General features: G+C 38.2%; 105 protein-coding genes, 4 tRNA genes and 1 pseudogene. 71 read left to right on the forward strand and 39 right to left on the reverse strand.

Features of this window, described 5'->3' with window-relative positions:
- Positions 1-166: 166 nt before the first annotated feature.
- Entirely contained in the window at positions 167-379 is a 213-nt protein-coding gene (locus C9I86_RS07705) for a cold-shock protein (RefSeq protein ID WP_060997435.1), read from the reverse strand.
- A 473-nt stretch (positions 380-852) separates the two neighbouring features.
- On the opposite strand from C9I86_RS07705, the gene C9I86_RS07710 reads away from it, so the two are divergent.
- The gene (locus tag C9I86_RS07710) at positions 853-1,836 is read left to right on the forward strand and encodes an HAD family phosphatase (protein WP_080156370.1); all 984 of its coding nucleotides are present in this window, start codon (positions 853-855) and stop codon (positions 1,834-1,836) included.
- Between the two features lie 179 nt (positions 1,837-2,015).
- Here C9I86_RS07710 and C9I86_RS07715 read toward each other — a convergent pair whose 3' ends face one another.
- Positions 2,016-3,506, reverse strand: a complete 1,491-nt coding sequence (locus C9I86_RS07715; RefSeq protein ID WP_107276055.1) for a lactate dehydrogenase — start codon at positions 3,504-3,506, stop codon at positions 2,016-2,018.
- A 199-nt stretch (positions 3,507-3,705) separates the two neighbouring features.
- Positions 3,706-4,416 carry a purine-nucleoside phosphorylase gene (deoD, locus tag C9I86_RS07720; RefSeq protein ID WP_045035434.1) on the reverse strand — a complete coding sequence of 237 codons (711 nt, stop codon included), beginning with the start codon at positions 4,414-4,416 and terminating at the stop codon, positions 3,706-3,708.
- A 438-nt stretch (positions 4,417-4,854) separates the two neighbouring features.
- Here deoD and C9I86_RS07725 point away from each other — a divergent pair, with 438 nt between their 5' ends.
- Together C9I86_RS07725 and C9I86_RS07730 are read left to right on the forward strand one after the other, a co-directional pair.
- Entirely contained in the window at positions 4,855-5,061 is a 207-nt protein-coding gene (locus C9I86_RS07725) for a DUF3283 family protein (RefSeq protein WP_080156368.1), read from the forward strand.
- A gap of 198 nt (positions 5,062-5,259) precedes the next feature.
- Positions 5,260-5,661 carry a hypothetical protein gene (locus tag C9I86_RS07730; protein ID WP_107276056.1) on the forward strand — a complete coding sequence of 134 codons (402 nt, stop codon included), beginning with the start codon at positions 5,260-5,262 and terminating at the stop codon, positions 5,659-5,661.
- Between the two features lie 78 nt (positions 5,662-5,739).
- On the opposite strand, the gene C9I86_RS07735 is transcribed toward C9I86_RS07730, so the two are convergent.
- The gene (locus C9I86_RS07735) at positions 5,740-5,979 is read right to left on the reverse strand and encodes a hypothetical protein (RefSeq protein ID WP_080156366.1); all 240 of its coding nucleotides are present in this window, start codon (positions 5,977-5,979) and stop codon (positions 5,740-5,742) included.
- Positions 5,980-6,254: 275 nt separating this feature from the next.
- On the opposite strand from C9I86_RS07735, the gene C9I86_RS07740 reads away from it, so the two are divergent.
- On the forward strand, positions 6,255-6,530 hold the full coding sequence (locus tag C9I86_RS07740) for a hypothetical protein (RefSeq protein WP_080156365.1): 276 nt from the start codon (positions 6,255-6,257) through the stop codon (positions 6,528-6,530).
- Between the two features lie 82 nt (positions 6,531-6,612).
- On the opposite strand, the gene C9I86_RS07745 is transcribed toward C9I86_RS07740, so the two are convergent.
- Entirely contained in the window at positions 6,613-8,094 is a 1,482-nt protein-coding gene (locus tag C9I86_RS07745; protein WP_107276057.1) for a C69 family dipeptidase, read from the reverse strand.
- 283 nt (positions 8,095-8,377) lie between these two features.
- Here C9I86_RS07745 and C9I86_RS07750 point away from each other — a divergent pair, with 283 nt between their 5' ends.
- The 3 genes from C9I86_RS07750 (at position 8,378) to C9I86_RS07760 (ending at position 12,710) form a co-directional block, all read left to right on the forward strand.
- Positions 8,378-9,064: a hypothetical protein gene (locus tag C9I86_RS07750; protein ID WP_080156363.1), complete on the forward strand. Its 687-nt coding sequence runs from the start codon at positions 8,378-8,380 to the stop codon at positions 9,062-9,064.
- Positions 9,065-9,235: 171 nt separating this feature from the next.
- Complete coding sequence (locus tag C9I86_RS07755; RefSeq protein ID WP_107276058.1) at positions 9,236-10,114, forward strand: 6-carboxytetrahydropterin synthase; 879 nt, start codon at positions 9,236-9,238, stop codon at positions 10,112-10,114.
- Positions 10,115-10,334: 220 nt separating this feature from the next.
- Entirely contained in the window at positions 10,335-12,710 is a 2,376-nt protein-coding gene (locus tag C9I86_RS07760) for a Lon protease family protein (protein ID WP_080156361.1), read from the forward strand.
- A 149-nt stretch (positions 12,711-12,859) separates the two neighbouring features.
- Here the strand turns inward: C9I86_RS07760 and C9I86_RS07765 are convergent, their stop codons facing one another.
- Positions 12,860-13,072, reverse strand: coding sequence for a cold-shock protein (locus C9I86_RS07765; RefSeq protein ID WP_005372751.1), 213 nt, complete (start codon positions 13,070-13,072; stop codon positions 12,860-12,862).
- A gap of 422 nt (positions 13,073-13,494) precedes the next feature.
- Between C9I86_RS07765 and C9I86_RS07770 the strand changes: the two genes are divergently transcribed.
- A complete protein-coding gene (locus C9I86_RS07770) occupies positions 13,495-13,866 on the forward strand; it encodes a hypothetical protein (protein ID WP_080156360.1) in 372 nt (123 codons plus the stop codon).
- Between the two features lie 106 nt (positions 13,867-13,972).
- Here the strand turns inward: C9I86_RS07770 and C9I86_RS07775 are convergent, their stop codons facing one another.
- The 5 genes from C9I86_RS07775 to C9I86_RS07795 all read right to left on the reverse strand — a co-directional run bounded on the left by C9I86_RS07775 (position 13,973) and on the right by C9I86_RS07795 (position 23,714).
- Positions 13,973-15,022 carry a hybrid-cluster NAD(P)-dependent oxidoreductase gene (locus C9I86_RS07775; protein WP_107276059.1) on the reverse strand — a complete coding sequence of 350 codons (1,050 nt, stop codon included), beginning with the start codon at positions 15,020-15,022 and terminating at the stop codon, positions 13,973-13,975.
- Between the two features lie 120 nt (positions 15,023-15,142).
- Entirely contained in the window at positions 15,143-16,804 is a 1,662-nt protein-coding gene (gene hcp, locus C9I86_RS07780) for a hydroxylamine reductase (RefSeq protein WP_107276060.1), read from the reverse strand.
- A gap of 179 nt (positions 16,805-16,983) precedes the next feature.
- Positions 16,984-18,507, reverse strand: a complete 1,524-nt coding sequence (gene norR, locus C9I86_RS07785) for a nitric oxide reductase transcriptional regulator NorR (RefSeq protein ID WP_107276061.1) — start codon at positions 18,505-18,507, stop codon at positions 16,984-16,986.
- A gap of 165 nt (positions 18,508-18,672) precedes the next feature.
- The gene (locus tag C9I86_RS07790; protein WP_107276062.1) at positions 18,673-22,587 is read right to left on the reverse strand and encodes an AsmA family protein; all 3,915 of its coding nucleotides are present in this window, start codon (positions 22,585-22,587) and stop codon (positions 18,673-18,675) included.
- Positions 22,588-22,823: 236 nt separating this feature from the next.
- Positions 22,824-23,714, reverse strand: coding sequence for a MurR/RpiR family transcriptional regulator (locus C9I86_RS07795; protein WP_107276063.1), 891 nt, complete (start codon positions 23,712-23,714; stop codon positions 22,824-22,826).
- A 125-nt stretch (positions 23,715-23,839) separates the two neighbouring features.
- Between C9I86_RS07795 and murQ the strand changes: the two genes are divergently transcribed.
- A complete protein-coding gene (gene murQ, locus C9I86_RS07800; protein ID WP_107276064.1) occupies positions 23,840-24,745 on the forward strand; it encodes an N-acetylmuramic acid 6-phosphate etherase in 906 nt (301 codons plus the stop codon).
- A gap of 78 nt (positions 24,746-24,823) precedes the next feature.
- Here murQ and C9I86_RS20040 read toward each other — a convergent pair whose 3' ends face one another.
- Together C9I86_RS20040 and mltC are read right to left on the reverse strand one after the other, a co-directional pair.
- A complete protein-coding gene (locus C9I86_RS20040; RefSeq protein WP_158258931.1) occupies positions 24,824-24,991 on the reverse strand; it encodes a hypothetical protein in 168 nt (55 codons plus the stop codon).
- Between the two features lie 93 nt (positions 24,992-25,084).
- Positions 25,085-26,209 (reverse strand): membrane-bound lytic murein transglycosylase MltC, encoded by a 1,125-nt coding sequence (gene mltC / locus C9I86_RS07805; protein ID WP_107276065.1) that lies wholly within the window; start codon positions 26,207-26,209, stop codon positions 25,085-25,087.
- Positions 26,210-26,625: 416 nt separating this feature from the next.
- On the opposite strand from mltC, the gene katG reads away from it, so the two are divergent.
- The 6 genes from katG to C9I86_RS07835 all read left to right on the forward strand — a co-directional run bounded on the left by katG (position 26,626) and on the right by C9I86_RS07835 (position 34,130).
- Positions 26,626-28,812: a catalase/peroxidase HPI gene (gene katG / locus C9I86_RS07810; RefSeq protein WP_107276066.1), complete on the forward strand. Its 2,187-nt coding sequence runs from the start codon at positions 26,626-26,628 to the stop codon at positions 28,810-28,812.
- A gap of 954 nt (positions 28,813-29,766) precedes the next feature.
- Positions 29,767-31,134 (forward strand): hypothetical protein, encoded by a 1,368-nt coding sequence (locus tag C9I86_RS07815; protein WP_045028351.1) that lies wholly within the window; start codon positions 29,767-29,769, stop codon positions 31,132-31,134.
- Positions 31,135-31,563: 429 nt separating this feature from the next.
- On the forward strand, positions 31,564-31,815 hold the full coding sequence (locus tag C9I86_RS07820; protein WP_101768858.1) for a type II toxin-antitoxin system Phd/YefM family antitoxin: 252 nt from the start codon (positions 31,564-31,566) through the stop codon (positions 31,813-31,815).
- On the forward strand, positions 31,812-32,072 hold the full coding sequence (locus tag C9I86_RS07825) for a Txe/YoeB family addiction module toxin (protein ID WP_107276067.1): 261 nt from the start codon (positions 31,812-31,814) through the stop codon (positions 32,070-32,072). The genes C9I86_RS07820 and C9I86_RS07825 overlap by 4 nt, the downstream gene beginning before the upstream one ends.
- A 244-nt stretch (positions 32,073-32,316) precedes the next feature.
- Positions 32,317-33,324: a transposase gene (locus C9I86_RS07830; RefSeq protein WP_107276068.1), complete on the forward strand. Its 1,008-nt coding sequence runs from the start codon at positions 32,317-32,319 to the stop codon at positions 33,322-33,324.
- A gap of 272 nt (positions 33,325-33,596) precedes the next feature.
- On the forward strand, positions 33,597-34,130 hold the full coding sequence (locus C9I86_RS07835) for a GNAT family N-acetyltransferase (protein WP_107276069.1): 534 nt from the start codon (positions 33,597-33,599) through the stop codon (positions 34,128-34,130).
- Positions 34,131-34,206: 76 nt separating this feature from the next.
- Here the strand turns inward: C9I86_RS07835 and C9I86_RS07840 are convergent, their stop codons facing one another.
- On the reverse strand, positions 34,207-35,235 hold the full coding sequence (locus C9I86_RS07840) for a sigma 54-interacting transcriptional regulator (protein WP_107276070.1): 1,029 nt from the start codon (positions 35,233-35,235) through the stop codon (positions 34,207-34,209).
- A gap of 194 nt (positions 35,236-35,429) precedes the next feature.
- Between C9I86_RS07840 and C9I86_RS20150 the strand changes: the two genes are divergently transcribed.
- Both C9I86_RS20150 and C9I86_RS07845 read left to right on the forward strand, forming a co-directional pair.
- Complete coding sequence (locus tag C9I86_RS20150) at positions 35,430-36,182, forward strand: hypothetical protein (protein ID WP_199190759.1); 753 nt, start codon at positions 35,430-35,432, stop codon at positions 36,180-36,182.
- Between the two features lie 57 nt (positions 36,183-36,239).
- On the forward strand, positions 36,240-37,679 hold the full coding sequence (locus C9I86_RS07845; protein ID WP_255418373.1) for a cbb3-type cytochrome c oxidase subunit I: 1,440 nt from the start codon (positions 36,240-36,242) through the stop codon (positions 37,677-37,679).
- 159 nt (positions 37,680-37,838) lie between these two features.
- Here the strand turns inward: C9I86_RS07845 and C9I86_RS07850 are convergent, their stop codons facing one another.
- A complete protein-coding gene (locus C9I86_RS07850; protein WP_107276071.1) occupies positions 37,839-38,435 on the reverse strand; it encodes a uracil-DNA glycosylase family protein in 597 nt (198 codons plus the stop codon).
- A gap of 138 nt (positions 38,436-38,573) precedes the next feature.
- Here C9I86_RS07850 and C9I86_RS07855 point away from each other — a divergent pair, with 138 nt between their 5' ends.
- Entirely contained in the window at positions 38,574-39,245 is a 672-nt protein-coding gene (locus tag C9I86_RS07855; protein ID WP_107276072.1) for a glutathione S-transferase N-terminal domain-containing protein, read from the forward strand.
- Between the two features lie 103 nt (positions 39,246-39,348).
- Here the strand turns inward: C9I86_RS07855 and C9I86_RS07860 are convergent, their stop codons facing one another.
- Positions 39,349-40,200 carry an NAD(P)H-binding protein gene (locus C9I86_RS07860; protein ID WP_107276073.1) on the reverse strand — a complete coding sequence of 284 codons (852 nt, stop codon included), beginning with the start codon at positions 40,198-40,200 and terminating at the stop codon, positions 39,349-39,351.
- 623 nt (positions 40,201-40,823) lie between these two features.
- Between C9I86_RS07860 and C9I86_RS07870 the strand changes: the two genes are divergently transcribed.
- The gene (locus C9I86_RS07870) at positions 40,824-41,588 is read left to right on the forward strand and encodes a TerC family protein (protein ID WP_045035459.1); all 765 of its coding nucleotides are present in this window, start codon (positions 40,824-40,826) and stop codon (positions 41,586-41,588) included.
- A gap of 71 nt (positions 41,589-41,659) precedes the next feature.
- Here the strand turns inward: C9I86_RS07870 and C9I86_RS07875 are convergent, their stop codons facing one another.
- The gene (locus tag C9I86_RS07875) at positions 41,660-42,232 is read right to left on the reverse strand and encodes a cytochrome b/b6 domain-containing protein (RefSeq protein ID WP_107276074.1); all 573 of its coding nucleotides are present in this window, start codon (positions 42,230-42,232) and stop codon (positions 41,660-41,662) included.
- A 198-nt stretch (positions 42,233-42,430) separates the two neighbouring features.
- On the opposite strand from C9I86_RS07875, the gene C9I86_RS07880 reads away from it, so the two are divergent.
- From C9I86_RS07880 to C9I86_RS07905, 6 genes are all read left to right on the forward strand, one after another.
- Entirely contained in the window at positions 42,431-44,272 is a 1,842-nt protein-coding gene (locus tag C9I86_RS07880) for a hybrid-cluster NAD(P)-dependent oxidoreductase (protein WP_107276075.1), read from the forward strand.
- A 377-nt stretch (positions 44,273-44,649) separates the two neighbouring features.
- Positions 44,650-46,056 carry a cytochrome-c peroxidase gene (locus C9I86_RS07885; RefSeq protein WP_107276076.1) on the forward strand — a complete coding sequence of 469 codons (1,407 nt, stop codon included), beginning with the start codon at positions 44,650-44,652 and terminating at the stop codon, positions 46,054-46,056.
- Between the two features lie 159 nt (positions 46,057-46,215).
- Complete coding sequence (locus C9I86_RS07890) at positions 46,216-48,207, forward strand: bifunctional UDP-sugar hydrolase/5'-nucleotidase (RefSeq protein WP_107276077.1); 1,992 nt, start codon at positions 46,216-46,218, stop codon at positions 48,205-48,207.
- Between the two features lie 481 nt (positions 48,208-48,688).
- Positions 48,689-48,898, forward strand: coding sequence for a cold-shock protein (locus C9I86_RS07895; protein ID WP_080156329.1), 210 nt, complete (start codon positions 48,689-48,691; stop codon positions 48,896-48,898).
- 209 nt (positions 48,899-49,107) lie between these two features.
- Positions 49,108-49,785, forward strand: coding sequence for an ATP-binding cassette domain-containing protein (locus C9I86_RS07900; RefSeq protein ID WP_080156328.1), 678 nt, complete (start codon positions 49,108-49,110; stop codon positions 49,783-49,785).
- Positions 49,782-50,561 (forward strand): ABC transporter permease, encoded by a 780-nt coding sequence (locus C9I86_RS07905; RefSeq protein ID WP_107276078.1) that lies wholly within the window; start codon positions 49,782-49,784, stop codon positions 50,559-50,561. The genes C9I86_RS07900 and C9I86_RS07905 overlap by 4 nt, the downstream gene beginning before the upstream one ends.
- Positions 50,562-50,636: 75 nt before the next feature.
- Here C9I86_RS07905 and pdxY read toward each other — a convergent pair whose 3' ends face one another.
- Positions 50,637-51,494: a pyridoxal kinase PdxY gene (gene pdxY / locus C9I86_RS07910; protein WP_107276079.1), complete on the reverse strand. Its 858-nt coding sequence runs from the start codon at positions 51,492-51,494 to the stop codon at positions 50,637-50,639.
- A gap of 623 nt (positions 51,495-52,117) precedes the next feature.
- Between pdxY and C9I86_RS07915 the strand changes: the two genes are divergently transcribed.
- The 10 genes from C9I86_RS07915 (at position 52,118) to C9I86_RS07960 (ending at position 111,908) form a co-directional block, all read left to right on the forward strand.
- Entirely contained in the window at positions 52,118-52,318 is a 201-nt protein-coding gene (locus C9I86_RS07915; RefSeq protein WP_036792228.1) for a hypothetical protein, read from the forward strand.
- Positions 52,319-52,613: 295 nt separating this feature from the next.
- Complete coding sequence (locus C9I86_RS07920; protein ID WP_107276080.1) at positions 52,614-53,261, forward strand: transcriptional regulator; 648 nt, start codon at positions 52,614-52,616, stop codon at positions 53,259-53,261.
- 245 nt (positions 53,262-53,506) lie between these two features.
- Positions 53,507-76,306 carry a GEVED domain-containing protein gene (locus tag C9I86_RS07925; protein ID WP_146142627.1) on the forward strand — a complete coding sequence of 7,600 codons (22,800 nt, stop codon included), beginning with the start codon at positions 53,507-53,509 and terminating at the stop codon, positions 76,304-76,306.
- 500 nt (positions 76,307-76,806) lie between these two features.
- Positions 76,807-88,497, forward strand: a complete 11,691-nt coding sequence (locus C9I86_RS07930) for a GEVED domain-containing protein (protein ID WP_107276082.1) — start codon at positions 76,807-76,809, stop codon at positions 88,495-88,497.
- 159 nt (positions 88,498-88,656) lie between these two features.
- Positions 88,657-97,566, forward strand: a complete 8,910-nt coding sequence (locus C9I86_RS07935) for a GEVED domain-containing protein (RefSeq protein WP_107276083.1) — start codon at positions 88,657-88,659, stop codon at positions 97,564-97,566.
- 466 nt (positions 97,567-98,032) lie between these two features.
- Entirely contained in the window at positions 98,033-98,515 is a 483-nt protein-coding gene (locus tag C9I86_RS07940; protein WP_080156322.1) for a DUF11 domain-containing protein, read from the forward strand.
- Positions 98,516-98,603: 88 nt separating this feature from the next.
- Positions 98,604-101,870, forward strand: coding sequence for a hypothetical protein (locus C9I86_RS07945; RefSeq protein ID WP_241956860.1), 3,267 nt, complete (start codon positions 98,604-98,606; stop codon positions 101,868-101,870).
- Between the two features lie 140 nt (positions 101,871-102,010).
- Positions 102,011-108,592, forward strand: coding sequence for a hypothetical protein (locus C9I86_RS07950; protein WP_107276084.1), 6,582 nt, complete (start codon positions 102,011-102,013; stop codon positions 108,590-108,592).
- Between the two features lie 17 nt (positions 108,593-108,609).
- Positions 108,610-109,131: an OmpA family protein gene (locus tag C9I86_RS07955; protein WP_107276085.1), complete on the forward strand. Its 522-nt coding sequence runs from the start codon at positions 108,610-108,612 to the stop codon at positions 109,129-109,131.
- A gap of 17 nt (positions 109,132-109,148) precedes the next feature.
- Positions 109,149-111,908, forward strand: coding sequence for a hypothetical protein (locus C9I86_RS07960; RefSeq protein ID WP_107276086.1), 2,760 nt, complete (start codon positions 109,149-109,151; stop codon positions 111,906-111,908).
- A gap of 121 nt (positions 111,909-112,029) precedes the next feature.
- Here the strand turns inward: C9I86_RS07960 and C9I86_RS07965 are convergent, their stop codons facing one another.
- On the reverse strand, positions 112,030-113,151 hold the full coding sequence (locus tag C9I86_RS07965; RefSeq protein ID WP_107276087.1) for an SEL1-like repeat protein: 1,122 nt from the start codon (positions 113,149-113,151) through the stop codon (positions 112,030-112,032).
- A gap of 62 nt (positions 113,152-113,213) precedes the next feature.
- On the opposite strand from C9I86_RS07965, the gene C9I86_RS07970 reads away from it, so the two are divergent.
- The 21 genes from C9I86_RS07970 to C9I86_RS08065 all read left to right on the forward strand — a co-directional run bounded on the left by C9I86_RS07970 (position 113,214) and on the right by C9I86_RS08065 (position 136,813).
- On the forward strand, positions 113,214-113,813 hold the full coding sequence (locus C9I86_RS07970; protein WP_080156317.1) for a hypothetical protein: 600 nt from the start codon (positions 113,214-113,216) through the stop codon (positions 113,811-113,813).
- A 205-nt stretch (positions 113,814-114,018) separates the two neighbouring features.
- Positions 114,019-114,110 (forward strand) — tRNA-Sec (locus C9I86_RS20045).
- Between the two features lie 99 nt (positions 114,111-114,209).
- Entirely contained in the window at positions 114,210-115,619 is a 1,410-nt protein-coding gene (selA, locus tag C9I86_RS07975; protein WP_241956861.1) for an L-seryl-tRNA(Sec) selenium transferase, read from the forward strand.
- Positions 115,619-117,460 (forward strand): selenocysteine-specific translation elongation factor, encoded by a 1,842-nt coding sequence (selB, locus tag C9I86_RS07980; protein ID WP_107276089.1) that lies wholly within the window; start codon positions 115,619-115,621, stop codon positions 117,458-117,460. The genes selA and selB overlap by 1 nt, the downstream gene beginning before the upstream one ends.
- A gap of 365 nt (positions 117,461-117,825) precedes the next feature.
- Positions 117,826-118,440, forward strand: a complete 615-nt coding sequence (locus C9I86_RS07985; protein ID WP_080156314.1) for a 4Fe-4S dicluster domain-containing protein — start codon at positions 117,826-117,828, stop codon at positions 118,438-118,440.
- Positions 118,437-120,368: a proton-conducting transporter membrane subunit gene (locus C9I86_RS07990; protein WP_080156313.1), complete on the forward strand. Its 1,932-nt coding sequence runs from the start codon at positions 118,437-118,439 to the stop codon at positions 120,366-120,368. Before C9I86_RS07985 ends, C9I86_RS07990 begins: the two co-directional genes overlap by 4 nt.
- Positions 120,368-121,321, forward strand: coding sequence for a respiratory chain complex I subunit 1 family protein (locus C9I86_RS07995; RefSeq protein ID WP_107276090.1), 954 nt, complete (start codon positions 120,368-120,370; stop codon positions 121,319-121,321). The genes C9I86_RS07990 and C9I86_RS07995 overlap by 1 nt, the downstream gene beginning before the upstream one ends.
- 9 nt (positions 121,322-121,330) lie before the next feature.
- Positions 121,331-123,085 (forward strand): NADH-quinone oxidoreductase subunit C, encoded by a 1,755-nt coding sequence (locus C9I86_RS08000; RefSeq protein ID WP_080156311.1) that lies wholly within the window; start codon positions 121,331-121,333, stop codon positions 123,083-123,085.
- An 8-nt stretch (positions 123,086-123,093) separates the two neighbouring features.
- Positions 123,094-123,642, forward strand: a complete 549-nt coding sequence (locus C9I86_RS08005) for a formate hydrogenlyase complex iron-sulfur subunit (RefSeq protein ID WP_080156310.1) — start codon at positions 123,094-123,096, stop codon at positions 123,640-123,642.
- Positions 123,642-124,481, forward strand: a complete 840-nt coding sequence (locus C9I86_RS08010; RefSeq protein ID WP_080156309.1) for an NADH-quinone oxidoreductase subunit B family protein — start codon at positions 123,642-123,644, stop codon at positions 124,479-124,481. The genes C9I86_RS08005 and C9I86_RS08010 overlap by 1 nt, the downstream gene beginning before the upstream one ends.
- Positions 124,478-124,927, forward strand: coding sequence for a formate hydrogenlyase maturation HycH family protein (locus C9I86_RS08015; RefSeq protein WP_107276091.1), 450 nt, complete (start codon positions 124,478-124,480; stop codon positions 124,925-124,927). Before C9I86_RS08010 ends, C9I86_RS08015 begins: the two co-directional genes overlap by 4 nt.
- A 32-nt stretch (positions 124,928-124,959) precedes the next feature.
- Complete coding sequence (hycI, locus tag C9I86_RS08020; RefSeq protein ID WP_080156574.1) at positions 124,960-125,454, forward strand: hydrogenase maturation peptidase HycI; 495 nt, start codon at positions 124,960-124,962, stop codon at positions 125,452-125,454.
- A 258-nt stretch (positions 125,455-125,712) separates the two neighbouring features.
- Complete coding sequence (locus tag C9I86_RS08025; RefSeq protein ID WP_080156307.1) at positions 125,713-126,261, forward strand: 4Fe-4S dicluster domain-containing protein; 549 nt, start codon at positions 125,713-125,715, stop codon at positions 126,259-126,261.
- A gap of 59 nt (positions 126,262-126,320) precedes the next feature.
- Positions 126,321-128,465 carry a formate dehydrogenase subunit alpha gene (gene fdhF, locus C9I86_RS08030; RefSeq protein ID WP_107276092.1) on the forward strand — a complete coding sequence of 715 codons (2,145 nt, stop codon included), beginning with the start codon at positions 126,321-126,323 and terminating at the stop codon, positions 128,463-128,465.
- Positions 128,466-128,785: 320 nt separating this feature from the next.
- A complete protein-coding gene (locus tag C9I86_RS08035) occupies positions 128,786-130,861 on the forward strand; it encodes a sigma 54-interacting transcriptional regulator (protein ID WP_241956862.1) in 2,076 nt (691 codons plus the stop codon).
- A gap of 49 nt (positions 130,862-130,910) precedes the next feature.
- Positions 130,911-131,744 (forward strand): formate dehydrogenase accessory sulfurtransferase FdhD, encoded by an 834-nt coding sequence (fdhD, locus tag C9I86_RS08040; protein ID WP_199190760.1) that lies wholly within the window; start codon positions 130,911-130,913, stop codon positions 131,742-131,744.
- Between the two features lie 107 nt (positions 131,745-131,851).
- A complete protein-coding gene (locus C9I86_RS08045; protein ID WP_080156304.1) occupies positions 131,852-132,439 on the forward strand; it encodes a HupE/UreJ family protein in 588 nt (195 codons plus the stop codon).
- An 18-nt stretch (positions 132,440-132,457) separates the two neighbouring features.
- Positions 132,458-134,833 (forward strand): carbamoyltransferase HypF, encoded by a 2,376-nt coding sequence (gene hypF, locus C9I86_RS08050; protein WP_107276094.1) that lies wholly within the window; start codon positions 132,458-132,460, stop codon positions 134,831-134,833.
- A gap of 11 nt (positions 134,834-134,844) precedes the next feature.
- Positions 134,845-135,186 carry a hydrogenase maturation nickel metallochaperone HypA gene (hypA, locus tag C9I86_RS08055; RefSeq protein ID WP_080156302.1) on the forward strand — a complete coding sequence of 114 codons (342 nt, stop codon included), beginning with the start codon at positions 134,845-134,847 and terminating at the stop codon, positions 135,184-135,186.
- Between the two features lies 1 nt (position 135,187).
- Positions 135,188-136,246, forward strand: coding sequence for a hydrogenase nickel incorporation protein HypB (gene hypB, locus C9I86_RS08060; RefSeq protein WP_107276095.1), 1,059 nt, complete (start codon positions 135,188-135,190; stop codon positions 136,244-136,246).
- A gap of 264 nt (positions 136,247-136,510) precedes the next feature.
- Positions 136,511-136,813 carry a hypothetical protein gene (locus tag C9I86_RS08065; RefSeq protein WP_080156300.1) on the forward strand — a complete coding sequence of 101 codons (303 nt, stop codon included), beginning with the start codon at positions 136,511-136,513 and terminating at the stop codon, positions 136,811-136,813.
- A 59-nt stretch (positions 136,814-136,872) separates the two neighbouring features.
- Here the strand turns inward: C9I86_RS08065 and C9I86_RS08070 are convergent, their stop codons facing one another.
- Positions 136,873-137,532 (reverse strand): acyl-homoserine-lactone synthase, encoded by a 660-nt coding sequence (locus tag C9I86_RS08070; RefSeq protein ID WP_107276096.1) that lies wholly within the window; start codon positions 137,530-137,532, stop codon positions 136,873-136,875.
- 474 nt (positions 137,533-138,006) lie between these two features.
- Between C9I86_RS08070 and C9I86_RS08075 the strand changes: the two genes are divergently transcribed.
- Together C9I86_RS08075 and C9I86_RS08080 are read left to right on the forward strand one after the other, a co-directional pair.
- Entirely contained in the window at positions 138,007-138,495 is a 489-nt protein-coding gene (locus C9I86_RS08075; protein WP_080156298.1) for a hypothetical protein, read from the forward strand.
- Positions 138,496-139,152: 657 nt separating this feature from the next.
- On the forward strand, positions 139,153-140,442 hold the full coding sequence (locus C9I86_RS08080; RefSeq protein ID WP_107276097.1) for a GGDEF domain-containing protein: 1,290 nt from the start codon (positions 139,153-139,155) through the stop codon (positions 140,440-140,442).
- Positions 140,443-140,573: 131 nt separating this feature from the next.
- Here the strand turns inward: C9I86_RS08080 and C9I86_RS08085 are convergent.
- Positions 140,574-140,647 (reverse strand) — tRNA-Gly (locus tag C9I86_RS08085).
- Between the two features lie 381 nt (positions 140,648-141,028).
- On the opposite strand from C9I86_RS08085, the gene C9I86_RS08090 reads away from it, so the two are divergent.
- Positions 141,029-142,378: a diguanylate cyclase gene (locus tag C9I86_RS08090; RefSeq protein WP_158258932.1), complete on the forward strand. Its 1,350-nt coding sequence runs from the start codon at positions 141,029-141,031 to the stop codon at positions 142,376-142,378.
- A 29-nt stretch (positions 142,379-142,407) separates the two neighbouring features.
- Here the strand turns inward: C9I86_RS08090 and C9I86_RS08095 are convergent, their stop codons facing one another.
- On the reverse strand, positions 142,408-142,887 hold the full coding sequence (locus C9I86_RS08095; RefSeq protein WP_107276099.1) for a GNAT family N-acetyltransferase: 480 nt from the start codon (positions 142,885-142,887) through the stop codon (positions 142,408-142,410).
- Positions 142,888-143,144: 257 nt separating this feature from the next.
- Here C9I86_RS08095 and C9I86_RS08100 point away from each other — a divergent pair, with 257 nt between their 5' ends.
- Positions 143,145-143,363 (forward strand): hypothetical protein, encoded by a 219-nt coding sequence (locus C9I86_RS08100; protein WP_107276100.1) that lies wholly within the window; start codon positions 143,145-143,147, stop codon positions 143,361-143,363.
- Between the two features lie 112 nt (positions 143,364-143,475).
- Entirely contained in the window at positions 143,476-144,780 is a 1,305-nt protein-coding gene (locus C9I86_RS08105; RefSeq protein WP_080156293.1) for a hypothetical protein, read from the forward strand.
- A gap of 133 nt (positions 144,781-144,913) precedes the next feature.
- Here C9I86_RS08105 and C9I86_RS08110 read toward each other — a convergent pair whose 3' ends face one another.
- From C9I86_RS08110 to C9I86_RS08130, 5 genes and pseudogenes are all read right to left on the reverse strand, one after another.
- Entirely contained in the window at positions 144,914-145,960 is a 1,047-nt protein-coding gene (locus C9I86_RS08110; protein ID WP_107276101.1) for a nickel/cobalt transporter, read from the reverse strand.
- Positions 145,961-145,981: 21 nt separating this feature from the next.
- Entirely contained in the window at positions 145,982-146,644 is a 663-nt protein-coding gene (locus tag C9I86_RS08115; RefSeq protein ID WP_107276102.1) for a DUF1007 family protein, read from the reverse strand.
- Between the two features lie 178 nt (positions 146,645-146,822).
- Positions 146,823-147,287 carry a MarR family winged helix-turn-helix transcriptional regulator gene (locus tag C9I86_RS08120; protein WP_107276103.1) on the reverse strand — a complete coding sequence of 155 codons (465 nt, stop codon included), beginning with the start codon at positions 147,285-147,287 and terminating at the stop codon, positions 146,823-146,825.
- Positions 147,287-148,273 (reverse strand): DUF2955 domain-containing protein, encoded by a 987-nt coding sequence (locus C9I86_RS08125; RefSeq protein WP_107276104.1) that lies wholly within the window; start codon positions 148,271-148,273, stop codon positions 147,287-147,289. Before C9I86_RS08125 ends, C9I86_RS08120 begins: the two co-directional genes overlap by 1 nt.
- 12 nt (positions 148,274-148,285) lie before the next feature.
- Positions 148,286-149,335 (reverse strand): annotated as a pseudogene (locus tag C9I86_RS08130) (HlyD family secretion protein).
- Positions 149,336-149,621: 286 nt separating this feature from the next.
- Here C9I86_RS08130 and lptA point away from each other — a divergent pair.
- Positions 149,622-150,110, forward strand: a complete 489-nt coding sequence (gene lptA, locus C9I86_RS08135; protein ID WP_080156287.1) for a lipopolysaccharide transport periplasmic protein LptA — start codon at positions 149,622-149,624, stop codon at positions 150,108-150,110.
- 65 nt (positions 150,111-150,175) lie between these two features.
- Here lptA and agaF read toward each other — a convergent pair whose 3' ends face one another.
- Genes agaF through agaV form a run of 4 tightly spaced genes read right to left on the reverse strand, consistent with a single transcriptional unit; the run spans position 150,176 to position 152,769 of the window.
- Positions 150,176-150,616: a PTS galactosamine/N-acetylgalactosamine transporter subunit IIA gene (agaF, locus tag C9I86_RS08140; RefSeq protein WP_107276105.1), complete on the reverse strand. Its 441-nt coding sequence runs from the start codon at positions 150,614-150,616 to the stop codon at positions 150,176-150,178.
- A 10-nt stretch (positions 150,617-150,626) separates the two neighbouring features.
- Entirely contained in the window at positions 150,627-151,517 is an 891-nt protein-coding gene (gene agaE / locus C9I86_RS08145; protein WP_080156285.1) for a PTS N-acetylgalactosamine transporter subunit IID, read from the reverse strand.
- Entirely contained in the window at positions 151,507-152,283 is a 777-nt protein-coding gene (gene agaW, locus C9I86_RS08150) for a PTS N-acetylgalactosamine transporter subunit IIC (protein WP_080156284.1), read from the reverse strand. Before agaW ends, agaE begins: the two co-directional genes overlap by 11 nt.
- A gap of 12 nt (positions 152,284-152,295) precedes the next feature.
- Positions 152,296-152,769, reverse strand: a complete 474-nt coding sequence (gene agaV, locus C9I86_RS08155; RefSeq protein WP_080156283.1) for a PTS N-acetylgalactosamine transporter subunit IIB — start codon at positions 152,767-152,769, stop codon at positions 152,296-152,298.
- Positions 152,770-153,068: 299 nt separating this feature from the next.
- Here agaV and C9I86_RS08160 point away from each other — a divergent pair, with 299 nt between their 5' ends.
- Entirely contained in the window at positions 153,069-153,536 is a 468-nt protein-coding gene (locus tag C9I86_RS08160; RefSeq protein ID WP_080156282.1) for a GNAT family N-acetyltransferase, read from the forward strand.
- An 83-nt stretch (positions 153,537-153,619) separates the two neighbouring features.
- On the opposite strand, the gene C9I86_RS08165 is transcribed toward C9I86_RS08160, so the two are convergent.
- Positions 153,620-154,429 carry a methyltransferase domain-containing protein gene (locus C9I86_RS08165; protein ID WP_107276106.1) on the reverse strand — a complete coding sequence of 270 codons (810 nt, stop codon included), beginning with the start codon at positions 154,427-154,429 and terminating at the stop codon, positions 153,620-153,622.
- A 193-nt stretch (positions 154,430-154,622) separates the two neighbouring features.
- On the opposite strand from C9I86_RS08165, the gene C9I86_RS08170 reads away from it, so the two are divergent.
- Positions 154,623-155,300 carry a Crp/Fnr family transcriptional regulator gene (locus C9I86_RS08170; protein WP_107276115.1) on the forward strand — a complete coding sequence of 226 codons (678 nt, stop codon included), beginning with the start codon at positions 154,623-154,625 and terminating at the stop codon, positions 155,298-155,300.
- 108 nt (positions 155,301-155,408) lie between these two features.
- Here the strand turns inward: C9I86_RS08170 and C9I86_RS08175 are convergent, their stop codons facing one another.
- Complete coding sequence (locus C9I86_RS08175) at positions 155,409-156,560, reverse strand: iron-containing alcohol dehydrogenase (RefSeq protein ID WP_107276107.1); 1,152 nt, start codon at positions 156,558-156,560, stop codon at positions 155,409-155,411.
- 210 nt (positions 156,561-156,770) lie between these two features.
- Between C9I86_RS08175 and C9I86_RS08180 the strand changes: the two genes are divergently transcribed.
- The 5 genes from C9I86_RS08180 (at position 156,771) to C9I86_RS08200 (ending at position 162,673) form a co-directional block, all read left to right on the forward strand.
- On the forward strand, positions 156,771-157,718 hold the full coding sequence (locus tag C9I86_RS08180) for an AraC family transcriptional regulator (protein ID WP_080156279.1): 948 nt from the start codon (positions 156,771-156,773) through the stop codon (positions 157,716-157,718).
- Between the two features lie 107 nt (positions 157,719-157,825).
- Positions 157,826-158,443: an NAD(P)H-dependent oxidoreductase gene (locus C9I86_RS08185; protein ID WP_080156278.1), complete on the forward strand. Its 618-nt coding sequence runs from the start codon at positions 157,826-157,828 to the stop codon at positions 158,441-158,443.
- Positions 158,444-158,445: 2 nt separating this feature from the next.
- Positions 158,446-160,383, forward strand: coding sequence for a monovalent cation:proton antiporter-2 (CPA2) family protein (locus tag C9I86_RS08190; protein WP_080156277.1), 1,938 nt, complete (start codon positions 158,446-158,448; stop codon positions 160,381-160,383).
- A 215-nt stretch (positions 160,384-160,598) separates the two neighbouring features.
- Positions 160,599-161,630: a PotD/PotF family extracellular solute-binding protein gene (locus C9I86_RS08195; protein WP_107276108.1), complete on the forward strand. Its 1,032-nt coding sequence runs from the start codon at positions 160,599-160,601 to the stop codon at positions 161,628-161,630.
- Positions 161,630-162,673 carry a histone deacetylase family protein gene (locus C9I86_RS08200; RefSeq protein ID WP_107276109.1) on the forward strand — a complete coding sequence of 348 codons (1,044 nt, stop codon included), beginning with the start codon at positions 161,630-161,632 and terminating at the stop codon, positions 162,671-162,673. The genes C9I86_RS08195 and C9I86_RS08200 overlap by 1 nt, the downstream gene beginning before the upstream one ends.
- Positions 162,674-162,737: 64 nt before the next feature.
- Here C9I86_RS08200 and C9I86_RS08205 read toward each other — a convergent pair whose 3' ends face one another.
- From C9I86_RS08205 to C9I86_RS08215, 3 genes are all read right to left on the reverse strand, one after another.
- Positions 162,738-162,992, reverse strand: a complete 255-nt coding sequence (locus C9I86_RS08205; protein WP_107276110.1) for a hypothetical protein — start codon at positions 162,990-162,992, stop codon at positions 162,738-162,740.
- Between the two features lie 111 nt (positions 162,993-163,103).
- On the reverse strand, positions 163,104-163,988 hold the full coding sequence (locus C9I86_RS08210; protein WP_080156273.1) for a DMT family transporter: 885 nt from the start codon (positions 163,986-163,988) through the stop codon (positions 163,104-163,106).
- Positions 163,989-164,144: 156 nt separating this feature from the next.
- Positions 164,145-164,852 carry an SDR family oxidoreductase gene (locus tag C9I86_RS08215; protein ID WP_107276111.1) on the reverse strand — a complete coding sequence of 236 codons (708 nt, stop codon included), beginning with the start codon at positions 164,850-164,852 and terminating at the stop codon, positions 164,145-164,147.
- 204 nt (positions 164,853-165,056) lie between these two features.
- On the opposite strand from C9I86_RS08215, the gene C9I86_RS08220 reads away from it, so the two are divergent.
- Positions 165,057-165,147: transfer RNA gene (locus C9I86_RS08220), tRNA-Ser, on the forward strand.
- Positions 165,148-165,461: 314 nt separating this feature from the next.
- Here the strand turns inward: C9I86_RS08220 and C9I86_RS08225 are convergent.
- From C9I86_RS08225 to C9I86_RS08235, 3 genes are all read right to left on the reverse strand, one after another.
- Positions 165,462-165,995, reverse strand: coding sequence for a hypothetical protein (locus C9I86_RS08225; protein WP_080156270.1), 534 nt, complete (start codon positions 165,993-165,995; stop codon positions 165,462-165,464).
- 165 nt (positions 165,996-166,160) lie between these two features.
- A complete protein-coding gene (locus tag C9I86_RS08230) occupies positions 166,161-168,314 on the reverse strand; it encodes an ExeM/NucH family extracellular endonuclease (protein ID WP_107276112.1) in 2,154 nt (717 codons plus the stop codon).
- 66 nt (positions 168,315-168,380) lie between these two features.
- The gene (locus C9I86_RS08235; protein WP_107276113.1) at positions 168,381-169,382 is read right to left on the reverse strand and encodes a porin; all 1,002 of its coding nucleotides are present in this window, start codon (positions 169,380-169,382) and stop codon (positions 168,381-168,383) included.
- A gap of 638 nt (positions 169,383-170,020) precedes the next feature.
- On the opposite strand from C9I86_RS08235, the gene C9I86_RS08240 reads away from it, so the two are divergent.
- Positions 170,021-170,111 (forward strand) — tRNA-Ser (locus tag C9I86_RS08240).
- The last annotated feature ends 31 nt before the right edge of the window (positions 170,112-170,142 follow it).

The following is a 170,142-nucleotide window of genomic DNA, read 5'->3' on the forward strand; positions in this document are numbered from 1 at the left end:
CATGTATCTGTTCAAGTGCTTGTCTTAAAAACATAAAAAAATCCAAGTGCATTAAATACACTTGGATTTTTACACATCTACAGGATCGTTCAACTGATCATTTTGGGCTTAACTGATCAGCATTACGACCTTAGCCAGCATTTTTTCATTTATCAAAAAAGATAAATTATAGGGCTACAACGTTTGCAGCTTGAAGACCTTTTTGGCCTTGTTCTACTTCAAAAGACACTTTTTGGCCTTCAGCAAGAGTTTTGAAACCTTCAGAAGCGATAGCACGGAAGTGAACGAATACGTCAGCACCGCCGTTGTCTTGAGTAATAAAACCAAAACCTTTCTCTTCGTTAAACCATTTTACTAAACCAGTAGATGTATTAGACATGTGATGCCCCTTATATAGATGATTAATTAACCGCTAAAATGCGATGTATTAAGTGGTTAAATTATTAATGTTACTGCCAAAACAAGGGAAACACTGAAGTACAAAACGATAACGTTGCTGTAGCTGAAGGTTTAACTGTGACTTGGTGTTGCATTTAATAACGTCCTGAACAACAAAACGAGGCTGATAATAACAGCTGTACGTTTTTTGTACAGTTATTTTTATCAATAGGAGTAAAAAAGTTCTTGCTGTGTTTTTGGTGCCAGAAATACTGATGGACAATAATAGTCTTTATTTTTCTGTTTTATGTACATTGCGAGCTTGTAGTGCATGTTAGATCAATACTGCTAAATACGGCTGTTTTAATAGCAATATAAACATTGGTTATAGTGTTTATAAATGGAAAATCAGCTTCAACGAACTAGAATCAATGTAATTAACCTCAGCAATTCATTCAACAGCGTGGTGGTGCTATGAATAAAATAACTCTCTTGTCAGTCGCGATTTTATCAAGCTTTTCTTTCTCAGTTTTTGCTAAAGATTGTGATGCTACATTGCTCCCTTCTTGGAAAGATAGTGAGAGTAAATCCGCTATTGTAGACTTTGTGGAGCAAGCCACTAAAGCCAAATCCAAGACTTTCGTCGCGGTTGAGGATCGTATCGCTGTGTTTGATAACGATGGCACGCTGTGGTCGGAAAAGCCTTATTACTTTCAATTTGCCTTTGCATTAGATCGTATAAAAGAGATGGCGTCTGAGCACCCAGAGTGGAAAACGCAAGCACCATTTAAGTTTGTACTTGAAGGAGATATTGAGAGTGTTCTTGGCAGTGGTGAAGAAGGGTTATTGAAAATCATTATGGCGACCCATTCTGGTATGACGGTTGAGCAATACCAACAAGAAGTTAAACAATGGCTGAAGGCCGCAAAAGATAAACGCTTTAACAAAGCGTATACTGCTCTTACTTATCAGCCAATGAAAGAGATGCTGACTTATCTGCAGCAACATGACTTTAAGACTTACATTGTGTCGGGTGGCGGCGTTGATTTTATGAGGGCATGGGCGCCACAAGCTTACAACATCCCTTCAGAGCAGATCATTGGTAGCGCGCTTAAATATAACTATAGCTACAACGATGGTAAACCGACGGTTACTAAAGATGCATCTATTTTGACCATTGATGATAAAGCCGGAAAGGTCACTAATATTCAGCATATTATAGGTAAGAAGCCTATTTTAGCGGTGGGTAATTCAGATGGTGACCAAGCGATGATGCAATGGGCAACGAGCCAACCAAATTCAATGGCAATGATTGTTCACCATACTGATGCTGAGCGTGAGTGGAAGTACGATCGTAAATCCCATGTTGGTAAACTCGATAAAGCATTAGATGAAGCGAATTCTAGAGGTGACTGGACATTGATCGACATGAAATCAGATTGGTGTGAAGTGTACTAACGTCTAATTGCCACTCAGTTAAAACAACAAAGGCTCGAATTTTTTAGTTCGAGCTTTTTTTTGTAAGAATGGTGGCTAAATGAAGTTTTGTGTAGACGATCTGCATCCATAGTGTTCAATTAGAAAATGTATCATTACCTGATGACACTGATGTTCCTTCTAAATATACAGCAACACTGTTACCGCAATAGCTGTTCAAGTGTCATTGGTGAAGACATTAAATCCAGCGTTTGAGCTGGGGTTATTCCGGCTTTATTTTGATGGCAAAGATTATGCCAAGCACGATAAATGTCCAATAATGGTAATAAGCTGGCGGGACGCAGTTTACGTCGTGGCTCATTAATCATATGGTTAAATTGATCATAAAAACGTTGTTGATAAGCCGTTGCTGCACGATGAGTGGCAATCGTTAACCAGCGTTGTTGATCTTTTTTATTACCACCAAGATGACAGATGCCTTTATTTCCGCTTTTATTACGACTAAATGCCCACCGATCTCGCCACCATCCCATTAATACGATATCAATTTTTTCAACCTGTTGTCCGTGTTGCCATTGCTGATCTTCAACTACATAAAGTGGGTCAATAGTATGGTTATTTATGCGGTCAATAAAAATAGATAAACACGCTGAACGTAATAACGTTTCTTGCGGCATAAACACGGCTAAGGTCGACGTATTGTGATTGAGCAATTCATGCAAGTATAAAAAGTGACTATATACAGTATATTGAGGACGAACTAGACAGCCTTTCGCTGGGTAATTAATGCTGACTTGGGCACTAAGTGGGTTCTCCATATTTTTACGGGCTAAAATATGGCGATAAGTGGTATCAATATGGGCCAGTAGACCTTGTGATAACGGTGCTGCACTTGATGGATAATGGTCGTTATGAGGGGCAATAAAACGGGTTCCATTGCAATAAGCATCATGATAAGTGACCGAGGTGGCTACGGATTGTGTTTGGTAATTGACGTGTTGGCTTATCACATAGCCTGAATTAACTTCAGCGGTTGCTATCCATAATACGCCATTATTACTTTGAGGCTGCAATGGGGTCAGATCTGTTGCTAGTTGGCGAGCTTGTGATTGTTTACCTAAACGGGCATCAAAAATGGTTAATTGATGACGACAACGTGCCGCAATATTATTCAGTTGATCATAAAACGTTTTTGGGTTCATCGCCAAACGTCGACAAATTTCCCGTACGGTATAACCCGTAAATAAATATGCCAATAATTTTTGTTGTAACTGGTGTTTGTTATTACTGCTCGACCAAGGATCGACAAAGGTGTGGTGACAGGCTCGACAGCGATAACGTTGACGTTCGCCACTAAAGCCAAAAGCATGATAATGCTGACGGTAGGTGAGAACAGGTAAGCCATGATGAGGACAGTGCTTATTTGAACAAGCGGCTAAACCACTATTTTGTTCTAGTTTTAAGCGTTGTTTTTCAGCGACCACATCATAATTACTGATGACAGGCGGAAAAGCACCACATTCACGGCAGATAAGCACGGGGCGTTGGAGATTGCTGTTTTGTAGTACATATAAATTAGGATCAGTACGACTAAAATTAGCACAGGCGACAGTTTTACAATAATTTAGCTGAATATTATCGCAAGCAGGTGGCAACTGATCCAGCGTCGTGGATAGTGAGGATGAAGTCATAGAGCATTGCCTAGTTGCGGTTTAAGAAAACGTAATTATACCTAAGTGAAATAATGATATAGAGATATTGTTAGCATTATCAAATTATTGAATATTTTAAATATTAGCGGGTATAAAAAAGTGGAAAATATATTCAAAGATACGTTTTCCACTTTATATCGAATTTCTATTATAAATGGTCTATGACCACAGTAACAGATTATAGATTGATTGCCGTTTCTAGCGCTACGTTCATCATTTCATTGAATGAATGCTGACGTGCTTCTGCACTTAGTTTCTCACCACGTTTGATGTGATCAGACACTGTTAGAATAGTCAGTGCTTTAGCACCAAGCTCTGCTGCAACACCGTAGATGCCAGCCGCTTCCATGTCGACACCAAGGATACCTAGTTGTTCCATCTTATCAAATAGACCAACTTCTGGGCTGTAGAATAAATCAGCAGAGAATACGTTACCAACACGAACTGCAACATTTTGTGCGCGTGCTTGGTTTACTGCTGTTTCTAATAAATGATAGTCAGCAATAGCCGCGAAATCGTGGTTAGCGAAACGAATGCGGTTAACTTTAGAGTCAGTTGAAGCACCCATTGCAATGATAACATCCATTAACTTAACATCATCATGAACAGCGCCACAGCTACCAATACGGATGATGTTTTTAACACCAAAATCTTTGATTAGCTCGTGTACATAAATAGAACATGATGGAATGCCCATACCATGACCCATTACTGATACTGGCTTACCTTTATAAGTACCAGTGAAACCGTACATGCCGCGTACATCACATACACGCTTTACATCTTCTAGGTAAGTTTCTGCAATAAACTGTGCGCGTAGTGGATCACCAGGCATTAAAATTGTTTCTGCAAAATCGCCAACTTCGGCATTGATATGTGGAGTAGCCATGAAGAGCTCCTAGGTTTATGAGTTATCAGAAGCAGAGTTTGTGCTTCAATTTATGGTAGTAGTTTATGGAATAAAATATTCAGATCTTGAGATCTAAGTCACAAAATTAAGGCTGTTTTATTATTTTAGCTCCGTTGATTACCAAATCTGTTGAAAGTGTTAAGGGTATCGTTTTCTTTTTTGTGTTTGATTAAGTGTAAAAATGTGCGTAATAATATTTAACCTTATAATAAATAATGGGTTTATTTTTAATTGGTGGTTTTTATTCTTTACCGCTAAAAAATAGACATTTTTTAAAATGTAATGGATTACACAAGTAAAAGTGTCAATAGATTGCTTTTAAAGCGCAAAATAGGCATAACAATAATCAAGTTTGAAAAGGGTTCTTCTTGATTCGAATCTTGGGTAGAATTAACAAAAAAGTAGGCTGAGAATAATATGTATAATTTAACCCAATTGTCAGATAGCGAAAGAATGCGTATCGAGTTAGATAAGCAAGCGTCTTATGCGGTATGGAAAGTAAAAAATGGCAAAGTAGGGTATGAGGCTTTTGCTGAATTAACCAATAATATTGAAGACGATGACGAACGCGATTTTTGCCAGCAAGCCATTACGAAATATAAAACCCTGATGGGGGTGAATTAATTCATTGCATAGCTTTGTTAAACGTTAGGGTAGAAATGATTATTTATCGACGCTTTAGCATAATCGCGATTTTTGCTCATCAGATGATATCTGATTAATTTTTGTAGTGTAGTACTATTAGCGTACTAATATCAGCTTAAATGGAGATTATTGGCTTAATATTGCGTATTATGCGTACGGAAATTAATCAAATGGTGAATGATAGTGAAGACAACTGAATTTTCTGCTCTTGATGATGATACCAATAAACCGGAATTATCATTTTCTTTACATGCAGAAAAACGTTCTGGGCATAAAGCGCCACCGGCGAATACCCCTGATTTTAGCCAACCCGCATCGCGCTCAGATGCTGGTGATGACAACATAGCGACTGAAATTATGACAAAGTCTCGTTCTAAGCGTTTGACTGATTGCCCAGCTTGTGATGGTACGGTATCTCGTCGTGCACATTTCTGTCCTCATTGTGGTGAACCTGATCCTTCGCGCCATATGCAACGAACACAATGGGTTTCTCGCATTGTATGGACCGTAATCATTGCTACGGCAACTTGGTATGCTTATACATCTTTAGTGCCACTTATTGTTGATCGTCTGAAATAATGAAGTGGCAACATACTGATTATTAAGCAATAACCCTAATAGTTGAATAATCAATTATTGGGGTTTTTTTATGATTTTTTATTGTGTTTTTTGCATGCCACGAGTTTGATTCATAGTGCGTGATCCTGCGGTACCATAGCTATTAATGTCATAACGATTAGGGGAATAACCGATACGTGCACGGTAACGACGATCGAGTGGATATAAGTTAATGTTATAATTTTCAATAAGTTGTTTGATCACCACATTCATTTCTTTTTGTGGTGTATTTTGTTCTCTAAGATAATAATAAAGATTCTCTGCGCGTTGTTGATTCATTGTGCCCTCCAATGGGAAATATTTGCTGATAAGCAAGTAGAAATACACAGGAAAGTCGATTGAATAACAGCAACGGTATTGCTGTTATGTGGCACTGATTATAATCAATATTGAATCAATGATAATTGGATGAATACTTAAATTACTTTTACTCAATTGTAATAATTAAGCACTAAGTCAGTTAATTATTTCGAAATAATAATGTGACTTGAAATATTGTTGCTTAATGGTGTTTTTTAATTAACAATAAAACACCGTTCAAATGTGAGGTGCATATGTTAAAACAAGGTATTAAAATAAAAATAGTGAGTATTGGCGTTGGTATCTTGATTTTACCATGGCTACCTTTGCTTATTAGCCAATACTCATTTATAGATACAATAAAGGATGCTATTGGTGGAATAGCATTTACATTAGGTTGGGGAATGGGGGTGCCAGCTGGTATCAGCTATGGGATCGCGATTGTTATTTTACTATTACCAATGATTGCCGTTTATTATGGTATGAAACGAATATTAACCCCCCTCGTGACCAACGAAGCAGAACGATAGATAAAAAACAAGAAGATCTCTGAGTGATCTTCTTGTTATAAAGCGACGCTTAATGTTGGTTAATTAACGCTATCATTAATGATTACGCACCTTCGAAATGGTATGTCATATCGGTGGTGTAGGTCATTTGAGTAAATAATGTATTAGTTAATTGTTCGGTTAAGGCTAATGCATCAGCAACCGTTGTTTTCTCAAAATCATTGATTAACGCTTGTGCTTTTTTAGGCTGGCGCTTGTAAATTTTAAGGTAATTCTTCTCAAGTTCACGCTGTTTTGATGCTGTTTGTACTTCAAACTTATGATAAGCGGTTTGTACGATTGGAGAGAATACTTTCCAGTTCGTCATCGCAAGTGTTTGTAGTTTACGGAAAGCCCAGTTAGCAGAAGCACTATCGGCTTTATTTGTACCAATAGTTAATGCATGAGGCACTTCTGTCATGCCTTGGTAATAAGGTAAGTAAACGCCAAGTGCTGTCATGCCATACGAGATGTATGCCACATCACCAATAGCAGTCGGTAAATTTGGACGTACTTGTAATACGTGTGACTCTTGAGTACGGAATACCGAAATTGGACGGTAAGCTTCTTTAGGGTTTTGGGTTGCGTATGGGTCGTGAGATGTTCCTTGGTAATGATTACGCAAGCCTTGTTCAACATCGGCAACACTGAGTTTCTTGGTTGGTTTTAGAAATACAGGGAAAGTAGTACCTTGGTCGATCTTGGTGGTTAATCCTTGAGTGTACATATGCTGCAAAGTCCACACTCGTGGATAGTTATATGTTACATCGTTAGGTGTGTCTTGTGAGTAAGCAGCATGGAAGTTGAAAGGTTTGCCTGCTTCTGATTTGTATAAACCATGTTGCTCGGCAAAGCTGACTAATGTTGGCGATGCCATGTAATTAGGGTTATTTGGTAAATAGGTACTTAAACGGCCTTGGTTAGCGGATACAAAATACTTATCAGCTGGAATTTTTTCAGCCATCCATTGGTGACCACTGCCCGTTTCTAAATACCAAATACCCGTATTATCAACAAATGCCACACCAAAGCCTTCTGCTGCACCTTGAGTTTCAATGATTTTACCAAGTAACTCTACGCCTTCTTTTGCAGAGTGAATACGGGGTAAAATCACATTTTCAATGGCATCTTCACCAATCCCTGTTTGAGTAATATATGGGTCAGCCTTTAGTGCTTTAACGCCATTATAAATGGTCTCTGTTGCTGAAAGACCGACACCTGCTGAGTTAAAACCAACTTCGCCCATACTCTTATTATTGGTGTCAAAGTCTGACATTGAGGTGTATTGCAATGCATTTTTAGCTGCTGGGTAGCTAAAGTTGTTGGCATTACCATGAAAGTCAGCTTGTTGCATTTTTTCTGCTGGATGGAAAACAAAGTGCTTAGCGTTAGTGGCTTGGTAATCTTCATTACGAGCAATAATGTAAGAACCATCAGTTGTGGCTTGGTTACCGACAAGAATAGTTGTACAAGCACTTGCTGGAAACGCGATAACAGCGGTCAATGCTGTGGTTATCGCTGATGCTAAAAACGGTATTTTTTTCATTTTATTCATTAGTTAAGTGGGTAATTGATCTGTTATACGGGGAAAGTTGTCTTTATTTTGTGATGAATATCACTTTTAAATATCTCTAATTGGTATAATTATTTTTCAGTTTTATAACCTATTCTAGTGTTAGCAATATAAATGTAAGAGTATTTATGGTTATTAGTTGTGATGTTATTACTCGGGATTGATCAATTATTCAGGTATGATAAAAATGAAAATTTACATTAAATATCATTGATATAATGTCATTACTATAACAATAAGAGGACAAAGCTAAGTCATGAACAATAAAACACTTATTATTAGTGCGTTCACCTCGCTATTATTATCAACCTCAGCTCAAGCTGCTGAACCTTTTGTATTACAACCTGTTACTGATAATAATTCGACGATCCCGTTAGTTAAATTTGATGATAGCACTCATTACTTTGTTGGTTTAACTGGCGGTAGCAGTGATATCAGCATGACTGCGGGTAGTGTTAATGGTAATAACACTACGCTGATCAATCGTTTTTCAGCACCTGATGCCGCTGGATTTATTGGTGTCGATCTTGGTTTTTATACCGCGGGTGGCTCTGGCCGTATTTATTACAGTTGGCAAAAAATGAGTACTCAATCTGATTTTGAGGGTGCTAAGGCAATTGAAACTGATGTGACATTACACCTTTTAAATGCCGATTATTTTTTCCGTGCAGGCAAGGCGATTAATCCATTTATCGGTGCGCATTTAGGGTACATGACCGCAGATCTTAAAGGCCAAAATTATGGCTCGCATAGTCAATCTGGGCAGGTGCTTGGTGTTCAAGCGGGTGTGGCTTGGCGAATTTCAAATCATATTTCAGCCGAAATGGGGATGCGTAATACCGCGACTCAAGGTGAAGATATTAAACCATGGTCATCTAATAAAGCCGCGTCACAAATAAAAAGTGTGCTAACAGGTTATGCTTCATTAAATTATCGCTTCTAAAGCATGGCTTGTTGATGTTCCAGTGTGGCTATCACGACAATATAAGGGTGTTATCACTGTACTGGGACATTTTATTAAAGGGTAAGAAAACTGAAGGTTTACTCACTCGTTGAGCCGCGTATAATGCATTCCCCTAGTAAACGACAACCATTATCAATAAAGGACTTCACCTTGAAGCTATTCGTTAGAGACCTCACTGTAATTGACGCATCTTACTTATGTCCACAACGGGGAATGGTGGGTGAAAGCTGGATCCTTGATGTGGTGATGTCGGGTGAGTTGAATGAAATGAGCATGGTGCTTGATTTCAGTCGCGTAAAAAAACAAATTAAGCAACTTGTTGATCAGTATGTTGATCACCGATTATTGATCCCTTCAGCCTCTGCCGCTATTCAGACCGCAGTAACGAAAGCGGATTATATGACGGTTGATTTGGTCAGTGATCAGCACGCTATTCATCTGCATAGTCCTGAGCAAGCTTTTTGCTTTATTGATACAGATGCAATCACTATTGAAAGTGTGACTGAGTATGTACAGCAATTATTGTTGGGTCATTTACCCAGTAATGTGCAAGGATTAGAAATAACCTTACGTCACGAAAAGATTGACGGCGCGTTTTATCATTACAGCCACGGCTTAAAAAAACATGATGGTAATTGTCAACGCATTGCTCACGGTCACCGCTCACCTGTCGAGTTAGTGGTTAATGGTCAACGCAATGCTGAATTAGAACAGCAATGGGCGCAACGCTGGCATGATATCTATTTAGGGTCACAAGAAGATGTGATCAGTGTTAGCGAATTAACGCTAAGCAGTGCTGTTAATATTAATGACGATACCCATTACGGTTTTCGTTATACCGCGCCGCAAGGGGAATTTGAATTAGCGATTGCTAAATCAGTGACGGAAATTTTAGCCACAGACACCACCGTTGAGTTACTTGCTAGCTACATTGCAGAGCAAATTAAGCCACAATTAACGGCAACTGATCGTTTGGATGTTTTTGCTTACGAAGGTGTAGGTAAAGGTGCGATGGCAAGCATAGGCTAGAGGTCTCTTTTGACCATGTAGTTGATATAAAGCATAAAAAATAAGCTCAATGTGGTATTTGTAGTAATACAAATATTGGATTGGGCTTTTTTTTGGTTAAAATTAAAGCAAAATCAGTGTAATAGTGAGATCTTTCGCACTAAATATAGTCTCTATCACCTAATAGTCAGTTATTTGTGCGTAAACTTAGAATAAGTGTCATAAATGAGAGGGATCGATTATGCCTTTAGCGCCTCTAACCAGTGACAAGCTGTATCGAGTTGCAGCCCTAAACGGATTGAGTGATGCGTGTAAGTCAACCAAGCACCTTACACCATTAGATGAAATAGTAGGACAAGAACGCGCTCAACATGCTGTTGAATTCGCGATGTCGATAAAAGAGAAAGGCTACAATATTTATGCCATTGGTCGTAATGGTTTAGGTAAGCGTACCATGGTGATGCGTTATCTAAATCGACATGAGCCAAATGGTAATAGCCATGCACTGTATGATTGGTGTTATGTGTCTAATTTTGGCGATACACGTTGCCCGAAAGTGCTAAAACTACCCGCAGGGGAAGGGTGTAGCTTTAAAAAAGACATTGAAAGCTTAATGAAGCGGTTAGTCAAAGCGTTTCCTTTAGCGTTTGATAATGAACTTTATTATTCGCGTGCTGAAAAATTAAAATCAGAATTAGCTTCAAAACAAGAGACCACCTTAAAATCATTAACGAAAAGTGCAGAAGAACGCGGTATTAGTGTTTCAATCACAACCCAAGGTGATTATCAATTAGTGGCGATGAACGGTAAAGAGCCCCATAGCGAAGATAGCTTTGCGGCATTATCGGCTGATGACCAGCAAACGTTTGAAAATACCATTAATGATTTAGAAGTTGAGCTACGTGGCATTGTGCGAAAACTGACTGAATGGGAAGAACAATATTCAGATAAACAGCAAAAGCTGGATGAAAATATTGCTCAAGAAGTTGTGGGTCATTGCATTAAAGATTTGCAGCTCAAATATAAAAAAGTTGTCGATGTAAAAGCATATTTAGCTGATATGTATGCAGATATCTTAGATAACATTGATATTTTCTTAGAAGAAAATGAAGAGCAAGTGGCACTCGCTTATGCCTCATTAGATAAAAAAATGCCACGCCGTTACCAAGTTAATGTGTTGGTACATCAATCTGATACCCGTAAATTTCCAATCGAGGTTGAAGAGAGCCCCAGTTATCATTCTATCTTTGGCTATGTTGAAAACGCCACTTATAAAGGTACTGTCTTCACCGATTTTTCATTAATTCGAGCAGGTAGTCTTCATCGTGCCAATGGTGGCGTGTTGATGATGGATGCGGTGAAAGTGCTAGAGCGGCCGTATGTTTGGGATGGGCTTAAACGTGCTTTACGCGCACAAAAGCTAAATTTAAGCTCACTTGAACGTGAGGTGACACTGTCTGGCACTATTTCACTAGAACCAGAAGCGATTCCACTGAATGTGAAAATTATTCTGTTTGGTGATTATCAAACTTATCAACTATTACAACATTATGATCCTGAGTTTAAAGAACTATTTCGTGTAACCGCTGATTTTGAAGATGATATGCCGCGTAATGATACTTCAGAAGAGCATTATGCACGTTTCATTGCTAGCATTGTGCATGATAACGATATGCTGCATTGTGATCGTAAAGCCATTGCGCGCATCATTGAATACAGTTCGCGCCAAGCAGATGATCAAAATAAGCTATCGTTACACTCGGCTGATATTGCGAATTTATTACGTGAAACAAATTACGTTGCGCGAGCATCTAATGCCACTATGATTCGCAGCAGTCATGTTGAACAAGCGATGCTCAATCAAGAATTGCGTGTTAGTCGTTTAAAAGATCATGTGATGCAAAGTTTCGTAACCGGAACTACTTTGTTAGATGTTCACTCACATGCGGTGGGGCAAGTAAATGCGCTATCGGTGATTGCGACCTCTGATTATCAGTTTGGCGCACCGAGTCGTATTACCGCGACAACGGCTTATGGTAGTGGTGAAGTGTTTGATATTGAACGCAGTGCTGAATTAGGCGGTAATATCCACTCAAAAGGGGTGATGATTTTATCGGCGTACTTAGCGTCCGTGTTTGGTAAAACAGCTAAGATACCATTAACCACCCATCTGACCTTTGAGCAATCCTATGGTGGTGTTGATGGTGATAGTGCATCCATGGCGGAAGTGTGTGCGATAGTCTCTGCTTTTTCTGGATTACCATTACGGCAAGATATCGCGATCACAGGTTCAATGAATCAGTTTGGTGAAGCTCAGCCAATCGGTGGTGTGAATCAGAAAATTGAAGGCTTTTTTGATGTGTGTGGCATTAAAGGGAGAACGCCAGGACAAGGGGTGATTATTCCTGAGTCAAATGTACATAATTTAATGTTACGTAAAGATATTGTTGACGCAGTTGAAAAAGGTGAGTTTACTATTTGGGCGATTAATCATGTTTCACAAGCGATTGAAATATTTACAGGTAATGCTGTAGGTGTTGAAGCTGAACACGGTTTTTATCCATCAAATACTGTCTTTGGTTTAGTCCAAAGTAAACTTAATTCCCTGCGCCGATAGTTCGTGATGTGAACGATGATGTGCTGTAAATAATACATATTGAAGCCGACGAGAGAATTGTTGGCTTTTTCTTTTTATAAATGCCAAATAACAGGCATAAAAAATGCCGGCCTTAGCCAGCATTTTTTTCATTTATCAAAAAAGATAAATTATAGAGCTACAACGTTTGCAGCTTGAAGACCTTTTTGGCCTTGCTCTACTTCAAAAGACACTTTTTGGCCTTCAGCAAGAGTTTTGAAACCTTCAGAAGCGATAGCACGGAAGTGAACGAATACGTCAGCGCCGCCATTGTCTTGAGTAATGAAACCAAAACCTTTCTCTTCGTTAAACCATTTTACTAGACCAGTTGTTTTGTTAGACATGAGATGTCCCTTATTAGTTGAGATTAATTAACCGCTAAAATGCGATGTGCTACGTGGTTAAATTATTAATGTTACTGCCAATACAAGGGAAACACAGAGATACAAAACGAAAACGTCACTGTAGCTTTTAGTTTAACTGTTACTTGGTGTTGCATTTAATAACTCTTAAACAACAGAGCGAGACGGATAATAGCAGCTGTGTTGCTGATGTACACATCTTTTTGTCTTTTTTTAAAAAAACTTAATCACAAAATATTAAAACAATGGCTGTTTGTATCAATTATTGATTGATTTTGTGTGTTAGTTTTTAGAACAAAGCCTAATATGACACTATGATTTGGAGTATTCATAATCGTTCGTGCTTATGGGATATACAAATAGTATATTAATAAAAGAACTGAACACAAACAGGGGAAGCAATAATGACTTATGAAACTAAAACAATGGAAGTACCTGTTGCTATCGCTGAAAGAGTGCAAGCACTTATTGATGGGTTTAAAGCAAAAGAAATATTTAAGGCTGAGCGTAAGGCGGTAGTGAATAACTTCCTTGCGATGGATGGTCTTAGCTGTGAAATGGCTGTTTATAGTTTACCGCAGGCTGAATTGCTTGATACGCTACGTTTTGTTTATGAGTTGTCTGGCACAAACAGCAAATTCATTACAAATATTCTGATTCAATCGCGAGAAAATCCAAAGAAAGTGTTGTCTGATGCGCAGAGAACAGCGGCTAAAAGCCTATTATTTAACTTGATTAATGATCCATCAGTCGTTTCAGCGATGAAAGAAATTTAACCTTATTTGCAAATAATAGATAATAAAAAACCTGCATTTACTCTCTATCTTTACGATTAAATAGAGAGCGAATATGCGGGTTTTTATTTAGCGGTACTCGCTATTACTAAAAACTCACGTCAGTGCTATCAAGTAAGGTTGATGAACAAGCAAGAACATAACCTTGTTCAATATCTGCAGCTGTTAATGTCATATCACTACTGGAGTTGACGCTGTTTGGTGTCACTTTACAACGACATGAGCCACAAACGCCACTGCGACAAGCAACAAGAATTGGCAGTCCTGCATTTTCAAGAGCGGTTGCTAAGTTATCACCATGATTAACCGTTACTGTTTTGCCAAAAGCAGGAACCGTTAAAGTTAATTCGGTTGTAGCTGTTTCTGTAGTTAGTGTGGTTACTTCAGCGACTGGTGCGGCAATAGGTGTAAAGCTTTCTTGAAAAAATTGCGCCATATTAAATTCAAGTTGTTGTAAATATTGACTTACATCTTCCATAAACCCTTCAGGGCCGCATAAATAAACCGTTCGTTGATGTAAGTCAGGCGTGAGCTGTTCTAGCCATGTTTTATTTAATCGACCTTGGTGAAACTCTGTGTTCGCTTTATCTTTTAAGAGTAACTGTAAATTGAAGTGATGATGATCATGATCTAATTGAATCAGTTGATCTAAAAAGAGTGTCTGTGGGGCGCTTTTGGCAACATGAATAAAGCAAATATCAATATTCGCGTTATGTTCAAGCCAATATTTTGCCATGGAATAGACAGGGGTAATGCCGCAACCTGCACTGATCAATAATACACTTTGGTTTTCTGGCGGGTGATCAACACAGTTAAATTCTCCTGTTGGCTTTAATAATTGTACTTTGTCGCCAATGGTCAGAGTGTTAACAAGGTAAGTTGATACTTTGCCGCCGTCTACTCGTTTAATCGTGAGTTCTAAGGTTGATTGCTGCGGTGTTGAACTAATGGAATAGGCTCGAAAAAGTAATTCTTCACCAATACGAATGCCTAAACTTACAAATTGCCCCGGTTTAAAATCAATGGATTCAGCACCAACCTGTGGCTGTAATTCGATGGTTACAGTGTCTGGTGTTTGTTGCCATTTATTAATACAAACAAATGTTTCTGGTTGGTGATTTTGCCATTTTTCTAACATTATCATGCCTATAAAAAATCGAAATGAATGAATAAATAAAGCCCCTATTATCTATATAAACAACAGGTTATATAAATAACAGGGGCAATAATGTTATACGTCAATACTATACGTGTAAGATTACGCGTCTAAGATAGTTTTAAGATCTGCCTCTGGGGTTGAAATCGGACGCATATCGAATTTTTCAGCAATAATTGCAAGCAGGTTATCGGTTAAAAATGCAGGTGCTGTTGGGCCGGTATAAATACCTTTAACGCCTAGTGCAAACAAGGTCAGTAGAATCACAATCGCTTTTTGCTCAAACCAAGATAACACTAATGTCAGTGGTAATTCGTTAATACCACAATCGAACTCTTTCGCTAATGCGAGGGCTAACTGAATAGCTGAATAAGCATCATTACATTGGCCTACATCGAGTAAACGTGGAATACCGTTAATGTCGCCAAAGTTATTTTTATTAAAGCGATATTTACCACAAGCTAAAGTTAAGATCAGTGAATCTTGAGGAACTTGTGCTGCAAAATCAGTAAAGTAACTACGTTCTGCTTTATCACCATCACAACCACCAACAAGGAAGAAGTGGCTAATATTGCCTTGTTTAACTTGATCAATAACAGCAGGCGCGGCTGCCATTAGCGCATTACGACCAAAGCCAACCGTGATCATATGTTCGATTTCAGTGTGTTTAAAGCCGTCTAATGCTAAAGCACAATCAATAACTTGAGTGAAATCATCACCTTCAATATGCGCCACACCAGGCCATGCCACGATACTACGTGTAAAGATACGATCTGCATATTGACCTACATTAGGGTTAATTAGGCAGTTTGATGTCATCACAATGGCGCCAGGGAAATTGGCAAATTCAATCTGTTGGTTCTGCCAAGCACTACCGTAGTTACCCACTAGGTGAGGGTATTTCTTCAGTTCAGGGTAGCTGTGAGCAGGTAACATTTCACCATTGGTGTAAACGTTAATATTTTTGCCTTCAGTTTGTTGCAGGATCTTTTCAAGATCGTGCAAGTCATGACCTGAGACTAAAATACATTTACCTTGAATTGGCTTAACGTTAACTTGGCTAGGTTCTGGGTGACCAAAAGTATTGGTTTCGCCTAAATCAAGCATTTCCATTACTTTGTAGTTCATCAGACCAATTTCCATTGAACACTCAAGTAATGCATTTAGATCAGTCGGATCTGTGCCTAACCAGCCCATGATGTGGTGGTATTGTGCATAAATAGCATTATCAGTTTGATCTAATACACGGGCATGCTCCATGTAAGCCGCTGCGCCTTTTAGTCCATATAAACACAATAAACGTAAGCCAATCACATCTTCATTGATGGTTTCATAGCCGCGGTTAACGGCAACTTGTGGTGCTAACGTTAAGATAGCATCAATATTATCGGGTAATTCAAATTCAGCCACTGCGGGTAGGATCGGTAATGGCTGTTGTGCTAGTGTCATTGCTGCTGTTACGGCTTGTGTTAAACGTGCCTTATAACTTGCAGCAAGGTTTGTTAGCGCTAGAATGCGATCACGATCAAAGTTAACATTGGTTAAGGTCGAGAAGAATGCACGTGGTGCCCAATGGTTAATTTCATCATCAACAATATCAAACTTTTGTGCAAGATCCGCCCAGTATGATACCCCTTGCAAGGTATAAACTAACACATCTTGTAGATCTGAAATTTCAGCCGTTTTACCACACATACCTGCGGCGTAAGAACAGCCTTTTTTAATCGGTGTTTCTATTGTCTGTTCACATTGAATACAAAACATGAAAAAGCTCCAGCGTTTGATTATCTAATTATAAATATTATCTCCTCGCCATATAGCATTAACCGCGCCACCTTTTATGTTATTGTTTTTAAGTGTTTTTTTTATATTTTCATTTATTTATGATGTTATAAATACATCATAATCGTTGTATATATGACATCATTAGTTTGATGATATTGTTATTTAATACCTAATTTTTTTCCCATTCGGTAGAGATTACCGCGATCCATTTGTAAAAATTCTGCCGATTTTGACCAATTTTTGTTTGTTTTTTCAAGCGTGTGTTCAATTAACTGCCTTTGATAATTTTCAACTAATTGTCGCATTGGTTGTGATTGTTCAGGGAAAAATTGTGATGTGTTTTTAACATCATTGGTTGGTGGTAAATCAAAATATTGATTAGTTACGGTCTTTTGTTCATCTTGTATGGCACGTAATGCTGCTCGGGTAAGTGTATGTTCTAATTCACGAATATTACCCGGCCATGACTTCGCTTCAAGCATGCTTAATACTTTGGGATGAATATGTAGATTAGGAATATTAAATTGGTGGCGCACTTTTTCTAGTAAATAACCAGCGAGTACGGGAATATCATCATGACGTTCACGTAGGGAAGGCACAAAGATAGGAAAGACATTAAGGCGGTGATATAAATCAGCACGAAAGTGACCAAGCTCGACTTCTGTCTCTAATTGTCGGTTAGTTGCGGCGATAATCCGTACATTAACGTGTAAATGTTGGTCACTGCCAACCCGTTGCAATTCACCTTGCTGGATCACGCGCAATAATTTTGCTTGTAAAAGTAGCGGTAACTCGCCAATTTCATCTAAAAATAGAGTTCCGCCATCGGCTAATTCAAATTTACCTGCGCGATGGCTATTTGCGCCGGTGAATGCCCCTTTTACATGACCAAACAGCTCACTTTCAGCGAGCCCTTCGGGTAGTGCGGCGCAGTTAACATAAATCATTGGCGTATCTGCACGTGCAGATTGAGCGTGAATTTCATGAGCTACCAACTCTTTGCCTGTGCCTGTTTCACCACTGATCAACACCGCATAATCAGACTTTGCAACGGTGGCAATATTGGTACGTAACCGTTGCATTACAGGGCTAATGCCAACCATTTCACCTTGTTGTGAGCGTGCTTGTTGGATCAATGTATTTGTGAGTGATTTTTGCTTTTTATTTTGATCTTTCAGTGCATTAAATTGGGCGATATTACGTAACGTTGCCGCCGCTAAAGCCGCAAAGGTTTCAATGGCAACGGTTTCAATATCATCAAATGCGCCAACGGTTAATGAATCTAATGTTAAGACGCCAACCAATTGTCCTTCAACGTATAAGCTACAACCTAAACAATCATGAATATCAATGGTTTGTTGTTCATTAAGTAAAATACCGTCAAAAGGATCGGGCAATGGTGAATCGGCATCAAAACGGACCGGTTGTTTACTGGCCATAATGGCTTCTAAACGTGGGTGTGCTTGAGGATAAAATCGACGTCCTAATACTGCTGGGGATAATCCTTTAACGGCAACAGGAGTTAATAAACCTTGCTTATCGAGTATAAATAATGCACTGGCATCACAAGGGAAAACTTGATCAATTCCATCAATAAGATGCTGATAATGCTGTTTATTAGCAAGGTTTGCACTGAGGTTGAGCGCGATATTAAGCAGTACATTATCGAGTTTTGAATTCATAATAACCTTGTTGATGTTGATGTTGATGTTGATGATGTGATAACAATAAAGTTGATGTCTTTATTACATCATAACCAAGGTGGTGATTCTTTATTTTAAAACAACAAAATAAAAAAAAGATGGATTATAAAATCCATCTTTTAACATTACAGGGAGATAATGCGCCTATTGTGTTTGCCAAATTCGCTGGCATTCCGCACTGCCATTAGCGGCAATCGGTTTTTCAAACAGCCATTGTAATGGCGCCACGACAGGGCTGGTTGTAAACCGTATCGATGTTTCAAAAATGGCAGAGAGCGGTATTTCAAGATTAAACTTCTCAAACGTGCCATGCACTTCTACAGGGGTTTGAAGGCTAAATATTTGTGCTCTTTTAGATCGTGGTGATAGATACAAGTTAAAGTCATGTTTCTTATAACTGGCATTAAATGCGCCATGTACTTGAATGCGTGAGGTATCAAGTAATAAATCACGTTGTTTCATATTGCCATTATGGATATTAAATCCGCCAGCAACGCAGTTAAGTACCGAGTTATCTTTGGTGGTAAAGGTGGGTAATACGGCATCAGCTAAACTCACCGCCCACAGATCGATAAGATTAGCTTGATAAGCTTTAGGCCATGCCGCAAACCCAATAAAACCATTGGCATTATTCATTAAGCTTTCTGGTGTATTAGCAACACTGCTTAAATCAAATTTAGCACTGATCTTACCGTGCATATCAGTTTTAGGATCGATACGGCGGGCGATAATGCCGTAATCAAAATTCTTCACCAGTCCATTGAGTTTGATAGCAAATTTATCACCTTTAGGCGCAACAGAACCATCAATATTGATATCACCACCGGGTAATTGAATATGTAATGGTTTCAGCGTTAATAGACCATTATGTAAGGTCCAATCCAATCTACCAGCACCTAACCAATCTTTACCTGAACGTACATTGCCTACGTTTAGTTTAAAATCTGCATTGAATAAATTTAATCCCTGCGGACTAATGACATTTACGGGCTGATCTTTAACGGTAAGCTTATGGTTTTTTTGGTTAGCAGGTAACCATGCTTGCCAATTTTTTAGCTTGAAATCGTTGATCTGTATAAACGGTGCATTAAGTGCCAATTTAATATCAGGACGATGACGACCATCACCTTTAAGCGGTGGTAAAAACTCACCACGGCCTTTAAGAGTGCTGCTACCAACCTTGATTAACATGTCATGCAGATGGTAACCGATATTATCCATTGATAATGATGCGGCGACTTTTACGGGTCCATAAGGGGGTAATTTTATGCCAGTGAAATCATCAAAGCGGTTTAAGTTTGGGGTCGTTGCCTCAAAGATTAGATTCAGTTTTTTAGGATCAATCGGTAATACAACCTGTGATTGAGCATCAAACTTAATGTCACCAATATTGGCATTTAGTTTAACTGGAATTGACTTACGGCCATCATTGGCTTGCTTCAATGATACTGAATTAAGCGTGATTGCTACGGGTTTATTGGCCGCTTGTCCATCAAGGGTAAGATGAGTCGCCGTATTCGGCCCTGTAATAAAGTGGCCTTGGTTCAATGCGATATCAAATGCTTTACCAGTGTAGCTGTCTGATAGGCTTAATTTACCACCATTGAGTTGAGCATCTATCTTTGCTTGTTCCATTAACTCTAACAATGTTCGACCTGATAATGAAACGGCAAGTTTGGCACTATCTAAGCTCATACCGAGATTATTGACGATATTAAATTGATGTAAAATACGGCCAATATTAGGTTTGTTTACCGCTAAATGTAGCTGTGAGTTAATGGTTTGATTATTAATATCAAAGGCAATATCACCGTTATAAACACTGCCTGCATAACGCGCACTAAACGGTGATGTACTGAGTTTACCGTTACGGATTTGACCTTTAAATGCCATATCATCAACTTGCTGTTGTGCCCACAGCATTTTATTAACACGTAAATTCACATCGGCATCTGCAATGATAATTTTGTTACTCAGAATAGGCACATCAAGATTAACGCCTTGGGTAGGGACCGTTTGTTCTACTTTAGGTAAGCTGGTCTTATTAATAAACTGACTTAATTGAGTAAAATCAAGTGTATTGAATTGGCTATTTAATTTTAAAAATGGCTGATCGTGTAAAGATTGCCACTGTAAATTTAATTTACCCTGACTGTTAAGTAGCGTGATATCAGGAATATCAAGATCCAGCCATTGACCGTTATTGGTTAGCTTACCTTTGAAATTAAGTTTACCATGCATGGTTTCACGAGTATTGAGCCATGGACTTAGTTTTCCAACGTCATTACTGTGAACGTTAATGTCAAACCAACTGCCTTGCTGCCAGTCAGTATTGACTAACTTACCTTGTGCTTTTATATCTAAAACTGGACTTGAGAAGTGCAGTGATGGTGTCCAAGTGCGATGATTAATAATATCGGCTAATGTGCCCGCTTTGGCAGTAATCTTAACCGGAATATCCATGATTTTACCGTTAATATTTGAGCTGAACGGCTGTGACATTCCGGAATGTAATTGCGCTTTATCAATGGCAAATGACGCTTTAGCCCCCCAATTGACATTAGCATGACTGATAGTAAGTCCAAGCTGACTGTTATCTAACCATTGTTGTAATTTGGTACCTTCCGTGGTGAGTTTCAGTTGCGCATTTTTCAGGTATCCCGTTGCATTGGGTAAGCCTGAAATCCAACCAGCCATTTCACCTAATGGTGAATCTTTAGCGCCTAACGTAACATCTACTTTTGATGTCCATTGCGTTGCATTAATATGGGCATTGCCTTTAAAAGCAACATTAGCAATATTGGCTGCCATTGGTGCAGATAATTTGCCTTTTTCACCATCAATGTTAAGTGAAATCGTGTTAACAGGCGTACCAAGACCTTTGATTTTTCCGATGGTCAAGCCGAAGTGAGTACGCGTTTTAACTAACCACTGATCCAATGCTTTTTGTAGTGGTGATTGTTGTGGTGCTGCGGCATACATTGATGCACGCATCATTTGTGGTTGCGGTTGTAGCCATGGGCGAAGATCAATCTCTGGAATATCTAACTTGCCATTAATAATGTTTAGCTGTTGAGCATTTTGCGCAAAACGAACATTAATATATCCCTCAGCAGAGGTAATAGGGCTGTGTACTTGAATATTTTCAAAGGCAATACCTTTATTGGATGCACTGAGTTCAGTGGTCATCGATAAAGGGGCAACATGCTTTAAATCAAGATCTAAGAGGTTTGAAATTTGGTTAGTATTTTTCCACTGTAAACTGATATTAGCCGTTGAATCATCACCACTACTAAATGGGGTTATGTTGGCATCAATATCGACTTCAGCACCTGCAAAGCTGCCTTTGGCAAATAATTGACCATGTTGATTATTGATCAGTTTTTGTAAATCACCCGTCAGTGAAAGATTATATTCACTGCCCATAGCATCGCCTTTAGCGACTAATAACCATTTATCTGGTTTGGTTAGCGCAAGGTGATCAAGATAACCACTGTAATAGGTTCCTTTAACTTGGTCTTCATAATTAAGACGAATTTTGTCTGCGGTAATATTGTTACTTAAAATTAATTTAAGTGACGATGATTGGGTGTTTTTTGGTGATGTAGTCGGCTGATTAAACAACCAATTCTCATTACCTTGTTGATCTCGTAGTAAGTTTAATGAGATATCTTTAAGATTAATGTAATCAATTTTCAGTGTGTTTTTTAATAATGGCAATACTGAAATTTTGGCTGCAATATAGCCTGATTTTAGCATTGGCTGCCATGGCATTGATGTTAAATTCGCAATGGTAACATCACTTAATTCAATCTCTGGGCTAAATGACAGGGTGACAGCCATATTTCCTTTGATATCTGTTTTTCTATCAAGGGTCTTGGTTAGCCATTGATTAATTTCATTTCGATGTGAGCTCAGATCAAGTTTAACGCCATAAGCTAATACGCCAGATACTGTGATGATGGGCGTTAAGAATGCGATCATTGCCCATAAGGCCACTTTTTTTACGGTCTTTTTTTTATGGACAACTGGAGTTGATTTTGGGGTATCTTGAGTCATTACTTATTCAGTTTCTATCCGTAGTCATGAAAGATAAATCCAGCAGCGGTTATTCGTAAAAATGGTGTTTTACTTTTATTTTTGTTATCGCTGGAGCGTTATTTATGAAAGCCATTATACAGTGTGACATTTCGCAATGTCTGTGGTTCCATTCTTTTTTCGTATTTTCATGGTTATAAATGTATAACTTTCGCGTTTTTAACAAAAAAATGTCGTAGTGCTGATTTTAAAAACGATTAAAGATTATTCGTTGGCGAGTTTTTAAGCGATTGTTGCGCGAGAGCCATAAATAATAGATCGGTTAAGGTCTGTTGAGCTGCTTGTAATGCAATTGAATAATTGTATTTTTGAGTATGACTACACATTGATGTCTTTACCGCTAAGGTATCCAGTGTAAATAGTGCAAGTTGTCGCAATGTGCTGGAGTCGTGGGAAGTTAAGGTCACTAATGGTACACCTTTCGTTGTTGCCTGGTGTGTAGCCTGAATGATCTCTGGTTGGTGGATCTCTTCACCAATGACACACAGCATATCACTTGGCTGTAGTGTGTGGGTAATGATGATCTGAAGTGAGGGCTCTTGTTGTGTAATTACTGCCATGCCTAGTGTCAGTAATTTAGTACTAAAATCTTTCGCAATCCCTGCGGCATCACCTAACCCGATTAATTGAATACGCTGCGCTTGGGTAAATAGCGCAATGATATGGTGAAATGAGGCTTCATCGATGGCATTTGTCGTTTCAATGATGGCATCAGTTTTTTGATGTGCTAATTTTTGCGCGAGAGTAATAACGCTATCATTGGGGCTAATTTGGTTGGGTAGCTGTTGCGGATCACTGCCAATGGCTTGTTGACGATCCAATTCTTCAATCATTGCCATTTTGAACGCTGGAAACCCTTTAAATCCTAGCTTTTGCGTGAATTTAACGATACTTGATTGACCAACATTAGCTTGCTGTGCGAGTTGCTGCGATGACAGCGTTACCACGGATTTTGGGTGTTGTAATATTAAAGCTGCAATTTTCTGGGCGCTAGGTGATAACTGTGATTTGATATTGGCAATATTAGCAAGAATCGTCATAGGTTTGGTTGGTATTGAGGTGATGCTATTAGCATAATCGATAGCCATAAATAAAAGTATGATGATTTTGTATTTATCTGTTGCTCGGCCGTCGTTTGATTGTGAAATTATTATTTAATCGCAACATGAATACGTTATGCTATCACTAATGTTATTGATTTTAGAGCGTTACCATGCAAATTGATTTAACGAAATTAGTCACTGAAAGCCGAAATAATGCCAGCGATGCAATAGATACATTACCGACGTTAGCGATGCTGAAAGTTATCAATAATGAAGATAAAAAAGTCGCATTGGCTGTTGAGCAAACATTACCTGCGATTGCTCAAGCTGTGGATGCTATCGCTACTGCATTTTCACAAGGTGGACGGTTAATTTATATTGGTGCAGGTACGTCTGGCCGTTTAGGTATTCTTGATGCAAGTGAGTGTCCACCGACATATGGCAGTGCGCCAGAACAAGTGGTCGGTTTAATTGCAGGTGGCCATCAAGCGATTTTAAAAGCAGTTGAAAATGCAGAAGATAATGTTGAAATGGGCGCTGATGATTTAAAAGCCATCCATTTTTCTGCCAAAGATGTACTTGTTGGTATTGCTGCCAGTGGACGTACGCCGTATGTATTAGGGGCAATGGCGTATGCGCGTTCTGTGGGGGCGACTGTCGCTTGTGTAAGTTGTAATCCTCAAAGTCCAATGACGGCTGCTGCTGATATTGTGATCACACCAGTTGTCGGCGCTGAAGTTGTAACTGGATCGTCACGCATGAAAGCGGGCACTGCCCAAAAGTTAGTGCTTAATATGCTTACAACTGGCGCAATGATTCGAATGGGTAAAATTTATGGCAATTTGATGGTAGATGTAGAAGCGACCAACGCTAAATTAGTTGAACGTCAAAAGCAGATTGTGATGCAAGCGACGGAATGTGATCGTGAGCAAGCAGAAGTAGCCTTAGATGCATGTGATGGCCACTGTAAAACAGCGATTGTGATGGTATTAACAGGGATTGATAGCGAGACAGCGAAAGCACTTTTACAGCGCAATAAAGGTTATATTCGTCCTGCAATTGCGGAACTTAACTAAGCTAAAATCATGAAATAGCTTTGGGCTGAGAAATTATATAAACACACACTTGAGCATTGTGTGTGTGTTTAACTTTGATTATAATAATTTTTCCGATATTTGTTGTTTTTGTTCTAATATCGGCGGTGGTGACGCTGGTGTGGTATTGACTGATTGTTCGTTCGGACTATCGTTAAATCGGCATAAACGCAGTGAAATAACCAGTGTTAATGCCGATATAATGAATAGTACTAATAGAATGATCATATTTTATCCCTAAATACTTACATCAAAAAGGTATGCTTATACAGTATACATAGACAGTGAGTTTATTGTTATCGTAATGTCATATCCTATCCATTACATTGCTTCAAATTCTTTTTGAAAATTGAGTACTTTCTCTAAGTAGCGTCGAGCTTCTGCTTTGGGGTGTTTATTGGTTAACGCCCAGTAAACTTGATTGGGTTGTAACTGGTTAAGATCCACCATCGCCTGTTTTCTGTCGGTATCAAAGGTTGCCAGTACGCCACCGGTACCACCGTTATAAGCAGAAATCATAGTGTAATGTTTAGTAGTGGGGTGCTGAACTTCTTTTAAGTAACGATTTTTTAAAATATAAAAATACGCTGTTCCAGTATCTATATTATTGGCTGGATTAAATAAGTATTCTTTAGTTGGAATCCCAGGTTTATTTTTTACCAGATTAAATACATCCGCACCTGCCGTTTTAGGAATGACCTGCATTAATCCATAAGCTCCTGCATGGCTCACAGCATAAGGATTAAAGCTACTTTCTGTTTTTACAATAGCGTAGATAAGATCTTCATCAATATCGTAACGCTTAGCGGCTTGACGAATAAGATCGGCATATTGATATTCTCGTTGCTCAAGGTGATCTGCGACCATATTAATTTCAACATAGTATGCTGTACCGCGTTGGAGTTGTTGGGTCTTCAATTTATTTGCAATTAAGTAGTCAGCATATTGACCTGCACGCCAAGGCCATTGAATATTTTGATTTTGATGATCTTTCACTTGGCCTAGCAAAAAAGGTTTACCATTAAGTGGAATGGATTTATCACTAAAGATGTCAACTTGAGATGGATCTGCGGGCATTAATAATGTTTCTTCAATCGCTTTTTTAAGGGTGTGTTGCGGTGCATGTTGAGTTACCGTTGAAACATAAATTTTGCCATTATCAAAATCAATGTGTGCACGGGTACGATAACCATCAAAATATTTCACATAACGGTGTTTACCCGCCTGTAAATAATTATCGTCGCCCCATTGTTTTTTAACTTGGCTTTCAAGGTAGTTCAGTAATGCTTGGCGTTGTGATTCAGTGAGTGCACCGAAATTATTATTGTTGTTATTATTTCCAATATTCGTTGATGGTGCACAATTATAAATACAATCAGGTGTTGGTGATGTTGAACACGACACTGTAAATAAACACGCTACGATTGTAAGCCAAGTTTTTTTCATTATTATCCCTAATTATTATAAATAATAGATCTTCCTTCCAAATATTAATGGTATTTTGTGGTATGAGATCTAAAAATACCATTAATTATAAGATGTTAGTTTACCTAAGCTCTGTATGTATTGGGGGCTAATTTTTTCATGGTGGCGATGAAATTTTTAAATATACGGGGTGTTTATTTTTGATAACTATTGTCTATTGAATTGATAGATAGGGAGTATTGTCTTTAATTCTTTAAGTGCTATAAATTATACCTAACGAATAAACAAGCCACTTACTTCAGTGATAAATTTAATTTATTAGATTTTAAATTTACCCACAAAAATAACGTTACTATATTATTTGATTAGGCTATGTTTATACAAAATATGATGTTTAATGATTATCAGTAATCATACGAAAAATTAGGATAATAATAATGTCAAAGTGCCCATTCAATCATACACAAGCGGTTAATCCTTCAATTAATCCAGGTAATGGTACCTCTCCAAGCGATTGGTGGCCAAATCAGCTTAAATTAGGTTTACTTCACCAACATAATACTAAATCAAACCCAATGGGTGATGATTTCGATTATGCAGCAGCATTTAAAACTCTAAATCTAGAAGCTGTTAAGCAAGATCTTCGTGATTTAATGACTGATTCTCAAGATTGGTGGCCTGCAGACTTTGGTCATTATGGTCCTTTCTTTGTTCGTATGGCTTGGCACAGTGCTGGTACTTACCGTACTTCTGATGGCCGTGGCGGTGCAAGTACTGGTAACCAACGTTTTGCGCCACTAAACAGCTGGCCTGATAACGTTAACCTTGATAAAGCTCGTCGTCTAATTTGGCCTATCAAGCAAAAATACGGCAATAAAATCTCTTGGGCTGACTTAATTATCCTAACGGGTAACGTTGCTCTAGAATCAATGGGCTTTGAAACAATCGGTTTTGCCGGTGGTCGTGTTGATATCTGGGAACCTGAGCTAGACGTTTATTGGGGTAAAGAGAAAACATGGTTAGCTGATGATACTCGTTACGAAAAAGGTGATGCGGTACGTGAGCTAGAAAATCCATTAGCAGCTGTTCAGATGGGTCTTATCTATGTAAACCCAGAAGGTCCAGATGGTAACCCAGATCCACTACTTGCTGCTGATGATATTCGTCAAACATTTGCTCGTATGGCAATGGATGATGAAGAAACTGTTGCATTGATCGCTGGTGGTCACTCATTTGGTAAGACACACGGTGCTGGTGATGCAGCGCACGTTGGTGCAGAACCTGAAGCGGCTGGTATCGAACAACAAGGTTTTGGTTGGGCATCAAGCTACGGTAGTGGTAATGCTGCTGATACAATTTCAAGTGGCCTTGAAGTTACTTGGACAACAACACCAGCAGAATGGAACCATACTGGCTTCTTCCATAGCTTATTTAGCCATGAGTGGGAATTAGAGAAGAGCCCAGCAGGTGCACACCAATGGATTGCTAAAGACGGCCGTGATGAATACCCAGATGCATTCGGCGAAGGTATGCACAAAGGTACAATGCTAACAACAGATATTTCACTACGTGTTGATCCTGTTTATGCTGAAATTTCACGTCGTTTCTATGAGCACCCAGAACAATTCGCTGCAGCATTTGCTCGCGCTTGGTTCAAACTAACTCACCGTGATATGGGTCCTCGTGCTCGTTACTTGGGTTCTGAAATTCCAACACAAGAGTTCATCTGGCAAGATCTGATTCCTGCAGTTGAATATGATGTTGTTAATGATGCAGACATCGCAGCATTAAAAACTGAAATCGAAGAATCTGGCTTATCTGTACACGAGTTAGTATCTACAGCATGGGCATCAGCATCTACATTCCGTGGTTCTGATATGCGTGGTGGTGCTAACGGTGCACGTGTTCGTTTAGCGCCTCAAAAAGATTGGGAAGTGAACGAACCAGCTCAGCTTGATAAAGTATTAACTGTACTTGAAAGCATTAAGGCAAACTTCGCAAAAGAAGTGTCTCTAGCTGACTTAATCGTACTTGCTGGTGGTGTTGGTATTGAAATGGCTGCTAGAAAAGCAGGTAATGATGTATCTGTACCGTTTACACCTGGTCGTGCTGACGCAACACAAGCACAAACTGATGTAGATTCTTTCTCTGTTCTTGAGCCTATCGCTGATGGCTTCCGCAACTTTGAAAAAGCAAAATACACAGTTGTAATGGAAGAATTGCTACTTGACCGCGCACAGTTACTAACCCTAACAGCGCCTGAAATGACAGTACTAATCGGTGGTATGCGTGTTCTTGATACCAACTACCAACGTAGTGAGTTCGGTGTGTTCACTGACCGTAAAGAAACATTAACTAATGATTTCTTTGTAAACTTACTAGATATGGCAACAGTATGGAAACCAACTTCTGTTGACCAAGATATCTTCGCAGGTACTGATCGTAAGACTGGCGAGCAGAAGTGGATGGCAACACGTGTTGACTTAGTATTTGGTTCTAACTCTCAACTACGTGCAATCGCTGAAGTATATGCTTGTGCTGATGCTGAAGATAAGTTCACTAATGACTTTATCAATGCATGGGTTAAAGTAATGAACGCTGACCGTTTTGACCTTAAAAAATAAGGTTACAATTCGGTAGTATCACTACTCAATAATATTTAATGAAGAGGCGCTGATTATCAGCGCCTCTTTTTTTATGAGCGTTATTTGGTCATTGCTTAACTTTCCCGTCATTTTTCTACTATGACGACCAAACTTCCCCCGATATTTCTTGCCTACAATGAATGCGAACCATCCACCGTCATTCCCTACAGTGAATACAAACCACCTGACGTTGCGGTTACGAACGAGATAGGGAATCTACTGTCAGCGCGTTGTAGAGTGACTATTTCCGCTGACATCTTTAATGCCCAGTAGTACAGTAAATATAAATATTCCTGCTATTTTCTATTGTGACGACCAAACTTCCCCCCGACATCCTTGCCTACAATAAATGCGAACCACCCACCGTCATTCCCTACAGTGAATGCCCGCGAGGGCGATAGGGAATCTGCTATTAGCGCGTTGTAGAATTACTATTTTCGCTGACGTTTTTAATGCTCAGTAGCACAGTAAATATAAATATCCCAGCTATTTTATACTGTGACGACCAAACTTCCCCCCGACATCCTTGCCAACAATAAATGCGAACCATCCATCGTCATTCCCTACAGTGAATGCCCGCGAGGGCGATAGGGAATCTACTTTCAGCGTGTTGAAATATTAAATAATATCGATATTGAAGTTTTAGATCTTTTGCATTGTGATGACTATTAGTAGAAAAACCAAAAACCAAAAACCAAAAACCAAAAACTAAAAGGTAAGTGCCCGATTTTGTGATGGTTATCGGGATCAATAACTAAAAATGTATCTGATTTATAATACTTTTTATATTATGAAAAGATAAATATGGGCGCATGTTCAAAGAACAAATTCGGGCAAGTTGTTAATATAATAAGTTGTTAGTTTTTTTACGAGCTCTGTGAACGTGAAAAATTTAAAATCCCCCATTATATCAATGGTTAATGGTGCTATCTCATGAAAATCAAATTGGCTGAAGAAGTTAAGCACTTAACTTTAGAGGAACTTGAAGAGCTATATGAAAGGTACATTTCGGGTGAGAAAAACCAAGAGCTCATGGAAGAATATGGGATAGATGCTCATCCTAATAAATTAGTGTCGTTATTTCCACCTGTTATACATGAATCACTTGAATGTGCATATTGTGCTTTGCCTTTATTTTATAAACGAAAAAGCAAGTCGGGCAGCTCATACTCTATGGAATACTTTTGTATAGAGTGCAATCATAAGGAAGGTCATCATTACAACAGACCACTTGAGTGTAATTGCTTACCGTGTTCTGAGAAAAGAGCTGAAGCCGTTAGAGCAAAACTAGCCGCAGATCTTGAGAAAATTTCTCAAGAGTATAACCTTGATAAAAAGGCTATGCTTAGTTATTTAAAGCTATCGTTTAGTCATAAGTGCTATTTGTTATCCCTGTTTTTAATGCAATCAGAGTCAGATCTTAATCATATTAAGTCGTTGAATAATTCTGGCAGTGCCGTGGATTTATCTCCCACATCTGATTTCGACAATGAAATTATTTTAAAGTTACATCGCGATGGTGCGATTGCTGTGGATCCAAGTTCTCCTTTTTCGGCGTTTGATTCCTCAGACGACTTTAAATCATTCTATTATCGAGATGTACTTTGGGTTGTTAATGTTTCACTAGATGGTTCTAATAGGTTAAGCCTCGGAGAATTATTCAAGTTAGTTTATGTTGAGTTACGCGATGGTATACAGATTGAGTGGGAAGAGGACCTCAAGGAGCTAGTATTTAGGCTAGCTGAAGAAGAAGTTGTAACATATTTAGATGTTTGCCTAGAACAACTTCAATTACCTGAGGCTCCAAAGAAAACAAACGAAGTTATAAAAGAAATCCTTAATGAGTTTTCTGTGTCAGAAATATACTATTTTATAAAGAAAGCAACAGAAAATGCTCACTTATTTTATGCAAAGGGTAAAGCGGAGAGTCGCAAACATGCGGTAAATACGATCCCAAGCAAGATCTTATATTTGGCGACAAGAGCTAGCAATGAAGGGTGGGACGTTTATAAGTATAATCGTACTTATAGTACTGAACGGTCTCAGTTAAACATTGTGTTATTTGATTTTGTCATCGGTGGTGGTGACGATATTGCATTCTATAAGTCTCCAGAAGTTCTTTGGAATAATGAGTTATATAAGATGTTTGATAGTTCTAAATCAACAAAAGAAAGCAGCAAAGACACTAGTTGTGTAATTTGTGGTTCAGTAGATATCATAATTAAAACGGACAAAAACTCTTTAACGCTTCTATGTACCAAATGCGGGGAACAGCAACAGTTTTACGCATCAAAAAACTAACAAAGCCATCAAATCGGACTCCAAACACACGGTATTTTCGCTTCGCTCAAGTATAGCCGTGTGTTTTGCGCCGTTTATGACAGTCGTTATATTCTAAAAAAACATAGAAAAAACATAGAAAAAACATAGGACACCCATAACTTTTGCAATCCATTCTGATGGTGCTCCATGAATGGATTTTAATCAATTGAGCAAAGTATCACTTGTGATCATCAGTAGTTAACGCATCAGGCGGTTTTATTCAATAAAGCATTTAAGAGTGATTTGTAACGCTTACCGTTTTCGCTTCGCTTAAAGTATAGATAAGTGCCGATTCCACTTTAATGCGGCGCTAACCGCCTCTTTGTTACCTGTGCAATATATTGTACATTTCAGTTTTAGTGAGTTAGACTTGTTCAATATTAAGTACAACTCAACAAAGAGGTAATTATGCGTATAGTTTCTTTTACTGAAGCTCGAAATGGTCTTAAATCAGTTCTTGATGGCGTAGTTAATGATGCTGACTGCACTGTTATTACTCGTCGAGATTCTGAAGATGCCGTTGTAATGTCTATGGATTATTATAATAGCCTAATGGAAACGATTTATTTATCTCGTTCTCCAGCTAATGCCGCTCATCTAAACAAATCAATTGCTCAATACAATGCCGGTCAAGTAACGGAAAGAGGTTTACTTGAATGAGTCGAATGTTAGCTTGGACTGACGATGCTTGGAATGATTACTTGTATTGGCAAGGTCAGGATAATAAAACGCTGAAACGCATCAATAGATTAATTACTGATGCGAAGCGTTCTCCCTTCGACGGTATTGGTAAGCCTGAACCATTGAAAGAAAATTTGGCAGGTTTTTGGTCACGTAGAATTGATGACACCAACCGATTAGTGTACGCAGTTAATGATGTACATTTGACAGTAATCTCCTGTCGCTATCATTATTAATTTGAAGCGCAGTTAATAGATAAAGAATATGTGTCACGCAGCTGACACCTATTCAAGTATTGAACAAGTCCGACCCGCTTTAGAAGTAAATATTGCGAATATCATCAAGAGTATCATCAAGGGAATAACTAAGGACAGCCATATCCTTGCACATTAACCATGAGAATAACAAAGGACAGCCATATCCTTGTACATTAACCATGAGTAACTACACTTAAGCTTCAAGTTGCTTATGGTAAAGCCAATGACAATCTCAAGACGGAAATTGATAGAGCCTCAAATTACGCCTTTTTATCATGTAATTAATCGTTGTGTGCGGCGTGCATATTTGTGCGGCGACGACCCGTATAACGGCAAAAACTATCACCATCGTTGTGGTTGGATAGTAAATAAAATCAAACAATTAGCAGCTGTTTTTTGTATTGATGTTTGTGCTTATGCGGTGATGAGTAACCATTATCATTTGGTGCTAAAAATAGATACAGAGCAACAACAAAAGCTAACTCAAGAAGCGGTAATATCGCGTTGGTTACAGTTATTTAATGGTCATCCTATTGCGGTCGATTTCTTAAAAGAAGGGCAAATAGGCGCAGATAAACAACAAGCATTATCAAATTTAGTGGCTGAATGGCAACAACGATTAGGCAGTATTAGCTGGTTTATGCGCTGCCTTAATGAAGAAATCGCCCGCAAAGCCAATAAAGAAGATCAATGTAAAGGGGCGTTTTGGGAAGGACGGTTTAAATCTCAAGCATTACTAGATGAACAAGCGTTATTATCGTGCATGATGTATGTTGATTTAAATCCGATTAGGGCTGGCGTTATACCATCACTCGAACAGTCTGATTTTACTTCAATTCAGCAGCGCATTCGTGAATATCAGCAACTGAAAACTTCTGCTAAACAATCACCATCAAATAAAGGTCACTTTCAATTATTACCCTTTGTTGGTGCTGAACATCAGGAGAAAATACCAGGGATAAATTTTGCTTTTGTCGATTATCTCGAACTTATTGATTGGACTGGCCGTTGTATTCGAAATGATAAAAAAGGTTTTATTGCATCTAGCCAATCAAAGATTTTGCAACAATTGGGAATAACGCCTGATGCTTGGCTTGAGCATAGTGAACAATTTATGGAACATTATGCCAATGTAAGCGGCAAATGGTCCCGAATGTGTGCTTTCAAACAACATGCAGGTGGGCATTGGTGCAAAGGAAAATCAGCGAGTCACCAGTTGCACCCTAAATAGATATAGTTTCTTATAATCAGATAAAAATACTACAATAACCGTCAGGATTGTGGGTTTTATTGATCCTGAAATATGGAAACAGCATTGATTTAACAAAGAATATAAATAACAAGCCGTAATTTTTATAGTAAAAGAGTTTGTTGTTGATGGAATAGTTTATTTTTTAGGGGCTCTATTTTATAACAAAATATTTGGCTGTCCAACGTTGTGCCAACGTTGTGCCAAAGTTGTGTTGTTAAGTTGTCGAGTCTTTGTTTCATTATGGTGGCAGTGTGATAAATAAATCTAAATTTACATCTCTAGCATTTACGACAACTAGACTTGAGGTTGTAAATGTTGATTTTTATTCGATGTCAGAATTAATGAAATCAATCTTATTATCAGAGATTATTAGTTTACTTTCTGCTTCGGTTGTCGAATCGTTACCACCGTATTTTCATGAAATTAATACTACATCAGAAGCCGAAACTTGGCTTATGAGAATGTTATCAGAAAGTCATTTATGCTCAGTTAAGCATAAAGGTTGTGATTCGATTATTGGCTTTGTTTTCCTTTCTGAATCAGATGTTGCTACCGCCCATTTAGGTTATTTATTAGCTGAATCTCATTGGCATCAAGGTTACGGTAGTGAATTACTGATTGGTTTGCTTCAATATTGTCGTGATAACCAATGGGTTGAAAAACTGATTGGCGGTGTAGATGTGAAAAATGAGGCTTCGAAAAAATTACTTCAAAAAGCGGGTTTTGTCGCAATGGAAGGGAATAATCAGAGCGTTATTTTTTATGAATATAATCTATGTGGATAACCTCATCCTTGAGGTTGTTTTTATTTTCAGGCGCGAATCTTAATATTTTTTGTTTCTATATCGACGGACAAATAATTTATTTATCCTTGAGCCCTAATCGATTAGCAAGTCGATGTAAATTACTGCAATCAACTTGTAGTGCTGATGCTGATTTTGACCAATTTCCTTTTTGTTGTGCCAGTGTTTTCTTTATATATTGATATTGAAAAATCTCAGTAGCTTCACGCAGTGATAAATGTGTTTTATTATCTTTAATATTTTCTTCAATTGGCACGTTAGTTAAAGGTTGAGCTGTCTCATTATTCACTAAAATATTGTTAGCATGTATGCAGATATCTTTATTACATTGTTCAAATTTAGCCACTAATGCTGCTCGATATAAGCTATTTTCTAATTCACGTATGTTGCCAGGCCAGCTATAGCTTTCTAATAAATGAATACAGTGAGGCGTCAAATATAATTTATAAAGAACTAATTCATGCTTAATTTTTTCTAAAATATATTCGGCGATAGGTAAAATATCAGTCATTCTTTCGCGTAATGTTGGCACTATTATTGGATAAACATTTAGGCGGTGATAGAGATCTTCTCTAAAAGTATGGTTATCAATTGCTTTGATTAAATCAACATTAGTTGCTGCAATAATACGGACATCGACATGGGATACGGTATCAGCCCCTATCCGTTGAATATCACCATATTGTAGTACTCGTAATAATTTTGCTTGTAATCTTAGTGATAAATCGCCAATTTCATCTAAAAATAAAGTCCCTTTATTGGCGAGTTCAAATTTTCCAATTCTGTTATTTATTGCACCAGTAAATGCCCCTTTTATATGTCCAAAAAGTTCACTTTCTGCGATATTTTCAGGTAAGGCTGCACAATTGAGATATACCATATTTGATAAAAAGCGATTTGATTTTTGATGGATAGCTTCGGCAACTAATTCTTTTCCAACGCCAGTTTCGCCTTGAATTAAAACATTTAATTCACTGTTAGAGACTATTTCTATATCTTGTTTTAGCTTTTTTGCTGCCGCTGAAAATCCTATTATTTCCCGTTTTGAATGTTTAACTATATGATTTTTATTAACAATATTAGACATACCTAGGTTTTATTTCCTCATTTACCCATAACATGTATTTATAATGTCATTATAACCATGTTGGTGTCATTAGTACTATGAGCTGTTTGGTCTTTATGACTGTTTATTGATATAAATTGCATTTAAATCATAATGTTAATTGTTGGCATGGCTTATGCCTATAAGTGGTTACTTTGATTTTAGAGGACACCATTTTGAGCAGATTAAAGGCCAGTGTAATAGTATTATTCGCTATTTGTTTTATCTCTTTTGCTGTTTTATTAAGTTTAGGAAGCGAAATATATCAAGAAGCACCTCCGATTCCGTCAAAAGTCGTAACGACATCAGGTAAGGTAATTTTCACTAAAAAAGATATAGAGCAGGGTGAGTTAGTCTGGCGCTCTATGGGTGGGCATGAATTAGGATCTGTTTGGGGGCATGGCTCATATGTGGCTCCCGATTGGATTGCGGATTGGCTTCACCGTGAGAATCAAGCATGGCTTAACATCTTAGCGAAACAACAGTTTGGGCAATTATATGCGACGTTAGCAAATCCTAAGCAAGCGTTTTTACAGCAGCAAATAAGAGACGAGATTAGGCAGAATAGCTTTAATCCAACAACAAAAGTGATCACCATATCGAACGATCGTGGGCTGGCTATTGATGAAGTTATTGCTCATAACATCAAACTTTTTGGTAATGATAAAAGCTTAGATAAGCTTCGCCAAGATTATGCAATGAAAAATAACACCATTCCATCGCGTGAACATCGTGAAGAACTTAATGCTTTTTTATTCTGGGGAGCTTGGGCTGCGGTAACAAATCGCCCTAATGAAAACTACAGTTATACTAATAATTGGCCGTATGATCCTAGTATAGGCAATATACCCACTTCTGATAATATCGTGTGGTCAGTGTTAAGTCTTGTTGTACTTTTAATGGGGATTGGTGGCCTTGCGTGGTATTAAGCAGCGCTACGTCATGACCCGCTTCCTGCTATTCCATCGCAAGATCCATTAATTAATATCAAGCCTACACCGTCTCAAAAGGCTGTTGGTAAATATTTTATTACGGCGATTGCATTATTTTTACTACAAATAGTATTAGGTGGAATTACCGCGCACTATTCTGTTGAAGGCCAAGACTTTTATGGTATCCCGTTAGCTAAAATATTGCCGTATTCTTTAACTCGAACGTGGCATACACAATTGGCTGTTTTTTGGATCGCAACAATATGGCTAGGCACTGGCCTTTATATTGCGACATCACTATCAAAACATGAGCCTAAATATCAGCGATTAGGTGTGAACGTGTTATGGGTTGTGTTGGTCTTTATTGTTTTCGGTTCGATGGCTGGAGAATGGTTCGCTATTCAACAATACTTCAATTTAGATACCAGTTTCTTAATTGGTCATCAGGGAATGGAGTATATTGATCTGGGCCGTGTATGGCAGATATTGCTATTTATTGGTTTGTTAGTTTGGTTAGCGTTAGTCACCGCCGCTATTTATCCTAGTTTGGTTAAAAACAGCAATGATCGTCCGGTTATTTTAGTACTCTATTCATCTTGTGTAGCAATTGGCCTATTTTATGGCGCAGGGCTATTACAGGGTAAACATACTAATTTAGCTATGGCTGAGTATTGGCGTTGGTGGGTGGTTCACCTATGGGTTGAAGGGTTCTTTGAGACCTTTGCTACATCTGTGATTGCACTTATGTTTGTACGTCTTGGTTTAGTTAGAGCGAAAACTGCAAATAGTGCTGTGGTCTTTACCACTATCATTTTCTTAACGGGTGGCTTATTAGGTACATTGCACCATCTTTATTTTGCAGGCACACCAACATCCATTGTTGCATGGGGTGCTATCTTCTCTGCTTTAGAGGTTGTGCCGTTAGCTCTGATCGGATTTGAAGCGGTTGAGAGCTATCGTTATTTAAAAACAACACCTTGGATACACAACTATCATTGGGCAATTATGTTTTTTGTTGCCACTGCGTTCTGGAATTTAGTGGGGGCAGGGATCTTAGGCTTTTTAATTAATCCACCGATTTCACTTTATTATATTCAAGGTCTTAATACGACAGCAGCTCATGCGCATGGTTCTTTCATGGGGGTATATGGCATGCTGGGTATCGGCTTAATGCTTATTTGTTTACGTGGTATAAGTAGTAAGCGAAAACTGTGGAGTGAAAAACTTTTAAAATATGTATTCTGGACACTGAATTTAGGATTAGGTGCGATGTTGGTCTTTTCGTTGTTACCCGTCGGTATTGTGCAATTCTTTGCTGTTATTAATCATGGTTATTGGTATGCGCGTAGCCCTGAGGTAATACACAGTGAATTAGTTCAACATTTAGTATGGACTAGAATGCCTGGCGATCTTTTATTTAGTCTAGGGGGCATTATATTAGCACTATTTTTAGTTAAGTTAATATTTCAAAATAAAGTTGCCGATGTAAGATAATATTTTGATTTAAAGTGATATTTAAATAGTTATTATCGAGAGGTATTATAATTTAATACCTCTTTTTTAGCATGTTTACTATATAAATTTAAATGGAATAAAAATAAATGATAGCAAAAATGATTGTACTCATATTTTACAATATTAAAGATGTGTTTTTTATTGGTGGTGATCAATAATTGTTGCTATTTTTTGCTTTAAAATTGGCAGGATAGTGGATTCAAATGCGGGATTTTTATAAAGCCAAATATTGTTTCTTGGGCTCGGATGAGGAATGACAAAAATATTATTATCACGGTTTTTTTGATTGAATACTTCGGTAGTAACCGCCGTTTTCTTACCTAAATAATAATCTATCGCATATTTACCTAATAAAATAACCAGTTCAACATTATTTAATTTTGGTAATAAAACCGGATGCCATGTTGCTCTGCATTCTGGGCGGGGAGGCTTGTCACCTTTTCGCTTACCATCCACGATAATAACTCCCGGATAACAGAACCCGATAGGAATAATATTAAAGATGTTTTTATCATAAAAATCGTCATTATTGACCCCTAACCATGAGCGTAATCTTTCTCCACTCATGTCATCAAATAATGTATTTTTAAAATGTGCTTTTTCTCCGGGGGCTTGCCCTAATATTAATATCTTAGCTTTATAACCAACTTGTAATAATGGGTTTGGCGGATAAGGCAATTTACCTTTGCAAATTTCACATTGACGTATATTAATCAGGAGTTTATCGAGTTCCATAACTTAATCCTTAAAGAAATTGAATGATGATAAAATACTATCATAATTTATTACTATGATAATACTTTAAAATTAAAATATGATTATACAAGAACAATTTAATTGAATTTCTGTGTAATTATAAAAATAGGTGAATTAATGAAAAATCTTACACTTTATACAATTGGCTCTCCTAATGGGATAAAAATACCTATTTTACTTGAAGAGCTAAAACTAGATTATACTTTGGTTAATATAGATATTACTAAAAACGAACAATTTTCGGCTGCGTTTTCAGCTGTAAATCCCCGACATAAAATACCGGTATTAATAGATAAAGAATATCCTAATGGAGAATCGAATGTTATTGCAGAATCGTGTTCAATTTTATTGTATTTGGCTGATAAGTATAATGATTTTATTTCTAACGATATAATAAGTAGAACAAAAACAATAGAGTGGCTTTTTTATCAAGCAAGTACAGAAGGCACTGTTTTTGGTGCTTATGGGCATTTTTCTACTTATCATAATGATAAAATTATTGATCCTTATCCACGTGAACGATATTTAAAAGAAACTATTATTGTTCTTAATTATATAAATAGTGAACTTAATAATAAATTATTTCTTGTTGATAATAAATATTCTATAGCAGATATTGCAATGTTTCCGTGGATTATTTGGATCATTAATTTCTATAATATTGAAGACGTCATTGATATGAGTATTTATTCAAATATTACTGATTGGGTTGCCCGATGTTGTGCGAGACCAGAAACAATAAAGGGATTGGATACTTATCATTATTTAAATATTAAAAATAACCAATAATTATTTAAGGACAACAAAAAAATTGAGGAGATTTATATTAAAACCTCCTCAATTTTCAAGTGATAAGTGGTAGCTGTTTTTGTTAGTAATTATTGTTATGTTTTTAATGTGTGCAACAAATAGAAAAAATATAGTCGCTTATATCTAATGGTGATTTTTTATTAATAAAATTAACATCTTGGCAGATAAATGCATAATCACCATTATCAATATCAACACGGTTTAATGTGATCGCTTCAGCTAAGAATTCGGGTAATTTGGCATCAATTAAGCGTTTTTTATAATCCTTATCAGAATAAAGTGTATATTTGATTTGTTTATGACAATTGGCATTCATTAAATCTACAATATTCTGCATAGAATACGCAGCGGAGCCAGTAAAGGTGTAGATTCTATCTTGTAGATTTACATTAATAGCAATTTGAGCTAAGCCTTTTGCAACATCTTGTCGAGAAATAAAACTTATTTTACCTGTGTTTGAGTTATCAATAAAAACTTGATTGTCCAATGCATTGATTATTTCTGTTTTAATGTTTTCCATATACCAACAACTACGTACAATAGTATGGCTTATACCTGATGCTTTTAAATAGCTCTCTGTATCAATATGTTGGCGTGTAAATGAAAATTTGGAATGAGGGTCAGTAACAGTAATAAAACTTAAATAGATAATATGTTTAATGTTTTCTTGTTTAGCCGCATCAATTAAATTTCGATGTTGTTGTATTCTATGTTCGGTTTCAGTGTTACCTGAAATAAAGATGATAGTATCAATATTTTTAAATGCGTTTCTCATTACGCTGAGATTGTCATAGTCAATATATTCTAGATTACAATGATGGCCATTGTATTGATTAATATTACGAACACCAGCAACAAACTCAGCTTTGTTATTTAGTAACTCTTTGATGACTAATTGACCAAGATTACCAGTCGCACCTGTAATTAAAATCATAAGTAGTTCTCCTTATTCAGTTTTTTATTCTCATATTTTAATGTATATATTCTATATAAATTAATGCCTACACAGATGAAGTTCATAGCAAATACAGGCCATGATTGTATGATTAAACCGTATATAGCGTATAAGCTACAGCCTAATAAATTTACATATCTGAGTAATTTTATATTCTTCATCAATAACGATAATATAATGAATGCTGACGCTATATATCCTAAAAATGTAACTTCCATAAATAATCCTTTACATTACTTTTAGGTGGATATTTTTATTAAATTAATAAGATGTATGTAATATGAACCTTTGCTGTTTATTATGCAATAACGATGAAACTAAAAGACTTTTGCATATAACGCAAAAGTGAACGGGTAGGCATATTTATTAATTTTATACACTTAGTGAACATTTTTAATATTAACTCATCATCAATAGGTGCCACATACTAAGGTGGGTTTTATAAACAAAACTCATTACATTTGGTTACATTTGAGAGGTTTTCATTTACTGTATTTACTGCTCAAATACAGTTTCATTCTTTATTGAGGTATCAAAACACATATGGACGACCCCTCGAGTTGTTCTTTAATTCCTAACTCCTTTTCTATGGAGTTTGTTCAATGCTAGAGTTATTCCTTCAACCTGAAGCGTTAATGATCTTTGCGACCCTATTTGCACTTGAAGTGGTTTTAGGTGTCGATAATATCGTATTCATCTCTGTACTTTGTGAACGTCTACCTGTACATCAACGTAAAATGGCCCGTAATCTTGGTATTGCATTAGCTGTTGCTGCGCGTATTGGTTTAGTGTTCTCTATTAGCTGGGTAATGTCGTTAACCCAACCATTAGTCAATGTGCTGAATTATGATTTTTCTGGACGTGATTTAATCATGATTGGTGGTGGTGCTTTCTTATTAGCGAAAAGCTTAAAAGAATTGTGGATGTGCTTTAGTCATGCTCACCAGCAACAAGCAAGCACAGTCAGAGCCGGTATAGCATTAGTGTTATTGCAGATTGTCGCGGTTGATGCGGTTTTCTCAATGGACTCTGTGATCACTGCGGTGGGTTTAACCAGTGAAGTTCCACTGATGGTTGCCGCTATTTTAGCGTCAGCAGTTATTATGGTGCTATGTGCTGAGAAAATTAACGATTATGTGATGCGCTATCCGGGATTAAAAACATTAGCACTGCTGTTCTTGGTTATGCTTGGCGGTATGTTAATGGCGGAAGGTTTTGCTATTCACTTGAACAAAGGATATGTGTATTTTGCGATGGCCTTTGGTTTAATTATCGAAACTTGTCATATTTTGCTTAAAAAACAGAATAAAAAAATAATTAAACGAATATATCCTCAACCTTGTGGTTGGGCGGTAAAAGCCAAATAAGCCTCAAATAAAAACGCAGAGCTAGAAGCTCTGCGTTTTTTATTGTCTTTTTTATTTCTTTCTTTTAAACATTAACTAAAGCGTTTACGTTCCACAAAGAAATGCAGTAGTGCCATGCCGCCATGACCAATTAAATAAGCTTCAATTAGCCCTGTTAATGATTTATGTATTTCACGTGCTTCGTTGGCATAAGGAGAGTGGTTTAACCATAATACTAACCAAACTAATGCTGCCGTTTCAATTAGGATTAATGCACCAATACCTAAACCTTGAATAATATTACCTAAGCCTTTTTCACGAGGTTCAGGTAACTTTCCTTTCATTATCTGCTTTATATCATCTTTTAAAACAGCATTATCACCGAAAAGATACGGGAAAAATTGTCTAAATGATTGTTTAGTTAGCATGAAAATAATCATACCAATGGTAGCAAGTACGGTTAATGAGCCAAGAATAATATGCAACCACAAGAAAATAGTATTAGACATGCCTACTTTTACGGCACCAGCATGCGTCATATGTACTAAATTACTGTTTAATATTTGAAGAATAATTAATCCAGCAAGCGTGGTATGCAGATGACGCAAACCAACGTTAGGAAAGTAGTGGGTAATATAACGCCAAAAAGAACGTAAAAGGGGCATAGCGTCTCCAAATAACAATATTGATAGTATAAATAATACAAACGGAATTTTTATAAATTTAGCATAAGCTGTAAAATTGTATACGTAATAAATTACTGTCATAACGAAAAATAATTATTCATTAATAATGATAAGGGTGTCTATTTGTCTGTGAATATTAAATAATTACTCTAGGTTTTGTTAATATTGTTTTTATATATGGAGATTCCCGTGAGCCAATCCTTAGTCGTACCGACATTATCACAGATACATGTTTATCCAGTAAAATCGACAGCAGCATTAACACAATCTCACGCTTGGGTAGAAAAGCAGGGGTTAGCCTTTGATCGTCGTTTTATGGTAGCGAGTGACGAAGGTGCGATGATCACTGCCCGTAAATATCCACAAATGGTAAAAATCACTGCAACACTAACGATGACAGGATTAGTGCTGCAACACCCAAATAAAACCGATTTAGTTTTACAGTATGCTGATTTTACAATGGTTGATGCATCTGCAATCGTGTGGAATGATAATTTTAGTGCTTACACAACAACGATGATCGCGAATCAATGGTTCAGCGATATTATTGGTCATTCGGTGCAGTTACTTTTTTGTGGTCAACAATCTAATCGAGTACGCTCAAAAATTGGTCATAATGTTAGTTTTGCCGATGGCTATCCATTATTGGTCATCAGTGAGGCCTCATTGGCTGCGTTAAATGAACGTAGTCGTGACCATCACACCATGGCGCAGTTTAGAACTAATTTAGTGGTGTCTAATACTGATGCCTTTGCTGAAGATGAATGGAAACGGATCCGCATTGGTGAGGTTGAGTTTGAAATTGTTAAACCTTGTGCGCGGTGTATTCTAACAACTGTAGATCCACTAACTGGCGAGTTTAATGCGCTAAAAGAGCCATTAAAAACCATGGCGACGTTTCGCGCTGATGCGGCAGGAGATGTCTTTTTTGGACAAAATTTAGTGGCTTTAAATGAAGGTATGATTCGCGCAGGGGATGTCATTGAAGTTTTAGAAACGCAACCCAAACAAGTTTATGTTGATAATGCTGAAACTAAGTTATTACTTACTTGCGTTGAACGAGAAGACATTGCCGCTGATTTTACAACGTTTTGGTTTGAGTCTCATCAGCAATTATCGTTACCGCCTTATTTACCAGGGCAGCATTTGCCGTTACAACTTGAGATTAATGGTGAGTTTATTACTCGCTACTATACGTTATCTTCCAGTCCGTCTCGCCCTGGGCGTTATGCTATTTCAGTAAAACGAATTGATGATGGCCGAATATCTAATTGGTTACATCAGTATTTTCAAGTGGGGGATGTACTTGCTGCTGATAAACCAGGTGGTGATTTCCACTTAGGGATTCATACTGATAAGTTATTATTATTGTCTGCGGGAAGTGGTATTACGCCGATGTTATCTATGCTGCGGTATTTATCTGATAACGATAATATTCGTGATGTTGTGTTTTATCATCAATGCAGCACTGAAGCGGATATTCCCTCGCTACAAGAATTACATCAACTTGAAAAGATGCACCCATCACTTGATTTACGGATTGTGCTTAGTCAGCCACGCCGAGATTGGCAAGGTGAGTCAGGGCGACTAAGTCTGAGTCATTTAGCCATGATCAGCGATTTAGATCAGCGCCAAGTGTTTGTGTGTGGCCCCAATGCCTTTATGGATACGGCTAAAAAGTTATTATTGAAAATGGGCGTATCTCCTGCGCGTTATCATCAAGAAGCTTTTGGTCCTTTAGGTGGATCATCAACACCAAAACAAGCTGTAAAGCTTAATATTGATGGTCATATTTTTAGGGGTAATAATCAGCAAACGTTATTAGAACAAGCAGAGACAGCGGGTGTTGAAATTAATTATAGCTGTCGTGCTGGTTTTTGTGGCGCGTGTAAAGTAACTTTAACTTCGGGGCAGGTTGAACAGCCTGATGTCCCTGCGTTATTACCGCAAGAAAGGCAGCAAGGTAAAATATTAGCGTGTTGTTGTATCCCTAAAACAGATCTTAAAATAACAAAATAAGTATTTATCTTGAAAAAAGAGCATTGATATTATTGTCATTGCTCTTTTATTTTACTGTTTAATAAATTGTTATTTAAAATTAAAAAAATAGATGTTTTATTGGTGATGATATTTAAAAATAAATAGCACTAAACAGTAAATAATGAATATTTCAGTAATTGATCTAAAACAATAAAACCATAAGTTAAATTTAGCTGCTTTATTTGTTAATTATTAATGGTGATTATTATCTTTATGATATTAAAAGGATATATTTTAAATTTTGGTATAAAATAATGTTTAATCGAATTCCTCAATTAAAGCATCCGTTTTTTTCGTTTTGAACTCTTCCTTAGAAGCTATTATTTTCTCTCAAAATATCTTTATAGGGAATCTTCATGAAAAAGTCATCATATATTGCGAGTGCGATCAGTGCGGGTATCGTCGGTTATTTAGCAACGGTATATGCCGTTGATCAAGGTGATGAAACACTGCATAAAAAATACTTATCTCAAACAAATTTGGTTAAAGCTGATCCTCTTTCACAGCAAGCTTTTAATATCTTTAACCAAAATGGTTGTCAGTACTGCCATACAAAAAATAGTGAAATGCCATTTTATGCCAATGTTCCAGGGGCTAAACAGTTGATGCAACGTGATATTGATCATGCTTTACGCCAGTTTAATATTTCGATGCTTATGGAGCAAGTACAGCATAATACCCCTGTTTCTCAGGTTGAATTAGCCAAGCTTGAGTCAGTGTTAAATGATCATGCGATGCCACCTAAACAATTTTTATTAATGCATTGGCGTTCAGATTTATCACAGCAAGAAACCAATACTTTATTAGACTGGGTTAAGCAAGAACGTCGCCAATATTATTCAGATCCTCTCGTGAGCAGTGAGTATCAAAATGATGCTGTGCAGCCTATTTCTGCCACATTTAAAGTGAATCAGGCGAAAGTACAATTAGGTGAAGTGCTTTATCATGACACCCGTTTATCTGGTGATAATACTGTTGCGTGTTCAACTTGTCATAGTCTGACAACTGGCGGGGTTGATAACCTAAAAACCTCAACGGGAATTAATGGATCAAAAGGACCGATTAACGCCCCGACAGTATTTAACTCTGTGTTTAATATTCATCAATTCTGGGATGGTCGTGCAAATGATTTACAAGCTCAAGCGGGAGGGCCGCCGATGAATCCGATTGAGATGGGAGCCGGGTCGTGGGCGAATATTATTAACAAATTAGATCAAGATTCCGCACTTAAAGCACAATTTGATGCTATTTACCCACAAAAAGGGATCAGTGAATACAGTATTACTAATGCGATTGCTGAGTTTGAGAAAACCTTAGTTACACCAAATAGTCGGTTTGATAAATTTCTAAAAGGGGACAAAACCGCGCTAACAACAAAAGAACAACAAGGTTATGCGCTGTTTAAACAGAATAAGTGCCAAACATGCCATAGTGGTCAGGCGATGGGGGGCTTATCATTTGAAGTCATGGGGCTTAAAGATGACTACTTTGGTGATCGAGGTAATATTACTGACGTTGATAGTGGTCGTTTTAACGTCACGAAAGATGACAACGATATGCATCGCTTCAAAGTGCCAACTTTACGCAATATTGCATTAACCGCCCCTTATTTCCATGATGCGAGTGCGAAAACATTAGAGCAAGCGGTAAATGATATGACGTTGTATCAAGTTGGTGTGAAATTAAGCCCTGATGAGATTGATAAAATTACGGCTTATCTCAAAACTTTAACTGGTGAGTATAACGGTAAATTGTTGCAATAAATTTGCTATAGAAACGGTTTCTTAGTGAAGAAGCCGTTTTATATCAGTCAAAATAAAAATTCAAATTTAGAGAATATTATTTTGACGTATAATGCTGAAAAGGAATTTAATGTGGAGTATGCTGCGGCGCAAACGATTACAACGTAGTAAGGATTTCGTATGTTTAGTAAGCCACTTATCGCACTATCGATCACTTTAGCTCTTTCTGGATGTGTTACAACACCTGCCGTTCAACATCAACCTTTCACACTTACTGTTGCTCATATTAACGACACTCACTCGCATTTTGATCCGGTGAAGTCTAGTTTTTCTGCGAACGGTGTTGAAGTCTTTAATGAGTTTGGCGGTTATCCTCGTCTGCAAGCAATGGTTAAACAATATAAAGCGCAAGCACAAAAGAATGACCAGAGTTTGTTGTTTTTAGATGCCGGTGATGCTTTCCAAGGTAGTGCTTATTTTAAAATAAACCAAGGTGCGATGAATGCTGATCTTCTTGACCAAATGGGGTTAGATGGCATGGCATTAGGTAATCACGAATTTGATCTTAATAATCAAAAATTAAATCGTTTTGTGAGTAGTTTAGATTTCCCTATTATTGCAACAAATGTTGATGTTAGCCATGACACTAATTTCAATGGGCAGACAAATATTTTACCTTATCAAATTTTTGCCTTTGATGGTGATCATAAGACCGTTGTAAAAGATATTAATAACTTACCAAAGCATAAAAATTTAGTTGCTGTATTTGGTTTATCTTTACAAGATATGCCAAATATTGCCCCACATACGGGGGATGTGAAATTTCTTAATGAAGTAAAAACAGCACAATCAACGGTTGATTTTCTTAAATCTAAAGGGATTAATGACGTTATTGCGTTAACTCATATTGGTAATGCAACGGATATTGCTTTAGCCGAAAAAGTGAACGGTATTGATTTAATTGTTGGTGGACATTCACATACATTATTAGGCGATTTCACGAATATCGGTTGGAGTAATTTTGGTCCTTATGCACAAATGGTGAAAAATCCAAATGGCAAAGCGTCAACCTGTATTGTGCAAGCTGGAAAATATGCAGAAGCTATCGGTAAGGTAAATGTTAGCTTTAACAGTCAAGGTGAAGTAACCAACTGCGCTGGGCATAATACGCTACTAAGTAACGATGTGTTTTATCATAAATCAGATCGTAAACCACAAGACAAGTTTACTGCGGCACAAACGGCACAAGTAGAACAGTTTATCGCTAAGCAAAAGAACATCGTTATTATTAATGAAGATAGTCAGCTTCGTCATGAAATCGATACTAAATACAAACCTGCTGTAGAAAAAGCCTATGGTAGCATCATTGCTCAAGTACCGATTGAAATTATACATGAGCGTCGCCCTGGAGATAGTGGTGCAGCGGATAAGCATGGTTCAGCCGTTGCGCCATTAATTGCAGAAAGCCAGTATTATTGGGCTAATTTACCGCAAGTTCAAAAAGTAACAGGTAAAAAGGTTGATTTTGCACTAATTGGTGCGGGCGGTATTCGTACTAATATTAATGAAGGCGAATACCGTGAAGGTAATGTCCGTTTAGAAATGTTACCGTTTTCTAATTATTTATCAGTGTTGTCATTAAAAGGTTCAACGGTTAAGCAATTATTACAAGATACAATCACCGCGACGTTACCTGAAGGCGCACATGCGGGTAAATACCCATACGGCGGTCATATTCGTTATACTTTTGATGAAACCAAGGCACATAAAGCGGGCCATTTAACCAGTGTTGATGTGATGTCGGGTACTGAAAAACACCCTGTATGGACACCATTACAAGATAACAAAACCTACAATGTCGTGATTAATAATTATAATGCGACAGGTAACGATGGCTGGACTCCGATATTTACTGCTCAAAATAAACATTCTAATCGTATCGATCTTATTGATGTGAATGGAAAATTAGTGGGTTACAAGGTTAAAAAGATTGAAAAACAGGGTGATAAATATCAAGTTATTTATCAAGGTAAAGCACCTGATTGTAAAGCGGCAAACACTGATTGTGATACCGATGCACAAGCCTTTATTGATTATGTTGGACAAACTCGCCATCAATTGGTCCCACTATCGTATTCAGTAGTCACACTCGATCGTATCGTAACGAAATAAGCGTTATTTAAGATCAAATTATGGGCAATATGTTTCGGCATATTGCCTTTTTTGTGGGTTATTTTAATAGTAAACGACAGTCAGTAAAAAACTGTTCATATTTATTTATTGAAGTTCTATTGGCATGTAAGTATAAGTAGTAAATTTAAATATTAATATTTTCATAATGTTGATGTTTTTTAGTGCAAATAATCAGCTTGTTTTTTAGCGTATAATATCTCGAATAAGCATTAAAAAATAAAATTTTTGTTTGTAGAACGTTAAAAATTAAAAAAAAGGCTATACAATAGGATTAATTTCATTAGTATAGAGCTCGGCCTGTAATTCAGACCTATTTATATGTAACATTATGTTTTAGAAAACTTTCTTTGTAGCGCTTTACCAGTGTCATGAAGCTTTCCACTCATAAACTATAAATAATTCTTTTTCTGGCTACATTACGCAATTTTGCGAATTATTTAATAAAATATTGGAGACAGTCATGTCTAAATCAACTGGTATCGTTAAGTGGTTTAACGAAGAGAAAGGTTTCGGTTTCATCACTCAAGATAACGGCGGTGCTGACGTATTCGTTCACTTCCGTGCTATCTCTGGCGAAGGTTTTAAAACGCTAGCTGAAGGTCAGAAGGTTTCTTTTGACGTTGAACAAGGCCAGAAAGGTCCTCAAGCTGCAAACGTTGAAGCTGCTTAATTTGCACTTACGTTAAAAGTTTTGAAAATACCGACATTGTGTCGGTATTTTTTTATTTGTATTTTACGTATCAAATGTAATTCTCCCATCTATATCATTGATACTGCCTGTATCGATCTGATTCATAGCGATCATTAACGTAAACCATTTGAGTAATTTTTTGGTTTTTATACACTTATCATTCTCAATCGTTATTTGTGTTAATTGCCATGATAAATTCATCTTCAATATCGACGTCTATCTCTTATGATGCTTTACGCTTTTTTCAATTACGATCAGGTTTTGAAAATGTACAAGTAGAGTCATTAACGGTTGATTTATTACCAGGGCAGCATTTAGCGTTATCGGGTGCATCTGGCTGTGGAAAAAGTAGCTTATTGCAAGTTATTGCTGGACTTAAAGCGCCACAAAATGGCTCTTTTAATTATCAGCAACAAGGTATTGATAGTGGGTCATTACCATTTTGGCGTCAACAAATATGCTACTTGCCACAACAACCAGTGATGGGAGCGGATACTGTCTTAGAGGTTTTACTATTGCCTTGGCATATGAAGGCAATGCAATCACCTCATGTAAAACCCACAGAGTCTGATTGCTTACAAGCATTAACTGATGCAGGACTGATAGTTGAGCTTGATAAAGATGTCGTATTATTATCGGGTGGTGAAAAGCAACGATTAGCCATTGCACGAGCAGTGATGATGCAACGTTCGGTGTGGTTAATGGATGAGCCTACGTCAGCATTAGATCCTATGGCGAGAGATAAAATTATTTCATTAGTGAAAGCATTAAATGTTATCTGTATTTCGGTTTCTCATGATCCGGTATGGCTTGCGACAGCTGATCAGGTACACAATATGGATATTGAATCAGGAATAGACCAATGACCGCAACCATTAATCATACTATCGATTTACATTGGTCAGCTATGGCTGGGTTTTACCTATTATTACTGATTCCATTACTCTTATTTCAGCGTTGGCAATTGGGATTAAGTCGCACACTGATCATGTCTGTATTACGGATGACTTTACAGTTATCTGTCGTTGGGATTTATTTACATACATTATTTGGTTGGCAAAGTCTTAGCCTTAACGTGATTTGGTTAACCGTCATGGCATTGTTTGCCAGTTACACCATTTGTAAACGTTCTGATGTAAACCTATTTCGCGTGATCCCCGCTGTTATTTGTGGGCAAGTTATCGCATTATCGGTGGCATTACCTGCGGTTTTGGCGGGGGTTATTCAAGTTTCACCATGGTGGCAAGCACAATATATGATCCCGATAGCAGGGATGTTATTAGGTAATAGCTTAACTGCGAATGTGTTGGCATTGTCTCGTTGGGGAAGTTTACTGAAAGAGAATCATCAAGAATATCAATATTATTTAACGATGGGAGCGCCTAATCCTGCTCAGCCTTTTATTCGTACGGCTTTTAAAGCGGCATTAGCGCCACAATTAGCTTCAATGGCAACGTTAGGTATTGTGAGCCTACCGGGTATGATGACGGGACAAATTTTAGGCGGAGCAATGCCGCTGGTCGCTGTTAAATACCAGTTAGTGATCATGGTAGCGATATTTGTATCCGGTGTGCTTTCTGTTGCGACGACACTAACACTTGTAAAACGTCGTTCATTTGATGATTATGGTAATGTGTTGTAATTTAACAGAATAAGAATAAGAATAAAAAAAGCAGCGTTATAAGCTGCTTTTTTTATAATCTGATGACTGGGTTATTTATTTAATTTCTGTAATTGGAAAAATTTCAGTCGGTGCGACAATTTCATCTTGAGCGGCGATTGTTTGCAGTTCCCATTCGCCACGGCGGTGAGTTTCTTTTAATACGGCATAACACGCATTATGGGCATGCTCAAAGGCTTGTTCTGCTGACCAGCCTTTTAATAAACCACCGGTAAATAATGCTGAAATTAAATCACCCACACCAACAGGCTGGTTATCAAATGCCAAATGTGGACGTTGTGCTAGATAGCAGCCCTCTTTTGTTGCTAGCATCATCGAAAATTTATCAGTAGATAAACTATGAAGATGTTTTACCAACACCATTTTAGGGCCGAGTGTTAGCGCGTGCTGACAAGCCTTAATAGCATCTTCCAGCGTATTGATTGTCATGCCAACAAACTGACTAAGTTCAAATTGGTTAGGGACAATAACATCTGCCAATGGCATTACATCATTAATAAGGTGTTCTGATATGCCGTCAGCAACAATGCATCCTTTTTCTGGATCACCCATAACAGGATCACAGATATAGATAGCATTAGGGTTTTGTTGTTTTACTGTTTTAACTGTATCAATAATGGCTAAACATTGATCAGCACTACCTTGATATCCGGTAAGGACTGCTTCACAGTTTTTAAGCTGATCAATGTTGTTGATGCCTTTAACGAGTTCAATCAAATCAGAGGCAGGGAAAGCTTTACCTGTCCAACCTTGTTTGTATTGAGTATGGTTAGAAAATTGTACTGTGTGTAATGGCCAAACTTCAAAGCCCATACGCTGAAGAGGGAATACTGCAGAACTGTTACCAGCGTGACCGTAAACAACATGTGACTGTATTGATAGAATACCTTTCATCGAGGTTCCTTATAACCATCGTGTATATCGGTATACTTTACATGTGCTGATATCAGAAACCTAGTCATTTTATATCGTAATTATTCCTTTCAAAAATGCAGACTATTTATTGTTCAACAAAGGATGATAATTTCTTTTATTTTAGGTTAAATAGAAATAATAATGTAATTGAAATATGTTTTATTAGTGGTTTCGTGTGTTTTTTGAACACATTCAGTGTTTTTATTTATTTTTTTGTTTGTTGTTTTTTTGTTTTAAAACAGTTATTTATTGTTTTGTTCAGTGGTTATCCACAAATTATTATCGTTTTTGATTAAAAAAATATTTACAGCATCATAATTTGGCGTTAATGTTCGATTCGTCTGTTACTCAGACCTAATGTGTTTTAAATAAAACCACAATGTCATTTCTAATCATTGTTATCCGTTTATGTTGCAAACGTAGTAGCAGTGCAAAGCTATAAGAAGGGTGATCTTATAGTTAAGAAGTAGTAGGTCAATGAGTAAAGCTCTATACCAAGGTTAATTAACTATTTGGTATATAACTATTTAAACTCAAATTGATAGCCTCAAATATAAATGCTGATAAGAAAGCAATATTTGGGCGTAAAGGAAATATAAACTATGACTTCACAAACAGGTATTATTCGTAGCTTCAACCCAGTTGAAAAAATTGGTTTAATTACTAGCGATCTTGGTGGCGATATTCGTTTTGACGCGTCTCAAGTTTGCAGTCGTTCACAGCCTTCATCTGGTAGCATGGTTGAATTTACGTTAGATGATTCAAGTAATAAGCTTAAAGCGGTTAAAATCCGTTTTATCTAATTTAGTTAATGAGTTGAATGTTTACTTTATATGTAAATGTTCTTCCATAATTAAATAAATAATCCCGGCCTAGGTCGGGATTTTTTTATTTTAGTCATGATGATACTAATCACAATAGGTCACTAAAATATTAGTATTTATAATACTGGTATCATTTTGATGTGTATTGGTAAGATATCAATATATCGAATAGAAAACACATATACTGTAATCATTGATATTATGTCTGCTGAAATATTGATAAGATAATAATGCTGTTTGTTGAGGGGTTTGATGCTTAGAAAAGGTAGAAAAAATGCATGAATTGACAGAAAGTGATTATGATATTCTTCACGCCATGGAAAATATTGTTGATGGGATTGCAGCAATGTGGGGGGAGCATACCGAAGTCTTATTGCATTGTTTAGACGCGCGTAATCCGTCAATTATGAAGATTGCCAATGGCTATATTACGGGACGTGAAGTTGGTGCGCCGATCACTAATATTGCATTAGTTAAATTAAATGAAGGTAAAGATGTTTCTGACGCTTATATTACTAAAGCGCCTGACGGTAGAATGTTACGTTCATTAACAACCGTGATCCGTAATAAGCAGCAGCAAGCGATTGGTTTACTCTGTGTTAACTTTGATTTAGATGCACCATTTCAGTCTATGATCCATAGTTTGATGCCAACAATCGGTACTTATTGTGATCATGGTGTTACCGCAGAAACGTTTGCGCGTAATAGTGATGAAATGATGCATAGTTCGATTGAAAATGTTCGTGAGCAGGTAACGAGTGATAATTCGATCCCTCCCTCAAAGAAAAGTCGAGAAATTGTAACGCGATTACATGATCTTGGTATTTTTGATCTCAAAGACAGTGCTCAAATAGCAGCAAAAGGGTTGGATATTTCCATTCATACTATTTATCGCTATTTGCGAGAAATACGTGCAAATTAAATATGTAATTAAACAATGACATTATTTCATCGGATAGTGTCATTGTTTATTATTATAAATAATCGATAACGTTTTTATTTAAAAAAAACATATTTTTTTATATTTTTCATGATGTTTCTTTAATTGATACTCTGCTTATTTTAGACCTTCCGCTACTCATTAATCCCCATCAATAAACGTGCTTAAATAACAGGCGTGGTTTTTGCATTCTTTTTCGTTCCCTGATTAACTACGTTGGTTGAGTTATGGAAAAGATGAAAATTATCCGTAGAGTATTAATGCTTGTTTGCTTTTGTGGCGGGTTGTTGTTCAACACCTCGATTGCTCAGGCTCAACAGTGTTCTCAAAGTTACGCTTCACCGACAACTTCTGGCGGTAATTACTATTTTGATGGTGATGGCGGTAATGGATGGGGAACCCGAAATATTGGGGTTTATAATACCAATTTAACCGGCGGTACTGGCTCTGGTGGTCGAATAATTATTAGTGCCAATTGGGGGTGGAACAACGGTAATCAGTGGACAGGGCGCGGGGACTACACTGAATCTATTACCATTCGATTAAAAGTAAATGGAACAACGGTAGCTCAATTAGTGACGCCAAATGATAGCCAAAATACCGCTAATTTATCTGCTCAGGGTGGCGCTTCAATGTTGAGTGGTGGCGGTAATGTTGGTGTAACAAGTTTTGGTCAATATCCTCATAGTTCACAAATATTATTACCTTCTTGGATGACATCGATTACCAGTATTCAAATTGAAGGAACCCAAACACCAGCATCCGGCGGTTCATCTATGGGGGCTGGTGATGATGGTGGTGTAAGGGTAAATACCTCTGGTTATGCGTGTAACTTCGAAGCAACAGATGCGCCAAGTAGTTATGGCGTTGCTCGTCATAATGTCGATTTAACCGGAATTAATTTGCGTTTTGGGACGAATGTTAGTTTTGAAACTGCAAATCGCAATAGTGCATTAGCAAATTCAGATACTTTTGATGATGGTATAACTGGCTTTCCTCAGTCTGAAATTGATGCTGGCACAGGGGCCGTTTCAGTTTCTGCTAGCGTTTATAACAATACTGGCTCACCGCGTACATTTGTTGGCTGGGTTGATTGGGATCAAGATAATGCCTTTCAAGCTGATGAAGGTGTCGCGATAACGGTTCCTGCTGCGGGCTCTTCTAATGCAGATTGTACTAATACATCAGGATCTAACTTTACGTGTAATGTCGATTATATTGTTGATGTGGCAGATCGAAGTAATACTGGATATTTTTTCTCTCGGTTTAGAATCTCAAATGCAGCGTTAACGACGTCAACAATTTCAACCACAGTTGATAGTGGTGAAGTGGAAGATTATCGATTCTGTATTGGTTGTTTTGATATTAGCGGTACGGTTTATTTAGATGAAAATGGCGATAGTGATATATCCTCTGATAGCGTAACACCAAATGAAGTAATAGTAAGACTTTACCGAGACGATGATAATGATGGTGTGCCGAGTGCGGGCGATACTTATCTACAACAAGTGACTACCTCAAGTGGTGCTTATTCTTTCACTGAATTACCGATTGATACCTATTTTGTCGCAACAGCACCACCAACAGACAGCACTGCGATTTCAGAGCAAACTTATGCGGCAAGTAATACCTATACCAATGCTTTTTGTGATAGCAATGGTGATGCAACCTCTGGCGACATACCTTTAACGGCTTCTGGCGCTTGTTATGGTGGTATTGATGGCGATCGTGCTGATGCAACCACCAACTCAACTACGCGTGAACACATATCTAAGGTTGATTTATCATTTACTTCAACCAATCAGACTAATGTTGATTTTGGTTTCTCATATAACGTTGTTACTAATACCAATACATCAGCGCAAGGTTCTTTAAATCAATTTATTATTAATGCCAACAGAATTGTTGGCGCTAATGAAATGCGTTTTGTACCAACAGTTCCTGCAAACGATACTGATCCTGCTGGCGATTGGTGGGTTGTTTCTCCAACGACCTCTTTAACTACAATAACGGGTACTAATGGCGCAAATACTATCATTGATGGTACGGCATACAGCAATGCTGACGGTACAACGATCATCGATTCAAATTCAGGTAATTATTCAGAAGCGCAAACCGTCGGTAGCTCTGATGGGTGTAGTGTTGAAACCATTCCTGCATTAGCGAAGCCTGAATTACAAATTGATATGCCAACTAACGCCAGTGCTTATGCCGCTGAATTATTAATTATTAATGCGGATAATACGACAGTACGAAATGTCTCTCTGACGGGTGGTTCTTTAGGTATTAATATTTACTCGGCGGGCATTACTGACACCTTAATTGAGCAAAACTTAATTGGTATTGATCCTGCGGGTAATGATGCGGTTATTGGCCAAGAAACCTGTGGTACATCATTAGGGTGTGCGGGTATTGCGATTGCAAATGCAGGTAATGGCTCGCTTAATGGTGACAGTGGTATTATTCGTTATAACGCAATAAAAACAGCGCATAATAATATCACCTTAAATAATCTAAATAGCCAAACCAATGTTGTTAATTGGCAAGTAATACAAAATCAATTATTGGGTTCAACCTCGACCACTGCAACACCGTATCACAATGTTTATATTCGTTACGGTGTGCCTGCTTATCTTAATATCGCTGGTAATATAATGCGTGATGCAACCAGTGATGCAATATATCAACGTAATACATCAAATGTTGATTTATTCCAAACTATCACCAGTAATGACATTCAAAATGCGGACGATAATGGAGTGCATTTCCAAAGTGGTCAGCTATCGATAATCGAATGTAATATTATTCATAATAATGGTGATTCAGGGGTTTCTATTGATGGTAATACCAATATTGAAGGGTATTTAATTACTAAAAATAGTTTTGATAATAATACTGATAACGCCATTGACCTTCATAATCTCGCAACGGGTGAAGGCGTTTCATTAAATACTGATTTATGTAATAACGATACCGGAACAGGTGCCAATAATAATTTAGCTCGCCCACAAATTACTTATGCTTTTTTAGAAGGTGCAAATCTACGTGTTATTGGTGATATGTGTGCCACGGGTGAATTTACTTTTGAAGTCTATAAAGCGAGTGTTGGTACCGGTGAATTGGGTAGTGATGGGTTAAATGCAGGTGAAGGCTTAACATATTTAGGCAGTATTACGGGCCAATCAGGTTCAACATTTGATAGTTTATTTGCAACGTCGAGCATTAATGTTGGCGATGAAATTACTGTCATTGCTCAACGTACGACAACGGGTGGGAGTGGTGAATTACAAGATACTTCAGAATTTAGTGCCAATATTGTTGTTGATGTTGATAATAAAGACTGGGGTGATGCACCTGATACATCGATGTCAACCGCAATGGGTGATTACCAAACATTAAGAGCTAATGGTGGTGCCAACCATATTGTTATTGATGGTGATACTGATAATAACCCCGATCTGTTTTTAGGGGTGTTATTAGATACTGATATTGATGGCCAACCTACTAGTATCGCCGATGGTGATAATTTAGTTGATCTTGCTGATGAAGATGGCGTGACTGCGAATGGTATTTATGTGCTCAATCGTGACCGTGATATTGAGGTTACAATTGGTAAAGATCCTGATTATGCAGGTACTAGCTTCCATGTTTATGGCTGGATTGACTGGAACCGAGACGGTGACTGGGATGATGCAAACGAACAGATAATTAGTAATACAACTGCCACCGTTGGTATGACAACTTATACCATAACGACGCCTGTGAATGCTATTTTAGGCAATACCTATGCGCGTTTTCGGTTATGTTCAACCAATGATTGTAATACGCCTAATGGCCCAAGTATTGACGGTGAGGTCGAAGATTATGGTGAAGTGATCATCAGTATTGATTTCGGTGATGCGCCAGATACCGGGGTCGGTATTGGGACGGGAAATTATCGAACCACGTTAGCAGATGATGGCCCTCGTCACTCTATTGATGATGACTTATTCTTAGGAACCAATGCAACAGATACTGAAGTTGATGGCTTACAAAACGTTACCGCCTCTGGTGATAATTCAGACGGTATTGATGATGAAGACAGTTTATTAATTCAACCGTTAACCAGTGGCGCAACGGTTTATAATACGCAAACAACGGTGACGAATACTTCTGGTGCTGATGCTTATTTATATGCATGGTTAGATGTGAACCGTGATGGTGAATTTGATCGTGATGAGTTTATTTCAAATGGTGCAGGTCCAGGTGGTGCGATAGTTGTTGCTAATGGTGCAAGTGCAACCGCGATGCCATTATCTTGGGGGACAATTACACCACCGACTAATAATACCACGGTATATTTACGTACACGTTTATCGCCGGTTGCACTAACTGATGCTGTGACAGGGGCTGTTGAAGATCCACGCTCTTATGGTTATGTTGATGGCGGTGAAGTTGAAGATTATGCTCTACAAGTTGCCGATCAAGATTTTGGTGATTTACCAGATAGTTTTGATACGTTAGGACTTAGCGGCGGTCCTTACCATGGTTTAAGTAATATCAGTAATCTCTATATTGGTAATACAACTATTGATAGTGATGGGGATGGTCAACCAACGCCAAATGCGGATGGTGATGATCTCACTGGCAGTGATGATGAAAATGCCTTTAGTACTCCAACCCCTATTTTACCGTTAACAGCGACCAATTATTCTGTACAAGTGCCAGTTCGTAATAATACTGGTGTTGATGCTTACCTTTATGGTTGGTTAGATTGGAATCAAAATAACCAGTTTGAAGCGGCAGAATATGTTGCAGTAACAGTACCAACAGGTACAACAGTATCATCACCGATTACATTAACGTTTACGGGTATTTCAGGACAAAGTGATGGTAATGCAGCACTGCGTTTACGTTATACCACCGCAGGGTTAGCTAATACAGGTTGGGGCGGTGCTGCACCTGATGGTGAGGTCGAAGATCATTATGTTCTTGTTGGTAGCTATGATTTTGGTGATGCGCCAGATACTGGCGTAGGTGTTGCTGCTAATAATCACCGTACTTTGCTCAACGATGATGGCCCTCGTCATGGTCTTAACAACCAACTGTTCTTCGGTGCCGCTATTGATGCTGAGCAAGATGCGAATAATCCAGCCAACAGTGCCGATGGTGATGATCTTGATGCCAATGGTGATGATGAAGATGGCGCGCTGTTAATTCCACTTCATTCAAGTGCAACGTCATATGATTTACCTGTTACGGTTACCAATAATACTGGTAGTGATGCATATATTTATGCATGGATTGATTTTGACCGTACAACAGGTTTTGATCGTGATGAATTTGCTGGTGGCGCAGCGGGAGTTCCGATAACCGTACCGACAGGCACCAACAATGGTAACGTCACTATTTCATGGAATAGTTTTCCTGGTATTGCCATTAATACTGATGTCTATATTCGTTTACGTTTAACCTCTGATGTCTTAACTGATTCAGCGACAGGCACTGCCGAAGATCCGCGTTCATTTGGTATTGCCACTGATGGTGAAGTTGAAGATTATTATTTACGGGTTGATACCTATGATGGTGGTGATGCGCCAGATAGTTACGATACGTTATATACCAGCAATGGTCCGTCGCATTATCACAATAATCTCAACTTGTATATTCGTGATGCGACTCATGACAATATTCATGATACCGACGGCCAACCAACGCCAAATGGTGATGGTGATGATAACGATGGAACAGATGATGAAAATGCGGATTCTCTAACGCGTATTCCATTATTAGGGGTATTAGATACTACCTATACCTTAGGTGTGCCACTTTATAATGGAACAGGTGCCGATGCTCATCTTTATGCTTGGATTGATTTTAACCAAGATGGTGATTTTGCAGATGCTGGTGAATTTACATCATTAGAAAATCTTGTGAATAGTACCAATACTTCAGCACAAACAACGCCAACAACCGAATTAACTTGGACGGGTATTTCAGGGTTAACTCAAGGTAGTACTTTTGTTCGTATTCGTTTAACCAGTGATATTTTAACGGCCGATGATTGGGGTGGTATCGCTTTAAATGGTGAAGTTGAAGATCATCAAATATTTATTGGTGATTTTGATTTTGGTGATGCACCAGATACCGCAAGCGGAGTGAGTGCGAATAATTACCGGACTAACTTTAATGATCAAGGTGCTTACCATGGTTTAGATGCGGCTGTTTATTTAGGTGCTGCCGCGCCAGATACTGAAAATAATGCTAATACACCAGCCATATATGCATTAGGTGATGATCAAGATGTGAACGGTGATGATGAAGATGGTGTCTTTATTTTACCGTTACACAATACCGCAACGACTTATGCTCTTCCGGTAACAGCAACCAATAATAGTGGCGCTAATGCTTACCTTTATGCATGGATTGACTTTGACCGCAATGGTCGATTCGACCGTGATGAATTTGTAGGGGGCGCAGCTGGTTCTCCAATCACAATAGCAACAGGAACAACAAGTGCCACACTTGATGCCATTTGGGATAGTTTCCCTGGTATTGCGGTGAATACTGATGTTTATGCACGGTTCCGTATTACTACTGATTTATTATCCGATTCAGTAACAGGTACAACGGAAGATCCTCGCTCTTATGGTGGTGTTACAGATGGTGAAGTTGAAGATTATTATATTCGTGTTGATACCTATGATGGTGGTGATGCGCCAGATTCATATGACACGTTATACCTAAGTGATGGCCCTGCCCATTATCATGTTAATGCCAACCTTTATATTCGTAGTGCAACCCATGATGATGCTCATGATACCGATGGTTTGCCAACAGTAGGTGCTGATGGTGATGATAATGATGGTGTTGATGATGAAGATGTTGATTCCTTAACAAAGATTCCATTGCTGGGTGTTTCAGATACGACATATACGTTAGGAGTTCCGCTTTATAATGGAACTGGCGTTAATGCTAATCTTTATGCTTGGATTGATTTAAACCAAGATGGTGATTTTGCTGATGCGGGTGAATTTACTTCACTAGAAAACATCATTAATGGTACCAATACCTTAAATCAAACGGCACCGACAACTGAATTAACTTGGAATGGTATTGGTGGATTAACCCAAGGCAGTACTTATGTCCGTATTCGTTTAACTAATGACACGTTAACGGCTAGTGACTGGGGCGGTTTTGCTCTTAATGGGGAAGTAGAAGATCATCAAATCTTTATTGGTGATTATGATTTTGGTGATGCGCCAGATACTACAAATGGCGTTGCAGCTAATAATTATCGTACGACGTTAAATGATGGCGGCCCTTATCATGGTCTGAATAATAATTTGTATTTAGGTGCTGCGGTACCTGATACAGAAAATGACGCCAATGCACCTGCGATACTGGCATTGGGTGACGATGATGATGTCAATGGTGATGATGAAGATGGCGTCTTTATTATGCCATTACATAACTCAGTGACTAATTATGGGGTGCGCTCGGTTGTAACCAATAATACAGGCAGCGATGCATATATTTATGCATGGATAGATTTTGATCGTAATGGTCGTTTCGATCGTGATGAATTTGCGGGTGGTGCTGCGGGCGCGCCGATAGTTGTAAATTCAGGCGTGTCTAATTTTGTCGCCAATATTAATTGGAATAGTTTCCCTGGTATTGCTAATAACACCGATGTTTATGTTCGTGTTCGTTTAACCAGTGAGTTATTAAGTGATGCGGTTACAGGAACAACGGAAGATCCACGTTCATTTGGTGGTGCGGTTGATGGTGAAGTTGAAGACTATTATTTACGTGTCGATACCTATGATGGTGGTGATTTACCTGAAAGCTACCAAACATCATACAGTAACGGCGGTCCAGCTCATTATCATACCAATGCGAATTTATATATTCGAGATGCAACCCATGATAATAATCATGATGAAGATGGACAACCAACGGCTGCTGCAAATGGTGATGATAACGATGGCACTGATGATGAAAATGCTGACAGTTTAGTTCCACTTCCTATTTTAACATTGACGGATACCAGTTATACCGTAGGGGTTCCGCTTTATAACGCAACAGGGGCTGACGCAAATCTTTATGCTTGGTTAGATTTAAATCAAGATGGTGATTTTGATGATGCTGGCGAGTTTGCTTCACTTGAAGGGCTTGTTAATGGAACGAATACTTCAGCACAAACAGCCCCAACGACTCAGTTAACATGGGCGGGTATCAGCGGGCAAACAACAGGTGATATGGCGTTACGCCTTCGTTTAACATCTGATATTTTAACGGCGACAGATTGGGGTGGAATTGCCAAAAATGGTGAAGTTGAGGATCATTATGTTTATGTAGGCGATCCCGATTTTGGTGATGCGCCAGATACCTCTTCAACAACGGCGGCGAATAACTATCAAACACTCTATAACTATTTTGGCCCTTATCATTTATTCGTAGATGGTTTGTATATTGGTAATACGGCGCCTGATATTGATGATGGAACATTACAAGATATAACCGCAACTGCCGATGATCTTGATGCAACCGATGATGAAGGACCAATTACATTACCGCCATTATTTAATGGTATGGATTCATACAAAATTACTGTGCCAGTTACAAATACGACGGGTAATATTGCCACCTTGGCAGTATGGATTGATTTCAATCGAAATGGTCAATTTGATGATAGTGAAGGACAAATTGCAGTTGTGCCAACGGGATCAAGTAATACGCCAGTAGAACTTGAGTGGGCGACGATTCCTGCCGTTACCAATAACACAACCTCATTTGTGCGTTTACGTTTAACTAACCGTTTAGTGGGGCAAATCAGTGATATTTCCTCATTAGGCGGTGAAGCGGGTGGTGAAGTTGAAGATCATAGTATTTTCTTTGGTCTACAAGATTTAGGTGATGCGCCTGCGAGTTATCTAGTTGATCCTTTATTAGGTGGTCCTCACCATATTATTACCAATAACACCAACTTGTATTTAGGTACTTCAACTATTGATGGTGATGAAATTGTATTAGCGTCTGTTGATGCTCTTGGTGATGATAATAATGGCAGTGATGATGAAAATGGTACCAGCCAACCATTAACTTCAATTCCGATTAACGGTTCAAGCCATAGCTTAGAGCTCACAGTACGTAATACAACAGGTAATGATGCTTACCTAGCAGGTTGGATTGACAGTAACCGTAATGGTATTTTTGATGAAATCGAAGGCCGAGTTGATGTTATTCCTACGGCTCAGAATGGTGTTTATACCTATTCATTTGATTCAAATCAGATGCAAAATCTCTCTGTCGGTAATACCTTTATTCGTTTCCGTTTAACGACCGATCTATTAACAACGACCGATGTTGGTGGCCGTGCGTCAGATGGTGAAGTCGAAGACTTTATGATTCAAATTGGTGGTCAAGATTTAGGTGATTTACCCGATACTTCTTCAGCAACGGCGGCGAATAATTATCAAACGAATTTAACCTTTGGTGGGCCTTATCATAATGTTGCCGCTGAGCCTAATCTATATCTAGGCACTGTAGCGCCTGATGTTGATGGCGCAACACCACAGAGTACTGATGCGACAGGTGATAATGTCACAGGGATTGATGATGAAAATGCCTTAGCAGATATTGCCTTACCTGATTTAGATGCAGGTGATAATTATGACACCAATATTACGGTGACAAACAGTTCAACCTCTACCGCATATTTATATGCATGGATTGATTGGGATCGTGATGGTAATTTTGAAAGTGATGAGATTGCACAAGCATCAATTAATAGCCTTGGTTCAACCCAAGCGATTAATAATGGTGTGATAACTATTCCTGCGAGTACGGGGACAGAGACTTATACCGTTACTTTTACGACAGACACTGCATTAGTAGATGCAAGTACTTATGGCGTACGGTTACGACTAACAACAGAGTTACTCACTGATGGTGATGCAACAGCAACCGTTGATGAGCGTTCGTTAGGTGCCGCTCAAGATGGTGAAGTGGAAGATTTCTTTGTCACAGCTGAAAACACAGATTTAGGTGATTTACCTGATTCATACTTAACTTTACCTGTTAGTGGCGGCCCGGCGCATTACTATGTTAGTAACCTGTATCTAGGTGCTAATAATATTGATGATGACGATCAAGCGTACCCAGATGCAGCGGCATTAGGTGATGATAATACGGGTGTTGATGATGAGACTGGATTAGTTGAGCCATTGACCACAGTTGCTACCAGTATTACTAGCTACAGTGTTGATCTTGCGGTTTACAACTACTCGGGCTCTAATGCAACGTTAGTCGCTTGGTTAGATACCAATCAAGATGGTAGCTTTAGTGCAGATGAGGTTGTCGATGATCTAAATGTCGTTGCGACAAGTACACCATTTAGTAACGCAACCTTTGCGTCTGATAATTTGCCAACTAGCAGTAATAACTTAACCAATAAAGTGACATTGACTTGGAATGGTATTTCAGGTTTAACACAAGGTTCAATGGGGCTGCGTATTCGTGTTGCTAATACCAGTTTAACCGCCAACGATTGGGGTGGTATTGCCCAAGGTGGTGAAGTTGAAGATTATGTCGTTTATGTTGGTCAATTTGACTTTGGTGATGCCATTGATAGTGCGGCTAACATAGGTGTTAATAACTACCGAACCACTCTGAGTGATAACGGTGCTTATCATGGTATCGATAATACGATATTGATGGGTGCTTTACTCGATAGTGAAAGTGATGCCAATGACCCAACCACTGCCTTTGCTCTAGGTGATAATATTACGGGCAGTAATGATGAAGATGGCGCGTTTATTCCACCATTAAACAACACCAATACGACCTACAATATTCCTGTGACGGTAACCAATAATAGTGGCAGTAAAGGGTACCTGTATGCTTGGATTGATTTTGATCGCAATGGTCGATTTGATCGTGATGAATTCTTTGGTGGTAATACCGCTGAGCCTAGAGAAATTAATACCGGTAACACTAACACAACAACAAACTTAACTTGGAATTCGTTCCCAGGTATCGCTACTGGCACTGATGTTTATATTCGTATTCGTTTTACAACTGATTTATTAGCTGACACAGAAAATGGCGCCATAGTTGAAGATCCACGTTCTTATGGTGGCGCGGGTGATGGTGAAGTTGAAGATTATTATATTCGAGTAGAAACCTATGACGGTGGTGATGCCCCTGATACTTATGACACTCTATATACCAGTGGTGGCCCTTACCATATTCACAATAATGCTAACCTCTATATTCGTGATGCTACCCACGACAATGGTCATGATCAAGATGGTCAGCCATCTAATGGTGCGGTAGGTGATGATACCGACGGTATTGATGATGAAAATGCCGATGATCTTACGCCATTCCCAATTTTAGCCGTTGCAGATACTACTTATACTGTTGGTGTTCCTCTTTATAATGCGACAGGCAGTGATGCACATTTATATGGTTGGATTGATTTTAACCAAGATGGTGATTTTGCTGATGCTGGTGAGTTTACTGAATTAACCTCGATTGTAAATGCAACCAATACCAGTACTAGTGCAACGCCAACAACCCAATTAACGTGGACCGGAATCAGTGGATTAACCGCAGGTAGCACCTATATGCGTCTACGTTTAACTAACTCTGTTTTAACCGCTAATGATTGGGGTGGAGAGGCAATTAATGGTGAAGTGGAAGATCATCAAATATATATCGGGGCGCTAGATTTTGGTGATGCTGAAGATGGTGTAGCTGGAACCGCAGCAGGATCGGGCGATTACCGTTCTCGTTTAGCTGATGATGGTCCATATCATGTTATCAATAATAATATTTATATTGGTAATAGTGTGCCTGATAGTGAAGCTGATGCTAATCCAAGCAGTGGTCCAATTCAAGCTGATGGTGATGATACCACAGGCAGTGATGATGAAGATGGCGTTACGTTACGTGCATTAGATAATTCACCTGTACCGAGCAGTTATACCGCAGCAGTTAATGTCACCAATAACACCGGACAAGATGCAACGTTGTATGGCTGGATTGATTGGGATCGTAATGGTCAATTTGGTTCAGATGAAGTGGCCGAAGTTATCGTACCTACGGGCACTAATGGTTCGGTTGATATTACATGGAACAGCTTTACGGGTATAGCAACAGGCTTTACGTTAACCCGTTTCCGTTTAACAACTGATGGATTAGTCAACGGTAACAGTGGTGCAGCAGAAGATACCCGTTCATTATTTGGTGCCAGCGATGGTGAGGTGGAAGATCATTTAATCTATATCGGTGATCAAGATATGGGTGATGCGCCTGATACTTATCAAACCTTAAGTGCCAGTGATGGTCCATTCCACGGACGTAGCAATAGTGCCACCGTTTATCTTGGTACGGCAACGATTGATGCAGACACAGATGGTCAACCAACCAGTGATGCTTCTGGGGATGATAACAATGGCAGTGATGATGAGAATGGTTTATCTCAACCATTAGCAAATATTGCGATTGCAGCCACCTCTTATAGTGTGCCTGTTACTTTACGTAATTCTGAGCTTGCCAGTAATCCGGCAACCTTAGTCGCATGGCTTGATACTAATCAAGATGGTGAGTTTAGTGCTGCTGAAGTTGTATCAACCATCAATTATGATACGACAGGCGATGCGCCATTTAGCACTGATAATATTCCATACTTTAATGGCGTTAAAACCGCAGTATTAACATGGAATGGTATTTCAGGCTTAACAAATGGCTCGATGGCATTACGTATTCGAATTAGTTATCTGACAGATCTCACTGCTAATGATTGGGCAGGCCAAGCATTAGATGGTGAAGTTGAAGATTACATGGTCTTTGTGGGTGAGTTTGATTACGGTGATGCACCTGATGAGGCGGTGAACGTTGGCGTTAATAATTACCGTACAACCCAATCAGATAGTGGCCCATTCCATGGTGTTGATAGCAATCTGTTTATGGGTACAGTACCAGATGCAGATAATGATGCTCAAACACCGACGATAGCACTTCAAGCATCAGGCGATGATATTACAGCTAGTGATGATGAAGATGGCTTAATTTTACCACCATTAACCACAACCCAAGGTAGCTATAGCGCAAATGCTATGGTGACGAATAATACTGGCAGTGATGCTTATATTTATGCTTGGATTGATTTCGATGGTAATGGTCGTTTTGATCGTGATGAATTTGTTGATAATGGTACAGGTACTGGTGGTGCAATTGTTACTTCAACAGGCTTAACAAATAGTTCTGTTGAGTTGGATTGGACGGCAACAACAGGATTAGCCGCTGGTCAAAATCGCTATATGCGTGTGCGTATTACTTCTGAATTATTAGCCGATAGTGCAACTGGCGTTAATGAAGATCCTCGTTCTTATGGTGGCGTATCAAATGGTGAAATAGAAGATCACTATTTATTGAGTGATAGCGTTCGATATGATGGTGGTGATGCCCCTGATTCATACCTTGTTCGTTTTGCTGACGGTGGTCCAATTCATCCTATTAGTACTACGCTACGTTTAGGTACAGCAACCACTGATGGTGAAGATGCTGATGGAAGTAGTGATGCGTTACTTGATGATATTACAGCCACTGCTGATGAAGATGGTATTTCATTACCGATATTAGCCTTAAGCGCAACCAGTTATACATTGGATGCAAATGTACTTAATAATACAGGTGCAAATGCGGATCTTATTGTATGGATTGATTGGGACCAAAATGGTGTCTTTGATGCCGCTGAAGGGCAAGTTATCAGTGCTACTTCAAACGGAATCAATACTGTTTATAACCCTAGTTGGAACGGTTTAACACCTGTGACTGCGGGCTATTATTTTGGACGAGCACGTTTAGCGCCCAATAGTGATGGTTTAACAGTTTCTGATGCTGGTGGCACCGCAACATCGGGTGAGGTTGAAGACTTTAGAATCTCAGTATTAACCGCCCAAGATTGGGGTGATGCTCCAGATGCTTATCATACTTTAGCTACAAATAGTGGTGCCAATCATGCGCCTTCAACAAACCTTTATATAGGTACAACAGCGGCTGATGCTGATGTTGATGGTCAACCAAGTGTGGCAGCTGATGGTGATGATAATAATGCTACGGCGGATGAAACTGTTCCGACTTTCCCTGTACTTTCTCCGTCAATGACAACATGGTCATTTGATACCACGGTAACAAATAACACTGGCGGTGCAGCAACACTGCATGCATGGGTTGATCATGACTTAGATGGTGAATTCCAACTTGATGAGTATACCAGCGTTGCGGTTGCTGATGGTGCAACGGATCTTCCAATTAGTGTCGCTTGGACTAATCTATCTAATGCCGAAGGCGGTAATGTTGGTGATAGTTATGTTCGTTTACGTTTAACAACCGATACATTAGTTGATGATGGCGCGACAGCCATTGATGAACGCTCACAAGGCGCAGCGACCGATGGTGAGATAGAAGATCATTATCATAAAGTCACCTTCCATATGTTAATCCAGCAAGATTCAGGTGCGATTGAATATACATTACCCAATACGGCAAATAATACTGTCGCTCTCATGGAAAACAATTATGGGGTTGGTTATGTAACTTACGACCTTCTTGTTCCGACGGATAATATTACTACTGATTTCACGTTACGTGATTATCAATTCATTCTTTATCAATCAGATTTAGCGGGTGGCGTAAGCCCTGATACAACTGCAGAAATTGATGCGTTACTTGATTATCGTAATCAAGGTGGTGTACTGCTGTCTCTTGTTGAAGGTGATCGATTTGCCGATGCAACCACAACCCGTATTAATGCATACATGGGACAACAAGTAGGGTTCCCTGGTACAAGTGCAACGGGTTTTGCAGGGTATGCTGGACCAACAACACTACCTCGTTTCCATCCATCTGATGGCCCTGGTGCATTATCAACCCAAGCAACAGTAGCAACTACGGGTACGCTATCAACGATTACGGGTATTGATCACCGTAGTGTTATTTATACGCTGCCAACGGTAACAGGCTCTTGTAATAATGTTGATGCGATGGCGTGGTTGATTCCATATGATCCAACCACAACCGGTGGTTATGGATATCCTCGAACGCATACAGGTCCATGGGTTGGTTCTGGTGAGCGTCAGTTCTATTTCACGCCAAATTACTATTCAAGCAATCTTACGCCTTACCAAGCGTTAATGGATTTTGTGTATGACTACTACGAAGATCAAAGTGCGTTCTTAGCGCGTAATAATTGGTTAGCAGATGATGCCAATGTGAATGGCAATTGTTCAAATACAGAGCTTGATTTTGATGATTTACCTGATTCAGGGGCAGGCACTGCGACAGGTGATTATGTAACAGCCTTCCAATTTGATGGTCCTCGTCACCAACTTGGCGCCAATATCTTTATGGGTACGGCGCCAGATGGTGAAACTGACGCCTATGCAACGGTTGCAGCCAATGGTGATACTGATGATGGTGTCGAGATATTACCGTTATCGAGTACCGCTACTCAATATTCGGTGCGTGTTACTACCACCAATACTACGGGTACCGATGGTAATGTATATGCGTGGGCTGACTGGAATAAAAATGGTGATCTAGAAGCATCTGAAATGCAGACTATCGCTGTTGCTGATGGTGAAACTGATACTATAAAAGTGCTGACATGGCCAATTACCACCGCGATAACTAACGGTGATACTGTTTATATACGTGTGAGAATTTGTAATACCACTACCGACTGTAGCACCGCTATTGGTGAGGCAACCAATGGTGAAGTTGAAGGGTATGCGATTTCGGTGTCAGACAATGTTGATTTTGGTGATGCGCCAGATACGTATTTAACCTTAGCGGGAAGCGGTGGTCCATTCCATTATGGTGATACGTCGTTATTCCTTGGTGATCAAGCCAGTGATGGTGAGCCTGATGGTATACCAACAGCAACGGCAGATGGTGATGATACCAATGCCTCTCCTGATGATGAGGATGGCGTTAATGTCATTTCACCGATAAACATTAATGCGAGTGATTATAGTCTTACCGTTGAAGCGTCAAATACTTCAGGATCAGTTGCTTATCTCGCTGTTTGGATTGATTTTGACCAAAGTGGTACCTTTGAGGCTGGCGAAGGGCAAATTCAAATCGTACCTGATGCCTCTTCAGAAGTGCAATATGTATTTAATTGGACAGGGCTAACAGGATTAACGGCGGGAGTTACCTATTCACGTATTCGTATTACTAATGATGTGTTAACAACATCGTCAATGGGTGGAATCGCCACTAATGGTGAAGTTGAAGATCATCTTATTGTCATGGGTACATTTGATTTAGGTGATGCGCCAGATACCTATGGAACCGATCGTACTAATGCCAGTGGTGAGGGCATCGGCCCAATGCATATTCCTAGTGCAACCATTTTCCTTGGTACCAATGCTACGGATGCTGAAGCTAACGGCTTTGTAGATGGTATCGATGATAATGGCCTTGCTCAAGATGATGACTTCGCGGGTGTTAATGATGAGGATGGTGTAACTATTCCGGCTGTAATGTCGGCAGATCCAAGTAGCACAGAAACCTTAACGGTACGGGTACATACTGATGTTGATGCCACTGTTTATGCATGGCTAGACTTTGATCGTGATGGTGTGTTTGATGTGGCGACTGAAGCGGCAACGCCAGTGAGTATTACGGCAGTGAATGACGATACGGACGTTATATTAACCTTTACGACACCGAATGATGTGCTTGATGGCGGTAGTTATGTTCGTGTTCGTATTTGTTCAACCACAACGGTATGTTCAACGCCTCATGATGTAGCGAATGACGGTGAAGTTGAAGATCATCGTATCATTCTTGATGTTGCTTATGATTATGGTGATGCGCCTGAAACCTTAGGATATAACACCTTATTTACTAGTAATGGTGCGCGTCATCGCATTGGTAATACGACATTAAGCTTGGGTTCTGTTATTGGTGACGGTGATAGTGACGGCTTTGGTGACGGTGTTGATGATAATGGTGATGCAACCGATGATGATACGTTAAATATCAATGATGAAGATGGTATCTCTACGGTTGGTTTCTTATCTCAAGGTGCTACGAGCTTTACTCAAGATGTGATTTGTAATGATCATAATGGCACCGCAGATATGGGTGCAAATGTCTATGCTTGGGTTGACTTTAATGCTGATGGTGATTTTGCCGATAGTGGTGAATTTGCTCTAGCGGCTTGTACTGATGCCGATGCAGTTACTGATGGTAGTACGTCATTAAGTTTCCCTTCAATAAATACCACTACTGTTGCAACTGAAACCTACATGCGTCTTCGTATTACATCTGAAACATTAACTGTTGATGATTACAACGGCACAGCTATTAATGGTGAAGTTGAAGATCATCAAATTCCAATTTTAAAAGGACCAATTCAACCAATAACCCCTGCGGTTGTGATAGCGCAATGTTTGAATTCTGGCAATATTGAAGGTGTTTCAGGTACACCTGTTGATATTACGGGTGTGGTTAATACTTATTACCCAGCAACGGCAAATGCATTAACGGGCACGAATAGTATTACGCTTGGTACGGCAACAGGTAATACGACAGAGACCTTAAATCCAGGTGATCGGGTGATGATCATTCAGATGCAAAATGCCTCAATTGATACCACTAATACCGATAGTTATGGTAATGGTGTTGCAGGTGGGTATGCCAGTGGTTGGACGGATTATGGTACGACTGGGCAATATGAGTTTGCGACCGTTGCTAGCTTTACCGATCCGACTTTAGTATTAAGTGAAAATTTAACGAATAACTTTACTGCTGACGGAAATAGTTCTTTCCAAGTTGTACGTATTCCAATGTATGAAGATGCACGTTTAACTGGCACGGTTACGTCTGCTGACTGGGATGGTTCTAGTGGCGGTATTGTGTCGTTATATGTCAATGGAACATTAGATCTTAATGGCAATACTATTGATGTTAATGGCAAAGGTTTCCGAGGTGGTACATTAAATACCGGAAATGGTATCGCGACTGGACTCAATTATGTGATGTCGGCAACCAATATCGATGGTGGTAAGGGTGAAGGTATTGCAGGAACCCCAGTGAGTCTTGGTGGTTTAGGCTATAGCGATGGTGATAATGGTATCGGCGCGCCAGCAAATGCTGGTGGTGGTGGTAACTTTAATTCTGGTGGTGGTGGTGGTGGTAACGTTGGCCCTGGTGGTAGAGGCGGCAATTATTCAAGTTCAACCAGTTTTTATCCGGGAGAACCAGGTACAGGTATTGGGCTGGCTGATTCTACTCGTTTAACTCTTGGTGGCGGTGGCGGTGCAGGTCAAGAAAATAATGGTGTCGGTCGTGATGGCGCTGATGGTGGTGGTATCGTATATATCACAGCTAATACAGTGACAGGAACAGGTACTATTAATGCCAATGGTAATACTTCACCAAATGCTGGTGGCGATAGCCCCGGTGGTGGTGGTGCGGGTGGCTCTGTATTGCTATACAACACCGATGGTGCATCTCTATCAACACTAACCGTTAATGCTGTCGGTGGTAATGGTGCAAGTTCATCTGGTGGTCATGGTCGCTCTGCTGGTGGCGGTGGTGGTGCAGCTATCTTTAATAGTTCAGGTGCTACTGCTAATGTCAGTGCAGGTACTGCAACATGTTCTGGGCAGTTATTATGTGGCGATGACGGTGGCGATGGTCAAGTGATCAATACTGCGACATTACCAACATCGCCTGCCGTGTGTAGCTTTGAACTGTCTGGTTTTGTCTTTGATGACAGCAGCACTGCACCATCAGTTAATGGTATTAAAGATGTAGCAGAAGCGGGTCTTGGTATTGCTGTACCTGTGATTGCTTATAACACCACAACCAGTGAGTGTTTTGTTGCCACAGCGGATGCAATAACGGGTGCTTACTCAATGACTATTCCTGGTGGAAACTATGAAGTTTATGAAGCAGCACTTGAAACTGATTTAGTTAATCCAACCTGCCCACCAACCATTGGAACGCTAGATCCAAATGCTGGTGGTTATGCTGGTGCGACAATTGGTGATCCAATCAATGTTCATTCTAGCTCACCTAACATTCAATCAGTTGCGTTAACAACGGATGTGAGTGATGTTAACTTTGCTGATTTCACGATTGTGACGTTCCCAACTTGTAGTAGTGATGGTTATTTGTTGCGTAATAGCCCTACCGATATTACTAGTATTAATTTGGCTATGGGTACAGTAACACCGTTATATGATGATGTTCTGCCAACAGGCACTGGTGTCTTTGGTGGTACGGGGTATAACTTTATTACCAATACACTCATCGGCGATAACATTAAAAATAAAGACACTGTTTTAATGGTTGATGGTGCAGGATCTGCCTTCGTGTTACCAATTACAGGAAGTACGATGGCAATCAATAACTATAACAGTGGTGATATCGATGATAACGGTGTTCTATTGCTGATGAATAATAGCGGCACCAGTATGTATCGCATTGATGTTAATCCAAATAGTAGTACTTACTTACAGCAAATTGGTGAAATTACAATTTCTGCTCCAGTGATGGCTGATATGGCGATTAATCCTATCGACAATATGCTTTATACCTTAACGCCTACGGGAAATTTAGTGAAGTTTGATCCTGTAACAGGGGCGCGAACTAATTTGGGTTACGTTGGTATTAATGGCGAAACTGGCACTGGATGGGGTGCGGTATACTTTGATGATCAAGGCTTCTTCTACGCAGCTCAAAATCCAAATCCTGGCCGTATTGTTCGAATTGATATTTCAGACCCAAGTCTTCCATCTGGTGGTTATAGTGCAGTCAACTTCACTCAGATAAATGCTGCAACCAGCCAAAATGATGGTGCGCGTTGTCGTTTCGCTCCACTACCGTTAGATTTTGGTGATGCGCCTGAAACCAATGGTTACCCTACAACATTGGCTAATAATGGCCCTCGTCATTTAACTGAAGAAATAGGGTTATATATTGGTTCGGTAGCGGCAGATAATGAAAATGATGGTCAGCCAGATGTTGATTATGCAGGTGATGATAATAAAGGTACTGCTCCTGATGATGAAGATGTATTAAGTGCACTTATTACTGCCGATGTATCAAGTCCTACTGTCACTCAAACCGTTCCTGTTAGTAATACAACAGGCAGTGATGCCTATCTATCTGGATGGATTGATTTTGATAATAGCGGCTCATTTGATGATGATGAAAGTGCATGGATTATTATTCCAAGTGGTGCCACATCAGCAACATTGACATGGAATAATGTGGGTACTTCTGGGGCAAATATCAGTAACAGTGTGGCGGGTTATCGTTTACGTATTAGTTCTGATTTTAATACGACAACAAATACGCCACTAGATGCTGATGGTAATGCCTTTCCTGATCCTATTGGGGCAGCACCTGACGGTGAGATCGAAGATTATCGAGTATTAGTATCAAGTCTAAATGGCAATAACACTTGTGATATTGTTGTTGAAACCAAAGGCGATAATACTAGTGGCTATGATTTCGCTGAATTTGATCCTACTACTAATCCAGCGCAACTCAATAATATTGTTAGTCCTATTACGGTTAATGGTTATCCAAATGCTGAAAATTATAATGCAGTTGGCTTTAATCGTATTAATGGTTTGTTCTATGGATTATTTATAGATGGAGACAGTGCGAATGATAATATGATGCTGTTTGTTACAGATCGTGATGGCACAGAGTTTGTTTCGCTGGGTACAATTAGAGCTGATGGTTCGCAAACGTTAATCCATTCATCTAATGGTTCTGCAACCTTTAACAATAATCAAATACTCTCTCGTACAGGCAGTGGTACTAACATTGCATTCCCTGTTAGAGGTGACGTATCACCAGATGGCCAATACCTCTATGTGATGAATGGTAATTGGGACTCTCTAGTTCGTATTGACTTAAATACTCAGGCGTTTACTACAATTACGTTGTCTTCAATACCAACTATGGGTGGTGATTTCTCCTTCAGCTCGAATGACGGTATGTTATATGGTGTTGATCTACCAGGTGGTAACTATATTCAAATCAATCCAACTACAGGAGCGGTGACAATAAATCCTCTGAACTTCAACGGGTTACTTCCTGTGACGAATACCGGTAGTGCTGGGGCGGGGGGAACCATTATGGATGATGGTATTATGCTTTATGCCTTTGCTAATGGTGGTGATCACGATACCGATGGTGATAATGCTCACGATCTGATTGATAAGACGGCAGTTTATCAATTGAATGTGATTACTGGTGAGTTGATGTTTGTAACTGAAGGTATTGATGTCTCGGTTCAAGGTAATGATGCTGCTGGTTGTTACTACGCACGAGACTATGGTGATGCACCTATTTCTTACGGTGATGCTTTCCATAATTACTCTGATACAGGCAATGATGGTGATGCTGCGCTTGATGGCGACCAAGATTTCACGTTAGGTGTTAATTGGGACAGTGAGTTTGTTAGCCAGTTCTCTGCTGATGCAACAGGTGATGATATTCAAGCTTCTGATGATGAAGATGGCGTAACTCTTCCTGCTAGTATTACGGTTGCAACATCTACTCCAGTGACCGTATCTGTGCCACAAGCTGCGGGTTTCTTAAATGTATTTATTGATCTCAATGGCGATGGTGATTTTGCTGATGTTGGCGAGATGATTATTGAAGACCAATTGATTACAGCAGCCACAACGAATCTTGATTTCAATTTAGATGCAGGGCTTACCGCAGGTTATAACGGCGATACATTTGTTCGTTTCCGTTTATGTAGTACGGCAGCAACGTGTAATTCTCCAATAGGTGAAGCCGCTGATGGAGAGGTAGAAGATTATCAATTTGAGTTAATTAATCAGATTGTGCTCAGTGGTTTTGTGTTTGAAGATAATGGTATCTCGGGCGCAACTGCGGCTCATGATGGTATTTTTGATGGTGGCGAAGTTGGCATTGGTAATACAGTTGTGCGTGCTATTTATAACGGCACAGGTGCTGGTGGATTTACAACTGGTGATGTTGTTGCAACAACGGTGACCTCGGGTGATGGTGGCTATCTATTAGTCGTACCAGTATCACTTGCTAATGAAAATCTTGTACTTGAGGTGGTTAAACAAGCTGATTGGATTGATATTAGTGAAGCTGACGTGTCAGCGCTTACTCAAGTCACCAATACCAGTGTTATTGATAGTCAGATGTTAATTAATGCCGCTGCGGGTGATTACTTAACGGGCTTAAACTTCGGTAAAGTGAAAGAACCGCGTATGGAGCCTGATAACTTTACTGAAACTGAGCCGGGTAAAGGAGTGCTCTTTAGTCATAAATTTACAGCTGAAACCGCAGGTAGTGTTAACTTTACCATTATGAATATCTCTACGGAGCCCGCAAATGACGGTTGGAGCGCAATACTGTATCAAGATAATGACTGTAATGGTTCAATTGATGGGGCTGATAGCCAGATAGCTAACCCTGTCGCTGTAAGTGGTGATAGTAGTGTTTGTTTAATCAGTAAAGTATTTGTTCCTGCTGATGCACCATTAAATGCGCTTTATCATTATGATATTCAAGCAGATATGACGTTTGAGGATAGTGTTGCAACAGGTCATGGTGTTACTCGACAAGTGATAGATACTGATACTGTTCGCGCTACTTTCGCGGGTGCTGGTGAGTTGAAGCTTAATAAAACAGTGGAAAATCTGACTCAAGCAACTGGTGTAAGTACCAGTAACGACGGTAAACCGGGGGATATTTTAGAATATTCTATTGAGTTTACCAATGTGGGGAGTGGGCCAATAACAGAAGTCACAATATTTGATACTACACCTGTTTATACTGACTTAACGTTAGCGATTGATTGTACATCTGGTGTCCTACCTGCTGGTTTAACATGTAATGTATTAACACCAAATGGTGCAAATATTGCGGGTTATGAAGGTGAAGTACGCTGGGAAATGACCGGAGCCTTAAATCCTAGTGAAACTGGAACTGTTATTTATCAAGTTACTATCAAATAGTGGAAACAGTACTCATGTTAGCTAATTGCTAGCATTAGTCATTACTTCCATTCAATAGTAAATGGCTTATATAAGAATGCTGTGGTGATTAATCTCACCACATTCATTCCTTAAGTAACTAATACTCGTTAGCCTGATAGAAAAATGTTAATTAATGCAGTTGGGAGTTTGAATATTTTATTATCGGCATTTTGATTTTATCGTAGTTCTCAGAATATTTAAAAGTATGACAGCTCTTGTTAATATTAAAGTACGGCTCTAATTTAATATTCGTGTACTACAGTCTTGTTATGCAATAAATATTCTAAAAATAAAAACCATTTTGAAATAAGCATAATATATTGCTTGTTTTAAAATGGTTTTTTTTTGGCATAGATGATGCTTGGTTTTATTAGTTGTTCTTTGTTCCATTATATCCATATAAATGACATGAGATTGTTGGATTGTAATGGTTGAAATAATTATAGGTATGTTTTCTTTATTAATACTTTGAGGTGTTTATGTTCAAAGGATGGAATATAATAAATGTTTTTGTTTTATTACTTTTTTTTATTAGTAATAGTGCATTAGCAGCCTCTGTTACAGGAACAGTCTTTGAGGACATCACTGGTGATGGATTAACTGATGGTGATGTTACTTTAAATGATAACTCTGGAGATCAGCGCGGTTTACCTGGTATTACTGTAACGATTTATCTAGATGATGGCGATAATTTACCCGATAGCGGAGATACCGTTGTTGCAACAGATATCACTAATGCTAATGGTAGCTATTCTTTTACTGGATTAGCGAATGCGGTGTATTGGGTTGCTGCTGATGCACCGACAACCGCCAGTAATGGTAGCGGTGGCTTGGTTGCAGAACAAACCATTGGTATAGAGGCTCTAAGCACAATCCCGACGCCTTTTGCCATACAATCATATTGTGCAGATGGCATTGGGGGGAGTGTTTTAACCACGAATGCCACTCACAGTTTTGATGTTTGTTATGGTGGTAAAACAGCAACAGGGGGAGACGTTACAACAAATGCAGGAACTCGTGAGCATATTACGGGGTTGTATCTTGATTATAATCTTGGCAATTTAAGTTTTGGCTTTAGCTTCAATGTTGTTGTAAACACAGAATTTGATGGTGTTGGTTCTTATCAGCAATTTTTATTAAACGCGAATGCTTATAGTGGTGCAAATACAATGCGTTTTGTACCAGTGGTCCCTCCTAATCGCACATCGTGGTGGGAGGTAGAAAACCAAGACTTTGATTTTGCAATGGTGGTTTTTCCAACCATTACTGAAGGTAACATTACGATTGATGGTACTGCTCACGATTTTTCTGATGCAACATTACTGCGTGAGCTTGATTCAACTCTTCTCGGTACAATAACCACGGTTGGTGCTGATTGGAACAGCCGTTCAATTAGTCGAGTGGATGCACCTGATTTTGCTATTAATCATATTGCTGATAATTGTGAGCGGAGTTTTTATCAAGAGCCTGCTGATGAAAGTTCAACATGGACTGGGTGTGCAGGTATTGAGTTAGCGACAAATGTTCATAATGTCACAATTCGTGATATTGCTATTTATGCCGATGATAGTGATGGTACAGTTGCTGGGCCTGCTTTTTTTGCTCCTGATGGTATTCAAAATTTTGACTTTGTAAATAATGTTATTGGTGTTTTACCCAATGGAAATGATGCTAATAATCAACTTTATCGTGGTGTGATTATTAATAATGGTATTAATTGGGGCGCTGAACAAGATTACGATACATTCGGGAAAATAGATAATAACTATTTTAATAATACTTGGGATGCCGCCATTATTATTTGGTATTTAACGGGGCCAACTGATTCTAGAACAAAATTTGTTATTACTGATAATTATATTATTAATGTTGATGGTTCTGGAATGGTTTTTGATCGAGGGATGAATGCTTTAACCGTACAAGGTAATTATGTTGATAATGCAGGATTTGCAGGTATTGATAATGCCGCGGGAAGCTCTTACTTAGATATTTTACGAAATACCGTCACCAATACCCGTGGATTTTATATTAAAAGTGATAATAACTATGATAATTCACGTAATTCAGAGTGGTACCCTAAATCGGGTATTTCTTTAGGTTATGGTGCTCATATTAATGCTGAATATAATAAGGTTATTAATGGCGGAACGGATGTAAATGGTATCGATTTAGCGAATGGTGCTAGTCGAGCAATAAAAGTTAGTCAAAATCAGTTTGGTGGTAATGGTGGTATTGCGATTGATGTGGGTGAGAATAATGGTATTGATACCAATTCACATCAAGGTGATAGCACCGGATGTTATTTAGCAACCTATCACGGAACTCCAACAGTAACAGGACCGAGTATTCCCGTTATTACTGCGGCAACGATTGATGGTAATACATTAACTGTTGAAGGAACTATGTGTAATGGTACTGCAATTCAGGAAAATAGTTATGAATTACAATTTTACGTTATTACATCAGGAGTTGGAGATACTAGTACATCATCAAATACGCCAAGTCCTGTAGGTGGTTGGAGTTTTATGCCCAGCATTGGTAACGAAATAACCGGTCTAACTTATGGTGAGGGTACTGCTTATCTTGGTCGCTTAACGAATCAAACCAATGGGACTTTCAGCGGTACAGTTACGGTATCAGGCGTTTCTTCTGGTGCTCAAATAGGCGCTATTGCATTATCAGATAGTAATAGTGCAGGGGCTTTTTATGCAGGTCAGACCTCGGAATTTTCTGCGACTCAAGCGGTAACTTCTACTTTTGCAGATTATGGTGATGCTCCTGATTCAGGTGTTGGTGTTGGAGTTAGCAACTATCGAACACTATTAGCAGATAATGGCCCATCTCATATTAGTTCAACGTTATTACTTATTGGTACGAATGCCACCGATGAAGAATCCGATGCTCTCGGAGCTGGTGTAACAACCGCAGATGGCGATAATAATAATGCGACAAACGATGAAGATAGTGTATCGAGTTTAACCATAGAAGATACCGCAACAACCTTTACTGAAACTATTGATGTTGTTAATTCAACAGGTTCTCTTGCATATTTATACGCATGGGTTGATTGGGATAATAGTGGTACCTTTGATGTCGATGAATTTATCTCAAATGGTTTGGGTACTGATGGACAAATTAACATCGCAGATGCTGCTACTTCATCATCTTTAAATTGGTCTGGTATTAGTGGATTAAGTGTTGGTGATCAGCATTATCTTCGTATTCGTATATCAGAGACTGAACTTGTATTAGGCGGTGCAAGTGGTGGCTTGGAAGATCCGCGTTCGTTTAATGCAGGAGGCAGTGGTGAAGTTGAAGATCATATTATTACCGTAACTGCGACGATTCCTCCTGTTGTTGTTCCATTAGATACGGATAATGATGGAGTGAATGATGATATTGATATTGATGATGATAATGACGGAATTTTAGATGTTGATGAAGGATATGCTTGTTCGAATACACCAGTGTTTGAGTCAGCGTGGGATATCAAAGTTTATCAAGGTGGTAGTGGTCCAAGTTGTGGTGATCAACTTGGTATAGCATCAGTAACTGAGATTGCATCGGGCACAATGGATGAGTTCCCAGGGGAATTAAGAGTTGATTGGTATAATGGCGGTTCATCTACATTATTAGCAACATTAAATAATAATGGCGGTAATGTAACAGGTTCTAATCCAACAGGAACACATTGGATAGTCCGGCATGAACATACATTTAACGCTGGCGAAACCGGGCTTTATGATCTTCTTCCATCAGGGACGACTCATGATAGTAAAATGGGTATAAAAATAGCCGCTGATGGAACAGAAACTGTTTTATTTTGTACCGCTGCATGGACACAACCCTCACCAGGGGTAACGAATATTCAATTCGATGAAGGGGATAAATTACGCTTATATATTAATGAGTATGCCGGTGGAAATCAGGGTTTGACTATTAACCTTGGCGGTGCCTCTGGGCAAACGTATTGTACACCAACATCGATGATTGATTCCGATAATGATGGCATACCTAATCATTTAGATTTAGATTCTGATGGTGATGGGATTCCAGATAATATTGAAGCACAAACAACCCTCGGATACATTCCACCAAATACTGATGATGCAGCAACATATACTGCAAATAACGGTTTAAATTCTGCTTATACTTCAACAAATGGGTTAACGCCTGTCAATACAGATACTACGGATGAACCTGATTATTTAGACCTCAATTCGGATAATCAAGGTGGTGATGATACAGCTGAAGCTGGATTAACATTGTTAGGTACTGTGGGTATAAATGGTTTAGATAATAACTATGATAATGGTGATGACTTTGTTGATATAAATGGTAATTTTGATAATTCTCAAGTCGATAACTTTCCGGATCTTGATGGGGATGTGAGCTCTGGAGGGGATGTTGATTGGCGAGATAGTTCAGTATTGGTGGACTTTGGTGATGCCCCAGACATAGGTGTCGGCGTCGGGAATAACGATTATCGTACTATTTCCAGCGATAATGGTCCTTACCATAGCGTAGTTCTGGGGGCGATTTTTATCGGTACTACAGCACCTGACGGTGAATTGGAGGGAACACAATCAACCAGTGCCAATGGCGATGATTTAGACGGAACTGATGATGAAGATTCTCTAGGTATCACTCAGCTCTATGAAACCAGTACGACTTTTTCCTATAATCAGTTAGTCAATAATTCATCAGGAGCTGATGCTTATTTATATGCATGGGTGGATTGGGACAATAGCGGTACGTTTGATAAAGATGAGTTGGTTGATGGTGGTGTGAGTGCAGGTGATCCTATTATCATTCCGACTGGAAGTTCAAATGTTGGAACATCTATGTTGTGGAGTACTTTACCTGCATTATCATCAATGGATGAATATTATTTACGTGTTCGAATCAGTGATCAAATTTTAACAGATAGTGCGACAGGAAGTGATGAAGATCCTCGTTCCTTTGGTAATGGTGGTGCGGGTGAAGTAGAAGATCAGATTTTAATCGCTGAAATTGAACCTACGCTTCCACAAGTTTACTGTGCTGTATCGAATAATGCTGAAACGGGTGAGCAAATAACTCAGCTTGATGGTTATAACGATAACCCTGCTGATGGATTCTCGGGAACCAGTATTGTCGGTGACGAACTGTATTCACAGGCAGGCAGTGGGCAACCATCGAAACGATTTGAATTGGAAATTTTAGCGCCTAACCAACAAATTACTTATCCAATTGGCATTGAGATAGAAATGCGACTCAGAAACCTAAATTCAGGGGATGGAGATGCACTATTTTGGATTACTGATCATACCAATATGAACGGAATATTGATCGGTGATAATGCGGTCTATTTAGGTGTAGATGCTCTTTGGAATGGATCTAATTCCACTGTTGCCAGTTATAGCCAATCACCTGTGACCGTGATGGGAAATTCTGCTGGTTTTATGACAACATCTTATAAACGTTATCGCTTAAAGATGTTTGTTCAAAGCGATAATAGCGTCACCATGCAAGCTATTACGATGAACGATGATGGTTCTATCATTGAAACATCGCCTGTTATTACAGGTGATCAAACCTTTGACCCGAATAATGGTATTTATTTTACACATACTGGGCATAACAATGATCCCGCTTCTCAGCGACATATTTTTGGTGAAATAACCGTTGTTGCAACTAATGGATTAGCTTGTGACTATGGTGATGCACCTGATGCCAATGTGGGTACAACGCTAGGTGATTATAAAACCCGAGCGGCATCAAATGGACCATCTCATGCTATTGATGGAACAATTTATTTAGGAAGTACGGGTCCTGACAGTGAATCTGATGCCTTTGGTGATGGGACTGATACTAGCTTTGATGGTTCAGGTGATGATACCAAAGGGACAGTACCTGATGATGAAGATGCTATAGCGGGAACATTGAGTTTATCAGGCAGTGATTTAAGTTTTAATATTGTCTGTAATGATTTTAGTAGCGGTAGTGGTGATCTAGGCGCAACGGTTCATGCTTGGGTTGATGCTAATAGTAATGGTGACTTTGAAGTTTCTGAATATACCTCAAGCGCTTGTAATGATACATCAGCGATAGCAAATGGTATGGCATCACTCAGTTGGACGGGGTTACAGCGAGTTGCTGGTGACAGTTATATTCGTTTGAGAATTACTAATCATACTTTAACCGATGTCGATAATTTAGGCAGTGATGATCGTGCTTATGATTCGGTATCCAATGGTGAAGTAGAAGATCATCCAATTACTATTAATCCGTTTATTTCTGGGTTTGTTTTTAATGATGATGGTAGCGGTGGCGGTACTATTACTAACGGTATACGAGATGGGACGGAAACGGGGTTAGGCATTGCGGTTCCTATTATTGTTTATAATACGGCAACAACCACTTGTTATATAACAACATCTGATCCTGTAACGGGTGCATACGCCATTGATGTACCATCAACTGGCACCTATAAAGTTTATGAAGCCGCGAATGAAACAGACTTAGTTTCTCCAACTTGTCCACCAACAGTTGGTGCGTTAGACCAAGCAACAGGCACTTATATCAATGCAACAATAGCTGACCCTGTAACTTATATGTCAAGTTCGGCAAATGTTGTGGAAGTTAATGTGTCTTCAGGCTCTGTCGTAACCGTTGATTTTGGTGATTTTGCTGTTAATTCGTTTGATACATGTTCGACATCTGCGTATCTATCACAATCTGGCGAGCTAAATGCTGTAAATTTAGCAACTGGAGATGTTTCGTTACTTGATCCTTCAGTAACTCAAGGGTCAGCGTTGGGATATTCGATGCATTCCAATACATTAGCGGCGGTGCAAGGAACCAATACCCTAACAATTTTAGATAACGCTTATAATGTGTATTCATTACCAATATCAAATTCTACCATGCCAAGCCAAGCAAATAATGGTGATATTGATGATAATGGTATTCTTTATGCGCATAATGGCGGTAATTTCTATTTATTTGATACCAATCCAAACAGTGAAACCTATTTAACTCAAGTTGGAATCTTATCGACGACAAGTTTGAACTATGCTGACATCGCCTTTAATCCGATCGATGGTCAGATATATGCCGTTTCGACGGCCAGTAATACGTTGTACCGTTTTAATCCTACAACAGGCACGAGAACCTCGTTAGGAGCTCTTGCTGGTATTTCATCTGGACCATTTGGAGCGATGTATTTTGATGATCAAGGTTATTTTTATATTTCAGAAAATCCATCTCCTGGACGAATTTATCGTATTGATGTTTTAGATGGCTCAAAGGCATCAGGTAATTATACTGCAACACTCTTTTCTCAAACGAACTCTTCCGCTGCAGGAAATGATGGTGCACGTTGTCGTTATGCTCCTGTACCTTTAGATTGGGCGGATGCACCAACAGCTGATGGCTATTTTACTGAATTAGTAAATGATGGACCTCGACACCAAACTGATGTTGGTTTGCCATATTTAGGAGTGAATTTACCGGATAATGAAAATGATGGTCAACCAGCAACGTTAGCTGATGGTGATGATACTAATGGAATGACACCTGATGATGAAGATGGATTTACTCAACCAACAATAAATTCGATTATTGTCAGCGGCGATACTGTATCGCTAACGGTACCAGTCGTGACATCTGGTAATGATAATCTTTATGGTTGGATAGATTTTGATGCTAACGGTATTTTTGATACTGATGAAAAACAGACCGTTAACGTTACCGTGTCAGGTAATACGCAATTAGATTTTAATGTGCCAACGGACGTGCAGTTGGTGGACACTTTTGTTCGGTTACGAATTTGTTCAAGTAATGAAATTTGTAATACTCCAACAGGAAGTAGTGGCGATGGTGAGGTAGAAGATCATTTACTTTCATTAAGACCTTTGGGTGATTTGTCGTTAAAGCTAGCGATGCAACCTGGTGCTAATGTTACGCTTGGAATCCCATTTAATGTCGTGGTAAGTATTGAAAATATGGGAGCGACAATCGCTCTTAATACGAGGGTAACACTTCCGATTCCAACAGGGTACAGCTTTGTGAAAGCGTATGCCGGTGATGGCGTGACAGAAATTACCACCTATGATCCATTAACCGGAGAATTAGATCTTGGTGCTATTGGTTTAGGGTTTAATGATTATGCTGTGATTCGATTGGCACCACAATCATTAACATCCCCTGCTATTCATGCTGAAATTATAGAAACCAGTATTAATGATATTGATTCGACACCCAATAATGGGTTTGGTAATGGTGAAGATGATACTGATGTTGTCACGCCTATTATTTCTAATACAGTCCAACCAAATATTTGTGATGCACCTGTAGTATTTGAAGGTGGTGATGCTTATTTAGCTGCGAATGGTGAATATATTGTGACTCCTAACACCACCAATCAACAAGGGTATTTATGGAGTTATGAGTATATTGATTTAAACCAACCTATGTATGCTGAGCTTGCTGTTTATCTCGGAGATAGAACTTGTAATATCGGTTGTCCTACTGGTATTGAAAGTGGTGCTGATGGTATGACGTTTGTACTCTCTGCCGATACACGAGATCTGAATGCCTTTGGTGCTTTTGGTGGAGGGTTAGGAGTTGGTGATATTTTTGGTGCAACGCCTGTTTCACCATCGGTCGTGTTTGAATTTGATACCTTTGATAATACTTTTATAGGGGCGACAGATGATGCTGTGGGTGGGCAATATATAGATCATACAGGCGTTTATCTGAATGGTGATGTCTATACTCCAGATGCTGCTAACACGCTTATTTCTGCAACCTCTGTTGCGGGAGGAGAGCTGGAAGATGGCCGCTATCATATTGCGCAGTTTGAATGGGATCCTTCGATCAATCAGTTTACCTATTACCTCGATGGCGTCATGGTTGGTCAATTTACACGAAATATCCGTAATGACCTAGGTAATAACATGGTGCGGTTTGGCTTTACGGGAAGTACTGGTGCTGGTTATAACCTACAAAAAGGGTGTTTCACTAAAGCGCCTAATGTTTTAGGCAGTGACCTCGGTGATGCTCCTGATACCACGGTTGGTACTGGAACCAGTAATTACACTACCACTTATGAAAATGATGGTGCAGCGCATGTGCAGGCAGATAGTGATGATAATGGATTGATCGATCTACGTATGGGTAACCTGTGGGATGCTGATTTAGGTAATCTTCAAAATATTGGTGCTATTGCTGATGATGATGATAACTTTGACGATGAAGATGGTGTGTCAATAGTGTTAGCGGCCACGAAAGGTGAAAATTTTGATATTACGATAAATGTTGTCGAAGACGCAACGCGAACAAGTAGCGGACAACGGTTATATGCATGGCTTGATTTTAATTTAGATGGGGATTGGGATGATGCAGGCGAACAAATTATTGCAGAAACTACAGCATCTATAGGTAGTAATAGTTTTAGTGTGCCAATTCCTGCGAATGCCACGGTTGGTTACAGCTATCTAAGAGTACGTCTGTGCAGTGATGTTGGCTGTGATAGCCCTATTGGTTTAGCTAATGATGGTGAGGTCGAAGATTATCGTGTGTTGGTATCAGATCTAGTTGGAAATAATCAGTGTGATCTTATTGTACAAACACGCTTACCTGTTGCGGCAACAGATTATAGTTACAACTCTTTGAATGTGACTGCCGATCCGATCACGTTTACCGATATTGTTAATCCCATTGCTATTACAAATCAGATCAATGTAAATAATATCAATGCACTAGGGTTTAACCGAGTCAATGGGTTGGTTTACGGTACCTTTACCGATATGTCACAAGCTGATCGAATTCATCATTTATTTGTGACAGATAAAACGGGTACCAGCTTTATTGATTTAGGTGAAATTCGAGCAGAATCGGCTACCACTATTCGTCGTTTACAAGATGGCGAAAGTTTTGATTTTGCGGCCGGTGATTCACTGCGTCATAGCGGCTATAGTTCTACTTCTACTGTATTGAGTGCTCCGACTGCTGGTGATGTCACTGCTGATGGTAATTATCTGATTGTATGGCGCACCTCATGGGATTCCTTGGTTAAGATTGATCTTAATACACAGACATTTACAACTGTTCCACTCGATATTGCCACCATGGGCGGGTCATATGGTGGTGGTGCGATTGAGGTAGGTGCTGATTTAGCGATAAGCAGTCAATCAGGATTGGGGTATGCGGTCGATTTAAATGGCGATATGCTCTATAGCATTAATGTGTCGACAGGGGCAGTGACAGCGCAACCATTAACCTACTTTGGTGCAGAGCCAACGGCAGATACCAATGGTAAATTACAAGCGGGTGCGTTGGTGATTGATAATGCGATTAGTCTCTATGCGATGACGAATGGCGGTAATCATGATGCCAACCAAGACGGTACCATTGATTTAAATGAGCGTGCTGTCGTTTATCGTATTAACGTGATGACCCAAGAAGTTGAATATTTTACAGCATCAAATGAGGGCAGTTTGCAAGGTAATGATGGTGCTGGTTGTTATGATTCAACTGACTATGGTGATGCTGCTGTCAGTTATGGTCAAGCCAGTCATGCTTATTTAGATGTAGCATTAGATGGAGCGGCAGATTTATCCCTTGGTTCTCGCTGGGACCCTGAATTTGCGCAATGGGTAAGCGCTGATGCATCGGGAGATGATACTCATGGTCAGAATGATGAAGATTTGAATATTCCCGCCCAAATTATTGTAGAGACCAGTACTACATTACCGATTCAAGTGGTGGGCAATGGGTTTGTGAGCATTTGGGTTGATTTAAATAATGACGGTGATTTTGCTGATAGCAATGAATTATTAATTAACGATCAAGCGGTTACAGCTGGAAATAATAATATAGCAATAACGTTAGATGCCGCCAGCGCTGAAGGGTTTAACGGTAACACTGTAATGCGAGTGCGTTTATGTTCAGCGGCCAACAGTTGTAATACATTTGATGGTGCCGCCGCTGACGGTGAAGTCGAAGATCATTTATTTGAATTGCTCAATCGGATTGTTTTAAGTGGTGTGGTGTTTGAAGACAATGGTGTTGGTGGTGCAATAGCAGCGCACGATGGTATTCAAGACGGCACTGAAATTGGCTTAGGTAACTTTACCGTCACCGTTACCTTTAATGACACGGGTGTAACAGGGGTAACAACGGGGGATGTGATAGCTACAGATGTTACGTCGGGGGATGGTAGCTATAAATTTATTCTGGGTGTTGATTTTTCAGGTAAAAATTTACTACTTGATGTAATTAAACAAGCGGATTGGATAGATATTAGCGAGGCCAATGTTACCGCTATTTCACAAGTGACGAGTAACAGTGTGATTGATAGCCAGATGACCATTAACGCCAGTGCGGGGGATGATATCAGTGGTCTTGATTTTGGTAAGGTACGTGAGCCAAGAATGGAACCTGATAATTTCAGTGAAGTTGAACCCGGAAAGGCAGTATTATTCCCACATAAGTTTACTGCTGCAACCTCGGGGAGTGTGAACTTTTCCATTATAAATCCAGAGGTTGCTCCAGTAAATGACAGCTGGAATACTGTACTGTATTTCGATAATAATTGTAATGGCGAAATCGATAGTGCTGATGCACAAATAATTAATCCGGTTGCTGTTAATGGTAATAGTACGGTTTGCTTACTCAGCAAAGTGTTTGTGCCAGCGAATGCGCCACTTAATGCCCAATATCATTATGATATAGCAGCAGATATGATCTTTAGTGATAGTGCGGGAACAGGACACGGTATTACGCGACAAGTGTTAGATAAAGACACCGTCAGAGCAACGTTCCGTGGTGCTGGTGAGTTAAAGCTTGAAAAGAGTGTGCGTAATATTACTCAAGGTACCGCTGTTGGAGTGAGTAATAATGGCCGCCCTGGGGATATATTGGAATACATTATAACCTTCACTAACGTAGGGAATGGCGATTTAACTGAAGTGAGTATTTTTGATAGTACACCGAGTTATACCGAATTATCTCAAGCAATAGATTGTACATCGGGTAGCGTCCCAACGTTGCTCACTTGTGCAACTGTTACTGCGAATGGAATAAATGCTGCGGGTTATGAAGGTGAAGTACGCTGGGAAATGACAGGCTTTTTAGCTCCAGGCATTCAAGGTTCTGTCATTTATCATATTGCGATTCAATAAAAGAAATATATTTGCTTAGTTTTATTTTGCAATATAATTTTAAATAATCATTATTAATAATTAGTATCTGGAAAAAGGAATACAGTTATTTTATATACGTTAGTTAAGTTGGCGTTATTTATGCAATAGACATCTTATGTTCATTGATGGATAAGTGACATGAAAAAGTCTATATATTTTTTGTTTATAATACAATTGATCTTGGGTTACTTTTTATTTAAAAACAATAATAATCAATTGCCCGTAAAAATGGTTATTATTGATCAAGAATTGATATCGAATGATTTCTTTAGTAAGCATTCGTTACAGTATTCAAAAATTAAAGATATATCTGATTTTATTTTTCAATTAGAACAACAACCACAATCAAAGATTGTTGATTTATGGGCTCATGGGACGGCTGGAAAAATTAAATTTGGTCGAGATATTATTACATTAGAAAATATCGAAAAATATAAAAGTGAGATAATAAAAATAGGCTCATTATTAGGTTCTGATGGTGTTATTAATTTCTTAGGGTGTGATTTAGCAAAGGATGAAAAAGGGGAAAAATTATTATCAAAATTTTCTCAATTATCAAAGATTTCTGTACGAGCATCTATTGATAAAACAGGGCATAGCAACCAAGGTGGTGATTGGGATCTAGAAATGGCGTTTGGCCATCAAAAAACTGTGTTTACACCATTATCTTGGTATTTTGATTATTCAGCTATTTTAGCCGATACCGATGGTGATGGAGTTGATGATGCAATTGATATTGATGATGACAATGACGGTATTTTAGATACTGATGAAATAGTGTGTGAGGTTGATGTACCTCTTGATTTATCAGGTATTACAGCGGGCTCACCAGATGAATCAAATATGCCACTGTCAACAACAATATTTGATGGTGTTTTAAGCGGTACGAGTGCAGACTCACCAGAAGGAACAAATACAGGGCAAATAAGATTATCTGTGGCGGGAGGGGTTGGTGAACAGATGGTTTATACCATTACTTTTGCTGATCCAGTTAAGTTAACTCTATCTCAATCAGATGGTTTTTATTGGTTTGATAGTTCGGATGAATGGTCAGTTAGTGTTACTGGCGCGACTTTATCGGTCTATAATCCCGCTATTACCCATGCAAGATTAGGTGGGACTTCACCAGAATTACAAAACGTTGTTGGTAATAATACAAGCTCTGTTAGTTTCCAACCCTTAGCAACAGGCGGACACATTCCTGCTGCTAATTCTCAATGGTCTATTATGTCTAGTGATTTTGTTTCTAGCATAACATTTACTTATTCAAATTCGACCTCACAATCAAACAGCTCTCCGATTAAATTACGCACGACTTGCGTGTCTGATGATGTTGATAATGACGGTATTTATAATCATATCGATTTGGACACTGATGGCGACGGTATTCCTGATAATATTGAAGCACAAACTACGGTGGGCTATTTGGCCCCTAATACTGATAGTGTTGCAACTTATACGGCAAATAACGGTGTTAATAGTGCTTATCTTGGTGGTTTAACGCCAGTAAATACTGATGGTATGGATGAGCCAGATTTTAGAGATTTAAATTCAGATAACGAAGGCGGCAATGACACTACCGAAGCTGGATTAACGTTATTGGGGAGTGTTGGTGTTAATGGTTTGCATAGCAATTTAGAATCAGCTGATGATTATTTGGATGTTAATGGTATCTTCGATAATACTCAAACTGATAATTTCCTCGATTTAGACAATGATGTAATAGGTTATGGTGATGTCGAATTTCGTGATGTTGTTGCCAGTTGTGATGTTTCAGGTTTAGCGGGAGCAACATCCAAAACGGCTACAGAATTTGTCACTATCAATGGTACGCCACTTCGAATTGATCATATTGCATCAGGTGGTAATGGGGTTGGATACAATGGTGGTCGTCAATCATATCAATACACGTCTTATTCATGTGGTGGGACATTTCCTTTTATGCATGTCAATGACGGTAGTAGCGGAGAATATTGTAATTATAAAGACTATCTAATTAGTAATGTAACGGGTAGTGGGGCAACGGCAGATCCTTATATTATATGGTCATCACGCTATTGGGATCGTAATGGTAATAACCTGTTTGATAATAGTGATATTCGTATTGTGACGAAAATTACTTACATCAATGGCGATGAATTTTTCGATCAACAATATTGTATTGACTCAGCAGATGGTTCAAATAATTCTAGTATTGGTTTATCACAAGGGTTCGATACCTATTTAAATGGTGGTGATGCAGGCGCTGCATTTGCGATTCCATATAATTCAGCAAATTATCAACCAGATACAGGGCCATATTCATTAGTCGGTGTAACTAAAAATTATACTGCGACTGATCAATTTATGGGATATATGGAATTAGATAAGTCTTGGGATCGTTATTTCTCAGGCCCTTATTCTACCATGCTTGGATCTAATTTAAATACTGCGCCATTTTTACTCGATAACACTTTAAATACTAATCCCGGTACCGATAATGGTATTGGGGTGGAGTGGGGATTAGGTGTTGTAAATGATGCATCTATGCACTCAGTGCGTTTGTTGTTTAGTACATTAGGTGGCGCGATATTTCAAGCGAATGAGTATGATTTAGGTGATGCGCCAGATACATCTACTGGAACCACTACAGGTGATTATCAAACATTATATGATGATGGTGGTGCAGGTCATGCTTTTAATGATACTGATACGGATAATCAAAATGATATTGTATTAGGTACGTTATGGGATAGTGATGACGGGACATTACAAAATATCGCGGCAAATGCAGATGATATATTAGACAGTGATGATGAAGATGGTGTCAGTTGGGTTAATAGCTTTGTTCGTGGTGGTAATAGTGATCTTTCAATAACAATAACAAAAGATCCTGAATCAACGTTAACCGGCTTGCGATTATATGCATGGGCTGATTGGAATCAAGACGGTGATTGGCTTGATAGTGATGAACAGGTTATTTCAGATATAGCAGCGATGAGTTCTACTCAAAGTTATACGATAGCTGTGCCGATAAATGCAATACTTGGTAATACTTATTTACGTGTTCGAGTTTGTTCTGATGTTGATTGTAATTCATCTATAGGGCTTGCAGATGATGGTGAGGTAGAAGATTATCTTATTACCGTTGTCGCACAACAAATCTCAGGCTTTGTATTTAATGATGATGGCAATGGTGGTGGTACGGCAACCAATGGTATTAAAGATGGAACCGAAACTGGGTTAGGTATTGGAGTTCCGATCGTTGCCTACAACCCCTCGACAGGCCTATGTTATGCAACGACGGCAGATGCAACAACGGGAGCATATACTCTGACTGTTGGGGCTACGGGAACCTATAAAGTTTATGAAGCTATTAATGAAACCAATATTGCGTCTCCAACTTGTCCTCCAACAGCGCCTATATTAGATATCAATACAGGTAGTTATGCTGGCGGTACTATAGGGGATCCTGCCACATATCAATCGAGCAGTGCCAATATTAAGACAGTTACAGCAATAGGTGGCGCTTTAACTGATATAAACTTTGCCGATTTTGTTATTAACTCCTTTGATATTTGTTCTACCCCTGCTTATTTGACCCAAGGCAATGGTTCTGGTTCGACTATTCTAAATGCTATTAATTTAGCAACAGGAGAAGTGACTGCCCTTGTTTCCCCTGTGAATGCAGGTAGTGCTGTGGGTTATTCTATGGTGACAAATACATTGGCCGGAATACAGGGAACAAACACGCTTAACTTATTTGACAGTGCTTATAATACTTATTCATTACCCCTCTCTAATTCAACCATGCCAAGTGCTGCTAATAATGGTGACATTGATGATAACGGTATTTTATATGCGCATAATGGCGGTAATTTCTATTTATTTGATACCAATCCAAACAGTGAAACTTATTTAACTCAAGTTGGAACCTTACCGACGACGAGTTTAAATTATGCTGATATTGCGTTTAATCCGGTTGATGGTTTTATTTATTCTGTTCCAAGCAATAATTCACGAACACTATATCGATTTGATCCTACGACAGGTGCTCGTACTTCATTGGGCGTATTACCTGGAATCGCTAATGGACCATATGGTGCGATGTATTTTGATGATCAAGGGTATTTCTATATTTCAGAAAATCCAAATCCCGGCCGAATCTATCGTGTTGATGTATTGAATGGCTCAAAACCAGCAGGTAGCTATACGGCGACGTTATTTTCTCAAACGAATGCATCAGCTGCTGGTAATGATGGTGCGCGTTGTCGTTATGCACCAGTACCTCTAGATTGGGCTGATGCCCCAACTGTTAATGGTTATGCGACAGAATTAGTTGATAGCGGTCCTCGTCATATGACTGAAGCTTCAACGCCTTATTTAGGGGTAAATAATCCGGATAATGAAAATGATGGCCAACCGACAGTTACCGCTGATGGTGATGATACTAATGGGGTAACACCTGATGATGAAGATGGGTTTATTCAACCGAATATCCCCTCTATTTTAGTCGGTGGGGATAGTTTGTCTTTGACGGTTCCTGTGGTTACATCAGGCAGTGATAACCTTTATGGCTGGATTGATTTTGACGTAAACGGTGTCTTTGATGCAGATGAAACTGCAACGGTTGCTGTGGCTGCTTCGGGTAACAGTACGCTTAACTTTACCGTGCCAGCTGATGTTGAAATTATGGATACCTATGTTCGTTTACGTATTTGTTCAAGTACGGAAACGTGTGATAGTCCAACTGGAAGTTCAGGTGATGGTGAAGTTGAAGATCATTTAATTTCATTAAAGCCACCGGGGGATTTGGCATTAATGTTAGCGATGGATCCTAGTGTAAATGTAACTTTAGGTATTCCCTTTAACGTTGTTGTTAGTGTTGAAAACATGGGGGCAACGGTAGCACTTAATACTAAAGTAACGCTTCCTATTCCAGTTGGGTACAGCTTTGTTAAAGCTTATGCCGGTGATGGTGTTACGGAAATCACCACCTATGATCCATTAACAGGAGAGTTAGAACTCGGTGCTATAGGGTTAGGGTTTGATGATTATGCTGTTATTCGTTTAGCTCCTCAGTCACTTACGGCACCTGCAATCAATGCCGAAATTATAGAAACCAGTATCAACGATAATGATTCAATCCCCAATAATGGTTTTGGTAATGGTGAAGATGATACCGACATAGTAACCCCTATTATTTCTAATACAGTACAACCTAATATTTGTGAAGCCCCCGTTGTATTTGAAGGCGGCGATGCTTATTTGGCCGCAAATGGTGAATATGTTGTAACTCCTAATACCACTAATCAACAAGGGTATTTATGGAGCTATGAATATATTGACTTGAACCAACCTATGTATGCCGAATTAGCCGTATATTTAGGCGATAGAGCCTGTAATACCGGATGTCCCAATGGAATTGAGAGTGGTGCTGATGGCATGACGTTTGTGCTATCTGCGGATTCACGAGATCTGAATGCTTTTGGTGCCTTTGGTGGTGGATTAGGAGTTGGTGATATTTTTGGTGCAACCCCTGTTTCGCCATCTGTCGTATTTGAGTTTGATACCTTTGATAATACTTTTATTGGCGCAACTGATGATGCTATTGGCGGGCAATATATAGATCATACGGCTGTTTATCTCAATGGTGATGTGTATACCCCTGATGCTGCTAATACCCTTGTTCCTGCCACGTCTGTTGCTGGGGGCGAATTAGAAGATGGACGCTATCATATTGCGCAATTTGAATGGGACCCAACGACCAATCAATTTACTTATTATCTTGATGGCATCATGGTTAGTCAATTCACTCGTAATATTCGTAATGATATTGGTAATAACATGGTGCGGTTTGGTTTTACGGGCAGTACTGGGGACGGTTATAACCTTCAAAAAGGGTGTTTTACTAAAGCGCCCAATGTATTAGGGAGTGATTTAGGTGACGCGCCTGATACAACGGTTGGTACTGGAATAAATAACTACACCACGACTTATGAAAATGATGGTGCGGCGCATGTGCAGGTAGATAGTGATGACAATGGCTTTATCGATTTACGCATGGGTAATTTGTGGGATGCTGATTTAGGTGATCTGCAAAATATAGGTGCGACTGCTGATGATGACGATAACTTTGATGATGAAGATGGTGTTTCACTTGTTTTATCTGCGACGAAAGGTGAAAGCCTTGATATTACTGTGAATGTTGTTGAAGATGCGGCGCGCACCAGTACTGGACAACGTTTATATGCATGGCTTGATTTTAATCTTGATGGGGATTGGGATGATACAGGCGAACAAATCATTATTGAAGCTTCAGCATTAATAGGTAATAACAGTTTTAGTGTACCGATACCAGCGAGTGCTATTGTTGGTTACAGTTATTTACGGGTTCGCTTATGCAGTGATGTCGGTTGTGATAGCCCCGTAGGCTTAGCGAATGACGGTGAAGTCGAAGATTATCGGGTGTTGATATCAGATCTGGTGGGAAATAATCAATGTGATTTAATTTTACAGACAATTAAGCCGGTGAGTAGTAGTGATTATGCCTATACGTCATTGGATGCAACGTCTGATCCTATTATTTTTTCTAATATTGTAGATCCCATTTCGATTACGAATCAAAACAATATTAATAATATAAATGCTATTGGTTTTAATCGAGTTAATGGCTTGATTTACGGCACCTTTACCGATATGACCTCAGCCAATCGTAATCATCACTTGTTTGTGACCGATAAAACGGGTACTAGCTTTATTGATTTGGGTGAAATGCGAGCAGAAAATGCTGCGTCAGTGAGCCGTCTTAGTGATGGTGAAACCTTTTCATTTAATGCTGGTGATGCATTACGAAATATTGGTTATTCATCGACAACCTTTAATTTTACCGCTTCAACCGCTGGTGATGTTACGACGGATGGTAATTATCTTATCGCTTGGCGAACGGGATGGAATTCCATGTTTAAGATTGATCTTAATAGCCAAACATTTACCGTTATTCCATTAGATATTAGTGCCATGAATGACTCCTTTACTGGTGTTGTTATTGATGTAGGTGCAGATTTGGCCATAAGTAGTCAAAATGGACAAGCCTATCTTGTTGATTTACGAGGTGAGAAGTTATATCAGGTTGATCTTAATACCGGCAGTATTATCAGTCAGGATTTGATTTATCTTAGTGGTAAACCGACTGTGGATTCGAATGGGAAATTACAAGCGGGGGCATTGATTATGGATAACTCTATTAATTTGTATGCCATGACTAATGGCGGAAATCATGACTCAAATCAAGATGGGATTATTGACTTAAATGAGCGTGCTGTAGTCTATCGCATCAATGTAATAACCGCTGAAATAGAGTTTGTTGTAGCGTCAAATAATAGTAGTTTGCAAGGTAATGATGGTGCTGGTTGTTATGATTCGACCGATTATGGTGATGCAGCTACAACATATGGCCAAGCCAGCCATGCTTATTTAGATACGGCATTAGATGGCGTGGCAGATTTAGCGCTTGGCTCTCGTTGGGATCCTGAATTTACACAGTGGATCAGTGCCGATGCAACGGGTGATGATACCCATGGTCAGGATGATGAAGATCTGAATATTCCCGCTCAAATTATTGTAGAAACCAGCACCACATTACCGATTCAAGTAGTGGGTAATGGGTTTGTCAGTATTTGGGTCGATTTAAATAATGACGGTGATTTTGCTGATAGCAATGAATTATTAATTAACGATCAAGTTGTTACAGCAGGAAATAATAATATAGCAATAACGTTAGATGCCGCTAGTGCAGAAGGGTTTAATGGCAATACTGTGATGCGAGTACGTTTATGCTCAGTTGCTAACAGTTGTAATACGTTTGATGGTGCAGCCGTTGATGGTGAAGTTGAAGATCATTTATTTGAATTGCTTAATCGTATTGTTTTAAGTGGTGTGGTGTTTGAAGATAATGGTGGCGCAATAGCAGCACATGATGGTATTCAAGACGGCACTGAAATAGGTTTAGGTAACTTTACTGTTACCGTAACGTTTAATGATGCTGGTGTTACGGGAGTGACGACGGGTGATGTGATAGCTACGGACACTACATCGGGTGATGGTAGCTATAAATTTATTCTTGGGGTGGATTTCTCAGGTAAAAACTTACTACTAGATGTGATTAAACAAGCAGATTGGATTGATATCAGTGAAGCTAATGTCACTGCTATCCCACAAGTGACCAGTATCAGTGTGATTGATAGTCAGATGGCTGTTAACGCCAGTGCGGGGGATGATATCAGTAGTCTTGATTTTGGTAAGGTACGTGAGCCAAGAATGGAGCCTGATAATTTCAGTGAAGTTGAACCCGGAAAGGCAGTATTATTCCCACATAAGTTTACAGCTGCAACCTCGGGAAGTGTGAACTTTTCCATTATAAATCCAGAGGTTGCTCCAGCAAATGACGGTTGGAGTACCATTCTTTATTTAGATAATAATTGTAATGGAATAATAGATGGTGCGGATGCTCAAGTTATTAATCCGACAGTAGTAAATGGTAATACAGCAGTATGTTTACTCAGTAAAGTGTTTGTGCCAGCGAATGCGCCACTTAATGCCCAATATCATTACGATATAGCAGCAGATATGATCTTTAGTGATAGTGTTGGAACAGGACACAGTATTACGCGTCAAGTGTTAGATAAAGATACCATCAGAGCGACGTTCCGTGGTGCCGGTGAGTTAAAGCTGGAGAAAACGGTACGAAATATTACTCAAGGAACGGCTGTTGGAGTGAGTAATAATGGCCGCCCTGGGGATATATTGGAATACGTTATAACCTTTACTAACGTTGGAGATGGTGATCTAACTGAATTAAGTATTTTTGATAGTACGCCAAGTTATACGGGGCTCTCTCAAGCAATAGATTGTACCTCGGGTAATGTGCCAACGTCACTCACTTGTATACCTGTTACTACTAATGGGGCAAATATTGTAGATTATGAAGGGGAGGTGCGCTGGAATATGACGGGCGCTTTAGCTCCAGGAGATCAAGGAACCGCTGTTTATTTAATAAAAATAAAATAATATCATCATTGGCTAATATTTTAGGAAAGAACCATACGATAAAATATCGACATGGTTCTTTTTTACATTGATAAATGTAGTATGTGTTAAATATAAAACAGTTGTTATTTAATTAAGACATTAATCAATAAAATTATCAAAAAAATTGATATTTAATAATCGTTTTTACGTAAAAAATTGATGTTGGATTTATTTTAAATTAAGTTGTTATTTTTATAATACACGCTATGTAAAATGTTCTACCTTTTAAAAAATTATCTTATGGTTTGATAGTTATAACTTTATATTTTTAATTTTTATTTCGCATTTAAATAATGATTCGCAAAATTATAATTAATTTTCTATTTTGCTTTTTAAATAAATGTATGTGATTAACTCATTGTTTTTTAATGATGTGAAAATATTTATTATTGGCATGCTTATCGCATTATATATATTTCATGGATCATAAAGGATGAGGTGTAATATGAAAAATTTATTATTGATAGTGATTGGCTGTTTGATGATGTCTTTTTCTGTTTATGCGGAAGATGATAACTTACTAGTAAGTAAAATGGATGCATATATAGTTGAAGTAAATGATAAAGGAGAGGAAAAATTAGTAAAAGCAGAGAAAGCCGTACCAAAAGATAAAATCGAATATAAGTTAACTTACACAAATAATAGCGAAAAGCCTTTGAATGGCTTAATTATTACAGGACCTATTCCTGAAAATACTTTTTATATTGCCAATACAAGTAACACAAAAATCAAATCGAATTTTTTAGTTAGTATTGATGGAGGTAAAACATTTGAAGAAGAGCCAGTGAAACGCGAAATAATGAAAGATGGAAAAAAAGTTGAGGTTATTATTCCACCTGAAAAATATACCGCAGTTCGCTGGATACCATTAACACCTATTAATGCTAAGGAAAAACAAGTTTTTGCTTATCGCATCGAAGTTAAATAAACGTTAAGTAAATGTACCGCCCTGCGTTTTTGCAAGGGTATTTATACACATCGTAATTAAACTAATGACCTTAAAAGGTAACCACTTTATGAATACGCATTTAAAACCTATAAGTGTATGGGTTGCGGCGGGACTCATAACGGTAGGTGCAGGTTTACTATCTAGCCAAGCCCTTGCAGCTACTGCCGCCGGAACTGATATTAAAAACTTAGCAACAGTAACCTATGAAGATGAATCTGGAAATAGCTATACCGCGACATCGAATGAAGCGGTTGTAACTGTAGCTCAGATTTATAGTGCAACGATTGAGCAGGATCTCAATACTACAGGCTCTCCTGGTCAAACTGTATATTTACCTCATGTATTAACCAATACAGGTAATGGTGCTGATACTTATACATTAACATTTGCGCAGAATCTTCCAGGAACTGATACGCGAGGAACGGATACGATTGATGCTACCACATTGAAGCTCTTCAATGATGAAAATAATAATGGTCAACCAGATGCGGGTGAAACCGAATTTACTTCTGGTGATACTGTTACTCTAAATGCTGGTGAGCAAATGAACTTAATGCTTGCAGCAGCAGTGCCTACAACAGCCGTTCCTGGCGATACACTTGGTGTGACATTAGAAGCAGAAGCTCATGATGGTACACTTGCTCCTATTGATGGCTCTGTCACTGATATTGGTGATAACAATGATGCCTTACCTGATACTAACGCATCATTAATTACAGTGACTAACGATGCTGTGGTTAATATTACCAAATCAGCGACGCACTTAGAGAATGTTGGTACGGAAACCGCATTAGGTATTGATTTAGATGGTGATGGTGGTACAAACCGAGAGTTAAGTTTAATTCGTTACACAGTAACCGTTTCTAATACAGGTAATACAGACGCTAAAGATGTGGTTATCTTTGATGGTATTCCTGAAGGAACAGTATATGTCGCGAGTAGTACGGGTGGGTTATATGATGCATCAAGCAGTGGTTTGTTAACTGTTAATGGTGATACACCGATTGATTTTGCAGCTAATTTAGTTGATGAATCTACACATGGAGTTGATTTAGACCAAGATGGTACTAATGATACCGCTGAAAATCAAATTGATGGTGGCTTAGATCTTAACAGTAACGGTAATACAACCGATACCGCAGTACCTGGCGTATATGCTGTTGATGATCAATTAGCGTCAAATACAACTATCTCCATGACTTTTTATGTAGCATATTCTCCTGAAACAATGATGGGCGACACCGAAATAGGTAACGTTGCTTATTCATGTTCAGATCTTAATGGTGATGGTGACTACGATGATGCTGGTGAGTGTAATGATCCAGATCCTACAACTGCAGGTCCCGATCCATCAAACCCAACTACAACGACTACAACGACGACTACTGGTGTAGGTATTACCGATACTGGTACTGAAACAGGAACATCAGGTGGTGGTGACTCTGATGGTACTGATGATAATATTCAGACAGTAGATTCAGCTGCTGCTGGTAGTGAAGTATTCTTCTATAATAAGATCATTAATAACGGTAATACTACCGATAGCTTTGATCTTTCGACTGCAAATGTTAGCTTCCCAACAGGAACAACATTTGAATATTGGAATGCTGACGGTACAGCGCAACTTGTTGATACTAATGGTAATGTAACACCTGATAGTGGTCCTGTTGATCCTTCAACATGTATCGATGCCGCTGTGACTATTGATGGTATTACTGTCAATTGTAACGAGACATTGTTCCGTGTCGTTGCCAATCTGCCATCAGATGCTGCTGATTCTCCAACACCATTTGAAGCAACAACAACGGCAACTTCTTTCAATGACGCCACTCAAACGGACAGTAAAACTGAGCGTTTAGGTAATATTACAGGTCCTACTGTTGATATTGCAAACACCGCAATTACTACTATTGATCCTGCTGTAGATGTCGATCCTGTGCTTCTTGCGGGTGGCGTTCTTACTAGCGCAGATGTAGCAACGGTCTTTAATGATGAGCCTTTAGGTTCAACAGTTATAGCTCCTATTTATATTGCTAATGAAGGCGGTAGTTCAGATTCATTCCTATTAAGTGCTGAAGGTAGTTATAACGGCGCAAGTTGGGAAACAGCATTACCAACGGGCTGGACTGTAGTATTCAAGCATAATGGTATTGATACTGATGCAGATGGTACGGTAGATATTGCTGCAACAGGCAATGTTATTACATCGACACCAACCATTCCTGCTGGCGCTGTATTATGGGTCAATGCTGAAATTACAATTCCATCAGATCCAACTCAAGCTTTAGCTGATAGCGATCAAACGGCAGCGATTGATGCTAATAGTGATGGTGATATGGACTATATCATTTCACTTGTTGCTACATCAGACGCATCTAATGCATCTAACCGTAAGGTTGAAGCATTTGATGTCGCAACTGATGCAAGTATTGATATTACGCCTGCATCATTAAGCAACCAAATCGAACCAGGTGGTAGTGTTACTTATGACCACACGTTAGGTAACAATGGTAATACAACTGAAACCGTTGATTTAAGTTCAGGCAATAATATGACTGGATTTAATAATACAATTACTGTTGATACTGATGGTGATGGTGTGCCTGATACTGAAGTTGGTAACTTATGTGATGATCCTGTAACGACGCCAATTATTGTGCAGCAAGCGGATGGTTCTAGTGTAAGTGTAGAAGTAGCGTGTGATGCAACAGACGGCTCAGATACAGTTCCAACATTAACGTTAGAGCCTGGTGAAACCATTCCAATGGAAGTCACTGTATTTGCACCAACAGATGCAACTTCTGGTACAAATAACCTAACAACAATTACTGCTGTATCAACAACAGATCCAACAGTGACTGCTCAAGGTCAAGATAACTCTGAGGTTGTTAAAGGTCAGGTCCGTCTTTATAAGTATGCTGATTTAGATACTGATTGTGATGGTGTTGCTGATACTGATAAGACCTTCTTAAAAGAGCAAACAACGAATGTTGAACCTGGACAGTGTGTTGTTTGGAAATTGATTGCAGTCAATGAAGGTACATCAAATGCTCTCAATACTGTTATTACAGACCAATTAACTGAGTACTCTCAATTCGAAGCGGGTGGTAGCTTAGTAAGTTGTCGTAATACGACAGATTCAGGCACTGTTGTAGCACTTGCTGATGCAACATATCCTTTAGAGGCCGATGATTTAGGTCCTTTATGTAACCCTGATGGTACTACTGGTACTGACGTTACTGGTGCGGTAAGTGGTAATTCAGTTACCTTTACTGTAGGAACACTTGTTCCTGGTGATAAGGCTGTCGGTAACTTTGTAGTGAAGATTGATTAATAGCAAATATAACCTAGTCCTCCCTACCTTGTAGGGGGGCTTATTGAGCTTATTTTAAATATATTTGAAAATAATTAAATCAAGTAAGTTCAATAAGCCTATATCCATATCTTTGAATTACTAGCCTTTGGAGAGTGCTTATGGCCCTCTTAGATGTAATAACTAAAATGAAGTACCTCATTGTTTTTATATTATTAAGTGTGAGTTCAACAGTTTTTGGGTTAACTAATGCTGGTACAAAAATAATGAATCAGGCCATCATGACTTATTTTGACTCAACGACGGGTGAGAATATTCGAGTGCTTTCGAATATATCCCATATTAAAGTTGAAAAGGTATATGATGTTTCATTATCACCTAATACATCTGGCGATAATAAGACAGAAAAAAATGTTCCACCTGGTTCTATTGTTAGTATTCCTCACACAGTAACTAATACTGGTAATATTAAAGATAGCTATATTATTAATGTTAATAATCTAACTGATGATAATGGGGATCTTACATCACCAAATGCAGATAAGATAAAAATATATTTTGACACTAATGGCAATGGTATTCATGATCCTGGCGAGCCAGAGCTTAATAAAAATAGTGATGGAGAATATATTTCTGGCCAGTTAAAGCCGGGTGAATCTATTAATATTGTTTATACTGTCGAGCTTCCAACAACAGATAAAAACAACGACTTCTATGATATTGATACTGTTGTTATATCAATCAATGAACCTTCAGTTGAAAAAACCAGTTCGACTAAACTTACCGTTATTAATGGACCAATCGTTAATCTAACGATTGAAAATTCACCTATTTGTCAGCAACAAGTGACATCACTTTCTGAAATTGACTTTAGAGTTAATTATACCAGTGTTGGTCGCACCAAGCCTGAATCGGCAGCACTGCCGTATAATATTTTTGTTCAATCAGAAGCAGCAGGCTCACAAGTGAAAGTTAGCCATACTGGTGTGTTAATTTCAGTAAAGCTTCCTGCTAATATTTCTTTATTACAAGATAAAGTGATTAATGGCCAGCCTGCTAAAGATCATTCACCAATAACCTTAATTTCTCCTGAATACAATTTTGATGGCGGTGTGGTATTAGTCGGAATTAATAATAATTTTATTTTTGAACAAGATGACCATAATTTAGATTGGTATGAATATAGCTCTTGGGATGGATCAGGTAATGTAGAAAAGGTGGGTTTTTTAGTTAAACCTGATTATATGAAGCCAAATACATCAGGACATTTTACTTATTATGCACAAGTTAATGATGTACGTGGAACCGTACCATTTAAAATATACAGTGAAGCAGAAGTTAACTTATCGTCAACAGCTGAAAATATCTCTAGAAGTGGTGAAATATGTAATACGTTAGTAGGTAAAGAAGAAGATAATTTAATTGATTTCGAACTTATTGACGATACTGTATTAGACCCAAATAGTGACTTTACTATTTTATACAGTGAGCATAAGCATTTTATTCCAACAAACTTTTATTATCATTCAAGTTCAACTGGGTTTGATTCAAAATTTGATGGTATTCATGCTCAAATTATCCTTCCTCAAGGTAATGAACATGCGTCAACGATTGATATTATTGGCCCAAGTTCTTCTAATTACCCCGTGACATTACGTTCAACGGAAGGTGATTCTTTTTATTGGATTTTTGCTGAAACAGGGCCTAACACTGGTATTTTCAGAAGTGTTATTCCTGTGCATGCGGTATCACCAAAAGATAATTATATTCGCCCTGGGGGTAATCACTGTTTAGAAGATATTGCTATTCCATGGCGTACAGGTGAAATTACTCGTACAGAATTGTTATCGAATATTGATGGAACAATTAACTTTACAGGTTTTGGTCTTAATGGTTCAACTGCCGTAGACTGTGAAATTCAGTCAAATCCAAATGATGAATTAGTGATTGAAGTCTTTGATCCTAATAATAATAACCGAATCATTTTGACTGATTTAGCGTACATAAGTCCTCAATTTGTAGTATTTGATGCGACTAATTTTAACGGTGTAGAAAATGCGATAGTGAAGTTTTATCAAACAGAAAATAATGTAGCACCAACAGCAAAAGTACGAGTTCCAAATGTTGATGGTCTCACTCCTGTTGCTGAAGTGATGTCTGATGTTGATGGTCGAGTATTATTTCCTAAATTAGCCCCTATTGATGGTAATCAATATTATATTTCGGTTGAGCCACCACAAACGCATGTGTGGCCATCTGCTTATACAACATTAGCAAATTTTAATATTCACAACGTTACCCCGATGTCATATGGCCCATATGGTAATGATGATATTGAAAATTCAGGTCTATTCCCAATTACGGTTAGGGATAGAGTTGAAACGTTTGATATACCTTTGGATCCCAAAAGCTTAGATCGTAGATTAACGATTCAAAAAGATGCTGATAAAGATAACGCAGAAATTGGTAGTTTCGTTAAATATTCAGTAACCATTAAAAATAACCTGCCAGACAGTCAATTATTTGATGCACAAGTTTTTGATTCAATGCCATATGGCTTTAAATATATGGAAGGCAGTACTCGATTAAATGATCAACCTTATAAAGATCCGGTTCGAATTGATACTTACACTTACCGTTTTGATATTGGAACATTAAGTGGTAGTACACAGCCACCTGAAAATGGTAGCTATAAATTAACCTATGTTCTGCAACTAACAGCTGGTGCTATAGATTCAGATGGTATCAACTCTGTTTATGTCAATGCAGCGACCTTTGGTGGTACGACTGATTCCCGTATTACTTCTAATATTGATAAATACCAAGTTAAGGTAACACAAACTGGCGTGATGTCAGATAGAGGCATTATTTTCGGTAAAGTTTTTGTTGATGCACAGTGTAACGACATCATGAAAAATCAAATGTGGCCTATTGGTGGAGTGAAAATATATTTAGAAACGGGTGATTATGTTATCACTGATGAAAACGGCCAGTATTCAATGTTCGGTGTTAAGGCGGGTAATCATGTCATGAAAGTTGACAAACAAACCCTACCTTTAGGCATTGAATTAGAGCCAACAGACACGCGTAATGCAGGAAAAGGTGATTCTCGATTTGTTGATATGCGACGTGGTGAAATGCATCGCGCTGATTTTGTCGCGCCATGTCCGGTAGAAAATCAAGAAGCGGTTTATCAAGAATTAAAGGAAAGAAACACCAATATAAATGGTGAGTGGCTATTTAAAACAGCAGAGAATTTTAAAGGATTACAATATGATGCCAAACCAAAAGCATTAAAAGCAGATGAATTACAAGCCGGCGTTATTAGTGGGCCGTCAACCGCTGCTGACAATGCTTCTCAAACGTCAGCATCTACTTCCTCTTTAACTGTATTTAAAGGTTATGCATTAGAGTCACGTAAAGGTAGTAACGAAGATCTTGCGAGTATGATTACGTTATATCCAAAATCAGTACAAGATGAGGCTTATATTTATCCAAGCACTGATAAATTATCATCCATTCGTTTTGGCTTTAGTGATTCACAAGGAAAGCTTAACGATTTGAGAACGGCATTATCGCTTTACAAAATTAAAACTGAAATAGTGCCAACGGCATACAATAACATTCCGAAAGAAGCTAAGTTTAGAATTGATAATATTCTACAAGATGTTATTCCATTGCCTGAAGATGAAGCGAAAAATATTACTCGAGCAGAAGCAGAATCAGGGGCATGGTATTGGCCAACCAATGATTATAGCTATGATGGCCGTTTCATTGCCGTTATTCGAGGTGATGTTGAGCCGACACTGTATGTTAATGGCAAGGCAGTCAATGTTGATCAATTAGGCGAGCGTATTATTAATAAACGTGAGAATGCTCAAATTGTTGGTTGGTATGGTATCCCATTAAGTGATGGCGATAACGTTGTTGAAATTAAAACGGTGGATCCATTTGGTAACGAGCGTCTTGTTTTAGGCAAAACGTTTTCTCATCCGAAATCTGCAAAGCGTATAAGTGTTGTCGCTGATGGTGATGTGTTACGTGCTGACGGTGGTCGTTCTGTTATTCCTGTTATTATTAAGTTGTACGATGAAAATAATAATTTGGCACGTGGTACTTACTTTGTAACGCTAGATACAGATCAAGGTGATACTTGGTTAGACCCTGATATTCAAGAGAATGAAACGGGTCATCAAGTTCGTGTTATTAATGGTGAAAAAACCGTTTATTTACGCAGTACTGAAAATACGGGCCAAATTAATATCCAAGCGTCAGTTGAAGACTTCTCTGACAAAATCAAACTTTATCAAATTGCCGCTAAACGTCCGTTATTTGTTTCAGGTATTGTAAATTATACCGGACGTTATGGCCGTTTTAGTGGAGAAAGACCGCCTGCTCAATTAGACGGTTATGAAAATAAAACCTATAGTCATGACGAAAGAGCCGCCGCCTTTATTAAAGGTAATATTAAAGGTGGTATGCATTTAACGTTAAGTTATGACAGTGACAAGTCTGATGAAGAATTTTATCGCGAAATATCACCAGACAGCTATTACCCAATTCCAGGTGATGCAAGTATTAAAGGTTATGATGCTCGTAGTACCAGTAAGCTCTATGTGAAACTTGAAAAAGAACGCCATTTCGCAATGTGGGGCGATTATAGTACCGCAGATGGAACTGATGAGTCTGATATTGGACGTACAAGTCAGATTCTTAATGGCTTCAATAGTATGTATAACGATGGGAAAATTACTGCACAATTATATGGTGCGCGTCCTGAAGATTTACATAAAGTGATTGAGTTTAATGGTAACGGTACTGCAATGTTTTATAGTATCGGAGACACACGCATTGTGCGTCATTCTGATACGGTAACTTTGGTTACGTATGACAGAGATAATACTGGTCTTGTTCTAAATCAGCAGTTATTAACCCGTTATATTGACTACACCATTGACTATTTCACCGGTGATATGCGATTTAATCGTGTTATTCCTAGTTACGATCCTAATCTCAATCCTATCAAAGTGAGAGTCGCCTATGATGTGGATGGTGATGGTGATGCCTATACCGTTGCAGGCGCAAGACTTTCTTATTTATTCACCCCTTATTTACTTGCCGGTCTGAGCTACGAATATAATGACAATGATGTTGAAGGTTATGACATTGGTAGCCTTTGGGTTAACTATGATTTTGATAATAAAACGCAAATAACCGCTTCTGTTGCGAGTATGTCCCATAAGGGTGATGAAAGTGCCAGTACGTTAACTACTGATACTCAGGAAAAACTTAAAAATGGTATGGCATATAAACTTAGACTTAATCGTGATTGGCACGCTCAAGCAGCGACTGAGCTTGAATATGTTTATGCAGAAGAAGGGTTTACTAATACTACTGGTGGTGTAACGCCAGCTCGTCAAGAACTTCGTCTTCGCCATCGTCAGAAGTTAACAGGGTTAATGAACCTAAACATTGAAGCCAGTCATTCTGAATCTTTAGCTCATAAAGAAAAACAACAGTCTATTGGGGCAACGGTAGATAGCAAGATTTTGGGCTCTCAATGGGTAACACGTTTAGGCTCTCGTTATATTAAAAATGAAACCGAAACAGATTCAGAAGAATATACCACCGCAATTGTGGGGCTGGGTCGTACATTTAGTTTGTGGGGACGTCCAGGTCGGTTAGACACTGAATATGAGCAGAGTTTTGGTCATGATAGCAAGCGTCGTTTTAATGTAAAAGCGGATTGGAAAGTACATAAGCAAGCCAGCATATATACCCAATATGAGTATATTGATTCTTTAGACGGCATTAGTAATTTAGGCAGTGGTTCAACAAGCTTATTTACGGCAGGTATCGATGTTGATTGGCTTCATGGTGGTAGTACGTTTAATGAGTTTAGACAACGTGGTGCATCAGATGGTCGTAGCCTTGAGCTAGCTAATGGTTATCGTGGTCGTTTTGAAGTAATTCCCGGTATCAGTGTTGATCCTGCGATTGAATATGTTGAAGTTATTGAAGGCGAAGGAACCTCTGGTGTTGCGGTGTCATTAGGTTTAGCTGATGTACGTAATCCTAATTATAAAACTACGGGCCGTATAGAATATCGTCACGGTGATACTGAAGATTATTATGGAATTTTGGGTGCTTGGGTCACGCGTTTAAGTCAAGATTGGAGTGGGCTTGTACGTGAAGAGTACCGTTATATTGATAAAGAAAATGCACAAAATACATGGAGTAATCATTTCAGTTTAGGTTTTGCTTATCGTCCTAGATTAACTAATCGTTACCATATGTTAGGTGCTTATGAGTGGAAAACAGAGCGTAATGACAGCACGCGTACCGCACATATTTTATCTACCCACCAGAATTATCAATTATCGCCAGATTGGACAATATCTGGACGTGTTGGGCTGAAGTGGGAGGATTTCACTGAATATGAACAAGACTATGATTCTGTGGCAACAATTATTGATGGTCGCGTAATTTATTATATTAACCGTCGTTGGGACCTTGATGTGCACGGTGGCATGTTAGGTACGGATTGGTTTGATAGTCGCCGTTATTCTTTCGGTGTCGGTTTGAACTATCTTGTTATGAAAAATCTACGTGCAGGTATTGGTTATAACGTAATAGGTTTTGATGATAATGACCTCGATCCACAAGGTTATAACTTACAAGGTTTTTACTTTGAAATGATGTTTAAGCTTGATGAAGACTTATTTGGTTGGTTAAGCGAATAGTGGTGAGGAATGTAATCATGAAATTATTAACAACTTCTTTATTATTTTTAAGTGTAGGGATTTCAGGCTGTGTTTCTAATGAAGCTATTTATGCCGACTATGGTGATCTTGCTTGTGGCAATACAACAACAGTTATCGACGGTCATTATTGGCCAACCGTCGTTAATTTTGACTTTGATAAAAAATCGCTAGATGTACAACAACAACATGCATTAGATCAAGCGGCACAATTATTGAAAGCGAATCCTACATTAAATGTGGCTGTTATTGGTTCTGCTGATAATTCAGGGAAAGCAGGATATAACGACCAATTAGCAAAAGCGCGCGCTAACGTTGTTGCAAATTATTTACAACGGCAAGGGCTTGCTGCACACCGTATCGTGACATTAGGTTCAGGATCAAGAGAACCGTTTATTGTCTCAAATAATCAAACAAACAATCGAGTCAATCGTCGCACGCAACTGATTCTTTTAGGTGACGATTTTAATCCGGTTAGTATGCAATACAACTCAGTGGCTAGTCATTCTAGTGCACAATAGGGAAGGGGGAGCTTCATATGAATGTCTTCAAGGGAATCGCCAAAATAGGTATAACCGTTGTTGCTAGTGCCAGCTTCGCTGTAATGGCTTTAACTGAATCTGGTACAGTGATTAAAAATCAGGCTGGTGCTACGTATCGTGATAGTGCCAATATTTTACGTAGCACAACATCTAATTTAGTTGAAACCCTTGTTCAGCCTGTTGCGGCACTGACATTGATTAATGATCAATCTAAGTTGGGCGCACCGGGTCGAACGGTGACATTCAATCATGTATTAACGAATACCGGTAATAACACCGATTCTTTTGTACTTGATATTGTGATACCTGCTTCTGTTATTAGTGCTGCAACTATTTATCCTGATGAAAATAACGATGGTGTTGCTGATCCTGGTTCATCACCAATAGCGTCAGGTTCTGTAATTGGTCCTCTAGCTGCGGGTGAAAGTTTTGAATTTGTTATTGTGGCTGATATTGATGCTGCAGCGACAATTAATTCATCGGATGCGCTAACGGTGACAGCAACTAGCCAAGCGGTGAGTGTTGATGGTATTTCTGTGGCAAATGGTGGCGTGGGAACACAGACCAATACTGATACTGTAACTGCAACTAATTTACCGATTATTGAAATTTCAAAAGCATTAAGTGCCAATGTCGGTGCATCACCAAGTGGGCCACATACGATAACATTTACATACACGAATGTGGGTCTTACGGATATGGATCCGTTACAGACTAATGGTGTGATTTTAAAGGATGTTCTGCCCGAAGGGATGCGTTTTAATGGCGCGGTATCTTGGAGTTTATCAGGAACAACAATCACAGCTTCTGGTGCAACAATCGGTGGAAGTGAAACAACAGGCGATCAAGATTTACTCTTTACAACTTGTATTGCACCGAGTGGGCTTTGTTCTGATAATGATGAAATTCAATTTGTAATGGATGGTTTAGCTGCCGATGAATCAGCGACGATAACATTTGAAGTTAATATCGATTCAGGCCTTTCTGCAACCACATTGTATAACCAAGGTATTTATGGTTTTGATGAAGATAATAACGGTACTGTTGATGCAGGTGAGTTAGATTCAACCAATACCAATAGAGTGCCATTTCTAATTACGTCTAATTATGCGGTTATTGCTAACAATGGTGGCTGTGATGTTGGTACCGATAATAATTGTGATGCACTTGATGACACCAATCATGAGATTGTTGAAGTAGCGTCTGCTTCGCAAGGTGCACGGGTTAGTTTTACCAATTACATCTGGAATACGGGTAATGATGAAGATATTTTTAATGTCACTATTGAATCTTCCACATTTCCAAGTGGTACTAGCTTCTTCTTATATAAAAGTGATGGTGTAACACCATTAATAGATACTGATAATGACAGTAATCCAGATACCGGCGTTATTCCTGCTGCAGGCGAAACCTGTCCATCATACTTAGTGACTGACAGTAATGGAGTGTGTGGATATAAAGTCATATTGGTTGCAACGCTCCCTGCTTCAGCTATAGGTGGACCATACCAGACGGTTAAGCGTGCAAGATCGTCAAACGATACCTCGAAAACAAATACTGTTATTGATCGTTTGGGAGAAATAGTCGCGAGTACCGTTGATTTAACCAATAATGTGAGAGCAGAAACAGGGCTAACAGTTGAGGATAGCTGTGATGCCGTTGACGATAATTGTGGTTATGGTGCAGGTCCTGAAGCTGCGGCTGTTACAACAAATACTGTAATACCTGGTGCAACCACTAGGTTTACTTTATACGTAACTAATAAGTCAGATGCAGCTGAAAGTTATGAGTTGCAATACAGCGGCTCAAATTTTGCTGTTAACACCATGCCTGCAGATTGGACTGTTGTGTTTAAAAATGCTGAGAATGAAGTTATTACCAATATTCCAGTATTAGGTCCTGATGATGCGGTCATTGTTTATGCTGACGTGACCGTTCCTGTAGACGCAGAATCTGCCACTCAAGATGTTTATTTTAAAGTCTTTTCTCCAACAACTGGCGCAGAAGACATTAAATATGATGCAGTGACTGTTGATAATAATAATCAATGTCTGGCCTTTGGTCCGCCAAATTCAAATGGTGTAACGTTTGCTGGTGGAAGCATTGTGTATAAACATATTTTAAACAATAACACCAATGATGAATTCTTAAATATTGTGCTAACTGTAGCGAATTCAGAAGCTGGTTTTTCTACAGTTATTTATGAAGATACTGATAGCGATAATATACTGACAGGGGCTGATAATGCGATAACGTCAGTGGCTTCTCTTGCTGGAGGTGCTCAGAAGGTCTTATTTATCAAGGTCTTTGTGCCTGCGAATACACCACAGGGAACGGATAATATTACGACTGTCGAAACCACTGTAAGTTGTGGCACATTGCAAATTATCGATACAACGACAGTTGCAAATACAAACATGAAAGTAACGAAAGAACAAACACCTGATTTAGATTGTAATGGTGTATCAGATTCTGGTACTTATGTGACGACCAATTTTGCTGTTGCACCTGGTCAATGCATTATGTATCGGTTAACAACAGAGAATATCGCCATTGAAGAGGCGCGTAACGTGACCTTAACCGATGCCACACCCGCTTATACAGCATTTAATGTAGTTGGGTCTTTACCGAGTATTTCAAAAGGTTCAATCAATACGATTGCAAATGGTTCTACAGGCGCAATTATAGGAACAATAGGAAGTGTTTCTCCTGGTGAGTCAGAAGAACTTATATTTAGTGTTCGTATTGATAATTAGTTATCGTTTACTTGTGACGGCAATACTTGCTTGATGTTATATCAAGCAAGTTTTTTTATTCGTAAAACTATAAAAGCCCAATATAATTATTGGGCTTTTATTATCATACAATAAAAATTATTTATTCTCCGTTTTGAAGAATCTCTTTAGCGCGATTATTACCATTTTTAGCTGATTCTATAAGCCAATATTTTGCTTCTTCAATAGAGATATCGACACCATCGCCATTTATATAAATACTGGCTAAATTATACATTGCTCTATTATTTCCTTGAGCAGCTGAACGTTTATACCAATAAATAGCTTTATCAAAATTTTGTTCGAGAAGATCTCCTTGATCATATAACTTTGCTAATTCAAAACTGGCAGAAGGGTATCCATTCTTATCTGCCGATTTTAATTGCTCTATTGCAATATTAATATCATTTTCAATAAGTGATAAATTTTCCAAACTTAATGTAGCCAAATCAAATAAGGCTTTAGGATTATTTTGCTTTGCTGCAATATTAAGATGTTTAAAACTCTTTGCTGTATCGATTTCGATGTCATAGAGTCCTCGGCGATAGATGTCACCTAATACTAAATGAGAATAAGGATGATCTTTTTTAGCTGAGTTATGTAATAAATTAATCGCTTGTTGTGTGTTTTTATTTAATTCTAGATATGAAATGGCTAATAAATAATTTGAATATTCATTATTGGCATTATCGTTTTTACTTAAAATATCAATTACATCTTGATGTCTTTCTTGTATAAAATATAAATAACCTAATGAGTAAGATGATGGAGCATGTTGATTTTTAACGTTAATTAATAAATTTGATTCTGCTGCTTTATAATCTGCACTACCGCCTCTACCATCAATAAGCATTAATGCATAATAATAGCGAGCAAGAAGATGATCTTTATCCGCTGCTTTTTTATAGAGTTCACGTGCTTTCTTTTCTGATTTTGTGACTAATTCACCTTCTTCGAACAATGCGGCTAAATAAATCATTGCATCAGGATCATCTTCTGCCATAAATTCTATTTTTTTTATTTCATTCTCCTTCTCAGGTTTAGATGTTTCTGTGTTTTCAATCTTTAATATTGATTGAGATAATGGTGAGAGTGTTTGTAGTGCTTTATTTTTTGAAATAGAGGTTGGTTTGTTTAATTCAGACCCGTTTGCTAAACTTGAATCATTGTTTTCAGCACTACAACCACAAAGTATTATTAAACTTGATACTATCATTTTTTTCATTATTGCTTTCTCCTATCCCTGTACTATTGTTAATTTTAGAACATAACTTAAAGGGATGTATTATGCGTTCAATCTTTATTTTTATATTAACAATGTTATTAACATCATGTGCTTCTAGTAATTTAACCTCATCGTGGGTAGATAGAAATTATTCAAATGTTCCGATAAAAAGTTCATTAGTGGTTGCGATGTCAGATAATTTACGTGTTAGACGAATATTTGAAGATGATATGGTTAAAGAATTACAAAGTAAGGGGGTTAATGCTGTATCGAGTTCTCAAATATACCCTAATAAATTACCATCAAAAGCGGATTTATCGAGTTATATTCAGAAAAATGGCACCCAAACAGTTTTTGTTGCGAAGTTAGTTAACATCGAAGATAAAAATATTCGTTATCCAGGTAATGGCTATGGTGGATATAGCAGCGGTTTATCATTCCATAATTACTATAATAGTTCGTATAGCTATATTTATGATGACAGTTATACGGTTTCTTATGAATTTGTGAATGTTGAATTTACCTTGTTTGATACAAAAAGCCATAAGCCTATTTGGTCAACATCATCAGAGTCTGTTGATCCTAATAACATGAACGATATTATTTCAGAATTAACACATATTCTAATTGAAAACCTACAAGATAATGGGGTTGTAAGATAACTTAATAAACATATTATCTTTTTTGTTTAAGCCTTACGGTAACGTAGGGCTTTTTTTGTTCATAATGATAACGGAATTTAACTTTTGTATGATGAAATATTACACGTTCAAATAAATACTTTATTGGTATAGTGGTATTTGTGCTACGAATTGATATAAATCAAATAATAACGATGATAGTTACATTATGATGCAAAAGAATTTCGGAATGAGATGAGGTCTGGTGGCCTTCTCGGTCTTCAAAACCGATGTGAGCTGTATAAGCTTTGGTAGGTTCAATTCCTGCCTCTTCCGCCATTTTTCGCGCGTTTAAATGGTTCCTCTGACACTCGTTACTTTGCCTATTTGGGTTAGGGTATGAGTGCTGTTGTCTGCAATTCAGCCAAGGAACTTATCGTGACGACAATAACATCGCCAGCTCTACTTTCTGCATCACTCGCTCCAACAATCAACTACCGTTTACCTCAAATTGAACAACTTCTTCAGCATTCAGATTTAACTGATTATGTGCGCTTATTAAGTCGCCCAGTTGTAACTAATACACTGCGTCAACTGTTTGCATCTATCCGTCAGCACCCTGATTTTAAAACTCAAGGTGTTAATGATCTCGATATTATGGCCTTAGTGCTTGATAGTTGCCGTCAGTTATATCGTCGTCGCCAACAACGAGTAATGAATGCTACCGGTATAGCAGTGCACACCAATCTTGGACGTTCTCCAATTAACGAACAAATTTGGGACAGCGTTAAAGCAGTTAATACGGGGTATAACAACCTTGAGTTGAAATTAGCTGATGGTAAACGTGGTGATCGTAATGGTTTATTACCGACCTTGATCCAGAGTTGGATTGGCGCTGAAGATTGTGTAATTGTAAACAATAATGCTGCGTCAGTTTACTTAGTGCTGCATGCGTTGGCTGCGGGTAAAGAAGTGATTGTTTCTCGCGGTGAGCAAGTTCAAATTGGCGGTGGTTTTCGTATCCCTGATATTCTAGCCCTTTCTGGTTGTAAGTTAGTTGAAGTTGGCACCACCAATATTACCACCAGTGATGACTATATTAATGCGATCACTGAAAATACTGCGATGGTCTTAATGGTACATCAGTCTAATTTTTCAATGCAGGGGTTTACTGAATCGCCAGATATTCAGGATGTGGCTGAACGCCTACCTGAGCATGTTTCATTAGTGATCGATCAAGGCTCTGGATTATCGTCTGAACAATATGCCCAAAGTGAAGTGTCATTACCACGCTATTTGCAAATGGGCGTTGATTTAGTCTGTTTCTCTGGTGATAAAATCATTGGTGGACCGCAGGCGGGCATTATTGCAGGGTGCCCAAAACTTTGCCAACAATTAGCTAAAAACCCGATGATGCGTACCTTCCGTCCGGGACGAATTGTTTTATCCATGCTTGAGCAATTATTAGTCCAGAAACTTAACCGTGATCCTGCGGCTTTTGGTGTCGCGCAACAGGCGTTAGATCGCGCTAAAGTGAGTCAAACGTTAGCTCAACAATGGGCGCTACGATGGAAATCTTATGCTCAGGTTGTTCCTCTGGTGATGCAAGTCGGTGGCGGTGCCATTCCTAGTGAAACCTATCCTTGTTATGGTCTTAAACTTACCTTACCCGGTAAAGCACAACTGCATTTAGATGCGCTACGTGAATTACCGATTCCGATAATTGGCTATGTTAATAGTAATCAGTTGCTATTAAATGTCGCGACTTTATTAGATAGCGATCATATCGACTTTATTGCTCAACTTGACGGTTATATTCAATCTTATACAAATACTGAGGCTAAATAATGGCGGTAATATCGACACAATATCAAGCCGTAGTTGGTCTTGCTGGGCATGTTGACCATGGTAAAACTGCGTTGATTGAAGCGTTAACAGGCATGATCACCGCCCGTCCTCATGAGCAGCAATTAGGCATGACCCAAGATTTAGGCTTTGCGCATTTTCAAGATGATCATGGCAATACTATTGGTGTGGTTGATGTACCAGGACATGAACGTTATTTGCGTAATATGGTCGCGGGCGTATGGCATTTAAATGTGTTGTTATTAGTGGTAGCGGCCGATGAAGGTTGGATGCCAATGACCACTTCACACCTTGATGTTGCACATGCGATGGGGATTGAAGATATTGTTGTTTGTATTAATAAACGCGATAAAGTCAATGCAGAGCAATTAGCTGAAATAGAAGACCAAGTGTTAGAACAAGTCATGGAACGTAGCGGGTTGTTACCTGAAATTGTGACTGTTTCTGCATTAAAGAAAGATAACATTGAAGCGCTTCGCCAACTTTTAATTGATACCGTACAGGTCAACATTGCACGTCATAAAGTTATCGCGCCAGCAAACAGTGATGATATTGCAGTGCTTGAGCCTGCGACAGATCCTCTGATGTATATTGATCGGGTGTTTGTTGTTAACGGAATTGGTACGGTGCTAACGGGTACACTCGCGCAAGGACAATTAGCGATTGGCGATAAAGTACGGTGTCATCCATCAAACCTTGTTGGGACAGTGCGATCAATTCAGGCTTATCACCAGCAATTAACCTCAGTTTCAGCAACATGCCGTGTCGCGGTGAATGTTAAAGGGGTTGGCCGTAAGGATATTGGTAGAGGGCAGTTGATTACCGGTATCAATCAACACATCACCTTGCGTGATCAATGTATTGTACGATTAACTAAAACAGCGACAAAGTTAAAAGTTAAAAAACAACGCCAAGTGGAAGTGGCGATGGGAACATGGCACGGAACAGCACGTCTGAGCTATATCCCCAATACTGAGCTAGCTCGATTAGTGTTTGAAAAACCAATGCCATTATTATTTGGTCAACGATTGGCGATGATCCAAAAAGGTGGCAGTGGTTTACAGCATGGCGCAGAAGTGGTGTGGACTGATTATATTTTTGGTTATCAAAAACGCCGTCTATATGACGTGCTAAATAATTTACCGCATCAATTACAGCCAGAGTCACAACGACAGATGTTGTTAGTGCTACAAGGTTATTTTGAATGTCATGACGTTGATTTTAAACCAACGGAACAACAAACATTTATTGCACCATTTTGTTTTGACAACCAATGGCTAACAGATATATCGCAACAAGTTGAAACATTACTGGGTGGTGGTATCTCTATGGCTTCGACGGAATTATGCAGTCGGTTACGGATCAATGACGCCGTGATTGAACTGATTATGCAGCGTTTAAAGCAACAACAGAAAGTGCATTTAAGTTACGGTAAATGGTGTGTTGGACAAGGTGATAATGAAGACGATTTACCTCAAGATGCGCTTAATATTCTGCATCAAATTCGTCAGTTTGGCAAAGCTGGGCTTGAGTTAAATAAAGTCAAAATTGTCGGTGGTAAAAAGTGGTTACGTCAATTAAGCCACCAAAAATACATTACCGCGCTTGATGAAAATATCTATTTTGATATGGGGGTATATTTAGATCTTGTGAAAGCGGTAATTGCAGATCATCAACCCCATGATCGTATTACCATGACGGATATTAAAGATCGTACCGATCTCAGTCGTAAATATTCTATTCCGCTAGCGAACCGAATGGAAAAAGATGGTTGGGTTAAACGTGATGATGATGAGCGCATTATTTTAAAAGCATGGCATTAACAGATAGCGGTAAATATAGGCTAGCAAGCAACGTTGTTAATACCATGCAGCATCCTATCTAGAGTATCAATAAAGGCCCTTTACTTATGTGAAATATAGGTAGAGGGCTTTTTCGTATGGTACTTTTTCTGATATAGACGCCGCTCTTTAAGATGATGGTTCGACACTCGACTGTCGAAGTGTGTCGACATGGCTGTGTCGAAGTTACCGCTGACGGCACCACAATCAATATATTGTTATCTAAGAAAGTATTTTTTTACCATTATGTATTTTTAAGCTTTTGATATTATAGTTATTATTTAAATTATACTTGTGTGGCATATTTCTTGCTTTAATAGGTTTTTTTGCGATTGACTAGGTAGACAATGAAAAGCTTTGTAATTGCAGATCCTGAGAAGTGTATTGGTTGTGGCACCTGCATGGCAGCTTGTTCGACAGTACATAAACAACAAGGACTGCAAAGCCATCCCCGCCTAACCGTGGTTAAACTTGATGATGCCACAGCGCCTGTGATGTGTCGTCATTGTGAAGATGCACCTTGTGCCACAGTATGTCCAGTACAAGCGATCACCAAGCAACAAGATCGTGTCATGCTTAATGAAACCTTGTGTGTTGGTTGTACTTTATGTGCTGTTGCTTGTCCTTTTGGTGCAATCGCATTTGATGGTAGTCGACCTATTGCGATGGCAAATAGCTACGATACTTATATCCCTTCCACTATCCGTTCAAGTAATCCTTCAACTTCTATTCCAAGTACATTTGGTCAAGATATTCTTGCTTGGGAACCAGGAGTAAAAAGCATTGCGGTTAAATGTGATTTGTGTGGTTTTCGAGAACAAGGACCCGCGTGTGCTGAAGTGTGTCCAACGCAAGCGATAATCCTGATTGATGAAGCAAGTATCGCGAAAACACGTGATATTAAACGTGTGTGCGCGGCAGATAGTTCAGCGTCAGCCAAAGGTGGAGCAGTAACACGATGAGCCCATTAGTTTTAGTTTGTTTTGCTTTAATTAGTTATGCCGTGGCTGCGATTTTATCGTATCAGGGGCGTAAACATGAGCAAGAAAGTTTACGTATTGCTGGAGTAATCAGTGCATTTGGTGGATTGTTTGGCATCATTGCAGGGGTAAGCACGATTGTTTCGGGTTTCGATACAGCGGATGCGACGGCGGCGATCAGTCATTGGTTTAGTATGGATATGCTATCAGCACTAATGGTGGTGGTCATTTCAGTCGTAACCATGGCAGCTTCAGTTTATTCAATTAACTATTTAGAAGAATACTACGGCAAAGGTGGTTGGAAGGTTAATGTCCTGTTCAATATTTTTGCCGCAGCGATGACAGCGCTTGTGGTGTCAGCCAATGTAATGGTCTTTATTGTATTTATGGAGATCATTTCACTGGCTTCTTGGTTAATTATTACTAGTGATGGTAGTGCGACAAGTAAAAAAGCAGGCTTGCAATATTTTATTGCTGATCATGCAGCCAGTTTTTTAGTTGTAGTGGCATTTATGATCGTTGCTTCTCATGCCGATAGTTATCAGTTTAGTGCCATCATGCATAACCCTGTTACTGGAGCAACGGCATCTCTAGTGTTCTTATTAGCCTTAGTTGGTTTTGGTATTAAAGCGGCTGGTATTGGCTTACATGGCTGGTTACCTAAAGCGTATCCGATTGCACCGTCATACTGCTCAACCTTGATTTCTTGTGTGATGGTTAAGATTGGTATTTACGGTATTTTGAAGTTTGCGATTTTATTCCTTGGCGCAACCCAATTATGGTGGGGCTTCTTGGTGTTAATCTTTGGTGCAGTGTCTTCTGTGCTTGGCGTAATGTATGCACTAGCAGAACACGATATCAAACGATTGTTGGCATACCATACTATTGAAAATATCGGCATCATTTTAATTGGTGTGGGTGTGAGTATGATTGGTATTGCTTCACATCATCCAGTATTAGCATTGCTTGGTCTTCTTGGTGGTCTATATCATTTATTAAACCACGCAGTGTTCAAAGGCCTGTTATGTTTAGGCTCTGGTTCAATTGTATTTCGTATGCATACCAAAGAAATGGATGACATGGGTGGTTTGGCGAAAACAATGCCTAAAACAGCCGCAGCATTTTTGATTGGTACGTTAGCAATTTGTGCATTGCCGCCATTAAATGGTTTTGTCTCAGAATGGTTTATTTACCAATCGCTATTTAGCATGGGTAAAGTTGGCACAGTTGCAAACCTAGTCTTTGGTCCATTTGGTATGGTAATGCTTGCGTTTACGGGCGCATTAGCATGTATGTGTTTTGTGAAGGTATACGGTATTTGTTTTACTGGCGCACCTAAAACAGAACGCGCAGCCAATACTCGAGAAGTGGGTCCTGCAATGATCACCGCAACCACATCACTGGCAATATTGTGTGTGGTATTAGGCGTGTGTGCACCATGGATAGCACCTTACTTCTCATCAATTGCTTCATCAATGTTAAATATGGCACCATTAGCGGTTGCTCATGGTTTAACGGTATACCCTGCGGTTGCTGATCAAGCGATCCTTTCAACACCTGTCATCGCCATTGCACTGGCACTATTAACTTTAGTACCTGCTGCGTTACTTTATGCTTTCCGTCAACGTCGTCTTGCTCGTCGTCATCAAGGTGATCCTTGGGCGTGTGGTTACCAATACGAACAACGTATGACGGTTTCTGCTGCAAGTATTACCCGTCCGATGCGTAATATGTTTGGTTTTATTTATAACAACCGCCAAGCATCATTGACTGAGCGTTTTGTATTGCCTCATTTAAGTGAAGGTGGTGAAAATCCAACACTCGATAGTCGTAAAGTGTGTCGCTTCTGCGTTATTGCGGTGGTGATTGTGGTGTTGTTTGTTCCTCTCATTTCAGGAGTTAGTCTCTAATGTCCCCACTTGAAATGCCAACAGCGGGTTGGATTGTTTTAGCGATTGTCCAAGCTATTTTAATGCTGATGTTAGCGCCACTGGCAACGGGTTTTTCTCGCGTTATTCGCGCTAAAATTCATTCGCGTCAAGGGCCTGGTGTATTACAAGATTACCGTGATATTGCCAAATTATTGCGTCGCCAATCGGTAGCACCTGCAAACTCTGGTTTTATTTTTTGGATAATGCCATGGGTACTTGTAGTGACAATGCTATTAATTGGCATGGCACTGCCTACCGTTACTCAAGTGTCACCGTTTCCAATTTCGGGTGACATTATTACCGATATTTACTTGTTAGCGATTTTCCGTTTCTTCTTCGCATTATCAGGTATCGATTCAAACAGTATGTTTGCAGGTATCGGTAGTAGCCGTGAATTGACGTTGGGTATCTTAGTTGAGCCAATTCTAATTCTTGCAATTGTCGTGGTTGCGTTAAGTGTTGGTACCACTGACTTAGGTTATATCAGCCACGCGTTAGCGAATAACCATTGGCAGCATCCATTAACCGTTATTCTTGCAGGTCTTGTATGTGCGTTTGCATTGTTTATCGAAATGGGCAAAGTACCGTTTGACAGTGCAGAAGCAGAGCAAGAGCTTCAAGAAGGTCCAGTAACAGAATACTCAGGTTCTGCATTGGCGATGGTGAAATTGGGTTTAGGTTTAAAACAACTTGTTGTTGCACAGTTATTCCTTGCGATTTTCATTCCTTGGGGTAAAGCAAGCAGCTTAAGTTTTGGTGGCTTATTTTCAGCTTCCATCATTTTGTTGATTAAATTGTTTGTGGTGTTTTTGATTGCTGGTTTAGTTGAAAACACCATGGCACGTGTACGTTTTACTCAAATTCACCGTACGATTTTCCCTGCGTTTTTAGTGGCTGTATTGGCACTGATATTTTTAATTTTTGGTTGGTAAGTAATAGATATGACAAACAATACATCTCAACAATTTCACTCGCAGCCACAAGCGGGTCGTATTGGTAAAAATTATGTCGATGGTGTGAATCATTTCTTTCCATCCGCAATTATTGATGAAGAGTGGCAGACCGAAAACCAAGTGACTATCACCGTTAAAATGACTTCGTTGGTTGAGGTGATGAAATGGCTTTACTACGATCAAGGCGGCTGGTTAACGGTTACTTTTGGTAATGATGAACGTAGCCTTAATGGTCACTTTGCGGTTTATCATGCGCTTTCTATGGAAGGTGAAGTAAAAAGCTGGGTAACGGTAAAAGTCTTAGTTGATGCTAATAGCCAAGAGTTTATCTCTATTACTCCAACCATTCCTGCTGCGGTATGGGGCGAGCGTGAAATCCGTGATATGTACGGTCTACGCCCAGTAGGTTTGCCTGATGAACGTCGTTTAGTTCTACCCGATGATTGGCCTGAAAACCTGCACCCATTGCGTAAAGATGCAATGGATTACCGTCAGCGTCCACAACCAACAACAGAAACTGAAACGTACCAATTTGATAATCAACTGGGTAATGACAGCAACCGTATCGTGCCTGTGGGTCCGTTACATATTACGTCGGATGAACCGGGTCACTTCCGTCTGTTCGTTGATGGTGAAGACATTGTTGATGCGGATTACCGTATGTTCTATGTTCACCGTGGTATGGAAAAATTAGCTGAAACACGCATGGGTTACCATGAAGTGGCACAGTTAACTGACCGTGTATGTGGTATCTGTGGTTTTACTCATAGTGTCGGTTACAGCAATACCATTGAAAATGCATTATCAGTGGATGTGCCATTCCGCGCCAAGATGATCCGTACCGTATTACTTGAAGTTGAACGTCTGCACAGTCACTTATTAAACATTGGTTTATCAAGCCATTTCGTTGGTTTTGACTCAGGCTTTATGCAATTTTTCCGTGTGCGTGAAAAGACCATGGAATTGGCTGAGTTACTAACAGGTGCCCGTAAAACATATGGCATGAACTTAATTGGTGGCGTACGTCGTGATTTTCTAAAACAGCAGCGCGTACAAGGTATTGCGATGGTGAAAGAAGTCCGTCAGAAGTTCTCTGAGCTGGTGGATGTGCTACTTGCGACACCAAATATCGGTAGTCGTACTGAAGGTGTGGGTATTTTATCAAAGCAAATTGCACGTGATTACAGCCCTGTAGGTCCATTGATCCGTGCGAGTGGTTTTAACCGTGATGTGCGTATTGTGCATGGCCAATCATTAGAGTCATACGGTAGCGTACCGATTGATATTCAAGTGATGGAAAATGGTGATGTATTCTCTCGTGTAATGGTACGTGTACGCGAAGTGTTTGAATCATTAAATGTGATTGAATACGGTTTGGATCACTTGCCACCAGGTGCGATTTTAACTGAAGGCTTTGACTATAAACCGAATAAATTCGCATTGGGCTTTACTGAAGCACCACGTGGTGAAAACGTTCACTGGAGCATGACCGGCGATAATCAGAAGTTATTCCGCTGGCGTTGTCGTGCGGCTACATATGCTAACTGGCCAACATTACGCTATATGTTACGTGGTAACACTGTGGCAGATGCGCCGTTAATCATTGGTAGCTTAGATCCATGTTACTCATGTACTGACCGTGTAACTATTGTTGATACTAAAAAACAACGTAGTAAAACAGTTCCTTATAAAGCGATTGAGCAATACAGCATTGACCGCAAGAACTCGCCATTCAAGCTTTAGGAGGTCATGTGTTTAAGTTATTAAAAACGGTAATAAAAACAGGGTCAGTTACCACCAAATATCCTTTTGCTCCGATGGAAGTGAATGAAGATTTTCGTGGTAAGCCAGAATTAGACGCTGATCAGTGTTTATCTTGTGGTGCATGTACGCGTGCTTGTCCTGCTAATGCTTTGATCATGGAAACAGATGCCAAAGCGGGCACTCGTCGTTGGGAACTGTCAACCGCTCGCTGTATTTTCTGTGGCCGTTGTGAAGAAGTGTGTCCAACTCATGCGATTAAATTGACTCAGAATTTTGAGTTAGCGGTAACCAGTAAAGCCGATCTTTATGATGAAGCGGTATTTACGTTAGCAAATTGTCGTCAATGTGAACGTCCATTTGTGGCACGTAAGTTACTTGAATATGTTTTAGATACGTTAGCACACAGTGGTGTAACGGGTGAGCAACTTCAAGAGCGCCGTAAGCAAATTGAAACATGCCCTGAATGTCGTCGTCGTAACAATATGCTAGATAGCGAAAATGTCAGTCACCTACGTTACCTTGGGGATCAAAAGTAATGAAAGGTATTAAACAATTAGTCGGCACAGCCCACACTCAAACCGTACCTGTTGAATTGCCACCGAATAGCCAAAAGCTAAAAGATGCATTGATCAAGGAGATTCGTCGTTCAGCGTATGTATACCGAGTTGACTGCGGTGGTTGTAACGCATGTGAGATCGAAATTTTTGCGGCCACGACACCTATTTTTGATACCGAGCGCTTTGGTATTAAAATTGTAGCGTCTCCACGTCATGCTGATATTTTGCTGTATACCGGTTCAGTAACTCGTGCTATGCGTGCACCAGCATTACGTGCTTATGAAGCAGCACCTGATCCTAAGATTGTGATTTCATACGGTGCATGTGGTTGTGATGGTGGTATTTTCCACGACCTTTATTGTGTATGGGGTGGTACGGATAAAATTGTTCCCGTAGATGTATATATTCCTGGTTGTCCTCCGACCCCCGCGGCGACCATTTATGGGTTTGCGGTTGCACTGGGTTTACTTGATCAAAAATTAAAAGCCAAAGTGCATCAACCTGAAGTACAAAAGGCAAGTTTAAAACACACTGAAATTCCATTGGATATTAAAGTGATGATTGAGCGTCAAGCACGCGTACTTGCAGGTTATGTGCAAGGACAACGTATTGCTGATGACGTTATGAATGTACTCGCTACTTGTAGTGCCGATGACGTTGATCAAAAAATCAGTGCTTACCTTGCAACTAAAGATGATCCGCGACTTACTGAAATCGTGAATATTTTGCTATCAAAAACCATGACAGCATTAACAGGTTCAGAAGCATGCCCGAGCACACAACAAGGTCAAGCATCGTGTGAAGGTTGTCACCAATGAGAACTGCTTTAGTGGAATTAACACAGTCGCGTCATTATCAAGGCCACGTCTACTTTTATACCTTAGGACGTAAGTTTGTTGATGAGAGCTATGATGTGCCAGAAGAAGCTAAGCAGATCATGTATTACAGTTTGGCGATCGGTCACCATTTAGGTGTGGTCGATTGTTTAAAGGCCGTAATTGAATGTGAAGGTGATGAATACCTAGATTGGATCAGTGGCTTACCACAAGACGGTGAAGCATTTAATAAAATGAAAGGCTATTTTGTGTTTGGTGAAATCACCATTTATCCTGAACATCTTAATATGCTGGCATTAGCGTTTGATCGGATTGATAGTTCAACTCAAAATGCGCGATCACAGCAATTGACTCGTGATTTTATTACCGCGCTTGGGGATATTCACCGTGAACCGACCATGTATATGATGATTCGAGGAATACGCTAACTATGTTACAGGAAGTGAATTTGTCAACAGTGATGGGCGAAAGTGTCTCTAACGATGATGTTGATTTGTCTGTCAGCAATATTGTACTCACCGTGGGTAATAGCATGATGGGAGATGATGGCGCAGGACCCTTATTAGCAAAAATGATCAAAGATAATCCGATTACAGGCTGGAGTGTACTTGAAGGCGGCTCGATGCCTGAAGATTGTTTGCACCTTATTCGTAAAGCTCAACCGCAACGAGTGATTGTGGTGGATGCGGCTGATATCGGTGAACAGGCGGGAGAAGTGAGAATTATTGATCCAGAAACTATTGTCGATATGTATGTGGTCTCGACCCATAGTTTACCGCTCAATTTTTTGATTGATGATTTAAAAACCTTTGTGCCTGAGGTTATTTTTGTGGGTATTCAGCCTGCGATTGTCGCATTTTCATTTCCATTAACTGAGATGGTGCAAACCGCGGTTGAAACTATTTATCAGCGTTTACCTGAATGGCAAGGATCGGGTGGTTTTGAGCATTGCTAAGTAATCGCTGTTAGTCGGTGTCGATAAAGTGTCGATAGTATTGACGAAAAATGACGATGGATTTGATTAATAGAAAGTGATTATCGACACTCTAAAAAAAGAAAGCGTGACAGTGCTCGCGCTTTCTTTTTTTTTAACTATATTTCATTGGCTTAAAAATAAATTCGATTTGTGGATATTTTTGGTACAATAAATGCTTATAAAGTATCGTAGCATAACACTATGCTGTGATGTATCGACATTAACAAGGTATAGACCATGAACCGGTTTGTTTTTGCAGATCCAAATCTGTGTATTGGGTGTCGAACCTGTGAAATTGCATGTGTTGTTTCTCACCAAGTAGACGGAATGCTTACTGGTGTTGATGCAGTAGAATTTACACCTCGTTTGACCTTGGTGAAAAATGCGCATGTAACAACACCAGTTATGTGTCGTCAATGTGATGATGCACCTTGTGCTCAGGTTTGCCCTAATAATGCCATCGTTTTAGAAGATGGTTATGTGAAAGTGATTCAGTCACGTTGTATCGGGTGTAAAACCTGTGTCATCGCTTGTCCTTTCGGCGCAATGAATGTTGTGACTAAAATGGTTGAAGAGTCCAAAGGCGCGTCGTTATTTAAGCGCATGGTTCCTCAGTCTCAAGCATTAAAGTGTGACTTGTGTTCCCATCGTGATGCTGGTCCTGCGTGTGTGGAAGTCTGTCCAACAAACGCGATTCAGATTATTGAACCTGAAACATTGACCGAAGCCAGCAAGCAAAAACGTGAAGCAGCAGCGCTCAATGATGCTGTAGCAATCATTCGTTAGTGTTATAAACCCTTGGTTTAAAATACGCATTAATAACAATTATAGCCAAAAAGGTTAGTATGAAAAAATCAATTGTTGTTTGTCCCTACTGTGGTACTGGGTGCAAACTAAAGTTGGTTGTCGAAAATAACAAAGTCGTGGCAGCAGAACCAGCAATGGGTCGTACCAATGAAGGCCAACTTTGTTTGAAAGGCTACTATGGTTGGGATTTCCTCAACGATACCAACTTATTAACGCCACGCTTGAAGCAACCAATGATTCGCCGTACACGTGAGTCAGCCTTAGAAGCCGTGTCTTGGGACGAAGCTATTCAATTTGCCGGCGATAAGCTAATGGCAATTAAAAAGCAGTATGGTCCAGATGCGATAATGACAACAGGTTCAGCCCGCGGTCCGGGTAACGAAGCCAACTATGTGATGCAAAAACTCGCAAGGGCGGTGATCGGAACCAACAATGTTGACCACTGTGCTAGGGTGTGACACGCACCATCAGTCTCCGGTCTGGAGACAACAGTAGGTAATGGCGCAATGAGTAACGCGATTCCCGAAATTCAACAAACTAAATGCTTACTCATCTTCGGTTACAACGCGGCTGATTCTCACCCAGTTGTAGCACGACATATTTTAAAAGCCCGTGCAAATGGCGCTAAAATTATTGTATGTGACCCACGTAAGATCGAATCTGCGCGTGTTGCTGATCAATGGTTAGCGTTAAAGAACGGCTCGAACATGGCACTTGTTAATGCGTTAGCAAATGTGATTATCGAAGAAAATCTTTACGATAAAGCGTTCGTACAATACAACACTGAAGGTTTTGATGAGTTCCGTGAAATTGCTTCACGTTACACGCCAGAAACAGTGGAAGAAGTAACAGGTCTAAAAGCTGCGGATATCCGTTTGGCTGCACGTACTTACGCTGCGGCACCTGAAGCTATGATTCTATGGGGTATGGGCGTTACTCAGTACGGTCAGGCAGTTGACGTGGTTCGTGGTTTAGCGGGTCTTGCACTGTTAACCGGTAACTTTGGCCGTCCTGGTGTAGGTTGTGGTCCGGTTCGTGGTCAAAACAACGTTCAAGGTACCTGTGATATGGGTATGTTGCCGCACCAATTCCCTGGCTATCAAGACGTAAACATTGATGCAAACCGAGAAAAGTTTGAAAAAGCGTGGGGTGTTGAGCTTTCAGGTAAGCCAGGCTACCGTCTGACTGAAGTTGGGCACAAGGCTGATGAAGGTATTTGTAAAGCGTTTTATATCTTTGGTGAAGATCCAGCACAAACTGAAGCTGATCTTGCCGCCATGCGCGCGACTATGCGTAAAATGGAATTGGTTATCGTTCAAGATATCTTCATGACTCAAACAGCGGAATTTGCGGATGTTATTTTCCCTGCAACAAGCTGGGGTGAACATGAAGGCGTGTACAGTAGTGCTGACCGTGGTTTCCAACGCTTCTATAAAGCAGTGGTTCCGACCGGTAATGTGAAACCTGACTGGGAAATCTTTAGTTTGTTAGCAACGTACATGGGTTACCCTATGTCGTACAATAACACTGAAGAAATCTGGGATGAACTACGTGCGTTATGTCCTGATTATGCCGGTGTGACGTATGAAAAAATGGCTGATCTAAAATCTGTACAATGGCCTTGTCCAACAGAAGATCACCCAGGTACGTCTTACTTATTTAAAGACAACAAGTTCACTACACCTTCGGGTAAAGGTATCTTCATTGGTGCTGATTGGCGTCCGCCGCTAGAGCAACCTGATGCCGAATATCCATTGGTATTGTCAACTGTACGTGAAGTGGGCCACTATTCTTGTCGTTCAATGACAGGTAACTGTTCTGCACTACAAACATTGGCTGATGAACCTGGTTATGTGCAAATGCACCCAGATGATGCCAAAGCATTGGGGATCGATGATCAACAATTAGTGTGGGTATCTTCTCGTCGCGGCAAAGTTATCTCGCGTGCTAACTACAATGAGCGCGTAAACAGAGGTGTGGTTTACATGACATACCAATGGTGGATTGGCGCATGTAATGAATTAACCATTGAGCATGTCGATCCTATTTCAAATACGCCTGAATTTAAATACTGTGCGGTTAAAGTAGAGAACATTGATGATCAGCCATGGGCTGAAAATTATGTACAAACTGAATACAGTAATTTAAAAGCACGTTTGAAAAACCATGTTGCTAATGCATAAAAATGTTGTGTAAATAAGACTTGTTATGTTTTATATACAATATATAGCATCATAAATGAAAATAAGGTTTCCAAGATAAAAGATTGATTATTTTTATCTTGGTTCCTTATATTTTTTGTGATTAAAAATCATTGTTTTAATTTATTTGTCAGCTCAAATATTTTAATTTTTATTCGTTTTATTTTAAAGATACTGTTGTTAATAATTATTGATTGATATGGATCAATACTTGGTTATTAAAATGATTGAGAATTGTATAACAAATGCTTGGATTTTTATTCGCTATTCGAGCCATATTATCAGTAAGAGTTAATGTTAGCATGGAAAACTTTGAAAGCGATTTAATGATCTTTTCTAAGGCATTATTGTCTATAAATGACATTTCAGGTGTGATTAATTTTCTAAATAATGAACGTTTATTATTTATCGATGCTGATCGTGTTAATATTATTTTAAAAGATGACATAAGTGCTCAATCAATTTTATATTATCAAAATGCAGATAAAGAGTTCCAACGTTATGATTATTCAGAAGATAGTTTAAGTCTTCATCATGTTGTATCGTGTGAATATAGCCATTACATTAATGGTGAAGAGCTTTATCGTACTTTTCCTCAATTATCTCTTCATCCGGCATACACTAATATCCAAACATACTGTAAAATACCGCTACTAATAGCAAACCAACAGTTAGGTGCTATTGAATATATTAACCTTCGTCTACCTAATCATGATGATGTAGAAAAACAATTTAAACTGTTCAATAATATGGTTGCTGCAATGATCGAACATATTCTTGAACATCAAATTGCATCATCGCTCACTCAGCAATTAAGTAATGAGCATAAAGATTTCCAGTTTTTAGTTGATATTACAAATGCGGTTATTAATCAGAGTTCAAAAAAAGAACTGATTGGTTCATTATTGCGTTTTTTATATCAACGCTTTGGAATGAATGAACTATCAATTATACAGTCTCAAGACGGCCACTATAATCAATATTCTGGTGGTGATGTTGATATTAATGGTGAAATGGATTATCAATGCCATTTTTTTACCGATGACAGTATGATTAAGAATGCGGTTCAAAATAACCAAGCTGTTATTTTGACTGCGGCTGATATTTATAAATTAAACCATGATGATAATAGTCCCTATTTTTCATCACAGGCTAAAAGTGCTTGTATTATACCTATGATATTTAGAGGGTTAACGATCGGTTATATCTGTTATGTCAAGGCAGTAGAAACACAATTTCAGCAGACGGAGATTGAGTTATTTAAGCAAATATCAGCCCGTGTTGCATTGGCTATACACAGTATAAAAGTGCATCAATCAGCAACACCGCATCGACCACAGACTAAGTTTATCAGCATTGAAGAGAGCTATGACGAGCATGCTATTTTCGATGACATTATTAGTCAAAGTGAAGTGATGAATAAAGTGTTAGAGCAAGTTGCATTAGTAGCAAGCTGTGACAGTACCGTATTAATTTTAGGTGAATCTGGTACAGGTAAAGAGTTGATTGCACGTGCGATCCATAAAATGAGTCATCGCAGTAAAACTGACATGGTAAAGATGAATTGTGCGGCGATCCCGAGTGGTTTGTTTGAAAGTGAATTGTTTGGTCATGAACGTGGTGCATTCACAGGTGCTGTAACTCAACGTGTGGGGCGATTTGAACAAGCGCATAAAGGCACACTATTTCTAGATGAAATTGGCGATATGCCATTGGAGTTACAGCCTAAATTATTACGTGTTTTGCAAGAAAATGAAATTGAGCGTGTTGGTAAAAATCAGTTGATCAGTATTGATGTTCGTATTGTGGTGGCGACTAATGTGAACCTATTAGACATGGTACAACAAAAACAATTTCGTAATGACTTGTATTATCGCTTAAATGTTTTTCCAATTGAGATTCCGCCGTTACGAGAACGAGCAGAAGATATTCCTTTATTGGTAAAACATTTTACGCGAGAGTTAGCAAAAAAAATGGGTAAAAATATTACCTCTATTGCGGTTGAAGATATGCATATTATGCAGCAATTCTCATGGCCCGGTAATGTGCGTGAGTTACGTAATGTGATCGAACGTTCAGTTATTTTGACACGAGGTCATGTGCTTAACGTGCCAACCCAAGAATTGGTTTCATCACCATCAATGTTAACTCTTACGCCAGTCGAGCCTGTGATACAAGATGTTGTATTGCCCGCTGATGTTAAATTACCGTCACCGATGATTGATAAACAAATGATAGTCGATGCATTAATTCATTGTGGTGGTGTTATTGCAGGTCCTAATGGTGCGGCGAATCAGTTGGGTTTAAAGCGAACTACATTGTTATCACGCATGCAAAAAATGGGTTTGAATAGTCAAGATTTTCGTTTAATTAATTGAATATTATAAATAAAAAATAAATATCGTAATAGATAAGTAAAGGAAAAAGATGTTGAACACCTTTGAAGCGTTACCGGAATCGATGTTTTGTAATGCAAGTGAACGTCCTATTGTACGTTACCGTAAAGGCAAAAATGATTGCAATGAACTTGATTACATTATTGAAGAAACGCCGGTTGCCATTGCTTTTAATGGTGTTGCTTATACCGTCATGATGTGCACGCCTAATGACTTAGAACAGTTTGCGATTGGCTTTTCGTTATCAGAAGGGATCATTGATCACCATCGTGATATTCATGATATTGAGATGACACCCACATGCGATGGCATCAATATTAACGTTACCATTGCTAACCGTTGTGTTGTACGTTTGCAGCAAAAACGTCGCTCATTAGCAGGGCTGACGGGGTGTGGTATTTGTGGTGAAGAAAAATTAGAAACGGTATGCCGTGTATTAGCACCTGTGCCGTCATCGGTGCAATTTGATTTAAGTCATCTTGATCCTGTCTTACAACAATTATTACGCAAGCAGCAATTGAATCAACTAACAGGCTCTGCTCATGCTGCGGTGTATATCGATAACCAAGGTCAAGTCGCTGCTATTTTTGAAGATGTCGGTCGTCATATTGCATTAGATAAATTGGTGGGGTGTATTCATCAACAACAGCTAACCGGTGGCGCTGTATTGGTCACAAGTCGTGCCAGTTTTGAAATGGTTCAAAAAGCAGCGGCAGCAGGCGTTGAAGTATTATTAGCGATTTCATCAGCGACCAAAATGGCCGTTGATTTAGCGGAAAAACTTAACCTGACGTTATTGGGTCATTGTCGTAATGGCCGTGCAGATGCTTATACGCATTCTGAGCGCATTATAGGAATGATTTAATCACGCTTAGGTATTGAATTTAATGTTAATGAATAAGCTTATTATTCATTAGCAATAAATCCCCGTTAGGTCGGGTTTTCATTCTATTACACTAAGGACAAAAATAAATGAAACTTAAACATATTGTTGCCAGTGCGCTTACTCTTTTTTCACCCCTCGTTTTAGCACACCCAGGTCACATAGGTCCCCATACAACAACGGGTTTTATGACCGGTTTTGTTCACCCATTTACAGGTCTTGATCACTTATCCGTAATGATTGGTGTGGGTCTATTAGCGGCATTAATGGGCGGTAAAGCAGTATCACGTTTACCTATGGCATTTATTGGAATTATGGTTATCGGTGGTGCATTAGGTGTTGCGGGCATGGTATTACCGGGCATTGAAATGGGTATTGCTTTATCTGTTATTGGTATGGGGGCAATGTTATTAGCTGGTGGCCGTATGTCAGAGAAAGTGGCAACGGGCTTAGTAATGGCTTTCGCACTATTCCACGGTATGGCACATGGCATGGAAATGCCGCTTGACGCACAAGCACTGGAATACTTCAGTGGTTTTATTGTAGCAACGGCAATCTTACATGTGTCAGGTATTGCATTAGGTAAGTTCGTCATGACATCAACAATCAACCAACGTTTAATGCGTGTAGTTGGTGTTGTTATGGCAGCCTTTGGTGGCATATTAATGCTGTCGTAATTTAGCTGGAAAATCGCAGTGAAAGACAACTTTGCACGACAATATATTCATATTACCGGCATTGTACAAGGGGTCGGTTTCCGCCCCTTTGTCTACCAACTGGCGCTGAAATATGCGCTTGTTGGATGGGTAATTAATGATTCAGAAGGCGTCAAGATAGATGCTCAAGGTAAGATTGAAAACCTTGAACAATTTATTATTGAACTTCAGCAACAAGCACCGCTATTAAGTCGTATAGATCAAATGACAGTGATGCCATTATCATTATGGTTCAACGCAGAAAAACCAACATTATTTAGTATCGAGAAAAGCCAGTATTGTGATAGTACTACAGTGTGTGTTTCTCCCGATCAAGGGCTTTGTAATGCCTGTAAACAAGACATTATGAATCCTACTTCGCGTTATTATCGTTATCCTTTTACCAATTGTACTCATTGTGGCCCTCGTTACAGTATTACGCGATCATTACCTTATGACCGCGTAGCAACCAGTATGGCAAGCTTTGCATTATGTCATGATTGTCAACAAGCGTATGAAAATCCCCTTGATCGTCGTTACCATGCTCAGCCAATAAGTTGTGCAGTTTGCGGACCATGGACACGGTTTATTGATTATCATGATAACGCTATATCAGATGAATTAACCCAGCAAGCGGCCATTAATCAATTAGCCAAACGTCTTCAAGCTGGGGCGGTGGTTGCGATTAAAGGATTAGGTGGTTTTCACCTTGTTTGTGATGGCACCAATCCTGATGTTGTTGCACAATTGCGCCATATTAAACATCGCCAACAAAAACCATTAGCGGTAATGGTTGCAGATATTACGTCGGCACAACAATTAGTCATTGGTGATGCGATGGAGTGGCAAGCATTGGATGCTCAGGCTCGCCCGATCGTGTTAATGCATAAATATCAAACTATTCATGGCACCCCGTCTGGTGTGAGTGTTGCTGCGAATGTTGCACCTAATGTGCCTTATTTAGGGGTTATGCTACCTTATACTCCTTTGCATTATTTATTGTTTACCGCGTTAGCTGACATTAATGCAACCGCCGTGTTAGTCATGACCAGTGCGAATGTTTCTGGCATGCCAATTGCGACAGATATTGAGCAAATTAAACACCAATTTTGGGGGGTTATTGATAGTGTACTTGATCATAATCGTCCCATTATTCATGCCTGTGATGACAGTGTCGTTCATTATGCTGGTGGAAAAATACGTACTCTACGTATGGCGCGTGGTTATGCGCCCTATAGCCATTTTGGTCATAAAGCTGAGACGATGACATTAGCTTTAGGCGCACAACAAAAATCTACGATAGCTTTAGCTTTACCTCAACAATGGGTTTTATCACCTTATATTGGTGATCTTAACAATCTTGATACTGAGCAGCGTTATCAACAAGCTGTGACTGAGTTACAAGAGCTATATCAAGTGACGGCACCACAACTTGTGTGCGATAAACATGCGGGTTACTCTTCATCAATCTACGCCAAGAAATTGATTTCTGAATCAAAAATCCCATTAAATTTATTACAAGTACAGCACCACCATGCGCATATTTTGGCTGTAATGGCTGAATTTAATTTAACCAAACCGGTGATTGGTTTTACTTTTGACGGCACAGGTCAAGGTGATGATGATACGGTTTGGGGAGGTGAAGTGTTACTAGCATCGTGCCAAGACTATCAACGTCTCGGTTATTTACGTCCTTTCCGTCTTCTTGGTGGTGAAAAAGCAATAAAAGAGCCTGCACGACTATTATTTGCAATGTTACTTGAATGCTATTGTCTTGATGATATTAAAGCGATGCAGTTAAATGCTTTTTCTTCTTGGAATGATAGCTATTTCAATAATTTATATCGGTTGTGGCAAAGTGGTAGTCGTTCACCTTATACCTCATCAATGGGACGATTTATCGATGCTTGGGCTTGCTTACTTGGGTTGATTGATAAGGTTAATTATGAAGGTCAATGTGGGCTGTTATTAGAACAAGCGGCTAAACAAGATCTATGCCATATTCCATTGTCTTTTCAGATCACAGACAGCGGTATCTTTGATTGGCAGCCATTATTTGCACATGTAGTGCCGCTTGTTGGTGAAATCAATGATATACAGCATCAAATATGGATTAATAGCTTAGCACATAGTGTGTTTATGGCTATTGCTAAAATGATTGTCACGATTGCGAAACAACATCCTCACCACGCAGTTGTTCTTGGTGGTGGTGTTTTTCAAAACCGAGTATTGATGGATCAAATTTATCACCAGTTCTCTGTCCTATCGCAACCGTTATATTGTGGTGAAAAACTGCCATCAAATGACGGTGCAATCGCAGCGGGACAGTTATGGTATGCGCTTCACCATCCACTAGATTCAACTATTACCCCATAGGTGCCACTAAAATGCATGAACTATCACTAAGTATAAATACGGTTGATACCGTGGTTGAACAAGCAGAGAAACAAGGGTTTAAGCGTGTTGTTAGTGTAACCCTGACCATTGGTACTTTGTCGTGTATTGAACCTCAAGCATTAGCAACAGGGTTTGAATTTGCTTGTCGTGACACGATTGCGGAAGGCGCCCAATTGAAGATTGAATCTATTGCTGCTCGTGTATGGTGTTTAGATTGCCAGCAACATGTAGAAATTCCTGAGCGAGGGGTGAGTTGCCCGCGCTGTCACGGTTATCAACTTAATGTTGAAACTGGAGAAGAATTAATGATTAAACATATCGAGGTTGAATAATATGTGTAACGTATGCGGCTGCGGTGATAGCAGAATTGAAGGTCATTCTCACGAACAGGATTCTCACGAATATGCTCATGAACACCATGATCATCATCACCAGCATAACGATCAATTAGCGGCAGAAGTACCACAATCAGTTGTGATTCACCACCACTATCACCATCAGGGTGATGTTCATCATCATTTTCATTATTCTTTGCCTGCTGGTGTTATGCCGCAGCAACATGTGGATGGGCATCATCATGAGCATGAAAAGGGTCATATACATTCGCATGACCACGATCATCACCACGCCCATAGTCATGATCATCATCATGCAGATCATCAACCTGAGTGTTTAGATTCTGGTGATTTACATTACGGTAAGGGTGAAGCTGAAGTGCATGTTGCTGGTGTATCACAACGACAGTTATTAACATTAGAAATGGATATTCTAGGTAATAATAATCAGTTAGCAGCACATAATCGTGAGCATTTTATTGAAAACCATCAATTAGTACTAAATTTAGTATCAAGTCCAGGCTCAGGTAAAACAACCTTATTAACCGAAACATTAATGACATTAAAAGATCAGTGTGCTTGTGCTGTGATCGAGGGTGATCAACAAACCAGCAACGATGCCGATCGTATTCGAGCAACCGCTGTTCCTGCTATTCAGGTTAACACCGGTAAAGGTTGCCACCTTGATGCACAAATGATCCATGATGCCTATCATCAGCTTGCGATTAATGAACCTGGTTTTTTGTTTATTGAAAATGTCGGTAATTTAGTTTGCCCTGCAAGCTTTGATCTCGGTGAAGCCTCTAAAGTTGCGATTTTATCCGTGACGGAAGGTGAGGATAAACCGCTTAAATACCCAAATATGTTTGCAGCTGCTGATTTAATGATTATCAATAAAGTTGATTTATTACCTTATGTTGATGTCAATATAGATGATTGTATTGCTAATGCACGTAAAGTGAATCCTACAATTCAAGTTATTAAACTGTCAGCAAAAACAGGTGAAGGAATGGATGCATGGTTTAATTGGTTAAACGAAAACCGACAACAACTGTAATTATTTCGCGAATATTATTTGTTTTAAAATGCTGTAAATATATTTTATATACAGGCAGCATTTTAAATATTATCTGTCGATAAGCATGAATTAAAGTTAATTAGTGATAATGTTCAAAAATTTTTCCAAACAGACAAAGTATTACTATCATTTTTTTTATTTATCTATAGAATCCCGCGCAAACAAGCTAACAGAGCCTAAGCGTGCACCTACGTTATGTCTCTCATTAGCAATAATCTTGATGATAAACAACGTAAGTAGCCAATGAAAAAATACGCTTTTGTGACCGCATTATTATTATTAGCCGGCTGTGATATTACGACTGAAACACGTCAACCGCCGACAGTTAAAGATATTGAAATGTGTCAACAACGGATCGCTGTTAAAACAAATTATATCGTTAGCGCAATGTCTGATAACAGTGTGGATAATAAGTCGAAAGATAACCGTGGTTGGGTATATGTTAATTATCAAAAAGATAATAATCGTGGTTATTTAAAGTTTCGATGCAATGCCAACTATGTTGAAGTTTGGGCCGCAGGTGCTGCGATGTGGACTGGCCTGTAAGTGAAAATTAAGATGCTCGTACTATTATCAGTATGAGCATTTTTTGTATGTATTATGCTCTAGACATGTGTTGTTGTTAGTAGGGTGGGAAACAACGTATTTTTTTCATAATAGTATTGAATCATATATTCACCATTAACCGAGAGCGCTAAAAAATAAAGTAGTTCGTAACATTGTTTTTTCTTCACGAAATTTTCAATGGTTTTTAATGCAATCGCATTACTTAACGTCATTGGAAGGTCACAATACGGCGTGATAAACAAGCGCGTATCATTCTCTATGTTAGCAACAACTTCCACTATATTTTTATCATTGTTATCTACCACCTGTGGTGGGTTGTTTTTTGTTAATGGGTATTTAATTACTCGTTGAATAATACAGTAATGCTCATACTCAGCCCAACAACATAAAATATTGCCGAATAACGAAATGGCTTGCTTTTCTATTTCAATATAATGTGGTGCAAGATCTTCCAGTGGCACTACACCATTTATAGCTTGGGCATAATCACTAGTAATACAGTGGTATAGATTATCGGTTTGTAACGGCATTAAGTGATTAATCGTCTGTATACGAGCTGAGACTAATGTAGCAAAGAAATTACTATCACCATTTAAATGGATATGCTCATCAATGAATTGTAGAAAATTGTTCTGCAATATTTCTTGTGGCTGTGAGCCTAAAGGAATAGCTAAATTTTTGATTACACTTGTGTACATTCAATAACCGACTTAATAAAGATAATTTATAGATGAATGATAAGGTGTTCATTTATCAATTAATGCATCGATATGTATATAGTGTGACTATCATCAAATAAAATCGATGTCTGTTTTTCCATTTGTGTATTATGCGCCATTTTAGTATTAATAAGCAATACTTGTATGTTGTAAAAGTATTTTTGATGGGGTTTTATTTTTTATCAAATCGATAAATGAATACGATTGCAATAAGATTTATATCCTTGTTTATCGTTTGCAATTTTGTCATTCATCGCAAAAATAATGCTGCTTTAAATAGTGTTGAATATATATTTGTGATCGCGCCTGATTCGTTTTCATTAACTATTCTCATTATTTTATTAGTCGTTATTATATTGATATGTTTTTTAAATACTGATGCCATAAGATTTAATTTTGGATAAAACAATGTCGTGCTGGTATTGTTTATTTTATTGATGTTAAAGGAATAATATGAGTAAATTTTTTTGGTTTGCTTGGACTTGTGCCACAATGTTGCCTGTTCATGCAAATGCATCAGAATGGAATTCTTCAGGGATTGATGGGCATTATGTTTTATCGTCTTTAATTGATGAGCAAAGGGGACAACAAAAAGTGTTCTTTTCGCTTTATAAGGCAAAGTATAATAATAATGGCTTTGAGCGATTTTTGAGCCAATGTAATAAAAATGGGTTAGATAAAATTGTCTTAATGACGATTAATGGCCAAAAAGTAGAAATGGATAAGATTTGTCGTAGACCGAAAGATGGTAAAAATTATTGGGTTTATACTCCCACGACAAATGAAGGACTTGCTTTTTTAATTACGCAGTTTAAATATACAGAAACAGTCAAGATTCATAAAATTTTTGTCAATATATATAACCAAAAAACAGAATTAGATTTTAAGATTTCAGCTCAAGGATTTGTGCAATCGTGGAATAAAACAGAACCTATATTTTAATTTGTACGTGCCGTTGCATATCAAATGAAGATCAAGAGCGATATTAATTATATTGATATCGCTTTTTCATTTATTGGTTTCTGTATTTTGATAATGAGAATTGTTAATTGATATTATTATCATTATATTGAAATATTTATCGTTTATTGCTGGAATAATAAACAGATAAGAAAAATAATAGAGAGTACAATACATTATATAAGCGTTTGTTTTAGCTTGTATAATTCATTTTTATGATAAGGTTGATTTTAATATATGTAAAATTGATATAGGTATTAATTTATAAATAATATATTATTAGTTAGAATCAGGTGTTTTTCTATTAAGTTAATATATTGAAGTTATATTACTTTTGATAAAAAGATGTGGAAGATATTGCTTATGCATATTAATCCTTATCATTTTCTTAAATTCTAATCTATTTTAAAAAACGAAATGTTAAAATACACACGTACTAACCTTAATCATAAAGGCAATAATATATTTTACAAGTAATGTTATTGTTAATTAAATGTTTTTTTAATGCGTTTAATTATATTTGTTAGATAATATAGGTAATAACCTATATTAATATAATTTTTAGGGTATACCAATACATATTGAAAAGATGTAAAAATTAATATGGTAATTTTGTTTCATTGTTACATATGAGTTATTATGATTAAAATGTATAGATTTTTTTTGATTTTATTAGCTTCTTTTTTTATTACTTTTAATTTTACAGCGATAAAAAAAGCCAAACTTGAAAATGAAGTTGAAGAATATTTTAGATACTTAACAGATACGATTTATACGTATCAAATTAATGTATTTAATTCTAAGTTAATAAAAGGTGATAATTCCAAAGAGCTATTGATTTTTAATAAGCAACCTATTGATAATAAAGTAAAAGATATTTCTGAAACGATTGATAACTTCTTTTATATGATTAACGAAAATAGCATCATTAAAGGTAATTTATGGTCTGTCGCAAATGTTTATCCTAATTATATGTACATTAAGCCATATAGGAATGAATGTAAGAGTAAAGTAGATGAAAGAAAGAATATAGGTAATCAATATTTTAATTTTTTATTAAAAAAAGAAAATATTAAACGTAACTTAGAGCGTTATAATTTAATTATATATAGAACAATGAGAGTTGAAGGACCATTCTTTCAATGTAAAACAAATGAAAAATTAATAACAATATATTATCCATTATATTTAGAAAGAAAAATAGATTCTATATTGTTATTAGATATAAAGGCTGATTTTTTGAATGATTTTTTCAGAAATTTTAATCATAAAAATATGACTAACTTTAAGTTAGATAAAGCAGTAAAAATAGATGATTTTATTTATAATATTATAGCGAAACAAAAATATTTTGAGGCAATGAAAATTCCAATAAAAAGAAGCTATTGGTTTTTTTCATTAATCTGTCTAGTTGTTTTTACTTTTTTATCTGTAGTGTATGAGTTCATATTATTTTTACGGAAGAATATCAATGAAAATAAAAAAGACAAACTAACGGGATTTTATAGGAAAGATTGCTTTAATGATAATAATCGTATTGTCAGTTGTTTGATTATTATCGATATAGATTATTTTAAAAAAATAAATGATACTTATGGTCATCAAATGGGCGATTATGTGTTAACTGAAGTATCTCATCGAATTATGGCTACTATTAATAAGTCAGATATTGGGATTCGATGGGGTGGGGAAGAATTTGTTATTTTAGTAGATGATATTGTTAATATTACTCGGTTACATTTAAAATTAAATGCGCTGCTACATGCTATAAGTGATCAAAAGATATGTGATATAGATGTTACGATATCTATCGGATCTTTTTTATCATCTAGTAATATTATATTATCTGAGGCCTTTAAATATGCTGATGATGCTCTTTATCAATCAAAAAAAACAGGGCGAAATAAGTATACTATTACTGCTTATTAATATGATTAGTGGTGATTTATTTTATATAGGAGTGCGAGTAAATTTAATGATTATTTAAGAGGTTCTATTTTAGAAAGGAGGAGGAATAATTGTTCTTATAATAATAAAACAAGTAGAAATAAAATTAAGATTGGAGCGGATAACGGGAATCGAACCCGTGTCATTAGCTTGGGAAGCTAAGGTAATACCATTATACGATATCCGCTTGATATGAAAACAATAAACATTTGTTGTTATGAGGTCAATAGAAATCATGGTAATTAGTGTAATTAGTACAAATATATGAACAAAATGTATGATATCTAATATTCACTGTTTAAAATAACATCAATAAATGAATTTAATGTAAAGTTATATTTTTATAAATTATGCTGCATTTTTATGTCTTTAAAGAATATCGCACCTAAAGTTTTATCATAATATGTTTAAATTGTGACGAAATATGTATTTTAGTAGTATTTTATATTCATTGTCTTGTATATGGGATAGTATATCTGATACAAGCATATGAATGTAATTATAAACATAAGCTAATAGCTATGTGATGATTTCATCTTAGTTTTTAATGCATCCTGAAGTATTAATAATGAAGTTAAAAATTACCCCATCGAGTGTAGCAATAGTTATTTCTTTATTGTTAACGTTGATCGTTGTTGAAATGTTTTTTTTAAATGAAAAAAAACAATTTGAGCTATTGAGTAAGAAAAATGATTTAGTCTTTGAACAAGACGTATCAAAGATTATTAACAATGAAATCAATAATATGGTTATTACGTTAAAAACATTTAATTTGTTATTTAAATCAACAAATTATGATTCTTCTCAATTCAATATATTAGCAAAAGAGGTTATGACAACCAACAGTAGTGTCTCTGAGTTACAATTTGCACCATTGGGGATTATTCAACTTACATATCCTTATTCAAAAAATAACTCAGCAGTTGGTCATAACTTAAATCGGTTAAAGAAAAGACATAAAGGCGTCTCATTATCGATTGATAATCAATCTCTTACATTAATTGGACCGATAAAACTTATTCAAAATAATCGTTTATCTTTTATTTTACGATTACCTATTTTTAATGAAAAGTCCCAATTTACAGGGTTTATTATTGCGATTAGTGATCTTCAAGGTATCAGTGATAAGTTACCTTTTAAAAAATTATCTTATAAAATTCAAGGGTTTGATCCTGATGGTGAAATGTTAACAATATTTGATAATATTATTGATATGGAAAAGGGGCCAATATCTGTTTTTAATGTACCAGTCCCTAATGGTAACTGGTTGTTTTCAATACAAAATGACAGGTATAATGAGAAAAAGCATTTCATTATTCGTATTGTATTATATTTAACGGTGTTGTCTTTTTTCTTTTATATTTACAAGCGAGAGCGGCAGCTTTTATTGACGAATAGTCATATGAATGATGCGAATAACATATTGAAGCTTGCTATTTTTATTGATGAGTTGACTAATATTTATAATCGCAGGTATATGAATAACGTACTGAGGCAAATATTTTTTTCAAATATTACAACAACACATAGTATTGCCTTTTTAGATATTGATCATTTTAAAAGGGTTAATGATACTTATGGACATGATGCAGGTGATGAAATATTAAAAGTATTTGCTAGTATTTGTTCAAATAACATACGAAAAACAGATGTTATTGCTCGTTGGGGTGGTGAAGAGTTTATTTTATTTATGGAAAAAACCAGTAACATTCATGCTGAAGATGTCTGTTATCGAATTTTAAGGGCTGTGAATAAGCATTCTTTTTTATATGACGGCCAAGTTATTCATATTACTGTTTCTATCGGGTTAACTTCATTCTCACCACAAAATGATCAAATTGAGATGGTGCTTAAAAATATTGATAAAGCTGTTTATCATTCAAAGAATAATGGCCGTAACCGAATTACTACTATATAAAATTCACAAATAATAATTATAAAATATATTTATATATAGCGAGACATACATATTGCATTATCACCGTAGTTTATAGGTGTAGTTAAGTTGTTATCAGTAATAAAATTATATCGTTGCCAAAATGCTGCGGAATTTTGAACTGAAACTAATGAAATAGACTGATAGTCCAAATTTTCAAGTACAGTAAATAGATGGCTAAGCAATAATTTTGGTAATCCTTGTCCTTGAGCCGAGGTAATGATTGCTAAATCATGTAGGTGTAGGTGATTACTCTCAATTGGTGTACTTAGTTGATCTAACTTAGGTGTTGAACCTTTATGATGAGGGTGACTAATGAGATACCCAAGGACATGCTGTTGCTCATTGATACATACAAAGCACGTTTGTGGTGATATTGTAACTTTGCTTTTTAATACTTCAATAGCTTCTGAAAAATCATCACCATAGGCTAAATGTTGAATATATTCAATTTGCTGCCAATGTGATGTCTGGATGGGGATTATTTTCATAAGTTTCTCATAGTTAGAATAAGCACTACTTATACCTAGCCATAGTTATGATTACAATCCGAACATCTTACTTAATATGGAATAAATTGTAACCAAAATTGAATGGGTGATTTTAATACGCTGATATCGAAGTTAATATTTAGGTGAACTTATAATATATTTTTAAGAATTTTGATTTCATTTTAACTTATTAATTATATTCTAAAAGTTGTTAGAATGCAGAGAGATATTACGTTATATTATTCTTTGGATTCAAGATGGCTTTCCTCGTAGGTTTTTTCTTATTACCACACCAACAATTAAAATATCGATTAATTATTGCTCGATTTAAAATCAAAGGCACGGAAAAAACGATTCGTTATTGTGTGAGTCATGGGTTAAATAAAAACCTAAATTTCTTATTACATCAGTTAGATCGATATTGTGTTGAATTTGAAATGATTTATGCGTTAGTTGGTGAAATAAAACCATTATAAATCAGTTAATAATAATGTTTTTTAAGCGGTAATTATTAAATCCGTTATTCGCTTTAGATCTCATTTGAAAAATCCAGTATCATATTAATATGTTTCTCTACAGTTATTACGTATGAAAGAGCCGCAGGCCATTCCTTTAGTTGATGATGTTGATACATTGACACGATTAAAAAAAGCATTTGTTGCGGGTATTTGGGCAACATTAGCCAGTATTTCGATTGGTTTTTTGTTTAAAGTTTGGTTGGCACAGTGGGTAGCAAAAGACGATTTAGCACTATTTAATAGTGTTATTGATATTGTGTCATTATCATTAATTTTAATGACGGGCTTTCGATCATCAATGGTTGTTACTTACAGTCAGACACACAATGATCATGATATTATCAATATATTCCGCTTCAGTTTGATTATCGTTGTACTTATTACATGGGGTTTAGTTTTACCCTATATAAAACATGAATTACATATAAATGTTGGCTATTTTGAAATGGTTGGCGTTATTTTTGGTATGGGGTTAAAAATATACTTTACCAATTTAATCGCTATGTACCGTTTATACGATGTTTCAAATAAAGTGACATGGATTGAACCGACATCAAATGTTATTACCTTTGTGTGTTGTTACTATATTTTACACTTTACTGCGTTAGCTTCTCTTTTTTATAGTGTAATGGTTTCTTCATTGATTGTTGCTCATTTCATGTATTGGAAACGTAGAAAACAGATAGCGACAAAACCGTTAACGACGGTGCAGCTTGATCCTAATATGCGTAATTATGTCCGCAAAAGTTTCACGGCATCTTTAGAAGCCGGAGCCAGTATTTTAATGATTTATGCGGCGGTTCTACTAACGATCACCCATTTTAGTTTAGATGAGTTAGGTGATTTTCAAGTGGTTGTTAGACCGATATTTACTTATATGACAATGTTATTCGTATTTCCTATCTATCGATTTGTATTACCTGAATTATCGCAAAGTGTACGTAAAGGTGAGCATGCTCAAATACGTGCTATTCGTCGTTGGGTATACCGATTAGCTGTCATTGTGAGTGTGAGCTTTTTCTTGGTTATGCTTATTGGTGGTAAAGATATTGTTGGGTTTATTTTCCCTACACAATATAAAGGTGCAGAGATTGTATTATTTCATTTCTCTATTTTCTTTATTTTCATGATGCTTAATGCTTACCAGTTAGCGTATATCAAAGCTCATGGTAAATTTACATTGAGTTTAATGATTCGATTAAGTGGCATCGTTACTTTGGTGGTAAGTTATTATCTGCTGGCACTGTTTACTGCCAATGTGGTGGCAATTATTGTGGCGCTGGGTTTTGGGTATGTGATGATGTTTATTTTATCGACCGTGGCAGAGCAGCAGATTTTACGTGAATATCGACGCCAAGGTGTTAGTGTTGATTGAGTGATTAAATCTTCTGATGTGAGCCAATAAAAAAGGTTGAGTGTGTTGTTATTTCTTTCTTATTGAAAGTGATAGCCACTCAACCTTTTTATTTTCTAGATCAACCTAGTCGCTCTTGTTGGGTATCTTTTGATTATAAGACGGGCGACATACCATAGCTGTGACCGTTAAGTAGTATGATGGCTAACAACACCAACAATATGCCCCCGAATAATTTTAGAATAATACCAGTCATTGTTCGTTGGCGTTCGTTGGTGGCTAAATAGCGGCTGACGATTTTCTTACCAGATAAGGTCAATAATGCAATGGCTGATGTGGTCAGTGCTGTTCCCACTGCCATGAGTATTGCACTTATAACGCCAAGCCAATACAGTCCAACCATATTAGCAAATAACAACACTAAAATAGCACCAGTGCAGGGACGGATACCAATACTGAAGATGATGACAATATATTCTCGTAAACTGGTCGCGTTATTAATTTCATCTGCACTAGCAAAGTGTTTATGACCACAACCACATTCACTACCATGGTTATGGTTATGGTTATGGTTATGGTTATGGTTATGGTTATGGTGCTGTTGTTGCATTCTAAGTTGCCATGCCTGTTTTAGACTGCGGTAAATAACGATCGCTCCAAGTAACAGCATGGCCATAAAACTATAGCTAATAAATTGATCTGCGGCATCGTTGACTTGTCGCATTGAGGATTTAAAAAATATTAATAAAATACTGACTAACGTAATGGCAACCAGCGCTTGTACAAATGCTGATACCACCGTCATGATTAAGCTGGCCTTTATTTTTGTAGGGTTAGTGGCGAGGTAAGTGGTGACAATCATTTTACCATGACCGGGGCCTAGCGAATGAAAAATACCATACAGAAAGCTCAAGCCTGCTAATGAATAAGCGGCGGTTATGTTTTGTTGTGCATCATAGAGTAAATCACTTAACTGACCATTAATGTCGCGTTGCCATTTAATACTTTCCATCAGTAGTGCTGGCCATTGCTGCCATAACATATAGCCACTAGCCACAAACAGCAGTAACACACTTATACGGGCTAACCATGAGACAGGTGTTGGATGAATTTTAGCGTGTTCATGCGATTGATGATGAGCACAAGATGATAGTGGAGGATTATTATCAACCTCTACAGGGGAATGATAGTCGGATTTCATTGGATAGATCCTAAATTAAAACTATTTGGTGGAAGGCGCAGTGGTGTTGATATCGCAGTGTAATTTTACTGTTTGCGTAAACACTTGCCCTAATTGATTATCAGGATCAGCATCTGCTGGAAGTGACATGGCAAAAGTTACTTGTTCTGGCGTTGGGTTTGGCTCTACTAATGTAAACCGACATGTTTTTGCTAGTTCTGGAGAAAGGATAATGTCACTTTTATTACCCCATGACATATCAACATAATAACTTGGCTCAAAAATTAATAATTTCAACGAATCTTTGGTGATAGCTTTTGGCTTTGCTAAAGGTAACTCAAAAGTCAGTGTTGCTTTTGCGCGGGGTTTAACCAATTCGCCACCGGCTGGAATATGGTATTTAATTGGCGTTTCATTATCATAAAAATAAGTAAAATAGTGCGCATTTTTCATGTTTTCCATCACTGATTGGGCTGTATCTTTCAGTGTTTGCTGCTTGTTTGCTGGCGATATGTCTTCGCCATCCAGCATATAAGCAGTCGTCATGGCATCAAATGTCCATACCATCTTAAACCCTGTAATTTGAGTGCTACTTCCCTCTATGTAGGTTTTCATATTAATCCAAGAGTGGGGATGCGCTTGGCTGGTTAGGGGTAATAACGCAGCGATGGATAATATAAAACAGGGTAAGGCATTCAAACGCATCTAAGTAGGCTCCATATTCATCATTTGATGAGTGACAATAATTCTGGTAAATAGCAATATTCTTGTTATGTTATAACATAGAGCTATTAATGAATCTAGGTGAAGATATGGGCATTATTTGAAGAGTATTGAGCTGTTAACTATAGAGTACTAACAGCTCATTGCTTTATTAGGTAGATTAATTGTCACTGCCTAAAATAAAATCAGGTTTTACTAGTCGACGGCAAAGAGATAATAACTGTTCACATTCTTGTGCATTAAGGGGAGCATAAAAATCAAGTGTAATGGCTTTAATGACAATATCAGCTTGCTGCTTGACCGTTAATCCCTTAGGAGTAAGCACCAAGTACCGTGCTTTTTTATTATCGATACTTTTCTTTGCTTCAACTAAGTCTCGTTTAATGCAGTTATCGATTAAACGTTTTGTTACTGATCGCTCTCGTTGTAATGCTTCTGCGACGGTCTGTTGAGGTATTTCACCTAAATGATCTAATACTCGTAATGCACCTAGCATTTCTAAAGTGATATCAAATTTTGAATTAAGTGATTGATTAGCAATGGTTCTAAATTGTTTGTAAGTAATTCCAATGGTAAAACTTAGGCTACTATCCAATTCAGGTATATTAGTAATAACAGAATTCATTAGGATCTCTTGGTCGAACTTAAGAAATGGATTAAAAACAATATACCTAAAGTTACCGCCAGTTCCCACCCGCGTAGAAAGGTACTGTTCAAATTAAAGCTATTATTTCCTAAATAGAGTTGGATCGGTAATACTGTCGCTAAAATGGTATCAGCATGAATGTCACGCGCAATACCGTTAGTTATAGTCATCATCAATGCTAGAACAAATATCAACCCCCCAAGAATAAAAGCGTAGTAAGGAATAATGGTTTGATGTCCCATCATCAAAACTGAAAAAATCAGAGCAATCACACAACCTCCAATTTGAGTGATAAAACGTAATTTTACTGTTTTTACATAGTTAGTTCGGTTTAACTGTGTAACCGCAGCAATAACGGGTACTAGGCAAAATGTGGCTGAAATTAAGTCAACGATCATAAGAAACGCAACGCTGATCCCCAGTAAAGTTAATGTGATAAATCGGTGTCGATAACTGACATTAAACATGGGCATAGGAGTTAATGGTGGTTGTTGGGCCGTGATAGGAAATAGCCCTATCATTATTTTTGCTATTACAGCGGTAATGATCATTGCTAATAATATTTCATGGATCCTCATTGCCATATTCATATCAGTATGTTGAGCAAAAATAATGATTAAAATCCAATTAAACGTTGGCATTAATAATTGATTTAATTTTGCAGGCGTATTGGCTCGACGCCGCATAAAATCAAAGAAAAATAAGCTGATCGTCCAAATAATAAAAGGATGGTTATAAAATAAGTTACTAACAATTAACGCTGTGCTAGCGGCGATAAACGTAGGTAAGAACATTCGGCCAATACCAACCCATGAAAATTGACGCCCTTTGGTCATTAACAGTGTTGGATAAAGTGCAAAATAAACTGGCGAATTAAAATTGGCTAATTTACCTATTAGCATACAAAAGGTGATGGTTAACGCAATTCGTAACGCATTATTGGTATCACTTTTATTAAATGTCATATGCCTTACTCACTAATAAATATAGTGAAAAATAGCGACTAGCTTGATCCATATTTGCGCTATTGTATTGATAATTGGGTTACTGCTTTGAACAATAACACTGGCCCTGGCACCTGAAATTAAAGCAGGATCAAGATCATTAACCGTAATACGAGTGCGAATTTTTTGTAATTCACGGATCCAATTTTTATCATTTGCTACTGTTGATAGTTGGTTATTGGGGTTTTCAGCATCAAATTCAGCCCGATCTTGACTGCTTATCTCACCTTTGAATACTTTGCCTGGAATGGCGTCAAACGCAATATAAACCATATGTTGAGGTTGTAATTAGGTCATTCCTTTTTCATTAAAATCGGCGCTTAACCAGACATTGTTTTCATTAACGATAAACAGAGCAGGCGTACCTTGATTAATATAGCTTCCCACCTGTAGTTGTAGGTTGGTGATTGTGCCTGTGGTTTGGGCGATCACATGGGTATGTGCTAAATCTAATTGAGCTTGAGCTAGCTTAGCCTGAGCTAATTCAACGGCAGCATTGTTAGATTTGCCATTAAGCAGGGCTTTTATGCGTAGTACATCAGCTTTAGCACCTTGATAAGCACTATTTGCAACTGCTGCTTGTGTTTGTACGTCATCAAATTGTTGATGAGTCACCAAGCCTTTATTAATTAATTGCTGAAATCTAGTGAGTGAAATAGCGGCATTATGTGATTGTAATTGACGTTGTTTTAACAGCTGATTTGCAGTGACTAATTGCTGTGTTTGTGCGGAATAGTTTTGATCTGCTTGGGCTAAATCTGCTTGAGCCTGACGCACCTTAAGTGCATAGGGGGCAGGATCAATGTTAAACAGTAGCTCTCCTTTATCGATTGTTTGGCCATTTTTAACCGCCACATTGGTGATCACACCAGAAACTTGCGGTGAAATATTGGCAACAGCACGGTATAAAGTTGATTGAGTGGTAAAGGGCGCAATGTTATCACTAATCAATAAAAAGAGGGAAAAACACGCAATGATAGTGAGTACGCTATAAATAAGGTATTGATAAAATTTTTCTTTCATTTTTTTGTAACCTATACAACAATAATAGATGTAATTTAATCTTATTTTGTTGTATGTGCAACAATAATTTGGTGTGTGTTTATAACGTATTGATTATATGGAATATATATTTAGCGATAAGGCATGAAGTGAAACAAACAAATAGCTTTAAGATAAAACTGTAAAAATAAGTTAGAATATAAAAAGAGCGATATATTTTAAGTGCGTAAGAAGAGAAGCAATAGCGTCTTTAATTCCTTGGTATTATCGTGGCAAAATTAGCATCACATGATGAGAATAATAAATAATGAAGAAAAAGCTATTTACTGCGACTTTACTCTTACTTTTGAGTACCTCTGTTTTGGCTGCTACGGCAGAAACAGCACTACCTATCCAATTATCATCTGTTACTCAAGATGTTGATGTTGAAAATAATACGACAACACTAATCGGCAAAGTAGATATTGTTCAAGGTGGCATCACCATTAAAGCAGATAAAGCGGTGATTAAACTTAATGCGAAAACTAAAGAATTAAAAACGATTGAAGTGTATGGCAAGCCTGCTCACTTCAAACGTGTAATGAAAGATGGCAAAGTCATTAATGGTGAATCGAGTTATGGCATCTATACTCCTTCTGATAGCATGATGGTATTAAAGAAAAACGCTAAAATAACCCAAGATGGGAATATTATTCGCGCCAATACCATCAGTTATAATCTTAAAGCGCAGTTTATGAAGGCGACGGGAACTAAATCTCAGCAAGTTAAAACCAAATTATTACCGGAAACGAAGTAAATATATTTCAGAGCAGACCGTCACTATAAAAAAGCACCGAATTATCGGTGCTTTTTTTAATGTTTTTAGATACCATCTTCTTCAGGAATTAATTTGGGTTTCTTTTGTTGCTGAAGTTGTTCATCTAAACTTGTTATTCCTCTATGTGCTGATGCTAATGCTTGTTGGCAAAAATCAGTTAAAGTATATTCATCTCGCTCAAGTAGCATTTCTGCTGCCATTTGTAGATTCGTGCCCGTTAATACTTTTATCTTTTCATTATGCTGACTGAGAAGTGATGCACATCTAAAAGGCGTGCCTCCCAAGAGATCTGTCATAAAAACAACGCCATCATCGAGTGGTAATTGGCTGAGTGCTATTTTTATTTCTTTATCTAATTGTGCAGTGCTCATGGATTCTGAAAAATTGATACAGATAAGTTGAGGCTGATGACCAATGATTTGCTTTAAGGCTTGTTCCATACCGGATGCAAAAGCGCCGTGGCCTGTAATAATTATAGATATCATGGTTTATTCCTTAAAGTATGCCACTAAAACGACCAGCTATGCTTATTACAACTGTTACACCAATAAGTTTTAATGGACTCCAACCCCGTTTGACTAAGGCATACATAAGTAAGGTGTATAGCAAAGGTAAAAATGCAGGCATTAACTTATCCAGTACATCTGCCTGTAATTTCACAACGGCATCGCCAGCTTCAATTTCAGCAGTTGTTGATAGACGAACATAAGTGGCAACCAATGCACCAATAACGGTCATTCCGACAATAGAGGCAGCATGACCTACTTTTTTAGTATTTGCTTTGATCATTGGAATTGCAGCCACCCCCATTTTGTAAGCATAGTGAGCGAGTCCAAACCGTAATCCAAAATGTACGCTATTGAATAACAATAAGAATACAACAGCCCCCATGATTGAGCCTTGCAAAGCGAGATCGGCACCAATACCTGCACAAATAGGCAATAAAGTTAACCAGAACATAGCGTCACCAATACCTCCCATCGGTGCGCCAACGGCTATTTTCGTACTTTGGATACTGTTAACGTTTTGTTTTGAACGCTCCATTGCCAAAATAATACCCATGACGAATGTCACTAAAAATGGGTGAGTATTAAAAAACCCCATATGACCTTTCATTGATTTGGCTAAGTCAGCTTTATTGGTATGAATTTTAGATAGACCGGGCAATAAGCCATATAGCCAACCAGAAGCTTGCATACGTTCATAATTAAATGATGCTTGGAGTAGCATTGAACGCCATGCCATACGGTTTATATCAGCAGAGGTGAGTTCTGCGCCTGTGCTTTTATCTTCGTATTCATCTTCACCAATACCAGGTGCTGGACGTACATCAGGGTTTTCGGCAGGAATAGAAGTTGCAGGGTGAGTGTGAGCATTAGATACCATCTTCGCAATCCTCTTGTGGTTTAGTTTGTTGTGCTGGTTCGGGTTTACGCATGAAGTCAATAATTGCCATCGCTGTTGCGGCAGAGGCAATGGCTAAAATAGGCAGTTGTAGCCAAGCTGCGGCAACGAATCCAAGGATGAAATAAGGAATGTAAATATTTTTCATCATGATCTTCATCAATACTGCAAAACCAACCGCAGGCATGATGCCTCCTGCAACGCCTAAACCATCAATCAGTTGTTGAGGTAGCATTTGCACCATAGTTCCCGCATGTTCAGCACCAAAGTACACAGGTAAAAATGCACATAGGAAATAGAAAGACCCAAGCACTAATAATGCTAAATAGTTAACAGTTTCAATTCCTTTAGTATCTGCATTTCCTGCCATCTGATCACATTTTGACATCACGGCAGACATTGCTGAGAACAGTAAAGTGATTCCCATTTGTACGGCAACCGCGAAAGGCACTGCTACACCAACGGCCACATTGGGTTCAACCTTTGTTGTAATAGCAAAAGCTGTGCCCACGATAGTACCAATGATGACATTTGGTGGTTGCGCGCCTGCGAGTGGGGCTAATCCCATCCAAATCAGTTCTAAAGTACCGCCAACCAAAATACCTGTTTGAAGATCACCAAGTATCAGTCCGACAAGAGGCCCAAGAACAACGGGACGGTGAAAGTGTGTTAAGCCATTAAATAAATCTAGCCCTGCGAAAAAGGCCAGAATACCGAGTAGTACTGCTTGTAGAAATCCTATTTCCATGACGTTATCCTTTTACAGTAGAGTAAAAATATCCGTTGCTGTTTCTGTTGGAACACCTTGGATATAACATGCAATTTGATGATCTTTAAGGTAATGAAACGCGGCAATATCATCGCTATCAACCGAGACTGTTTTCGCTATTTGATTTTTATTGGCACAGTAATGCATATTGCCGACATTAATCGCAGCAATGGGTACACCACCTTCAATAAGATGCTGAAAATCTGTTGGTGTTTTACAAACAAGTAAAATCCTTTGTTTATCGTTAGCTTTATGAATGGTTTCAATTGTTTTTTGAAGGGTCCAGAATCGAATACTGATACCATCAGCAATAACCATTTCCATTAGATTTTGCTGTATTTCATCATTGGCAACCTCATCATTGGCAACAACAACAATATTTGCGTCAGCGAATCCAACCCATTGCACACCTACTTGACCATGAACTAAACGTTCATCGATACGACTTAACACTATATTTGGCATATATAGACCTCTGTTATTTTGGTTTTCATTTCATTTCTTATTTTCATGAAAACATGTTTTTAAATCATATTTTGTATTTCAAGTCACAATTCGAAGTTATTCGAAAATATATATCTTTCGTTTTGTTGTTTTTGTGCTTTTGCTTTTGATGTATGTCACTAAATAAATAAAGCATCAGGAACTTGATGAATATGAATGTTAATTGATCAGATATGTTATGACGTGAGCAGATGAAGCTGTTTGATTTTGTTATATGCGGTATTCTATGACGAGGATTTACCAACAAAAAAGGATACACAGTGGAATTAGTAAAAGTTAATACCAGCAATCTAGCGATCTATTTAAATTTAACTCAAGCTTATGAAGCTGAATTTTCACCGTTAACGAAGAAAATGCCTGATGATGAGGGTAAGTTTGCTTTAGACACTCCAATTGAGGGTAATGTCACTGGCTATTTATTGTATATCGAAGGTAAACCCGCAGGATTAGCTGCTATTGCTAACGAGAGTGTTGATCATTACGAAGTGTGTGATTTTTACGTTGTACCCGTATTTCGTAAGAACAAAGCTGGTCAACGTTTTGCCCATACGCTATTTGATATGATGCCGGGTCTATGGCAAAGCAAGCAGATTGCAGGCGCTGATAATGCGATTGCTTTTTGGCGACGCGCGATTGGTAGTTACACCAATGAAGTATTTGTTGAAGACATTTATCACGATGAATACTGGGGTGATGTCACCCGCCAATGTTTTAAAACCACCGCTTAATTCGCAGTTGCTTAAATAGTAATATATTAAATAAAACCCCTATTATTTATTCAATGATAGGGGGGCTTTTTTTAACTATATATTTAAATTAATGGCTTCTTTTTAACTACAAAAGTAATGGCTGCTAAGTTATCACTATGCTGTCGAAAAACATTTCGCATATTTAAAACCCGTTTTCTGACATCAGGCTTTGTGGCTAAATTTTTAAAAATCTTAAAACACCCAATAACCCCTTCATCTTGCAGCATTCTAGCCGGCTCCAATAAATGCATCGGAGCAATCGCTTCATATTCTATTTCAAAGCCACACTCATTAAGAAGCTGCCCCCATTCTTTCGGAGTAAGTGGTTTCGCTGGATGTTGAATAGTTTCTGTTAATACTTTTTGAATATAACGCTGTTTGTTACTATCAATATCACTGGGAATGATGCACATTTCATGAATACCAAAGCGGCCATTAGTTTTTAATAGTCGATTGGCTTCCTCAATAATCTGCTTTTTACGGGTACTTGTTTGCATGGTTAACATTGCTTCACAATATACAATTGAAGCAATTTCTGAGTCCAATTGAGTCTCTTGTGCGCTATTAATATGGCAGGTTTGATGATCGCCATTGAGATAAGAACGGACAATTTCTGCTGCTTGCTCATTTTGCTCTACTGCGATGTAAGTTTTAGGTCGCTTCGCTAGCGTTATTTGTGCCGTTAATCCAACCCCTGGCGCAAATTCGATAACATCATCACTTGTCGTAATATTAAGTTGAGTGAGCATTTTATTGGTGAGATATAGTCCACCTGGGCGGAGTACTGTTTTTCCTATTTGCGCAAGTAACCAATGGCCTGGTCGTTTTTCAGGTTGTTGGTTTTCACCTGGCATCATAAGTTTATTCGGCATATTTTTAGTATCCTAATGAAAAAGAATAGGAACAAAAAGTAGAAGTATTGAGATAAAACTTATCCAGCGAAAAGTTACACTAATGTCATCCATAAAAAGTTCCTTTCTAAGGTTGAATCTAAAATGATAATCATTATCATACAATGATGCATTTAAAATGCATCTTGATAATTATCAAGTAGAAGACGGTAAGATGAACTTTTCCATTATCTCTTTAATGAGTAAAACACAACTTGCCTCGTTGGCATTACTGCAAGAGAAAAGATTTTATCAGGCTGGTACGATACTGTTTCATCAAGGCAAAGAAGCTAATCGTATGTACGTAATTGAAAAAGGGAAAGTGACACTTTATCGATTAATGCCTAATGGCGAAGAGAAGGTATTCAATGTTTTTCTTGCGGGTGATGTGATTGCTGAAATGGCGATGTTTATGTCACCTCGTCAATACCCAATGACGGCAAGGGTAGAGCAAGATTCTGTTTTAGCGATATATAAACATACTGATATAAAAAAAATAGTCTCTCAAACACCAGAGCTTGCTGTCAGCGTTATGGAGTATATGACCAATAAAATTCATAGTTTAGTCAATGAGATTAATATTTTAACGCAAGTAAATGCGAATCAACGGTTTGTGATGAAACTGGCTGAGATATATAAAAAGCAATCAACCAAAGATAATAAAATCAGCTTATCGATAACAAAAAAATTATTAGCTACGCAATTAGGTATGACCCCTGAGACATTATCAAGAACGATTAAACGTTTAAAAGATGAAGGGCAATTAATTGAACATGGTAATAGTTTTCAAATTAAAGATATTGCAGTGCTTTGCTTGTCAGTAAATTTAACCGCTGATATCTTCTATCACTAACCGTTAGTAAAAGGTTAGTGATATTGAAGTTCCCAATAAAAAGGCTAGATATAAAATACCTAGCCTTTTTATTTATGGTTTATTTATGGTAATAATATTGGGTAATGATTACAGCGCGGTTTCTAAAATCTTGCGGCTGTCTGCAATCGTTAGTTTTCCTTGTTCACCTAATGCTGTTCTGCCATGTTTTTCAAGGCTAGCAACTAATACATCAATATCAGCAGTGCCTAGTTCAACATCAGCCAGTGAGGTTGGAACGTCCATTTCTTTAAAGAAAGCAATCGTGCGTGCGATTGCTGCATCAATACGCTCGTCAGTTGTGCCGTTAGTAATACCAAATACGCGTTCTGCATATTGAACTAATTTTGCTTGTTTCTCTTTTCGACAAACTTGCATTACCGCAGGTAACACGATGCTTAATGTACGGGCATGATCGATACTGTAGTTACCAGTAAGTTCATGGCCAATCATATGTGTAGCCCAATCTTGTGGAACACCCACACCAATTAAGCCATTCAACGCTTGCGTTGCAGACCACATGATATTGGCACGAACCGCGATATCATCTGGAGTTGCTAGTGCTTTCGGGCCTTCTTCGATAAGCGTTAACAATAGACCTTCAGCAAAACGATCTTGAACTTTAGCATTCACAGGGAAAGTTAAGTATTGTTCCATGGTATGAACAAAAGCATCTACAACACCATTAGACACTTGGCGAGGTGATAGGCTTAATGTGGTTTGTGGATCTAAGATAGCAAATGTAGGCTTCACTAATGCTGAGCCAAAGAACAGCTTATCGTGACCACGAGAAACCACAGCACCGCCATTAGTTTCAGAGCCTGTTGCTGGTAATGTCAATACACAACCGATAGGTAACGCAGCTGTTATTGGTGCTTGATCATGCAAAATTTCCCATGGATCTGCGCCTTCATAACATGCTGCTGCGGCAATGAATTTAGTGCCATCAACCACTGAACCACCACCAACAGCTAATAAGAAGTCATAGCCTTCTGCTTTCACTTTAGCAACGGCTTGCATTAGGGTGCCATATTGTGGATTTGGCTCGATGCCTGAAAACTCACTCCAATTAAAGCCTGTTAGTGCTGCGGCAACTTGTTCATAGACGCCGTTACTTTTAATTGAGCCGCCACCGTAGATAACTAAGATTTTCTTCTCTTTCGGAATGTCATTGGCAATTTCAGCAATTTGACCTTCACCAAAATGAATTTTTGTAGGGCTTTGATAGGTAAACTTATCCATTTTATTTTCCTTAGAACAGCAAACTGAGCTGATTATTATAATGATTTTAGTTATCAGATACTGAGTACCTTAGATGTCTCCAGTCTAGGGGATAATACGTATTTACTTAATACATAATTCTCTTTAATGCTTGCCTATTCCTCTTTTGTTGCTGCTATTAATAGTGAATGTCTGCTAAGGTGACTGAAATGATTCTGTGAGTAGATAACCATGAAAAGTGGAAGTATTGCAAAGATAACCGCATCCCAACCGACCACCATACCAACATCCATAATTACCTTGGCCTATTCGTTATGTGAGTATTATGGCTTAGCGCATCAATCTGGTCGTGTAGACACCAATCTTGCTGGAATACGGTTATTTAGAATTGATAGTTATCACAAACATAGCCCACAAATGTATGAGCAAGGTATTGTTATTATTATTCAAGGTCACAAAACTGGTCATTTAAATCAACACCAATTTAATTACGATCCACAACGATGCTTATTAGTTACGACACCTTATCCTATTGTTTGTGAGACCTTTGCCTCACAACAACAGCCATTGATTGGAATTAATATCGATTTTGATCTAACTGTTATTCGTCAGTTAGTCACCATGATTGAATCTGAGCAGCAATATCCATTTAATTATGAAGGCAGTTGTGGTGTGGCAACCGCAAAGATGACAGAACGCATGTATCGCAGTGTCGAGCAATTATTAGAAGTATTGCACGATCCTCTTGATGCGATGGTTGTTGGTCCATCACTGATTCGGCAGTTGTTTTATTATTTACTGCAAGGCGATCAAGGGTATTTATTAGCGCAATATTGTGAACAAGATAGTGCGTTAGCTAAAATTTCATCGGTAATAGATTATGTACAATTGCATTATGATACTAAATTACAAGTGCATGAGTTAGCGGCAATGGCTGGAATGAGTGTGTCTGTTTTTCATAAAGTGTTTAAACAGGTCGTGACCGATCCACCACTGCAATACATTAAGAAAATACGGTTAAATAATGCCAAGACGTTAATCTTACAACAAGGTATGGCTGCTAATATTGCAGCGGGACTGGTGGGGTATGAGAGTCCTGCGCAGTTTAGCCGTGAATTTAAGCGGTATTTTGGTTTACCGCCAAGTAAAATTCATGAAAATGCAGGATTTATTCGGTAGTATGTCTAAACAGTATCGCTGATATGCAATCATGATAGATTTTTATAATATAATGTTTTATTAGCGTACTATTTATCAATGATAAGACAACAATAATAAGGAAAATAATGTCTGCTTCTCAAAAAAAAGTGCTGATTCTATTTGCTCATCCGTCACAAAACCGTTCTGAAATCAATGTACCGTTATTTAATGCATCTAAAGGTTTTGATCACGTTACTACCGTAGATTTATATGCAGAGTACCCCAATTTCCGTATTGATATCGATAAAGAGCAGCAACGGTTACGCGATCATGATGTGATTGTATTTATGTTTCCATTGTATTGGTATTCCACACCATCGTTATTAAAAGAATGGCAAGATCTGGTGTTGGAATATGGTTTTGCTTATGGCAGTGAAGGTAAAGAATTAATAGGTAAAAAATTCTTTTGTGCGCTAACTGCTGGTGGCTCTGAATCAAGTTATCGCAAAGAAGGTTTTAACCATTTTACGATTCGACAATTGTTACAGCCGTTAGAACAAATGGCTGAATTAACGGGGATGGAGTTTTTGGCTCCGTTTGCGTTATTTGGTGCAGGCACAGCTACGGAAGAACAACGGATCACCAAACATCTACAAAATTGGCGTCGCGTATTAATCGCAATAGCAGAGAACAAGCTTGATTATGACGTTGCGAGTAAATTATCAAAATTAAATCATAGTCTTGATATTGTGATCACGGAGTAGCTATGACGGGAATATTTTTACAAGCATTTATCTATTTAGTCGCAGCTGTGATTGCGGTGCCGATTGCGAAACGGTTTGGGCTTGGTTCTGTGCTGGGCTATTTAATTGCCGGTGTCGTTATTGGCCCTGTAATTGGATTGGTTGGCAGTGAAACCACTACTATTCAGCACTTTGCTGAGTTTGGGGTGGTGATGATGCTCTTTATCGTTGGTCTTGAGCTTGAACCTAAAATGCTATGGGGTATGCGCCATCGCTTATTGGGGTTAGGTGGACTACAAGTTGTGGTGACCGCGGCTGTTGTGATGGGAATCGCTATGGCATTAGGACTTGGTTGGACTTATGCCTTAGCCATTGGTTTGATCTTTTCATTGTCATCAACGGCGATTGTATTGCAAACCTTTAATGAAAAAGGGTTAAGTAAAACTGAAGGCGGAAAAAGTGCGTTTTCAGTGTTACTGTTTCAAGATATTGCCGTTATTCCGATGCTGGCATTAATTCCGCTATTGGCATTGCCTGAATTAGTTGAAAAAGCACAATCAACCATGGCGACCGCTGCTGAACATCATGAAGAACTGAGTTTAGTCGCAGGTTTGCCCGGATGGGGATATGCCATTGTGGTGATCCTTGCCATTGCAGGAGTTGTTGTTGGTGGGCATTATCTTAGCCGGCCATTATTCCGTTTTGTTGCTGCGTCTGGTTTGCGTGAGATTTTTACAGCTACAGCATTAATGTTGGTGATTGGTATTGCCACATTAATGAGTTTAATTGGATTATCGCCAGCGTTGGGTACGTTCCTTGCGGGTGTAGTACTGGCAAACAGTGAATTTCGCCACGAATTAGAATCGAATATTGAACCGTTTAAAGGCTTATTGCTGGGATTATTCTTTATTACTGTTGGCGCTGGGATTAACTTTGGTATTTTGTTTGATCAGTTTGGTACCATTATTGGATTAACTCTGGGTGTAATGCTGATTAAAGCGTTGGTATTACTAATATTAGCGTTTGTTTTTAAAGTGAAAGGCAGTGATAGATGGCTATTTGCACTTAGTTTGGCACAAGCGGGTGAATTTGGGTTTGTATTATTGAACTACACCGTCCAAAACAATGTATTACCTGCTGAGTTGGGTCAGACATTATCATTAGTCGTGGCATTGTCGATGTTCTTAACCCCTGGGTTATTTATATTATTTGATAAAGTCATTTTACCCCGATTTAGTGCGGCTAAAAATGAACGCGAAGCGGATGAAATTGATGAACAAGGAAAAGTCATCATTGCGGGTATTGGTCGATTTGGTCAGATTGTGAATCGCTTATTGACCTCAAATGGCATGCAAACCGTGGTACTCGATCACTCTGTGACTCAAATTGATAATATGCGTCAAATTGATATTAAGAGCTTTTTTGGGGATGCGACGCGACATGATTTATTGCATACCGCTGGTATTGAAGATGCCAAAGTGTTTGTTGTGGCCATTGACGATCAAGAACGCGCGACAGAGTTAGTTCATTATATTAAACAGACTTACCCGCATGTTCGTGTATTAGCGCGCGCTTATGATAGAGGTCATCATTACTCATTACGTTGTGCTGGTGCGGATTATGTGATTAGTGAGACCTACCGTTCGGCATTAGCGATGGGTGCACAAGCTTTGAAAGAGCTCGGTGTACACCCGTTTAGAGCAGAGCAGCAAAAAGAAATGTTTGTTGAGACTGAAGCAAAGAGTAAAGAGTTGCTGTATCAAACATGGCGTGATAGTACCGAAGAAGATCGTTTTAATGCTTCTTATGTCGAGCTGTTTAGACAATTAGAACAAACGCTAGGTGAAGCCATGAAACAAGAGCGTACTGATAAACATACTAAATCAGAACGTGGCTGGACACCGCCCCCGAAGAATTTTATTGCAGAAGCAGAACAAATGCAGGCGAATAAGAATAACTAACCTTGATGGGTGAGACTCTTGAGCTCAAATAACACATGCAATTAAGTTAATAAGACGCTAACTGATTAATCATTAGTGTCTTTTTTTTATATTATTGAACGCATATCTATGTAGCATTTGCATACAATTTCTAAATAACTGCTTAAATTTATTTATGTTATTGTCAGCTGGGAAAGCTTATTTCGAGCTTTATTTGAATATTGGTAATAGGTGAAATGTTTAAAAAGAATCTACTTGCATCGCTTCTACTTAGCTCTTTCGTTGCTCAACCTGCTCTCGCTGACACAACATTAAATATTTATAATTGGTCAGAATATCTACCAACAGAATTATTGACACAGTTTACGAAAGAAACCGATATCAAGGTTAACTATTCAACGTTTGAAAGTAATGAAACGATGTATACCAAGATCAAAATGATCGACGGTAAAGGGTATGATTTAGTTTTTCCATCTACTTATTACGTGTCTAAAATGGCTGATGAAGGCTTATTAGCGACATTAGATCATAGTAAGATCCCTGCATTTTCTAAACTAGATAGCACGATTTTAAATCAATCATTTGATCCCAATAATCAGTATTCATTGCCTTATGTTTGGGGGAGTACCGCATTAGGTTATGATAGTGATCGCATTGATAGCCACCAGATCACACACTGGAAAGATCTGTGGAAGCCTGAATTTAAAGGTAACGTGTTATTAACTGACGATCCACGCGATGTGTTTGGCATGGCATTGATTATGAATGGTCATAGTGTTAATAGCCGTAATGAAGCTGAAATTAAACAAGCTTATGAAACATTAAAAACATTGATGCCAAATGTGGCAGTATTTAATTCAGATGCGCCACACATTCCTTATATTGCTGGTGAAGTGTCAGTTGGAATGCAATGGAACGGTACTGCGGTACGTGCTGAAAATGAAAATCCAGCACTTAAATTTGCTTATCCTCAAGAAGGTACTATTTTCTGGATGGATAACATGGTTATTCCCGCTGCCAGTCAGCATAAAGATGCGGCCTACCAATTTATTAATTTCTTATTAAAGCCTGAGAACCAAGCTAAAATTATCACAGAAATTGGCTATGCTGCGCCTAATTTAGAAGCATTAAATAATCTTCCTGATACTATTCGTCAAAGTGAGATTATCTTTCCACCGAAAGCGATTAAGCAAAAAGGTCAATTTCTAGCGGATGTTGGTGATGTTACAGCACTCTACCAGCGTTACTGGATGGAGTTAAAGAAATAATGAAAGTTATCTACACTGAAAAACAACGCTTGCACCATGTACGTTTTGAATTCTTAAATGGTGAAGCGACGCCGTGTTTTGAAAAACCCGAACGTGCCGACATGGTGCTGAGTGCGCTAAATAACCACGGTGGTTTTACGATGGTTGAACCCAATAGTTATGGTGATGCGCCACTGCGTTGGGTTCATACTGATGATTACGTTGATTTTCTTGCTAGCTGCTGGGATCAGTGGGTAGAAGCATTTGGTGATGTACATGATGCGTCGCCATACTGTTTTGCACCTGCGCGCCATTTACGTAACCGTATTCCAAAAGATATCGAAGGTCGATTAGGGTATTACAGCTTTGATATGACCGCTGCTATTACTGCTGGATCTTGGAAAGCGATTGTTGCGGCGACAGAATGTGCTTTAACTGGGGTAGATTTAATTAAACAAGGCGAACATGCCGCATTTGCATTATGTCGTCCTCCTGGTCACCATGCGGCGTCTGATTTAATGGGCGGTTATTGCTACGCTAATAATGCAGCTATTGCAGCAGAGAGCTTTATTCGTCAAGGCGCGAAGCGAGTCGCAGTACTGGATATTGATTACCATCACGGTAATGGCACGCAAAGCATTTTCTATCATCGTAATGATGTGTTATTTGCTTCTATTCATGGCGATCCTGATTATGATTATCCACATTATCTAGGTTTTGCTGATGAAGAAGGTGAAGGCGAGGGACTAGGTTTTAATCTAAACTTGCCATTACCGCTACATACAACTGATTGGTCGGTGTATGAGCCAGTATTAGCGCAAGCATTAACTCGCATTGCAGACTATAAACCTGAAGCGTTAGTTATATCATTGGGTATGGATACCTTCGCCGATGATCCTATTAGTTACTTTAAATTGATGCGTAATGATTATCAAAATATTGGTTGGATGATTGGCTTATTAAATATTCCAACACTTTTTGTTTTTGAAGGGGGCTACGCGGTTGATGACTTAGGCCATAATACCGTTGCCGTCCTTGATGGATTTAATAAAGCACTCGTTTAAGTTTATCGTAATCTAAAATTATGCAAGATGAAAAGCGATAGTCGAATGGCTATCGCTTTTTTATTTATAAAACAACCCCCATATAAACGCATAACTCACGCTTAATCCGGTTATATTCACTTGATATGACTTTCTGAGCTTGATAGTCAGTACCATCATCGGTTGCTATATCGTTTTCTTCAATTTCTAAAAAAGGCAATTCAGTGCTATTTGTTAATAGATATAGAGCTCGATGACCATCTATTTTATAATTTAAATCAAAGGCTACAATCGTTTCCATATTGATATAAATATTATTAATTTTTAGTGCTTTTTTCATTACTGATATCCTATGTAAGTAACGTTAAAGTCACATATAACTTGTGGCTGAAAATAGCATATTCCGAGTCTTAGCCTTTGTATGCAGAAAGTTCTGCAATGAAAGATTGTATTATTCGTTAACAGCAATCGCTTGAATTGAATCTTTTTTATGCTGCTTTCTTTCAACTTTAGCTAACCACAATAATGGCGCAATTATCATTACTGTTCCTACTAAGGTTGTTACATCTGGCACTTCATTAAATAAGAAATAGCCGACAATCACGGCACCAATTAAGCCGCTATATTCAGCACTGGCGATTTTATTACTTTCTGCTGCTCGATAAGCCACTACGCATGTGGCGGCATACACTAAAATTAATGCACTAGAACCAGAGGCGGTAATCAAAGGTGACCAATCCCATGGTTTGTTTTCCCATAATGCTAGTGCGAGTGATGCAGGCATACCTATTAAGTTTGTGAGCAACAATGTTTGGGCTACGCTTTGTTGGGTTGGTAATTTGCGAATAAAAAGGTTATTTACAGCAATCGTGAATGCAACCACGAGCGCGGCTAATGCTGCCCAGCTAATGTCTGTTGGGCGTACAATAACTAACACGCCGGCAAAACCGATGATCCCCGCAGCAATAGAATAACGACTGAGTTTTTCACCGTAAACCATGACGGCTAACGGAAGCATGATCAAGGGTGCAGCATAGAAAATAGCATTGGCTGTCGCTAGTGGTAGCGTATTTAAAGAAATAACCATAAATATTGCGCCTAATAACCACACATGAGCACGCATACAATGCCATTTTAAGCCGACTAAAAAACTTTGTTTGGTTGCGCGTAAACAAAAAGGAAGCAGGATCACTACCGCTGATAATTGGCGGAAAAAGACAAATTGGAATACTGCGGCATCTTTGCCCATGGTTTTTATTAGTGCATCAGAAAGTACAGCGACCAAATTACCAATAATTAAAATGGTCATAGCAAAGCCAACAGAACGTTTTTTCATTATACCTACCGCAATAAACAAGGAGAATAAGTGGTACTGATTGAGGTTAAGAAACGCAAATAACAGCATTAATAAGCTTGTATATTATGATGAATTTCACATTATGTATAATAATATAAAATGTGTTCTATCGGTATTGTTTATGCTTAAAAGCTATCACCAAGGAAGGGTGTTACCGTCATAACTTAAAAATTGCCCCGTTTCTTGTGGTGTGAGTCGTGCTAATAAGCTCAATAAGCATTGTGCAGTATAAGTGGGCGTAAATAACTTGTGGGGTGCAACATTACGTTGAAATGGTTTTGAGAGTGGGCTTGCGGTTGTGCCAGGGTGAAAAGCAATAACACAACAATGGGGAAGTTTGGTGCGCCATTCAATACTAATAGTTTTAATAGCCATATTAAGTGCGGCTTTTGAGCTACGATAACTGATCCAGCCACCTAATTTATTATCTTCAATACTGCCAACTTTGGCTGAAATAGTCACAAAATAACTGCGTGATGATGTTTTTAATGCCGCCATAAAATGTTTGGCAATTAATAAGCTAGGTAGTGTATTCGTTTGAATGTTGGTTTGGAAAAAATTCGTATCAAATTGTTGAATAGACTTTTCAGGTTGATGCTCAGTTGTATGGAGCATACCAACAGCATTGATCACGACATCAAGTTGAGGCAGTTGTTTTGCTAGTGCTTTAATATGATTCTCAAGTGTAATATCACATTGATGCCAATGTAGCTGTGAATGTTGATATTGAGGCTGGTGGTGAAAAAAAGTCGCATGGATGTTTGCATGTAGTTTAATGAGTAACAATTGTTGAACGATCGCTAACCCTATACCACCTGTGCCACCAAGAACTAATACATTCATGAGATCTTCCTTGAAATCGTAATATTATTATTTATCGATATTGTAGCAATGGCTGCTAAATTAAATTATAGCTAACCTTCTGTAATATGTTGAGAGTGATAAAGCAGCTAAAATTCAATTATCAGTGTAATAAATGCTCGTTTAAATACCCTTAGAGAATAAAACCTTTACAGTTAATAATGACCGCTATAATATACGCGGCATGGAGAGATGGCTGAGCGGTTGAAAGCACTGGTCTTGAAAACCAGCATACGTTTATAGCGTATCTAGGGTTCAAATCCCTATCTCTCCGCCACATTCTTAAAAAGCCAACACTTAGATGTTGGCTTTTTTGCGTCTGAATAAAATAGCGATGTATTTAATTGGTGTAATAAAAGCGGGTTCAAATCCTCTAATACCCAAATCAGCTCCGCCAAATTTAAGAAAGCCGTTAGAATTTGGCTTTTTTGCGTCTGAATAAAATAGCGATGTATTTAATTGGTGTAATAGGGGAGTGATTATCAGTATGTTGTAGAATAACCTCGTTGATGATAACGAGGCTTTGATATATCGACCATCGAGATGAGAAAATGTTGAAGGCTAGTCTGTTTTTGATGGTGGTTGAGTGTATTAAATAGCTAACGCATTATGTACATTGATATTGTATTTTATAATATGTGATAGAAATAATAACCGTTCAACTTTTAAGTCAGTTAAGCGATGTAAATCATATTCTGATGGATATTTATGATTAAGATCCAATAAATTAAATTGGTCATCAATAATTATTTCTTTTTTTAATGATTTCATTATTAATGAATGACAATAATCTTGTGGTGAGTCTTCGAATGGTATTTTTTTAATGATTTCATCAATTGTTATTATATTTCTATATTCAAAGAAATCGAATAGTTGATCTTCAATCATATTTGCTAATTTTTCACTATCAATATGAGTGTCTTTTGATATTTTATTATATTCAATTGTAACTCTAACTTTAGGGCTTGAAATTATTTTTTCTTTTATTTCAATTTCAAGAATACAGGTTGTTTTATACTTTTCAAACCAGGAACGAATTCTTTTTTCAACATCAGATTTATAAAGAAAAGGTTTTATCCATGCTTTATTTAATGATATTGAAAGTGATTTTGTAGAACTCAGCATGTAATTAGTATCCTAAAATAGACGAAGCATGATTACATCACTATGTAGGATTTGATTTTATGATAAGCATCACATTGCAAGTATGAAGAAATCAATAATTATTAGAATTATCAGTAATATTACTTTCCAAAAAAAAGAGGCTTACTCAGCCTCTTTTTATATTGGTTATTTATTATTCTTTTTTCTTAATAGAAATATTCCAAATAAGGAGATTAGTCCCATTAAACCTGTTGAACCGCCTGAGTGTTTATCTTTTGTTTCATCTTTTACTGGTTCTGTAATTTTTAAATCCATGACAGCCGGATCGTGATCAGATGCACGGTAAATATCTTTATAACGAGGAGAACATGTGCCTTTATTGCAATTATTTTTATCTGCATATTCTAATAACGTAGTTTCTCCAGCATTAATATTCCAATCTTTAGCATCGATAACCTTACTTTTTAGATCTGGTGATAATAGAATATAATCTAATGTACCAATATTATTTTGATATGAGAAGCTGTATGAATCAGGATGTAATTGACGGATGATATTAGTGTAACCATAACTTTTATTAATCACTTTACCTTCTGGTCCATATAATGGTGTTCCAGTTTCTTGATTACCACCAATATAGGTATACCCTGCAGCTTTGATAGTATGATCTTTAGGTACATTATTACGATTAGTTAATATTATTACAGGATCTTCATTTGCGTACGAATTTAGATCGCCAATAATAACTTTAGATCCTGGAATTTTAGCTAATACTTCACCTAAATGTTCTGCGGCAGCAACCCGCAAGTTTTCGCATGAGCCTTGTTTATCTGCATCAAGTTGTTTTCCAGTGTTAACATCTTCCCAGCAAGTAGAACCTTTGGATTTAAAATGGTTAACAGAGATGGTTAACGTCTTATCTGTACCTTTGATTTTAAAGGTTGGAGCAATAGTATCACGTTGATGATTACTACCACTTTCTATTTTTTGTTTACCTTTTTCATCGGTATATTTAACTTCAGGAGCATGTTGCTCTGGCATTTTTATTATACGGTATTGCTCTAATGTGACTTTACTTGGTTTATAAATTACTTGGCTTGAAATGGCATCACCGCCAACAAATTTTTCATCATTATTAGGTTTTACATACGCATAATGCTCAGTGGGATCTTTAATGCGATCATTAATTTTAGTTACGAGATCATTAACGGCAGAATCCGATTGAAAGCCATTATTTTCAATTTCCATTAAACCGACAATATCAGCATTCATACGTACAATGGCATTGGCTATTTTACTGCTTTGAAGATCAAATTCGGTTTGAGTTGTCGCCCCTCTATTTTGTTTTAGCGGGTTTTGAGTTTCACCTGTAAAGGGAGAGTTGAAGTAATTCAGAACATTAAAACTAGCAATACGTAAATCACCGCCTTGTTTTAATTCTGGCGCGTAGGTTCTATCATTTGTATGAATAAATGTATTTGTATCAGCTTTATTCGTGACATAGAAACGGTAATCACCATAAGAATAACCAATTACACCTTCTAAGCCATTAACGACATCACCAATACGAATATAATTATCAGTTGTTCCGGTGCCGTTATCTTTACCAAAGGTTGGGTACCAAGGAATATCACCGTTTGCAGCTTTGGTAAAAGACTCAATAACTAATAAATCATTGGACTGGTATGTATGAGAGGTTGTTGGTGCTTGTGTTTGATTAGGGTGTACGTTTACAGTCCCATGTGAAAGTAACATGTTGTTACGATATGAATTAAAATCAAAACCATAATTTTTTGTGACGTTTAGATCTGAATTCTCATTAATGCGTACTAGCATTCCTTCGTAACGTTCTAAATCAAATTTATTGGCATCATCAAATGTTAAAACGGTTACTGGTGGTAATTTATTATCAACTTTACTTAATTGGATGTCTGCAACATCAATTAATTTAGTCCAATGATAATCTTCACTAACTCTGGCAGTAAGGTTTATCTCTTGTCCTACCTTTAAGTTATCAATTGCTGCTGTTTGAACAAAAATACCATCAGAAGTTGCAGGATTATTATCCGTCATGGCTTGCATGAAAAAGCCTTGCTGCAGATCTTTACCTAAATTGTGTTGCTGAATAGCAGTAATAATCCCTTTAACGTTATAACGGTAAGTGGATACATGTTGTTTATTAGGAACATCAATGCCGTCAACAGGAGAGTATTCGTCATTACCTTGAATCTGTTGAATGGATAATGTTTTTAGTTCATTTTGATTATCAGCAGCACATAGTTGAAAACTAAATGATGAAATGGTGGCACCAATAATTATCGCTAAAATATTTTTTTTCATGAGTTACGTTCCATGTGTATAACAATATATAAGTATCATTCAATGAGTTAAAATATCTGATGTTATTTAAAACCAATAATATGCTTTTAAATAACCTAGTGTACCTGTATTACCTCCCATTGCAGCTTCAGCAACGAGTTTTACATTCTTGGCATACATATATTGCGTACCAACGACAACATGTTGGTCATCTTTGTCGTTATTATCGTCATTGTAAATATTACCTACAATATAACCTGTTAATTGGCTTGTAATGTCGTAAGAGCCCGATAATACATAGGTCATACTATTTTTGTTTACACCATCACGGTCGGAATAAGAGGTAAACCCACCAATAGCAAATTTGTTAATTTTATACTTGCCGTGTAATGAATATAATTCACCACGATTATGGACGGTTTCAGCAGCAGCTATAATGGTGAGATTGTTAGTAAAATAGCCAGCATAGCCATTTATAACTTCACCTTCTCGAGAATCAGTTACGTACGATCCTTTTTTCCCTAAAAATATGCCATTTTCATCATACATTGATTGCGCGTCTTGTTCGTAATCCCAACCTTTTGCTGAATATGAAATTCCAACTTTTAAAGCGCCAAATTCACCACGGTATTTAATCGTATTATCTTGATCTCCCGCTTCTGATACTTCGTCGGCTAATTCATTTGAGAAATCGCCAAAAGCATCATAGTGATCATAGGCTGTATCTGTTCGTCCAAATTCGACTGTTTGTTTATCTGTTAAGAAATATCCGACATAAGCTTTATCAATGACTAATCTAAAATTATTTTCATAAGTCCAATCAGTGCGTTCTGCATCAATTTCTAATTTGGCATAAAATTTATTAGTTTGTCCTTTTATACCAATGGTTCCAAAAGAGTCATCAACATAGGATTTAGATTTGTCGCCAAAAGGGGATTTATCTCTATTTGTGACAATGGTTCCGCCAATTTCAGCGCCACCATAGATATCTAATCTATCGCCATTATCTTTTTTATAAATAGTTGCAGAATGAGCTAAGCTACTCATAAGCAGGGATGAAATAGCAATCGCCAATATTTCTTTTTTCATTTGATTTACTCACAGATTAATTTCTGCGAATAAAATACCCCCAAGGAATAACCTTGATGTAGTAATTAATGATGTCAAATGCATATATCGAATGGAAGTGTGATACGCAACAAAGCAAACGTTTGCTTTTTGATTTAAATTTGGAGCAAGATCAAAGTATTAATTATTGAGTTAAATAATGATTTTAGTGATAGGGCTCGAAAGGGTAGTTAACGGTGAATACTCTGTGTTGTTTCAATATTACCATGGGCTTGAATAACTGTACCTTGAGATTGGCAACAGCCGCTGATCGCTATAGAGATTAGTATTAAAGCAGCGATGTTTTTTATGGTGATCATTTATAAGACCAGAATGAGTAACAATGAGGTTAAGTTTACCTGCATCATTAATAAGTAACAAGGATGTAAATTTTAACTATTATGTTGTGTAACGATTTTTACATCGTTATCTATTGTGTAACTCTAGTGAATCTTAATCATTAAATCATCGATAAATATAGATGAAATTCTAGAATTATGAGCTTATTGATCTTATTTTGATTGTTTTTAGTCATGATTGATTGATAAAAGTGCAGTTGATGTTTTTTTTACGATTTTTACTTTACAGTTAGCTTCACCAACTATATTATTCGCCGCATTGGAGAGATGGCTGAGCGGTTGAAAGCACTGGTCTTGAAAACCAGCATACGTTTATAGCGTATCTAGGGTTCAAATCCCTATCTCTCCGCCATATTCTAGAAGTTTGATTTAAATCGAATTTC

Source organism: Photobacterium sp. NCIMB 13483, from assembly GCF_003025475.1.
In the GTDB taxonomy this organism is placed as follows: Bacteria; Pseudomonadota; Gammaproteobacteria; order Enterobacterales; family Vibrionaceae; genus Photobacterium; species Photobacterium piscicola.

Bases quoted from the DNA above. Each gene is read 5' to 3' on its own strand.
- C9I86_RS07705 (WP_060997435.1), bottom strand. From the start codon at position 379: ATGTCTAATACATCTACTGGTTTAGTAAAATGGTTTAACGAAGAGAAA.
- C9I86_RS07710 (WP_080156370.1), top strand. From the start codon at position 853: ATGAATAAAATAACTCTCTTGTCAGTCGCGATTTTATCAAGCTTTTCT.
- C9I86_RS07715 (WP_107276055.1), bottom strand. From the start codon at position 3,506: ATGACTTCATCCTCACTATCCACGACGCTGGATCAGTTGCCACCTGCT.
- deoD (WP_045035434.1), bottom strand. From the start codon at position 4,416: ATGGCTACTCCACATATCAATGCCGAAGTTGGCGATTTTGCAGAAACA.
- C9I86_RS07725 (WP_080156368.1), top strand. From the start codon at position 4,855: ATGTATAATTTAACCCAATTGTCAGATAGCGAAAGAATGCGTATCGAG.
- C9I86_RS07730 (WP_107276056.1), top strand. From the start codon at position 5,260: ATGATAGTGAAGACAACTGAATTTTCTGCTCTTGATGATGATACCAAT.
- C9I86_RS07735 (WP_080156366.1), bottom strand. From the start codon at position 5,979: ATGAATCAACAACGCGCAGAGAATCTTTATTATTATCTTAGAGAACAA.
- C9I86_RS07740 (WP_080156365.1), top strand. From the start codon at position 6,255: ATGTTAAAACAAGGTATTAAAATAAAAATAGTGAGTATTGGCGTTGGT.
- C9I86_RS07745 (WP_107276057.1), bottom strand. From the start codon at position 8,094: ATGAAAAAAATACCGTTTTTAGCATCAGCGATAACCACAGCATTGACC.
- C9I86_RS07750 (WP_080156363.1), top strand. From the start codon at position 8,378: ATGAACAATAAAACACTTATTATTAGTGCGTTCACCTCGCTATTATTA.
- C9I86_RS07760 (WP_080156361.1), top strand. From the start codon at position 10,335: ATGCCTTTAGCGCCTCTAACCAGTGACAAGCTGTATCGAGTTGCAGCC.
- C9I86_RS07765 (WP_005372751.1), bottom strand. From the start codon at position 13,072: ATGTCTAACAAAACAACTGGTCTAGTAAAATGGTTTAACGAAGAGAAA.
- C9I86_RS07770 (WP_080156360.1), top strand. From the start codon at position 13,495: ATGACTTATGAAACTAAAACAATGGAAGTACCTGTTGCTATCGCTGAA.
- C9I86_RS07775 (WP_107276059.1), bottom strand. From the start codon at position 15,022: ATGTTAGAAAAATGGCAAAATCACCAACCAGAAACATTTGTTTGTATT.
- hcp (WP_107276060.1), bottom strand. From the start codon at position 16,804: ATGTTTTGTATTCAATGTGAACAGACAATAGAAACACCGATTAAAAAA.
- norR (WP_107276061.1), bottom strand. From the start codon at position 18,507: ATGAATTCAAAACTCGATAATGTACTGCTTAATATCGCGCTCAACCTC.
- C9I86_RS07790 (WP_107276062.1), bottom strand. From the start codon at position 22,587: ATGACTCAAGATACCCCAAAATCAACTCCAGTTGTCCATAAAAAAAAG.
- C9I86_RS07795 (WP_107276063.1), bottom strand. From the start codon at position 23,714: ATGGCTATCGATTATGCTAATAGCATCACCTCAATACCAACCAAACCT.
- murQ (WP_107276064.1), top strand. From the start codon at position 23,840: ATGCAAATTGATTTAACGAAATTAGTCACTGAAAGCCGAAATAATGCC.
- C9I86_RS20040 (WP_158258931.1), bottom strand. From the start codon at position 24,991: ATGATCATTCTATTAGTACTATTCATTATATCGGCATTAACACTGGTT.
- mltC (WP_107276065.1), bottom strand. From the start codon at position 26,209: ATGAAAAAAACTTGGCTTACAATCGTAGCGTGTTTATTTACAGTGTCG.
- katG (WP_107276066.1), top strand. From the start codon at position 26,626: ATGTCAAAGTGCCCATTCAATCATACACAAGCGGTTAATCCTTCAATT.
- C9I86_RS07815 (WP_045028351.1), top strand. From the start codon at position 29,767: ATGAAAATCAAATTGGCTGAAGAAGTTAAGCACTTAACTTTAGAGGAA.
- C9I86_RS07820 (WP_101768858.1), top strand. From the start codon at position 31,564: ATGCGTATAGTTTCTTTTACTGAAGCTCGAAATGGTCTTAAATCAGTT.
- C9I86_RS07825 (WP_107276067.1), top strand. From the start codon at position 31,812: ATGAGTCGAATGTTAGCTTGGACTGACGATGCTTGGAATGATTACTTG.
- C9I86_RS07830 (WP_107276068.1), top strand. From the start codon at position 32,317: ATGACAATCTCAAGACGGAAATTGATAGAGCCTCAAATTACGCCTTTT.
- C9I86_RS07840 (WP_107276070.1), bottom strand. From the start codon at position 35,235: ATGTCTAATATTGTTAATAAAAATCATATAGTTAAACATTCAAAACGG.
- C9I86_RS07850 (WP_107276071.1), bottom strand. From the start codon at position 38,435: ATGGAACTCGATAAACTCCTGATTAATATACGTCAATGTGAAATTTGC.
- C9I86_RS07855 (WP_107276072.1), top strand. From the start codon at position 38,574: ATGAAAAATCTTACACTTTATACAATTGGCTCTCCTAATGGGATAAAA.
- C9I86_RS07860 (WP_107276073.1), bottom strand. From the start codon at position 40,200: ATGATTTTAATTACAGGTGCGACTGGTAATCTTGGTCAATTAGTCATC.
- C9I86_RS07870 (WP_045035459.1), top strand. From the start codon at position 40,824: ATGCTAGAGTTATTCCTTCAACCTGAAGCGTTAATGATCTTTGCGACC.
- C9I86_RS07875 (WP_107276074.1), bottom strand. From the start codon at position 42,232: ATGCCCCTTTTACGTTCTTTTTGGCGTTATATTACCCACTACTTTCCT.
- C9I86_RS07880 (WP_107276075.1), top strand. From the start codon at position 42,431: ATGGAGATTCCCGTGAGCCAATCCTTAGTCGTACCGACATTATCACAG.
- C9I86_RS07885 (WP_107276076.1), top strand. From the start codon at position 44,650: ATGAAAAAGTCATCATATATTGCGAGTGCGATCAGTGCGGGTATCGTC.
- C9I86_RS07890 (WP_107276077.1), top strand. From the start codon at position 46,216: ATGTTTAGTAAGCCACTTATCGCACTATCGATCACTTTAGCTCTTTCT.
- C9I86_RS07895 (WP_080156329.1), top strand. From the start codon at position 48,689: ATGTCTAAATCAACTGGTATCGTTAAGTGGTTTAACGAAGAGAAAGGT.
- C9I86_RS07900 (WP_080156328.1), top strand. From the start codon at position 49,108: ATGATAAATTCATCTTCAATATCGACGTCTATCTCTTATGATGCTTTA.
- C9I86_RS07905 (WP_107276078.1), top strand. From the start codon at position 49,782: ATGACCGCAACCATTAATCATACTATCGATTTACATTGGTCAGCTATG.
- pdxY (WP_107276079.1), bottom strand. From the start codon at position 51,494: ATGAAAGGTATTCTATCAATACAGTCACATGTTGTTTACGGTCACGCT.
- C9I86_RS07915 (WP_036792228.1), top strand. From the start codon at position 52,118: ATGACTTCACAAACAGGTATTATTCGTAGCTTCAACCCAGTTGAAAAA.
- C9I86_RS07920 (WP_107276080.1), top strand. From the start codon at position 52,614: ATGCATGAATTGACAGAAAGTGATTATGATATTCTTCACGCCATGGAA.
- C9I86_RS07925 (WP_146142627.1), top strand. From the start codon at position 53,507: ATGGAAAAGATGAAAATTATCCGTAGAGTATTAATGCTTGTTTGCTTT.
- C9I86_RS07930 (WP_107276082.1), top strand. From the start codon at position 76,807: ATGTTCAAAGGATGGAATATAATAAATGTTTTTGTTTTATTACTTTTT.
- C9I86_RS07935 (WP_107276083.1), top strand. From the start codon at position 88,657: ATGAAAAAGTCTATATATTTTTTGTTTATAATACAATTGATCTTGGGT.
- C9I86_RS07940 (WP_080156322.1), top strand. From the start codon at position 98,033: ATGAAAAATTTATTATTGATAGTGATTGGCTGTTTGATGATGTCTTTT.
- C9I86_RS07945 (WP_241956860.1), top strand. From the start codon at position 98,604: ATGAATACGCATTTAAAACCTATAAGTGTATGGGTTGCGGCGGGACTC.
- C9I86_RS07950 (WP_107276084.1), top strand. From the start codon at position 102,011: ATGGCCCTCTTAGATGTAATAACTAAAATGAAGTACCTCATTGTTTTT.
- C9I86_RS07955 (WP_107276085.1), top strand. From the start codon at position 108,610: ATGAAATTATTAACAACTTCTTTATTATTTTTAAGTGTAGGGATTTCA.
- C9I86_RS07960 (WP_107276086.1), top strand. From the start codon at position 109,149: ATGAATGTCTTCAAGGGAATCGCCAAAATAGGTATAACCGTTGTTGCT.
- C9I86_RS07965 (WP_107276087.1), bottom strand. From the start codon at position 113,151: ATGAAAAAAATGATAGTATCAAGTTTAATAATACTTTGTGGTTGTAGT.
- C9I86_RS07970 (WP_080156317.1), top strand. From the start codon at position 113,214: ATGCGTTCAATCTTTATTTTTATATTAACAATGTTATTAACATCATGT.
- selB (WP_107276089.1), top strand. From the start codon at position 115,619: ATGGCGGTAATATCGACACAATATCAAGCCGTAGTTGGTCTTGCTGGG.
- C9I86_RS07985 (WP_080156314.1), top strand. From the start codon at position 117,826: ATGAAAAGCTTTGTAATTGCAGATCCTGAGAAGTGTATTGGTTGTGGC.
- C9I86_RS07990 (WP_080156313.1), top strand. From the start codon at position 118,437: ATGAGCCCATTAGTTTTAGTTTGTTTTGCTTTAATTAGTTATGCCGTG.
- C9I86_RS07995 (WP_107276090.1), top strand. From the start codon at position 120,368: ATGTCCCCACTTGAAATGCCAACAGCGGGTTGGATTGTTTTAGCGATT.
- C9I86_RS08000 (WP_080156311.1), top strand. From the start codon at position 121,331: ATGACAAACAATACATCTCAACAATTTCACTCGCAGCCACAAGCGGGT.
- C9I86_RS08010 (WP_080156309.1), top strand. From the start codon at position 123,642: ATGAAAGGTATTAAACAATTAGTCGGCACAGCCCACACTCAAACCGTA.
- C9I86_RS08015 (WP_107276091.1), top strand. From the start codon at position 124,478: ATGAGAACTGCTTTAGTGGAATTAACACAGTCGCGTCATTATCAAGGC.
- hycI (WP_080156574.1), top strand. From the start codon at position 124,960: ATGGGCGAAAGTGTCTCTAACGATGATGTTGATTTGTCTGTCAGCAAT.
- C9I86_RS08025 (WP_080156307.1), top strand. From the start codon at position 125,713: ATGAACCGGTTTGTTTTTGCAGATCCAAATCTGTGTATTGGGTGTCGA.
- C9I86_RS08035 (WP_241956862.1), top strand. From the start codon at position 128,786: ATGGAAAACTTTGAAAGCGATTTAATGATCTTTTCTAAGGCATTATTG.
- fdhD (WP_199190760.1), top strand. From the start codon at position 130,911: ATGTTGAACACCTTTGAAGCGTTACCGGAATCGATGTTTTGTAATGCA.
- C9I86_RS08045 (WP_080156304.1), top strand. From the start codon at position 131,852: ATGAAACTTAAACATATTGTTGCCAGTGCGCTTACTCTTTTTTCACCC.
- hypA (WP_080156302.1), top strand. From the start codon at position 134,845: ATGCATGAACTATCACTAAGTATAAATACGGTTGATACCGTGGTTGAA.
- hypB (WP_107276095.1), top strand. From the start codon at position 135,188: ATGTGTAACGTATGCGGCTGCGGTGATAGCAGAATTGAAGGTCATTCT.
- C9I86_RS08065 (WP_080156300.1), top strand. From the start codon at position 136,511: ATGAAAAAATACGCTTTTGTGACCGCATTATTATTATTAGCCGGCTGT.
- C9I86_RS08070 (WP_107276096.1), bottom strand. From the start codon at position 137,532: ATGTACACAAGTGTAATCAAAAATTTAGCTATTCCTTTAGGCTCACAG.
- C9I86_RS08075 (WP_080156298.1), top strand. From the start codon at position 138,007: ATGAGTAAATTTTTTTGGTTTGCTTGGACTTGTGCCACAATGTTGCCT.
- C9I86_RS08080 (WP_107276097.1), top strand. From the start codon at position 139,153: ATGATTAAAATGTATAGATTTTTTTTGATTTTATTAGCTTCTTTTTTT.
- C9I86_RS08090 (WP_158258932.1), top strand. From the start codon at position 141,029: ATGAAGTTAAAAATTACCCCATCGAGTGTAGCAATAGTTATTTCTTTA.
- C9I86_RS08095 (WP_107276099.1), bottom strand. From the start codon at position 142,887: ATGAAAATAATCCCCATCCAGACATCACATTGGCAGCAAATTGAATAT.
- C9I86_RS08100 (WP_107276100.1), top strand. From the start codon at position 143,145: ATGGCTTTCCTCGTAGGTTTTTTCTTATTACCACACCAACAATTAAAA.
- C9I86_RS08105 (WP_080156293.1), top strand. From the start codon at position 143,476: ATGAAAGAGCCGCAGGCCATTCCTTTAGTTGATGATGTTGATACATTG.
- C9I86_RS08110 (WP_107276101.1), bottom strand. From the start codon at position 145,960: ATGAAATCCGACTATCATTCCCCTGTAGAGGTTGATAATAATCCTCCA.
- C9I86_RS08115 (WP_107276102.1), bottom strand. From the start codon at position 146,644: ATGCGTTTGAATGCCTTACCCTGTTTTATATTATCCATCGCTGCGTTA.
- C9I86_RS08120 (WP_107276103.1), bottom strand. From the start codon at position 147,287: ATGAATTCTGTTATTACTAATATACCTGAATTGGATAGTAGCCTAAGT.
- C9I86_RS08125 (WP_107276104.1), bottom strand. From the start codon at position 148,273: ATGACATTTAATAAAAGTGATACCAATAATGCGTTACGAATTGCGTTA.
- lptA (WP_080156287.1), top strand. From the start codon at position 149,622: ATGAAGAAAAAGCTATTTACTGCGACTTTACTCTTACTTTTGAGTACC.
- agaF (WP_107276105.1), bottom strand. From the start codon at position 150,616: ATGATATCTATAATTATTACAGGCCACGGCGCTTTTGCATCCGGTATG.
- agaE (WP_080156285.1), bottom strand. From the start codon at position 151,517: ATGGTATCTAATGCTCACACTCACCCTGCAACTTCTATTCCTGCCGAA.
- agaW (WP_080156284.1), bottom strand. From the start codon at position 152,283: ATGGAAATAGGATTTCTACAAGCAGTACTACTCGGTATTCTGGCCTTT.
- agaV (WP_080156283.1), bottom strand. From the start codon at position 152,769: ATGCCAAATATAGTGTTAAGTCGTATCGATGAACGTTTAGTTCATGGT.
- C9I86_RS08165 (WP_107276106.1), bottom strand. From the start codon at position 154,429: ATGCCGAATAAACTTATGATGCCAGGTGAAAACCAACAACCTGAAAAA.
- C9I86_RS08170 (WP_107276115.1), top strand. From the start codon at position 154,623: ATGAACTTTTCCATTATCTCTTTAATGAGTAAAACACAACTTGCCTCG.
- C9I86_RS08175 (WP_107276107.1), bottom strand. From the start codon at position 156,560: ATGGATAAGTTTACCTATCAAAGCCCTACAAAAATTCATTTTGGTGAA.
- C9I86_RS08180 (WP_080156279.1), top strand. From the start codon at position 156,771: ATGAAAAGTGGAAGTATTGCAAAGATAACCGCATCCCAACCGACCACC.
- C9I86_RS08185 (WP_080156278.1), top strand. From the start codon at position 157,826: ATGTCTGCTTCTCAAAAAAAAGTGCTGATTCTATTTGCTCATCCGTCA.
- C9I86_RS08190 (WP_080156277.1), top strand. From the start codon at position 158,446: ATGACGGGAATATTTTTACAAGCATTTATCTATTTAGTCGCAGCTGTG.
- C9I86_RS08195 (WP_107276108.1), top strand. From the start codon at position 160,599: ATGTTTAAAAAGAATCTACTTGCATCGCTTCTACTTAGCTCTTTCGTT.
- C9I86_RS08200 (WP_107276109.1), top strand. From the start codon at position 161,630: ATGAAAGTTATCTACACTGAAAAACAACGCTTGCACCATGTACGTTTT.
- C9I86_RS08205 (WP_107276110.1), bottom strand. From the start codon at position 162,992: ATGAAAAAAGCACTAAAAATTAATAATATTTATATCAATATGGAAACG.
- C9I86_RS08210 (WP_080156273.1), bottom strand. From the start codon at position 163,988: ATGAAAAAACGTTCTGTTGGCTTTGCTATGACCATTTTAATTATTGGT.
- C9I86_RS08215 (WP_107276111.1), bottom strand. From the start codon at position 164,852: ATGAATGTATTAGTTCTTGGTGGCACAGGTGGTATAGGGTTAGCGATC.
- C9I86_RS08225 (WP_080156270.1), bottom strand. From the start codon at position 165,995: ATGCTGAGTTCTACAAAATCACTTTCAATATCATTAAATAAAGCATGG.
- C9I86_RS08230 (WP_107276112.1), bottom strand. From the start codon at position 168,314: ATGAAAAAAAATATTTTAGCGATAATTATTGGTGCCACCATTTCATCA.
- C9I86_RS08235 (WP_107276113.1), bottom strand. From the start codon at position 169,382: ATGAAAAAAGAAATATTGGCGATTGCTATTTCATCCCTGCTTATGAGT.